Origin of the sequence: Citricoccus zhacaiensis, from assembly GCF_014645315.1 — a bacterium.
GTDB lineage: Bacteria > Actinomycetota > Actinomycetes > Actinomycetales > Micrococcaceae > Citricoccus > Citricoccus zhacaiensis.
This window is the reverse complement of sequence record NZ_BMLQ01000008.1, coordinates 1-196,724: the sequence shown is the minus strand read 5'-3', so window position 1 is coordinate 196,724 and position 196,724 is coordinate 1. Positions and strand designations below refer to the sequence as shown.

Sequence of the window (196,724 nt, the reverse complement as noted above, 5' to 3'; positions counted from 1 at the left end):
GTGTACTGCAAGTGCTCCGCGGCCCGCTCAGAAACCGATCTCCAGCGCTCCGTCATGGGGGAGTCGTCCCAACCGGCGGATTCGCAGAAATCGCCAACATGCCATGGTCTAGTTGACATAATGTAGATTATCGGCGATCTATTCGGGCGGAGAAGGATCGTTGGCGCAAGGTTGCAATGGTCACAGTACGGACAGGTTCGTCGTCACCTACGTGGCGTTCGGGTGGACGGTACTCGTTGGCTCGCCCACCGCTCCGGATAGCGTCCAATCTTGGACACCATCGTTCATCCCACGAGAGTTCTCTCGGCGTCGGGTCCGAAGCGCACCATCGCATCAACACGGAGGGGAAAAGATTCTCATGGGTCGACAGAACACGGTGGGCACGCAGTCCGGCCGGACGTGGAGGCTGGTGACCCCGGTCCTGGGGCTCTCGGCGCTGGCCTTGGCCGGATGTGTGCAGACCGGCAGCGCGGATCTGCAAGTGGAGACCGTGAGCCGCCCGACCGGGTCCGTCGCCCTGACCCCTTCGCACGGCGGGGTGCAGGGTGGCAACCTCGTGCTCGTGGACACCGGCGTCTCCCCCGACGGGCCCGTGACGGCAGCCTTCGGCGACGCCGCCGCCGTCGAGTGCGCCTTCGACGAGGCCTCGGCCCGGCATGCTTGCCTCGCCCCGGAACACGACGTGCCGGGGACCGTCGACGTAGCCCTCAGCGTAGACGGGACCCGCATCGCTGAGACGGCGTCCTATACCTACACGACGAACGGCACGCAGGACATGCCGATCCTGACGGTGGAAACGCAGAACGTGCGCAAGCATGCCGAGGAGATCCGCGCCGGCTTCCCTGAGGATGTCCAGCTGGGCGCCGTCCTGAAGAACGGCGAACCGGTGGACGTGTTCGGCAAGGTCATCAACGATGCCGCCCAGCCCGAATACTTCTTCGTCCCGAAACTGGACGACGCCATCGCTCTCCGGGAAGCCGGCATCGAGTCGAAGATTGCCATCCTGTATGTCTCCCAGATCGAAGACATCCCCCTGATGCTGCACTACGACATCGAGGTCGCAGCCACGGATCCGGCCTGGGTCGCGGCGGCGGAAGAGATCGTGGCAGGAACGGGTGGCACGCTGCGGGTCCACCTCTGGGTCGACACCGGGATGGGCCGGGAGGGTGTCACCCCCGACCAGGCGCTCCCCCTGGCCCGTGCGGTGGAGGAGGCCAAGCACCTGGAACTCACGGGAATCGCCACCCATTTCTCCAGCGTCACGGAACACGATGCAGCCGCCATCCAGGTTGGCGACACCACCAACACCACCGTGGCCCAGAAGACCCGTTTCGACGGTGCCGTGGCGCAGATCAGGGACGCGGGATTGGGACAGGATGCCCTCATCCATGCCGGCGCGAGCGACGTGCTGCTGAACGAACTCGATCCGTTGTACTACGACCTCATGCGGATTGGCGGGATGTTCTTCGGCGGTAGCGCCGAGAACCGAGTCTACTCGTGGACCATGAAACTCCAGCAGGTCAAGACCCTCCCTGCGGGCTGGTGCATCGATTACGGCTGCACTGAGCCCACCCAGGCCCCGAAGAAAGTCGGGGTCATCACCCATGTCCCGGGCAGGGAGACCCAGGTGGTCTTCAGTGTCGGCGGCCAGGAGGTTCCGGTCCTGCTCAACCATCGCAACGTGATCACGCTGGACTTGTCCAATGTCCCGGACGCGGTCGTCGGAGACGAGGTCGTCATCGACTTCAATCCGGACTCCTTCTACATGCTCGATGCCAGCCTGCCCCTGCCGGTGACAACCTCGGGTGGGTGATTGATTGATGGACCAGGCAGAGGGCTGCTTCTCCCCCGGTCACTCTCAACCCTTGACGTGGTTTTGAACAGACGTTTAATGTTCTGAACATGCGTTCAGTATCCGATGATCAGACCACCAAGGCACGGATCCGGGACGCTGCCATCCTGCGGTTCGCCCAGGACGGTCTGGACGCCCCGCTGCGCTCCATCGCCTCTGACGCCGGCGTCAGCGCGGGGCTGATCATGCACCACTTCGGTTCCCGCGCCGGGCTGCGCCGCGCCTGTGACGACTATGTCCAGGCGTCCATCCGGGACAACAAGGCGAAACTGATGGTGCCCGCCGGCGCACCCGCGGCGATGTTGGCCCAATTGGCCCAGCTCGAGGGCTACGCCCCTCTCGTCGGCTACATCCTGCGCTGCTTGCAGAGCGGTGGTGAGCTCACGAGTCGGCTTGTCGAAGGGATGGTGGCAGATACGGTCGATTACCTCAGGGAAGGCGTGCGCGCGGGCACCGTCTCCCCCAGTCGGGACGAAGCCGCCAGGGCACGCCTGCTCACCGACTTCGCACTCGGGTCCCTGCTGCTGAACCTTCCCGCGGGGAAAGACCCCCTCATCCTGGCCGAGTTGCCGGCCTGGTTTGCCGCGTACGTGGATCGTATCCTCCAGCCCACCCTAGAGGTTTTCACGGAACCGCTCCTCACAGACTCCACCCTGTTGGATGCCTACCTTGAGGGACAAGGCTCCGCCCAGAGCACCGAAAGGACCACATCATGACCTCCCAACCAGCCACGCCAGCGATCACTGTCGAAGCGAAGGGCCTGGTCAAGACCTTCGGATCTACCCGGGCCCTCGACGGCTTCGATCTGGACGTGCCCGCTGGCCAGGTCACGGGTTTCCTCGGCCCGAACGGTGCCGGCAAGTCAACCGCGATCCGGATCCTGCTGGGCCTGCTCCGAGCTGATTCCGGCACGGCCCGAGTCCTGGGTCAGGATGCCTGGTCGGACCAGGTCGCCATTCACCGTCGGCTCGCCTATGTCCCCGGCGACGCGAGCCTGTGGCCCAACCTGACCGGCGGTGAGGCCATCGACGTGCTGGCCCGACTGGGTGGCCAAGAACACCGTCGGGAGGGCAAGCGTGCGAACAGCGTCCGCCGCGAGGAACTGCTCGAACGCTTCGAGTTGGATCCGACCAAGAAGGCACGCACGTACTCCAAGGGCAATCGTCAGAAGGTGGCCCTCGTCGCCGCACTGGCTTCCGATGCCGAGTTGTTCGTCTTCGACGAACCCACGTCCGGGCTGGACCCCTTGATGGAGGCCGTTTTCCAGGCCGAGGTTCGTTCCCTGCGGGATGAGGGCAAGACCGTGCTGCTGTCCAGCCACATCCTGGCCGAGGTGGAGAAGCTTTGTGACACGGTCACGATCATCCGTGCGGGAAAGGCGGTGGAAAGCGGCACCCTGGACGAGTTGCGTCATCTGACCAGGTCCACGGTGAACGCCACCCTCGACGCCGGCCCGCCGGCTACCGCAGGACGGTCCGAGATGCATGGGCTGGATGGGCTTGAGGGCATCCACGACCTCGCCATCGATCAGGGGCGCGTCCGCTTCGACGTCGACCACCACCACCTGACCCGGGTGCTCGGCGTACTGGCCGATGCCGGAGTGCAGAACCTGACGATCGCACCGCCGTCGTTGGAGGATCTCTTCCTGCGTCACTACGGCGATGGGGGCGAGGACCGAGACCGCCAACCTGAGCAGGGCCAGCGGGAGGGATCACGATGACGGCGCTCGGCCGGCGTCGTCCTCTCAGGGCGGGCCCCGCCCACGCGGCGCCGAAGGCCGGTTCCCCGTTCACCGGTACTGGCGCGCTGCTGAGGCTCAACCTCCGACTCGACCGGGTCCGTATCCTCCTCTGGACGGTCGCGGTGGGGCTCGGCGTCTACGGATCGGTGTACTCGCTGGACCAGGCCTTCACCACCGAAGAGGCCATCCAAGCGCGCGGTGCCCTGCTGACCAACCCGGCCACCATCATGATGACCGGGCCGGCCTTCGCTGCGGACGACTACACCTTCGGCGCCATGGTGGCCAACGAACTCAGCCTCTACGTGTTCCTCACTGCCGCCATCATGGCCATCCTCCTGGCAGTCCGCCACACCCGCGCGGAGGAGGAATCCGGCCGCTTGGAAATGATCCGAGCCCTTCCAGTCGGCCGCTTCGCTCCAGCCGCTGCGGCCGTCGCGACCGTGGCACTGGCCTGCTTCCTCGTCGGTGCGGCCACCACCCTGGGGTTGGTATCCGTCGGCCATGAGGACCTGGGGCTGGACAGTTCGTTGGCCCTCGGTGCCGGTACCGCCCTGACAGGTATGGTCTTCGCTGCCCTAGCCACTGTGGCCGCCCAACTGACTGAGCACGCCCGCAGCGCCACAGGCATGGCCATGGCGGGAGTTGCCGTGGCCTACCTGCTCCGAGGCGTGGGCGACGTGATCGAGAACACCGGTTCCTGGCTGTCCTGGTTCTCCCCCTTCGCCTGGGCCCAACAGACTCGGCTCTTCGTGGACCTGCGTTGGTGGCCGCTGGCCGTGTCCCTTGCCGTGATCGTCGTCCTGTTCGCGCTGGCCATCGCCCTGTCCCACTGGCGTGATCTCGGTGCCGGACTGCGTCCGGCACGACGCGGACCGGCGACGGCGGCCGGCGGCTTGCACTCCACCGCCGGCCTGGCCGGGCGTCTCCAGCGGTCCTCGGCCCTAGCGTGGGGCGTCGGCGTGTTCTTCTTCGCCATCGCGATGGGCTCCCTGGCCAACTCGCTCGACGGCATGCTGGAGGAGAACCCGGCTCTCGCCGAGTGGATCGCCGTGGACGGTACGGACCTGACCGCGGAGTTCGCCGCGGTCATCCTGTCCTTCGTGATGATCGCGCCGCTGATTCTGGGTGTCTCCGGCATCCTGGCCCTGCAGGGTGAGGAGTCCACCGGTAGATCGGAACTGCTGCTCGTCTCCGGCCGCACGCGTTCCGGCTATTTGGCGGGGTGGTCCGTCACGGTGATCATCCAGGTCGCCGTTCTCACCCTGCTCGGAGGCGTCGGAGTCGGCGTGGGGGTCTGGGCGGGCACCGGGGATGCGCACTGGGTCGGGGAGATGGCCGTCGCCGCCGCGGCCTACCTCCCGGCATTGCTCGTGGCCGCCTCACTGGCCCTGGCCCTGTTCGGATTCCTGCCGCGGTGGACTTTGCTCGCCTGGCTGTTCGTCGTGTGGATCGCGCTGGCCCTGTTCCTCGGTGACCTGCTTCAACTGCCGGACTGGGCCCTGGATCTCTCGCCCTTCACACACACGCCGGCCCTACCCGGGCAGGACGCCGAGGCGGCCCCGTTGCTGGCGATGACGGCCATCGCCGTGGCGCTCACTGCCATGGGATTCTGGGGCTACCGCCGCCGAGACCTCCAGTCCCGATAACGCGGCGGTCGCTCTCATATCCCCTGTGTTAGAGCTTGACTACCCGTCGACGAAGGGGTTGCCGCAGGCCCAGCCTTGCGGGTTCTCGTGGCAGTCCTCGGCGACGTTCTTGGACGTGGACCGCCAGATGTCCGCGGTAACCGGTTCGCTCGGGACCTCAGCGGTGCCCGGGATCGCGATCCACGGGCCATCGTTGACGGAGAACTGCCCCCGGTAGGACGTGGTCAGCCCCACTGCGTATTGGCCGGTGTCCTCGTAGACGTGGCTGGTGGTGGTCTCTTGGTTGAACTCCACCTGCGGCCCACCCGGGTACGGATTCGACAGGGGCTCCGAGCCGTCCCCGTAGTCCCAGGTCCACTGCACCGGAACCGCCTGAATCGCCACCTGCTGACCCAACATCGTGGTGGTCAACGTCTGGTCCTCCTCGGTCGCGAAGAAATTCGTGTTCCCACGAATCAGACCAAAGCCACCGGAATCAGACTCAATCTCGGACGGGGCAATATCCAAAGCACGGAAATCAGCCAACGTCACCACCGGCATCGGCGGTGCATCCGGAGCCCCGGAAGCGGGGTCTGATATGACCGGCTCGGCAGGATCCGAACAAAACTGCTGACCCACCCTTTCGAGGGCCTCGAAATCATTCGCCGGGTACTGCGCCCTGACCATCCACTGACTGCCGGACTCCGCGCAGGCAGCTTGCTCGGCTTCCATGCAATCCAACATCGCAACGCCTTCGATATTCGTGCAGTAGAGCTGAGTGATCGTGATGATTCGGTCCGGATCTTCGATTTCGTTAGGCTTCGTCGATCCGCCTGCCCCGGCCTCAGCACTCTCGTTGCCCGAAGCCGGTCGAGCTCCATGCGACGGTTGCTGCGTAGATTCAACCGGGACTTCCCCACCGACTCCAATTTCAGGGTCGTTTTCATAGTCGGAATCACCGCAGAACACACCGTCACAAGCCTGGTCAGTTGCCTGCCCGGCTGGAACCGCAACAACGGCAAGTAGCAATGTGAGGACAATCGGAATCAGAACGATCCTTTTACCTTCAGTCATTTCTGCAACCTCACCCTTGCGGTTCAAGGCCTTCGAGTTTCCACAGCTGGTCCTCCTCATCAAACACTGCAGAGATTGCCCAAGGTCGATCGTCGGACCCATCCCCAGAACCGCCCGGCGACCCGTTCGGCTGGTAAATCTGACTCGGTGATTCAGAGACAACGATTGCCCCGGTTCCACCCAAACCGCCATTATCGATGTTGGTGAATTGGACCTCTACTTCAGTAGGGCCAGTCTCCGCCCAGCCCCTCAGCTCGTAGATCTCAGTCCATCTGTTCCGTTGACTCTGACAGAGATCACAGTTACTCGTGGACACTTCATCGATGTGTGTCGAATCACCCGTTGCGCGGAGAAAGTCCCCCGCCTCCCACCAGTATTTGATTGCGGCTTCGAGGCCTTCTTGAGTTGGTTCCTTTGCCGCGTCGGGCATCTCAGGCACCGGCACGTTCTTGGCCGGAGAGGTCTCGGTCGCCGGCTCATACGATCCCGAGGCGGACGAACTCGGCGACGCACTCGATGAATCATCGGATGAGGCGGATTCACTCGACACCGATGTGGCACTGGGCGCAGCGGAGGACGACTCCCGCTCTCCCCCATCCCCGGAGCACCCGGCCAACACCAAACCCACGGTGACAACACCAGCCAGGCCAGCCAGTCGGACAGGACGATTCACCGGATCGGTCATGCAGACCCCTCCCTCAGGGCCACAGGGCCACCGACCACGAACCCGGAAACCAACTCATTCCCAGACGAGGCAGTACGCCGTCCCCACGGCTTGCCAACACGCATCAACACTCATCAACACTCCAACCCAGCCAGATCCCGCCTGCCAGGCTCCCGACCAGTCTAAACAGACCCCCATGAACCACGTCACAGATATCCACAACATCAGCACGCCGACGGATGACGCCGCAAACCCCCGGCGCAATTCTGGGCACTCCTCCGGAACGCAATGACCGGCAGGGAGCGCAACGGCGGTATGGCCTGCTCTAGAGATTTCGGACAGTGGACCCCCGTAAAATCGGGGGACTACTGAAACGAGGAATCAGCAGTATGACTGCATCACGACGGCGGTTCAGCCAGGAGTTCAAGGACGAGCTGTGCCGGGAGGTCGTCTCCACGTCCAAGACGATCAAGGCAGTGGCCGATGAATACGGCGTCGGCGCCGAGACCCTGCGGAACTGGCTGAAGAAGTACCGCACCGAGCACACCAGCCAGGAGACCGCCGGGGTGCTGACCTTGGATGAGCGGGCCAGACTGCGTGAGCTCGAGAAAGAGAACCGGGAACTGAAGGCCGAGGCCGCGTTCCTAAAAAAAGCAGCAGCATACTTCGCGCGGGAGCCACGGTAGTGGCGAAGTATGAACTCATCGATTCCCAGGCCACCGAATCCGGTGCACCGGCGATCGAGCGGATGTGCCGGTGGCTGTAGGTCTCCCGGTCCGGTTTCTACCACTGGCGGTCCCGTCCGGTCTCGGCCACCGCGTCCCGCCGGGACGCCTTGGCCGCTCGGGTCAGGCACTTCTTCGAAGCCTCCGAGGGCACGTACGGGTATCGGCGGATCCACGCCGACCTGGCTGCCGAGGGCACCGAGTGCTCGGCGGAACTGGTCCGCCAGATCATGCGCCAGGAGTCGCTGGTGCCGTGTCAGCCGCGCCCGTTCCGTACCACCACGGTGGCGGACGCCCTGGCGGCCGCGTCGATGCCGGATTTGGTGGAGCGGGACTTCACCGCTGATCGGCCGGGGGTGAAGTTCGTCGGGGATATCACGTACATCCACACCTGGCAGGGGTTCGTCTATCTGGCCACGGTCATCGACTGCTACTCGAGGAAGGTCGTCGGCTGGGCGATCGATGACCACATGCGCGCCGAACTGGTCGAGACCGCCCTGACCAACGCGGCGGAATCCACGCTCATCGCCCCGGACGCGATCTGGCACTCGGACCGCGGCGCCCAGTACACCTCGGCCTCGTTCCGGGCCCTGGTGGCCTCTCTGGGGATGCGCTCGAGCATGGGGCGAACCGGGGTGTGCTGGGACAACGCCGCCGCGGAGAGCTTCTTCTCGGCGTTGAAGAACGAGCGCGTCTACCGGACCGTGTACGCCACCAAGGCCCAGGCACGGCGGGATGTCATCCGCTACATCGAGGGCTTCTACAACAGTCGCCGGCGCCATTCCGCGCTCGATTACCGGCGACCCAACGAGGTCCACTACAGTTACCAACCGCTGGAAACGGCAGCGTAGAGAAACCACCCTATCCGCTGTCCGAAATCTCCGAAGCAGCCCAGTACTGGTAGTCGGCAGCCGACTACCTGGCGTCTATGACCCGACGTACTCGGCCAGGTGCCGCCCGGTCAAGGTCTCGCGCCGGGTTCCTGCCCCGGACACCAAGTCGGCCGGCGTGCCCTCGAAGACGATCTGGCCGCCGTCGTGCCCGGCACCCGGGCCCAGGTCGACGATCCAGTCGGCATGCGCCATGACCGCCTGGTGGTGCTCGATGACGATCACGGTCTTGCCCGAGTCCACGAGGCGGTCCAGCAGGCCCAGGAGATTCTCGACGTCGGCCAGGTGCAGGCCGGTGGTCGGCTCATCGAGGATGTAGACCTCGCCCTTCTCCCCCATCTCGTTCGCCAGCTTGAGCCGCTGCCGCTCGCCACCGGACAATGTGGTGAGGGGCTGTCCCAGCTTCAGGTACCCGAGCCCGACGTCGGCCAGGCGCACCAGGATCTTGTGGGCTGCGGGAAGGCGGGCCTCACCTTCGGCAAAGAAGTCCTCGGCCTGGGCCACGGACATGCCGAGGACTTCGGCGATGTTCAGGCCGCCGTCGGGACCGAAGCGGTACTCCAGGACCGCGGCCTGGTAACGCTGTCCGTCGCAGTCCTGGCAGGTGGAGGCCACCGTGGACATGAAGCCCAGTTCGGTGTAGATCACGCCCGCACCTTTGCAAGTGGGGCAGGCGCCTTCGGAGTTGGCGCTGAACAGGGCCGGCTTGACCCCGTTGGCCTTGGCGAAGGCCTTGCGGATCGGCTCCAGCAGGCCGGTGTAGGTGGCCGGGTTGGACCGGCGGGAGCCCTTGATGGCGGACTGGTCCACTACCACCACTCCCTCATGGCCGGCCACCGAACCGTGGATCAGCGAGCTCTTGCCGGAGCCGGCCACCCCGGTGACGGCCACCAGCACGCCCGTGGGCAGGTCGACGTCGACGTCCTGCAGGTTGTTGGTGTCCGCCCCGCGGACCTCGAGGTGACCAGACGCGGTCCGCACCGACTCCTTGAGGCGGGCACGGTCGTCCAGGTGCCGTCCGGTGAGGGTGTCCGAGGCGCGCAATCCGTCCAGGTCGCCCTGGAAGGTGATCTGGCCGCCGTCGGTCCCGGCGCGCGGGCCGAGGTCCACCACATGGTCGGCGATCTGGATGGTCTCCGGCTTGTGCTCGACCACCAGGACGGTGTTGCCCTTGTCCCGCAGTTCGAGCAACAGCTGGTTCATCTTCTCGATGTCGTGCGGGTGCAAGCCGATCGTGGGCTCGTCGAAGACGTAGGTGACATCGGTCAGTGAGGAGCCGAGGTGACGGATCATCTTCGTGCGCTGGGCCTCGCCCCCGGACAGCGTGCCGGCGGGGCGGTCGAGGCTGAGGTAGCCCAGGCCGATGTCCACGAACGAGTCCAGGGTGTCGGTGAGGTTCTTCAGCAACGGTGCAGCCGCCGGCTGGTCCAGTTCTCGGAGCCACACGGCGAGGTCGGAGATCTGCATCGCGCACACCTCTGCGATGTTCTTGCCGTTGATCCGCACCGAGCGGGCCTCTTCGGCCAGCCGGGTACCCGCGCAATCCGGGCACGTGGTGAAGGTGACGGCCCGGTCCACGAAGCGGCGGATGTGCGGTTGCATGGCATCCCGGTCCTTGACCAGCATGGACTTCTGGATCTGCGGGATCAAGCCGAGGTAGGTCAGGTTGATGCCCTCCACCTTGATCTTGGTGGCCTCGCGGTACAGCAAGTCATGCAGCTGCTTCTTGGTGTATTTCTTAATCGGCTTGTCCATGTCGAAGTAACCGGAGCCCTCGAAGATCCGGCCGTACCAGCCGTCCATGGAATAGCCGGGTATCGTCAGCGCCCCCTCGCGGAGGGACTTCTCCTCGTCGTAGAGGGCGGTGAGGTCGAAGTCGGTGACCGAGCCGCGGCCCTCGCAGTGCGGGCACATCCCGCCCAGGATGTTGAAGCTGGCCTTCTCCGCGATGGTCTTGCCGCCGCGCTGCACCGTGATCGCTCCGGAACCCGAGGCCGAGGGCACGTTGAAGGAGAAGGCGTTGGGCGGGCCGATGTGGGGCTCGCCGACGCGGCTGAACAGGACGCGCAACATGGCGTTGACGTCGGTGGCCGTGCCCAGGGTGGACCGTGGGTTGGCGCCCATCCGCTCCTGGTCCACGATGATCGCGGTGGTCAAACCCTCGAGGACATCCACCTCGGGGCGGTCCATGGACGGCATGAACCCCTGCACGAACGCCGAATACGTCTCATTGATGAGCCGCTGCGATTCGGCCGCGATGGTGCCGAAGACGAGCGAGCTCTTGCCGGACCCGGACACCCCGGTGAAGACCGTCAGCCGTCGCTTGGGCAAATCGACGCTGATGTCCTTCAGGTTGTTCTGCCGTGCGCCGACCACGCGGATCGTGTCATGGGCATCGGCCACGTGGCCTGGTGCAGCTTCGGTGGACTGGCCGGTGGACGTGCTCATGTGGGCTCCGATGCGGGATGTGGGTGGACAGGAACATGGTGAGCGTAGTGCTGGGACGAGATGCCCGACGCGCTGGTGCGGTGGGTTCAGCTGGACTGCTGGACGCGAACCATATTCCCGGATGGATCACGGAAGGCGCAATCACGGAGGCCGTACGGCTGCTCGATGGGCTCCTGGACCACGTCCGCACCGCCGGCCTGGACCCGCTCGAAGAAGCCGTCCAGATCGTCGGTGGCGAGGTTGATGCCGGCGTAGGTGCCCTTCGCCATCATCTCGGTGATGGCCTGGCGCTCGGCCTCGCTGAGTCCCGGATCCACTGCCGGCGGGGTGAGCACGATGGCCGTATCCGGTTGGTCGGCCGGACCGACCGTGATCCACCGCATGGTTCCCTGACCGACGTCGAGGCGCACCTCGAATCCGAGCAGGTCACGGTAGAAGGCCAGGGAGGCCTCCGGGTCAGTGTGGGGCAGGAAGCTGGAGTGAATGGTGATGGTCATGGGTTCAGCGTAGGACTCGGCCGGATGCGGGCGCTTCTTCATTCCTGACCGGATTTCCCGCCGAGTCCCCCACCAGGTTCCCCACCAGGTTCCCCACCAGGTTCCCCGGCTCCTTCCGCAACGGCCGGGTGGCGTGCCGCACCACGCAGGTGGGCAGCCCGTCCGGGTCGCGGGAGGCACGGTCGCGGTACTCGCTCGGTGGCATGCCCACCAGCTCGGAGAAGCGGGTGCTGAAGGTGCCTAGGGAGGAGCTGCCCACCTCGAAGCAGACCTCCGTGACGCTCAAACCCCCACGGCGCAGCAAGGACATCGCCCGCTCGATCCGCCGAGTCATCAGGTAGGAGTAGGGAGATTCGCCGTAGGCCCTCTTGAACAGCCGGCTCAGGTGGCCTGCGGACATGGCCTCACCGCGGGCCAGAGCCTCCACGTCGAGCGGCTCGCGATACTCCCGGTCGATCCGATCCCGCACCCTCCGGAGGCGCACCAGGTCCTCCACCGGGATCCGGCGGCTGGCAGAGCCTGAGGTACTGGGCGCGGTGGTAGGCGCCGAGCGGGAGATCATCGTCACCATTCTGTCAGGCGCTTGGCCCAGCGTCCCGGCGTTCAGCATGCACTATCCGGGTGTCTCCCGGCAGATCCAGCGCGACCCCCGGATTTCGGCATGACCGATCTGAAAGCCCCGTGCCCGGCTCTGGTGACGTAGGGGGCGTCGATGCCACACTGTGGGCCATGGCGACCACCCCGGAACAAGTCGGCCCGGACCGTGAGACGATCGAGCACTACCGAGCGGCCTCGGCGGCCTTCCTGGAAACCTGCCGCGGCATCACCGACTGGGAGGCGCCCGGACTGGGCGTGTGGACGGTTCGGTCCCTGGCTGGCCACACCAATCGCTCCCACACCAATGTGACCCGCTACGTCGCGGCTGGACCGGAGCCCGGTGCAGTCCCCGTCGACGGGCCCGTTGGATACTTCGCCGCGTTCTGGGCGCCCCAGCCGGGACGGAACGCCAGTGACGACGAGGAGGTCGCCGAGCGTGGCCGGCAGGCAGGCGAGGCCCTCGGACAGGAGCCGCTGTCCGTCATCGAACGGGACCGCGCCGAGGTGCTGGCCCTCCTCGAATCCACGGCACCGGACGTTGAACTGCGCACGCCGGCGGGCACCATGACCCTGGCGGGCTACCTGGCCACGCGGATCTTCGAGCTGGCGGTGCACACCGTGGACCTGGCGCGCGCCACCGGGCAGACGATGCCCGCAGCATTGGATCCCGTGGTGCCGCGAGTGGTGCGGCTTGCCGCCGATCTCGCGGTCGCCCGGGGTGCGGGCGTGGTGGTCGCGGAGGCTCTGACGGGCCGTGGGCCACTCTCGGACGGATTCACCGTCCTCTGACCGGCGCTCCTCGACCGTGCCCGGCGTCGGCTCAGGCGGGCTCGTCCGTGTTGAGGCTGAAGATGATGCCGCTGCCGCCGGGCCAGGTGGCCCACAGCCGGCGTGACTCGGCGAGGTGTTCGGAGCCGGCGGTCTCCGGGTCGGAGACCACCCGGTGGACCTGGACCCGTCCCGGCTCGTCGGGCAAGGGACCCAGGACGGTCACGCTGACCTCGTCGGCCTCGTGGCCGATGTACTGGCCGTCCTCCTCATAGAGATGCACCTCGGCCTGCTGCTGCAGTCCATCGAGGGCCCGCTGGAAGCAGGCGGTGGCCACCGGGTCCGCCATGGCGTCGTAGACCCAGCGCTGGCCAAGCACGGAGTGGTCCACGGTGCCGATCAGGTAGGGCTCCGCGCCCTCGAGCGGGGCTCCGCGGTAGGACATAGGCACGTGCAGGACCTGGTCGCTGCCCTCCCGGTGAACCAGATGTCCCTCGACTCCCACCTCGCCGTCCGGATCGTCATAGCGGTAGGAGCCGACCCTGACCAGCTCCCCCTCACCGGACCACGGTTGCTGGGCCAGCCAGGACTCCAGGAGCTCCTGCTTCGAGGGCACCAGGGTTGCTTGGTAGACGGTAGCCATGGGCCCCAGTGTACGGGGAGGCCGGGAGGACTCGCAGGCCGTCAGAGCGCCGCCGCCACCCGCGTCGCCTGCTCGATGGCCCGCTTGGCGTCCAACTCCGCGGCCACATCGGCTCCGCCGAGGAGCACGACGTCGGCTCCGGCGGCCTCCAACGCGCCATACAGTTCGCGCTGGGAGACCTGACCGGCACACACCACCACGTCGTCCACCTCGAGGACGCGGCGGGCGCCGTCGATATCCAGGTGGAGGCCGTCGTCGTCGATTCTGACGTAGCTGGCACCGGTGATGAAGTCGACACCGCGGGCCTTCAGGGCCGCGCGGTGGACCCAGCCCGTGGTCTTGCCGAGGCCCGCCCCCATCTTGGTGGTCTTGCGCTGGATGAGGTGGACGGCCCGCGCCGGTGCCTCTGGCCTCGCCGCTGCCAGGCCGCCGCGTCCGGAGAACTCCGGGTCCACACCCCATTGCCGCTGCCAGTCCTCAAGGGGTTGGGCGCCGAAGGGCGTGCCGGGCTCCGGCCGGCCTCGGTGCGCCCCGTGCTCCCGACCTTCGCGGGCCTCCTGACCGTCCCGGTCTCCTTGACCGTCCCGGTCCTCCCGGTGCGGCTCGGTGAGCAGTTCGGACACGTCGAAGCCGATGCCGCCGGCGCCGATGACCGCCACGCGCGGACCGCACTGCACCCGGCCACCCACCACATCCGGATAGGAATGCACGTTGGGCCGGTCCGCCCCGGGAAGGTCCACGGTGCGGGGCACCACCCCGGTGGCCAACAGGATGCGGTCGTACCCGCCGTCGAGCAGCTCGGTGGCGGTGACTCGGTGGGCCAGGCGCAGATTCACCCCGGTCTCGAGGAGTTGCTGTTCGAAGTAGCGCAGGGTCTCGGCGAACTCCTCCTTGCCGGGGATCCGCCGGGCGAGACGGAACTGTCCGCCGATGGTGTCCGAGGCTTCGAACAGGTCCACCTCGTGGCCTCGGGCAGCGGCCTGGGTGGAGGCGGCCAGCCCTGCCGGCCCAGCGCCGACGACGGCCACGCGCAGTGCCGTTGTCCGGGCGCGGACGGCGCCTACGGGGGCTGAGTCACGGTGCGGGGCAGGGGCCGGATGACCCGTGGCCACCGAGGCCAATGGCAGGAGGGCTCGTTTCGGCAGCGGGGGGAACGCGGGATCGGTCTCCCGGCCGGCGCGCGGGTTGACCAGGCAGGAGGCGGGCTTGTTCTGGAACGTGTGGTCCAGGCAGGCCTGGTTGCAGCCGATGCAGGAGTTGATCCGTTCCGGCGTTCCGGCATCCGCTTTCACCACCCAGTCCGGATCGGCGAGGAACGGCCGGGCCATGGTGATCAGGTCGGCCCGGCCCTCGGCCAGGATCTGCTCCGCGGTGTGGGGCATGTTGATGCGGTTCGAGGTGGCGACGGGTACCGAGACCGCCTCCCGGATGCGGGCCGTGAAGTCCGCGAACGCGGCGCGCGGTACCGAGGTAACGATGGTGGGCACCCGCGCCTCATGCCAGCCGATTCCGGTGTTCAGCAGGCTCACGCCCGCCCGCTCGAGTTCCCGCGCCAGGTCCAGGGTCTCCTGAAGGGTCTGGCCGTCCGGGACCAGATCCACCATGGACATCCGGAACGTGATGATGAAGTCCTCGCCGGCGGCGTCGCGGATGCGGCGGACGATCTCCGTGGCGAAGCGGCGGCGCCGGGCAGCCGAGCCACCCCACGCATCGGTGCGGGAGTTGGTCCGGGGTGAGAGGAACTGGTTGATCAGGTACCCCTCGGAGCCCATGATCTCCACGCCGTCATACCCGGCCTGGCGGGCGTAGCCGGCAGACCGGACAAAGGCCTCGATGGTACGCTCCACGGCCCGGGTGGAGAGGGCTCGAGGCGTGAACGGGGTGATGGGGGACGGGGACGCTCCGGGGGCGGCCGAGAACGGGTGGTAGGCATAACGGCCGGCGTGCAGGATCTGGAGGACGATCCGCCCGCCCTCGGCGTGCACCGCATCGGTGATGACCCGATGGGTGGTGGCATCCCGCCTTGAGCGCATGGTCCCGGCGAAGGGCGTCAGACGCCCCGTGAAGTTGGGTGCGTAGCCCCCGGAGACGATCAGGCCCACTCCCCCGCGGGCCCGCTCGGCGTAGAACGCGGCCAGCTTGGCCGCGTCGGCACGCCGATCCTCGAGGCCCAGGTGCATGGAGCCCATGATGATCCGGTTCGGCAAGGTGCCCCCGCGGACCTCGAGAGGTCGGAACAGGTGCGGGTACGGCGAGGAAGGACTGGCCGGGGAGGTCTCGGCGGAGAGGGTCATGCGTCGATACTACTGGTCAGTAACTTGTCTGGCGAGGTGCCGGTCCCACCACCGGAGGATGTGGTCGAAGCGTGCCCGCCGATGCCAGGGGGTGCCGGAGCGGGACAACTCGTGGTCCTCTCCCGGAAAGATGAGCAGTTCCGCCTCCACTCCCTGGGCCCACAGGGCCTGGTAATAGCGCTGCGCATGCTCGATCGGGCAGCGCAGGTCCTCCTCCGAGTGGATCACCAGGGTGGGGGTGCGCACCCGGTCCACGTGGTGCATCGGACTCTGCTGCCGCATCTGTTCCAGATCCGAGCCCATGTACTGCTCGCTGAAGAACCAGCCGATGTCGCTCGAACCCAGCGCCGAGACAGGGTCCAGGTAGCCACGTTCCACGATGGCAGCGGTGAACCGGTGGTCATGGGCGGTGATCCACGCGGTCATGTAGCCGCCATAGGACCCGCCCTGGATGCCGATCCGGCTGGCGTCCAGCTGGCCGCTGCCCTCAGGCCCGAACTCCTCGAGCGCCCCGTCCAGGAAGGCAATGATGTCCTGATGGTCGACCGTCCCCAGGCGCCCCTGGATGGAGGCCCCATGATCCGCGCCGTAGCCGTCGGCTCCGCGGGGATTGCACATCACCACGGCATATCCTGCGGCCACGAGCACCTGGGTCTCGTCGAACCAGGACCAGGTGTACTGCGCGTACGGTCCGCCGTGGATGTTGAGGATGACAGGGTGCGGCCCCGGGCCCTCTGGCAGGAACACCCAGCCGTGGACGGCGGGCTGGTCCGGACGAGGATCACCCGGATCACCCGGACCGCCGTACTCGCGCTCCAGTCCGGCGACGGGCGGGAGGTCCGCACGCCAGGCGGCGTTCGGGTCGAAGAGCTCCTGGAGACCGCTGCCCCGGTGCTGGATGCCCACCCTGCCCGGAGAAACCGCACTCGTGGAGGAGACTGCGACAGTGCCGCCCGCCTCGCAGGCCCCGGTCACCTCACCGTGCTGGTCCACGAGCACCTCGGGGTTGCCGTGGTGGGACACCTGCACCAGCACGGTCCTGCCGCGGCTCGCCCCCAACGCCAGCACCTGGTCCTGGCCGGAGGGCCGCAAGGGGCCGGCGTAGCCCATGGCCGCCGGATCCGTCAGCAGCCGCGGTTGCAGGCCAGCCGCAGGACGGTCCCATCCGGGCGTGGCCTCCCGTACGGCGTCGGCCGCCGGGAGGGCATACACGGCGCCGTTGGATGCCACGAACTCCAGTCCGGACTCCCCCAGGTCCTGGCCCAGCAGATAGAGCCACTCCCCGTTCCCGGAGACGCACGGGGACCCGAACCCGACGCGCACCTCGGTGCCGCCGGCCACGAGGCGCACGGGGCCGGCGTCGGGCTCTGCCGGAGCCCCAGAGCCCGCCGGTCGCGGCATCTCGGCAGTACCGCGGCGCGCCTCCACCACGGCGACGGCGGTACGCAGGCTCTGCCCGAATCCCATCTCCGGGGTGGTCGCGAAGAAGACATGTCGGCTGTCCGCGGCATAGACGGGATCAGAGGCGGCCCGCTCTCCCTCGGTCAGGGGACGCGCCGCGGGCACCGCAGGCGGCCCGGCCTTCGAGTCCTGAGACTCCGCCAACCGGCCCACGGCCGCGAAGACCGGCTCGCCATTCGGATCGGGCACCTCGATCTCGAACAGTCGGGGACGCTTGTCCGCCGTGTACCCCTCCCCGTTCTGCCGGTGATCCGGGCCCGTCACCAGACGCGGATCCTCCTGCCCTGGCCCGACGCCGGCCACGGTCCCATAGCGGCCCGGTTCCGGTTCCGGAGAGGAGAACGTGATCCAGCGGGAGTCCGGAGACCAGGCGAAACCCGTGACGCCCAGCCGACGATCAGTGACGATCCGGCCCTCGCCGCCGTCCAGCGGGATGAGGACCAATTGTGGAGCGGACGGTGTCCGGGAGTCGGTACCGGGCGCCGGAGAGCGTAGGAACGCCACGGTGGTGCCGTCCGGGGACAGCTGCGCCCCGGAGTCCCGGTAGCCCTGGGTGAGGCGCCGCGGCGGGGACGAACCGTCCGTGGGCATGACCCACAACTGGCCGGTGTAGCCGTCCGTCCTGAAGTCCGGTCGGGACGTGCCGACCACCAGTCGGCCGCCGTCCGGGGTCAGCGTCGGCGCATCCATGGTGGTGAGGAGATCCAGTTGATCAGGTCGCATGTCCATAACCTACGTTGTCCCCCGCCCGTTGAGCAGGCAGGATGGGGGGGGAGAAGGCTAATCGAGGAGGCCGCAGTGTTCGAATGGGTGGGTGACAACCTGTGGGTGCTGTGGCTGAGCCTGGCCGTCGTGTTCGCCGTCGTCGAGACCATGGTGCTGGACCTGGTCTTCCTCATGCTGGCCGCGGGTTCCGCCGCCGCGCTGGCCACCGCCCTCGTGGGCGGCGAGGCCTGGTTGCAGATCGTGATGTTCGCCGGCGTCTCCCTGCTGATGCTCGCGGCCGTCCGGCCCACGGCGCTGAAGCACCTGAAGAAGGGCACAGCGGACCAATTGACCAATGTGGACTCGATGCCCGGCCGCACCGTGGTGGTCCTGGAGGACACCGGATCCACCGCCGGACTGGCGAAGATCGACGGTGAGACCTGGACGGCACGCTCGGCCACGGGCGTGACCATCCCTGCCGGCAACGAAGCGGAGATCGACGAGGTGGACGGCGCCACGCTGATCATCCACCCGAAGGCCGCCATTGACTGGGATTCCGGCACCGCTGGACTCCCTGAAGGAACCTGACGCCGCGACCGCCGCGGCACAACGTCTGCACCACCAGCAGACTCACAACGCGGTCCGAACGGGGCCGCAGGAGGGAGCAACGGCGTGGAAGTCCTCATCGTGCTCATAGTCGTCGCGGTCCTCGTGGCCATCATCCTGATCCGAGCGGTGCGCATCGTGCCCCAAGCGCGGACCGGCATCGTGGAACGCCTGGGCAAGTACCAGGCCACCAAGGGCGCCGGCCTGACGCTGATGATTCCCTTCATCGACCGCATGCGTCCCCTCATCGACATGCGTGAACAGGTGGTGTCCTTCCCGCCGCAGCCCGTGATCACGGAGGACAACCTCGTGGTGTCCATCGACACCGTGGTGTATTTCCAGGTCAACGACGCCAAGGCCGCGACCTACGAGATCAACAATTACATCCATGCCGTGGAGCAGCTGACCACCACCACGTTGCGCAACGTGGTGGGCGGCATGAACCTGGAACAGGCCCTCACCAGCCGTGACTCGATCAACAACCAGCTGCGCGGGGTGCTGGACGAGGCCACCGGCAAGTGGGGGCTGCGCGTCTCCCGCGTGGAGCTCAAGGCGATCGACCCGCCCCTGTCCATCCAGGACTCCATGGAGAAGCAGATGCGCGCCGAGCGTGATCGCCGTGCCGCCATCCTGACCGCGGAGGGCACCAAGCAGGCCGAGATCCTCACCGCCGAGGGCCAGCGCCAGTCCGCCATCCTCGAGGCGGAGGGTGACGCCCAGTCACGGATCCTACGGGCCAACGCGGAGGCCGAGGCGATCCACGTGGTCTTCGAAGCCATCCATGAGGGCCGTCCGGACCCGGACCTGCTGGCCTACAAGTACCTGGAGACCCTGCCGAAGATCGCCGAGGGCGACGCCAACACGATGTGGGTCATTCCGGCTGAGCTCACCGATGCCATCGGCCGTCTGGGTGACGCCTTCGGTGGTTCCGGCGCCGCCAGCGGCGCGGGCGTCTCCGATCTGTTGTCCCGGACCTCCGGGTCCGGCACCGCCGACGGCTCGGACGAGGCAGACGTTGCGGACCGCTCGGGTGAGGTGACCGCCGGTGCCCGGCGCCGGCGTCGGGAACCCCGCCCGACCACGGCCGCGGAGCTGAACGAGTCGAGCCAGAGTGTGGCCAAGATCGTCGATACCCCGCTGGAGGAGGCGCTGGCACCGCCCGCCATCCTTGAGGATGAGCACTCGGAGACGGCGGAACGTGCGCTCCGGGCGAAGTCCAACCCTGCCGACCTTCCCTCCCGGCCGGAACGGACGCCTGGTCAGGACACCGGACAGGATCCGGAGCCGGGCCAGGGCAGTAACCCGGCCTGACTCTCTGGCCATCGTGGATGGCGCTCCGGCGGCGGGAACAAATCCTGCCGCCGGGGCGTTGGCCCGGAGAGCATCCCCACACCCACTAGACTGGGTGGTCGACGTTGTACCGCCCCGCCGACGGGGCCGGAAGGAGATCGAATGAGCGACCGTAGCCTGCGCGGCATGCGCCTTGGTGCCCAGTCCATGGAGTCCGAGGCCGGAGTTGAGCCCGCACCGCGCCAGCGGGTCGAGTACCGCTGTGAGGACGGGGAGAAGGTCCTCGTGACCTTCGCCACCGACGCGGAGATTCCCCCGACCTGGACCTCCAAGACCGGCAAGGTGGCCTTCCTCGTCAACGGCGACAAGCCGGACGAGTCCGATGCCAAGCCCGTGCGCACCCACTGGGACATGTTGCTCGAGCGCCGCAGCATCGATGAGCTGGAGGACACCCTCAAGGGACAGCTGGACAAGTTGCGCGAACGCCGCGGCGAGAAGGTCTCCTGACCCTCCCGCCAGCCCGTGTGAACGCAAGAACCCCCGACCGGATGGTCGGGGGTTCTTGCGTTGGTGTCGGCCGGTCAGAGGCCGAGCTTGCCCTTCAGGACGTTCCAGCGGGCCGCCAGTCCCCATTGGGTCACGGACGTGACGGCCTCGGTGATGATGTTGCCGCTCATCTTGGACTCGCCGTACTCGCGCTCCACGAAGGTGATCGGCACCTCGACGATCTTCTTGCCCAGCAGGGCCGTGCGGAAGGTCATGTCCACCTGGAAGCCGTAGCCCTTGGACTGCACGTCGTCCAGGTCGATGGCCCGCAGGGTGTCCGCACGGTAGGCCCGGTAGCCGGCGGTGACGTCGGTCAGGTTCAGGCCCAGCATGATCCGTGGGTACAGGGACCCGCAGATCGAGATCAGCTTGCGGTGGGCAGGCCAGTTGACCATCTTGCCCCCCGGTACACGGCGTGAGCCGATCACCAGGTCCGCGCCGTCGATGGCCTCGATCAGTCGGGGCAGCTGCTCGGGCTGATGCGAGCCGTCCGCGTCCATCTCGACCAGGACGTCGTAGCTTTGGTCCAGGCCCCAGTGGAAGCCGGCGATGTAGGCTCCGCCCAGACCGTTCTTCTGGGTGCGGTGCAGCACGTGGATCTGCGGATCGGCCACGGCGGCGCGGTCGGCCCAGTCACCGGTCCCGTCCGGTGAGGCATCGTCCACCACGAGCACGTCGGATTCCGGCACGGCGACACGCAGTCGGTCGAGCGTGCGGGGCAGCGATTCGATCTCGTTGTAGGTGGGAATGATCGTCAGCAGGCGCATAGGCGAAGAAATCCTTTGGAAGTGTCCGAGGGCATCGGGGGTCAAGTATAGGCCGGTCAGCCGGGCACGGTCTGGGCGGCGCCGGTCAGGTCCACGACGGGGAGCGGTAGACCTCGGTGCCGTCCACCAGGGTGGCCAGGCATTCCGGTGCGGCGGTGCCCTCCTCCAGGACGGGCAGCAGGGGCGTGCCCGCCCGGGTGTCGGTGCTCCACGCGGCGACCCGTCCGTCCGGCGCCTGGACGCTGAGGGCGTCAGCGGCCCAGATGCCGAACGTGGCCGGGGACGAGGGGGCGATCCGGCCGGCCATCGAGAAGCCGGCGCCGATGGACATCGGGAGGGCACGCAGTCCGGCCTTGGTGGCGGCCGTGAACCCGGAGCGGGCGGAGATCCGCTGATCCGGATCGGCATGTTCAAGGCTCGCGCGGATGGCGGACCACGGATCCGGAGCGTGGGTGCCGCTGCCGAAGGACACCGGGACGGCGTTGGACAGCAGGGAGGCGATCGGGGCGGTGAGCGCGCCGTCGGCATCCGGGACGGCCGTGAAGGACAGGCTGTTCTCCGCCAAGGTCTGGATGGCGTCCTGCTCCACGGGGCCGTTCCAGGACAGGCGGTGGCGGACCATGCCGAGGGCGGCGGTGCCCTGGGCCTCCGCCGTGGACCTGACGGCGGAGATCACCGCGGCCAAGGCATCCGGATCCCGGGGCAGTAGGTACACCTGGATGCCGGCGGCGGTCGCGGTGGAGGTCAGCTGGACTACGGCCGCGGCGTCCAGTCCCCCGGGCCCGACGACGGCCGACAGCCCGGCGACCGTGTCGGCGGAGACCAGCGCTGCCAGGTCATCGGCCGTACCGGTGGCCTCGTCGGCGTCGACGGCGCGGTAGTGGACGGCCCGGGCGCCGCTCGCTCCGCTGGTGACGGACAGGAAGACGCCGGCGGCACCGGCGGTGTCAGCGGTAGTGATCGGTCCGGCGTCGTGGGCGGGATGGTGGACGGGGCTCGTAGGCAGGACGAGGGAGTCCACGAAGGCGGGCACCACGAGGGCGCCGTCCAGGTCCACGACCTGCCAGTCGGCTCCGGAACGCGCACGCATCGAGGCCGCCGTGTCCTCGGCTCCCACCCAGGTCACGGACCCGGAGTCCACCAGCATGGCAGTGGCATACGGATCGGCGGTGGAGTGGAGGGTCCCGTTGACGAAGAGGGTGCTCATCACTCCAGACTATCCACTCCCGAGTAGGCCACGACGCCGCGACGGACGAGATCCGTAGCACGTCGGCACTGGGCAGAGAGCCCGGGGCGGCCGGGCACCTTGGCCAGTTGGTCCAGCAGGTCGATCACCTGGCGGGCCCACCGGACGAAGTCGCCTGCCGCAAGGTCGGTGCCCTTGAGAGTGTCCCTCAGGTTCCGGCCGCGGGCCCACCGGTGAATGGGCCACACCAGTCCGGGATCCGGCTCCGCGGTCGGCTCGAGTTGGGCCCCGCGTTCGGCCAGTTGGAGTTCATACCAATGCTCGGCGGTGCCCTCCAGCACGTGCTGGAGGGCGGGGGTGGGCATCTGCGGGATCCCGACGTTCTCGGCCCCCTTGGCCTGGAACACCAGCAGGGCAGCGAGGCCGGCCAGCTCCTCCGGGTCGAGCCCGTCCGCCAGCCCGTCCTCCAGCACCAGTGAGGTCAGCAGGTCCCGTTCACCATAGATGCGCCGCAGGGTCTGCCCGGCGGCGGTGACGCCGGGTGAGTCCTCGGTGCCGGCCACGGTTCCGGGCACGGTCCGGGTGCCGTCCCCGACGGCCACGTAGCCGTAGGTGGTCAGCAGGCCCACGAGCCGGTCGAACGCCTTGGCGATGGTGTTGGTCCGGCCCTGGATCCGGGAGGACAGCTGGTCGATCTCGCGGCGCAGCTTCCACCAGCGTTCGGCCCAGCGGGCGTGGTCCTCGCGGTCCTGGCAGCCGTGGCAGGGGTGGCGCTCGAGCTGGCGCCGCAGGTCCTCGACGCGGCCGGTGCTGCCGTCGTCGTGGAACCTGAACCCGGATGCGGTGCGCTGACCCGGCGCCGGACGGTGCTCGCGCAGAGCCGTGCGCATGGCGGCGGCGATGTCCTTGCGCTGCGTGGGGGTCTTGACCTGGATGTTCTGCGGCAATCGAGCCCCACCGACCGGGTCCACGGGCTCCGTCACATCATCGGTGCCGATCCGGCGCAATTGCGCCTCCTGCGTGATGATGCCCACCCGGGGGTTGGCCGGGTTCCCGGCGGGGAACACGACGACGGCGGTACCCAGCCGCCGCGGGCCCGGCACCTCGATGATGTCTCCGGGCAGCAGATTGGCCAGGGAATCCTTGACGGCCCGTTGGCGGGCCCGGTTGCGGCCCTTCGACGAGTCCTTCTCCGCCTCCGAGAGCTCCTTGCGCAACCGGGCGTACTCCGTGAAGTCGCCGAGGTGACAGGTCATGGACTGTTCATAGCCGGCCAGGGACTGTTCCCGGGTCCGGACCTCCCGGGCCAGTCCGACCACCGAGCGGTCCGCCTGGAACTGGGCGAAGGAGGACTCCAGGATCGCTCGGGAGCGCTCGAGGCCGAACTGGGCGATGAGGTTGACGGACATGTTGTAGGCGGGGCGGAAGGAGGAGTTCAGCGGATAGGTACGGCGGGAGGCCAGCCCCGCCACGGCCGCCGGGTCCAGTCCCGGACGCCAGAGGACCACCCCATGGCCCTCCACGTCGATGCCGCGGCGCCCGGCACGCCCGGTCAGCTGGGTGTACTCCCCCGCCGTGATGTTCACGTGCGCCTCGCCGTTGTACTTCTCGAGCTTTTCCAGCACCACGGTCCGGGCGGGCATGTTGACCCCCAGCGCGAGGGTCTCCGTGGCGAAGACGACCTTGACGAGCCCGAGGCCGAAGAGCTTCTCCACCACTTCCTTGAAGGGCGGGAGCATGCCGGCGTGGTGGGCCGCGAAGCCCCGGGACAACCCGTCACGCCAGCCCCAGAAGCCCAGGACGTCCAGGTCTTCGGCCGGGAGGGACTGACCGGCCTCGTCCACCATCGCCTGGATCTGCTGCTTCTCCCCCGGCGTCGTCAGGTCCAGCCCGACGGCCAGGCACTGCTCCACCGCGCCGTCACACCCCGCGCGGGAGAAGATGAACGTGATGCAGGGCAGCAGTCCCTCCCGTTCGAGCACCCGGACCATCCCGGGGCGGGAGATGCGCAGCTGCCCGGAGTGACGCTGGGGCTCCCCCTGCCGTCCACCGCCCGAGGAGGTCTGCGAGGAGCCGGCCGCGCCGCCGTCGTACCGGGTGGTGGCGGTGCGCTCGTCCCGGCCATAGGGGGCCGGGCCGGACCGCCGGCGGTCCCGCGGCTGGCGGCCGGAACCGCCGCCGTCCCGGCCGCCGCTTCTGCCTCCGCCGGTCTTGCCGCCGCCGCGACCCCGGGGACCGCCGCGTCCGCCGCGGTAGGTGCTGCGGCCAGGACGTCCCCAGTCACTGCGTTCCTCGCGGCGGCGCTGGTCTTCGGCCAATCGCGCCAGCTCGGGATTGAGCACCAGACGGCCCCCGGAGGTGTCCTTGGGCTCTGGGGCGGGCTGCGCCTCCGAGGCCGGGTCGTCGCTGACGGGGGCGACCTCGTCGAAGGCGACCTCGGTGGCGAAGAGGTCGTAGAGCTGGTTGCCGGCCATGACGTACTGCCACAGCGGGACGGGGCGGTGCTCGGAGACGACCACCGAGGTGGAGCCGCGCACCGTGTCCAGCCAGGCTCCGAACTCCTCCGCATTGGAGACGGTCGCGGACAGGGACACGAGCTGCACATGCTCCGGGAGGTGGATGATGACCTCCTCCCACACGGCCCCGCGGAACCGGTCAGCCAGGTAATGGACCTCGTCCATGACCACATAGGCCAGGTTCGTCAGCGTGTCGGAATCGGCGTAGAGCATGTTCCGCAGCACCTCGGTGGTCATCACCACCACCTCGGCCTCGGAGTTGATGGCGGTGTCCCCCGTCAGCAGGCCGACCCGCTCGGGCCCGTAGGTGGCCACGAGCTCCTGGAACTTCTGGTTGCTCAGGGCCTTGATCGGGGTGGTGTAGAAGGCCTTCTGGCCGTGGGTCAGGGCGAGGTGGATGGCGAACTCGCCGACCACCGTCTTGCCGGCGCCGGTCGGGGCGGCCACCAGGACGCCGTTGCCAGCCTCGAGTTCACGGCAGGCCTCGGCCTGGAACGGGTCCAATTCGAAGCCCAGGGTGGTGGTGAACCGGCCCAGTTCGGTCCGGGCGTCTGCGGCCCGGCGCTTGGCGGCCGCGTAGCGCTCCGCGGGGCTCGGCTGGCCGATGGTGTTGTCCGCGGAAGGTGCCATGGGGCCAGCCTAGGACATGGCCGGACCCCGCCGCCGACCGGGGGGGGCAGAACCCGGCCGGCGGCTGATAGGCGGTGGCTGATGGGCGTCCGGGGCCTACAGCTCGTCGAGGGGCCTCGGACCCGTGGTGAGGTACTCCTCGTTGTCCTGCTCGGCCTTCGCGGCACGCTTGGCCCGCCGCTTGTCGTTGACCAGGCAGATGATGATGGCGACGCCGAAGAGCAGGATCAGCGGCATCGCGAGGTAGAACATCGTGATGGCATCCGAACCCGGAGCGGCCAGGGCGGCGATGAGCGCGATCAGGAAGACGGTGATCCGCCAGTGCTTGATGATCTGCCGTCCGGGAAGGACCCCGATCATGTTCAGGCCGACCAGCACCACGGGCAGCACGAGGGCGAAGCCGAAGGCCAGGAACAATCGCAACACGAAGGGGATGTAGACGTCCGCCGAGATCACGTTAGCGGTGCCCTCCGGGGACAGCCCTACGAAGAATTGGACCGCCTCCGGGAGGACCAGCCAGCCCAGGGCTACGCCCAGGACGAACAGCGGGACGGCGGCGCCGATGAACCCCAGGGCGTAGCGCTTCTCCTTCTTCTTCAGCCCCGGCACCACGAAGGCCCAGACCTGGTACAGCCAGATGGGGCTCGAGATGACGAGCCCCACGAACAGGGCGACCTGGAGCATGATGTCGAAGGGCTGCCCCACGGCGCTGAAGGACACCGTGACGATGCGGCCCTCGTCGGAGAGCCGGTGCACCGGGTCGATCAGGGCCGAGAAGAAGGGCTGGTAGACGATGAACCCGACGACAGCGCCCAGGGTCAGACCGATGCCGGCGACGATGAGGCGGTTGCGCAGTTCCTTGAGGTGGTCCTTGAGGGCCATCTCCCCCGCAGGGTTGTTCTTGCGGGAGGCCCGGGTGACCTTGGTGCGCTTCGTGCGGGCCGCCTTGGGAGCAGACGTCATGGAGGCGGTGACCTGCTGCTACTGCTGGTCGTTGGTGCCGGTCTTCCGACCGTTCCGCGTGCCGTCGGCGTCACCGTTGACGATGCGGCCCTCGATGGCGTCCGAGCCCTCGGGGTCCTGGCCGCCCGCAGAGGCTGAGGCGTCCCGGGTGGACTTCTCCTCGGGGCCGTCGTCCTTCATCTGCTTGACCTCGGACTTGAAGATCCGCATCGACTGGCCGAGGTTGCGGGCCATCGCGGGCAGCTTGGGGGCCGCGAACAGCAACAGCACGATGGCGATGATGATGACGAGCTGCCATCCCTGAAGTCCAGCCATGGGGGCGTCCTTTCGATTGAACGTTGTCGAGTTTACGTCACGCCGCGGGGCCGGGGCCCGTGGAGACACCCGGTGACGGTGAATTTCCGGTGACGTATCCGGTCCGGGCGCGCTGGAGCCAGTCGACGGTCGATTCGACGAGGTCCTGGGGGGCCAGCACCCGGAACTCGCCTCCGAAGCGGGCCGCCTGGGCGTGGGCATAGTCGGGGTGGGCGAGCCTGACCTCCGCGATCACCGAGCCGTCCTCCAGGACGGCGGTCCTCTCCGGATCGAACCCGGCGGCCAGGTCACGGATGCGGTGGGCGAAGTGGACCGTCACGGCGGGCTCGTCACCGTGCTGGGTGAACAGGCGGTCGTCCACGGGCAGGTGACGGGGTTCGAAGGTCTCACCGGTCTCGCGGACGGCGGCGATCCGGTCGAGGCGGAAGTTCCGCCGTCCATCGCTGGAGCGGCACCAGGCCTGCAGGTATCCGTGGCCGCCCTCGCTGGTGATGCGCAGCGGCTCCACGGTGCGGGTGGAGGTCTCGTCCCTGGTCGCGGAGTGGTAGTCGATCGAGAGCAGGGTCTGTTCGCGGACGGCGGCGTGCAGCCGGCCGGCCAGCTCGGTGAAGGGACCGAAGTCGAATCCGGCCACGATCCCGGCGCCGGCCTGCCCCACCTCGGGCCCGGACGCGGCCAGGATCTTGTCCAACGCAGACGCAGTGTCCTGCCGTTCGGTGTCCGTGAGTCCCGGGATGCCCGCTGCCGCGCGGAGGCCGATGGCCAGGGCGGCGGCCTCTGGAACACTGAGGCGAAGAGGCCCGGAGAGTCGTTCGGCTTGGGTGATGCGAATCCGGCCGTCCTGCTCCAGGACCTCGAACTGCTGTCCGGCGAACTGCCGCTCGGGCATGCCGCAGAACCAGAGTTCGTCGAGGATGGCGGTGAGTTCCCGGTCGCCGACGTGGAGCCGCTCGGCCAGTTCGGCGCGGCTGATCCCGTCCCGCCGGTTCGCCAGCCCGATGGCGTCCACCACGGCGGCGACCTTGTCCCGGTCGGTCCTGCGGTTGCGGCGCCGCTTCGGCGTGCTGAGCGTGTATTCCGGCTGCGGGGCTGCATGGGAGGCCAGGGCGCCCTCGAGCAGCGTCACGACGGCGGCCCGCAGCGGGTCCCCGACGTCCGGAACCGTGGCCAGGGGTCCTGCCGCGGCGATGCTCCCGGCCAGTTCCGCTGGCCGGGTGTAGGTCACCCGGACCTCGTCCCAGCCCTTCGGCACCATGGTGGGGTTCCCGGTGGGCTCGGCACCGATCCGCAGGTGGACGGCCCGGCCGGTGGCCAGGTGCAGCACGGTGGACGCCGGCTGCCGCTGCCCGGAGACCACGTCGTGGACCGCCTGGACGTCGAAGTCGGCGGGCCGGTGTGGGGCGCGGTCATGGCCGGGATCGGCCGCAACCACCCGGGGCTCGGACTCGATGCGGGTCAGCCGGAAGGTGCGTTGTTGCTGCCGGTCGAGGTCCCATCCGACGAGGTACCAGACGCCCGTCGGGTTGGTCAGCGCCCAGGCCCGGACGGTCCTGTCCTCAGCACGCCCGGCATTCACGGTCCGGTAGCTGAAGCGCACCACCGACTGGTCGCGGACCATGTCCCCGAGTTCTGTCAGGTAGCGGTCCGCTCCCGCCAGGCGCACTCCGAAGGCCTCGTGGTCAGAGTCCGATCTGGCCTCGAGCCAGTCCTCCCCCGCGTCCACCCGGCCGAGGGCCCGGACCACGGCATGGCCGATCTCCGAACCGGCCCAGGCGGATTCTGCCCGCATCAGAGCCAGACGCTCCCCGTTGGTGAAGGGGACGGCCGGCAGGTACATCCGGTCCTCGTCGATCCGGTACCGGGTCTCCCCGCCCGGCTCCGAGGACTCGAAGCCGGACTCGTCCTGGACCGTGAAGGACTCCAACGGCACGCCGATGCCCTTCAGGACCTCCTTGTCACGGGTGAACATCTTCTCGAACGCCGCTGCGGACGGGGACAGCGAGTAGGCGTCCACGGAGGTGACCAGGTACTCGCGGGTGACCCCGCGGCGGCCGCTGGCCAAGAGCACCCACAGCAGCGAGACGATGCGCTCTGTGGAGCGCGCTGGCGATGCGGCGGACACGGTGGGTTCAGTTGATCCCGACGAGGTCCACCACGAAGATCAGGGTCTCGCCCGGGCCGATCTCGCCGCCGGCACCGGCGTCCCCGTAGGCCAGGTGCGGCGGGATCTCGAGGCGCCGCCGGCCGCCGAGCTTCATGCCCAGCAGGCCGTCGTCCCAGCCCTTGATGACCTGGCCGACGCCGACCTGGAAGTCCAGCGGCTGGCCGCGGTTCCACGAGGCGTCGAACTCGGCTCCGGTGGACCAGGCCACCCCGAGGTAGTGGCAGGAGACCCGGTCGCCGGCCTCGACGGCCTTTCCGGAGCCCTCGGCGATGTCCTCGATGACCAGCTCTGCCGGCGGGTTCTCACCGGGGAACTCGATCTCCGGGCGGGTGCGGTCGTAATTGCGCTGTCCGAAGGACATGGGTTTCTTCCTTCCAGAAGGTCGGGTTCAGACCAATTCAGGTCAGTTCTGCGGTCCGTTCCAGCCTACTCAGACTCGGGGGACGCTGATGCCGCGGGGGTTGACTCGGCCGGTGCTGACTCGGCCGGTGCCGATTCCGAGGGTGCCGGCTCGGTCGACTCCGGTGCTTCGGCCGGCTGGGCCGGTGGCATGGTGTGCAGGATGTCCACCACGAAGACGAGGGTCTCCTCCTGGAGCTCATGGCCCTCGGTATCCCCGTAACCCTTCTCCGGCGGCACGACGATGAGCACCTGGGAGCCGACCTTCTGGCCCTGCAGTCCCTCAGACCAGCCGGCGACGACGCCACTGAGCGGGAACCCTGACGGTTCGCCGCGCGACCACGAGGAGTCGAACTCCTCGCCGTCGGACCACTTCACGCCCTTGTACTGGACGGTGACGTGGTCACCCTCACCGACCTCCTCACCGTCGCCCTCGATGAGCGGTTGTACGACGAGATCGGTCGGGGCATCGCCCTCGGGCGCGGCGATGGTGGGCTCGCCGGAGTCCTCGTTGAGGGTGACAGCCGGCAGGGAGTCGTCGGTGACGTCCACGGGCTCTCCCTCGGCACGTGCCGGGCGGACGTCGGAGATCTGGAAGACCATCAGCTGATCTGGGGCTCCCTGGCCCATCTGGGATCCGGGCATGAAGAAGGAGATCTGTGCACCGACCTTGTTCTGGTCGAGCATGTTGTAGAGGACGTCATTGCCCTCCTTCAACGTGTCGTTGAGGAACACGGCCTCGGAGCCCTGGGTGAAGTTCTCGGCGGTGACTTCGCCAGAGGCCGGGTCCACGATGGCGGTCTGCACCAAGGCGATGTCGCCGTCGTTGACGTCCGCGCCGTCGCCGTCCTTCAGGACGCGGGAGGAGATCTCCTCGGCTTGGATCTCCCCGTCCACGGTGACCTCCGGGACGCCCTCCTCGTTGACCTCCATGGACACCGGCTCCAAGGCCTCGATGTCGCCGGCGCCACGCGGCTCCGGAGCGGCGCAACCGGCCAGCAGCAGGGCGCCGACCAGGGACAGGGACAGGGGCGCGGCGGCGCGGGACCGGCGCGATCGAGACTGCTGACGGGGCACAGAGCGGGACATGGGATCCTTCGGTAGTACGGGACGGGGCCAGCTCCCGGCCGAGGAGGGCGGCGGGGTGACACCCAGACCGGGCCATCACCCGGCCTTTTCAGTCTGTCACGTCAGACTGGATGGACGCTGGATGAGGCGGACTCCCCGCCAGTGGCGTGGCGCAGGTGACCGATGAGCGCATCGAGCCGATCGGACTCGGTTTGGAACGGATCCTTGATGCTGATGGCCTGAAGCGGACGGTCGTTGAGCTTCAGGTGGGTCCAGTCGACCGAATAGGTCTGGTCCGCCTCCCGTGCAGCCCGGATGAACCGGCCCCGCAGGGTGGCGCGGGTGGACGGCGGCGGGTTGTCCACTGCGTCCTCGATGGCGGCATCGTCCAGGAACCGGGCGGCGGCCCCGCGCGACTGCAACAGCGAGAACAGGCCCCGCTGGGGCGTGATGTCGTGGTAGGAGAGGTCGAGTTGGGCGATCCGTGGCGCATTCCAGTCCAGGGAGTTCTTCGCGGCGTACCGGGACAGGAAGCGGTGCTTGATGGCCCAGTCGATCTCGGTGTCGATCCGGGAGTAGTCCCCACTCTCCACGGCATCCAGAGTGCGCTCCCACAGATCGAGCACGGCCGGGACCCGGTCATGGTGGGGACCGTTCTCCCGCACGAAGGCGGTGGCCTGCTCCAGGTAGTGCCACTGCAGCTGCAGAGCCGATCGGTGTCCACCGTTGCGCAGTTCGAGTTTCTCGGTACCGGTGAGGTCGTGGGACACCTGCCGGATGGCCCGGATGGGGTTGGCGAGCTGGTGGTCGCCCAGGGGCCGCCCGGCCTCGATCATGCGCAGCAGCAGGTCGGTGGCCCCGAACCGGACCAGCTGGGTCGTCTCGGACATGTTCGAGTCCCCCACGATCACGTGGAGGCGGCGGTACTCGGCGGCGTCCGCGTGGGGCTCGTCCCGGGTGTTGATGATGGGCCGGGAACGAGTGGTGGCGGAGGAGATGCCCTCCATCACGTGGTCGGCCCGTTGGGAGAAGGCGAAGTGGGGTTCCGGAGGGCCGGGGATGGGCGCTTCCGTCGCACCGGCCCCGTGCAGCCCGCCGTCGCCGGCCCCGGTGCGGACTCCGATGGCCTTGCCCGCCCCGGAGACGAGTTGTCGGGTGATCAGGAAGGGAATCAGTGCCTCGGACAGCCGGCGGAACTCGGTCCGGCGGTTCAGCAGGTAGTTCTCGTGGGAACCGTAGGAGTTGCCCGCGGAGTCGGCGTTGTTCTTGTACAGGTAGATGGTCCCCGTGAAGCCGTCCGCCCTCATGTGCCCGGTGGCCCCGTCGATCAACTCCTGCATAACCCGTTCTCCGGCCTTGTCCACTGCCACAAGCTCATCCAGGGTGGAACACTCCGCCGTGGCGTACTCCGGGTGGGAGCCCACGTCCAGATACAGGCGGGAACCGTTGGTGACGAACACGTTGGAGGAGCGCCCCCACTCGACCACGGGCCGGAACAGGTACCGGGCGACCTCCTCGGGCGTGAGCGGCCGTGATCCCGGATGGGAGTAGTGCACGCCGAATTCGGTCTCGACGCCCATGATCCTGCGGTCCATGCGGGCTACTGGCCGCCCTTCTGGACGAAACCCTGGACGAACTCCTCGGCGTTCGTCTCGAGCACCGAGTCGATCTCGTCGAGCAGGCTGTCCAGGTCAGCGGTGCTGGTCTGGCCCGCGGCGCCGGTGGGTGCCGGCGTGGGATCCGCGTCAGGACCGTTGGAGGAGTCTTCCTCGCGTTCGAAGGATGAGCCGTACTGCTGTGACATGGTCGCTCCTGATGGTGGTGATGGTCGTGTCTGGTGGTGAGGGAGTCAGTGGTGTCCGTGATGCCGTGGCGGACCGGCCTGGACACGGGACAGGGCCTCGAGCAGCCGCCCGTAGGAACCCTCCGCCGCCGGCTCGTCGAACACCCCGGGCAGCTGTTCGGCGGAGCCGGCCAACGGCTCACGCTGATGGAACCGGTGGAGGGGGCCCTCGCCTTCCTCACGCACCAGGAGGGTGTCCCAACTGGCTCCGACCACGTGACGCCCGAACACGTCCACCGTCCGGCCGCGCGCCCAGGCCCGGGTGTCCGGCGGCGGCGTGCCGACGGCGTCCCGGATCCTCTCGTCCGGCACCAGCCGGCGGAGCGAGCCACGGCGCAGCATCGCCTGGTAGAGCCCCTTGTCCGGGCGCAGGTCCGCATACTGCAGGTCCATCATGCCGAGGCGGGGATCGTCCCAGTCCAGGCCGTGGCGCTTCCGGTACCCGGACAGCAGCTGGTACTTGGCCACCCAGTCCAGCCGGTCGGACATGGCGGCCGGCTCGGTTCCGAGGGTCTCGACGGACTCCCGCCAGGCGTGCAGCACGTCCAGCGTGGCCCCGTCCTCCATGCCGAAGCGGTGGACATGCCGCTCGGCGGCTTCGAGATAGACCCGCAGGATCTCCAGCCCCGTGGCCTCACGGCGACCGCCCGGGCCGGCACCGTCCAGGGGACGCACCAGGGGGACGGTGGCCTGCAGGGTGGGATCGTGGCTGATCCGCTGCAGGGCCGTCACGGGGTCCATGAGTTCCACCTCCGGCGCGGTGCCGAGCTCGATCATGGAGAGCACGAGGGCGGTCATGCCGCAGCGCAGCCAGGTCGCGTACTGGGAGAGATTGGCGTCCCCGATGATCACGTGCAGGCGGCGGTACCGGTCGGCGTCGGCATGCGGCTCGTCCCTCGTGTTCACGATGGGCCGCCGCACTGTGGTCTCCAGGCCGACCTGCTCCTCGAAAAAGTCCGCCCGCTGGCTGATCTGGAACCCGGGGCTCGACCCGGTGACGCCAAGCCCGACTCGACCGGCCCCGCAGATCACCTGCCGGGCCGTGAAGAACGGCAACAGGCGCTGTGCCAGCTCCTCGAAGTCCAGGCTGCGGGTCACCAGGTAGTTCTCGTGGGCGCCGTAGGACACTGACTTGTTGTCCGTGTTGTTCTTGTACAGCAGCACCTGGGGCTCCCCCGGTGCCGCGGCGATCCGCTGCGAGGCGGCCAACGCCACCAGGTCCCCCGCCTGGTCCCACACCATGGCGTCCAACGGGTTCGTGGTCTCGGGTGAGGAGTACTCGGGATGGGCATGGTCCACGTAGAGGCGGGCCCCGTTGGGCAGCACCAGGTTCGTCAGCAGGTGCACGGGACTGCCGTCCTCGCCCATCAGTGGCTGATCAGTCAACTGCGTGGGATGGGCCGCCGACCGCGGCAGCTGCCAGCCGCGGGCGTCCACGAGCGGGGACTCCTCCCCGTAGTCCCACTCCGTGCCCGCCACGGTCCCGCCCCGGGACGTCACGAGGTCCGCATAGGCGTTGACCACCTCCACGGAGAGCACTGAATGCCCCGCACCGGGGTTGGCGGGGGCATGGACGCCGTACTCGGTCTCCAGCCCCATCACCCGGTGGACTCCCCATCCGGCGGTGTCACGTCCGGCCGAAAGCACGGCATCGGCCGGGACCAGACCGTGCCGGTCCGCCACCACGGGCCCGACGCCGGCCGATCCGTCCCGCTTTCCGTCGACTTGGGGTGGGTCTTCCGCCCCAGCGCCCACCCCAAGTCGACTGAAAGAGTCCGGGGATGGGGGCACGTGCGTCACCGTGACACCTGCTGGTCGGCGGAGCCGTGGCGGACCAGCATGCGGATCCCGGCGACGCGCCCGCCGCGGTGGCCGGAGACCCGGGCCCACTCCTCGGGTGAGGTGTTGTTCGGGAGGTCCTCCTGCTCGGTGAACTCCTCCCGGACAGCCTGCAGCAGGTGCTCGGTGCGCAGCCCCTTGGCCTCCTCGGCGGAATCCGCGGACAGGTAGTCCTTGATGGCCTGCTTCTTCGCCCGGTCCACGATGTTCGCGATGACGGCACCGGAGGTGAAGTCGGCGAAGTACAGCGTCCGGGTGGTGCCGTCCAGGTAGGTGACCTCGAGGTACTCGGTCTCCGGGCCGCGGGCGAACAGGTGGTCGGTGACGGCGGCGATCATCGCCGCGACGGTGTCCGCCCGGCTGCCGTGACGCTCCAGCTCGGCGGAGTGCAGGGGCAGGGCGGTGGTGAGGTACTTGCCGAAGATGTCCGCGGCGCCCTCGGCGTCCGGCCGGGAGACGCGGATCTTCACGTCCAGGCGGCCGGGGCGGAGGATCGCCGGGTCGATCATGTCCTCGCGGTTCGAGGCGCCGATGACGATGACGTTGTCCAGCCGTTCCACGCCGTCGATCTCGGCCAGCAGCTGGGGAACGATCGTGGTCTCCACGTCCGAGGAGACGCCGGAGCCGCGGGTGCGGAACAACGATTCCATCTCGTCGAAGAACACCACGACCGGATACCCGTCGGAGGCCTTCTCCCGGGCGCGGGCGAAGATGGTGCGGATGTGCCGTTCCGTCTCCCCCACGTACTTGTTCAGCAGTTCGGGGCCCTTGATGTTGAGGAAGTAGGAGCGGCGCTCCTCCGTGGAGCGGGCGGCCAGGGAGGAGGCCACGGCCTTGGCGATCAGGGTCTTGCCGGTGCCGGGAGGCCCGTAGAGCAGGATGCCCTTGGGGGCCTTGAGCCCGTGCTCGCGGTACAGGCCCGGATGTAGGAACGGCATCTCGATGGAGTCACGGATCTGTTCGATCTGGTCCCGCAGGCCCCCGATGTCCTCGTAGCTGACATCGGGAAGTTCCTCGAGGACCACGTCCTGGACCTCGTTCAGCGGGACGACGTCCAGGGCCTGGCCGGTGCGCGAGTCGTAGGTGACGGCGTCCCCCACCCGGATGCGCTGACCCGAGAGGCGGTGCGACCGGCGCACGACGCGTTCCTCGTCCCCGCGCCCGACGACGACCAGCAGCCCGTCGTCCAAGGTCTCCTTCACCCGGACCAGCTCCCCGGCCCGTTCGGCCTCGAGTACGGACACGATGGTCAGGGACTCGTTCAGCAGTACATCGGAGCCGGGGGTGATCCGGGCGGCCTCCAACAGGGGGGATGCGGTCACCCGCATCCGGCGGCCGTTGTGGATGACGTCCACGCCACCCTGCACGGTCGCCGCGATCTCGACGCCCTCGACGGGCTCGCGGGCCGGGTGGACCTCCAGGACCGTGGCGAAGGCGAAGGGCGCCTCCCCATCCAGCTCCAGGGCGGCCTTGAGCGTGGTGATCTCGTCCCGGGTCTCCTCCAACAGGTCGACCATGCGGCGGTTGTTCCGGGCGGCGGTCTGCAATTGGTACTCGAGCGTCCGGTTCTTCTCCACGAGGGTGGCGGCGCGACGCTTCGCCGCCTCCAGCTGGTGCGTCAGGCCGGACTCCATCGGTGTGGTTCCGGCGGTGGTGGGATCGCTCACGGATACCTTTCCGGCCAACCGGATCGGGGAATGCCTGAGGTCAGCCTTACCTATCCATCCTAGGCCTGTCCGCGAAGGCTGTGGTGCGCTTGGCTGGTGGCGTAACGATGGCTCCGGCCGGTGGACGGTCCGTCCTTCAGAGGTCAGAGGTCTGCTGGGTCGACCGGTTCCACCGGGACTATCGGATCCGCAGCGGCGGCCGGGTCCTCACCGGGATCCACGTCCGCGAGGTGGCGTCGCGCGCCCTTCTGCTCCATGGATGCCGCCTCGCGAGCCGCCTTGCGCGCCTTCTTGTCCGTCACGGGGCGTTCGCCCAGGGCCTGCGGGGTCCAGCGTGACTCGTCGGCCGGCTGCCAGGCCTCCACGTCCACGGCCTTGAATTCGGACACCTTGGAGCGCTTCTTCAGCGCCAGGGCCTCCTGGCCGGTCGCCAGGCGGCGGCAGACCAGCAGGAAACCGGTGTGGGCGACCATGCGGTGGTCGGGCCGCACGGCCAGACCGTCAAGGTGCCAGCCGCGGACCATGGTCTCCGAGGCCTCGGTCTGGGTGAACCGTCCGTCCTCACGGATCGCCTCCGCCACGCGGGAGAGCTGGGTGGCGGTGGCGACGTAGTTGATCCACACGCCGCCCGGCGCCAGCACCGTCGCGACCGCGTCCAGGCACTCCCAGGGGGCCAGCATGTCCAGCACCACACGGTCGATGGAACCGGGTTCATGGACCGTGGTCATCTCCTCCTGCGCGTCGCCGAGGTGGATCTGCCAGGCCGGGTGCTCCCCGCCGAAGAAGGTCTGGACGTTGGCGCGGGCCACGTCCGCGAACTCCTCGCGGCGTTCGTAAGAGTGCAGTTCCCCCGCGTCCCCCACCGCGCGCAGCAGGGAGATGGACAGGCCACCGGAGCCGACTCCGGCCTCCACCACCCGCGCACCGGGGAAGATGTCCGCCATCTGCACGATCTGACCGGAGTCCTTGGGGTAGACGACGGTGGCCCCGCGCGGCATGGACAGGACGAAGTCGCTGATCAGCGGGCGCAGGACCTGGTACTCGTGGCCCGCCGAGTTCCTCGCCACCACGCCGTCCGGACCGCCGATCAGGTCGTCATGGTGCAGGACGCCCTGGTAGCTGTGGAACTGCCCGCCCTCGGTGAGGGTGATGGTGTTGAGGCGTCCCTTGGCGTCCTTGAGCTGGACCCGCTGGCCGGGGCGCAGGGGGCCACGGCGTTCGTCGACGCCGGTGGGGCTGGGGGTATCGGTCATGCGGTGGTGGTCCTTCTGGTGGGTGGTGAGGGTCAGCGACGGCGGCCCGTGGTGAGCCACTGGACCACATCGGGTTGGCGGAGCACGCCGCAGACGGTGCCGTCCGGCGCCAGTACAGCGTATTCCGCGCCGTCCACTGCGGCGAGCCGGTCCACCAAGGGGCGGCCGGCATCGGTGGCGCGGACCACGGCGCCGTGGGACAGGGCCCGGGCGGTGGCCGCAGCCAGGACAGACGAGGCATCCCGGTCCTGGACGCGGGCCAGAGCGTTCTCGTCCACGATGGCCTCCGGCTGGCCGGTGGGGGCCACCAGCACCGCGAGCGTGCCCGAGGGCCGGCCACGGACGTCCGCCACGGTGGCGGTGTTGAGCAGGCCGATGGCCGGAAGCATGAGCTGGGCGGCGGTCAGGCCGGGGACCCGCAGCCGGAGCTGGGCACCGCGGATGGACTCGGTGGCACCGGTCCAGAGGAAATAGCCGACCATCACCAGGATGACGATCAGCGGGATATCGGCCGGCCGCCCTTGCACCAGGGGCACCACCACCACCCCGACCACCAGGGCCAGCACGATGAGGCGTCCCGCCCAGCCCGCGGCGATGGTCCCCTTGTCCTGGTCCCCCGTGGCCGCCCACACGGCTGATTCGACGATCCGGCCACCGTCCAGGGGAAGGCCCGGGAGGGCGTTGAAGACCGCCACTAGCCAGTTCGCGTAGGTGAAGATGCCGAGCAGCAGGCTCCCGACGCCGTCGGGGGCCCACGTGGCCATGAGCAGTTGGCCGCCGAGGGCCAGCAGCACGTTGGCGGCGGGTCCCGCCAGCGCCGTGACGAGGGAGCGGCCCGGCGTGGCCTGGAAACTGCCGAACTGGGTGTGTCCGCCCCAGAGGTTGAGGACGATCTCCGTGGTGGGCCAGCCGAACGCCTTCGCGCTGGCGGCATGGGCCAGTTCGTGGACCAGGACCGAGAGCAACAGGAGCACGGCGTAGAGGAAGGCGATCCCATAGGCACCGATCCCCAGTTCGGGGAACAGCCGTTGGACCTGAGGCCCGAACAGCACCACCACGAACAGGGCGATGAGGGACCAGCTCCAGGACAGGTAGACCGGAACCCCGATCAGTGAGCCGAGTCGCAGCTTCCCGCGGCGGTCGGAGACGGGCTCGAGGGCGCCGCTGCTCACGAGGCCGCCGACATCCGCGCCGCCACCGTGGCGAGGTCGCGGGGGGTGCGGCCGGCAAGGGTGGTCCACTTCTCCCACCGTGGGTCATCGGGCAGGGCGAGGACGTGCGGGACCGCCACGACGGCCAGGCCCGCGCCAGCCGCGGACAGCAATCCGGGCATCGAGTCCTCGACCGCGACGCAGGCGCTCCGGTCCAGGCTCTCGTGGCGACGCGCCATGACGTCCAGTGCCGTCACATAGGGCTCAGGGTCCGGCTTCCCCCGCAGGACCATGTCCCCCGTGACGAGGAACTCGAGTGAACCGGTGGGGACGGACTCGGCGACCACGGCGGCCAGCGGGGCATGGGACATGGTGACGAGGGCACAGGGCACGGCGGCATCCCGCAATGAGGTGAGCAGTTCCCGGGCACCGGGCCGCCACGGCACCGATCGGCGCACGCCGTTGACCACGTCCGTCATGGTGTGCTCGATGATCTCCCCCACGCTGAGCGTGACCCCGGCCTCCTGGAGCAGGCGGGCGCCGTGGTCCAGCGCCTGGCCCACCAGCCCGTGCGCCAACTCGGTGGTCCACCGTCCACCGGCGGCCTCCACGAGGGCACGCTGGCTCTCATTCCACAGCGGTTCGGTGTCCACGAGAGTTCCGTCCATGTCCCAGAGGACGGCTCCGGGGACCGCCTCCGCGGCAGGACCGTGCTCGGGTATCGGAGTCGTCGGGCGGTCCCGGGGGCGCGGAGCGCCTGCGGAGGATCGGATGGGCATGACTGCCAGTCTAGTGGCGGACGGACGGGCTCCCGACGAGGGCCGAGCCGGGGAGTTCAGGTCCGGTTCCGGTCAGGCTCGTGTCCGGCACACGTGTGGCACCCCACGTTCACACGGGTCTAGGGTGGCCATCATGGCAGAGATGGACGGAACACCAGCCCGGCAGTCGGGACTGCGCGGCCATCTGGCCGGAATGGTCTCCGGACGCCGGCCAGTGGTCATGGTCGCGGCCTTCGAGGGCTGGAACGACGCCGGCGAGGCGGCTACCAGCGCGATCGAGCTGCTGCGCCGTCAATGGGGTGCGGCCGCCGCCGGCTCCCTGACGGACGGCGACTACTACGACTACCAGTTCACCCGTCCCACGGTAGTGCGCGACGCCGATGGGCTCGGCACGTTGTCCTGGCCGCAGACCCGCATGTTCCGGGCGACCGACGTGGAGGGCCTCGACGTCATCCTGGTGTCCGGGGCCGAGCCCAGCTATCGATGGCAGGCCTTCACGGCCGAACTGCTGACGCATGCCGCTGAGCAGAACGTGGACGCCGTGATCATGCTGGGGGCGCTGCTGGCCGACGTCCCGCATACCCGGCCACTGCCGGCCAGGCCCACCAGCGCCGATCCCGAGCTCCGGGAGGCCCTGAGCGCCCAACGGCCGACGTACGAGGGGCCGACCGGGATCGTGGGCGTGGTGACGGATACGGCCGCACGGGCCGGGTTGCCGACGGTGTCCGTGTGGGCCACGGTCCCCCACTATGTCTCCCAGGCTCCCTCCCCCAAGGCGGAATTGGCCCTGCTGCGCCGGATCGAGGACCTCGTCCAGGTGAGCCTGGACCTCACCCCGCTGGTCGAGGACGCCGAGGCCTGGGAACGCGGCGTGAACGAACTCGCCGGAGAGGACCCCGACGTGGCCGCCTACGTGGAACAGCTGGAGCGCGCGCGGGACACCGAGGAACTACCCGAGGCCTCGGGTGAGGCCATCGCCCAGGAGTTCGAGCGGTACCTGCGCCGGCGCGGCCGGGACTAGCCGTACCCCATCAGGTCGACTCAGAGCATCAGGCCGAGGAGACCGTTGGCCACTGTCCGGACGTCCGGGGCCGAGAGATCCGAGGAGTGCGCCGCGTCGTCGGGGTCCACTGCGTCCCTGGCCAGGGCCTGGTCCGCCCAGCGGTCCAGCTCGGCCAGTGCGGCCGGAGCGTCCAGGTCGTGGGACAGCGCGCGGTGGGCGGCGGCCAGCACGGCGGAACCGTCCTCGGCCGTCTCGAGGCCGAGGGCCTGGCGCCACCGGGCCACTCGGTCCATCGACTGCCGCAACAGCTCGGGCGTCCACTCCCAATCGGCACGGTAGTGGTGGGAGAGCAGCGCCGCGCGGATGGCCACCGCCTCCACGCCCTGCTGGCGCAGCCGGGAGACCAGGACGAGGTTGCCCAGGGACTTGGACATCTTCTCCCCCTCGTAGCCGACCATCCCGGCATGGACGAAGGTACCGGCCAGGGGCTGCCCGTCGGCGGCCGTGGCGTGGGCCGCGCTGAACTCGTGGTGCGGGAAGCGGAGGTCCGAGCCCCCACCCTGGACGGTGAAGGGTGCCGGCAGCAGACGCCGGGCAATGGCGGAGCACTCGATGTGCCAGCCCGGCCGGCCGGTGCCCAGGGAGTGGCCGTCCCACGTCGGCTCGCCGGGGCGGGCCACCCGCCACAGCAAGGGATCCAGCGGGTGGCGTTTGCCTGGACGGTCCGGGTCGCCGCCACGGTCCGGGAAGACCGCGGACATCTCCTCGGAGCTGAGGCGGCCGATGCTGCCGAGGGTCCAGTCCGTGGCCTCCTCGGCGGCGTCGATCGAGAAGTAGACGTCGCCGTCGGGCCCTCCGTCCATGCCCGGCACGGAATAGGCGGTGCCGTTGTCCACGAGGGCCTGGACGGACTGGACCACCCAGTCCACGGTCTCGGTGGCACCGACGTAGTGGTCCGGCGCCAGGACGTTGAGGGCCTCCATGTCCGAGCGGAACAGCTCGGTCTGGTCCGCCGCCAGGTCTCGCCAGTCCACGCCGGTGGCGGTGGCCCGTTCCAGCAGCGGGTCGTCCACGTCGGTGACGTTCTGCACGTAGGTGACCGGCAGGCCACAGGCACGCCAGTAGCGGTTGAGCAGATCGAAGGTCACGTACGTGTTCGCGTGGCCGAGGTGGGTCGCGTCGTAGGGCGTGATCCCGCAGACGTACAGGGACGCCTCGGCCAGGTTGCCCGGATGGCGTTCCGCCTGGGAGGAGGTGTCGTGGATCTTGAGCCGGTCCGGTTGGACGGGCAGGCGAGCCGGGAGGGGGGTGTTCCAGGATTCCATCAGGCGTTGATCACTCCGAAGCCGAGCAGGATGTAGAGAAGCAGGCCGAGTCCGATGCGGTACCAGACGAAGGGCCTGAACGAGTGGGTTGAGATGAACTTCATGAGCCAGCCGATGACGACGTAGCCGACCGCGAACGCCACGAGGGTGGCGACCAGCGTCTCGCCCATGCCATAGGCGGCCGAGGCGCCGGGCTCCCCCAGGGCCTGGAAGAGCTTGTAGAATCCGGACGCGAAGACGGCCGGAACGGCCAGCAGGAAGGCGTACCGGGCGGCGGCCTCGCGGGTGAAGCCCAGGGCGAGGCCCATGGTGATGGTGCCGCCCGAGCGGGAGACACCGGGGATCAGGGCCATCATCTGGGCCAGCCCGAACAGGATGCCGTCCTTGAGGGTGAGCTTCTCCAGGGGCTTGGTCTGCCGTCCGAGTGCGTCGGCGACCGCCAGGAGCAGGCCGAAGACGATCAGCATGGTGGCGACGATCCACAGGGACCGGAACGAGGTGTCGATGTAGTCCTCGAAGAGCAGCCCCGCCACGGCGATGGGGAGCGAGCCGATGATGATCAGCCAGCCCATGCGAGCGTCCGGGTCATTGCGCTCGACCTTGCCGAACAGGGAACCGAACCAGCGCGAGATGATCCGGACGATGTCCTTCCAGAAGAAGATCAGGACCGCGAGCTCCGTGCCGATCTGGGTGATGGCGGTGAACGCCGCCCCCGGATCGGCGGCTCCGGGCAGGAACTCGCCGACGATGCGCAGGTGCGCCGAGGACGAGATGGGAAGGAATTCCGTCAAGCCCTGGACCAGGCCCAGGATGATCGCTTCTAACCAGTTCACATCAGAGAACCCTACGTCACAGGCTTGTGGACCCCGTCCCCGCGACGCACCCGGGCCTCAAGATCGGGACGAAGATCATCCCGTGGTCGTAGATCCGCTGGTGGATCCGCTCGTCGTCCGGCTGGAAGCCCGGTCAGTTGCCGGAGTCTTGATCGTCCTCGTCATCCTCGTCGTCGTCTTCGTCGTCGTAGACGTCCAGCGGGGTGAACTCACCCGTGGCGGCGTACAGGGCGTCCTCGTAGGCCTCGAAGGAGTCGGCCACGTTGAAGAAGGCCGACTCGACTGCGGGATCGTCATCGTCACGCTTGCCGGTGGCGGCCGCCAGATGTTCTTCGAATGCGGAAACCAGGGCCTCCAGGGCCACACGCGGGTCGATGCTCATGGCACCACGGTAGCCGTTTTTTCCCGGCCTGGCATAGGGTTTCACGGAAGCGGGCTCGCTCGTGCCGGATACTGGTCGAAGACCGGCCACGATCCACGGAGACCGGGTCCGTTGTCCCGCCAGTGCCCCAAGGAGAAGGATGCGCGAACAGGAGATGACCAGCGGTCTGGAGTCACTGGAGCAGCGGGACCACTGGGAGTACCTGGTGATGACCGTCGCCCCACGGGACTCGGTGGCCGAGGCCCGGCGTCGGGTGGTGGAGCATGCGGAGTACGGCAAATGGGAGCTGCAGCGCACGGTCCTCTATCGCGGAGGTGCCCGGCGCTACTGGCTGCGCCGCCGGATCATCCGCGTCCGGTCGACCCTGGCCGTGCAGGCCTGAGCCTACGCCGCTGGACCCTGGACCGGCCCCAGCAGGTGGTTCGCCAGGGTCTGGTGCGCCGACTCGTCATCCGAGGGGTGGAACACCCCGGCCATGACATCGCGGTAGATGCGGGACAGCTCGTTGCCGCGGTGGTAGGAGGCGCCCCCGGAGGCCTCCAGTGCGAAGTCCGCCTGGGCCTTGGCCGTGCGGATGGCCGTGGTCTTGTTCGCCACCAACCGGGGGAACCACTCGGCACCCAGGTCCGCGCCGGCGTCGATGTCTGCGGCCACCGCTCGCAATTGCGTGTCCACGGCCAGTTGCCGCAGGGCGGCCTCTCCGGTCTTGTACCGCAGCACTGGATCCTGGGACAGTGCCTGCCCGGTTACTTTGGACGACCTCCGGGCCAGGCTCTGCGTGGCCAGTTCCACGGCCCGGTCCCCCACCCCCGTGTAGACGGCCGCGACCAGTGTCAGGAAGGACGCGAAGATCCCGAACGTGAGCGGGTCGGCATTCGGCCCGGTGGGGATGTGCCGCACGATCCGGTCGGCGGGAACGAGGGCGCCCTGCAGCCGCGTGGTGTGGGAGTGGGTGGCTCGCATGCCCAACATGTCCCAGGAGGAGGCGTCGGCTTCCCAGCCGTCCGCGGACCGGTCGAGGAAGCCGAAGACCAGCTGGCCGCCGTCGGGCGTCTTGCCGAAGATCCCGAGCCGGGTCCACACCGGGGACAGGGTGGTGAAGATCTTGGTCCCGGTGAACCGGTAGGAGCCGTCACCCACGGGCTCGGCCACGGTGTCCGAGTCGAACAGCACCGCGTCATTGCCCGCCTCGGAGATGCCGAAGGCGAAGACCTCCCCCGCTGCCGACTCGCGGTGGATGAAATCGAGGGAGTCATCCCCCTGCCGTCCCAGGATGAAGGCCACGGCGTTCCAGATCTGGTGCATGTTCACGGCCAGCGCGGTCGCCGGTGCATGCATGGCCAGCACCCTCTGGGCGGCGACGACGGTCGAGACGTCCCAGCCCAGTCCGCCGGCCGCTGTGGGGGCGAAGGCCCCGAGATAACCCGCCTCCCGTAGGAGATCCAGGTCCTGCTGCGGGAAGGCGTTCGCCTCGTCGAAACCGGGGGCACGGTCGCGGATCCCGGCGAGGAGGTCATCCGTCAGGATGGACTCGACGGCGGCCTGCTGGGAATTCTGCGGGGTGGGCATGGGGGGATCCTCCTGGGATTCGGGCGGCCGGTCGGCTCGGTGGGGACGGTTCCGCCGCAGCGGGATGTCCGCCGGATGTCAGCGGGGATGTCAGCGGGGGTCAGCGGGGCTCGAGCATCCGGTGCAGCACGCGGCAGCCGAAGTCGAGGGCCTCGACGGGGACGCGCTCGTCGATGCCGTGGAACAGTCCGGTGAAGTCGAGGTCGGCGGGGAGCTGCAGGGGGGCGAAGCCGTAGCCGGCGATCCCGAGCCGGGACAGGGACTTGTTGTCCGTGCCGCCGGACATCATGAACGGCAGCACCGGTGCGCCGGGATCCTCGGCCTGGATGGAGTCGACCATGAGATCCACGAGGTCGCCGGAGAAGGGGACCTCCAGGGAGATGTCCCGGTGCTCATGACTGAAGTCCACCCCCTCGCCGGCGAGTTCACGCAGGGTGGTCATGACCTCCTCCTCCTGCCCCGGCAGGAAGCGGACGTCCACGGTGGCCTGCGCCTTTCCCGGGATCACGTTGTGCTTGTAGCCGGCGGTCAGCCCTGTGGGGTTGGTGCTGTTGCGCAGCGTGGAGCCGACGAACCGGGAGGCCGTGCCGAGGGCCTCGAGCTGGGGAGCGGGATCCGCCTCGTCGAACTCCACCCCGCAGATCTCGGCGACCTGCTCCAGCAGAGCGCGCGTGGTCTTCGTGTAGTCGAGGGGCCAGGCATGGTTGCCGATCCGTTCGATGGCCCCGGACAGCCGGGTCACCGCATTGTCGCGATGCACGGACGATCCGTGGCCCGGTGCTCCCGTGGCGGTCAGGTTGAGCCAGGCCAGGCCCTTCTCGGCGGTCTGCAGCAGGTAGGCGCGTTGCCCGCGGATGTCGGTGGAGAAACCGCCGACCTCGCTGATGGCCTCCGTCGCCCCGGCGAAGACCTCGGGATGGTGGTCCACCATCCAGCGGGCACCGTAGACCCCGCCGGCCTCCTCATCCGCGAAGAAGGCGACGATGAGGTCCCGGCGCGGTTGCTGCCCGGTGCGGTGCAGGTAGCCCAGGACCGCGAGGATCATGGCATCCATACCCTTCATGTCCACGGCCCCCCGGCCCCAGATCATGCCCTCCCTCAACTCGGCCGAGAACGGGTCCACCGACCACTCACTGGCGTCCGCGGGGACCACGTCGAGGTGGCCGTGCAGGACCAGGGCGGGAGCCTGGGGATCCCAGCCCGCGATGCGACCAACCACGCTGGCCCGGCCGGGAGACGACTCGTAGACCGTCGGCTCCATGCCGGCGTCCCGCATCAGGGCCGCACAGTACTCGGCGGCCTCGCGTTCTCCCCGGGAGTCGTTGCCCCCGTAGTTCGAGGTGTCGATCCGGATCAGGTCTCGGCAGATGCGGACGACGTCGTCCGTGAAGTCGTGGCTGGAGATGGCGCTCATGGTGCCACCCTAGCGAGGTGGAACGGCCCGTGTCCGGCCTGTGTACGGAGGCACGCGAAAAGGGTGTTAGGATAGTCAGCGCTGCCTTTCGAGGCAGCGGAAATCCGGTGCGAACCGGATTGTGCGCGCGGGTGGCGGAATTGGCAGACGCGCAGCGTTGAGGTCGCTGTGCCCGCAAGGGCGTGGGGGTTCAAGTCCCCCTCCGCGCACATCGAACGCCCACCTCAGGGCGAACAGAAACGGGGCTGGTGACAACCAGCCCCGTTTCTGTCATCGTGGGACGAGTTTTTGCCAGAACATTCCCCTGCCGTGCACGTCCGCAGACGAATCCTGTCGTTCATCAGGTCATCCGCGTCGGGCCCACAGCGGCCTACAGCGGACCCAGGGAGGCGTCCATGGTGATCATTCGAGCGGAGCGCGCCCCAGACCGCGAGGCGATCCGTTCCGTCACGGCAGCCGCCTTCCGTGGCGCCGAGCGACATGCACCATCGCTGGAGCCCGGTGGAGACCCCGGTGAGGCCGTACTGGTCGGTTGGCTGCGCGATGACGTCGGGTGGATCCCGGGCTTGTCCCTCGTCGCCGTCGAGGATGGTCTGGTGGTGGGCCACGTCGTCGCGACGCGTGCCTCTGTGGGTGGCCGGCCCGCGCTCGGACTCGGGCCGCTGAGTGTTCATCCAGACCGGCAGGGCTCCGGCATCGGTTCTGCCTTGATGCATGCGGTTCTCGGTGCGGCCGAGGCGAGGGGCGAGCCTCTCGTGGGACTCCTGGGTGAACCCGCCTACTACTCCCGCTTCGGTTTCGCCCCGGCGGTGTCGAGCGGAGTGATCAGCCCGGATCCCTCGTGGGGCGACTATTTCCAGGTCAGGACCCTCACCGCATATGACGGCCAGACCGGCCCCTTCCAGTATGCGGAGCCCTTCGGCCGGCTCTGACGGTTACAGCGACTCTCTGAGGCCTTCGGGGTCCACGGGTCTGGGCACCTGCTGTCCCTACGTGATACGGGATTCCACCGGATGCTCTGGTACCCCACCACTACTCGTCGGCCACCGTGGTCGTCGCCACCGCTGATCCGCACTTGTAACCTCGGTTCCATGATCACATCCGAGACCGTAGCGGGTCCCTTGGGACGATTCGCGAACCGCCTCAAGCGGGAGATCCTGACCAATGTCACGCCGGTCCGCTGGGCCGCCGACGGCATGCATGAGGAGCGCCGCCGCAAGTGGGCGCCGCACCTGCCTCCGCTCGACCTGGCCCAGGCCGGGCTGGTCTCCACCCTGCAGCGGCAGGGTGTCCACATTGGGTCCCTGGACGATCTCGCCGTCCCCACCACGGACGCGCTCAAGCCGGCACTGGAACGCCTCGTGGCCCCCTTGGCGGACCGGCCCACGGGTGGTGCCAGCACGCTGCGCCCCTCCACGGACGAGTTGTTGGCGGACCTGTCCATCTGGCAGTGGGGCCTGCAGGACCGCATGCTGGACGTCGTCGAGAACTACCTGGGTGTGCCGGCCCGCTACTACGGGGCGGACGTGCGCCGCGAAGTCGGCAACAACCAGACGGTGGGCGTGCGCCGGTGGCACCGTGATGCCGAGGACCGGCGCACGGTGAAGATCTTGGTGTGGCTCAATGACGTCGACGACCAGGGCGGCCCGTACGCCTACATTCCGCTGGCCGAGACCCTGTACGCCGTGGAGAGGCTGCACTACGTGGCCGGATTCGTGGATGACGCCCGGGTGGCTGACATGGTCCCCGCGGGCGCCGTGACCGCGGCGACCGGGCCGAAGTGGACGGCCGTGGTGGCGGACAACTGCCGTCTGCTGCACCGCGCCACTCCGCCGATCGCCCGGGACCGCTTCTCAGTGACCTTCACCTGGTCCTCGCGCACACCGATGAAGACTGAGGAGGCCCCGGACTACACACCGGACCAGTCGCGGCGCATCCGGTCGGGACTGTCCGCACGCCAGCGGGCCTGTCTGCCTCCCGCCCTGGTCTGCGGCTGAACCGGCCCTGGCGGTGGCCTGCCATAATCGGACCGGGGCACCGGAACCGGTGACCCGGCCGCACCCGCACGTGAAAGAGGCCCACCAGCCATGACCGAAGCCCGCGACCTGCTCCAGCGGCTGGCCCACGCCTATGGCATCCAGACCTCCTACCGGGGTCACGACGGTCACGAACACCGGGTCTCCGATCACACGCTGACCACGGTCCTCGCTGCCCTGGGCTGCTCCGTCGAACCGGACGGCACGGCCGGGCTCGAGGCGGCCCTGGCGCGACGGCGGTTGGCCCCCTGGCTCCGCGTCCTGCCGCACACCACGGTCTCCCACGCGGGGTCGGGGTCCTCGGTCCAAGTCCACGTCCCCCACGGGAGCGCCGTCACGATCGAGGTGCTGCTGGAGACCGGAGAGACCCGTCCCCTCGAGCAGCTCGAGGACTTCACGGAGCCACAGGACATCGACGGCGAGCTGATCGGGCAGGCCACCTTCCGCCTCCCCCGGGACCTGCCCGTGGGATGGCACCGGCTGAGCGCCCTGCTCGAAGACGGCAATGAGGTCGAGGCCACCCTCGTCGTGACGCCGGAACGTCTCACGACCGCGGACCCCTACCGCCATCAGCGCGGCTGGGGGCTGTCCGTCCAGCTGTACTCGGCACGATCCTCAGCCTCCTGGGGCCTGGGCGACTTCGGGGACCTGGCGGCACTGGCGGTCCAGACGGCCGCGCACGGCGGCGACTACGTCCTGTCCAACCCCCTCCATGCCACCGCGCCGGAACCGCCGGTGATCTCCTCGCCCTACTCCCCCTCGACCCGCCGCTTCACCAACCCGATGTACCTGCGCATCGAGGACCTCGCCGAGTACGCCGCCCTTGACCCGCGTGCCCGCCGAGAGGTGGACGGCCTGGCCGCCGCCCGCCAGGCGGACAACGCGACCGCCGGCTCCCTGGACCGCAACGCCACCACGGCGGCCAAGCTGACGGCGCTGCGCCGGCTCCATCAGGTCACTCCGGCCCCGGAACGGGCGCGGGCCTACCGCGATTACCGGGAGCAGGAGGGCCAGGGCCTGGAGGACTTCGCGCTGTGGTGTGCCCTGCGCAGCGCCTTCGACCCCACCGATCCGGTCTGGCAGGATCCCGAGTTCACGCCGGGGGGCCGGCTGGCCGAGCGGTATCGCCGGGAGCTGGCCGAGGACGTCGACTTCCACCGCTGGATGCAGTGGTTGTGTGACACGCAGTTGGCCACGGCGCAGCAGGCCGCCCGGGAGGCGGGCATGCGCCTGGGACTGATGCAGGACCTGGCCGTCGGGGCGGACCGCAACAACGCGGACGCCTGGATGCTGCAGGACCAGCTTGTCCCGTCCATGTCCGTCGGCGCCCCACCGGACATGTACAACCAACGCGGTCAGGACTGGTCCCAGTCACCGTGGCACCCCGAGCGGCTGGCCGAGACCGGTTACCGCGCGTACCGCGACATGCTCCGCTCGGTGTTGCGCCACGCGGGCGGCATCCGAGTGGACCACATCCTGGGGCTGTTCCGCCTGTGGTGGATCCCGGTGGGCCAGTCCCCCACCGAGGGTGCATACGTCACCTACGATCACGAGGCGATGATCGGCATCCTGGCCCTCGAAGCGGAACGCGCGGGGGCCGTCGTCGTGGGCGAGGACCTGGGCACCTTCGAACCGTGGGTCCAGGACTACCTGGCGCGCCGCGGGCTGTTGGGCACCTCGATCCTGTGGTTCGAGCAGGAGGACGGCCGGCCCCGGCCGCCCCAGGACTACCGGGTCCAGTGCCTGTCCTCCGTCAACACCCATGACCTGCCCCCGACCGCCGGGTACCTGGCCGGCACACACCTGGACCTGCGCGAACGCCTCGACCTGGTGGCCGGCGATCCCGACACCGAGCGAGACCGGGCGGGTGCCGAGCGCCGGGCGTTCCTCCAGGCCGTCGTGGAGGCGGGATTCCTGTCCGCCGATACCGCCGCAACCCTCACCTCGGCCACCCCGGCTGACCCAGCCGACCCGGCCGTGGTGGCTGACATCGTGGTGGCCCTGCACCGGTACCTGGCCCAGGCACCCTCCCTGCTGCACGGCATCGCGCTGGTGGACGCCGTGGGCGAACGGCGCATCCAGAACCAACCGGGCACCCAGCAGCACGAGTACCCGAACTGGGAGATCCCACTCGCGGACGCAGCCGGCCGGGCCGTTCTCATCGACAACCTGGATGCGGTCCCCGGTTTCGCCCGCCTGCTGGACGCGGTGCACCACGAGCTGAACTCCGGCGCGGCCTCGGACCGCCAGCCCGATCACGGGATGCCCACACCGTGACGCGGCCCTTCGGCGTGGTGATGGTGTCCCTGCACACCTCGCCGTTGGCACAGCCGGGCCAGGGCGATGCCGGTGGCATGAACGTCTATGTCCGCCAGCTGGCCATCACCCTGGCCGCGGCGGGACACCCGGCCTGGGTCCTCACGCGCCGCGACCGGGCCGGTCAGCGCGTCCAGGACCTGCCGGTCCCCACCGTGCCGGGGGCAGTCCGGGCCCGGGTGGTTCCGGTCCCCGCCGGCCCGGCCGCAGACGTTCCCAAGGAGGAGCTGCCCCGGTGGGTGGACGACTTCGCCGCAGCGGCCCCCGGTGCCCTGACCGCCGCGGGCGGATGCCACGGGGACGACTGCCGCTGGGTGGTGCATTCCCACTACTGGCTCTCCGGACTGGCGGGATTGGCCGTGGCCGGAGACCTGAACGCCCCGATCGTGCACACCATGCACACCATGGCCGCCGTCAAGAATGCCCGGGATGCGCGGTCCAGCGAATCGGAGGAACGGGAGGCCGCCGAGCAGCAGATCGCCGCCGCGGCCGACCTGCTGGTGGCCAACACGCCGGCTGAGCGCGACGAGCTGAAAGGCCACTACGGAGCCGATCCAGCCCGGATCAGGGTGGTCCCGCCGGGCGTGGACACCTCCGTCTTCCATCCCGACGGCGGCGCTCGCTGGCCCGGTCGGCCGGACGGGCTCAAGGTCCTGTTCGCCGGACGTATCCAGGGGCACAAGGGCCCGCAGGTGGCCATCCGTGCGGCAGGCCTGGTGAATCGGCGGGCTTCCGGTGCCCCGCCGGTGCAGCTGCACCTCACCGGCGCCCACTCAGGCGCGGATGAACTCGACCTCGCCGCCCTGGTCTCGGCCGCAGGATTGGAGGACCAGTGCACGGACTCCGGCCCCGTGTCCGCCCAGGAGTTGGCGGAGGTCTACCGGGCTGCGGACGTGGTGGTCGTGCCGAGCTTCTCGGAGTCCTTCGGCCTGGTCGCCCTCGAGGCACAGGCCTGCGGGACCCCGGTGCTGGCACACCGGGTGGGCGGGCTGGCCTACGCCGTGGCGGACGGTGAGACCGGCCGGCTGGTGGACGGCCTGGACCCGGAGACCTGGGCGCAGGAGCTGGAACGCATCGTGGCAGACCTGCCCGCGTGGCGGCGGATGGGCCCGGCGGCGGCACGCCGGGCCCGGACGTTCGGCTGGGAGGCGATGGCGACCCACATGTCCGAGGCGTACGAGGTGCTCTCCGCCGAACGGTAGGGCCGCCAACCGGCCCCGACTCCTACCGCCAACCCCTACCCCGGACCCGATCTCTGTCCCGGACCTGAGCCCGGGACCGTGATCGAGCCGGTGAAGTGCGGCCTTCCGGTGCGGCCGTTCCACGCCGTGACCTCCGTGGTGACCTCAGCGTTGCAGTGATCCGCGTGGACGACGCCCAGGGACACCGTCCCCGGGAGCAGCACCGGGGTGGCGAAGGAGATCTCCCACTCGTGGCCCGCACCCGCCGGTTCCCGGCCCGCGAGCATCCGACCGGCCAGGTACATCCCGTGGGCGATCATGCCCTTCTGCCCCAGGAGCTTGGCGGTCACCGGGTTCAGGTGGATCGGATTGAAGTCCCCGGACACGGCGGCATACTCCCGTCCGGTGGACGCGGGGAGACGCCACTGTGCGGTCAGCTGTGGTGCCGTGAACGGCGGGTGGCCGGCCGTGGCCGGGCGCTCGTGGGCCGGCAGGTGGACTCCGGCGGCCAGGTACGTGGACGTGCCCTCCCACAATAGCTGCAGCTCCCCGGTGCCACCGGTGGGACCGTTGACGGAGTCGTCGACTCGGCGGTTGACGCGTGCCGGCCCGTGGACGGTGACGACCAGGTCCACGGTGGTGCCCGATGGATGGGGGCTCAGGCGGGTGGCCGAGGCGGCCACCTCCACCGGGGTGCCGGCCGGTACCGGGGCATGGTGCACCACGTGGTTGCGGAGGTGGACCATGCCGAGCAGTGGCAGGGGGAAGTCCGGATCGGCCATGAGTTCCATGGCCGCCGGGAAGGAGGCGACGTGCACGAGCACCGAGGGTAGGTCGGTGGGGTCCAGCACCGGACCGTTCCGGTGGAACATCCGGGCGTACCGGGCGGCGAGCTCGGCACTGATCTCGTGGTCGTGGACCACCACGGTGCGTCCCGGCAGCTGCTGTGGGCGGCGCCGTCTGACCAGCGCGTCCTTGGCTGCCATGGACAGGGCGGCCCGGTAGCTCGAGCTCAGGGGGGTCATGGTCTCACGTTCCACCTCAGGCCCCCATCATGCCCTGGCCACAGACGCGCAGCGTGGCGCCGGACGTCCCCCCGGCCGCATCGGAGACCAGGTAGGCGATGGCCTCCGCCACGTCGACGGGCCGGCCCCCCTGCTGGAGGGAGTTCAACCGGCGCGCGACCTCACGGGTGGCCATCGGCATCCGGGCGGTCATCTCGGTCTCGATGAAGCCGGGGGCCACCGCGTTGATGGTGCCTCCGCCGGCCGTCCCGGTGGGGCTCATCAGCTCCGCCGTGGCGGAGACCATGCCCATGACGCCCGCCTTGGACGCGGCGTAGTTCGTCTGGCCGGCATTGCCCGCGATCCCGGACGTCGAGGCGAGCGAGGCGATCCGCAGCTCGTCCGCCACGACGCCTTGGCCGGTCGCGGCCAGGAAGACCCGGTTCATCGCCAGCTGGGACTCGATGTTCACGGCGAGCACGGAGTCCCACCGGGCGGCGTCCATGTTGGCGAGCTTCTTGTCCCGGGTGATCCCGGCGTTGTGCACCACGATGTCCAGCCGCCCATGGCGTTCGGCACAGTGCGCGAGGATCCGCTCCCCGGCATCCGCCGCGGTGATGTCCAGTTGCAGTGCGGTTCCGGCGAGCGAGTTCACGACGCCGGCCAGCGCCTCCCCGGCGGCCGGCACGTCGACCCCCACGATGGTCGCCCCATCGCGGTGCAGGGTCGCGGCGATCGCGGCACCGATGCCGCGGGCGGCACCGGTCACCACGGCCACCTTGCCGGCCAGGGGCTTCTCCCAGTCCCGGGGCAGGGCGCCGGCATCGGAGGAGACGGGGATGAACTGGCCGGAGACGAAGGCACTCTTGGCCGAGAGCAGGAAGCGCAGGGCCCCGGTGGCCCCCGGGGCGGACAGCGCCGTGTCCTCGCCCAGCACGATTCCGTTGGCGGTGGCCCCGCGGCGCATCTCGTGGGCGAGCGAACGGGTCAGGCCTTCGACGCCCCGGCGGGCGGCCCGCACGGCGGGCCGGTCCGAACCGAGCGGATCACGGAAGATGGTGACCACTCGGGCTGACGGGCCCATCTTCCGCTGCACGGCCCCGAGCTGCAGGGTGGTGGCGGACAGGTCGGCCGGCGTGCCGGCGTCGTCATAACAGGCGACGACGGCGCCATAGCGGTCGGCCGGAGCCGACTGCCGGCGGACGTCCAGTCCCCAGTCCAGCAGGACGGCTGCGGCCTCGTCGGCGGCATGGCCGCCGCCGAGGACGAGCACGGAGCCCTCCACGAGGGTCTGGCCGGGCTCGTAGCGCCGGAGGACCGCCGGCCGGGGCAGCCCGAGGGCCCCGGCGATCTTCTGGCCGAGCGGCTGGTTGACGAGGGCGGTGTAGGTATCGGTCTGCGGTGCCTTGGCCATGTGCTCAGCGCCCCCGGACGATCGCGACGATGCCCTGGCCGCCGGCTGCGCAGACCGAGATCAGGCCGAGGGAGCCCGGTCCCTTCTCGTGGAGCATCGTGGCCAGGGTGGCGGTGATCCGCCCGCCGGTGGCGGCAAACGGGTGACCTGCGGCCAGCGAGGAGCCGTTGACGTTGAGTTTGGACCGGTCGATGGCGCCCAGTGGCGCGTCCAGACCCAGCTGGTCTCGGCAGAAGTCCTCATCCTCCCAGGCCTTCAGGGTGGACAGGACTGTTCCGGCGAAGGCCTCATGGATCTCGTAGTAGTCGAAGTCCTGCAAGGACAGTCCCTGGCGCTGCAGGAGCCGGGACAGGGCGTAGGCCGGCGCCATGAGCAGGCCCTCCTTGCCGTCCACGAAGTCCACCGCGCCGGTCTCGAAGTCCACGAAGTCGGCGAGCACGGGCAGGCCCCTCTCTGCGGCCCATTCCTCGGAACCGAGCAGGACCGTCGAGGCCCCGTCCGTCAGCGGGGTGGAGTTTCCGGCGGTCATGGTGGCCTCGTCACCGAGGAAGCGGCCGAAGGCGGGCTTGAGCTTGCCGAGCTTCTCAAGCGTGGTGTCCGCACGCAGGTTGTTGTCCCGGGTCAACTTGCCGAAGGGCGTCACGAGATCGTCGAAGAAGCCACGGTCATAGGCGGCCGCGAGGTGGTGGTGGCTGGCCAGGGCCAGCTCGTCCTGAGCCTGCCGGGTGATCCCCCACTGGTGTGTGGTCCGGGCCTGGTGTTCCCCCATGGACAGCCCCGTGCGGGGCTCCTCGGTGCCCGGGGCCTCCGGTGCCAGGTGGCCGGGACGGAACTTCAGGACGGCCTTGATCCGGTCCTGCGTGGTGCGGGCGCGGTTGAGCTCCATCAGCACGGCGCGCGCGGCGTCATTGAAGACGATGGGGGCGTCCGAGATGCTGTCCACGCCACCGCCGATGGCCGAGTCGAGTTGCCCCAATCGGATCTTGTTGGCGAGTCCCCCGATGGCCTCCATGCCCGTGGCGCAGGCGATCTGGACCTCGTGGGCCGGGGTGGCCGGGTCCAGCGAGGTGCCGAGGACGGATTCCCGGGTCAGGTTGAAGTCCTTGCTGTGCTTGATGACCGCGCCGGCCGCGACCTCCCCGATCCGCTCCCCCTGCAGCCCGAACCGGGCAATGAGGCCGTTCAGGGCGGAGGTCAGCAGGTCCTTGTTGGTCGCCTGGGCATAGGCACCATGCGACCGCGCGAACGGGGTGCGGTTTCCACCGATGATGACGGCCTGCCGCACCTCGCCACCGGCGATGGCGGGCTGGCCGGCCGCGATCCGCGGTGAGTCCTGCGGAGCAGCTGAGATGTTCGCGGAGGTCGGGGAGGTCTTCTCGGTCATGGTGATCCCTTCGGGTTTCACGGCGGGCCGTGGATACAACGTGACGGGGCTTACTGATACCCAGAGTACCTGATACGCTCGGTATCGTGAATACCGCAGTCAAGGACGCCGATACGCCGGATGGCCGCGCCACCCGTTGGGACGAGCACCGCCTGCAGCGGCGCGCAGAATTGATCCGGGCCGCCCGCCACGCCGTCCACGATCTCGGACCCCAGGCGTCCATGGGCGACATCGCCACGCATGCCGGAACCTCCAAGAGCGTCTTCTACCGGTACTTCGGGGACAAGAACGGTTTGCAGGCCGCCGTGGGCGAACGCGCCATCGATTTCATGGAACGTGAGCTGCTGGCCGCCGCGGAGACCTCGGACAACGCCCTGGAGGGGTTGTACGCGATGGTCTCCGTGTACCTCAGGCTGGCCGAGTCCTCGCCCCATGTCTATGCCTTCTCGACGCGACTGCCGCCGGAGACCTCCGAAGCCACCGAGGGGTCCACCTCTTCCGGCCCGTCCGGTAGCGCCAGCGGCCCCAGCTCCTCTGGTGGGCAGCCGGCCGCCATGGCCGACTTCTTCGAGCGGATCGCCACCGTGATGGATGTCCACTTCCGCGACTACCTGCGGCAGCAGGGCCGCCGGCCCTCAGCCGACTCCGCCACCTGGTACTGGCCGCGGGCCGCCATCGGCATGGTCCGCTCGGCCGGTGAGTCATGGCTGTCCACCCCTCCCGGCGCCGACCGGCCGGATGCAGCCAGACTGGCCCGCAAGATCACCGCGTGGCTCACGGTCGGCCTGTCCGGCACCTATGCCGCTGTCGATCTGCCTGACCAGCCTGATCACCATGTACACCCCGTACGCCCCCCATCCACCGAACCGTCCACTCCCGAACAGGAGCAGTCATGACCACCACCTCTGATTCCAGCACCACCGCGGTACCGGCTGGCGCGGTGCCGCCCACCCAGGCGGATGCGGACACCGGACAACAGGGTGCCTTCAGCGCCATCTCGGCGGCAGAGCCCGGCGGACTGGACCTGGACGCCGTCCACCAGCTGCTGCTCGGTCGGTGGGCCGCGGACCGGCTGGAGGGGCGGGAGAACGTCAAGGACCCGGACCTGCACAAGATCGAGAACCTCACCATGGAGGACCACCGTGAGCGGGTGCTGGGTCAGTTGCGCATCCTTGTGGACCGCGGTCAGGTCAACAAGGCGTTCCCGCGGCGCCTCGGTGGCAGTGACAACCACGGCGGGAACATCGCCACGTTCGCGGAGCTGGTCAGTGCCGACCCGTCGCTCCAGATCAAAGCCGGGGTGCAGTGGGGCCTGTTCGGCTCCGCCATCCTGCACCTGGGCACGGAGGAGCACCACGAGCGCCTTCTGCCCGCCGTCATGAGCCTGGAGGTGCCGGGTGCCTTCGCCATGACGGAGATCGGCCACGGTTCGGACGTCTCCTCGCTGGCGACCACGGCGACGTACGTCCCGGAGACCGATGAATTCGAGATCCACACGCCCTTCAAGGCGGCCTGGAAGGAGTTCCTGGGCAACGCCGCACTCCACGGCAAGGCCGCGGTGGTCTTCGCCCAGCTGATCACCCGCGGCGTCAACCACGGGGTGCACGCCTTCTACGTCCCGCTCCGTGATGAATCCGGCGACTTCCTCCCGGGCATCGGCGGCGAGGACGACGGGTACAAGGGCGGGCTCAACGGCATCGACAATGGCCGGCTGCACTTCGACCACGTGCGCATCCCCCGCACCAACCTGCTGAACCGCTACGGCTCCGTGGACGAGAAGGGCGGCTACTCCTCGGACATCGCCTCCCCCGGCCGCCGTTTCTTCACCATGATCGGCACCCTGGTCCAGGGCAGGGTCTCCCTCGCCCTGTCCGGTGCCTCCGCCTCCGCCCTGGCACTGACCGGTGCCATCACCTACGGCAATCAGCGCCGTCAGTTCAACGCGACCTCGGACACACACGAGGAGGTGCTGATGGACTACCAGCTGCACCAGCGCCGCCTGATCGATCGCCTCGCCCGGACCTATGCCGACACCTTCGCCGCCAACGAGTTGCTGGAGAAGTTCGACGCCGTGTTCTCCGGGGAGTCGGACACGGACGAGGACCGGCAGGAACTCGAGACCCTGGCCGCAGCCATCAAGCCACTGGCGACCTGGAACGCACTGGACACGCTGCAGGAGGCCCGCGAGGCCTGTGGTGGCGCGGGATACATGGCGAAGAACCGCTTCGCCTCGCTGCGCCACGACCTGGACATCTTCGTGACCTTCGAGGGAGACAACAACGTGTTGCTCCAACTGGTCGGCAAGCGGCTGCTGTCCGACTACTCCAAGGACCTGACCAACCTCTCCATCGGAGCCCTGTCCCGCTATGTCCGCGGCCAGGCCACCGAGGCCGTCGTGAACCGGTCCGGCCTGCGCCGCGTCGTGCAGTCCGTGCAGGATGCGGGCTCGGAGCGCAAGAGTGCCAGTTGGTTCAAGGATGCCGAGGTCCAGAGGGCCCTGCTCGAGGACCGGGTGCGGACCAAGACCGGGGCCGTCGCCCAGGCCCTGATGCCGGTGGCCCGGAAGTCCCAGGCCGAACAGGCCGCCACCTTCAACCTGCACCAGGCAGACTTGATCGACGCCGCCCGCAATCACGGCGAGTTGCTCGAATGGGAGGCGTTCACGCGCGCGGTCGAGCAGATCGAGGACGATCACACCCGCCAGGTCATGACCTGGATGCGCAACCTCTTCGCCTTGCGAGTGATCGAGGACGACCTGGGCTGGTTCCTCGAGACCGGGCGGATCTCCCCGCAGCGTGCACGCACCCTGCGCACCTACATCAACCGCCTGGCGGCCCGCCTGCGTCCGTACGCGCAGACCCTGGTCGATGCCTTCGGCTACGAGCAGGAGCATCTGCGGATGGACATCGCCACCGGGGACGAGGCGCGGCGCCAGGACGAGGCCGCTGAGTACTATCGCAAGCTGCGTGCCTCGGCAGATGCCCCCATCCACGAGAAGGTCCTGCACCAGCGGGAGAAGAACGCGGCCAAGAGCAGAAGCGGCAGAAATCAGGACAGGAAATAGGCCAGAGCAGCAGGGAGGCCAGCGCGGAAGGTCGTCCGGCCGGCCCCTCGGTGGCCCGGTACACGGAGTACCCCCTAGGCTCGGAGTCATCTGCAGGGCAAGCCAAGGGAGACAGTCGTGACCGGACCAGGGGCCGCATCCCGGAGACCTGAACGCACCACCGTGGTGGTGGCCACCCGCAACCGCCGTGAAGAGCTCCTGGCCTACCTCGGTCTCCACGAGGCGCCGGTGATCGTGGTGGACAACGCCTCCACGGACGGTTCGCCGGAGGCCATCGAGGCCGCCTTCCCGAGTGTGCGGGTGGTACGGCTCCCGCAGAACCGCGGCGCGGAGGCCCGTACCGTGGGCGTCCGGCTGGCGGAGACGGAATTCGTCGCCTTCGCAGATGACGATTCCTGGTGGTCGCCCGGCGCCCTGCGGCGCGGCGAGGAACTCTTCGCGGACCACCCGCGGCTGGGGTTGCTGGCCGCGTCCATCGCGGTGGGGCCGGACGAGGTGCCGGACCCCATCAATGCGGTGCTCGCCGATTCGCCCCTGGGGCCGGCGTCGACCGGAGCGGGCCCCCGGCTCCTGGGCTTCGTGGCCTGTGCCGCCATGGTGCGACGATCAGCATTCTTGGAGGTGGGCGGGTTCGACCCCGTGGTCCGCTTCCCCGGCGAGGAGGAGCGGGTGGCCCTGGACTTGGCCGCCGCCGGCTGGGAGCTCGCTCATGCCCCCGAGCTGTGGGTGCACCACCATCCCTCGAGCCTGAGGGAACCGAACGAGACCCGCCAGCGGGAACTGCTCCGCAGCCGGCTGCTGACCACGGTGATGCGCCGGCCCTGGGCTGCCGTGGGGCACGAGGTCCGCTCGGCGGCGACAGCCGGGTCCAGGGGGCGACGCGCGCTGGCCTCCGCCCTCCCGAGGATCCCGGCTGCGGTGCGCCGGCGCCAGCCGGTCCCCGCCTCCGTCGAGGCCGACCTGGCCCGGTTGCGACCGCGCGCGACGGTGACCGCCACGCCGGCACCGCCGCCCGGCGGACCGGGGGCCCTTCACGCACGGCTGTCCGTGGTGATGATCACCTACAACCGCCGGGCGGAAGCACTGCAGTCGCTGGAGCGGCTGGCGGCCCTGCCGGAGCGGCCCCGCGTGGTCGTCGTGGACAACGGGTCCACGGACGGCACGGCCGAGGCCATCCGCGAGCGGTACTCGGGCGATCCGCGCATCGTGCTGGTCGCCAGCCCGGACAACCTGGGGGCCGTGGGACGCAACCTGGCCATGGAGCAGGTCACCACCGAGTTCGTGGCGTTCTGCGACGACGACACGTGGTGGGAGCCGGGCGCCCTGGACCTGGCCGTGGCGGCGCTGTCTGCCCATCCCCTCCTGGGCGTGGTCACCGGCCGGATACTGGTGGAGCCCGGTGGCCGGGAGGATCCCATCAACGCCGAGCTGTTGCATTCGCCCGTGGCCGGCCCGGAGTGGCTCCCGGGTCCGGCACTGGGCAGCTTCCTGGCCGGGGCCTCGGTGATGCGCACGGCGGCCTTCCGCGACGTCGGCGGGTTCAGTCCACGGCTCTGGCTCGGCGGCGAGGAGGAGCTGATGGCGGCGGACCTCGCCACGGCGGGCTGGGAGCTGTGCCACCTGCCGGAGATGCTGGTGCACCACCAGGCGTCCACGGTCCGCGATCCGCACCTGCGCCGGCGCCACGGCCTGCGCAACACCCTCTGGTTCATCTGGTTGCGCCGACCTGTGGGCGCCGCAGTACGTCGAACTCGTGACGTGCTCAGCACGGCGCCGCGGGACCGCACCACCGCCGCCGGCATCGCCGACGCACTGGCCGGCGCCGGCTGGGTGCTGCGCGAACGCCGGGTGCTGCCCCCGCGCGTCGAGCAGCGCTTCCTCGCGCTGGAGGACTCCCAGCGCCACAGCAAGGCACGCCAGTACGTCAGCTGAGCCGGCCGCCGTCGTTCCGGCTGCGGGACGACGGCTCCCCTCGACCCACGGTCAGTCCTGGCGGGTGGCCGCCTCAAGGCTGTCCTCGTTGACAGCCGTGCGGAACCACTCCACGGTGCGCGCGAGCCCCTCGGTCCAGGGCACCTCCGGGGTCCAGTCCAGCTCGTGGGAGGCCAGGGTCGTGTCCGGGCGGCGGACCATGGGATCGTCCACCGGGCGGTCGATGAACTCGATCGGCGAGTCGGATCCGGTGGCGGCCACGACGTCCCGGGCGATCTGCAGCACGGAGAGCTCGTGGGGGTTGCCGATGTTCATCGGCCCGGAATGGTCACTCCATGCCAGGGCCAGGATCCCGCGCACCAGATCGGAGACGTAGCAGACCGAGCGCGTCTGTTCGCCGTCACCCGTGACGGTCAACGGCTCGCCGGCCAGCGCCTGCCGGATGAAGGTGGGGATCGCCCGGCCGTCGTAGGGGCGCATCCGCGGGCCGAAGGTGTTGAAGATCCGGACGATGCCCGTGTCCACCGCGTGCTGCCCCCGGTAGGCCACCGTCATGGCCTCGGCGAAGCGCTTGGCCTCGTCGTACACGCCGCGTGGCCCCACCGGGTTGACGTGTCCCCAGTAGTCCTCGGACTGGGGATGCACCTGCGGATCCCCGTAGACCTCCGAGGTGGAGGCGAGGATGAATCGGGCCCCCTTGTCCTTGGCCAGGCCCAGGGCGTGCAGGGTACCGATCGAGCCGACCTTGAGGGTGTGGATGGGCAGCTTCAGGTAGTCGATCGGGGAGGCCGGTGAGGCGAAGTGCAGCACGAGGTCCACCTCGCCGGGGACATGGATGTAGTCCGTGACATCGCACTGGACCAGCCGGAAGCCGGGATCGCCGATCAGGTGCTCGATGTTGACGGCATTGCCCGTGAGGAAGTTGTCCAAGCAGACCACCTCCACCTCGCGCCGACGCAACTCGGTGCACAGGTGGCTGCCGAGGAAGCCCGCACCTCCGGTGACGACGGCGCGGCGGATCGGGCGCTGTGGTCCGGCTCCCGTATCGTTCTGGCGGTTCTCAGGGTTCACGATGGATCCTCTCGTTGGACAGGGTCGGTGTGGAGGTGGGTGCGCGCGGCCTCCAGCACCTCGGTGACGGACACCTTCTCCAGCAGCGCGTCGAGGGTGTCGCCGTGCGGGTCGCCCCACGCGCCGGCGTCAGGGTCGCCGTGCCAGAGGACGGTGTGCAGGTCCGGATCGATCGCCGGCCCCCACCGTGCCGGGGGCACCGGGCCGAACAGCACCACGGAGGGAACGCACCAGCCGGTGGCCAGGTGGGCGACTCCGGTGTCCGCGCTCACGACGAGTGCGGCATCACGCACCATCGCGGAGAGCTCACTCAGCCCCTGGCCACCGGTGTGGTCCTCGACGCCGGCCAGTCCCGTGGACACGGCGTGGCCCAGACCGGCCTCGGCTGCTGATCCGGTGACAAGAACCCGGTGACCGTCCGCCGCCAGGGCGGCGGTCACCTGGCGCCAACGCTCCACCGGCCAGTGTCGAGAGGCCGAGGCCGCCCCCGGGTGCACCAGGATCGGTCCGGTACCGTCCCGGTGTCGCCGTTCGGCGTCGGCGGCGGCCCGGGGGCGCAGCCGCAGGTCCTCGCGGGAGCACTCGCCTCCGGCCTGCCGCACCACGCGGCACCAGCGGTCCACCTCGTGTTCGTCGGCACGCCAGTCCGGCCCGGCGTGCCCGGCCTCTGGGGCGGCGTAGGCGATGAGCCGCGCTGGCCGTGCCTGCTGCAGCAGTCGGTGGCTGGCGGGGCCCCGTCCGTGCAGGTTCACGGCCACCGATCCGGGCCTGCACTCCGGCAGCGGAACCAGTCCGGGGAGCGGGAGCACCTCGTCCACGAAGCCCAGGTCCCGGAGTAACTGACCGGTCACAGCGGGACCCGCCAGCACGAGCCTTCGGTCCGGGTACCGTCGCCGTATCCCGCGGAGGGCGGCGACGCCGGTCAGCGCGTCGCCCAGGCCCAGGGCACGGAGTACGAGGACATCCTCCGGGCCCGGGGTCACCGGTGTGCCGCCGGCCGGTACAGCCGGCTCCCCCGGTGCGCTGGGAACCCCGCCCTGCCTGCTGGCGGCGAGGCTGGGAACCCCGCCCTGCCTGCTGGCGGCGAGCCAGGCGGCGGTATAGGGTTCCGGGATGTCAGTGGGCATCCACGTTCCCTGCGGTGATGCGATCCACGATGCCGGTGGTGGAATGACCGGGCACGTAGGGCAGCACCTCCACGCGTCCGCCCCAGCTGCGGACCAGTGGCGCCTCAGGCAACAGGTCCGGGGTGTAGTCCCCGCCCTTGACCCAGATGTCCGGGCGCAGCCGGTCCAGGGCGGCGCACGGGTTGTCCTCGTCGAAGATGAGCACTCCGTCGACATCGCGCAGCCCCATGAGCAGGGTCGCCCGGTCCTGCTGACCCACCACTGGCCGGCTCGGGCCCTTGAGGCGGCTGACCGAGTCGTCAGAGTTGAGCAGGACCACCAGCACGTCTCCCAGGTCGCGGGCCCGGCGCAGCGTCTCGAGGTGGCCGGGGTGCAGCACGTCGAAGCATCCCCCCGTGGCGACCACGGTGCCACCGCGGGCCCGGGTCGCGGCTACCGCGTGGATGGCCGCTTCCTGCGGGTCCAGGGCGAGCGGGCGGTGCGGGGAACGCCGGGTGGCCGCGGGACCGTCCGGACCGATGCGTCCGTCGCGGAAGGCGGCGGCACCGCCGGCCTCCACCCATTGGGCGGCGGCCGCGACGGCGGCCTCGACCGAGCGGAGCACCGATCCGCCGGCGGCCAGCTGGACGGCGACGGCGGCCGCGAACCGGTCCCCGGCTCCACAGGGATCGGAGGAATCAACCGGCACGGTCGGCAGGAGCTCGGCGGTGCCGGAGGTGGCGAGGAACGCCCCGCAGGCGCCGGCGGTCACCGCCACGGACCGGGCGCCCCAGCCCACGCGCAGGGCCTCCGCCAGGCTGTCGTCCGGGACCTCGGCCCCCGGCTCGTGCGGCTCGGCCGGCCCCGTGCCCAGCCGGCCCAACGCCGCGCGGGCCTCGGCCAGGTTGGGGGTCACCACCGTGCATCCCGGCACCGGGTCACCGCCGCGAGGATGCGGGTCCCAGACCATCGGCACGCGGGCGGCCGTCTCGGTGAGAGCCCGGCGTATGGACTCGTCCCGGGTGATGCCACCGCCGTAGTCGGAGACCAGGATGACGTCGGCGTCGCCCAGCACGGCGGCGAGAGCACCGGCGTCGACGTCCAGCGGCGTGCCCGGCCCGCCGTCGTCGATGCGCACCAGGGTCTGACCGGCACTACGGACCCGGGTCTTGGTCCGGGTGCCACCGTCATGTCCCAGGGCGTGGATGTCGATACCGGCCAGTTCCGCGCGCAATTCGGCCGCGGCGTCGTCCTCGGCCAGCGGGGCCACCAGGACCACGGTGGGCGGCTCGCCGGGCAGGCCGCCGGCCCGTCCGGCGCACAACAGTGCGGCCAGGCCTGCACCACCCGGACTGGCGTGAAGGTGCTGCACGTCCACCACGGGGACCGGGGCGTCCGGGCTCAGCCGTTCGGAGCTGCCCGTGATGTCTCGGTCCAGCAACACATCCCCCACCACGACGATCCGCGCACTCATGGCGTGTCCTCCCTGTTGGTCCTGTTGGTCCTGTGCGTGCCTGGAACGGTATCCGGGCCCGGTTGGCAACGGTTGAATCCTTCGTCCATCACAGCACAGAGTGCGTGCAACAGGACCAGGTGAGCCTCCTGGACCACCGAGGTGGACGGCCCCGGCACGCACACGGCCTCGTCGGCCAGCTCGGCCAGCGGGTTGGGTCCCGGACCGGTCAGCGCCCAGACGCGCATCCCGATCTGCCGGGCGCGGCGCGCCGCCTCCAGCACGTTGGGACTGGTCCCACTGGTGGAGAGCAGCACGAGCACGTCGCCCGCCCGCCCGTGGGCCTGGACCTGGCGGGCGAACACCTCGTCGGCGCCGTAGTCGTTGACGATCGCCGTGAGGGACGAGGTCTCCGCCGAGAGGCACACGGCCGCCAGGGGGCGCCGCTCGCCCTGGAAGCGGCCGACCAGCTCGGCGGTGAAGTGCTGGGCCTCGGCCGCGCTGCCGCCGTTGCCGGCGGCCAGCACGCGTCCACCGCCACCCAGCAACTCGGACAGGCGGCGGCCCCACCGGTCCAGCACGTCGGCGTCGTCCTCGAGGGCGGTCAGCGCCTGGTCCAGGTCTTCCCGGTGCTCGGCCAGCAGCCGGCGGGTGGCTCCAGGCCGGCTTGGATGCGACTGTGCGTACCCGCTCTGAGCCTCGCGGTAGGCCTCCTCGGTGAGCTCGGCCACCCGCTCCCAACTGAACAGTCGCTGCACCCGTTCCCGGCCGGCCCGGCCCATGCAGGCGGCAAGCTCCGGGTCCTCGGTGAGACGGCGGATGGCCGTGGCCGTGGCGTCCACGTCCCGGGGTGGGACCAGCAGGCCGGTGGTGCCGTCGTCGATGCTGTCCAGCAGACCCCCCACGGCTGAGCCGACCACCGGACGGCCACAGGCCATGGCCTCCAGCGGCACGATGCCGAAGGGTTCGTACCACGGGGTGCAGGTGACGATGTCGGCCGAGGCCAGCAGCCCGGCGGCCTCGTCGCGGCCGACCCGGCCGGTCAGGGTGAGCCGGTTTGCGACCCCGTACTCCTCCGCCAGCGCCAGCAGGCGCCGGGCCTCGGGGTCCTCGCCGAGCACGGCGCGGTCCGGTCCGCCGGCCACGGTCAGGTGAGCCTCGGGAACCTGGGCGAGGGCACGCACGACGACGTCCACGCCCTTGCGCTCGACCATCCGGCCCAACGCCACGAGATGCACCGGCTCGCCGGCTGCGCGTCCGGGACCGGCGTCCACGGGCGGGGCGAAGGCCCCGGCGTCCACGCCACAGGGCACGATGCGGACCCGGTCCGGGTCGGCGCCGAGGCCCATGAGCTCGTCCACCTCGTCGCGGCAGGTGGCCAGGACCAGCTCGTTCTGCTCCACGAGGCGGGCCTCGATCCCGAGCCGGCCGGACGGGCTGGTGTCCGCCAATCCCTGGTGCCGGCGCTTGACCGAGCCCAGGGCATGGAAGGTCTGGACGGCCGGGATGCGGGCGGCCTCCGCGGCCGCCGTCGCGGCCATCCCGGACATCCAGAAGTGCGCGTGGACGAGGTCCGGCACCCCCTCCCGACGCCACTGCGCGGACATCCAGCGGGCGAACTCGTCCATGTAGGGCGCGAGCTCGTCCTTGGGTAGCTGTTCGGCCGGACCGGCGGGCACGTGCACGACGGTCACGCCGGGCGCGGCTTCCACCTGCTCGGGCAGGGCCGCATCGTCGAGCCGGGTGTAGACACGGATCCGGTGACCGCGGCGACCCAGCTGGGCGGCCAGGGCTGCCACGAAGACGTTCTGGCCACCGGCGTCCACGCCGCCGAGGGCGGCCAGCGGGGAGGCGTGCTCGGACACGAGCGCTATATCCAGGGGCCCGGTGTCCATCGGCTTGCTGTCCCTCCGGTCGGCGCTCATGCGACCACCCGCCCGATCAACGCATCCCAGTCGGCCAGGAACCTCTGAAGACCGTACCGGTCCAGCGCGTGGGCACGGGCCGCGGCCCCGGCCTGGGCCGCGAGTCCGGGGTCCTGAAGCCACTGCCGGCCACGGTGCGCCAGTTCGGCCGGGTCGTTGCTGAGCAGGCCGGCGGAGGGCGGCACGGCCCGAGGCGCCTCGGTGGTGGACAGGGCCAAGACGGGCATGCCGAGCGTCATGGCCTCGAGCAGGGCCAGCCCCAGGCTGGTCCACCGGTACGGGTGGAAGTACACGCGGTGTGCGGCCAGGGCCCGGTGCAACTCGGACTGCCGGTAATTCTCGTGCAGGCCGCCCGCGAGCCAAGGTGCGACCTCGGCCAGGTGGTCCATGCCCATGCCGTAGACCTCCACGGGCAGGTCCCGGGACAACTGCAGGACCAGGTCCGTGCCCGCCACGCGGGTGCGGCGCACCGGTTCGTTCACCACGACGGCCAGGGAGGCCTGCTCCCCGGTGTACAGGTGGCCGGGATCGGGAACGCCGTGCTCGATCACCTCGGTGCGGGCCGTGCCGGTGTCCCACATGATGCGGTTGAAGTGGGTGACGTGCACGACCGGGATGGCGTCCTGGTCGGCATAGGGGTGGCCGGAGGCCATCGCGGTCCCGGTTGGCGCGTTGTGCTCCAGGTAGACGGCCGGGACGTCGATCCCAGCCCGCAGTCCGGTCCAGCTCTCCAGCAGCTCCGCCTCGTGCGGCCGTTGCAGCACCACCAGGTCCGGTTGTTCACCGGCCAGATGTGCAGCGGTCATCTCCCGCGCAGAGGCCGGCCAGTCCCAGGTCTGGGCCCGGCCGCGGCCGTCAGGTCCCCGGTCGTCGTCCACCGGCAGCAGGTAGTCGTGCTGGCCCTGGACGAACGCGGTCATCCAGGAGCCGTGCACATGCCAGATCAGGATTCTCATCGGTCTCCTCGGGAGGTGCTCAGGGGTCCGCAGCCGGCCTCGTGGGCGGCCCGGACCGGTTGGTCGGTGGGCTGGGTGAGCTCGGCCACGGCGGCGACCACGTCGGCGCCGGAGACTCCACTCAGGCACGGGTGTCCGGGGACGGGGCAGTCACGGGCTCGGCTGTCCCGGCACGGGGCGTGCTGGTCGCCGAGCAGACGGACCGGGACCCCGTAGGGCCGCCATCGCTCGGCGGGGACCACCGGAGAGAACAGGGAGACGACCGGTGTGCCGACGGCGGCCGAGAGGTGGGCCGGGCCGGTGTTGCCGACCACCGTGCAGTCCGCGGACTCGAGCACCGAGGCCAGGCCGGCCAGGTCTGTGGCCCCGGCCAGGTCCAGCACCGTGGCATCCGGGTGGCGTCCGCGCGCCAGGGCCACCGTCTCGGCCACCAGTTCGCGTTCGGCGGGTCCCCCGGTGACGACGACGGCGTGGCCGGCAGCGGCCAGGGCCGCCGCGATGGCCCCGGCGTGGTCCGCCCGCAGTCCGCGTGCCGGCACGGACGCGCCCGGGTGCAGGACCACGTAGCCGCCCGAGCGCAGGGCAGCGGGCAGTTGAGTGGGTGGTGGTGGCAGGGGGCGGCGCACGCCCAAGATCGGGTGCTCCGGCCGAGGGGCACCGGCGGCGACCGCGACCTCCAGGGCGGCCTCGACCTCGTGGCCGCCACCCGGCGGGTCGGCGCGCTTCAATCGCACGTCCAACAACGACCCGGGGTAGTCCGTACTCGTGCCCACGATGTGTTCGATCCCGGCCATCCGGGCCAGCAGGGCCATCGGCAGGGGGCTCTGGTGGAAGGAGGTGAAGATGACCGCCCGGTCGTACCCCGTGACGCGCAACCGCTCGACCAGCTCCAGCGTGGCCCGCGTGTCGACCGCCGGCGGCCGGAAGCCGGACCACGGGGCGTCGAATTCCAGGACCGTGTGGACGCCGGGCAGCAACCGCGCCGCGGCGGCTCCGGACGGGGAGGCGAGCAGGTCCACCGTGCCGATCTTGGCCAGGACCCGGATCGCGGGCCCGGTCAGCAGGACGTCGCCGTCCGAATCGAGTCGTACCGCGAGGATGCGCGTCATGTGGTGGATTGTTCACCGTCCTGGGTCGAGGTCAGGGTCGAAGTCAGGGTGGCGGCCGGGGCCTGCTGCCGGCCGGAGGACCAGTCGAGCACGAGTTCGACGGCGGTGGCCAGGTCCGGCGCGGTGACCGGGGCATCGGAAACCTCCTCGGGCCGGGTCACGTGGGTCGGCACCAGCACCGATCGGGCTCCGGCGGACTGGGCGGCCTCGATGTCCGCACCGATGTCGCCGATGAGCACGCATTCCTCGGGGCGTACGCCCAGGGCCTTCGCGGCGGCGAGGACCATGCCCGGCCGCGGCTTGCGGCAGGGGCAGTTCTCCGCCGGTCCGTGGGGACAGACCTGCCAGGAGTCGAAGGGGCCGAGCAGCCGGTCGATCCGTTCGTTGACGGCATCCACCTGGTCCCGGGAGACCAGTCCGCGGGCCACTCCCGACTGGTTGGTGACGACGGCTGTGCCCAGCCCAGCAGCGCGGACGCGCTTGAGGAGGCCCCGGGCGCCATCGACGGGATCGACCTGGTCCGGGTCTCCGTTGTAGGGCACATCGTGGACGAGGGTGCCGTCCCGGTCGAAGAGCACGGCGCGGGGGCGGACGGGCCAGGGGCCGGTGGACCGGTGCTGCATCCAGCCGCGGACTCGGTGCCGGACCGCGCTCGGCGGGATGGTCGCACTGGTCAAGGCCATCCGGCGCAACTCCGCCGGGAACTCAGGGTCTCCCGGTCGCGGTCCGGGGGCTAGCCTCCTGCCGAGGAAACGCCCGTACAGGGCGGACCAGGCCACGATGCCGGCTCCGGCGATCCGGCCGGCGCCGCGCGAGCCCGCCATCCAGCCCACGGTGCCGATCGCCGCAAGGGCCGCGGCCGTCGTCGTGGCCACGTGCCAGCCGAAGGCCCCGGCGGGTGCCTGGGCTTGTTCACGCCAGTGCGGGCCGTGCAGCCGGCGCATCAAGGCGTTGTCGGCGTTTCCTGCCTGCACGCGCTGGCTGACCCAGTCGTCCGCCGGGCGGACGGGGTGGAGGATGTTGCGGTGGCCGCGCACCAACCGGTAGCCGGCGAGACGGACCCGCAGGGCCAGGTCGGCGTCCTCGCGGTAGGCCCGCGGGAAGCGCTCGTCCAGTCCCCCGACCTCCTCGAGCACACGCCGGCGGTAGGCCATGTCGGCCGTCGCCCAATCGGCCTCCTGCAGTGAGGCGGTGTTGCGCGCCCAGTCGGTGGGTGCCCGGTCCGTCGGCAACGGCACTGTGATCCGGCCCTGACTGGCGGCCACCTCGGGTGGACAGGCGGCCAGGTCGGTGGCCAGATCGCGGGCCCAGGTGGTCGGCAGCTCGACGTCATCGTCCAGGAACGCGATCCATTCCACGGAATCGTCGACGGCCCGCCAGCCGCGGTTGCGCGCCGCTGCGGGGCCGCGGCCGTAGCCGCGCACCACGCGCACGGGTTCCCCATCCACCGTGGGCATCAGGGGGGCGAGCCGGGTGCCAGTCTCCGCCGGTTCGCGGCGGTCGTCCACCACGACGATCTCCACCGGGCCGGGGTGGGATGCGTCGGTGTCCAGGGCGGCCACGGTCTCCAGGAGCCGGTCCAGGGAGGGGCGGCCGACCGAGGGGATGACGAGGGCGTAAGGACCCTGCGCTCTCAGGCCGCTCATGCGAAGAACCCCGCCCGGCGGATCAGGTGCGGACCCAGGACCAGCGCGGCCACGGGCGCCGAACCGAACAACTCGAGGGCGTCTCGGGGGTCGTCCACCATCGGGCGTCCAGCCGTGTTCAGACTGGTGTTGACCACCACCGGGACGCCCGTGCGTTCGTTGAAGGCACGCAACAGGGCGGCGATGCCGGGGTTGTCCCGGTCATTGACCGTCTGGATGCGGGCGGAGCCGTCCACGTGGGTGACGGTGGGGATGCGGTCGCGCCACTCCGGGGCGACGTCGTGGGTGAAGAGCATGTAGGGACTGGGGATGGGACCGCCGCTGAAGATCTCGGCGGCGCGGTCCTCCAGCACCATGGGGGCCACCGGGCGGAACTGCTCCCGGCCCTTCACATCGTTGAGCCGCTCCAGGTTCTCGGCATGCATCGGGTTCGCCAGCAGCGACCGGAACCCGAGCGCCCGGGGCCCGAACTCGCTGCGGCCGTCGAACCAGGCGATGACGCCGTTCTGTTCGAGGATGCCGGCCACCTCTGCGGCCAAGGCCTCGCGGGACCCGGGCGTGGTGAAGGGCACCTGCGCGGTGGTGAGCCACTGGGCCAGCTCGTCATCATCCCAGCTGCGCCCCAGGGCCGCCGTCGGCTCCGGCGCGGCGAGGTCACCGGCCCGCTGGGCCAGGGTCAGGGCCGCGCCCAGCGCCGTTCCGGAGTCCCCCGACGCCGGCTGGACCCAGACGTCGTCGAAGCCGGCCTCGCGCCAGATCCGGGAATTGGCCACGCAGTTGAGGGCGGTACCCCCGGCCATGGTCAGCACGCGCTGGCCGGTCTGCTCCCGCAGCCACCGGGCCAGTTCCACCAGGGTCTCCTCGACCACGCACTGGACGGAGGCCGCGAGGTCGGCGTGGGCGCCGCCCCAGGTGCCGTCATCGATCCGCCGGGGGGCGAACTGCTCCCACTCCGGGGCACGGGCGGTGAAACCGCCGTCCCCGGTGGCGTGGACGTAGTCGCGGAGTTCGTCCAGGAAGCGCGGAGTCCCGTAGGAGGCCAAGGCCATGACCTTGAACTCGTCGGACGAGCGCAGGAAGCCGAGGTGGTCGGTCAGGGATTCGTAGACCAGGCCCAGGGAATCGGGCAGCTCCTGACGGGCCAGGATGGACAGCTCACCGTCGACGTACTCGCCGGCCAGGTGGGAGTGGCCCTCTCCCCGGCCGTCCGAGACGAGCACCGCACCGGTACGGTAGGGGCCGGCGAGCCCGGAGGAGGCGGCGTGGGCCACGTGGTGCTGGACGTACGTGACCTTGGACGGGTCCAGGCCGGGCAGGGCTTCGGCGATGAATCCCGGGGCCCGGCGCACATAGTCCAGCCGGACGTGGTCATAGGGGTCGTCGGGGATGTCCACGGCGATCTCCGGGTCGAAGGAGTACGCCACCCCGTCCAGGTCCTCGGCGGTGATCCCGGCCTCGGCCAGCACCCAGCGCATGGACTGCTCTGGCAGCTCCCACGCGGAGAACGGCACCGGCCGCTTTCCGTGCTTGCGGCGGGAGAACCTCTCCTCCTCCGCGGCTGCCACGACTTCGCCGTTGACCACCACAGCGGCAGCCGGATCATGGAACGTTGCATTGATTCCCAAGTAGCGCACGCCGTCAGTCTTGCATAAGAAACCTGTAACGGAGGACACGGTTTGGAGGGCCCGTGTCAATCGCTACGCAGTTGGTGGATGAGCTTGCTCAACCCTGCATTGACTAGGCCATCATTCCCCTCTCCACGTCCGGATCCCATCCAGGACGCCCTGTGCCGTGCGACGGCCCGTCCCTCGGACAGGCACCACGCCAGCTGGTGGTCCAGGGCGGACTCCGAGACCGCGGCGGCGGACAGGACGGCCGGCCAGTCCAGGGCCCGTGCCTGTGCCGTCACCTTCCCGCCACCCTCCACCGGGTCCAGGGCAAGGGCCGGTACCCCGGCCCGCAGCGCCAGGACCAGGCCGTGCATGCGCATGGTCACCACAGCATCCAGTCGCTGGATCACCGACTGCAGCTGCTCCGGGGACGCAGGCAGGCGCCAGTCCCGCGGGTCGAGCCGGGTGTCCAGGTCGAGCCGGGCGGCATCGATCCGGGACAGCCACGTCGCCAGCGTGTCCTTCACCGCGTCATGACGGCGCCTAGCCCCGTACTCCCGCTGGCCGGCCGTCAGGAAGACACCCAGCACCGGCGGGAGGCGCGCCTCGGGTGCCATCGGTGCCGCTGTGGCCAGGTCCGGCTGTGGAGGTGATCCCGGGCGGTCTCGCGCGAAGACCCGGTGGAACCCGGTCACGGCGGGGTCGGCGGGATCGACGACGCTGACACCGATGGCGATCCGGGTGCAGTGGGAGAAGCGTTCATGCAGTTCCACCAGCGGCGTCCCCGTGGCTGGGCCGCAGGCGAAGATCAGGTACGAGTAGTGGCTGGGTTCCGCATCATCCAGGAGAAGGCCGCCCGGCGGACACATGACGGGGCTCCAGGCCGTGTCGTGCCGGATCCCGGCCCCGGACAGGGCGTGCTCCACCGTCCGCATGGCCAGCACGTCGCCGGCCGTGGCCTCCCCGTGCAGGACTGACGGCCAACCGACCACGAGGGCCCGCGGGCCGGTCACCGGAGGACAGACTCGTAGACGTCCAGGGTCCGATCGGCGATGGCCATCCAGGAGAAGTGGTCGATCGCCCGCTGCCGGCCGGCCCTGCCCATCCGCGCTGCCTCGGCGGGATCCTCGAGCACAGTTGTGAGGGCGGCGGCGAAGTCGGTGATGAAGCGTTCCTCGTCGAGCGGCGTCCCGGAGCCGTCGGCGCTCTGGTCGAGTTCCACCAGAAGGCCGGTCTCGCCGTGCTGGACGACCTCGGGGATCCCGCCCACGGCGGAGGCGACCACGGCCGTACCGCACGCCATGGCCTCGAGGTTGACGATGCCGAGCGGCTCGTAGACGGAGGGGCAGGCGAACACGGTGGCGTGGGACAGGATCTGCATGATGTCCGCCCGGGGAAGCATGCCCTCGATGACCGTGACCCCGTCCCGAGCGGCCTTCAACTCGGCCACCAGGCCAGCCACCTCGGCGGCCAGCTCAGGGGTGTCGGCCGCTCCGGCGCAGAGGACGACCTGGACCTCGGGGGCGAGCCGGGCCGCGGCCCGCAGGAGATAGGGCACGCCCTTCTGCCGGGTCACCCGGCCGACGAAGGCGACCATCGGACGCCCCGGATCGATGCCATGGTGCTCGAGGGCGCCGGCGTCGTGCTGGGGGGTCCACAGTTCGGTGTCGATGCCGTTGTGGACGACGCGGACCTTGGCTGGGTCCACATCCGGGTAGGCCGCCATGATGTCCTTCCGCATGCCCTCCGAGACCGCGATGACGGCCGCCGCCGAGGCATAGGCGGTCGCCTCGGCCCAGGAGGACACGCGGTAGCCGCCGCCGAGCTGCTCGGCCTTCCAGGGCCGCAAGGGTTCCAGGGAGTGGGCGGAGAGGATATGCGGGACATCGTGGAGGAGGCCGCCGAGGTGGCCGGCCAGGTTCGCGTACCACGTGTGGGTGTGGATCAGGTCCGTGCCGGCCAGGTCCTGCAGGATGGCCAGGTCGGTGCCGAGGGTCTGGACCGCGGGGTTGGACGTCTCCAGACCACCGGGGACTCCGTAGCTGGTCACCCTCGCCCCGTGGAAGTCGGGATCCCGGGCCTCCCCGAAGGCATGGACACGCAGGTCGACCCGGCTGGCCAGCACCCGGGACAGCTCGGCGACATGGACGCCGGCGCCCCCATAGATAGCCGGAGGGAATTCCTTGGTCACGATGTCGATGCGCACGACATCAACGTAGTCGAGTACGGAGGACTCCCGTTAGTGTGAAGGCACGGACACTCCTCCAAGGGAACGGGACGCTTCAGATGCCACAGAAGAAGGTGCTGGCGGTCGTACTGGCCGGCGGTGAAGGCAAGCGGCTGATGCCGCTGACGGCGGACCGGGCCAAACCCGCCGTTCCGTTCGCGGGCAGCTATCGATTGATCGATTTCGCCCTCTCGAACCTGGTGAACTCCGGGTACCTGAGGATCGTGGTGCTGACACAGTACAAGTCGCACTCCCTGGACCGGCACATCTCCGAGACCTGGCGGATGTCCACCCTGTTGCGGAACTACGTGGCCTCGGTCCCGGCGCAGCAACGCCGGGGCAAGGACTGGTTTCTCGGCAGCGCCAACGCCATCTACCAGTCGATGAACCTCATCCACGACGCGCGCCCGGACATCGTGGTGGTGATCGGGGCAGACCACGTCTACCGGATGGACTTCCAGCAGATGGTAGACCAGCACATCGAGTCGGGGGCCTCAGCCACCGTCGCGGCCGTCCGGCAACCGCTGGAGCTGGCGTCGTCCTTCGGGGTCATCGAGACCCAGCGGTCCGACCCGAACCGCATCGAGCGCTTCGTGGAGAAACCCGCGACGACGGAGGGGCTCGCCGAAGACCCGACGCAGTTCCTGGCGTCCATGGGGAACTACGTCTTCACCGCCGATGCACTGGTGGACGCACTCAACGCCGACGCCCAGGCCAAGGACACAGACCATGACATGGGCGGAGACATCGTCCCGTGGTTCGTGGAGCAGAACGACTGTGGCGTCTACGACTTCACGACGAACGTGTTGCCCGAGGAGGCTGACCGCACGCACTACTGGCGGGACGTCGGCACCCTGGACTCGTACTACGATGCGCACATGGACCTGGTCAAGCCCTGGCCGGACTTCAACCTCTACAACCCCGAGTGGCCCATCTTCACGCGCCAGTCCGTCTCTCCGCCGGCCAAGCTCGTGCGGTCGGCAACGAAGCGCCCGGGCACCGCGGTGGACTCCATCCTGTCCCAGGGGGTGGTGATCTCCGGCGGGACCGTGGCCCAGTCCGTGCTGTCCACGGACGTGCGGGTGCACAACGAGGCCTGGGTGGAGCAGTCCGTCCTGCTCGACGGCGTGGTGGTGGGCAAGGGCGCCAAGGTCCGCAACGCGATCCTGGACAAGAACGTGGTGGTCCCGGAGGGCGTGCAGATCGGCTTCGACCGAGCCGAGGACGAGGCGCGCGGCTTCACCGTCACCGAATCGGGCCTGACCGTGACCGCGAAGGGCCAATTCGTCCCGCCCCTGGACTGAACGGAGAGCCTGAGCCAGCGGAGGGCTTGACGGCACAGCTCCATTAGTACAAACCAAGCACCTTGTACCCGTGGGAACAAGGTGCTTGGTTTGTAAGGACGATCTGTCCGGCAGTCCGGGCGGAACCGCCGGGACGGCTCAGACTCACCCGCTCACCGGCTCACGGCCAGGAGGGCTCCTCCGCGTGCGCGATGAACAGCTCCCGCACCTCGCAGCCGGCAGGCTGGGACAGAGCGAACAGCACCGCTTGGGCCACGTTGGAGGGGTCGTTGAGCTGGGAGTCGTCCTGGGGCTTGTACTGTTCGGTCCGGTCGTCGAAGAACCGGGTCTTCATCCCGCCGGGGATGAGCTGGGTGACGCCGACCTCCCCCTTGAGCTCCGCGGCCAGGGCCTGCGTGAAGCCGAGGACGCCGAACTTGGAGGCGCAGTAGGCGGTGGCGTCCGAGGCACCCTTCAGGGCGAGCGTGGAGGCCACTGTGACGACGCGCCCGTGCGAGGCCTTGAGTGCCGGCAGCGCCGCCCGCACGGTGGAGACGGTGCCGAAGAGGTTCACCCGGACCACCAGTTCCCAGTCCTCGATCGAGACGTCCTCGAGCCGACCGCAACGGTCGATCCCCGCGGCCGTGACCACGGCATCCAGTCCGCCCGCCTCTGCGGCCGCGCGTTCGACCGTCTCCGTCACCGCGGCGGTGTCCGTGACGTCCACCTCGTAGGCGGTGATGCCGCTCAGTGAGCTGATGTCCCGGTCCAGGACGATCGGCTGACCGCCGCTGGCCCGGACCGCCTCCACGACGGCGGCACCGAGTCCGGAGCCACCACCGGTGATCAGGACCCGGCCGGGACCGGAGGGTTGAGAAACCATGCAATCTTCCTCTCACTGGATGGCCGCCTGTGCGGCGGCCTGATTCCCCCACCGTAACCCCAGACCGTTAGTGTCGGAACCATGACGACAGCGATTCCACCAGCCGAGATGACGGTCCTGAGCCCCCATGACGGCACGCCCGTCGGCACACTGCCCTGCGCGGGAGCGGAGGAGGTCCGCGATGCCATCGCCACAGCCAGGGCAGCGGCCCGGGACTGGGCCGGGACGAGTCCCGAGGAGCGGGGCCGGCTGGTGCGCGCCGCAGCCGACGCGCTGGCCGAGCATGCCGAGGAGGTGGCCGCCCTCAACACCCGGGAGACCGGCAAGCTGGCGCATGAAGCCCTCGGTGGCGTCCTGGCCGGGGTCGGGACCCTGCACCAGTATGCGGAACTCGGCCCGGTGCACCGTGGCCATGCCCTGCGCGGAGGCACCCTGGCGGCCGACTACACCGTGGCCGAACCGCGTGGCGTCGTGGCCGCGATCACCCCCTGGAACGACCCGGTGGCTGTCGCCGCGGGTCTGCTGGGCGCTGCCCTCGTCACCGGCAACACCGTGGTGCACAAGCCCAGCGAACGCTGCCCGCACACCGGTGCCCGCCTCGGCGAGATCCTCACGGCAGCCCTGCCCGACGGCGTGCTGGTCACCGTGACCGGCGGCCCGGAGACCGGGCGGTTGCTGGCCGACCAGGCTGACCTCGATGTCTTAGCCCACGTGGGCTCGACCGAGACCGGCCGCGCCATTGCCCGGGCCGCCCTGGACACCGGAGCACACGTGATCCGGGAGAACGGCGGCAACGACCCCCTCGTGGTGGATGACGACGTCGACCCGGCATGGGCCGCCGAGCAGGCGGCGATCGGCGCGTTCACGAACGCGGGTCAGATCTGCACCTCCGTGGAACGCATCTACGTACACCGGGCCGTGGCGGAACCGTTCCTGCACGCGCTGGCCGCCGAGGCCCGACAACGCAACCGCGAGGCCGCCCTGGCCCCGCTGGTGGACCGCCGGATGCGGGACGCGGTGCACGGTCACGTCCGGGCGGCGCTTCAAGACGGGGCCACTGCCCTGGAAGGTGGGGAGGTCCCCGAGGGGGCCGGCTCGTTCTACCCCGCCACCGTCCTGCGGGACTGTACCGATGCCATGCAGGTGATGACCGAGGAGACCTTCGGACCGGTCGCTCCGGTCAGGGTGGTGGACAGCTTCGCCGAGGGCCTGCATCTGGCGTCCCGGGATCGCTACGGCCTGGCGGCGACGGTCCTGACGAGCCGGATCGCCCACGCCCAACGGGCCATCGCGGAGCTGCCGGCAGGCACCGTCAAGGTCAACAACGTCTTCGGCGGTGCCCCCGGTGGCGCGGCGCAGCCCCGGCGGGACAGCGGCGCAGGTTTCGGCTATGGGCCGGAACTGCTCGACGAGATGACCCAGGTGAAGGTCGTGCACGTGGAGATGCCGCCGAGCAACTGAGCACCAGCAGACCAGGACGGCACCAGGAGCGCACCAGGACGCGTGACCATGTGCCTCCAGGGGCTGCGGCGATGCGGGGAGCTGCGTCTCTCGGGAGCCCTCGATCACGACTTCGTGAAAGAGTGGTTGAATATCTCTCATGGTGACCGACAACACGCTGGACGCGCCCGTGCCCGATGCGCTCCCGACGTTCCTGGACCGCACGAACCTGACCCGGGACGAGGCGTTCGCCCGGTCCCACCAGGTCATCACCCGCGAATACGACGTCCACATCGACCTGTCCACGGCCCTGGACCCAGCCGCTTCCGGCTATCGCTCGACGACGACCCTCACCTTCTCCTGTGTGAATCCGGGAACGTGGACGTTTCTCGATTTCATCAACGACGGCGTGGAGTCGGTGGTCCTCAACGGCCGGACCCTGGATCACACCCGGGTGGCGGGGCGTGCGCGCATCCTGTTGGAGGACCTGGCCGCAGAGAACGAGGTCACCGTCATCGGGACCGCCCTCTACTCGACCTCGGGCGAGGGACTGCACCGCTTCGTGGATCCCGCGGACGGGCAGACCTACCTGTACACCCAATACGAGCCGGCCGACGCCCGCCGGGTGTTCGCGAACTTCGAGCAACCCGACCTGAAGGCACGGTTCACCTTCCACCTGACCGGCCCCGGACACTGGGTGCTGGCCTCGAACCAACCGGAGACCGCGCGCCAGCCAGCCGTCGTGGCGGCAGGCAGTTTGGCAGAGGGCGTGGCAGACGCTGTGACGCCCGCCCGCAACCTGGTGACCGTCGACTTCGCGCCCACCCCGCCGCTGTCCACGTACCTCACCACGCTGCTGGCCGGGCCGTACGCCACGTGGGCAGACCGCTGGGCCGGCCATCCGGCGTCGGGCGCCCCGGAGGTGCCCCTGGCCCTGTACTGCCGGGCCTCCATGGCCGCCTCCCTGGACGCCGAACGGCTGTTCGCCACCACCCGGGCCGGACTCGACTTCTTCCATGACCTCTTCGGGGTCCCGTACCTGTGGGGCAAGTACGGGCAGGCCTTCGTACCCGAGTACAACCTCGGCGCCATGGAGAACCCGGGACTGGTGACCTTCACCGAGGACTACGTCTTCACCTCACAGGCCACCGCGGCGCAGTACGAGGCCCGGGCCACCACGATCATGCACGAGATGGCCCACATGTGGTTCGGCGACCTCGTGACCATGCGCTGGTGGGACGACCTGTGGCTGAAGGAGTCGTTCGCGGACTACATGGGCACCCTCGCCGTCGCCGAGGCCACGGAGTTCACCGGGGCCTGGACCACCTTCGCCAATCGGCGCAAGGGGTGGGCCTACGTCCAGGACCAGTATCCGACCACCCACCCGATCGTGGCCGACATCACCGACCTCGAGGCGGCCCGGCAGAACTTCGACGGCATCACCTACGCCAAGGGGGCCTCCGTGCTCAAACAGCTGGTGGCCTTCGTGGGGCGGGACGCCTTCATGACGGCCTCCCGCCAGTACTTCGCCCGGCATGCCTGGGGCAACGCCTCCCTCGCCGACTTCGTGGACGCCCTCGCGGAGGCCTCCGGGCGGGACCTGGCGGAGTGGGTGGACACCTGGCTCCACACCCGCGGAGTCCCGGAGCTGAGCGTGGAGGACGGACACCTCCACCACCGGGGCACGGACCCCGTGACCGGCGCGGAGGTGCTGCGCCCGCATGTGCTGAAGGTCGGTCGGTACTCCCCCGACGACGTCGGACGGCTCGTCCGCACCGGCACGGTGGACGTGGAGGTGCCTTCCCATCGAGCCGGAACCAGCACGCAGGTGGTGCTGCCGGCCTCCGGCGACTCGGAGGCCGTGCAGCTCATCCTCCCCAACGACGAGGACCTCACGTACGCCATGATCCGGCTCGACGAGGCCTCGCTGCACGCGGTCCTCCGCTATCCCGTCGAGAACGATCTGGCCTGCGCCACCGTGTGGGCCGCGCTGTGGAACATGACCCGGGACGCCGTCCTGCCCGCGGCCCAGTTCGTGGACGCGGCGTGCCGGCTCTCTGGACTGATGGCCGACGCCGGCCTGTACGGACGGGTGCTCGAGCAGGCCCTGAGTGCCGTGTCCCGGTACGTTCCGCGGCCGGACCGGCCCGCCGTGCGGTCCCGCCTGGGGGCCGCGCTGGCCGACGCCCTGCAGACGACGGGCGCCGGCAGCGACCGGCAGCGGTCCGCAGTGCGTACCCTGGCCCGGCTGGTCCGCGGCGCTCGTGATGAGGGAGCCGCTGCAGCCGAGGAGCACCTCGTGGCGGTCCTGCAGGCGCTCGTGGCCTCCGGCCCGGAGGCGGAGCGGGACCGTGCCGTGGTGGCCCCGGGGCTGGACGTGGACGCAGAGGTCCGCTGGGCGGCCTGGCAGGGGCTGGCCGCCCTCGGGCTGGCCGCGCAGGACGATCTGGACGCGGCGCTCCAGGCCGACGTCACCGCGGCCAACGCCGTCCGACACCGGATGGCGTCCGCGGCGATTCCCGAGGCCCCCGTGCGCCGGGCGGCCTGGGAGGCCGTGATGACGGGCCGCACGGCGGACGGTCAGACGTTGTCCAACGACCACCTCTCGGCCACGGCAGCCGGTTTCACCGCGTCCCGCCCGGACCTCGCGGCACCGTTCGCCGAACGGTTCTGGCCGGAGCTGGAGGCCATCTGGTCCAGCCGGTCCAATGGTCTGGCTTCCCGGACCATCGTCGGGCTGTTCCCCTCGGCGCAGGATGCCCTCCCGGGCGCGCCCGAGGACCAGGGGCGCCACCCCGTGGTGCTGGCGGCGCACGACTGGCTGCAGGCCCATCCGGACTCCCCGCGGGCCCTGCGCCGGCTCGTCATCGAGGAGACGGACGACATGCTGCGGGCATTGCGGGCGCAGGCAGCCGGCCGGCCCTGAGTCGGTCCTGAGTCAACCCGAGCGCTCCGGGACTATGGCACCCGGGCCGTCCAGGCCGGCGTCGTGAACTTCGCGGTGGCCAAGGCCTCCGCGCGAGAGATCTCGTCCTCGGTGAGGTGCGTCCGGGTGGCCCCATAGCGGTCGGTGAACGTGGACATCATGGTCTCCCAGATCTCCGGGCGCGTCAGGCCGGTCTGTCGCCGCAGCGGGTCGACTCGCTTCTTGGCGGAGCGGATGCCCTTGTCCCGGATCTTCTCCCGGCCGATGCGCAGGACCTCGGTCATCTTGTCCGCGTCGATGTCATAGCTCATGGTGACGTGGTGCAGCAGTCCCCCGCTGGCCAGCCGCTTCTGCGCGGCGCCACCGATCTTGCCCTCCGGCGTGGCGATGTCGTTCAGCGGCTGATAGAACGCCTCCACGCCGGTCCTGGCCAGGGCGTCCATGGCCCAGGCGTCGAGGAACGGGTAGGAGTCCGCGAAGCTCATGCCATCCACGAGGGACTGCGGCAGGTAGAGCGAGTAGGTGACACAGTTGTCCGCCTCCATGAACATGGCCCCGCCGCCGGAGATGCGGCGCGCGACCGTGATCCCGTGCCGCTCGACGCCCTCCGGATCCACCTCATTGGCCAGGGACTGGAACGATCCGATGACGACCGCCGGCTCCGTCCACTGCCACAGTCGCAGTGCGGGCCGGCGCCGGCCCGCGGCCACGTCCTCGGTGAGGATCTGGTCCAGCGCCACCTGGCTGGTGATGGGCAGCGGCTGCGGCGCGAGGATCTCCCACTCATGGTCCTCCCACGTGGTCGCGTGACCCAGGGCGCGGCGCACTGCCGTGGCCACGGCGGCCGGATCGAAGCCGAACATCACCGTCTCGGGCCCGACGGCGGCGCGCACCGTCTCGGCGATGGTCCCGTGGGGTGCGTTGAGGTCCAGCCCCAGGAGCGAGCGGTTGATGTCCTGCAGGGCCTCGTCCGGCTCGAGGAAGAAGTCCCCGTTGATGCTGGCCGTGGCGACGGCCCCGTCGGAGACCGTCAGGTCCGCGATGACCAGCTTGCCGCCGGCGACCTTGTACTCGCCATGGTGGGAGGATCCGAGAGGGGTGTTCATGATTCCATCTTCACACCTCACGTTCCGGAGAGCTGACGCGTCTACTGTGTGATGACGATGACAGAACCGTTCGAACAGGCCGTCCAACGGCACGGGGCCACCGTGTTGCGGGTGTGCCGAGCCGTGCTGGGGCCCGGCCCTGACGCCGATGACGCGTGGCAGGAGACCTTCCTGGCAGCGCTGCGGCAGTGGCCGGACCTGGCGCCGGGGACAAACTTGGAGGCGTGGCTCGTGCGCGTGGCCGGCCGCAAATCGATCGACGTCCTCCGCGCCCGGGGCCGCGGTGCGGTGCCGATGGAGACGCTTCCCGAACGCTCGGCGGCGGACGGGTTGCCGGGCACTGGGGCGGACGGGATCTGGTCCGTGGTGGCGTCCCTCCCGGACCGACAACGTCTGGCCGTGGCCTACCACTACCTCGGCGGGCTTCCCCATGCCGAGACGGCCGCCCTGATCGGCGGCAGCGTGGAAGCAGTCCGGCGCGCCTCCTCGGATGGCGTCCGGACGCTGCGGCGGATTCTTGAGGAGGACGAGAGGACACCGGTTCACACCGCGTCGTCACTGACGATAGGACCCAGAGGACCACGATGATGACGAAGCCCATGACCCCACCACCGATCACACCATCCACCACGCCACCCGCGACTACTGCGCGCTCTCCCGAGCCGCCGGATTCGCTGGCAGGTACCGGACTCCAGGGGCGTTTCTCGGTGGCCGAGGCGGATCTGACGGCCCTGCGGGACCGGCTGTCCCATCGCGCTGAGGAGGCAGAGCTGCTGGACCTGGCCTACCGCATCGTGGACAGCCCTGTGGGCCGGCTCCTGCTCGTGGCCGGCCCCCGCGGCCTGGTTCGCGTGGCCTTCGACAGTGAGGGATTCTCCCAGGTGCTGGCCGGGCTGTCCGAGAGGATCAGCCCCCGGTTGCTGCATGCCCCGTGGAAGTTGGAGGCAGTGGCCCGCGAGCTCGAGGAGTACTTCACCGGACACCGCAGCCGTTTCGAGGTCCCCGTGGACTTCATCCTGTCCTCGGGGTTCCGGCTGGCCGTCCAACGGGAACTTCCTGGAATCGGCTACGGGCAGACCGCCACGTACCGGGAACTCGCCGAACGGCTTGAGAACCCCAAGGCCGTGCGTGCGGTGGGTACCGCCTGTGCCACCAATCCGCTGCCCGTGGTGGTCCCCTGTCACCGGGTGCTGCGCTCGGACGGCAGCCTCGGTGGCTACCTCGGCGGCCTGGAGGCGAAGACCCTGTTGCTGGAGCTGGAGAAGGAGAACGCCGCGGCATGAGTGACGAGACACGGACGATGTCCGCCACGACTGATGCTCGTGATGCGGGCCTGGTGGTCGGCGAGGACGGCCTGGCCCGGCCCCTATGGGCCTCCAAGGACCTGATGCTGCGGGAGTACTACGACGGGGAATGGGGTCTGCCGGTCCGGGACGAACGGGGCCTGTTCGAGCGCCTGAGCCTGGAGGCCTTCCAGTCGGGCCTGTCCTGGGCCACCATCCTCCGCAAGCGACCGGCCTTCCGGCTGGCCTTCGCGGACTTCGCCCCGGACGCGGTGGCCGCCTTCGACGACGGTGATGTGGAGCGCCTGCTCGGGGATGCCGGCATCGTCCGCAACCGGGCCAAGATCCTGGCCACGATCGGCAACGCCCGCGCGACGGTCGCCCTACGAGATGAGGGCGGGCTGGCGGAGCTCATCTGGTCCTTCCAACCGGAGACGACGCCACGGCCCCGAACGCTGGACGAGATCCCCAGCCGGTCCCCCGAGTCGGTCGCGGCCGCCAAGGCCCTGCGTTCCAAGGGGTTCTCCTTCGTCGGCCCCACCACTGTGTTCGCCCTGATGGAGGCCGTCGGCATCGTGAACACGCACCTGCTCGGCTCGCACCGTCGTGGCACCTCGGGGGTCTGGTCCGCTGGCTAGGATCGGGGCATGACCGCCCCACTCGTCTCATCCTCAACGACCCCTGGTTCCCGCCCTCCGCAGAGTGGGGAGGGATTCCGCCGGTGGACGGCTCGCCTCGGCTGGGTCCTGGCCGTGGTGGTTCCGGCGTGGCTGGCCGGTGGGCGCCTCCTCACAGACAGCACCGGAGACCTGACACCCATCTACGCGGCCACCCTGGCCCCGGTGCTGCTGGTCCTGTCCGTCGTCGCCCTCGCCGTGCCGGCGCGGCGTCCAGCGCGCTACCCCTCCGTCCGGGCCTGCACGATCCTGCTGATGTCCTGGGGGTGCGGGATCGCCCTCGGGTTCACCCTGCCGGATACCGGTGAGGGGGCGTCGTCCGTGTTGGGGGCCTGGGCAGGACCGGGAGCGGCGGGTGCCGCTGCGGCGTTGTCCAATCCCCTGGGGATCATCATGCTGTTCATGGCCATCATGGGGTGCGTGGTGTCCATCCGCCACAGCGCCCACGGCGAGGGCGACGGACGGTCCCGGGATGCCGACGAGGACGACGCGCAGGGCACCGGATTCTTCCCCGTGCTGGACGTGTAGAAGCGCTCTCCTCGAGGTGCACCGGTCCGATCTCACTCCGTAGACACGTTAAACACGAAACCGGGGCCGATCCGGACTCTTCCCCCGAGGGAAGGTCCTGGATCGGCCCCGGTGTGCTGGGGCATCCAGTAGGGCGGTGGGCCTTACTTCTTGCCGCCGAAGCCCTTGAAGCGGGCGTTGAAGCGCTCCACGCGGCCGGCGGTATCCATGATCCGCTGCTTGCCGGTGTAGAAGGGGTGCGAGGCCGCGGAGATTTCCACGTCGATCACCGGGTAGGTGTTGCCGTCTTCCCACTCCATCGTCTTCTGGGACGTGGTGGTGGTGCGGGTCAGGACCTTCTCGCCGGAGGCCAGATCGTTGAAGATCACCAGCTGGTAATCGGGATGGATGTCAGTCTTCATGGGGAATCCTTCGGTGGCGCCACTGGATTTTGCCAGCGGCTGATGAGGAACGTGTCGTGGTTGACCGCAGCACGGCCAGCTACCCACTATAACGCATGGGCCCAAGGAGAGTCATCCGACACCCGGCAGCGAAACCGAACCGGGAGACGTCTGCCGCCTCACTGTGAGTCACTACCGTGTCGCGTAGAAGGCGATAGCCGCGGAGGCGGCGACGTTGAGCGAATCGACCTCATTCATCATGGGAATGGTGACTCTCCTGTCGAGCCGCCGCTCCGTCTCGGCCGCCAGCCCGTCACCCTCGTGGCCGAACACCAGGGCGAGCCTCCCGTGATCCTCGGCGACCAGGTCATCCAGCGTGATGGCACCGTGTCCCAGGGTCATCCCCGCCACCGTGAAGCCGGCGTCCTTCAGCACCTCGATGCCAGCTGGCCAGGGGTCGATGCGTGTCCACGGCACCCGGAACACGGCCCCCATCGAGACACGGATGGAACGGCGGTAGAACGGGTCCGCGCATTGCGGTGTCACCAGCACGGCGTCGATGCCGATCGCGGCGGCCGAACGGAAGATGGCCCCGATGTTGGTGTGGTCGGAGACGTTCTCCAGCACGGCGATGCGGCGGGCCCCGGTCAGCAGCTCCTCGACCGTGTGCGGCATGGGCCGTTCCATGGCGGCCAGGGCACCGCGGTGCAGGTGGAAGCCGGTGATCGATTCGAGCATGGCGTCCGTGCCCGTGTAGACCGGGACGCCCGGATGGGCGGCGAAGACATCGGCCATCGAGTCGAGATACCGGTGCGCCAGGAAGAAGGAGCGCGGCCGGTGGCCCGCGTCCAGGGCCCGGCGGACCACCAGTGAGGACTCCGCGAGGTAGATTCCGTGGACGGCGTCCTGCCGGCGGCGCAGGGCGGCATCGGTGAGGCCACTGAAGACCTCCACCCGCGGATCCGCGGGGTCGGTCACCTCGATGGCGCCGTTGGCCCCGATCGACCTGAGGGGCCCGAGGGGTTCACCCACCGGTTACCAAGGGCCACGCCAGGTTCACGAGGCCCGCCACCCCGACGATGACGATGACCACGCGAAGCCAGAACGGCTTGATGCGGCGGCCGATCTTGGCCCCGAGGGATGCACCGATCATGGAGGACACCGCGATCAGCAGCACGGCCCGCCAATCAATACGGTCGAAGGCGAAGATCAGGTAGGACACGGCGGCGATGAGGTTCACCGCCAGGGACAGCCAGGTCTTGATGGCGTTCGCGTAGACGAGGGCTCCGGACAGGAACACCCCCATGATGCCCAGCAACAGGACACCCTGGGCGGCCACGAAGTAACCACCGTAGATGCCCGCGGCGAAGATGAGCGTCCAGAGCACGGGAGACACCGGCCCCGTGGGGGTCTCCGGCTCCTCGATGTTGTCTTCGCCGGCCTTCCGCCGGCGGACCCACCGGGACAGGGCGGGTTGGAAGACCACAAAGCAGATGGCCACGGCGATGAGGATCGGGGCGGCGACCCCGAAGACCTCTTCCGGTAACACCATCAGGAGGAACGCTCCCACGAGGCCGCCGAGGAGGGAGGCGATCGTCAGGGCCGGCAGCACGGCCTTGGAGGCTGCCAGCTCACGGCGGAAGCCGAAGACTCCGGAGACGCCGGCGGCCACCAGGCCCATGGCATTGGAGATCTGTGCGGTGACGGGCGGAAAGCCCATCGCCACCAGCACGGGAAAGGTCACGAGGGTGCCGGAACCCACCACGGTGTTGATGGTGCCGGCCCAGAAACCTGCCAGCAGGATGACGATGACCTGCCACAGGTCCAGACCCATGACATCGAGGCCCAGTACGTCCACGCGGTAATCCCCCGGGGGCCGGTCAGCGGGCGACGGCCGTGTAGCGGCCGTCGACTCGCGTGACCTTGAGGGGCAGACCGAAAGCGGTCGAGAGATGGTCCTCGGTCAGCGTCTGCTCCAGGGGTCCTGCGGCCACCACCCGTCCTTGGCGCATGAGCAACGCATGGGTGAATCCGGGCGGGACCTCCTCCACGTGGTGGGTCACCAGCACGAGGGCGGGAGCGGCGGGGTCAGAGGCCAGCCGGGTCAGCGCCCGGACGAGAGTCTCACGTCCGGCCAGATCGAGACCCGCGGCCGGCTCGTCCAGCAGCAGCAGCTCCGGGTCGGTCATCAGGGCCCGGGCCACGAGGACACGCTTGCGTTCACCCTCGGACAGGGTGCCGAACCGGCGGTCCTCGTAGCCTCGTAGGCCCCACTGCCAGATCAGGCGGCGGGCTCGCTCCTCGTCCACGGTGTCATAGGCCTCGTTCCAGCGACCCATGACACCCCAGGACGCGGTCAGCACGGCGTTCAGCACCGTCTCCCCGTCCGGGAGCTGCTGGGCCAGTGCCGCGGAGGACAGTCCGATGCGCGGGCGCAGCTCGAACACGTCGACGGCGCCGAGCACCTCGTCGAGGATGCCCACCATGCCGGTGGTCGGGTGCATACGGGTGGAGGCGACCTGCAGCAGCGTCGACTTGCCCGCCCCGTTGGGTCCCATGATGATCCAGCGCTCACCCTCCCGGACCTGCCAGCTGACCTCGGACAGCAGGTCCTTGGTGCCCCTGCGGACACCGACCCCGGCCATCTCCACGACCGACTCACCCGAGGGGGTGAACAGTTGGTGGTCCGTGGCGGCGCGCAGAGGCTGGAAAGAGGGGCTGGTCATGATTCAAACACTAGGCTAGAAACACCCCTTGAAGCACGAAAGGCCACGGCATGCCGCCCATTGTTTCCCCGTCCACCGGTCCGGACATCGTCCCCTCCTCCATCGGGACGGACCTGGTCCTGGTCTATGCCCCGGGTACCGGCGGTGCAGACTCCGACCCGATCTCGACCCCGCCGGTGGTGCCGGCCCATGCCGAGCCGGTGGCCGGCGTCGGCTTCCACGGCTGGCGGTGGCACGTGCAGGCCGGAGAGGCGGCGGGCCGCCCCGATCTCGGCCTGCTCCCGGAGGGGCACGCCGCCGCGGTGGTCCCGGCCGCCGCACTGGCGGCCCGGCCGAAGATGCTGGTCATGGATGTGGACTCGACCCTCATCCGCCAGGAGGTCATCGAACTGTTGGCCGCCCACGCGGGCCGCGAGGCGGAGGTGGCCGCCGTGACCGAGGCCGCGATGCGCGGTGAACTGGACTTCACCCAATCGCTCCATCACCGGGTCAAGGCTCTGGCGGGACTGGACGCCGGCGTCATCGACCAGGTGGTGGCCGCCGTCGAGCCCCAGCCGGGCGCGCGAGAGGTCATCGGTGCCTTCCAGGCAGCCGGGTGGCAGGTGTGTGCCGTGTCCGGCGGCTTCACCCAGGTCCTCGCGCCCCTCGCGGCCGATCTCGGCCTGGACCAGTACCGTGCGAACGACCTGGAGATCGTGGAGGGCCGCCTCACCGGCCGGGTGCTGGGCACGGTGGTGGACCGGGCCGTGAAGGCAGAGATGCTGCGTGCCTGGTCCGCGGCGGCCGGGGTCCACGCAGACGGCGTCATCGCAGCCGGGGATGGCGCGAATGACATCGATATGCTCCAGGCCGCGGGGCTGGCCGTGGCGTTCTGCGCCAAGCCGGCCCTTCGCGCCCACGCGCACGTCGAGCTGGATCTGCCCTCCCTGGACGTCCTGCGCGTGCTGGCCGGCCTGTAGCCGCCCGCACCGCGCACTTTCAGTCGACTTCACGGGGGTTCGATGCAGAACACCCCCACGAAGTCGACTGAAAGCCCTCTGTCCTGAAAGCCCTCTGTTGTCTAGCGGTGGTCGGGGTCTCCGGCCACGTCGAGGAAGTCCTGGGCGCCGCCGACGTACTCGGTGTGGCCGACCGGCAGATCCCGGCCGGCAGAACCCACCACAGCGGCGATCTCCGCTGCGAACTCGGCCACCGAGTAGAGCTTGCCGGCGGCCTCGCGGCGGGCCTCGAGGGCACCGGGCTCGGCACGGTTGAGCATGGTGGCCGTGATGGTCCCCTCGATCATGTCCCCGGACACCACCACGAAGCCGATGCCCCGATCCTGCAATACCGGAATCCGCTCGCGCAGGGCGACCTCACCGGCACGCTTGGACCGGGCCACCGGGACGTAGGCGTCCATGGTGGGGACGGAGTCGATGAAGTGTGCCTGGTGGCTCGTGACGAAGACCACCTGGCCGCCGGACGGCATGACCTCGAGTGCGGTCTCGAGCATGGCCAGCTGGGAGTCACGGTTCAGCACGGTGGCGTAGTCCTCGCCCATCGAGGTCTCCATGCCGCCGGAGGCGTTGAGCACCAGGATGTCCAGGGACCCGAAGGCCTCGACGGCGGCGTCCACCATGGCCTTGCGGCCCTCGGCGGTGGTGATGTCCGCGCCCACGGCCACGGCACGGCCGCCTGCCGCCTCGATGGCGCCCACCACTTTGTTGGCGCGGGGCGCCTTCTGGCGGTAGTTGACGATGACGCCGGCCCCGCGGGCGGCGAGCAGCTGGGCGGTGTCCGCGCCCACACCCCGGCTGGATCCGGTGACGATGACGCCCTTGCCGGCCAGGTCCTGGGCGATGGCCGGAGTGGAGTCGCGTCCTGCTGCGTGCACGGAGTTATCAGAAGTCTCAGAAGTCATGGGAATCAGTGTCCCATCCCGAGTCCGCCGTCCACGGGGATGACGGCCCCGGAGATGTACGAGGCCTCGTCCGAGGCGAGCCATCGCACCACGTTGGCGACCTCGGCGGGCTCGGCGAAGCGGCCCGCGGGGATCTGGGACCGGTACTGCTTCTGCAGGTCCTCCCCCAGGGACTGGGTCATCTCGGTGTCGATGTAGCCCGGGGCCACCACGTTCGCCGTGATGTTGCGGGATCCGAGTTCGCGGGTCAGCGACCGGGCCATGCCGACCAGACCGGCCTTGGACGAGGCGTAATTGATCTGACCCGGTGACCCCATGAGGCCGACCACCGAGGAGATCAGCACCACGCGGCCCTTCTTCTTCCGGATCATGCCCTTCGACGCGCGCTTGAGGACACGGAATGATCCGGTGAGGTTGGTGTCGATGACCGCGGAGAAGTCCTCCTCGCTCATACGCAGCAGCAGCTGGTCCTGGGTGATCCCGGCGTTGGCGACGAGGACCTCGACGGGGCCGTGTGCCTCCTCGACCTCGGTGAAGGCCCGGTCCACGGACTCGGCGTCCGTGACATCGGCCTGCACGGCGAACAGGCCGTCCGGCGCCTCGCCAGAGCGGGAGGTCACGGCGACCTTGTCCCCGTTGGCCCGGAACGCCTGGGCGATGGCGAGGCCGATGCCCCGGTTGCCGCCGGTGACGAGGACGCTGCGGCCGGCAGCCGGGGCGTCCGGGGAATCCGGAGTGGGGGTGGAAACGTTGCTGGCCTCGGCCATCGGGGTCCTCCTGGAACTGGTCTGTCGTGCGATCAGTGCGGTATGTCAGATCACTTCTCCGGTCATCCACTCTAGGGCGGAAAGTGGGACAATGGACGGAACCGAAACCCCGCTGGACGGTCGCCGTGCCAGCGCACAGTATTGCAGGAGAGCCCCATGTCCACCCGTCACGTCCAGACCGGCCCGCAGGCCGGGCACGCGGGCCGTGATGACTATGTCCAGCGCATCACCAGTGCCCCGGAGGCCGGACACGTGGACCGGGACGCCCGATTCGTCCGCTACGCGTGGCAGATGGGAATCCGGACGGCCTGTTTCGTCGGGGCCTTCTTCACCACCGGCTGGGTGCAGATCGTGCTCTTCATCGCGGCCATCGTGTTGCCCTACATCGCCGTGATGCTGGCCAACAACGGAGCCGTGTCCAACGGTCAGGTGCTGGACGCGGTTCCTCCGGCGCCTGCGGGCACCCCGCAGCTCGGCACCCGGCTCGAGCTGACCGCCGGCCCCGAGACCCTCCTGGGTGAGACCGTGGACGGCGGCCCGAGACCGGAGAGCAACCTGCGTGACCCGCATGACCTGCCTGACCCAGAGGGTCCGCAGAATCAGCACGGGACGCATCACGAGCACGACGACAGGGCCGCATGAGCCACGATGACCTCCTCGGTGCCCTGGACGGCACCAATCCGGCACCGGCGCCGTCCGCACCCGCTGGCCGGCCGTCGTCGGGAACCGAGGCGCGCAGCGCCTCAGCGGCGGACCAGCAGGTCTGCTCCCGCAAGGGCTGCGGGCACCTGGCGGCCTGGCGCCTGGAATGGAACAACCCTCGGATCCACGCCCCCGAGCGGCGCAAGACGTGGCTGGCCTGCGAGGACCATCAGCACTGGCTGGCCGACTACCTGCAGTCCCGCGGACTGTTGAGGGACGTACTGCCCCTGGCATCCAACGGTACTGACACCCGCGAGAAGGATTCATGACCCAGACGAACAACGACCGCGTCACCGGCACAGGCCCAGGCCCAGGCCCAGGCCCAGACCAGCGTGCCGGGAATGCCGGGCGATCCGAGCCTTCCGAGAGCAGCCCGCAGGCCGGTTCCGGCCGTCCGGGACAGAAACGTGCCCGGCTCGACTTCCGTTTCCTGCTATCCCCCCAGTGGCTCGGCGGGCTGGCATTCTGCGCCATCTTCTCCGTGGCCTGCGCCCTGCTCGGCCAATGGCAGATGGACCGCCGCATGGAGGCCGTCACCGAGATCAACAAGGTCCTGGAGAACTACGACGACGCGCCCGTTCCGCTGGCCGGCAACGAGGACCTCTTCACGGCGTTCGAGGCCCCCCGCGAATGGACCCCGGTGGAGATGACCGGCGAGTACCTGGCGGAGGACACCCAGATCGTGCGCAATCGCCCGAAGGCCGGCAAGCCCGGATACGAGGTCATCGTCCCGTTCCAGGCAGACACCGGGGACATCATCGCGGTCAACCGCGGGTGGCTGCCCATCGGCAACACCGCCGGCTGGCCCGACGTCGTCCCCGCACCCCCCGAGGGCGAGGCCACCGTGGTGGTCCGCACCAGGCCCGGCGAGCCCACTCTCGAGCGGGACGCCCCGGAAGGGCAGTTGGCCTCGATCGACCTGGTCGCCCTCGAAGAGTCCGTCGGCTATCCGCTCTCGGACACCGCCTATGGCGAGATGGTCGAGGAGGACCCCGCTCCGGTGAGCCGACCCCAAACCCTGGTGCCGCCAACCCTGGATGAGGGGCCGCACCTGTCCTACTCACTCCAGTGGTTCCTCTTCGGACTGATGAGCTTCATCGTGTGGGGCTACATGGGCCGGCAGCGGGCCGTGAACGACCGTGACGACCGCGAACTGGGATTGACCGAGGAGCAGGGCTACCTGTCCGCCTACCGCGCCCCGAAGCGCAAGCCGGTCCGGCGCCGCAACGGTCAGCTCACCGACGAGGAGGCCGAGGACGCATTGCTGGACGAGGCGGAGGCCCGCCGGTAGGGCGGAGTCACAGGGCGCGCAAGCACTCAGGCCAGGGTGATGAGGTCCTGGTAGGTGCTGTTCCAGTGGTCCTCCACGCCGTCCGGCAGCAGCACCACCCGCTCCGGGTCGAGGGCCTCCACGGCTCCCTCATCGTGAGTCACCAGCACCACGGCGCCCTCATAGGTGCGCAGGGCGTTGAGGATCTCCTGGCGTGAGGCCGGATCCAGGTTGTTGGTCGGCTCGTCCAGCAACAGGACGTTGGCGCTGGAGGCCACGAGGGTGGCCAGGGCCAGCCGGGTCTTCTCACCGCCGGAGAGCACACCGGCCGGCTTGGCCACGTCGTCGCCCTGGAACAGGAACGAGCCGAGGACGTTGCGCACCTCGGTGTCCGCCAGGTCCGGAGCGGCGGTCTTCATGTTCTCCAGTACGGAGCGGTCGGTGTCCAAGGTCTCATGCTCCTGGGCGTAGTAGCCGAGCTTGAGCCCGTGCCCGGCGATGACCTCGCCGGTGTCCGGCTGGTCCACTCCGGCGAGCATCCGCAGCAGGGTGGTCTTTCCGGCCCCGTTGAACCCGAGGATCACCACGCGGGAACCGCGGTCGATCGCCAGGTCCACCCCGGAGAAGATCTCCAGGGATCCATAGGACTTGGAGAGGTCCTCCGCCTTGAGAGGGGTCTTGCCGCACTTGGCGGGCTCCGGGAAGCGGATCGCGGCGACCTTGTCTGCGGCCCGCTCCCCCTCCAGCCCCTTCATCATGCGTTCGGCCCGCTTGATCATGCTCTGAGCGGCCACCGCCTTCGTCGCCTTGGCGCGCATCTTGTTGGCCTGCTCCATCAGGTGCGTGGCCTTCTTCTCGGCATTGGAGTACTCACGCTTGCGGCGGGCCTGGTCCTGTTCACGCTGCAGCAGGTAGTTCTTCCAGCCCATGTTGTACGTGTCGATCACCTGGCGGTTGGCATCCAGGTACAGCACCTTGTTCACGGTCATCTCCATGAGGTCCACGTCGTGGCTGATGACGATGAAGCCGCCCGGGTACGCCTTGAGGAAGTCACGCAGCCACACGATCGAGTCGTGGTCCAGGTGGTTGGTGGGCTCGTCCAGGAGCAAGATGTCAGCGTCGGAGAAGAGGATCCGCGCCAGTTCCACGCGGCGCCGCTGGCCGCCCGAGAGGGTGTGCAGGGGCTGGTCGAGGATGCGGTCCGGCAGGCCGAGGTTCGCACAGATCGTGGCGGCCTCCGACTCCGCGGCGTACCCGCCCGACGTCGTGAATTCCGCTTCGAGCCGGCCGTAGCGGTTCATGGCCTTCTCGCGGATCGCGTCATCTGCATTGGCCATATCGTCCTCCGCCTGGCGCATGCGGCGGATGATCTGGTCCAGTGACCGGGCTGAGAGGATGCGGTCCCGCGCCGTCTGGTCCATGTCCTCGACCTTGGGATCCTGGGGGAGGTAGCCGACCGTGCCGCGACGGGTCACATTGCCCCCGGCAGGGAGGCCGCCGCCGGCCAGGACCTTCGTCAGGGTGGTCTTGCCGGCACCATTGCGCCCGACCAGGCCGACCTTGTCCCCCTTGTCCACCTTGAAGGTGACCCCGTCCATGAGCAGCCGGGCCCCCACGCGAAGTTCGAGGTCTGTGACGGCAAGCACGGGAGGGACTCCTTGAGGTGAATAGACTGTCCGGCAGGGCTGGCGGAACCCGCCAAGTCTACCGTCGCCGTCCAAACCGGGATGCCCACCACCTGCATCACCATTCCACCGCCATTCCACCACCATCCCATCGCCTCCGAGGAGTCCACCGTGAGCCAGTCCGTTCCCGTTGCCGGCCGCAAGCCACTGGCCGTTCCCGCGCAGGTGGCGCTCGCCGGCGTCTTCGCCGCCCTGATCGCCGTGTGCGCCATGCTCCCGCCGATTCCTGTGGGTGGGTTCGGCGTGCCGATCACCCTGCAGACCTTCGCCGTCATGCTGACCGGGCTCATCCTCGGGGCGCGGCTCGGCTTCCTCTCCGTGGCCTTGTACGTGGTGGTGGGCCTGGTGGGACTGCCGGTGCTGTCCGGCTTCAACGCCGGCTTCGGTGTGCTCGCCGGCCCCTCGGGCGGCTATCTGCTGGCGTTTCCCTTCGCAGCCGCCTTGACCGGTGCCCTCTCGACCCTGGTCCTGAAACGTGGCCAGGCCGCCGCCGCCCAGCGTGCTGCCCGGGGCGCTGACGTGGCCGCCGGACGGATCGGCTTCGGCTGGTGGGCCCTGGTCTGGCTCTCGGCCATGGTGGGATCCTTCGTGTTCATCCACCCCATGGGCATCGGCGGGATGATGCTCGCACTCGACTTGGACCTGCCGACGGCCCTGGCGGCGGACATGGTGTTCTGGCCCGGTGACGTCATCAAGAACCTGCTCGCCACCGCCGTGGCCGCCACGGTGATCCGGGCCTTCCCGGCCCTGGCCCTCCGGCGTTTCTGAGCGGCGTGGAGTCCTCCATCACACAGCACCGCGACAGCATCACCCCCGGCCGGCCCGGCAGCGGCGGAACAGCCTCCGGCCTGGAGCTGCGGGCCGCCGTGGTGGATGTCCCCGGGGCCGCGCCGGGTCCCGGTCAGTCGGCCGGTTCAGAGGCCGGCACCGTCCGCGTCCTGGGCCCAGTGGACCTGGTCGCCTCCGAACCCACGGTCGCGGTGATCGGGGCCAACGGCTCGGGGAAGTCGACGCTCATTCGCCTGCTCAACGGCCTGGTCCTGCCTGCTGCGGGCAGCGTGCGCGTGCACGGCCTGGACACGGCCGCGGAGACCACGGCCGTCCGCGCGCGGACGGGATTCGTCTTCACCGACCCCCTCGTCCAGCTGGTGATGCCCACCGCCGGCGAGGACATCGAGCTTTCGCTGCGGCGCACGCACCGGCACCGCCCGGAACGAAGGGCGGCTGCCGAGCGCCTGCTGCAGGATCACGGCCTCGGCGGCCTGGGGCACCGCAGCATCTACGACCTCTCCGGCGGGCAGCGCCAGCGCCTGGCCCTGGCCTCCGTACTGGCCACTGACCCCGTCCTTCTGGTGGCCGACGAACCCACCACCCTGCTGGATCTGGAGTGGACCCTCGAGGTCCAGGAGCTCCTGCTGTCCCTGCCGGGATCCGGCCGGTGTGAGCAGGTCGTATTCACCACCCATGACCTCGACTTCGCCGCCCAGGCGGACCGGTGCCTCGTCATCGCCGACGGGCACATCGTCCACGACGCCACCGGCCCGGAGGCCGTTCAGTGGTACCGCACGGACGTCCTGGCCCGCCGAGGCCGCAGGGGCGGCCGGGACACGGGGACGGGCCGGAACACGGGGACGGGACAGCTGTGAACCTGCTGGACTACCGGCCCGGTCATACCGCGGTGCACCGCTGCCCGCTATGGGCCAAGTATGCTGTGCTGCTGGCCCTCTCGGCCGTCCTCGTCTTCTGGCGTCAGCCGCTGGTGGTCGGTGTGACCCTGGTGGTGGTCCTCGCCCTCTACCTGGCGGCCTCACTCCCCCGCGAGTTCCTCGCGCCGTGGCGCCGCGGCTGGCCCCTGCTGCTGTTCGCCGGGATCGCGCGCTTCATCTCCGGGATCTGGGGCCCGACGCCGGCCCCGCCCCTCGAGGCGCTCGGGCCGGCCCTCGTGGTGGTGGCCGCGGTGTTCGGTGCCCTGGCCGCAGCACGGTTGCTGGTGATCACCACCCCGGGCACGGAACTGCTGGACGGGCTGGAGCGGTTCTTCGGCGTCCTGCGCCCGGTCGGTGTCAACCCCGAGGCGGCGGCCCTGGCGGTCAACGTGATGATCCGGTCCATCCCCTGGGTCGGTGGTGCGGTCCGTCGCAATGCCGAGGCCCTGGCTTCGCGCGGGTTGCGGCGTGGACCGGTACGGCTCATGGGACCGGTGCTGGTGGCAACCGTGGGACACGCCCGCGCCACCGGTGAGGCCCTGGCTGCTCGCGGGCTGCCCGGGGACCACGGCGAGACAAGAGAATCCCGGCCATCCTGAGGATTCCCGTTGATAATTCTCGGGAAAGTTCAGGATGACCGGGATTCTCCGACGCATCGGGTCAGACGGTGGATCAGATGTTGAAGCCGAGGGCCCGCATCTGCTCACGGCCGTCATCCGTGATCCGCTCGGGACCCCACGGCGGCATCCAGACCCAGTTCAGGCGCCACTCGTCCACCATGGTGCCGATTTCGTTGCCGATCTGCTCCTCGATCATGTCCGTCAAGGGGCATGCCGCAGTGGTCAGGGTCATGTCCAGGATCAGGGCGCCGTCCTCGGCGTAGTGCATGCCGTAGAGCAGGCCCAGGTCCACGATGTTCACGCCCAGCTCGGGGTCCATGACCTCGTGCAGGGCCTCCCGGATGTCATCCAGTTCGGTCTGGGGTGCTTCAGTGGTCATGGGGATACTCCTCAGGCTCCGGCTGCAGCGGTCTCGAAGCGCTCGTAGCCCTCGGCCTCGAGACGGTCGGCCAGTTCGGCGCCGCCGGACTCGGCGACCTTGCCGTCCACGAAGACGTGGACGAACTGCGGCTTGATGTACTGCAGGATCCGGGTGTAGTGGGTGATCAGCAGGGTGCCCATGGTTCCGGTGTCCTGGGCGCGGTTGACGCCCTCGGAGACCACGCGCAGGGCGTCGACGTCGAGGCCGGAATCGGTCTCGTCCAGTACGGCGAACTTGGGCTTGAAGAGTTCGAGCTGGAGGATCTCCACACGCTTCTTCTCGCCACCGGAGAAGCCCTCGTTGACGTTACGGGCCGCGAAGGACGGATCGATCTTCAGGTTCTCCATGGCCGCCTTGACGTCCTTGGTCCAGTGACGCAGGGACGGTGCCTCGCCGTCGATGGCGGTCTTCGCGGTGCGCAGGAAGTTGGTCATGGTGACACCGGGGATCTCGACCGGGTACTGCATGGCCAGGAACAGGCCGGCCCGGGCCCGCTCATCCACGGACATCTCCAGGACGTCCTCCCCATCCAGGGTGATGGTGCCGGAGGTGACCTCGTACCGGGGGTGTCCGGCGATGGTCGAGGCGAGGGTGGACTTGCCGGAGCCGTTGGGGCCCATGATGGCGTGGGTCTCACCGGTGTTGATGGTCAGGCTGACGCCCTTGAGGATCTCCTTGGGGCCGGTCTCGGTCTCGATGGAGACGTGCAGGTCCTTGATTTCCAGGGTAGACATTCGTGTTCTCCTTGCGGTTCCGCCGGTCGGCCGGCGGGAGGTTTCAGCGGAAGTTCTGGTGGGGCTGGTTACGAGTTCAGTGAGGCGCTGTTCAGCACGGTGGCGGTGTCGACCCACACGGAGTCGTCCTCCACGGCCAGCGCGTAGACGGCGACCGGGGCGGTGGCGGGCAGCACGTTCGGCTCGCCGGTGACCAGGTCGAAGGCAGAGCCGTGGCCGATGCACTCCAAGGCGCACCCCTCGACGAATCCGTCCGAGAGGGACACCTCCTCGTGCGAGCAGATGTCATTGACCGCATGGAGCGAGCCGTCGGAGGCCCGGACCACGGCGACGTCGATGCCGTCGACCGTGAACCGCTTGGCCTCCTCGGCGCCGATCTCCGCGACGGCGCACACGCGCTGACCGGCCGCCATCAGAGGCTGGCCACCTGCAGCTCGGAATCCATCTGGTCGATGAGGGTCTCCTCGACGTCGGCGATCCCGATCTTCTGGATGATCTCGTGGAGGAAGCCGCGGACGATGAGCTCGCGGGCGTCCTTCTCCTCGATGCCACGGGCCATCAGGTAGAACAGCTGCTCGTCGTCGAACTGGGCCGTGGAGGAGGCGTGGCCGGCTCCGTCGATGAGGCCCGTCTCGATCTCCAGGTTCGGGACCGAGTCCACGCGGGTGCCCTCCGAGAGGACCAGGTTCTGGTTCTTCTCGTAGCTGTCGGTGCCCTCGGCCTCCTTGCGGATCAAGACGTCGCCCACCCAGACGGTGTGCGCGTCCTGGCCCTGCAGGGCGCCCTTGTACAGGACGTTGGACTTGCAGTTCGCCACGGCGTGGTCCACGAACAGGCGCTGCTCCAGGTGCTGGCCGGCGTCCGCGAAGTAGAGGCCGAACATCTCGGTCTCGCCGCCCTGACCGGCCAACCGCGAGGTCGGGGTCAGGCGGACCAGGGAACCGCCGTAGGACACGGCCACGTGCTTGAACGAGGCGTCCTTGCCGATCCTGGCCTGCTGGGCGGAGACATGCACCGCCCCGTCGTCCCAGGACTGCAGGGAGGTGACGTTCAGACCGGCCCCCTCCTGCACGTCGAACTCGATGTTCTGCGAGACCACGGCCGAGCCGCGGTGCTGGAGCACGACGTCGGCGCGCGAGTTGGGCGCGGCGATCACCAGCAGGTGCTGGGCGGCCGGGGCCGTGCCGGTCCCGGTGATGTCGATGCGCACCGGGGTGGTGGCCTCGACATCGGCGCCGATGGTCACGACGGTGGCCTGTTCGAAAGAGGCCCAGGCCGCAGCCGAGACTCGGTCGTCCGGCGTGAGGACGGTGCCCAGCCGGGCATCGTCCCGGCCCACGGTCTCCACCGTGACGCCGTCCAGCTCGGTGACCGAGACGGCAGGTGCCGCACCGGTCAGGCGGGCGTCGTCGCCGTCGGGCAGGTGCAGGCCGGCCAGCCGGTTCAGGGGCGTGAAACGCCAGTCCTCCTCGCGGCCCGTCAGGGCCGGGAAGTCCGCCAACTCGAAGCTGGAGAGGCGGTCGGCACGGGAGGACCCGGGCTTGACCGGGCGCTTCTGAGAACCGGACGGGACGCTGTGCGTGGCGTGGCCGGCGTCGGACGCCTCGGCCACGGTGGCGGAGAGCTTCTCGCCCTCCTCACCCATGCCGGGGATGACGGGCACACCGGCGCCGTCGGCGTCGATTTCCTCCGGGGAGGCGTTGTCAGTGGTGTTGACGGTCTGTGACACGCTCAGCCTACCGATCCTTCCATCTGCAATTCGATCAGCTTGTTCAGTTCCAGGGCGTACTCCATGGGCAGTTCGCGCGCGATGGGCTCGATGAACCCGCGCACGATCATGGCCATGGCCTCGGTCTCGGACATGCCGCGGCTCATCAGGTAGAAGAGCTGCTCCTCGGAGACGCGCGAGACTGTGGCCTCGTGGCCGAGGGTGGCATCATCCTCGCGGATGTCGATGTACGGGTAGGTGTCCGAGCGGGAGATCGTGTCCACCAGCAGCGCGTCACAGACCACGGAGTTCGCCGCGTTCTTGGCACCCTCCATCACCTGGACGAGTCCTCGGTAGGCGGCGCGACCGCCGGAGCGGGCCACGGACTTGGAGACGATCGAGCTGGAGGTGTTCGGGGCCAGGTGCACCATCTTGGATCCGGTGTCCTGGTGCTGGTCCGCGCCGGCGAAGGCGATGGACAGGGTCTCGCCCTTGGCGTGCTCACCGGTGAGGTACACGGCCGGGTATTTCTGCGTGACCTTGGAACCGATGTTGCCGTCGATCCACTCCATGGTGGCGCCCTCTTCGGCCACCGCGCGCTTGGTCACCAGGTTGTACACGTTGGTGGACCAGTTCTGGATGGTGGTGTAGCGAACGCGGGCGTTCTTCTTCACCACGATCTCGACGACGGCCGAGTGCAGGGAGTCCGAGTTGTAGATCGGGGCGGTGCAGCCCTCGATGTAGTGGACGTAGGAGTCCTCGTCCGCGATGATCAGGGTCCGCTCGAACTGGCCCATGTTCTCGGTGTTGATGCGGAAGTAGGCCTGCAGCGGGATCTCCACGTGGACGCCCTTGGGGACGTAGACGAAGGAGCCGCCGGACCAGGTGGCGGTGTTCAGCGCGGCGAACTTGTTGTCCCCCACCGGGATGATGGAGCCGAAGTACTCCTTGAAGATCTCCGGGTACTCCTTCAGGCCGGTGTCCGTGTCCAGGAAGATGACGCCCTGCTCCTCCAGGTCCTCGCGGATCTGGTGGTAGACGACCTCGGACTCGTACTGGGCGGCCACGCCGGAGACCAGGCGCTCACGCTCGGCCTCGGGGATGCCGAGGCGCTCGTAGGTGTTGCGGATGTCCTCCGGCAGGTCCTCCCAGGACTTCGCCTGGCCCTCCGTGGAGCGGACGAAGTACTTGATGTTATCGAAGTCGATGCCGGAGAGGTCGGCGCCCCAGGTCGGCATGGGCTTGCGGTCGAAGTACTTCAGGCCCTTCAGGCGCAGGTTGAGCATCCATTCGGGCTCGTTCTTCTTCGCCGAGATGTCCCGGACGACGTCCTCGTTGATGCCACGGCGGGCATTGGCGCCCGCGTCGTTCTGGTCCGACCAGCCGAACTGGTAGGCGCCAATCGCATTGAGTTCCGGGTTCTTCTCCAATACCTCGGAGATCACGCCCGGGTCGGCGTTCTCCTTGATGATCTGATCGGTCATCGCTGCCTCTCTGGTGATCGAGCTGATGGTCTGTTGGATCTGGTGTAAATCTGTGTGAAGCCGTGGAGTCCGGCGGGGCCGGTGTTCACGCGGTGCCGCTTCAGGGCCGTGTCACGGCTCCGTCGGATCTGTCTGGCCCGTATCCCGACCCAACGGTACGTGGGTGGTGCAGACGTGGCCGCCGGTGGGCAGGGTGGACAGCCGACGCACGTCCACGCCGAGCAGGCGGGCGAAGAGCTCCGTCTCCTCCTCGCAGAACTGGGGGAAGTCCGCGGCCAGGTCCTGGAGTGGGCAATGGCCCTGGCAGATCTGCGCGGCCTTCAAGGTGGTCCGGCCTCCGGCGTTGGCGGCCAGGCCCACGGTGCGGACGCTGGCGGCGAAGCCCTCCTCGTCCAGGACCCGGGCCAGGGCGGCGGTACGGTCCTTGAGGTTCGAGGCGGTGCCGATGGCCTCCCGGTAGCGGTCCTCGACGGCGGCGAAGCGATCCCGGGCCACGGAGCGGACGGCGTCCGCCCCTCCTACCTGGTTCAGCCGATGGAGGGCCTGGGCGGCGACCTCGAGGTAGTCGTTGCCGAGGCGGGACTGACCGGCGCGGCTGACCACGTACCGGCGTGAGGGGCGACCGGCGCCGCGGTTGCCGGAGACGAGCTTGACCTCGACGGCTCCTTCCTCGGATAGTACGTCCAGATGGCGGCGGACGGCGGCCGCTGTCAGGCCCAGCAACTCGCCCACACGGGCGGCGCTGACCGGGCCCTGGGTCAGGACAACCTGCAGCACCCGGTCCCGGGTGCTCTCGCGCTGTCCGTCGACCGGGCCCGCGGCGGGCACGTCAAGTTGGCTGGTGGAATACACAACCCTTAGTTTACCTAATTAAGGCCACCATGAAAGTAAGGCGTGCCTTGCCGGAGGGTGGTGTTGGCCACGGCAGTTCTACGGGTCGTAGAACTACGGGTCCACGCGGGTACCATGGATGGGTGCCATCCTCACCCTCCGTCCTGGTGTCCCTTGAGGGACTGCAGAAGACCGTCCGTAGCCGCCGGGGAGATCTCCACATCCTCAAGGGCGTGGACTTCCATGCTCGCAGTGGAGAGGTGACCGCCCTGCTGGGGCCGAACGGTGCCGGCAAGACCACCACCCTGACCATCGCGCAGGGGCTCGACCGTCCTGATTGCGGCACCGTCCGCCTGCTGGGTGAGGACCCCTGGCATGCCGGGGCTGCCCTGCGCAGCCAGGTCGGGGTCATGCTCCAGGACGGTGGGCTGCCGCCGTCCGCCACCCCGGCACGGTTGCTGCGCCATATCTGCTCGCTCTACCGGGAGCCGGCCGACATGGCAGCCCTCACCGAGCGCCTCGGCATCGACGAGTTCTCCGGCCGGGACATCCGCCGCCTGTCCGGTGGCCAGAAGCAGCGGGTGGCGCTGGCCGCCGCCCTCGCGGGCCGCCCGCGCGTCGTGTTCCTGGACGAACCCAGTGCCGGCCTGGACCCCGTGTCCCGCCAATTGGTGTTCGACCTGATCCTGGAGCTGAAGCAGGCCGGACTGGCCGTGGTGCTCACCACGCATCTGCTCGACGACGCCGAACGGCTGGCCGACCACGTGGTGCTCCTGCGGGACGGCACCGTCGAACGGTCCGGGTCAGTCGCCGAGCTCACCGACCGCACGGGCCCGACCCCGGTCCACTTCTCCGTCCCCCAGCCCCTGGGCGCCGACGCGCTGGCCGCCTTCCCGTCGGGACTCCACCTGGTGGCGGAGGGCCCCAGCGCGCCGGCCGACTGCACGTTCCGCGTCGAGGGCCTGACCTCCCCCGACGCCTGGGCGGACCTGGCCGGCTGGTGGCGCGATCACCGCATCATGCCCACGGACGTGCGCCTGCTGCACCGTTCCCTCGAAGAGGTCTTCCTGGAGGTCGCCCCGTGAGCAGTCCCGTGAATGCCCCTCACAGCACCGCCAGCACCGCCGCGGCCGTGTCCCCGCAGGGCAGCCCCTCTCGGCTCGGCAACGCCAGCTCCCTGGCCCGCCGGGTCATGGCACAGGGACGCTATGAGTCCGTCACCGCGATCCGCAACGGCGAGCAGCTGCTGATCTCCCTCGTCCTGCCCCTCATGGCCCTGTTCGCCGTCGTCTGGTCCGGACTGATGGACAGTGCCGGGGTCCGCGGCGTGGACGTGGCGGTGCCGGGCGTGCTCGCCCTCGCCGTGCTCAGCTCGGCCTTCACCGGGCAGGGCATCGCCACCGGATTCGACCGCCGTTATGGCGTGCTGGCCTACCTGTCCACGACCCCTCTCGGCCCGGCCGGGCTCATCCTGGGCAAGGCCTGCGCCGTCCTGGCGGTCCTGTTGCTCCAGGTCGTGGTGATCGGCGGGATCGGTCTCGTGCTGGGCTGGCAGCCCGTCTGGGCCGGGGTACCGTGGGCCGTCCTCATCCTCACCCTCGGGGCGGCCTCGTTCACCGCCCTGGGGCTCCTCATCGCCGGCACCGCGCGGCCTGAGGCCACCCTGGCCCTCACCAATCTGCTGTGGGTGCTGCTGGGCGCCGTAGGCGGGGCCGTCTTCCCGGTCCCCGCCATCAGCTGGTTCTCCGGCATCGCCTCCTTCCTGCCCTCGGCCACGCTGGGCGACGGTCTCCGGTCCGCCTTCGGCACCGGTATGCCCGACGTCGGCGCCCTCCTCGTCCTGGCGGGCTGGGGCATCCTGGCCACGGTCGGCGCCTTGAAGTGGTTCAAATGGCGCTGAGTGTTCCACCGTCCATCCCCGTCCGTCTCGTTCAAAGGACCCTGAAGTGAGTACCCCGACCCAGTCCACCGCCCAGAGCGGTTCCGCCACCCGCCCCGGGCTGTGGCGCCGCATCGATGCGGGCATCGGCCGATATACGCCGCGGGACATCACCCGGGGCACCCTGGTGCTGGCCGTCATCTCGCTCGTGACCGAGATCGGCATCATCGTCACCGGCGGCGCCGTGCGCCTGACCGCCTCCGGCCTCGGCTGCCCGACGTGGCCCACGTGCACCGACGACTCCTGGATCAACACCCCGGAGATGGGAATCAACGGCGTCATCGAATTCGGCAACCGGCTACTGACCTTCGTGGTGGGACTGGCGGCCCTGGCGGTGCTGCTGTGGGTCTGGAACCTCCGCAAGTCCCATCCGAGCATCTTCTGGATCTCCGTGGGGATGCTGGCCTGCATCCCGGCGCAGGCCGTGGTGGGCGGCATCACCGTCTGGACCGGGCTGAACCCCTGGGTGGTGGCATTCCACTTCCTCGTCTCCTCGGTGATGGTCTGCTTCGCCACCCTGCTGGTGAACCGGATCGGCGCTGAATGGCGTCACCGTCAGGCACACGGGGACCAGGCGGTGGCCCCTGCGGCGGTGGTGGACGGACAGACGTCCACTCTGTCCCGCAACCTGGCCCGCGGCATCTTCGTGGTTGCCTGGGTGGTCCTGTACCTCGGGACCATCGTGACCGGGACCGGACCCCACGGGGGCGACGCGGACGCGCCCCGCCATGACTTCGACCCACTGGTGGTCACCCGCCTGCACGCCTTCCCCGTCTACCTCATGACGGCCGCGGCCCTCGTGCTGCTCGTGGTGGTCTTGCGCCAGCAGTCCTCGAGGCGGCAACGAATCTCGGCCTGGGCCCTGATCGCGGTGATCGCCTTCCAGGGGATCGTCGGCTACATCCAGCACTTCACCGGACTGCCGATCGGCGTGGTCCTGCTGCACATGCTGGGAACCGGCCTCGTCGTCTGGGCCGTCACCACCGCCTGGGACCGGCAGGTCTCCACCTACCGCACCCGGCCGGCCGCCGTCCGTTCCTAGCCGGAAGGCCCGTATCGGTCAGCCCTCGTCGACGTCGGCGCCCAGCTCAGCAGCGAGCCTGTCCAGGTCCTTGGACGCCGCCTGGTGATCCGTGGCACCTGTACCGCCCTCCCCGGCCTCGGTGATGTCAGCGACGAACCATTCCGCCGTGCCCACCACGGGTACGGGTTCCACGGCTGAGCTCAGCAGCTCGCGTGCACCCTGGATCAGGGCTCGGTCCTCGGACCACGCCATGACGATGGTCTCGCCACACTGCCGCCCCACGAGTCGTTCACCGCCATCGACCATGAAGAAGTGGTCCTGCCCGGAAAAGCCATCTGAGGGACTCGGGCAGTCGAAACGATCGTCGACGGCCTCGAACAACTCATCCAGGCTGTCGACGGGAGCGGCCGTCCTGGAGGACCGCGACGATTCGGGAGTGCCCGACGTCGTCTCACTCGGGGTGGCGGCTGGGAACGGGGTCTCCGGCGCACCAGGTGCTGCCTCATTGCCACAACCCGTCAGGACGAGTGCACCCATCGAGACCGCCACTGCACCACGGGCCGTCAACGACCACACCTTCACCGACATCTGAAACCCCTCTGCTCGCCGTCAGGTGCCTTCACCCTACTGGCGCGCCAATGCCACACTAGGTTGCATGACCGACGCTGGTGCACGTGCACATCACCTCGGGCTGTTGCTACCGGCCTTCGCCATGGTGTCCGTCGCGTGGTTGGTCTTCTGGAGGTCCCAGCAATTCCCGGTCGTCTGTGCGCTTGCGTTCCCCTGTCCAGCCCCGAACGCACGGATACCCCAGCGCTGATCTTTGGCGGACTCATGCTCGTGCCACTGGTCGTGCTGGTGATGGGGTCCTATACGCGTCGACCAGCAGTGTGGCTGATCAACGTGTCCTATGTGGCGCTGGCTGGCCTGGCCGTTCTGGGCTACGGGGCAATCCTCTTCGCCGGAGGATTCACGGCGGACCTGTGGTTCCTTCTCTGTTCGATCGCGATAGTGGGGACGATTGGAATTGCCGGTCTTGGAATCCGGAGAGGCTCTGGTCTGGATCGGCCGGCCCGCTGACGCCCTCAGAGCCGGAGGGTCAGGAGGGGATGCCCGGGACCGGCATGAGCGGGCTGCCCACGAAGGGATCCACGGCCAGTGCCACGAAGACGAGGGTCAGATAGGTGATCGAGAGGTGGAAGACCTTCATCGCCTTCTTGTCGTTGTACTCCGGCTTCTGCGACTCGGCGTAGAGCACGTGGGACTCATAGACGAACCAGCCGCCGGCCACGAGTGCGACGGCCGTGTAGACGATCCCGGCCCAGCCCAGCGGCACCAGCAGCAGCGAGCAGGCCACGGTGGCCCAGGCATAGAGCACGACCTGGCTGGAGACCACGCGTGCCGAGGCCACGGCCCCGAGCATCGGCACGTCCGCGGCCTGGTAGTCACGCTTGTACTTCAGGGACAGCGGCCAGTAGTGCGGCGGGGTCCACAGGAAGATGATGAGGAACAGCACGATGGCCGGCCATTCCACGGTCTCGCGGACCGCGGCCCAGGCGATGAGGACCGGGAAGCAGCCGGCAATCCCTCCCCACACGATGTTCTGCTCGGTACGGCGCTTCAGGATCAGGCTGTAGATGACCACGTAGAAGAAGATGGCCAGGACGCCGAGGCCGGCGGCCAGCAGATTGGTGCCCCAGAGCAGGATGGCGATGGACACCACGCCGATGGCCCAGGCGAAGATGAGGGCCTCGCGGGGGGAGACCTCGCCGGTGACCAGGGGACGCTTCTTGGTCCGGTTCATCAGCTTGTCGATGTCCCGGTCGATGTAACAGTTGAAGGCCGCGGAGGACCCGGCGGCCAATGCGCCGCCCACCATGGTGGCGATCATGGTGACCACGTCCGGGAAGCCCCGCTGCGCGAAGATCATCGTCGGCAGCGTGGTGACCAGGAGCAGTTCCATCACCCGTGGCTTCGTCAGCGAGACATAGGCCGCGGCCTTCCGCTTGAACCCGATCTTCCGGTGAACCGGACGGGCGCTGGAGGGCGCCGGGCTCGCGGCGGACTGGGCATCAAGGGTGGTGGGCATCTACTTCTCACGGTGCAGGCGGGCGGGATGATGTCATCGGTGCTGGAAACACCCCTTCCAGTGTACCTTTCCCCGCACGGAATGTCGGGTCGTGACAGGTCACTGGCGGTTCACCCCCTGCAGGGCGTGGCCCCATTCGGGATAAGCTGGCATCAGGCCGGCACCGGCCCCCAGTTTCATTCCGTCAGGAGCAGCTTTCGTGACTTCAGCCCCGGCATCATCCACCGGATCCGCCACCGGGGGGACTTCCTCCCTGCAGCGTCTTCAGCCCGCCCGCGAGTACACGTATTCCGCCGTGGACCGGAAGGCGGTGGACACCCTGCGCGTGCTGGCCGCAGACGCCGTGGAGAAGGCCGGTCACGGCCACCCCGGCACGGCCATCTCGCTCGCACCGGTCGCCTGGCAGCTGTTCCAGAACGTCATGCACCATGACCCCGCGGACGCCACCTGGGCCGGGCGCGACCGCTTCATCCTCTCGGCCGGTCACTCCTCCCTGACCCTGTACCTGCAGCTGTTCGCCGCCGGCGCCGGGCTGGAACTCGAGGACCTCCAGGCCCTGCGCACCTGGGGTTCCAAGACCCCCGGCCACCCCGAGTACGGGCACACGGACGGCGTGGAGATCACCACCGGTCCCCTGGGCCAGGGCCTGGCCTCCGCCGTCGGCTTCGCCTTCGCCCAGCGCCGGTTGCGCGGACTGCTGGACCCGGACGCCGCCCTCGGGACGAGTCCCTTCGACCACCACATCTTCGTCATCGCCTCCGACGGCGACCTCCAGGAGGGTGTTACCTCTGAGGCCTCGTCCCTGGCGGGCCACCAGGAACTCGGCAACCTCGTCGTCATCTATGACGACAACGAGATCTCCATCGAGGACGATACGGACGTGGCGTTCAGCGAGGACGTGGCCGCCCGGTACGAGGCCTACGGCTGGCATGTCCAGACGGTCGACTGGCTCGCCACCGGGAACTACGTCGAGGACACGGAACAGCTCTACACGGCCCTGGCCGAGGCCAAGGCACAGACCTCCAAGCCCTCGCTCATCAAGCTCCGCACCGTGATCGGATGGCCCTCCCCCGGCAAGCAGGACACGGGTGCCATCCATGGCTCCAAGCTCGGCGGCGAGGAGCTGGCCGGCCTGAAGACGGTCCTGGGCTTCGACCCGGAGCAGCACTTCGCCGTCGACGACGGCGTGCTGGCCCACGCTCGCAGCGTCGGCGAACGCTCGGCGGACTACCGCTCCACCTGGGAGGAGGCCTATGCCGCGTGGCGCGGAGCCAACGAGGAGCGTGCCCGGCTGTTCGACCGCCTGACGGCGGGAGAATTGCCCGAGGGCTTCGCCGAGGCGTTCCCCGCCTTCGAGGCGGACTTCGACGCGAGCTTCTCGGGCGGTGCCAAGGGCATGGCCACCCGCGCGGCCTCCGGCAAGGTCCTGTCCGCACTGGCCCCCGTCATGCCGGAGCTGTGGGGCGGGTCCGCCGACCTGGCCGGCTCCAACAACACCACCATGGACGGCGAACCCTCGTTCATCCCCGCCAGCCGGCAGACCTCGACCTGGAAGGGCGGCCCCTACGGCCGCACCCTGCACTTCGGCATCCGTGAGCACGCCGCCGGCTCGATCGTGAACGGCATCTCGCTCGGCTCACTGCTGCGGGCCTACATGGGGACCTTCCTGATCTTCTCCGACTATCAGCGTCCCGCGATCCGCATCGGAGCGTTGATGGGCACCCCGGCCATCTACGTCTGGACCCACGACTCGATCGGCCTCGGCGAGGACGGCCCCACCCACCAGCCGGTGGAGCAGCTCGCCTCACTACGTGCCATCCCGGGACTGGCCGTCGTCCGTCCGGCCGACGCCAATGAGGTGTCCTGGGCCTGGAAGACCATCCTGGAGAAGACCGACGGCCCGGCGGGCATCGTGCTCTCCCGCCAGAACCTGCCAGTCTTCCCGCGGGACGAGCAGGGCTTCGCCGGTGCGGAGGGCACGGCCCGCGGCGCCTATGTGCTGCTGGAGGCCACCGATGACTCGGGCTCGGCCGTCGAGCCCCAGGCGATCCTGATCGGGACCGGTTCCGAGGTGCAGCTCGCGGTGGCCGCACGGGACCAGCTGCAGTCCGAAGGCGTGCCGACCCGGGTGGTGTCCGCCCCCAGCCTCGAGTGGTTCGACGCCCAGGACGAGTCCTACCGCGCCTCCGTGCTGCCGGACAACGGCGCCGTCCGAGTCTCCGTGGAGGCCGGGATCGCGCAGGGCTGGGCCAAGTACACCGGAGTCCGCGGGGCCCAGGTCTCGCTGGAGCACTACGGCGCCTCGGCAGACTTCCAGACGCTGTTCCGCGAGTACGGCATCACGGCCGAGGCCGTGGCCGCCGCCGCTCGGGACCTGCTCGGCCGCTGACCCGGCTCCGGCCGGTCACCACCGCCATGCAAAGCACCCCCAGACGTACGGAGACACGATGACCGAACAGAACCCGAACACCCGTGCACTGGCCGAGGCCGGTGTGTCCATCTGGCTCGACGATCTGTCCCGTGAGCGGATCGCCACGGGCAACCTCGCCGAACTGATCGAGACGCGGACCGTCACCGGCGTGACCACCAACCCGTCGATCTTCGCCGCCGCCCTGAAGAACGGGGAGGCCTACGCCGAGCAGGTGGCGCAATTGTCCGCCGACGGGGCGGACCTGGACCGGGCCGTCTTCGAGCTCACCACCCGGGACGTCCAGGCCGCCTGTGACCTCTTCACGCCCGTCTACCAGTCGTCCGACGGGGTGGACGGAAGGGTGTCCATCGAGGTGGATCCCCGGTCTGCCCGGGACGCGGAGAAGACCGTCGCCGAAGCCGGCAAGCTGGCCGAGGCCGTGGACCGGCCCAATGTGCTGATCAAGATCCCCGCCACGGAAGAGGGCCTGCCGGCCATCACGGCGACCCTCGCCCAGGGACTGAGTGTCAACGTGACCCTGATCTTCTCGCTGACTCGCTACCGCGAGGTGCTCAACGCCTGGCTGCTGGGCCTGGAGCAGGCGCATGCCGCCGGGATCGACCTGTCCACCCTGCACTCCGTCGCCAGCTTCTTCGTCTCCCGTGTGGATACCGAGGTGGACCGCCGCCTCGCCGAGTCCACGGCCGAGGGGGCCGGCGAGCTGACCGGGCAGGCGGGCCTCGCCAACGCCCGACTCGCCTACCGCATCTTCACCGAGACCCTGGACACGGAGCGCTGGCGCGTCCTGAAGGCCGCCGGTGCCCGCCCGCAGCGTCCCCTCTGGGCCTCCACCGGAACCAAGGATCCGGCGCTGCCGGACACGCTCTACGTGACCGGCCTGGTGGCCCCGGGAACCGTCAACACCATGCCGGAGAAGACGCTGGAGGCCCTGGCCGACCACGGTGAGGTCACCGGGGACACCATCACGGAAGGCTACGAGGAAGCCGACCGCGTGCTGGACGCGATCGCCCATGCCGGGGTCGACTACAACGACGTGGTGGCCGTCCTCGAGGCCGAGGGCGTGGAGAAGTTCGTGACCAGCTGGAACGAGCTGCTGGAGACGGTGCGCACCGCGCTGAAGGACTCCGCGAACAGCTGACGGCCACTGGGCCACTGGTCGCTGCTGACTGCCGCTGGACCATTCCCTGAATCCCTCCCCGCACGACCCCCAGGAGACTGACATGAGCTCACTCGGATTGCAGGCCACCGGCGACGCCCTCGCGGCGATCGACCGTCACGTTCCGGCCCTGGTGGGCGACCGCGTCGCCAGTCGCCTGGACGGCAAGGACCACACCCTGTGGGGTCCGGCCGCGGAGGAGGAGGCGTCGCAGCGCCTCGGGTGGATGGACCTCTTCGAGGACTCGCGTGACCTGGTGCCGCAGATCGAGGACCTGCGCGACCAGCTGGCGGCCGAGGGCATCAGTCGTGTGGTCCTCGCCGGCATGGGAGGGTCCTCCCTGGCCCCCGAGGTGATCGCCGCGACCGTGGGTTGTCCGCTCACCGTGCTCGATTCCACCGATCCCGAGATGGTGGGCAACGTCCTGGCGGCCGGGGTGGCGGACACCGTCCTGGTGGTGTCCTCCAAGTCTGGCTCCACGGTGGAGACCGACTCCCAGCGGCGAGTCTTCGAACAGGCCTTCAACGACGCCGGCCTGGACGCCGCGTCCCGAATCGTCGTGGTCACTGACCCGGGCTCTCCCCTCGAACAGTCGGCCCGTGAGGCCGGCTACCGGCACGTCTTCACCGCCGATCCCACCGTCGGAGGGCGGTACTCCGCCCTCACCGCCTTCGGCCTGGTGCCCACCGGCCTGGCCGGGGTGGACATCGCCACCCTGCTCGACGATGCGGAGGAGACCCGAGAAGTCCTCGCCACCGACGACCCGGGCAACCCGGGCCTCCAGCTCGGCGCCGCCATGGCGGGCACCGATCCACTGCGCAACAAGCTGATCTTCTCCGACGAGGACTCCGGGCTGATCGGCTTCGGCGGGTGGGCCGAGCAGCTGATCGCCGAGTCCACGGGCAAGGACGGCACCGGTGTGCTGCCCGTGGTCGTGGATGCCGGAGACCCGGAGACTCTCTCCTCCGCCGACGACCTGCTGCAGATCCGCCTGGTGGCCGACCCGGATGATCGGGAGGCACCGGACGCATCCGATGCCCCCGGCACTGTCCCGCCGTTCCGGTCCGAGCACGCCGTGGAGGTCTTCGGCTCCCTTGGGGCCCAGCTGCTCCTGTGGGAGTTCGCCACAGCGGTGGCCGGCCGCATCCTCGGCATCAACCCCTTCGACCAGCCGGACGTCGAGGCGGCGAAGACCGCGGCCCGCGGCCTCCTGGATGCCACGCCTGCGGCGGAGCGCCCGGACACCGTGATCGGGACCGTCGAGGTCACCGGGCCGGCCGACGTCGTGAACGGCCCCGCCGGGAGCCCGGATGACCTCGGGCAGGTGCTGGCCGCCGTCGCGCAGCTGGTGCCGGCCCACGGCTACCTGGCCGTCCAGGCGTACCTGGACCGCGTGGGCTACCCGGAGCTGGAGGTCCTGCGCGCCGCACTCGCCACGCTGTCCGGACGCCCGGTCACCTTCGGCTGGGGCCCGCGGTTCCTGCACTCGACCGGCCAGTACCACAAGGGCGGCACACCCGAGGGAGTGTTCTTGCAGGTCACGGCCGATTCAGACCTGGACCTGGACATCCCAGGCCGCCCCTTCACCTTCGGTCAGCTGCTGGCCGCCCAGGCCGCCGGGGACGCCTCCGTGCTGCGCGAGCACGGCCGGCCCGTGGTGCGGCTGCACCTGACCGAGCGCACAGACGGCATCGGCCAGCTCCTCCGGGCAGCGCACGGCACGCAGGGATTCGATGGTGCCTGATCCGTTGACCGGAACGCGTCCAGCCAATCCCCTGCGCGACCCCCGGGACCGGCGGCTCACCCGGATCGCCGGTCCCTCCGCCCTCGTCCTGTTCGGCGTCACCGGAGACCTGGCCCGCAAGAAACTGCTGCCGGCGATCTACGACCTTGCCAACCGGGGGCTGCTCCCGCCCGGCTTCTCCCTGGTCGGCTTCGGCCGGCGCGACTGGAGCGACGAGGAGTTCACGGCGTACGTGCGCGCATCCGTGGAGTCCTCCGCCCGGACCGGCTGGAACGACACCGTCTGGAACCAGCTGCGCGGCGGCTTCCGCTTCGTCTCCGGCGGCTTCGATGACGCCGCGGCCTACGAGGACCTCCATGGGACGCTGGCCGACCTCGAGATCACCCGTGGCACCGCCGGCAACACCGTGTTCTACCTGTCCATCCCGCCGGACTGGTTCGAGGAGGTCAGCCAGCAGCTCGCCGACCACGGCCTGGCCGGCCGCCACCACGACGCCGGTACGCGACCCTCCCCTGCCCAGGCCGGTTCCTCGGGGCGTCCGTGGCGCCGGGTGGTCATCGAGAAGCCCTTCGGTCATGACCTGGCCAGCGCCCGGGAGCTCAACGACGTGATCGAGCAGGTGTTCGTCCCGGATGCCGTCTTCCGGATCGACCACTACCTCGGCAAGGAGACCGTCCAGAACATCCTGGCGCTGCGCTTCGCCAACCGCCTGTTCGAGCCCGTGTGGAACTCCAACCACGTGGACCACGTGCAGATCACCATGGCCGAGGACATCGGCATCGGCGGCCGCGCCGGCTACTACGACGGGGTGGGCGCCGCCCGCGACGTCATCCAGAACCACCTGCTGCAGCTGCTGGCCCTGACCGCCATGGAGGAACCCATCTCCTTCGACGCGGATCACCTGCGCACCGAGAAGGAGAAGGTCCTGGCCGCCGTCGAGGTCCCCACGGACGACGCCGGCCTGGCCGCCGCCTCCGCGCGCGGCCAGTACACCGGTGGCTGGCAGGGCGGGGAGAAGGTCACCGGCTTCCTCGAGGAGGAGGGCTTCAACCCGGACTCCACCACCGAGACCTACGCCGCCCTGAAACTGGGCATCCGCACCCGGCGCTGGGACGGGGTGCCGTTCTACCTGCGCGCCGGCAAGCGCCTGGGCCGCCGCGTCACCGAGATCGCCGTGGTGCTCAAGCGGGCCCCGAACCTGCTGTTCCCCGGACACGGTGAGGACGAGTTCGGCCAGAACACCATCGTCATCCGCGTGCAGCCGGACGAGGGCGTCACCATCCGCTTCGCCTCCAAGGTCCCCGGGACCCAGCAGGAGGTCCGCGACGTCACCATGGACTTCGGCTACGGCCATGCCTTCACCGAGGACAGCCCGGAGGCCTACGAACGGCTGATCCTCGACGTGCTGCTCGGCGAACCGCCGCTGTTCCCCCGCCAGGCCGAGGTGGAGCTGTCCTGGGCCATCCTCGACCCGTTCGAGGAGTACTGGGCATCCCTGGCCGGCCAGCCGGAGCCCTACGCGCCCGGCAGCTGGGGACCGAAGACCGCCGACGAGCTCGTGGCCCGTGACGGCCGCGTCTGGAGGAGGCCCTGATGATCATCGAGGTCCAGGACACCACCACATCCCAGGTCGCCAAGGAGATGAACCGCCTGCGCGAGGCCGGGGGCGTCGTCGCGCTCGGCCGGGTGCTGACGCTGATCATCTCCACCTCGCCGGACCATGCCGAGGAGGCCATCCTGGCCGCCAACCTGGCCAGCCGCGAGCACCCCTGCCGGATCATCGTGCTGGCCGCCGGAGACGCCGCCGCTCCCACCCAGCTGGATGCGGAGATCCGGGTGGGCGGCGATGCCGGGGCCTCCGACGTGGTCATCCTCCACGGCTCCGGCTCCAACGCGGAGGAGTCCGAGTCGCTCATCGGCGCCCTCCTGCTGCCGGACGCCCCGATCGTGGTCTGGTGGCCCCACTCCGCCCCGGAGATCCCGGCAGACTCGGCCCTGGGGCGGATCGCGCACCGCCGCATCACGGACACGGCCACGGCCCCCTCGCCGCGGCAGGCGCTCATGCACCTGCGCCAGACCTACCGGGCCGGGGACACCGACCTGTCCTGGACCCGCCTGACCGGATGGCGCATCCAACTGGCGGCGATCCTGGACGGGCTGGATCCCGCCGAGATCCTGTCCGTCACCGTGGACGGGGCCGAGGACTCCCCCTCGACCATGCTGCTGGCCGCCTGGCTCACCCGCTGTCTCGGGGTCCCCGTCACCATGGCGCACTCCAAGGCCGGCCAGGGTATGCGCTCCGTCCGGCTGCGGCGCCCGCAGGGCGACGTGGTGTTGTCCCGGCCCGCCGGTGACGTGGCCTCCCTGTACCAACAAGGCCGGCCGATCCAGCACATCTCCCTGCCACGGCGCAGCGACCAGGACTGCCTGGCCGAGGAGCTGCGCCGGCTGGACCCGGACGAGGTCTTCGGCGATGTGGTGGTCAACGGGCTGCCCCTGACCGACTTGAAGGCGGTGACGCCCAGTGACCGATGAAGCCCGCCTGTTCTCCGACCGTGACTCGCTCTGCCGTGACGCCGCCCATGAGCTGCTCCGGATCCTCGCTGACGCCGTCCGGGACCGGGGTGCGGCCTCGGCCGTGCTGACCGGCGGCGGGACCGGCACGGGGATCCTGACGGCGCTGTCCGACCTGGTGTCAGCTGCCTCGGATGCCTCGGGCAGCCTCGACTCCCCGGGCGGTCTCCGGGGCCCGGATGTTCGCATGCCGGACTGGTCCCGGGTGCACCTGTGGTGGGGCGATGAGCGCTTCCTACCCGCCGGCGATCCGGATCGGAATGAGCAACAGGCCGAGGAGGCCCTCCTGCGGGGCCTGGTCACCCTGCACGGGATGCCCTCCGCGAACATCCACCGGATGCCCGCTGCCGACGGCGCAGCAGGGGCGGGGGCCATGCCGGCGGACGCCCAGATGACGGGGTCGATCATGACGGCGGCGGAGGCCTATGCGTCCGAACTCGCCGGCCATGCGCGCGTGGACCCGGGGCCGGACGGCCGCCTGCCGGTCTTCGATGTGGTGATGCTGGGCGTGGGGCCGGATGCCCATGTCGCCAGCCTGTTCCCTGGCCTGCCCGGCCCCCTGACCCGCGGGGAGACGGTGATAGCCGTGGAGGACTCCCCCAAGCCGCCGCCGTGGCGGCTCTCGCTGACGGTGGAGGCCCTCAACACGGCCGAGCGGCTGTGGTTCGTGGTGGCCGGAGCGGACAAGGCCGAGGCCGTCGCCGCAGTCCGACGCGCCCGAGACGACGAGACCACCGACGCGGCCCGGTGGCCGGCGTCGGTGGTCTCAGGTCGTCATGCCACCCTCTGGTGGCTGGACGGGGCAGCGGCCGGTCAGGACTGACCGCCGGGGCCACCCCACCCGGGAGTAGTTAGAAGTCCTGCGAGAACCGCATGATCAGGCCGAGTGCCACCACGATCGCGCCCCAGGTCAGACCCAGGGTGATGGTGATGCGATTCAGGTTCTTCTCGGCCACGCCGGAGGCGCCCAGCGACGAGGTGACGCCGCCGCCGAACATGTCGGACATGCCGCCGCCGCGGCCCTTGTGCAGCAGGATCAACAGGACCAGCAGGACGCTGATGGCGGCCAGGGCGATCTGCAGGATGAGGGTCAGGACGTCCACGTCACTCTTTCCATTGGCGGGAGGCCGTCTCCGGCCGGTGCGGGTACTTCTGCGCCGTCCGACCGGAGCCGAACGGCCGGAATCAGTCGGTCAGCAGGTGATGCTCGAACCTGACTATGCTAGCAAACTCGGCCTCGTCCAGGCTGGCGCCACCCACGAGGACACCGTCCACGTCCTTCTCCCGCAGGAGGGAGGCGGCATTCGACGACTTCACGGATCCGCCGTACAGCAGGCGGAGGCCCGCGGCGGCTTCCTCACCATAGCGGGAGGCGACGTCGGCGCGTAGGGCGGCGCACATCTGCTGGGCGTCATCCGGACCGGCCACCTCGCCCGTGCCGATGGCCCACACTGGCTCGTACGCCACCACCAGGTCGGTGACCTGCTCGGTGGACAGGCCCTCGAGTGCTCCACGGAGCTGTGCCACAGTGTGCTCCACGTGGCGGCCGGCCTGCCGGACATCCAGCCCCTCGCCCACACACAGGACGGGCGCGAGGCCGTGCCGCAGAGCTGCGGTGAGCTTGCGGTTGGCCATGGCGTCGTCCTCGCCATGCAGCGTGCGCCGCTCGGAATGCCCGACCAGGACATAGCGGCACCCCAGCTTGGACAGGAACTGTGCCGAGACCTCTCCGGTGAACGCACCGGAATCCTCAGCAGAGACGTCCTGGGCCCCGTACACCAGGGGCAGCCGGTCCCCCGCCACGAGCGTCTGGACACTGCGCAGGTCGGTGAAGGGCGGGAACACCGCCACCTCGACCTTCTCGAAGTCGTGGTCCGCATCCGTGAGGATCCAGGTCAGTTTCTGCACCAGCGTGACGGCCTGTTGGTGGTCCAGGTTCATCTTCCAGTTGCCCGCGATGAGCGGGGTGCGGTCATAGACGCCGTTCGTCTTCGAGGTCATGCTCAGGCACCTGCCTGTGCCGCGTCGTGTCCCGCGTCCTGTGCCGTGCCATGGCCCGTGGTCGAGCGCTCCAGGGCGTCGATGCCCGGCAGGGGTTTGCCCTCGAGGTACTCCAGGGAGGCACCGCCACCGGTGGAGATGTGGCCGAACTGGCCGTCGTCGAAGCCGAGAGCCCGGACGGCGGCCGCCGAGTCTCCGCCACCCACCACGGTCAGTCCGGTGGACTCGGTCAGGGACTGGGCCACCGTGCGGGTGCCATGGGCGAAGGCCTCGAACTCGAAGACACCCATCGGCCCGTTCCAGAACACGGTCTCCGCCCGGCGGATCTCCTCGCCGAAGGCCACGCGTGTCTCGGGGCCGATGTCCAGGCCCAGGGCGGAGGCGCCGTGCGCCCCCGAGGTGAGGGATTCCACGGGCAGGACCTCATGCTCGGCGTCGGCGGCGAACGCCGAGGCCATGACGATGTCCGTGGGCAGGACGATCCGGCAGCCGCCCTCCTCGGCCCGCTTGAGGTACTCGGTGACGACGGGAATCTGGTCCTCCTCCAGCAGCGAGGCACCGACCTCGTGGCCCTGGGCCTTGAGGAAGGTGAACAGCATTCCTCCCCCGATCAGCAGCGTGTCCGCGCGATCCATCAGGTTGTCGATCACCGCCAGCTTGTCCGAGACCTTGGAGCCCCCGAGGACGACCACGTAGGGGCGGTCCGGTTCACCGGTCAGACGGGAGAGGACGTCCAGTTCCCGGGAGACGAGCCCGCCCTGGTAGGACGGCAGCAGGCCGGCGATGTCATACACCGAGGCGTGCCGGCGGTGTACGGCGCCGAAGGCATCATCCACATAGGCGCCCTGAGTCGCCGGAGCCGACTCGGACGAGCCACTGTCACCGGTCAGGGCCGCCATCTCGGCGGCCAACGCGGCGCGTTCGGCCTCGTCCTTGGAGGTCTCGCGCGGATCGAACCGCACGTTCTCGAGGAGGAGGATGCCGCCGTCGGGCAGGTTCGCCGACTCCTCACGGGCCGAGGCGCCCGTGACGTCGGTGGCCAGGCGCACCTTGCGACCGGTCAGCTCGGCCATCCGCTCGGCCGCGGGCCGGAGGGAGTAGGCCGGGTCGGCCGTGCCCTTCGGGCGCCCGAGGTGGGCCATGACGACCACGCGTGCGCCGGCGTCGGCAAGCGCGGTGATGACCGGCAACGAGGCGCGGATGCGGCCGTCGTCGGCCACGACGCCGTCCTCCAGCGGGACGTTGAGGTCGGAGCGGACGAGGACGTGGCGTCCTGCCACTCCTGCCTCCAGCAGGTCGTCAAGGGTCTTGGCGGTCATGCACAGGGCCTTCCGGGGATGGTGGAACTTAGGTAGGTGGGCGGGGTTCGAGCCCGGACTACAGCTTAGAGGCGACCATGGAGGTCAGGTCCATCAACTGGCAGGTGTACCCCCACTCATTGTCATACCAGCCGATGATCTTGACGGTCTTGCCGATCGACTTGGTCAAGGGGGCGTCGAAGGTGCAGGCCGCCGGAGAGGTGATGATGTCCGAAGAGGTGATCGGGTCCACGTTGTAGACGAGGCGGCCCTGCAGCTCGGGAGTCTGCGCCGCAGCCTGGAACGCGGCATTGACCTCCTCGATCGAGGCCTCCCGCTCCAGTTCGACGGTGAGGTCCGTGGCGGAGCCGGTGATCGTGGGCACCCGCATGGCGAAACCGTCCAGCTTGCCCTTCAACGAGGGGATGACCTCACCGATGGCCTTGGCGGCCCCGGTGGAGGTGGGGACCATGTTCTGGGCAGCCGCCCGGGCACGGCGGCGGTCCTTGGCGTGCGGCCCATCGTGCAGGTTCTGGTCACCGGTGTACGCGTGGATGGTGGTCATGATGCCGTCCACGATCCCGAAGGAATCGTGCAGGACCTTGGCCATGGGGGCCAGGCAGTTCGTGGTGCAGGAGGCAGCCGAGATGATGTCCATGGCCGGGTCATAGGAGGAGTCGTTGACGCCCATCACGAAGGTGCCGTCCACGCCCTTGCCGGGGGCTGAGAGCACGACCTTGCGGGCGCCGGCCTCCAGATGCTTGCGGGCATCCTCGGCCTGGGTGAAGTGGCCGGTGCACTCGACGACGATGTCCACGCCGAGCTCGCCCCAGGGCAGCTTCGACGGGTCGTCTTCAGAGAAGACCCGGATGGTCCTGCCGTTGGCGACCAGGTTGCCGTCCACGAGTTCGATCCCGTGCGGGTAGCGCCCCAGGATCGTGTCGTACTTCACGAGATACAGCAGGTCCTCGACGTCCGCGAGGTCGTTCACGGCCACCAATTCGAGATCGTGGCCCTCTTGCTCGATCACCCGCAGTGCGTTGCGGCCGATGCGGCCGAATCCGTTGATGGCGATCCTGGTTGCAGTACTCACGGTGGTGCCTTTCAGTCGGACGGAGAGAAGGGAAGTGTGGTCTCGAGACACGAAGCGGGCCGGCCGACCGCAGTGGCCGGCCGGCCCGTCAACGGGTCACCTGGTTCAGGGGGTGATGAGCTTGGAGGCGCCGGCGCGGGCGGCCTCGAAGCGGGCAGAGACGTCCGCCCAGTTCACGATGTTCCAGATGGCCTTGACGTAGTCGGCCTTGACGTTCTGGTAGTCCAGGTAGAAGGCGTGCTCCCACATGTCCAGCTGGAACAGCGGGATGGTGGCCACGGGAACGCCGTTCTGCTGATCGTAGAACTGCTCGATGACCAGGTTGCCACCGATCGGCTCGTAGGCCAGCACGGCCCAGCCGGAGCCCTGGATGCCCAGCGCGGCGGCGGTGAAGTGGGCCTGGAACTTGTCGAAGGAGCCGAAGAACTCGTCGATCGCCGCGGCCAGTTCGCCCTCAGGCTTGTCTCCACCGTTCGGGGACAGGTTCTTCCAGAAGATGGAGTGGTTGGTGTGTCCACCCAGGTTGAACGCCAGGTCCTTGGAGAACTGGTTGACGGTGGCGAAGTCGCCGGCCTCGCGGGCGGCGGCCAGCTTCTCGAGGGCGGTGTTGGCACCCTTCACGTAGGTGGCGTGGTGCTTGGAGTGGTGCAGCTCCATGATCTTCGCCGAGATGTGCGGCTCCAGCGCGCTGTAGTCATAATCAAGTTCCGGCAGGGTGAATTCAGCCATGTTTCCTCCTTGATGGACATGTATCCAGGGCCCGGTTGCCGGGTCCTGGTGTCTGGCCCCCGTCAGGAGACCTTGCCTCCCATCCTAAGCACCCCTGTGGGGGCGTTGGCCACTGGTTCCGCTCAGAGCCGGAATGTTCAGCCGCCGGAAAGTTGCAGGCCAGCTGCGGGCCAGCTGCAGTGTGATCGTCACAGCACGGCCGCAGCATTCGCGGAGGTGCGTTCAGGTGCCGTCAGGCGTCGTGCTCGGGGGTGTCCGAGGGCAGGGCTGCGTCGGTCCCGGGCAGGCCCTCCTCGATGGCCCGCTTGTCCGCCATGGCGAGCAGTCGGCGGATCCGGCCGGCGATGGCGTCCTTGGTCATGGGCGGGTCGGCCAGTCGGCCGAGCTCGTCCAGGGACGCCTGCTTGTGCTCCACGCGCAGCTGACCGGCGTACTTGAGGTGGTCCGGCACCTCGTCTCCCAGGATGTCCAGAGCCCGTTCCACCCGTGCCCCGGCGGCGACGGCGGCCTGGGCCGAACGCCGCAGGTTCGCGTCATCGAAGTTGGCCAGCCGGTTGGCGGTGGCACGGACCTCCTTGCGGGTGCGGCGCTCTTCCCACACCTGCACGGTGTCGTGCGCCCCCATCCGGGTCAGCAGGGCCGAGATGGCGTCTCCGTCACGGATCACGACGCGGTCCACGCCTCGGACCTCGCGGGCCTTGGCGGCGATGCCGAGCCGGCGGGCGGCCCCCACCAGCGCCAGGGCGGCCTCAGAGCCCGGGCAGGTCACCTCCAGGGAGGAGGATCGGCCCGGCTCGGTCAGGGACCCGTGGGCCAGGAATGCTCCGCGCCACACGGCCTCGGCGTCGGCGACGGAACCGTTGACGATCATGGGGGGAAGGCCCCGTACGGGGCGGCCGCGGACGTCCAGCAGGCCGGTCTGGCGGGCCAGGGACTCGCCATCACGGATCACCCGGATGACGTAGCGGCTGCCCTTGCGCAGGTTGCCGCCGGATACGACGATGATCTCACTGCCGTGCCCGTAGACCTCGGCGATGGCGGTCCGGAGGCGGCGGGCGGTGGCGGCCTGGTCCAGCTCGGCCTCGATGACGATCCTGCTGGAGATGATGTGCAGTCCCCCGGCGAAGCGCAGCATGGCCGAGACCTCGGCCTTCCGTTCGGAAGAGCTCTTGATCCCATGATGGGCCAATTCCTCTTTCACCGCCGCAGTCAACGCCATGGCGTCTCGCCTCACATCTCTCGCTTGTACTGGTGGAGCCGCCATACCGGTGGGCGTGACGGCCGACGATGACCGTATCAGGAGCCCGTGAAGGCCTCCTGGAAGGCCAAGGCCAGACGCAGTGGGTCATGGGTCGGGGTCCCCGAACCGGCACCAACCCTACTAAACAGGACCGAGGCCCCCAGACGCTCGGCTGCCTCCACGAAGCCCTGGGCGTCCTGGACCGCGTCCTGGTCTGCTATGACGACGTCCAGCCGCAGATCGGGCGCATAGTGGTGGATGACCTCCAGGTGGTCCGCCGCGTTCATGCCGGAGGTTTCCGCGGTGTCCGTGGTGAGATTCATCACGAGCGCCTTCCGGGCCGGGGTGCGGACCAGGGCCTCGCGCAGCTCGGGAAGTAGCAGGTGAGGCAGGACGGAGGTGTACCAGGAGCCGGGACCGAGGACGATCCAGTCGGAGAGCTCGATGGCCTCCATGGACTCCTCACAGGCCGGGGCGTTCTCCGGTTCGAGCCGGATGTGGGAGACCCTGGTGTTCTTCCCGGCGGCGGCCAGCGAGGACTGGCCCGTCACGGTCCGCCGGACCAGCTCGCCCTTCTCGTTCTCGGACAGTACGGCACCGGAGATCGTCAGCGGCACGGTGGACATGGGCAGCACCTGGCCGCGGGCACCCAACAGGGCCCCCGCCCAGCGCAGTCCGCCCACCGGGTCGCCGAGCAGCTCCCACAGGGCCACAATCAACAGATTGCCCAGGGAGTGGTTGTCCAGCGTGGCCTCGGTGCCCTCCTTGGAGGTGAAGCGGTGCTGCATGACATCGCGCCAGGTCCGCCCCCAGTCCGTGTCATCACACAGGGCGGCCAGGGCCATCCGAAGGTCACCGGGCGGCAGCACGTCCATCTCCCGGCGGATGCGGCCCGAGGATCCGCCGTCGTCCGCCACCGTGACCACGGCCGTGATCTCCCCGGCGATGAGCCGCAGGGCTCGCAAAGTGGCCGACAGCCCATGGCCGCCACCGAGCGCGGTGACACGGAGGGTCGGATCGTACGTGCCGGCCTGCTGGCCCGGCGCCGGAACGGAACTGGGTGCCAGGGGCAACTGGCCTGTGAAATGACTGCTCATGTTCGGCATCCCCGCCATCCCACTCATTCCCGGCCCAGGTCACGGTGGTGCACATTGACCGTGACCCGCGGTTGCTGGCTCAGCCGGTGGCCCAGCTCCTCGGCCACGGCCACCGAGCGGTGCTTGCCGCCCGTGCAGCCGATGGCGAAGGTGGCGTAGTGCTTGTTCTCCCGGCGGTAGCCGTCCAGGACGGGGACCAGCGCCTCGAGATAGTGGTCCACGAACTCACTGGCACCCTGCTGCTGCAGGACGAAGTCCGAGACCGCGGTGTCCTGGCCGGTGAAGGGACGCAGCTCGGGGACCCAGTGCGGGTTCGGCAGGAACCGGACATCGGCCATGAAGTTCGCATCCTGCGGGAGCCCGTACTTGAAGCCGAAGCTCATGACGTTCAGGCGCAGCACGATGGGCCCGGATTCGGTGAACAGCTCCGTGATGGTGGTGGCCAGCGAGTGCACGTTCTTCGTGGTGGTGTCCACGACGATCTCGGCTTCCTCCTTCAGTTCCCGCAGGAGCAGGCGTTCGGCGGCGATCCCGTCCGGGATGCGGCCGGAACCCTGCAGCGGGTGCGGGCGGCGGGCCGACTCGAAACGGCGCACCAGCAACTCGTCACTGGCGTCCAGGAAGAGGACGCGGTAGTCGACACCCTGGGCACGCAACTGCCCCAGGGCCTCCTGGATGTCCTTGAAGAGCTCCTTGGACCGCACGTCCACCACGAGGGCCAGCCGCGGGATCGCCTCCGGGGAACGGCCTACCAGGTCCGTCAGGGTGATGAAGAGCTGTGGCGGGATGTTCTCCACCACGTACCAACCGTGGTCCTCCAGTGCGTGGGCGGCGGTGGTCCGTCCCGCCCCCGACATACCGGTGACGATGAGGACTTCAGAGGTGGGTGGTTTCACCGGGGTCAGTCCGTCGCTCATGCGTCCAGACTACCCAGATTCACGCTGACCACGTCGTTCGGTCCGCTCCGCTCAGTCCAGGATCTCCCCGGTGGTCAGGTTGATGCCCTGCGTCACCCGATCCGCGGACGCCATATCGTCGACCTCCATAGCCTCAGTGGGCTCGTTCTCGGACGCCGAGATCTCGGGGTGCAGCGCCGCATGGACGGTGGCCGCCAGGGCCGGACCGATGCCACGGGCCTCCTGCAGCTGATCCACGCTGGCGGCACGGATGCGCTTGACCGAGCCGAAGTGCTTGAGCAGGACCTTCTGCTTGGCCGGGCCGAGGCCCTCGATGCCGTCCAGTGCGGAGGAGACCATGGACTTGCCACGCTTCTCCCGGTGGAAGGTGATGGCGAAGCGATGGGACTCATCGCGGATCCGCTGCAGCATGTAGAGCCCTTGGGAGGCACGCGGAAGCACGAGGGGGAATTCCTCGCCCGGCAGCCACAGCTCCTCGAGCCGCTTGGCGAGGCCGACCACGGGCAGGTCGGTGATCCCCAGGTCCGCGAGGGCCTGGACGGCCGAGGCGACTTGTGGGGGGCCGCCGTCGACCACCACGAGGGAGGGCGGGTAGGCGAAACGGCGCGAGGACGGACCGTCCGCGGGTGCCCCGGACGGACCCTCGGCCGCTCCGCCGGGACCCGTCTGACCAGCCGGGTCCGCCGGATCCGGCGGATCCGTCTCGAGAGCGATCTCCCCGGTGGCGAACGTGCCACTGCGCTCCTGATCCTCCAGGTAGTGGCGGAACCGGCGGGTGAGGACGTTACGCATGGCGGCGGTGTCATCCCGGGCGGCCTCCCCCGTCACGCTGAACTTGCGGTAGTCGGCCTTCTTCGGCATCCCGTCCTCGACCACCACCATGGAACCGACCACGTTGGTCCCGGAGACGTGGGAGATGTCATAGCACTCGATCCGCAGCAGCGGCTCGGGCAGTTCGAGGGCGTCCTGGAGTTCACGCAGGGCGGCCGATCGGGTGGTCAGGTCTCCGGAGCGGCGTGTCTTGTGCACCCGCAGGGCGAGCACGGCGTTCTCCTTGACAGTCTCCATCAGGGAGCTCTTGTCACCGCGCTGCGGCACCCGCAGACTCACCTGGGCACCCCGCATGCCGGACAGCAGGGCGGCCACCTGGTCGGCGTTCTCCGGCAGTTCGGGCACGAGGACCTCGCGCGGGATGCGGCTGGTGTCCTCGAGCGAGCCGTAGACCTGCTCGAGGAGCTGCTCCACCATAGTGGCACCCGAGACGTCCTCAACCTTCTCGACCACCCAGCCGCGCTGACCGCGGATGCGCCCGTCCCGGACGTGGAACACCTGGACGGCGGCCTCGAGCTCGTCGTCGGCGAAGGCGAAGATGTCCGCCTCCGTGGACTCCGAGAGGACCACGGCATTGCGCTCGAACACCCGCTTCAGGGCAGCGATGTCGTCCCGGCGCCGCGCGGCATCCTCGTAGCGCAGGTCCGCCACGGCCTCCTTCATCTGGGTTTCGAGCCGGCGGATGTACTTCTGGGCGTCCCCGGCCATGAAGTCGCAGAAGTCCTGCGCGAGCTGCCGGTGCCCCGCCTGGCTGATCCGGTCCACGCACGGGGCGGCACACTTGTCGATGTAGCCCATCAGGCAGGGCCGGCCCGAGAGCTCGGCCCGGCGGAAGACGCCGGAGGAACAGGTTCGGACCGGGAACACTCGGAGCATCAGGTCCACGGTCTCGCGGATGGCCTTGGCCGGGTGGAAGGGCCCGAAGTACTTCACGCCCTTGCGCTTGTCCCCGCGCATGACCTGCACCCGCGGGTACTTCTCGTTCATCGTCACGGCGAGGTACGGGTAGGACTTGTCATCCCGGTACATGATGTTGAACCGCGGCGTGTACTGCTTGATCCAGGTGTACTCGAGCTGCAGGGCCTCCAGCTCCGAGCCGACCACGGTCCACTCCACCGAAGCAGCGGTGAACACCATCGCGCGGGTCTTGGGATGCAGACCGTTGGGATCCTGGAAGTAGGACGCGAGGCGGGACCGCAGGTTCTTGGCCTTGCCCACGTAGATGACGCGCCCGTCCGGGTCGCGGAAGCGGTACACCCCCGGCGAGGTGGGCACCTCACCGGTCCTCGGGCGGTAACTGGCCGGATCAGCCATGGCGCCTCAGTCCTGGGCGGGCGTCGGGTTCTGTCCGGCCTGACCGCCGGAGGTGTTGCCCGAGACCGGTGCGTTGTAGGTGGCTGCGCGTTCCTGGCCCGAGAGGGCCGCGATGGCGTCCATGATCTCCGCCGTCGCCTGCCTTCGGGGCGGCAGCGGGTGCTTGGTGCCGAGATGGTCGAACTGCAGGGGCTGGCCGACGGTCAAGGAGAAGCGGTGCGGCGTGAACCGGTTCGAACCGGGCGGCTGGAGGCGTTCGGTTCCCCGCAGACCGACCGGCACCACCGGCATCCCCGTGGCCAGGGCGAGCCAGCCGACGCCGGTGCGGCCCTTGTAGAGGCGGCCGTCCCGGCTGCGGGTGCCCTCGGGGTAGATGCCGACCCCCGATCCGGCCTCCACGTGACCCATGAGCAGCTCCAGGGCCGCCACGGAGGCAGCCTTCTCACTGCGTTCGACGGGAATCGATCCCACCGAGTCGAAGAAGCCCTTCATCACCTTGCCTTTGACGCCGGGCTGGGTGAAGTACTCGGCCTTGGCGAAGAAGTGCACCATGCGCGGCATGATGGCCTGCAGGATCACGGAGTCGAAGAAGGACAGGTGGTTGCTGGCCACGATGAACCCGCCAGACTCCGGCACGTTCTCCAGGCCGGTGATGGTCGGCCGGCAGGTGACCTTGACCAGGGCACGGATCCCCGTGCGCACGGCTTCATTGGTCGCCATGGCCGTCCTCTCCAGTGGAATCGAAAGAGCTGAGTGTCCGGGATGCTCCTGCGGACCGGGTCCATCATAGTGCCCGGGTCAGGTCCGGGCCGCGGCCACCAAAGCTCGGCATTGCGCGGGCAGGTCGTCCGCGTCTTCACACAGGACTGTGGCCCCGGCTCCCTCCAGCTCCTGCCGGCTGCCGAAGCCCCAGAGCACGCCGATCCCCGGGATCCCGTGGTGGGTGGCCCCGGACAGGTCGAAGTGCCGGTCCCCCACCATCACTGCCCGCTCCGGATGCCCGACGGCGGCCAGTGCCTCGGCCATCGCCTGCACCTTGGTGCCGTGCGGCGGCAGCGGTGCGGTCTCGTCGTCGTTCGAGCCGCAGACCGTCACGAAGAGATGGTCGAGGCCCTGGACGCGCAGCAGCTGGCGCGCAAGCGAGCGGGGCTTGGAGGTGGCGACGACCAGCCGGTGGTCTGCCCCCAGGTTCTCGAGAGCGTCGCGGACACCGGGGTAGACGGTGCTGGCCGCCATCCCGTGGCTCAGGTAGCCGGCCCGGTAGTCGCGGATCACCGCGGGCATGTTCTCTGCCGTGACGCCTTCGAGGGACGCCAGGCTCTCCTGCAACGGTGGCCCCACGAGGGAGGCGAGCCGGTCGGGGCCGGGCACGGGCAGGCCGTGCCGTTCCAGGGCGGTGGCGATGCCCCCGGTGATGGCCCCCGCGGGGTCCACCAAGGTCCCGTCCAGGTCGAAGAGGATCGCGCTGCCGGGCACGGTCACAGGATCTCCGCGAGGAACTGGCCGGTGTGGCTGGTCGCGTTCCGGGCGACCTGCTCCGGGGTGCCGGTGGCGACGATGCTGCCGCCGCCGGACCCGCCCTCCGGGCCGAGATCGATCACGTGGTCGGCGGACTTGATGACGTCCAGGTTGTGCTCGATCGTGATCACCGTGTTGCCCTTCTCCACGAGGGACTGCAGCACGCCCAGCAGCTTGCGGATGTCCTCGAAGTGCAGACCGGTGGTGGGCTCGTCCAGCACGTAGATGGTCCGGCCGTTCGAGCGCTTCTGGAGCTCCGCCGCGAGCTTGACCCGCTGTGCCTCGCCGCCGGAGAGGGTGGTGGCGGGCTGGCCCAGCTTGACGTATCCGAGTCCGACATCCACCAGGGTGTTGAGGTAGCGCGAGATCTTGGTGTAGGCGGAGAAGAAGTCCGCCGCCTCGTCGATCGGCATCTGGAGCACCTCGGCGATGTTCTTGCCCTTGTAGTGGACTTCGAGGGTCTCCCGGTTGTACCGGGCGCCGTGGCAAACCTCGCAGGGGACGTAGACGTCCGGCAGGAAGTTCATCTCAATCTTGAGGGTGCCGTCACCGGAGCACGCCTCGCAGCGGCCGCCCTTGATGTTGAAGGAGAAGCGCCCGGGCTGATAGCCGCGGACCTTGGCCTCCTGGGTGTCCGCGAAGAGTTTCCGGATGGTGTCGAACACGCCAGTGTACGTGGCCGGGTTGGATCGCGGAGTGCGGCCGATCGGACTCTGGTCCACGTGCACGACCTTGTCCAGCTGGTCCAGCCCGTTGACCCGCTTGTGCCGGCCTGGGACGTGCTTGGCGTGGTTGAGCTGGTTGGCGAGGACCTTGTAGAGGATCTCGTTCACGAGCGTGGACTTCCCGGACCCGGACACGCCGGTCACGGCGGTCAGCACACCGAGCGGGAAGTCGACGGTGACGTCCTTCAGGTTGTTCTCCCGCGCCCCGACCACGGTGATCTTCCGATTCTTGTCCAGGGGACGGCGCCGCTCCGGCAGGGCGATCTCGCGCCGCCCGGCCAGGTAGTCACCGGTCAGCGAGCGTTCGTTCGCCTTCAAGCCCTCGAGGGAGCCGGAGTGGACCACCTCGCCGCCGTGCTCACCGGCCCGGGGGCCGATGTCCACGATCCAGTCTGCCTCAGCGATCGTGTCCTCGTCATGCTCCACCACGATCAGGGTGTTGCCGAGGTCCCGGAGCCGCAGCAGCGTCTCGATCAGCCGCCGGTTGTCCCGCTGGTGCAGGCCGATGGACGGCTCGTCCAGGACGTAGAGCACCCCGACGAGCCCGGAACCGATCTGGGTGGCCAGGCGGATGCGCTGGGCCTCGCCGCCGGACAGCGTTCCGGCCGGCCGCTCCAGGTTCAGGTAGTTGAGGCCCACGTCCAGCATGAAGTGCAGGCGGGCCAGGATCTCCTTGAGGACCTGGTCCGCGATCTGCACGTCCCGTTCGGACAGCTCGAGCTGCTCGAAGAAGTCGATGGCGTCCTGCATCGGCAGGACCGTGGTCTCGGAGATGGACTTCCCGCCGACGGTCACGGACAGCGAGGTCGGGTTCAGTCGGGTGCCGTTGCAGGCAGCGCAGGGGATCTCCCGCATGTAGGACTCGTAGCGGTCCCGGGCATGGTCCGACTCGGTCTCGAGGTGCTTGCGGTGGATGTAGTCGATGACCCCCTCGAAGCCGGTGGTGTACCGGCGTTCGCGGCCGAAGCGGTTCCGGTAGGACACCTCGACCTTGAAGTCCTTGCCGTGCAGGACGGCCTTGCGGGCAGCGGCCGGCAGATCCTTCCACGGCACATCCATGCCGAAGCCGACCTCGCTGGCCAGGCCGGAGAGCAGCCGCTGCCAGTACTCCGAGGTCGACTTGCCGATCGACCAGGGGGCGATGGCCCCCTCCAGGAGGGTCTTGTCCTGGTCCGGGACCACGAGGTCCTCGTCCACCTCCAGCTTGGTGCCGATACCGGTACAGACCGTGCATGCGCCGAAGGGGTTGTTGAAGGAGAAGGAACGGGGCTCGATCTCGTCGATGGTCAGCTGGTGACCGTTGGGGCAGGACAGCTTCTCCGAGAACGAGCGGAACTTGGGCGTCCCCTCGGCATCGAACGCGTCCCACTCGCCCGCGTTGGCCTTGGCCGGGTCCACGGCGGCGTCCACGTCCACGAAGTCGATGACCACGAGGCCGTCGGCCAGGTTCAGGGCGGTCTCCACCGAGTCGGTGAGGCGCTGGCGGATGCCGTCCTTCATGGCCAGGCGGTCCACCACCACGGCGATGGTGTGCTTGACCTGCTTCTTCAGCTTCGGAGGGTCGGACAGCTGGATGAGTTCACCGTCCACGATCGCCCGGGAGAAGCCCTGGGTGGCGAGATCGGTGAAGACATCCACGAATTCGCCCTTGCGTCCCCGGGCCACGGGGGCGAGCACCTGGAAACGGGTCTTGGCGGGCAGCTCGCTGAGCTGGTCCACGATCTGCTGTGGCGACTGCCTGCTGGCCGGCTCGCCGCACTCGGGGCAGTGCGGGATGCCGATACGTGCCCACAGCAGGCGCATGTAGTCGTAGACCTCGGTGATGGTCCCGACCGTGGAGCGCGGGTTGCGGTTCGTGGACTTCTGGTCGATCGAGACCGCCGGGGACAGACCCTCGATGAAGTCCACGGAGGGCTTGTCCACCCGGCCGAGGAACATGCGCGCATAGGAGGACAGTGATTCCACGTAGCGGCGCTGGCCCTCCGCGAAGATCGTGTCGAAGGCGAGGGAGGACTTGCCCGAGCCAGAGAGCCCGGTGAAGACGACCAGCGCATCGCGCGGGATGTCCAGGTCCACGTTCTTCAGGTTGTGCTCGCGGGCACCCTTGACCACGATCCGGTCCGGATCATGGCGGTGCGCCCCACTTGCGGGGCCGGAGGCGAGACCACGGGAATTGCGGGACGTGGAGGACGCGGACGTGGCGGGAACCGTATCGGAGTCGGGAGTCGTGAGGGATTTCGGCACGGAATCCACTGTATGGCAGAGAGGCTTCGAACACCTCTTCGAATCGTCGGCCCTGAGCGAATTCTCTGTCAGGAGGCCGGGAACACGGCCTCGAGTTGCCGCGTCGCCTCACGCGGACCGTACCCGAGGGTACGCGCGACCTGGGCATAGGCGACCGCCGCGGCGGCGAGTTGGGACTCTGCCGTGTCATTGCCCTGCGCCACCACGGTCCCCAGCCGGGGCCGGGCGGTCACGACGGCGGCCTGCTCCAGTTCCTTGTACGCGCGGGCGACGGTGTTCGCGGCCACGCCCAGGGCCGAGGCCAGCGCACGCACCGTGGGCAGCTTGCTGCCGACCGGAAGCCTCTTGCGGTGGATGAGGTCGAGGAGTCCGGTCCGCACCTGCTCATAGGGCGGGACGGTCGAGCCGGTGTTGATGGACAGGGCGCTGACCAGCCACGCAGGCACCGGTGTGGCGGGCAGCTTCGCCGGGGGCGTACCCGCAGATGGATCCTTCGGCTGCGCCGGACCCTTCGGTTGGCCTGATGTGCCCCGTGCCGCCATGTGTCCCCCGCATTCCGTGGTGTCCAGTGTCTTGCCCGGTGACTGTGTGTCCAGACACCTTATCCGAGCGCCAGGACGCGAGGCCGTCCCCGCCAAGACCTGAGGCGATCCAAGGAATGGAGCTGCGGGGATCAAGACTTGACCCCTGATTCGGGCTTGCCCCGGTGGCGGTCAACGTCCTTAGACTATGGCTCATGCCTTCATCCACCTCCCCCATCCGGTTGCTGCACGATCTGCCCCGGGTGACGGTCCGCCAGCGGTCGGTCTCCGACATGGCCAACAACGTGTACGTCCTCACCTCGAAGACGTCCGGGACCCAGGTGCTGATCGATGCCGCGGACGACGCCGTGGCCGTCAGTGAGCTGCTGCAGTCGGCGAAGGACGACACCCCCTGTGAGCTCAAGCTGGCCGTGATCATCACGACCCACCAGCACTGGGACCACATTCGGGCCCTGGCCGAGGTCGTGGAGGCCACGGGGGTCCCGACCGCGGCCGGCGTGGACGATGCCGATGCCATCGAGCGGGAGACCGGCGTGCCCGCGAAGGTCCTGCTGAACCACGGCGATACGGCGACGTTCGACGGGATCTCGATGGCCGTCGTCGGGCTCCGCGGGCATACCCCGGGCTCCGTGGCGCTGGTCTACGAGCCGGAGGACGGGCCGCCGCTCTGCTTCTCGGGTGACAGCCTGTTCCCCGGAGGCGTGGGGAACACGCAGCAGGACCCGGACCGCTTCGACTCGCTGTTCACGGACGTGGTGGAGCGGTTGTTCGAGCAGTATCCGGATGACATGATCGTCCATCCCGGCCACGGTGACGCGACCACCTTGGGCACGGAACGCCCCCACCTCGGGGACTGGCGCGCACGCGGATGGTAGGCCCGAGGCGGCGGTGACCTGACGTCACCGTCCCGGAGTTGAGCTCAGATGCTGGGCGAGAGGTCGTTCTTCACACCCACGATGAAGATGCGGCGGAACGGGTAGTCCGTCAGCCGCACGCCTTCGGGCGTGGTGTAGGTCGGGTACGACTCGCGCATGATCCGCCGGTACTCCTCGATGTACCGCTCCTGGAGGTTGGTGCCATCACGCCGGTCGGCGGCCTCCAGCCGCTGCAGGGAGGGACGCAGGGCCGCGCCGCGGACCCAGTCGTACACCGGATCCGGTCCGCTGAGGGGCTGGCTGTAGGTGGTCTCCCAGATGTCCGCCTCGAAGCCCGCTGCGATCAGGGTCTCCAGGTACTCGTCCGTGGTGTAGACCGACTCCCGTTCCACCACGCCCTCCAGGGCGTCCTCGAACTCGGGGCGGCGGGACATCTCCGCGATGGTGGCATGCGAGGGGGCGGCGAAGTTACCGGGGACCTGCACCGCGAACCAGGCCCCGGGCTTCAGGGCCTCGAGCCACCCGCGCACCAGTTGCCGGTGGTCCGGGATCCACTGCAGCATGGCATTGGACACGATCACGTCCACCTCGGCGTCCGGTGCCCAGCGCTCGGCATCCACCTGAGCGAACTCCAGGTTGTCCGGCGCTCCCGACTCCGCGGCCATCTGCTGGGCGGAGGCCACCATGTCCGCAGAGGAGTCCAGGCCGATCACGCGGGCGCCCGGCCAACGCTCGGCCAGGGTCCGCGTCATATTGCCGGGTCCACAGCCCAGGTCCACCACGGTCTTCGGGTCCGTGGCCCGGACCCTCGCCGTGAGGTCACGGAACGGCCGGGCCCGGCGGTCGGCGAAGACGGTGTACTGCTGGGGATCCCAGGTGAAGTCCTGCATGCTCCCACGCTAGCGCGTCCCCGGCGCGACGTAAGCTGGACGTAATGTTGCTCTCCGACTTGATTCCCTCTCCCGCCGGCGGCCCCGCGACCGCACCGGAACGCCTCTCCCCCGATGCCGTGTACGAGGGTTTCCTCGAGTGGTCCCAGTCCCGGGACATCTCCCTGTATCCCGCGCAGGACGAGGCGGTCATGGAACTCGTGCAGGGCCACAACGTCATCCTGGCCACCCCCACCGGCTCCGGTAAGTCCATGGTGGCCATCGCCGCCCACTTCCAGGCCCTGGCCACCGGCCAGCGGACCTACTACACGGCCCCGATCAAGGCGCTGGTCTCGGAGAAGTTCTTCGCCCTGGTGGAGATCTTCGGCGCAGACCACGTCGGCATGGTGACGGGCGACTCCTCCGTGAACGGAGACGCCCCGATCATCTGCTGCACGGCCGAGATCCTCGCGAACCAGGCCCTGCGGGAGGGGTCCGGCCTGGACGTGGGGCCGGTGGTCATGGACGAGTTCCACTTCTACGCCGATCCCCAGCGCGGTTGGGCGTGGCAGGTGCCCCTGCTGGAGCTGCCGCAGGCGCAGTTCCTGCTGATGAGCGCCACGCTCGGGGACACCACCCGGTTCGAGGAGGACCTGACCGCACGGACGGGTCGGACCACCACCACTGTCGCGCACGCGGAGCGGCCCATCCCCCTGACCTATGAATGGTCCGAGGAGCAGGTGCAGGACAAGGTCGCCGAGCTCGTGGAGACCCGGCAGGCACCGGTCTACGTGGTCCACTTCTCCCAGCTGGACGCCGTCGAACGGGCCCAGTCCCTGTCCTCCGTGTCCGTGGCGACCCGCGAGGAGAAGGATGCCATCGCGGAGCGGATCGCCGGCTTCAGGTTCTCCGCCGGCTTCGGCAAGACCCTCAACCGACTGGTCCGGGCCGGCATCGGCGTCCACCATGCCGGGATGCTGCCCAAGTACCGCCGGCTCGTGGAACGTCTGGCCCAGGAGGGGCTGCTGAAGGTCATCTGCGGCACGGACACCCTCGGCGTGGGCATCAACGTGCCGATCCGCACCGTGCTCATCACGGCCCTGAGCAAGTACGACGGTCAGCGCACCCGCATCCTGCACGCCCGCGAGTTCCACCAGATCGCCGGACGGGCCGGCCGCGCCGGCTATGACACCTCGGGGCTGGTGGTGGTGCAGGCCCCCGAGCACGTCATCGAGAATGCCAAGGCCCAGCAGAAGGCGGCCGCCAAGTTCGCGAACATCAAGGACGAGGCCGAGCGCAGCAAGCGCATGAAGCAGTCCACGAAGTCCTCCCCGAAGAAGACGCCGCCGAAGGGCTTCGTCTCCTGGGGCAAGGCCACCTTCGAGAAGCTCATCTCAGCCGAGCCCGAGGCCATGAGCAGCCAGATGCGCATCAGTCACTCGATGCTGCTGAACATCCTCGACCGCCCGGGCGATCCGGTCATCGCGGTCCGCCGGATGCTGCGCAACAGTCACGAGACCCCGGCCAAGCAGGCCGCCCACATGCGCCGTTCCCTGGGCATCTTCCGCGAACTGCTGGCCACCGGCGTGGTGGAGAAACTGCCCGAGCCGGACGCCGAGGGCCGCACCGTGGACCTCACCGTCGAGCTGCAGCCGAACTTCGCTCTCAACCAACCCCTCTCCCCCTTCGCCCTCGCCGCCTTCGACCTGCTCGATCCGGCCGACCCGGGTTACGCCCTGGACATGGTCTCCATCGTGGAGGCGACCCTCGAGCCTCCCCGTCAGGTGCTCTCGGCCCAGGTCAAGAAGGCTCGCGGTGAGGCAGTGGCGGCCATGAAGGCCGAGGGCATGGACTATACGGACCGCATGAACGCCCTCGATGAGGTCACGTACCCGATGCCGCTGGCCGAACTGCTCGAGCAGCAGTTCGAGCTGTACAGCGCCTCCGCCCCCTGGCTCCATGACTTCGAGCTGACCCCGAAGTCCGTGGTCCGGGACATGTACGAGCGCGCCATGGGCTTCGGCGACTACGTGAACTTCTACGGGCTGTCCCGCTCCGAGGGGGTGCTGCTGCGCTACCTGACCGATGCCGTCAAGGCGCTCAAGCAGACCATCCCGCAGGACGACCGGGACGAGGAACTCGACATCCTGGTGGCCTGGCTGGACGAGATCGTCAAGCAGACGGACTCCTCACTCATCGAGGAGTGGGAGGACCTGCTGGCCGGGGACATCGAGGAACTGAAGAAGGACCACGAGCAGTTGGCCCCGCCGGAGCCGCCACGCCTCACCTCCAACAAGCCGGTCTTCACCGTGATGGTCCGCAACGCCCTGTTCCGCCGGGTGCGGCTGTTCGGCGATGAGCAGGACGGTGCCCTCGCCGAGCTCGGCAAGGACGCCGGTGATTCGTTCTCCGCCGACGACTGGGCGGATGCGCTGGACGGCTACTTCGGGGACTACGAGGACATCGACGACGGCCCCACCGCCCGCGGACCCCAGTACTTCCGCGTGGACACCACGCCCCAGCCGGGGCCCGACGGCGGCGCCCCGGCCGGCGTCTCCGGCTCCCGTTGGTGGACGGTCCGGCAGGTCCTCGTCGACCCGGAGGGCCACCTGGACTGGGGAATCAACGCCCTCGTCGACCTGGACGCCTCGGATGAGGCCGCCCACCCCGTGGTGCACGTGGTGTCCGTGGGCGCCCCGGAGCCTGGGTGGACAGTGTGAGCTGCACCGGTGACCCCCGCACCTTTGCGCGGCCGGCCGAGGTGATCGCCTCGGGTGCGTGTACCCACCGCGCCGGCCCGGCGGCTCAATTGCTGGACGGGACACGGATCACCGACCACTGGTTCGAGCTGCCGTTGGACCATGCCCGGCCGGAGGAGTCGCTGATCCGAGTGTACGCCCGCGAGTACGTCTCCGGCGTCCACCCGGACAGCACAGCGCCCCTGGACAGTTCGGCAGAGGACTGGGCATCCGGCGCAGAGCACGGTCTGCCGTGGCTGTTGTTCCTGCAGGGCGGGCCCGGGGGCAAGGGCGTGCGCCAGGCCCAGCTGGGCGGGTGGATGAAGGAGGCATCCCAGCGGTTCCGGATCCTGATGCTGGACCAGCGCGGCACCGGTCTGTCCACCCCCGCCAACCGCAACACGCTGCCCCTGATCGGCACGCCCGAGGAGCAGGCGGACTACCTGGTGCACTTCCGGGCACCCTCCATCGTGCAGGATGCCGAGCTGATCCGGCTACTGCTCGGTGCGGAGCCGTGGACGGTCTTCGGGCAGAGCTTCGGCGGGTTCTGCACGCTGAGCTACCTGTCGTGGCACCCCGAGGGGATGTCCCGCGCTCTCATCACCGGTGGCCTCGCGCCACTGGACGGCCCCCCGGCCCGCGTCTACCGCGCCACCTATCAGCGCATGCGTGCGCGCAACGAGGAGTACTTCGGGCGTTTTCCCGAGGACCGTCAGATCCTGGCCCGCGTCTACGATGCCGTTCGTGCCGGCGAGACGGGGGCCGCGCCGTCGGTGGTACTCCCGGACGGGTCGCCCGTCACGGTGGGACGCGTCCAGATGCTGGGGATGTTCCTCGGCGGCAACACCCGGATGGACCAGCTGCACTACCTGCTCCAGGAGGCGTTCGAACCGCAGCCGGTCGCCGCGGGGACCTGCACCGAAGCCCTCACCCACACCCTCACCGACACCTTCCTGCACGGCCTGTACCAGCAGGTCACCCGGGCCACGAATCCGCTCTATCTGGTGATGCACGAGTCCATCTACGCCCAGCCGGCTCAGGTCTCGCGGACGCAGCCCGAACTGCCACCGGCGGCACAGCCGGCTTCACCGCCGGAGGATGCCACGGACACGGCATGGGCCGCCCAACGCGTCCTGCGGTCGTCCCCCGACCTCGCGGACTTCGACCCGGACCGGACCGCACACCCGCTGCTCACCGGGGAGATGGTCTTCGACTGGTATGCGGATCTGGACCCCGCCCTCGGGTCACTGCAGTCCGTGACCGAGGAGTTGGCACGCCGTACCGATTGGGGTCCCTTGTACGACCCGGAGGCCTTGGCCGCCAATACCGTCCCGACGGCCGCCGCCGTCTACACCCACGATGTCTACGTGGACCGGGACCTCTCCCTGGAGACCGCGTCCCGTGTGCGCGGGTTGCGAGTGTGGGAGACCGACGAGTTCCATCATGACGGCATCGGGGATGACGGTCCCGCGATCCTGCGCCGGTTGTTGTCCCTGACCGACGGCTCCCTCTGACCGACCGCTCTCTCTGACCAGCGGCTCTCCGCAATCGAAGCCTGCCCGTGGCCGAGGCCTGAGAACGCCAGAAGGCCCGCACCGGAGTATCCGGTGCGGGCCTTCAGGTTCAGGAATCCACCGATCGCTCGTCAGTACGACGTTCGGCAGGACCATCACAGGGAACTCAGACCTTGGGGCCCTCGTTCTTGACGATGGAGTTGGAGATCGTCGGGACGTCCCGACCCTCGGCCTGGGCCGTGGCCACCCGGGTCTCGTGGGCGGTCCGGATGATCTCCGAGTAACTGTCCTTGTGCTCGATGAGGTCGTCGCGGAAATGCGGGGACACGTTCTCCGCCGCGCTGGTCCACTTGTCCATCAGCTCCTCGGCCTTGCGGCGCTCCTCGGCGGAGGCGTTCTCATCCAGCTTGGAATAGCGGTGGGAGAACTTCTCGGCGTTCTGCAGGGCCACCAGGGCCTTGCCCTTGGGGCTGTACAGGGACGCCAGGACGGTGACGATGAGGATGCCGACGATGACCAGCAGGGACACGTCCGTCTCGATGGTGACAACCGGGACGTTCTCGCCACCGTTGATGAACGGCAGGTTGTTGTCATGCAAGGCGTGCAGGATGAGCTTGACGCCAATGAACCCGAGGATGGCGGAGAGGCCGTAGGACAGGTAGACGAGGCGGTCCAGCAGGCCGTCGATGAGGAAGAACAGCTGGCGCAGGCCCATCAGCGAGAATGCCGTGGCCGTGAAGACGATGTACGGATCCTGGGTGAGGCCGTAGATGGCCGGAATCGAGTCGAAGGCGAAGAGGACGTCGGTCAGGCCGATGGACACCATCACGAGCAGCATGGGCGTCATCAGCCGCTTGCCGTTCTCACGGGTGAACAGCTTGTCACCGTCGTAGCGGTCCGAGGCCGGCAGGATGCGCTTGGCGAGCCGGACGAGGAAGTTGTCCGCCTCGTCCTTCTCCTTCTCGTCGGCCGCCAGCTCGCCCTTCAGTTGGCCGCCCGCGATGAGCAGCAGCGCGAGGCCGAACAGGTAGAAGACGTCAGACCAGGCCGAGATGATGGCGGCACCGGCCAGGATGAAGGCGGTTCGTGAGATCAGGGCGAAGGTGATGCCGAAGAGCAGCACCTTCTGCTGGTATTCACGGGGGACTTGGAAGGAGGCCATGATGACCAGGAACACGAAGAGGTTGTCGACACTCAGCGCCTTCTCGGTGATGTAGCCCGAATAGTACTCGATGGCGTGCTGGGTGTCCCCGAAGAGGAAGAACACCAGGCCGAACACCAGGGCGATGCCCACGTAGATCGCGGACCAGATGGCCGCTTCCTTGATGGTGGGCGTGTGGGCCTTCCGCACGTGGAAGATGTAATCGAAGAGGAGGAGCGCGATGATCACCGCGACGGTGATGATCCACGTCAGCGCATTGATTTCCATGCAGTCACTTTCCGTAGGTCTGGGTGTGTGCCGCAAGTCTCTCCGCCTGCCGGACACGACAGGCCACTGCGTCCGGCAGTCCGTCCGGCATCGGTGATGGCCGGCCCGGGCTGCGTGTTGACGTCCGCAGTGTTAGGGATACTCCCCTACGCCGTGGAACAGTCTACCCCGCCTCCGCCTGTAGTCAGGAGTGGCGGCCGTCTCAGGCGTGGCCCTCGCGCTGCATCTGCCGCAGTTCCTTCTTCAGCTCGGACACCTCGTCACGGATCCGCGCGGCCAGCTCGAACTGCAGGTCCACGGCCGCCTGGTGCATCTGGGCACTCATCTGCTCGATCAGCTCGGACAGGTCCTTGGCCGGCAGCTTCGCGAAGTCCGGGGCGCCCGTACCGCCGGAGCCGTCGGCCGAGTCTCCCTCGGCCGCATGCGCGGCTGCGGCGCGCTGTTCATCCGAGATCGTGGCGGTGTAACCGCGCTTGCCCATCCCGTAGTCGAAGCCGGTCTTCACCCCACCCATGCCGGCGAGGAAGTCCGCGGAGTCGGCGTCCTCCCGGGCGAGCTGGTCGGTGATGTCTGCGATCTTCTTGCGCAGCGGCGTCGGGTCGATGCCGTGTTCCTTGTTGTACGCCTCCTGCACCTCACGGCGTCGGTTGGTCTCGTCGATGGCCTGCCGCATGGAGTCGGTGATCCGGTCGGCATACATGTGGACCTGCCCGTCCACATTGCGGGCCGCGCGGCCGATGGTCTGGATCAGTGACGTGGAGGAGCGCAGGAAGCCCTCCTTGTCCGCATCCAGGATGGACACGAGGGAGACCTCGGGCAGGTCCAGCCCCTCGCGCAGCAGGTTGATGCCCACCAGAACGTCGAAGACGCCCTTGCGCAGGTCCCGCAGCAGCTCCACGCGCCGCAGGGTGTCCACGTCCGAGTGCAGGTACTCCACCTTGACCCCGTGCTCAAGCAGGTACTCAGTGAGATCCTCGGCCATACGCTTGGTCAGCGTGGTCACCAGCACCCGCTCGTCACGTTCGCTGCGGACGCGGATCTCCTCGAGCAGGTCGTCGATCTGGCCCTGGGTCGGCTTGACCACCAGCTCCGGGTCCACCAGCCCCGTGGGCCGGATGATCTGCTCCACCACCCCGTCGGCCTGGCCCAGCTCGTACTTGCCGGGCGTGGCTGACAGGTAGACGGTCTGGCCGATCCTCTCCAGGAACTCGTCCCACTTCAGGGGCCGGTTGTCCATGGCGGACGGCAACCGGAACCCGTGCTCCACCAGGGTGCGCTTGCGGGACATGTCCCCCTCGTACATGGCCCCGATCTGCGGGATGGTCACGTGGGACTCGTCCACCACCAGCAGGAAGTCGTCCGGGAAGTAGTCGAGTAGGCAGTGCGGGGCGGAACCAGACTCACGTCCGTCGATGTGCCGCGAGTAGTTCTCGATGCCGTTGCAGTACCCCATCTCCTGCATCATCTCGAGGTCATAGGTGGTGCGCATCCGCAGCCGCTGCGCCTCGAGCAGCTTGTTCTGGGACTCGAACTCCTGCAGGCGGTCCCGCAGCTCGTCCTCGATGGTGCCGATGGCCCGGTGCATCCGCTCGTCCCCGGCCACGTAGTGGGAGGCCGGGAAGATGTACATCTCCTCCTCCTCGCGGACCACATGCCCGGTCAGCGGGTGGAGCGTCTGGATGGTCTCGATCTCGTCCCCGAAGAACTCGATCCGGATGGCCAGTTCCTCGTACATCGGGATGATCTCGACCGTGTCCCCGCGGACCCGGAAGGTCCCGCGATGGAAGTCCTGGTCATTGCGCACGTACTGCATGGCCACGAACTGGCGCAACAGCGTGTCCCGGTCCATCTCCGCGCCCCGGCGCAGGGTGACCATCTGCTCGATGTACTCCTCCGGGGTACCGAGGCCGTAGATGCAGGACACGGTGGCGACCACCACCACGTCACGGCGGGTCAGCAGGGCATTGGTGGCGGAGTGGCGCAGCCGCTCGACCTCCTCATTGATCGAGGAGTCCTTCTCGATGAAGGTGTCCGACTGCGGAACGTATGCCTCCGGCTGGTAGTAGTCGTAGTAGGAGACGAAGTACTCGACCGCGTTGTTCGGCAGCAGCTCCCGGAATTCGTTGGCCAGCTGCGCCGCGAGCGTCTTGTTCTGCACCATGATGAGCGTGGGACGCTGCACCTTCTCGACCAGCCAGGCCGTGGTGGCCGACTTGCCGGTACCGGTGGCACCGAGCAGGACGATGTCCTTCTCTCCGGCCTGGACGCGCTCGGCGAGCTCGGCGATCGCCTTCGGCTGGTCACCGGAGGGCTGGTAGTCCGAGATGACCTCGAAGGGGGCGACCTGCCGGTTGATCTTCTGCGCCAGACTCATGGACACCACCGTACAACTGTTCGATTCACGCTGGGAAGGCAGCGGCCGTGGGGTTCACCGCCGGCGGATTCAGGCTCCGTCCATCGGTCGGACTGTCTGCCCGTCATCCGGCCCGTCATCCGGCCCGTCATTCGACCCGTTGGTCAACCCCTCCAGGTGCGGTGCCACGTAGTGCTCCCAGACGCGTCGGGTGGTCCGGCGCAGGTCCTCCAAGCCGGCGTCGTTGACGATGAGCACGTCCGCCGCGGCGCGGCGCTGCTCGTCCGTGGCCTGGGCAGCGATCCGGGCCCGAGCATCGTCCTCGGTCATCCCCCGGTCCCGGACCATCCGCTCCACCCGCTCCTCGGGGTCCGCCTCCACGACCAGCACGAGGTCGTAGGCGCCTGCCTGCCCGGACTCCACCAGCAGCGGCACGTCCTGGACCACGACGGCGTCCGGACCGGCCTCGCTGACGAGCCGCCGGCCCTCGGCCCGCACCAGGGGATGGATGATCCCGTTGAGCAGCGCCCTGGCCTCCGGATCGGCGAACACCAGCTTCGCGACGGCGGCGCGGTCCATGGATCCGTCCGCCGCGATCGCGGCGGGGCCCAGGGACTCACGCACGCTGCGCAGCCCTTCACTGCCGGGCGCCACGACGGCGCGGGAGAGTGCGTCTGCGTCCACCACGATGGCGCCGAGGGCGGATAGCTCCGCGGCCACCGTGGACTTGCCGCTGGCGATGCCGCCCGTCAGCCCGATGTGCAGCCGGGGCCTGACCATGCCGGCTTCCGTCTCGTTCACCTCGCTCACCGGGATCCGCCCTCAGGAGTGGCACTGCCCGCAGCGGTGGTGGCGTGGTGCTCATCGAGGACTGGCTGCACATGGTCGTCCCAGAAGCGCCGAGTGGCCTCGGACAGGTCGTTGAGGCTCGCATCGTTGACGATGACCTCGTCGGCGACCTCCCGGCGCTCGGCGTCCGTGGCCTGGGCATCCACCCGTGCCCAGGCCTGCTGCATGGACATCCCGCGTTCGTGCACGAGCCGGTTGACCCTCGCCTCCGCAGGGGTCTCCACGGTGAGCACCACGTCGAACTCGCCCGCAGAGGCCGTCTCCACCAGCAGCGGCAGGTCGACCACCACCACCGCCTCGGGGCCGGCCTCGCGGGCGATCCGCTGGATCTCCTCCCGCACCCTCGGGTGGACGATGTCATTGAGGCTCTCCCGGGCCACGGTGTTGCCGAAGACGAGCTGTGCCAGGGCCTGGCGGTCCAGTTCGCCGCTCTCGGTGATGACCTCCGGGCCGAATCCCTCACGGATCTCTGCCAGGGCCTCGGACCCCGGAGCGACGGCCGCGCGGGCCAGCTCGTCGGCGTCGATGACCACGGCGCCCCACTCCGCGAGGTCACGGGCCACGAGCGACTTCCCGGAGGCGATGCCACCGGTCAGGCCGACCGTCAGCAGCCCACGGCCCTCCAGCGCCTGTTGCCGGTGGTAGGTGTTCGGCTGGAGTGCCTCGTACTCGGGTTCGGTGCCCACCTCGTACTCCGGCCGGATCACGTACTCGTCCAGGTCGTGCTCGTCCTCGTGGGCTCGGCGGTGGTACTCCTCGATCGGCAGCACCTGCTTCCACTGCCGGGTGCGCAGTGGCCGGGTGGTTCCGGCGTCCTCGCGCAGGGCCTGGAGCAGCAGCCAGGCCTGGAACAGGGACAACGCCATCACCGGGGCACCGATGACGATGATGACCTCCTGGAGCGCGTTCAGGCCGTTCTCCCCAGAGGTCACCAGGATGACGCCGCAGACGAGTCCCACGGACACGGCCCAGAACACGCGCTGGCGCTTCGGCCCCTCGTCCTCGTGCCCGGAGGCCATGGAGTCCAGGACCAGGGCGCCGGAGTCGAGCGAGGTGACGAAGAAGATGACGATGACAATGAGGGCCAGGACTGCGGTGGCCAGGTACAGCGGGTAGGACTGCAGCAGCTGGAAGAGCGCCGCCTCCACGTTCCCGTCGGTGACGATCGTCTCCGTCAAAGACCCCGCGGTCCCCTCAGCACGGTCGATGGTGAAGGCGCTCAGGCCGTAGATGCCGAACCAGATGACCACGAAGGCCGTCGGCAGGCCGAGGCAGGCGGTGACGAAGGCGCGGATCGAGCGGCCGCGGGAGATCCGGGCGATGAACAGCCCGACGAAGGGCGACCACGTCACGGTCCAGGCGTAGTAGAAGACGGTCCAGTCGCCCGACCACTCACCGCCGCCGAAGGTGTCGTTGAAGAAGGACAGCGCCGGCAGGTGGGACAGGTAGGCCCCGGCCGACTCGACGATGCCGCGCACGGTGTCCATGGTGGCGCCCCACATGAGCACATAGACCAAGAGCACGATGGCCAGCACGATGTTCAGGTAGGACAGGCGCTTGATGCCCTTGTCCAGACCGGCCAGGGCGGAGGCCAGGGCGATGCCCGTGATGATGGCGACGATGCCCGCCTGCAGCCACCCGCTGATGGGGACGCCCATGACGTAGTTCATCCCGCTGTTGATCTGCATGGCGCCCAGACCCACGGAGACCGCCAGACCGAACACGGTGGACAGCACGGAGATGATGTCCACGAGCTTGCCCCACGGTCCGTGGATCCGGTCCCCGAGCAGGGGCTGCAGGGCCGAGGACACGCGCGGCGGCAGCTTGCGCTTGTAGGTGAAGTATCCGAAGCACAACCCGGGGACCACCAGGAGGGCCCACATATGGATGCCGAAGTGGAAGTTGGAGATGGCGAGGGCCTGCGTGGCCGCCTGGTCAGAGAGGGGCTCGGTACCGTACAGCGGAGGATTGGCGTAGTGGTTCATGGGCTCGGCCACGCCCCAGAACATCAGGGTGGCGCCGATGCCGGCGGCGAAGAGCATGCCGAACCATGCGAGTCCGGAGAACTCGGGTTCGGAGTCGTCGTCGCCGAGCTTGATGCGGCCGAAGCGGCTCAGGGCCAGTCCCACGGCGAAGACCACCAACAGCGTGGTGCCGAGGGTGTAGAACCAGCCGACGTCATAGCGCAGGTAGGTGGAGACCACCCCGAAGGCACCCTGGACCGGTCCCGGGAAGATCGCCATCGCCAGGGTGAAGACGACGATGATCAACGCTGAGATGAAGAAGATGGCCGGGCCGGTGCGCAGACCGAGTCGGTTGTGCAATCGGGTCAGCATGTGGAGTCCCCCTCCGATCGAGCTGTCACCGGCGGTCATGCCGGGGCGGGTTCACGCTGGCCAACAAACTACCTCATCACAGCCGGATGGGTACTCGGCAGTAGAGTGGACGGCATGGCTGAGGAGCAACCCGGGTCCCGGGCATCACGCTATGCGGTGCTCCCGTCGATGACGTTCAGTACGCCGATCGTCCACGAACTGGAGATCAGGCGCTCCCGCTTCATCGGCCATGCCCTACGCGTCACCACTGAAGAGGAGGCCCGCGCGTTCATCGCGGCCCTCCGGAAGCAGCACCACGAGGCCAGGCACGTGTGCAGCGCGTTCATCCTCGGCCCGGACCGGGACGCCATGCGTTCCTCGGATGACGGCGAGCCCGCCGGCACGGCGGGCGTCCCCATGCTGGAGGCCCTGTCCCAGCGCGAGACCGGCTCACGGCCCGAGGGCACCATGGCGAGGGATCTGTCCGACGTGTGCGTCGCCGTCGTCCGCTATTTCGGCGGGGTGAAGCTCGGTGCCGGAGGCCTGGTCCGGGCCTACTCGGACGCCGTGTCCGCCACCCTGGACCAGACCGAGATGGTGACGCGGCAGCGCATGGTGCTGGCCGGCGTCGACGCCCCGCACTCCGAGGCCGGGCGGTGGGAGAACGAGCTGCGGGCCGCGGGCTTCCACGTGCAGGAGACACGCTACGGCTCCGGATCCGCCACGCTGGTGGTGGCCCTGCCCGACGACGGCCGTTCCGGTGCCGTGTTCACCGAGCGGCTGGCGTCCGTGACCGCGGGGACGGCCCACTTCCGCACGCTGGGCACCGAGTGGGTGGACCTGCCGTGAGCTCTCCTGCCGTGTACCCCGTCCCCCGAGGCCAGACTCCTCCGGTCCACCGGACCGCGCTGACCGCCGGCTTCGACTTCGCCGCCCTCTCCCGGTGGCCCTATCCCGAGTCCCCCGAGCTCCAGGCCCACGACGCCGCGGATCTGCTGCTGCTGGACACGGCGCAGGCCTGGTGGGATGCCGCTTCGCGGGATGACGGCGGCGTCCCTCCGGCGATCGTCCTCGAGGACCGTCACGGTGCCCTCACCCTGCCCCTGCTGAGCGCGGGACATGCCGTCCGGATCGGCCAGGACGCCCTGGGCCAGGAGCGCTCACTCGATGCCAATGTGGCGACGTTCCGGGACTCCGGTGCGCTGGAGGACGCCGGCCCGCTGAGCCGTCACGGCATCGGCCCTGACCTGGTGGCCGGTGCGCGCCTGATCCTGCTGCAGCTGCCCCGTTCCCTGGACGCCCTGGAGCAGTGGGCGCACTTGATCGCCGAACACGCACACGCGGACGTCTTGCTCCTCGCGGGCGGCCGGGACAAGCACATGACCCCGCGCCAGAACACAGTCCTCGAGCGGTACTTCAGCTCGGTGGTGCCCGGCCGGGGCCGGTCCAAGTCCCGGGTCATCACCGCACGTGGCCCGCGGCGGGGACGCCCCGCCCCGTTCCCCCGGACCGCCGAACACCAGATGCCCGGCTTGGGCCTGCTCGCCCTGGCCGCCCACGGGGCCACCTTCGGGGGGACGAACCTGGATCCGGGGACGGCCTTCCTGCTCCGCTCGTTGGAGTCAGGCCTCCAGCGGGGTGGGCTTGAGTGGGCCGGACGGAAGCGGGCCGTGGACGTCGGCTGCGGTAACGGCACGATCGCGGTGTACCTGGCACTGGCCTCGCAGCAGGCCGGGCTGGACGGGCTGGGCGGGCTGAGCGTCGTCGCCACTGACCAGTCCGCGGACGCCTGTGCGTCCACCCGGCTCACGGCGTCACTCAACGAGGTCCAGGACCGGATCGAGGTCCTCAGGGATGACGCCCTGTCCACCTTCCCCGACGCCAGCGAGGACCTTCTCGTCCTCAATCCGCCGTTCCACGCGGGCAACACGGTGGACACGCGGGTCGCGGTGCGCCTGATGGCCGCCTCGGCACGGGTGCTGCGTCCCGGTGGGGAGCTGTGGTGCGTGTGGAACTCGCACCTGATGTACCGGCCTGAGCTCGAGCGCCTCGTGGGCCCCACCCGGCAACTCGCCCGTGACCGGACGTTCACGGTGACCGTCAGCACCCGCCGCTGACCGGCTGACCGTCAGTCTCCGACGGTGCCGTCCACGATTTCACGCAGCAGGTCCGCGTGCCCGGCGTGGCGGGCATACTCCTCGATCAGGTGGACAAGGACATACCGATAGGTGGTTCCCCGCTCCCCCGGCTGGGCGATGACCGCGTCCAGGTCGGTCCACCGGTGCTGGATGAGCCGGGACCGTTCCACCCGCGCATCGAAGCCGGCCAGGAGCTCCTCGGGCGTCAGCTCGTCGGCACGATGCCAATCCCAGTCGTTGTCCTCGTCCCACGGTGCCCGGTCCCAGGGCGGGGCCGGTGGTTCCCCGGCCGTGCGGACCCCGAGCCATTCGTCCTCCACGTAGTCCAGGTGGTGGAGCAGTCCGCCCAGGGTCATGGTGCTGGGAGGGATGCTGCGCTGCAGGTCCTCCGCTTCCAGCCCCTCGACCTTACGGCGCAGCACGGACCGGTAGTAGTCAAGGAACTGGGTGAGCACCTCGAGCCCGGTGCCGTCATGGACCGGGTCATAGGGCAGCGGTGTCGTCTGTGGAATCGTCATGGCTCCACCGTGACACCCGTGGTGCCCGCGCGGCTACCCCGGCCCTGCGACTGCTCCGTCGGCCCGGACGCAGACAGGCCCCGCACCGGAGGGTGCGGGGCCTGTCAGGTCGGCGGGTCAGCCCATGGCCGCCCCGTGACTGATCAGCAGATCAGTTGCCGGTGAGCTTCTCGCGCAGGGCGGCGAGGGCCTCGTCGGAGGCCAGGGTGCCCTGATCGGCAACCTGGTTGTTGTCGTCGGAGGAGTAGGAGGCGGCGCCGGACTCGACGTCGGCCGCGACCTCGGCATCCTCGTTGAGGTGGCGGGACACCTGCTCCTTGTGAGCCTCCCAGCGGGCCTGGGCGTCGGCGTACTGCTGCTCCCACGCGGCGCGCTGGGTCTCGAAGCCCTCGAGCCATTCGTTGGTCTCGGGATCGAAGCCCTCGGGGTACTTGTAGTTGCCCTCGTCGTCGTACTCGGCAGCCATGCCGTAGAGCGCCGGGTCGAACTCGGTGCCCTCCGGATCGACGCCCTCGTTGGCCTGCTTGAGGGACAGCGAGATGCGGCGACGCTCGAGGTCGATGTCGATGACCTTGACGAACAGCTCGTCGTTGACGGACACGACCTGCTCGGCGGTGTCGATGTGGCGGGAGGCCAGCTCGGAGATGTGCACCAGGCCCTCGATGCCGTCCTCGACGCGCACGAACGCACCGAACGGAACCAGCTTGGTGACCTTGCCCGGCACGACCTGGCCGAGGGCGTGGGTGCGGGCGAAGAGCTGCCAGGGATCTTCCTGGGTGGCCTTCAGGGACAGGGAGACACGCTCGCGGTCCATGTCCACCTCGAGCACCTCGACGGTGACTTCCTGGCCGACCTCGACGACCTCGGACGGGTGGTCGATGTGCTTCCAGGACAGCTCGGAGACGTGCACCAGGCCGTCGACGCCGCCCAGGTCCACGAAGGCACCGAAGTTGACGATCGAGGAGACGGTGCCGGTGCGGACCTGGCCCTTCTCCAGCTTGTGCAGGAAGTTGGAGCGGACCTCGGACTGGGTCTGCTCAAGCCACGCACGGCGGGACAGGACCACGTTGTTGCGGTTCTTGTCCAGCTCGATGATCTTGGCTTCCAGCTCCTGGCCGATGTACGGGGCCAGGTCGCGGACGCGGCGCATCTCGACCAGGGAGGCGGGCAGGAAGCCGCGCAGGCCGATGTCCACGATGAGGCCGCCCTTGACGACCTCGATGACGGTGCCGGTGACGACGCCGTCCTCTTCCTTGATCTTCTCGATGGAGCCCCAGGCACGCTCGTACTGAGCACGCTTCTTGGAGAGGATCAGGCGGCCTTCCTTGTCCTCCTTGGTGAGGACAAGGGCCTCCACGCTGTCGCCGACGGCAACAACTTCGTCCGGGTCCACGTCATGCTTGATGGAAAGTTCCCGGGACGGGATGACGCCTTCGGTCTTGTAGCCGATGTCGAGCAGCACTTCGTCGCGGTCGACCTTGACGACGGTGCCTTCGACCAGATCGCCGTCGTTGAAGTACTTGATGGTGGCGTCAACGGCGGCGAGGAAGTCCTCAGCAGTGCCAATGTCATTGATGGCAACCTGCGGGGCGGTGGAGGTAATGGTCATGTAGTAGGGGCTCCGATGTGGATTGTTCACTCGGCCGGGCGACGCGGACACACGAAGGGAACGCGACAACCCGGATAGTGGGTTGATATGAATATTGGTAGCGCACAGAAAGTGCTCGTTCAGTCTAACGACATTGGCAAGTCTGGGTCAAAGGCAGTCCGTCAGAAACCCGTCATGCAGAACACCGGCCGGTCCTGAGCCAGCAGGGCGGTCAGTTCCGCCGCGGCACCCGGCCGGTGCTCCGTGATCCTCCCTGCCTGCCGCAGCACCTCCGCGGACACCCCGCCGAGATACACGCTGGAGAGCTCGGCGATATCCAGGGAGAGGTCCGCCGTCACCGTCTCGAGTTCCGTCTCGGCGTCCCCCAACCGCACGACGCCGGCCGTGCCGCCCTCCACGGTCAGCCGCCAGGTCCCGGCGGCATAGCCGAGGGAGTCCGTGACCTCCAGGACCAGTTCGCCGTCCCGGTGATAGGGCCGACCCGTCAGGCACGCCGCAACGTCGAGGATGCGCAGCCACAACTGGTCCGCGTACCCGGTGGTGGTGACCCGGCGCGGGTCCACCAGCAGGTTCTCGAGCAATCGGTCGTCCGAGGCGAAGCCCCACTCGACCTTCCGGATGAGGTCCAGGTGGACCAGGTAGTCCCAGATCGCCCGGAAGCTGGCCGCGGTGCTCGCCACGAGCACTCCGACCTTGACGGACGGCACCTTCTGGTCCCAGCCGTTGAACGTGTAGGTGACGTACCCGCGGGGCGTGCCGCCGTCGTCGTGATGCACGGCCGCAAGCACCCCGGTGCCCTTGCCGTCGTTCTTGGACATCCACGTGTCCGTCTCGATCACCGAGTAGGCGGCCGTGCGGCCCACGGCGCCGGGGCTCTGGCGGTGTGCACGGTCGTAGAGGGCCGGCCCCAGGTCCCGCAGATCCTTCGGCTGAATCATCCGCATGGATCCGGAAACCGGCCCGGCGAGGGCGACCTCACCGCCGGTGTCCACCTCCACCGTGCGTCGGGTGGTGGCCACCCCGAACCCGAACCGCCGGTAGATCGTGGCCTCCGAGGCGCTCAGCGCGGCCACGGGGATCCCGGCAGCCGCGGCTCGGTCCAGCTCGGCCCGCATCATGGCTCGGAGGATGCCCCGGCGGCGGTGGGTGGAGCGCACGGTCACGTCCGAGATGAGGAAGCCCTCGATCTCTCGGCCGGCCCCGGTCTGGAGGTGCTTGCTGAAGGAGGCGAAGGTGCCGACCGGTTCCGTGGTCTCCGGTTCCGTCCCGGCCTCATAGACGCCCACGTAGGTGCGCTGGTCCTGTCCATACAGGTCCAGGACCTGGTCGAGTGCGGCGCCGGTGGGGACCGCCTCGTAGAAGTTCCGCTCGACCGCGGCGATCATGCGGGCACCACGGGGGTCCTCCGCGGCGGGTCGGCCGGAGGACCGGAAACGGTGGAGGTCCAGGCCGGGCAGGATCTCGGCGGTGCGTTCATCCGTGAACCCGCCTGTGAACCTGCCTCGGTGCCCGTCAGGCCGATCAGTGGGCCGCATCATGCCAGCTTCGCCCCACGCCCACGTTCACGTCCAGGGGTACCGAGAGCTGCGCCGCCTGGCCCATCTTGTCCTCCAGCAGGGCGGTGGCCGCTTCCAGCTCGTCGTCCGGGACCTCGAGGATGAGCTCATCATGCACCTGCAGCAGCATCCGGGAACGCAGGCCCTGCTCGTTGATGGCCAGCTGCACATCCAGCATGGCCTGCTTGATGATGTCCGCGGCGGAGCCCTGGATCGGGGCATTGAGGGCGGCCCGCTCGGCCATGTCCCTCAGCTGGCGGTTGTCACTGTTGAGGTCGGGAAGGTAGCGGCGCCGGCCCTTGATCGTGGCCGTGAACCCGTCCCGGCGGGCCTGCGCCACCACGTCCTTCAAGTAGTCACGCACGGCACCGAAGCGGTCGAAGTAGCCCTTCATCAGTCCCCGTGCCTCGTCCACGGGGATCTGCAGCTGCTTGGACAGCCCGAAGGAACTCAGCCCGTAGGCGAGTCCATAGCTCATGGCCTTGACCTTGGCCCGCATCTCACCGGAGACATCTGCTGGGTCCACGCCGAACACCTGCGCCCCGACGAACCGGTGCAGGTCTTCACCGTCGCGGAAGGCCTGGATCAGGGCCTCGTCCTCGGAGAGATGTGCCATGATCCGCATCTCGATCTGGGAGTAGTCCGCGGTCAGCAGGGTGCCGTAGCCCTCCCCCACCACGAACACGTCGCGGATCTTCCGGCCGGCCTCGGTGCGCACCGGGATGTTCTGCAGGTTCGGGTGCAGGCTGGACAGCCGCCCGGTGGCGGCGGCCGTCTGCGAGTAGGTGGTGTGGATGCGCCCGTCCTCGGCCACGGTGTCCCGCAGCCCCTCCACCGTCTGCCGCAGCTTCGTGGCGTCCCGGTGGAGCATCAGGTTCTCGAGGAAGGGGTGCTGGGTCTGGTTCAGCAGGTCGTTGAGGGACTCGACGTCCGTGGAGTAGCCCGTCTTGGTCTTGCGGGTCTTCGGCATGTCCAGCTTCTCGAACAGCAGGGTCTGCAGCTGCTTCGGGGAGCCGAGGTTGACCTTCTCCCCGCCGGTCACCTCGGAGACCGAGGCCCACGCCGACTCCTGGGCCGCCTCCATGCGCTCGGTGAAGTCGGCGAACAGTCCGTCCAGGACGGGGCGGTCCACCGCGATGCCGGCCAGCTCCATGTCCACCATGACCTCGGCCAGCGGGATCTCCAGGTCCAGCAGCAGCTGCTGGGCGCCACGCTCGATCAGGGCCGGCGAGAAGACCTCGGAGAGCCGGCGCACCATCCAACCCGCCCGAACTGAGGCGGCGGCTCGGGCCTGGAGGACGGCCTCCTCCGAGGAGGCCCCCTCGTCGGCCGCGCTGTCCAGGTCCAGTTCCAGCTGGTCTCCGGCCTGGGTCGGATCGTCCTCCATCTCCAAGGTGGACTGCAGATAGGTCTGCACCAGGGCGTCCAGGCCGTAACCGCGGCGGTCCGGCTGGATCAGGTAGGCGGAGAGCAGGACGTCATCCACGACGCCGGCCAGCACCACGTCCGTCCCCAGTGCGGTCCGGTGCCCGGCCGCGGAGAGCGCCTTCGCGACGGCCTTGAGGTCGTAGATCGCCTTCGGGTGGCCCGCCTCCGCGAGGTAGGCCGCGAGCACTGGGCCGGGGCCGGCGTCGGGCGTGGTGTCCTCAGCGGAGGTGTTCCCGGACGGGAGCCGGAGGTCGACATAGACGGCGGCCTTCTCGGCTTGCCCGGTGTGCGTGCCCGCGGTATCGGCACCGCCGCGGACCTCTGCCACCAGGGCGGCGCCGATCGCGACGCCGTAGTCACCGGGGGCCGGGATCTTGCGCTTGGGCAGGATGGCCGGGCCGTCGAGGACCACGTGCACACCCATCAGGTTGGCGGCGTGCTCGGAGAGGAAGGACTCCAGGGCGGCCGCGCCGGCCGCATCCGGGGTGAGGACCGTGAACTCCGGGGTGGCCTCGACCGGGGCGGCCTCCGGCTCGCCCCCGAGGCGCTCCGCCAGGGTGTCGAAGAGACGCTGGCGCACGGTGTTGAACTGGAGCGCATCGAAGAGCTCCTCGACCTGCTCGTGGTCCGGGTGGGTGAGCTCGGTGGCCTCGAGGGCCACGGGCAGCTCCATGTCCCGCAACAGGTGGTTCAGGCGGCGGTTGCGCCGGACGTCGTCCGCGTGGTCCCGGAGGGACTGGCCGGCCTTGCCCTTGATCTCGTCGGCGTGCTCGAGCACGTCCTCGACGGTGCCGTAGAGGTTGATCCACTTCGCGGCGGTCTTGGGGCCGACGCCCGGGACGCCCGGCAGGTTGTCTGCCGTCTCCCCGACGAGGGCGGCCAGGTCCGGGTAGCGCTCCGGTGCCACGCCGTACTTCTCGATGATGGCGGCGGCGTCCATGGGCGGGATGTCCGAGACGCCCTTCTTCGGGTAGAGCACCGTCGTCTGATCCGTGATGAGCTGGAAGGCGTCCCGGTCCCCCGAGACCACGCGGGTGTCCCAGCCGGCGGCCTCGGCCTGCGCGGCGAAGGTGGCCACGATGTCATCCGCCTCGAACCCGTCCACCGAGACGGTGGGGATGTTCATGGCCTCCATGACCTTGATGATCAGGTTGATCTGCCCGTGGAACTCCTCGGGCGTCTTGGAGCGGCCCGCCTTGTATTCCGTGTACTCCTCAGAGCGGAACGTGGGGGTGTCCAGATCGAACGCGACCGCCACGTGCGTGGGCTTCTGCTGGCGGATCATGGTCAGCAGCATGGTGGTGAAACCGTAGACGGCATTGGTGTGCTGACCGGTGTCCGTGGCGAAGTTGTCCACCGGCAACGCATAGAAGGCCCGGAAGGCCATGGAGTGGCCATCGATGACCAGCAGGCGCTGGTCAGCGGCCGGTGGCGCGGCGGGGACGGCGGAATCAGGTGCGGGATTGCTCGAATCAGTCACGGGTGCCAGCCTAATGGTCATGAACGATGCCCAGACAGCAGCCCCCGCCGCAGGACCCTCCACTTCACCGGCCCCGACACCCTATGCCTTCGTGCCGGGCGTCACCCCCGAGCTCAGCCCCGCGGAGCGCCGGCAGATGATGTTCGACTCCGGCATCCCGGAGGAGCTTCACCACCAGCTGGGCGTGCTGGGCATCAGCCCACTGGCGGCGAAGATGGGCATCATCTTCCAGGAGATGACGGTGGCGCGCATGGTGGCCACCATGCCGGTGGCCGGCAACGAGCAGAACGCGGGGCTGTTGCACGGTGGCGCACACCTGGTCCTGGCGGAGACCCTCGGGTCGATCGGCGCCGTGTTGCACACACAGGGCCAGAAACCGGTGGTGGGGATCGAGATCAGCGCCACACACCACCGGGGAATCACCGGGGGGCTGGTCACGGGTACCTGCACGCCGATCCACCTGGGCGGGACACTCACCACGCATGAGATCGTCATGACCGATGAGCAGGGGAAGCGCTTGTCCACGGCAAAGATCACGAACATGATCCTGGATCCGAGCCGGCGCTGAGGCGCGGCTGGACGGGGACGGGATGAGACTGGTGCCCGAAGTGGGACTTGAACCCACACATCTTTCGATACCGCATTTTGAGTGCGGCGCGTCTGCCAATTCCGCCATTCGGGCTTGCGTACTGCTGCAAGGTTGGTGCCGGTCGGAACCGGCCTGACAACCCTACAAGGATACACGTCACGAACACGCTGTGCGTCGTGGCCCGGCATCGAACCGATACGCTGTTCGTTGACCGAGCGCAAGGAGTCTTCATGCCGACCGAGCAGAGCGAATCGACCCACCGCCCCGAGGCGGAACCCGCGAGACTGCGCGTCGTCGTCGCCGAGGACGAGACGCTCATCCGGGTGGACATCGTGGAGATCCTCACCGGGCAGGGCTATGACGTGGTCGGCGAGGCGGACAACGGCCAGAAGGCCCTGGAACTGGCCACCGAGCTGGAGCCGGACGTGGTCCTGATGGACGTCAAGATGCCCGTGATGGACGGCATCACCGCCGCCGAGCACATCGCCCAGGCCAAGATCGCCCCCGTGGTGCTCCTGACGGCCTTCAGCCAGCGGGAGCTGGTGGAGCGGGCCCGCGAGGCCGGGGCCATGGCCTACGTGGTCAAGCCGTTCAACGAGAACGACCTCGTGCCCGCGATCGAGCTGGCGGTGGCCCGCTTCGATGAGCTCCGGGCGCTCGAGGAGGAGGTCTCCGACCTCGCCGAGCAGTTCGCCACCCGCAAGCTCGTCGACCGCGCCAAGTCCCTGTTGACGACCACCCTCAACCTGTCCGAGCCAGAGGCCTTCCGGTGGATCCAGAAGAGCTCCATGGACCGGCGGCTGAGCATGCGCGAGGTCGCCCAGACGGTCATCGACCAGATGGGCTGACCTCACGCGCACGCTCGGTCACACGCAGGTCATACGCAGGTTCACAGCCACCGTCACAGGGGCGAACGCGCCGGCCACATCCCGACCCGCTCGGCGTTCGGCCGCGGGTAGCCCTCCACGAGTCCCCCGGAGTCGTCCAGGTCGCCGATGCGGTGCACCTTGACGATGTTGGTGGACCCCGTCTTCCCGGGAGGGGACCCGGCGGCGATGACCACCAGGTCGTTCACCCCGGCGATGCCCTCCTTCAGCAGCGAACGGTCCACCTGCGCCGTCATCTCATCCGTGGAGTCCGCGAAGGGCACCATTTTCGGCAGCACGCCCCAGGACAGGCACAGGATGTTGTGCGTGTGCTCCACGTGCGTGAACGCGTAGATCATCTGCTGGGGACGCAGCCGAGAGAGCCTCCGGGCGGAGTCGCCCGACTGGGTGAAGGCCGCCAGGTAGCGCACATCCAACTGGTCGGCGATCTCCACGGCGGCGCGGGTGATGGCCCCGCCGCGGGTCTTCGGCCTGGAGCCCAGCGGGCGGATGCGGTCCAGCCCGTGGGTCTCGGTGGACTCGATGATCCGTGCCATCGTCTCGACGGTGGCCACCGGGTACCTGCCCACCGAGGTCTCCCCCGAGAGCATGACGGCGTCGGCCCCATCCAGCACGGCATTGGCGCAGTCGGAGGCCTCGGCCCGGGTGGGCCGTGGGTTGTCGATCATGGACTCCAGCACCTGGGTGGCCACGATGACAGGCTTGGCCCAGCGGCGGGCCAGCTCGATCGCCCTCTTCTGCACCAGCGGGACGTCCTCGAGCGGCAGCTCCACGCCGAGGTCACCGCGAGCCACCATGATGGCGTCGAACGCGTCCACGATCCCGTGCAGCGCCTCCACGGCCTGGGGTTTCTCGATCTTGGCGATCACCGGGACCCGGCGGCCCTTCTCATCCATGATCTCGTGCACCCGTTGGATGTCCTCGGCCGAGCGGACGAAGGACAGGGCGATCATGTCCACGCCCAGGTCCAGGGCCCAGCGCAGGTCGTCCTCGTCCTTCTCGGACAGGGCGGGGACGTTCACCGCCACACCGGGCAGGTTAATCCCCTTGTTGTTGGACACCGTTCCCGGGACCACCACCTCGGTCACGACGTCGGTCCCGGTCACCTCCACGGCACGCAGGGCGACCTTGCCGTCGTCGATCAGCAGGGCGTCCCCGGCCTTGACGTCGTCGGGCAGCCCCTTGAAGGTGGTGCCGCAGCGTTCCGCGGTGCCCTCGACCTCCTGCGTGGTGATGGTGAACCGGTCACCCACCCTCAGCTCGTGCGGACCGTCGGCGAACCGTCCCAGCCGGATCTTGGGACCCTGCAGGTCCGCGAAGATCGCCACGGGACGGTCCAGGTCCCGGGCCGCCTTCCGGATGTCCGCGTAGGTCTGCTCGTGGACGTCCCAGCTGCCGTGGCTCATGTTCATGCGCGCGACATCGACCCCCGCGGCGATCAGGTCCTTGGTGTTCTGGTATCCCTCGTTGGCCGGGCCGAACGTGGCGACGATCTTCGCGTGTCTCATGCTCCCAGCCTAACGAGCCGAACTGACGTTGAGGTGAACAGCCATGTGGCCACCTTCGGACCGACATCACACCGACATGGCACGATCCGTCGGCTCCACCGGGGACGGCAACCGGGTCCAGGTCTCGAGCGACTCGTCCACGGCCTTCGCGCAGGCCCGTCCCTCGGCAATGGCCCACACCACGAGCGAGGCACCGCGCCCGGCATCGCCGGCCACGAAGACCCCCGGGGTGTCGGTCTCGTAGCGGTGGTCCCGCTTGACCAGTCCGCGTTCGAGCACGACGCCGGCGTGGCCCTCTCCGGAGGTCAGTCCGGCATCCTCCACCCCGGTGAACCCCAGTGCCAGCAGCACCAGGTCCGCGGGGATCTCCCGTTCGGTGCCGGGCTTGGGCACGCGGCGGCCGTCCGGCAGGTACTCGGTCTCGGCCACGCGCACGGCCCGAACCCGCTCCACGCCGTCGGCCCCCACCTCGCCCAGGAACTCGACCGTGGAGGCCAGGTACTCACGCGTACCGCCCTCGGCGTCCGCGGAGGTCACCTCGTAGACCCGCGGCACGGTCGGCCACGGCTGGTCCTCCGGACGCTCCGCGGGCAATTCCTTGCCGATGGCCAAGGTGGTCACGGACGCGGCCCCGTGGCGGTGAGCCGTGCCGATGCAGTCGGCACCGGTGTCACCGCCGCCGAGGACCACCACGTGCTTGCCGTCAGCCCGGATCTGCGCCGCCGCCTCCGCCTCGTCCAGTTCTCCGTTCACGGCGCGGTTGGACTGGACCAGGTAGTCCATGGCGAAGTGCACACCGTCCAGCTGCCGGCCCGGCACGGGCAGGTCACGCGGCACGGGTGCCCCGGTGGCCATGATGACGGCGTCGTAGCGAGACCGCAGCTCGGCCCACGTGATGTCCGTGCCGATGGCCACGTTGGTGCGGAATCGCGTCCCCTCGGCCTCCATCTGCTCGATCCGCCGGTCCAGGATGTCCTTCTCCATCTTGAAGTCCGGGATCCCGTACCGCAGCAGACCGCCGACCTTCCCGTCCCGCTCGTAGACGGCCACGGTGAAGCCGGCCCGCGTCAGCTGCTGGGCGGCGGCCAGCCCGGTGGGGCCGGAGCCGACGACGGCCACGGTGTGACCGTTGAGCCGCTGCGGGATGACGGGGTCGAGCCAGTCGTTGTCGAAGGCCGCGTCCGCGATGGACACCTCGGTCTGCTTGATCGTCACGGCCGGCTGGTTGATGCCCAGCACGCAGGACGACTCGCACGGTGCCGGGCAGATGCGGCCGGTGACCTCGGGGAAGTTGTTGGTGGCGTGCAGCCGGGCGGCAGCTTCCTCCCACCGTCCCCGGCGGACCAGATCGTTCCACTCGGGGATGAGGTTCCCGAGGGGGCAGCCCTGGTGACAGAACGGCACGCCGCAGTCCATGCAGCGCCCGGCCTGGGTGCGGATGACGGCCTCATCCTGGCGGACATAGACGTCCTTGAAGTCCAGGATGCGCACGGGCACCGGCCGGGACGGCCGGTCCTGCCGCTCACGGGTGTTCAGGAATCCACGGGGATCAGCCACGGGTAGCCTCCACAATCCGACCCCAGGCGGCGTCGCCGTCCGGGTCTAGTCCTTCGTCGATGACGGCCGCACGCGTCTTCAGCACGGCGTCGTAGGTGGCCGGCAGCACGGTGGTGAAGCGTGCCATCACCGCCTCCGGATCTGCCTCCAGGTCGGAGAGCAGGTGGGCGGCTACCGGCGAGCCGGTCTCCGCACGGTGCCGTTCCAGGAGGCCGATGATGGCCTCGCGGTCCTCGGCCCGCGGCTCGAGCAGCAACAGGTCGTGCTGCTCCACCGCCAGGGGGTTCAGCGTGGTCTCGTCCAGGTCCAGGACCCAGGCGGTGCCACCGGACATGCCGGCCCCGAAGTTGCGTCCGGTCCGGCCGAGGATCAGGGCCTGCCCACCGGTCATGTATTCGCAGCCGTGGTCACCGATCCCCTCCACCACGGCGGTGGCACCGGAGTTGCGGACCAGGAACCGCTCCCCCACGCGTCCGCGCAGGAAGACCTCACCGGAGGTGGCACCATATCCGATGACATTGCCCGCCACCACGTTGTCCTCGGCCGCGAATCCAGCCGAGGCGTCCGGGCGGACGACGATGCGTCCGCCGGACAGGCCCTTGGCCACGTAGTCGTTGGCGTCGCCCTGCAGCCGGAGCGTGATCCCGGCCGGAAGGAAGGCACCCAGCGACTGACCGGCCTCACCCGTGAGGTTCACGGTGATGGTGTCCGCCGGCAGCTCGTCCAGCAACCGGGCCTTGGTGACGTGGTAGCCGAGCATGGTGCCGGCGGCCCGGTCCGTGTTGACGATCCGCTTGGTGACCTCGACCGGGGCGCCGTTCGCGATGGCGGGCTCGGCCAGGGTGATGAGGTCGTTGTCGAAGTGCTGGTCCAGCTCGTGGTTCTGTCCGTGGGTGTTGGACAGCTGACGGGCCTTGGCCGGATCGGCCGGATCGTATCCGGCCAGGATGCCGCTGAGATCGAGGTCCTCCGTCTTCCAGTGGTTCCGGGTCGCGTCCCGGTCCAGGACCTCGATGTGGCCGATGGCCTCGTCGATGGACCGGAAGCCGAGCTCGGCCAGGTACTCACGGACCTCTTGGGCGATGAACTCGAAGAAGGTGACCACGAACTCGGGCTGGCCGGTGAACCGGGACCGCAGCTCGGGGTTCTGGGTGGCCACGCCCACCGGGCAGGTGTCCAGGTGGCAGACGCGCATCATGATGCAGCCGGAGACCACCAGCGGTGCGGTGGCGAAGCCGAACTCCTCGGCGCCGAGCAGCGCGGCGATGACCACGTCCCGACCGGTCTTGAGCTGGCCGTCCACCTGGACCACCACCCGGTCCCGCAGGCCGTTGAGCATCAGGGTCTGCTGGGCCTCGGCGAGGCCCAGCTCCCACGGGGCCCCCGCGTGCTTGAGCGAGTTCAGCGGGGAGGCGCCGGTGCCGCCGTCGTGCCCGGAGATCAGCACGACGTCGGCTTTGGCCTTGGTCACTCCTGCCGCCACGGTGCCCACCCCGGACTCGGAAACGAGCTTGACGTGTACACGGGCTGCCGGGTTGGACCGCTTCAGGTCATAGATCAACTCGGCGAGGTCCTCGATCGAGTAGATGTCATGGTGCGGCGGCGGCGAGACCAGGGAGACGCCGGGCGTGGAGTGCCGGGTGGACGCCACCCAGGGGTACACCTTGGTGCCCATGAGCTGGCCGCCCTCGCCGGGTTTGGCCCCCTGCGCCATCTTGATCTGCAGGTCGTCCGCGGTGGCCAGGTAGAGGCTGGTCACGCCGAAGCGGCCGGAGGCGATCTGCTTGATGGCCGAGCGGCGTTCCGGATCCAGCAGGCGCTCCGGGTCCTCGCCGCCCTCGCCGGTGTTGGACTTGCCGCCCAGCCGGTTCATGGCGATCGCGAGGGTCTCGTGGGCCTCCCGGGAGATGGAGCCGTAGCTCATGGCCCCCGTGGAGAAACGCTTGACGATCTCCGAGACGGGCTCGACCTCGTCCAGCGGCACCGGCTGGCGTACCCCGGTCTTCAGGGTCAGCAGCCCGCGCAGGGTCATCAGGTCCTTCGCCTGCTCGTCCACGCGCTGCGTGTAGTCCTTGAAGATGCCGTACTGGCGGGTCCTGGTGGCGTGCTGGAGCCGGAACACGGTCTCCGGGTTGAACAGGTGCGGTGGCCCGTCCCGGCGCCACTGGTACTCGCCCCCGGACTCCAGCTCCCGGTAGGGATCGATGTCGTTGCCGTCCGGCGGGTAGGCCGCCCAGTGGCGCTGCTCGTTCTCGGCGGCGATGACGCCCAGCCCCACCCCGCCCATGGGAGTGTGCGTGCCGGCGAAGTACCGGTCCACGAGGGGCCGGGACAGGCCGATGGCCTCGAACGTCTGGGCCCCGCAGTAGGACGCCACGGTGGAGATGCCCATCTTGGACATGATCTTCTGTACGCCCTTGCCGAGCGCCTTGATGAGGTTCGCGACGGCCTCGGCGCGGGTCACGCCGGTGATGGCCCCGGTCCGGACCAGGTCCTCCGCAGACTCCATGGCCAGGTATGGGTTCACCGCGGAGGCACCGTAGCCGATGAGCACGGCCACGTGGTGGACCTCGCGGACGTCCCCGGCCTCGACGAGCAGTGAGGCGCGGGTGCGGTTGGCCGAAGACAACAGGTGGTGGTGCACGGCGGAGAGCAGCAGCAGGGACGGGATCGGAGCCCACTGCGCGTTCGAGTCGCGGTCGGAGAGCACGATGTACTGCACGCCGCGGTTCACCGCCGCCGAGACCTGCTCGCAGATCTCGGTGAGCCGGTCACGCAGGCCGGCCGAGCCGCCGTCGACCCGGTACAGGCCACGGACCTTCAGGGCCACCTTGCCGCCCGGCTTGCCTCCGGGCTGATCTCCCGGCTGACCACCCTCGGACCGCAGGTTGGCGATCTTGGCCAGCTGGTCGTTGTCGATGACCGGGAATTCGAGGTTCACGTGGTTCGTCCGCACCCGCTCGGTGGACAGCAGGTTACCGTCCGGGCCGATCGAGGTCCGCATGGAGGTGACGAGTTCCTCGCGGATGGAGTCCAGCGGCGGGTTCGTGACCTGCGCGAAGGACTGGGTGAAGTAGTCGAACAGCAGACGCGGCCGCTTCGAGAGCACCGCGATGGGGGTGTCCGTGCCCATGGCACCCAGGGGCTCCGCACCCTTCTCCGCCATGGGGCCGATCAGCAGCCGCAGCTCCTCGGTGGTGTAGCCGAAGGTCCGCTGGCGGTGCGCCACGGAGGTGGACGAGTAGTTGACGTGCTCGCGCTCGGGCAGGTCGGCCAGGTCGATGAGGTTCTCGCGGACCCACTCTCGCCACGGGTTGGCCGAGGCCACCTCCGCCTTGACCTCGTTGTCCTCGATGATGCGGCCCGCGGCGGTGTCCACGAGGAACATCCGGCCCGGTGCCACGCGCCCCTTGCGGACGATCCGGGAGGGCTCGAGCGGCAGCACGCCGACCTCGGAGGCCAGCACCACGAGCCCGTCATCGGTGACCCAGTAGCGGGCCGGGCGCAGGCCGTTGCGGTCCAGCACGGCGCCGACCTGGCGGCCGTCGGTGAAGGCCACGGCGGCGGGGCCGTCCCACGGCTCCATCAGCATGGAGTGGTACTCGTAGAACGCCCGGCGGTCCGGATCCATGGACTCGTGGTTCTCCCAGGCCTCCGGGATCATCATCATGACCACGTGGCTCAGGGGCCGGCCGGCGAGCATCAGCAGCTCGGCGACCTCGTCGAAGTTCGCGGAGTCCGAGGCGCCCGGGGTGCAGATCGGGTACAGCTTCTCCGGTTCCTCGCCAAGTACCGAGGACGCCAGCTGCGACTGGCGCGCGCGCATCCAGTTCCGGTTGCCCTTGACCGTGTTGATCTCGCCGTTGTGGGCGATGGCCCGGAACGGCTGGGCCAGCGGCCAGGACGGGAAGGTGTTGGTGGAGAAGCGGGAGTGCACCACGGCCAGGGAGGTGGCGAAGCGCTCGTCCGAGAGATCGGGATAGAACGGCTCGAGCTGGGCCGTGGACAGCATCCCCTTGTAGACGATCGTCTGCGTGGACAGGGAGGGGAAGTAGACCCCGAACTTGTTCTGCGTGCGCTTGCGGACCCGGAAGACGCGGGCGTCCAGCGAGTCGCCGGCCGTGGCCCCCACCGAGGGGTCCAGGGCGAGGAACAGCTGGGAGAAGTGGGGCATGACCGCTCGGGCGGAGGCACCGAGCACATCGGTGTCCACCGGGACGTCGCGCCAGCCCAGAACCACGAGGCCTTCCTCAGCGGCACGCTCCTGGATGCCGTCCACGCACTCGCGGCGCTCGGCCGCGTCCTGCGGCAGAAATGCCGTGCCGGCGGCATAGTTCCCGGCGTCCGGCAGGTCGAAGTCGACGACCTCGCGGAAGAAGGCGTCCGGGATCTGCAGCAGCAGTCCGGCCCCGTCTCCGGTGCCGTCGTCCCCGCCGACGCCGCCCCGGTGCTCGAGGTTGCGCAGCGCCACGAGAGCGTGCTGCACGATGTCGTGCCCGGGCGTGCCGCGCAGGGTCGAGATGACCGCCAGGCCGCAGTTGTCCGTCTCCGCGTCGGGTCGGTACAGGCCCTGTTCGGCGGGGATCGCGGAGAACCGGTTGAAGGGATTCTTCGGGTCCCGGCCCAAGGCCTCCGGGGCCGAGTCGTCCGGCAATGGCCGGTGGGTCTCCGCCGGCGTGGCGGGCCTGGCGGGCGTGGCTGACTGGACCGGGTGTCCGGCCTCCGCGGGCTGGCCCTGAGGAGGACGGACGTACTGGTCGTCGCGGCGCAATGTCATGAGATTCCTTCCGTTGCGCAGGAGTTCTGCTGCGGTGGAAGGGGACATCATCGGCCCCTATGGCGAGAGATGAACACGCGGTTTCGTCCGCTTCACCTCACGTCAATGCAGTGGAGTCGATACTACCGAGGCTCGCGGCCGTCAATCACATTTTTCGACCGGATCGGCCACCTTTTTTGTTTCGGCGGCGTTAACTTTCGCCTCATCGACGGCCGGCTCGGCCGGCACTGACTCACCGGCAGCCGTCGCGGACGCGATCCCAGTCCCAGACTCGGTCTCGGTCTTCGACTCGGTCCCAGTCTCAGTCTCGGTCTTCGACTCGGTCCCAGACTCAGACTCCTCGATCGGCTCACGGCCCGCACGCCACACCGAATCGGCCTCGGCCTTCGCCTCGGGGGTCTTCGGCCGGGTGAGGCCCAGGTAGATGAGGAAACCGATGGCGATCAGCAACATCAGCAGCGAGGTCCACACGTTCAGGCGCTGGGTGGTGCCGAAGAGGGTGATCATCTCCGCTTCGTCGATCCGGAGCATCTCGATCCAGGTGCGGCCGGCAGTGTACCAGGCGACGTAGGACCAGAGCATCATGCCGCGGCGCAGGTGCAGCCTGCGGTCGATCAGCAGCAGCAGCGCCACTCCCAGCAGGTTCCACAGCATCTCGTAGGCGAACGTGGGGTGAAAGAGGGTGCCCTCGAGGGCACCGGCGGGAAAGTTCGGGTGGTCGGCGGCCACCTGCAGGCCCCAGGGTGCCGTGGTGGGCCCGCCGAAGAGTTCCTGGTTGAAGTAATTGCCGAGCCGGCCGATGGCCTGGGCGAGCAGCACGCCGGGCGCCACCACGTCCGCGTAGGCCGAGATCTTGAAGCCGTAGCGGCGGCAGGCGATCCAGGCGCCCACGGCACCCAGGGCGACGGCGCCCCAGATCCCGAGGCCGCCCTCCCAGACCCGCCAGATCTTGGTCAGGTCGCCCGTGCCATCGAAGTTGGGACCGAAATAGGCATCCGGGGACGAGACCACGTGATAGAGCCGAGCACCGACCAGGCCGAAGATGATGGCCCAGATCGAGATGTCGATGATGCTGCCCTCGGGGCCGCCACGTGCCTTCCAGCGCCGCGAGGCCAGCCAGAGGGCCGCGATCATGCCGGCCACGATGCACAGTGCATAGGCGTGGATCGTCACGGGGCCGATGTCGAAGCCGTCCCAGACCGGGGCGGGGATGGCACCCGTGATCAGTGCACCGTACATCAGGCGTCTCCTCGGGAGTTCTTCACGGCGCCCGTGGCCAGTTCTGCCGCCAGGGTCCCGACGGCGGCCGGGCCACCGTCCCGCAGGGCCGCCACCAGTGCGGTGCCCACGATCGCACCGTCGGCATACGCTCCGATCTCACGGATGTGCTCGGGCTTCGAGATGCCCAGGCCGACTGCGACCCGGGGCGCCCCGGCGGCGTGCGCCCGGGCGACGACGTTCTCGGCGGCCGTGGAGACCTCCGACCGGGCTCCGGTGACGCCCATAACGGAGACGCCGTAGACGAAGCCGCGCGAGGACTCGGTGATCAGCTCCACGCGCTCGTCCGTGGAACTCGGCGCGGTGAGGAAGATCCGGTCCAGGCCGTAGCGATCGGAGGCCTCGAACCACGCTCCGGCCTCCTCCGGCACCAGGTCCGGGGTGACGATACCGGCTCCCCCGGCCTCGGCCAGACGGCGGGCGAAGGTCTCCACGCCCATCCGGTCGACGATGTTCCAGTAGGTCATGACCACCACCGCGGCGTCGGTGCGCTGCGTGACAGCGCGGATGATGTCGAAGACCGCATCGATCCGGAAGCCATCGGCCAGCACCTGGCTCGTGGCAGCCTGGATGACCGGCCCGTCCATCACCGGATCCGAGTAGGGGATGCCGATCTCGATGACGTCGGCACCGTTGTTGCCCAAGGCGACGGCGGCCTCGATCGAGTCCTCGACGGTCGGGAAGCCAGCCGGGAGGTAGCCGATGAAGGCGGTGCGGCCGGCGTCGCGCGCCGCCTCGATGCTCTCGGAGGTCAGCGAGCGGATCGCCGGGGTCTCCACCTGCTGCTCAGTGTTCTGTCCGGATTGCTGTCCAGTTTCCTGCCCGGTGTTCTGCTCGGTCATCAGTTCTGCGCTCCTTCGGGGCGTGCGGCCACAGCCTCCGCGTCGCCGCCCTCGGGGGTCGCGGCGTCCGGCAGCATGCCGAAGTACTTCGCCGCTGTGGCCACGTCCTTGTCACCACGTCCGGACAGGCTGACGACGATGATCTTCTCCTCGCCGGCGGCGGTGTCGGCACTGACGACTCCTTCGTCCGCCCAGCGCTGCGCCAGGCGCAGGGCACCGGCCAGGGCGTGGGCGGACTCGATGGCCGGCACGATGCCCTCGGTGCGGCACAAACGCTGGAAGGCGGCCATGCACTCGGCATCGTCCACGGGCTCGTAGGTGGCCCGGCCGGTGTCATTGAGCCACGCGTGCTCGGGGCCGACGGCCGGGTAGTCGAGGCCGGCCGAGATCGAGTGCGAATCGATGGTCTGGCCGTCCTCGTCCTGCATCAGGTAGGTGCGGGCGCCGTGGAGCACACCGGTGCGGCCAAGGTTGATCGACGCGGCGTGCTCCCCCGTGCTGATCCCCTTGCCGCCGGCCTCCAGGCCGTAGAGCTCCACACCGGAGTCGTCCAGGAAGGCGTGGAAGATTCCCATGGCGTTCGAACCACCGCCGACGCAGGCACAGACGGCGTCCGGCAGCCGCCCGGCCTGCGCGAGGATCTGCTCGCGGGCCTCCTCGCCGATGACGGAATGGAAGAACCGGACCATGGCCGGGAACGGCGCCGGTCCGGTGACGGTACCCAGCAGGTAGTGGGTGGTGTCCACGGAGGCGACCCAGTCACGCAGGGCCTCGTTGATGGCGTCCTTGAGCGTGCGGGCGCCGGTGGTCACGGGGATGACGGTGGCCCCGAGCATCTCCATGCGGGCGACGTTGAGCGCCTGGCGCTGGGTGTCCACCTCTCCCATGTAGACCGTGCACTCCAGGCCGAACAGGGCCGCGGCCGTGGCGGTGGCCACGCCGTGCTGACCCGCGCCGGTCTCGGCGATGAGGCGGGTCTTGCCCATCCGACGGGCCAGCAGGGCCTGCCCGATCACGTTGTTGATCTTGTGGGACCCGGTGTGGTTGAGATCCTCACGCTTGAGGAAGATCCGGACTCCCGGAGAATCCTGGGCGAAGCGGGGCACCTCCGTCAGCAGGGACGGCCGGTTCACATAGTTCGTGAACAGGTCCTGCAATTCCGCCGTGAACTCCGGATCGTTCCGGGCCTCGGTGAAGGTCCGATCGACTTCCTCGAGTGCGGCGATCAGGGATTCGGGCATCCAGCGTCCGCCGTATGGGCCGAAGTACGGCCCCGGCTGGTGCTGGTAGCTCCCGGTGTGCTCAATCATCGTACGTTCCAGTCTGTGCTCGGATACTTCAGGAGGTTCGGGGTACGGCAGGGATATCTCAGCGGGAAGCTCTGCGCGTGCACTGCGGGGCCGTGACCGGTCAGCCGCGGACGGCCAGCGAGGCGGCGCGGAAGTCGCGGATGGCCTGCGTCGGGTCGCCGTGCTTGACGAGGGCCTCACCGACCAGGACGGCGTCAGCCCCGTCGCGGGCGTAGTCGGCCACCTGCTCCGGCCCCTGGACACCGGATTCGGCGATCCGGACCACGTCCTCGGGCAGGTGCGGGGCGAGGGTGGCATAGTTCCGCGGATCCACGTCCAGGGTCTTGAGGTTGCGGACGTTGACACCGACGATCCTGGCTCCCACGGCCACGGCGCGCTCGATCTCCTCGACCGTGTGGGCCTCGACCAGGGCGTTCATCCCCAGTGCGTGGGTGACGGCCAGGTACTCCGCCAATTGCGCCTCGTCCAGGGCGGCCACGATGAGCAGGACCAGGTCCGCCCCGTGGGCCCGGGCCTCGTGGATCATGTACTCGTCCACCGTGAAGTCCTTGCGCAGCACCGGAATGTCCACGGCCGCCCGGACGGCGTCTAGGTCAGCGAGTGAGCCGCCGAAGCGGTGCTGCTCTGTCAGCACGGAGATGGCGGCCGCCCCACCGGCCTCATACCTCCGGGCCAGGTCAGCCGGGGAGGCGATGTCCGCCAAGGCCCCCTTGGAGGGGCTGGACCGCTTGACCTCAGACAGGATGCGGATGCCCTGCGGATCGAGGCGTCCTCCGCCGAGGGCGGCGTAGGCGTCCCGGGCGGGAGCACGGTCCGTGGCCTCGGCCGCGAGAGTCCGGATGGCGTCCAGGGAGACCGTACGGCGGCGCTCGGCGAGGTCGGCGCGGACCCCGACGATGATCTCGTCGAGAACGGTGGCCATCAGTGCCGGGCGGACTTGGCGTGACCCTTGGTGCCCTTGCCGGCCTTGCTCATGATGAACCCGGCGACGAGTCCGGCCACCACGACGACGGCACCGGCGATGACCAGGACGAGCAGGTCGGCCAGCATGCCGACGCCGGCCAACAGGGTCCCGGCGAGGATCAGCAGCACCAACGTCCACGCGGCCGGAGAGTTGCCGTGGCCGAGGGGCTCGGCGTGGGTCGGGTCGTTCAGGACGAGGTCGTCGTCAGTGGTGCGGTGCGAGGTGGTCATGGACCGTCCCTTTCGTTCCAGGTATATCCAGGTCTATCCAGGCCAGCACTGCCCGCGTTCCAGGCGTGCGCCAGCTGATCAGGTCTGTCCCTCATTCTGCCACGGAAGTCGGTGCCGGACCCGCAGGTCTCGCCCCGTCTCGATCAGGTGGGATCCTGGCCGCGGCTGAGCTCGTCCCAGGCGTCGATCTCGTCCAGGTCCTCCGTGTCCCCCGCGTCCGGGGCCACCGCCGTGGTGGCTGCAGTGGCTCCGGTGGCTCCGGTGGCTGTTCTGGTGGCCGGTGCGGCCTCATAGCGGCGGGTGGTGGTCCACCGTCGGCCGAACAGGATCACGGCGAGACCGCAGAGGAACAGCAGGATGCCGCCGACGAGGGTCAGCCATGGCCACGCGGTGACCGCGTAAGCTCCCGCGTCCGCGGTGGTGCCACTGGCCTCGGAGACCTGGGTGCGGGCTGCACCGGCCGGGTCCAGGGCGGCCTGGAGGGAGGACCAGGCGGTCGCCGCACCCGCGAGGAGCAGGAGCAGCGACGTGATCCACCGGCCGATCCGGCGGGCCATGGACAGTGCGATGCCGGCGGCCATCCCGACCAGGGCCATGGCGGGCACGACGGCGGCCGCCTCGTTCCCGGTGGTGGTCACCGAATCACCCGGCAGCCCGGAGATCTGGGTCGACTCGATCCAGGTCTGGGCTCCGGTGCCGAGGATGATGGCGCCGGCGGCGATGGCCCACAGGACCGCGGTGCGCCTCTTCAGCATCATGGCGTCACCTCCTCCGGGTCCAGGGTGCTCAGCAGGCCCGCCGCGAGGACGGCCCGCATCGGGGCGCTCGACTTGGTCACCGTCTCGGCGGCCTCCGTCTCCGGGACTGAATCGGCCACGATCCCGGCGCCCGCCTGCACGTAGGCGGTCCCGTCCACGAGCGTCGCGGCACGGATGTTGATGGCCATGTCCATGTTGCCGGCCAGGTCGAAGTAGCCAACCACACCCCCGTAGGGGCCTCGCTCCTGGGGTTCCCATTCATCCAGCAGCTGCAGCGCCCGCGGCTTCGGCGCCCCGGACAGGGTGCCCGCGGGGAAGGCCGCGGCCAGGACGTCCAGGGCCTTCTGCCCCGGCTCCAAGCGGCCCTCCACGTGGGAGACCAGGTGCATGATGTGGCTGAACCGCTCCACCTCCATGAACTGGGTGACGGACACGCTGCCGGGCACGCAGACCTTGGACAGGTCGTTCCGGGAGAGGTCCACGAGCATCAGGTGCTCCGCCCGCTCCTTCTGGTCGTTGACCAGCAGCTTCTCGTGCAGGTGGTCGTCCTCCACGGTCGCTCCGCGGGGCTGCGATCCGGCGATGGGGTGGGTGATCACCGAACCGTCGTTCACGGTGACCAGCGCCTCCGGCGAGGAGCCGACGATCTGGTACCGGCCGCCGTCGGGCCCGGGCTTCTCGAAGGAGAACAGGTACATGTACGGGCTGGGGTTCATGGCGCGCAGGACGCGGTAGATGTCCAGGCCGCTGGCCGTGGTTTCCGCGGAGAAGCGGCGCGAGACGACGATCTGGAAGACCTCACCGTCCACGATGGCCTGCTGGGCCTTGGTGACGGCGTCCAGGAAGCCCTCGTGCGTCCACGAGTCGTGGACGTGGGCCGAGACGTCGAGGTTGAGCCAGTCCCTCGGGGCAACGGACACCGGGTCACCGCTGCCCGGCGCGCCAGCCGGCATGCTCCCTGCCGACACACCCCCTGCCGGCACTCCCCCTGCCGACACCGCGGCGTCGTGCATGGCGGGGCCGGTGAGCCGGGTCGCCATCGAGCGCAGTCGCTCCACGGCGTCCGCCCACGCCTCGCGGGCGCCGGAGGCCAGTCCGTTGTGGTTGATGGCGTTGGCCACGAGGGTGACGGTGCCGTCCACGGTGTCATGCACGGCGAGGTCCGTGATGAGGTTCATGGCCATCTCCGGCAGCCCGAGGTCGTCGGGCGGCGGGCTCGGCAGCTTCTCCCAGCGGCGCACCGTGGGCCAGCCGAGGAAACCGGCCATCCCGGAGACCAGGTTGGGCAGGTCCTTGCCCAAACCATCGCGCACGTCGGTGGACAACAGGTCCAGGGTCGCCCGGAGCACCTCGATCGGGTCACCCTCGGTGGGCAGTCCGGCCGGGGGCTCGCCCAGCCAGTGGGCCACGGCGTCCCCTCCCTGCCGGCGCGTGGTCAGCGTTGCAGCGCTGCCCGCCCCGATGAAGGAGTAGCGGGACCAGACGCCGCCCTGCGCCGCTGACTCCATCAGAAAGGTGCCGGGCTCGTCCGCGGCGAGACGGCGGTAGATGCCGACCGGAGTCAGGCCGTCCGCCAGCACTGTCAGGGTGACCGGGATGACCCGGTGCTGGCCGGCGAGATTCTCGAAGTCCTCCGCGGAGGGAGTGATGGTGCCGAGCTCACGCATCCGTGGTGGTCTCCTTCGCTGTGGGTGTTGCAGGCTCGTCAGCACGAGCAGGACGGTCAGTACGGGCAGGACGGTCAGGGCCGGAGAGCGGCAGCTGGCGTCCGTCGAAGCACGTGCGGGTGCCCGTGTGGCAGGCGGCGCCGGTCTGGTCGACCTGCACCAGCAGCGCGTCGCCGTCGCAGTCGAGGGCCACGGACCGGACCTCCTGGATGTGGCCGGAGGTGTCCCCCTTGCGCCAGTACTCCCGCCGTGAGCGCGAATAGTAGGTGGCCCGGCCGGAGGCCAGGGTCCGCCGCAGGGCCTCCTCGTCCATCCAGCCCAGCATCAACACCTCGCCGGTGTCGTGCTGCTGGGCGATGGCGGCGACGAGTCCGTCGGGCGTCTTCTTGAGCCGCTGTGCGATCGCCGGGTCGAGTGCCACTTCGGCGGAGGCGGTGTTGTCCATGGTGATCCAGTCTAGGCTCCGTGTAGCGTTGTCCCTGTTATGCGGAATCACGCCGACCGGACCACCGGCCAGACACCTGGACGCGACTTCACCGCGGCCTCGCGGGATGCACTCGTCGAGTCGTTGCTGGCCGCCGGTCCCGGCCGGCCGACCCTGTGCGAGGGATGGCAGACAGAGCACCTCGCGGCCCATATCGTCCTACGGGAGAGTTCGCCGCTCGTGGCCGGCCTGGTGCTCCGCCCCCTGGCCCGCATCCTGGAACGGAAGACCATGGAACTCGGCGCGGCCTCGTCCTCGCCGCACGACTACCAGCGGCTGGTGGACCGAGTGGCTTCGGGGCCGCAGCCGCCGGCTCGACTGCACCAGAACCCGCAGGCCTCGAGACTCACCAAGACCATCCAGGGGTCCACGGCAGCCCGGCGCGCCGCCCAGGCCACGAACCTGCTCGAGTTCTTCGTCCACACCGAGGATGTCCGGCGCGCCCAGGACCGCTGGGCCCCGCGGCACCTCGCCGATGACTACGCCAACGCCCTGTTCACAGAATTCGGCCGCCGTGTCCGCATGATGTACCGTTCCGAGCCGACGGGGGTTGTCCTGGCCCGCAGTACGGGCCAACGCCTGGTGGCGCGCCCGACCGGCAAGGAGGAGGAGACCCGGACCGTCTCCGGCCCGGCCGGGGAACTCGTGCTGCACGCGTTCGGCCGCCGCGACCATGCCCTGGTGCTGCTGGACTGATCTGGTCGTCTGCGTCAGTGGGCGTGGGTGAGGTACCGGTACCGCGCCACCGTCGAGAAGCCGGCCGCCCGGTAGACGGCTCGCGCCCGCGTGGACCGCTCCTCCACCTGCAGCCAGCACCCCGAGACGTCCAGCCGGACCACGTGGTTGAAGATGGCGTCCAGCAGGAGGGCCGAAAGGCCCCGCCCGCGCCGGTCCGCGCGGACCCAGAGCGCGTAGATTCCCGCGTACGTGTTCGCGGAGCCCTCGGGGGTGACCAGGGAGACCTTCGCCCCGCCCGCGATGTTCCCATCCTCGTCCAGGCAGCTGTAGAACCGGCTGCGGCCGCCCCCGAGCAGGCGGCGGTGGACCATCCGGCTGGCGGAGTCGTCCTCGGACGGCCCGCTGCTCGTGTCCCGGCCCACGTAGGCCTCAAGCCACTCGTCGCTGAGGGTCTCGTTGACGAGGATGCGCCGGTCCCACTCGGTGTCTGCCGGCAGAGCTCCCCGATCCATCCACAGCACGTCCGTGGGGGCGACGGCCTCGTAGCCGCGGCGTGCCAACAGGTCACCCAGGCGTTGCTGGCCCTCGAAGAACGCTTCGGACTCCACGTCGTGTGCCGCGGTGGTGACGCCTCCTGAGGGAACGCCTGCAGAGTCCGAAGGGCTGTCCGCATAGCCTTCCAGCCAGGATCCCGACGCCGGCAGCCACTGCTGGAAGGTCGGAGCCAGCCAGCGCTCGGCGCTTCGCCGCTCGACCTCGTCCACGGCGGCCTCGATCTCCGCCACGGAGGCCGGCATCATCGCGGACACCACGGAATTGGCACGCCGCGTGATGCCGGACGAGAAGCGCACGGACCAGCCGTTGACCTCTTGTGACTCGATGGCCGGCCACCCCAGGAGGGTCAGGCGCTGCAGCTCGACCGGGGAGGGGGGCAAGGGACTGGGGTGATTAGCGGACGGGATAGCCGGCCTCCCTGATGGCGGCCTTGACCCGGGAGATCATGTCCACGGGTCCGAAGTGGAAGATCGAGGCGGCCAGCACGGCGTCCGCCCCGGCCTCGATGGCCGGGGGAAAGTGCTCCGGCGCGCCGGCGCCGCCGGAGGCGATGAGGGGCACGGAGGTCACGGCGCGCACGGCGCGGATCATGTCCAGGTCGAAGCCCTCCTTCGTGCCGTCGGCGTCGATGGAGTTCAGCAGGATCTCCCCCACACCGCGTTCGGAGGCCTCCCTGCACCACTCGACGGCGTCAATCCCGGTGCCCTGGCGCCCGCCGTGGGTGGTGACCTCGTAGCCCGAGCCCACCGCCGGATCGTCCGTGCGGCGGGCGTCGAGGGACAGGGTGAGGACCTGGGACCCGAAACGCTGGGTGATCTCGTTGATGACCTCCGGCCGGGCCACGGCAGCGGTGTTGATCGACGCCTTGTCCGCGCCGGACCTCAGCAGTCGGTCCACGTCGTCCACGGTGCGCACGCCACCGCCGACGGTCAAGGGGATGAAGACCTCCTCGGCGGTGTGCGAGACCACCTCGTAGGTCGTCGCCCGGTCGGCGGTGGAGGCGGTGACATCCAGAAAGGTCAGTTCGTCGGCGCCGGCCTCGTTGTAGCGCCGGGCCAGCTCGACCGGATCGCCGGCGTCGCGGAGGGCCGCGAAGTTGACGCCCTTGACGACCCGGCCGGCATCGACGTCCAGGCAGGGGATCACGCGTACGGCAACGGGCATGGGCACTTCCTCGGGTGGTTCAGGATCAGATGCGGATGGCATGGATGGCGGAGACCAGGATGGCGCGGGCGCCGAGGTCATAGAGTTCATCCATCACCTTGTTGGTGTCCCCCTTCTTGACCATGGAGCGGACCGCGACCCAGTTCTCGTCCTGCAATGGGGAGATGGTCGGCGATTCCAGGCCGGGGGTCACGGCCGAGGCCCGATCCAGGTTCGCGCGGCTCACGTCGTAGTCGATCATGACGTAGCGACGGGCCACCAGGACACCCTGCAGGCGCCGCAGCAGCACGTCGAGCCCCTCGGGGCGGCGCCCGGTCTGGCCGATGATGATGGCCTCGGACTGCATGATGGGTTCCCCGAAGGTCTCCATGCCGGCGGCCTTGAGCGTGCTGCCGGTCTCCACCACATCCGCGATGGCGTCCGCGACGCCCAGGTTGACCGAGGACTCCACGGCACCGTCGAGATGCACGATCATCTCGGGCTTCACGGACTGGGTGGCGAGGTAGTCCTCGAGCAGCCCGTCATAGCTGGTGGCGATGCGCTTGCCCTCAAGGTCGGCCTGCGAGGAGAACCGGCCGACCGGGGCGGCGAAGCGGAAGGTGGACTTGCCGAAGCCCAGGGCCATGATCTCCTCCGCGGACCCGCCGACCTGGGCGTCCTGGAAGAGGTCGCGCCCGGTCAGGCCGATGTCCAGAGTGCCCTGTCCCACGTAGACGGCGATGTCACGGGGCCGCAGGTAGAAGAACTCCACCTGGTTCTCCGGGTCCATCATGACCAGTTCCTTGGTGTCCCTCCGCTGGAGGTATCCGGCTTCCTGGAGCATGTCTCGGGCGGCCTCGGACAGGGCGCCCTTGTTGGGAACGGCGATGCGCAGCATGGGTGCTGGTACTCCTGGTGTGGTGGGTGGTGCGGCGGATGGTGAGGCGGTCGGCGCGGGGCCGGAACTCCTCAAAGGTGGCGGTAGACGTCCTCAAGGGTCAGGCCCTTGGCGATCATCATGACCTGCAGGTGGTAGAGCAGCTGGGAGATCTCCTCGGCCGCCTCGTCCTTCGACTCGTATTCGGCGGCCATCCACACCTCGGCGGCCTCCTCCACGACCTTCTTGCCGATCCCATGGACTCCGGAATCGAGTTCGGCAACGGTTCCGGACCCTTCCGGCCGGGTCTCGGCCTTCCGGCTCAGCTCGGCAAAGAGGTCATCGAAGGTTTTCACCCTCCCAGCGTAGCCACCGCCAGGCAGTGCCTCTGACCGCACCCGTCCAATGTGACGCAGAAGCCACTGCTCAGCGCAGCGCCAGTTCGGTCAGGACGGCCGCCTGGAACGCCTCGTACCCCTTGTCCTCACTGGACCCCTCGAGCCCGGCCCGGTCCAGGGCCTGCTCCTCGGAATCACAGGTCAGCACCCCGAAGCCGACGGGGGTCCCGGTCCGCACGGACACGTCCACCAGGCCCTGCGTCGCCCCGGAGCAGACATAGTCGAAGTGCGGGGTCCCGCCCCGGATCACGACGCCGAGGGCCACGATCGCGTCGAAACGGGGGGCCAGCCGCGCCGCCGCCACGGGCAGTTCAAAAGTCCCGGGGACGCGGAACTCCTCGACCTCGATCCCGACCCCAGCCGCCGACTCCGCTGCAGCCACCACGTCGGCGGCCGCCCGACGGGCGCCGGCCAACAGCCCGTCCATGACCTGCTCGTGCCACTGGGCCGCCACCACGGCGACGCGTAGCGGGCCATTCGAGTCCGTGGTGCCGGCCGTCGTCGTGAGTTTCCCCGCGAGCTTCTCGCCGAGTGTTGCATTCAACCCCTGGGGTGCTCCGTGACCGCTCATGCTGTGTCTCCTGTGGTTGTGGATGGTGTGGTTGCGGGTGACGTGGCCGGTGATCCGGACATCGTGCTCGCCTGCTGCGGCACCAGGTCACCGGAGAGCCGGTGCGCCATGCGGTCCCGCTTGGTGGTCAGGTAGTTGCGGTTGTGCTCGGTGACGGGCGCGGGGCTCGGCACGATCTCCGCGACCTCGATCCCCTCCCGTTCCAGTTGCTGTGACTTGTCCGGGTTGTTGGTCACCAGCCGGATGCGGTTCAGACCGAGCCGGCGCAGGATCGCGGCGGCGGAACGGTAGCTGCGGGCGTCGGCTGGCAGGCCGAGATGCTCGTTCGCGGCGACGGTGTCGAGTCCGGAGTCCTGCAGTGCGTAGGCCAGGATCTTGTTCGCCAGGCCGATCCCCCGCCCCTCGTGGCCGCGGAGGTAGATCACGGTGCCGCCCTCCGCCATCGCCTGCCGCAGGGCATGGTCGAGTTGGGCGCCACAGTCGCAGCGTTCCGAACCGAAGACGTCCCCCGTCAGGCATTCGGAATGCAACCGGACGAGCGGATCCCGGACGCCCAGCCCGGTGGTCCCGGCTTCCGGTGCCTGGAGCACCACGTGCTCGGCGCCGGTCTCCTGATCGGGGTGGACCGATACCTGGAACGTTCCGTAGCGGGTGGGCAACTTCACCGTCGGTGTGCTGGTGTCGGGTTCGTCCGCTGGCCCTACGCCGTGCTCGGCACCCTGAACTCCACGGTGCTCGTCGCCGTCGGCGGCCAGATACGCGACGAGGTCTTCGATCGAGACCAGCGGCAACCGGTGCCGATCGGCGAAGCGGCGCAGGACGGGCAGGCGCATCATGGAGCCGTCATCATTGACGAGTTCGGCGATGGCCCCCACCGGGGCCCTCCCGGCGAGCCGGCTCAGTTCCACGGCTGCCTCGGTGTGCCCACGCCGCTCGGCCACACCGCCGGACGCTGCCACCAGCGGGAAGACATGCCCGGGTCGGCTGACCAGGTCGGCGGTGGCCGAGGGGTCGGCCAGCACCTTGAGCGTGGTCGCGCGGTCCGCGGCGGAGATGCCCGTGGTGGTGCCGGCGATCGCATCACAGGACACGGTGTACGCGGTGCCCTTGGGATCCTCGTTGCGCTCGGTCATGGGCGGAAGGTCCAGGCGTTCGGCGACGTCGGCCGGCATCGGTGCGCACAGCACCCCGGAGGTGTAGCGCACGGTCAGGGCCACGATCTCCGGGGTGGCGGCGTCCGCGGCGAAGACGATATCGCCCTCATTCTCGCGATCTGCGTCATCCACCACGACGACGGCCCGGCCGGTCGAGATGGCCGCGATCGCCGTCTCGATCGAGTCCAGCCGGATCGGGTGCTGGATCGGAGGGTGGTTCGGTGCTGTCTGGTTGGTTGCTGTCTGGTTGGTTGCTGCCTGGTTTGTTGCTTCCTGGTTCTGCTGCGCGGGGGGCCTCATCTCGTCACCTCCTGCCCTGCGGTGGCACTGGCACTGGCTCGGTCATGGTCCGTCAGCCGAGCGGCGTACTTGACCACCACATCGACCTCGAGGTTGACCCGGTCCCCCAGGCTGCGGGTGCCGAGGGTGGTCTCGGCCAGGGTGGCGGGAATGAGACCGATCTCGAACCAGTCGTTGGGTGCTCCGGCCAATGCCTCGGTCGGTGGCTCGGACAGGGCTTCTGACTCCGAACGTGAGCTGACGTCATTGACGGCCGTGACGGTCAGGGAGACGCCATCCACGGCGATGGACCCCTTCTCGGCGACATAGCGACCCAGCCCGGCGGGCAGGGCGATGCGGACCTGGCGCCATGACCCGTGGACCTCGATCTTGGCGATGGTCCCGGTGCCGTCGACATGGCCCTGCACGATATGGCCGTCGAAGCGGCCCGAGGCCGGCATGCAGCGTTCCAGGTTGACCCGGTCCCCCGGTCGCAGGTCGCCGATGGAGGTCCGGCGCAACGTCTCACCGATGACGTCGACGACGACCGAGCCGGTGGACACCGCCGTGGCGGTGAGGCAGGTGCCGTTGACGGCGAGGGATCCGCCGAAAGGAAGATCGACACTCGAGGACGGAGCCTGGATGGTGAGCCGCGCCGAGTCCTGGTCTGGGCGGTGTTCGAGCTCGGTGATGGTGCCGAGTTCAGTGATGATTCCAGTAAACATGGGGTTCCCTCCGGGGGTCCGTGATGGGTCATGGGGTCTGTGCAGGTCCTGGCTCTGCCCCTAGGGGGCCGCATAGTGGAGCAGGACATCGTCACCGAGGCGGCTGATGGCGCCGTTCTCAGCTGCGTCCAGCGTCAGGCGCAGGGCGTGGGGCAGGGTGGTGAGCTGGGGCAGGTCGAGTCCCGTCGGGCCGGAGCCGAGGACCAGAGGGGCCTGGTAGAGGAACAGTTCATCGACGAGGCCGGCCCCCATCCAGGCGGACAGCACGGTGGGACCGCCCTCGATCAGGACATGGCCCGGGTCTCCAGCGGTCAGCTGATCCAGGACCACCTGCGGATCATGGCTCTCGACATGGAGCCAGGAGGCACCGCCCCGGAGGGCCGCCCCAGCGGGAACGGCCCTTCGGCCCTGCACCACCGGGACCGGCTGGAGGGGCAGGTCATGGCCGTCCTCATCCCGGGCCGTCAGCCGCGGATCGTCCGCCAGCACGGTCCCGGTCCCGACGATGATCGCGTCCACCCGTGAGCGCACCCGGTGGGCATGCCGCCGGGATTCGGGTCCGGTGATCCACTGGCTGGTGCCGTCAGCGGCGGCCACGCGGCCATCCAGGGACTGGGCGAGATGTGCCGTGACGAAGGGACGTCCGCTGTCACGCGCCAGCGTCCAACGCCGATTGAGGTCGTCGGCACCGGCACGCCGCACCTGCCCCGCGTCGACCTGTTGCACGTCGAGGCCGGCGCTGCGCAGCCGGGCCGCGCCGCCGCCGTCGGGCCCGGTGGGGTCCGCCACCGCGTACCGCACCCTGCGGATCCCCGAGGCCAGGATGGCCTCGGTGCAGGGGCCGGTGGTGCCGGTGTGGTCGCAGGGCTCCAGGGTGATCCAGAGCGTGGCGTCGGCGGGGTTGATCCTCGTGGACTCGTTGGGGCCATTGAATCCGGCCAGGGCCTCGACCTCGGCATGGGCGGTGCCCCGGCCCCGGTGGTATCCGGAGGCGAGCACCCTGCCGTCCGAGGCGGTGATGATGGCCCCCACGAGCGGATTGGCACCTCGAATCCCGCGCAGGGCCTGCGCCACGGCCAGGGCCAGGGCCTCCTCGGGACCGGCAACTGTGGTGCCATCAAACTCAAACGCGCTCATGGGACACGCACCGTCGGGTCCGGCATGACCGTCTCGACCTCGGGCTTCTCATTCGCCTTGGCATGCACCCAGACGAAGAAGCCGACAAGGGTGAAGGCCCCGTAGAACATGTACATGAACGCGCTCGCGTAGTAGCCGGCGCTGAAGAGCAGCGGCACCCCGACGACGTCGACCGCCACCCACACCAGCCAGAACTCGACCCAGCCGCGGGCCATGCCGTAGGTGGCGATGAGCGAGCCGACGAAGGTCCACGCATCCGCCCAGACCGGCTCATAGGACCCCAGCGCCGTGAACAGCGGCGTGAGGGCCAGGGTGCCGATCACCATGGCCGCCACGATCCCGATGCGGGCCTTCAGGCCGGCCCACTGCGGGGCGATCGCCGTTGTGTCACCAGCGCGTTCGGCCTTGGCGCGGCGCCATTGCACCCAGCCGTAGACCGAGACGGTGATGAACATGATCTGGCGACCGGCCTGGCCCAGCAGGTTCGCGGTGTCCGCCCCGCCGAACAGGCTGGACAGGAACACGGTGAGCAGGATGACGTTGCCGATGATGCCGATGGGCCAGGCCCAGACCTTGCGGCGCATGCCGCCCAGGGCCGAGGCCAGACCGAAGATGTTGCCGACCACTTCTCGCATCAACAGGCCGCCGCCGGCGACCGGGATGTACCAATTGAAGAGTTCGACGAGCCACCGCATGAAATCCATGAATCCTCCTTCGGAACGCGGCGGCTCCGGGGGATCATGCTGCGGATTCGCCCCTCCCATGGAGCGATCCCGGGTAGCCCGACTCGGCTACCGCGAAACCACACCCACCGGAACGGCGGTGCTGCACGTGCTTCTCCCATCCAGACTTTAACTGTCGGTACCGGAATTCCACCGGTTCAACCGCTGGTCGATGGCCACGGGTGTGGATCGACGCGCGGGTCGCGGACTTTGACCGCCGGTTCGGATTTACACCGACCCCGGAGCACGTTGACACGATTGTGCCACAACACACGGCCCGTCCGCCCTCAGCGAAGCGGGGCGCTTCTCAATTCGTCAATTGCGGCCTCGGGGTCCTCTGCTCCGTAGACGGCCGAGCCCGCCACGAACACGTCCGCACCGGCCTCGGCGGCACGCATGATGGTGTCCCGGGTGACGCCGCCGTCCACCTGCAGAGCGACCGGCACTCCGGAACCGTCCAGCGCCTCCCGAGCGCGCCGGATCTTCGGCAGGACCACATCGAGGAACGGCTGGCCGCCAAAACCCGGTTCCACGGTCATGAGCAACAGTAGGTCCAGCTCCTCGAGCAGGTCCAGATAGGGCTCGACGGCGGTCGCCGGCTTCAGCGCCATGCCGGCCTTGGCCCCGTGGGAGCGCAGTTCCCGGGCCAGCCGGAGGGGCGCCCCGGCCGCCTCCGCATGGAAGGTCACGGACTCGGCACCGGCCTCCGCATAGGCGGGCGCCCAGCGGTCGGCGTCCTGGATCATCAGGTGCACGTCCAGGGGCAGGTCGGTGGCCCGGCGGATGGCCTGGACCACGGGCAGACCGAGCGTCAGGTTCGGCACGAAATGGTTGTCCATGACGTCCACGTGCACGGCGTCGGCGTTCCGGATCCGCGCGAGTTCCTCGGCCAGCCGGGCGAAGTCTGCCGACAGGATGGAGGGGTGGATGTGAATGCCGCGGGAGTGCTCCGCATGGTGGGGCATGGCGTGGCTCATGACTCCACCTTCCGGAACAGGGCCATGAACATGGCGTCGGTGGCGTGCAGGTGGGGCCACAGCTGGCTGGTGTTTCCGGTGGCGTCGGTGCCGGAACTAGTGCCGGAACTGGAGCCGGAGTTGGCTCCGGAATCGGCAGACCTCTCAGTCGGCTCACTGCCGGCATCCTTCAGAGCCGGTGCCACGGTGGTCAGGTAACCGGTGGTGTCCAGCAGCTCCAGCCCGGGATGGCGCTTGAGCACATCCTGGACCTGGAACACCGTCTCGGCCGGATGGGGCGAGCAGGTCACGTACCCCAGGACGCCGCCGGGTTTCAGTGCCTCCACCGCTGAGTCCAGCAACTGGCGCTGCAATTCGGTCAGGGGTCCCAGGTCCGAGGGCTGACGCCGCCACCGGGACTCCGGCCGGCGTCGCAGGGCCCCGAGCCCGGTGCATGGCGCATCCACCAGGATCCGGTCGAAGGCCTCGGGCTGCTCCGTCCCCAGGTCCCGGCCGTCTCCGCAGCGGATGGACCAGGTGTTGGTCGAATCAGCCGCATCGGCCGCATCGGCTACGCTCGCTCCGCCCGGCACGGCGGCCAGTGCGTTCTCCACGAGCCTGGCCCGGTGCTCGGCCGGCTCGTTGGCCAGCAGGGTCGCCCCCTGTTCGCGGGCCAACGCGGCCAGCAGGGCCGCCTTGCCGCCGGGGCCGGCGCAGAGGTCGAGCCAGCGTTCCGGCGCGTGTAAATCCCCTGATGCCTCCCGGACACCCGGCGCAGCTCTCCCCACGGGGACCGCCGCCAGGGCACGGGCCGTGAGCTGGGAGCCCACGTCCTGCACGCGGATGGTGCCCTCCTTCACCCCGGGCAACCGGCCGGCGTCGCCGTCCCGATAGAGGGCCGAGCCCGGTGCCAACGGTCCGGGTTCCGCGCCGGCCTCGAGCACAGGCTGCAGGTCGCCCAATCCGGGCAGGGCCACCAGGTTGACCACCGGGGCGGCATTGTCCGCGTCTAGCAGGGCTTCAAGTTCAGCCGTCCGCCCCTCGGACGGGCGCCCGTGGTTGGCCAGCGATTGACGCAGGGCCCGGATGATCCACTGTGGGTGGGAATGCCGGATAGCCAGGGCGGCGTCCGAGGCGGCACCGGTCTGCTCGTCCACGGGAGCGAGCTGGTCCAGCCACGCCTCGCGGTCCTGGGCAGTGACCTTGCGGAGCACCGCGTTCACCAGGCCGGAGGGGCCGGCACCGATCTGGTCGCGCACCAGGGACACCGTCGAGTCCAGGGCGGCATGGGACGGCACCCGCATGCCGAGCAACTGGTGGGCGCCGAGCCGCAGGGCATCCAGGACAGGACGGTCGAGCTGGTCCAGGGGGCGGTCCACGCAGGTGGCCAACACGGCATCGTAGAAGCCCTGCCCGCGCAGGGCGCCGTAGGTCAGTTCGGTCGCGAAGCCGGCATCGCGCTTGTCCAGCCGGTGGGCGGCGATCCGCCCCGGGAGCACGAGGTTCGCGTAGGCGTCGTCCCTGCTGACCGCGGTCAGCGTTTCGAAGGCCGCCAGCCGGGACGGGTCCGCCGACCGGCGACGCTGCGAGGGTGCCGACGCAGAGTACTGCCGGGGTCCGCCGGAGGTGCCGCGGTTGCGGGTGCGGCCCTGCTCATTGCGGCGTTCGTTGCGGCTCTTGCCCTGCTCGCTCATCGTGTTCCTTCAGTCGCTGTCTCTGCCGTGGATCCCGTCTGGAAGCGGGCGCCCTCCGGCAGTCCCCTCGCCCAATCGGCCGCGGACATCGGTTTCTTGCCGGCGGGCTGGACCTGCACCAACCGCACCGTCCCGTCCGCGCATTGCAGATGCACCGTCTTACGGCCGCGGTGCAGGTGGCCGGACGATGGAGCAGGTGACGGAACAGGAAGGTCGGCGGCGCCCTCGGGAAGATCCTCCGGGACGGCACCGATGAGCTTGACCCGTTGCTGTGCCGGCCGGTCCCCTGCCGTTCCTGCCGCTTCCGCCGCAGTTGGCGGTTCCTCCTCCAGCAGGGCCCAGGCCCCGGGCTCCGGCGTGGTGCCGTTGATCCGGGCGGCGACGGCGGCCGCCGGCCGTGCGGCGTCCACGAACCCGTCAGCCTGGTCCAGTTTGGGGGCGAGGCTGGGCTCTCCGCTCTGCGGTTCCGCCGACGCGGTGCCGGCCAGGATGGCTGCCATCGTGCTCGCGAGCAGGTCCGCGCCCGAGACTGCCAGGTCGGCGAGCACGGCCCCGGCCGTCTCTCCGGGGTGCAGGTCACGGACCAGGCGTGAGAACACGGGCCCCGTGTCGAGTCCCTCCTCCAACTGGAAGACACACGCACCGGTCTGAGGTGCTTGGTCGATCACGGCATGCTGCACCGGTGCTGCACCCCGATAGGCGGGCAGCAACGAGAAGTGCAGGTTCACCCAGCCGTGTCGCGGCAGGTCCAGGCCGGCTGTGGGCACCAAGGCCCCATAGGCCACGACGGCGGCCGCGTCCAGGTCCAGCGCGGCGATCCGGTCGAGTGTCTCCCGGCCGGCGTCGCCAGTCAGACGGGAGGCATGGAGGATCGGCAGGCCCAGCTCCGTGGCACGGGCGGCCACCGGCGAGGGGGTCAAAACGCGCTTGCGACCCACCGGCGCGTCCGGACGGGTCAACACGGCGGCGATCGTGAAGCCGGCGTCCACCAGGGCGTCCAGCGAAGGGACGGCGGTGTCCGGGGTCCCGGCGAACAGGATCCGGTAGGTGGAGTTATCGCTCGGTGCAGCGCTCACAGTGAACCTCCGAAACTGGAGCTGATCGTGGCCGCGCGGTCAGCACGGGTGGATCCGGTGATGCGTCCGTAGCCGGGATCGCGGAGCTTGCGGCGGGAATCCTTACGGTCCTCACCGGTGAGTCGGTCGATGTAGAGCATGCCCTCGAGGTGGTCGACCTCGTGCTGGAAGCAGCGTGCGGTCAGACCTTCACCCCGAAAGCTCACCGGGTTCCCGTCCTGATCGACGCCCGTGACGGTGGCCTCGGCGAAGCGTTCGGGGTGGTAGCGCAGTCCCGGCACGGACAGGCAGCCCTCCCCCGGTTCGGTCAGCATCTCCCCGGCGGTCTCCAGGACCGGGTTGACCACGTGGCCGCGCTGGCCCTCCACATCGAAGGTGAAGATCCTCAAGCCCACGCCGACCTGCGGGGCAGCGAGACCCACGCCGCCGACGTCGTCCATGGTCTCGAACATGTCCTCCACCAGCTGGTGGAGGTTTCGACGGCCGACCGGCACGGGGTCGGCGAGGGTGCGCAGTACGGGATCGGGAACGGTGCGGATGGGCAGGACAGTCACGGCGACTACTGTATCTGCGCCCCGAAGGCCCGGGGCGCTGCTGTCACTGAGGACGCTGCTGGCGCGGCGGATGCGGGCGGCGGGCCGATAGGGCGCAGTGCCGGCCCGGCGCCGTCCGCGGCCTGGGAGTAGCCCCAGACCTGGCGGAGCGACCAGAACTTGCGCCAGTGGTCCGGCAATACCTGGGGGTTGGCCTGGTGGGCGACGACCTCGGTCTGCCCGACGGCCACCCCCAGCAACAGCGGCGCATCACCGTACTTCCAAGGCTCCCAGGTCCCAGCCACGGGGTCCACGAGAGACTCCTCCGCCTTCAGCCCGGCCACGAGCTGCATGACGACCTTCGCGTCGAGGGGTTTGACGCGCCCGTCCCGCGTGGTCCCCTTGGTCTTGTAGTCGATGATGCACGTGCGGCCGCCGATGGCGGCCACCAGGTCCAGGGTCCCGGCGTACCCGACGGTGCCGTTCCAGACGGTGATCTCGGTGGCGAGGGGCCGGACGTCGTAGAGGTCCCACCATTCATCGAACCGGTCGGCGTAGGCTCCCTCACCATGCTCGGCGAGCAGTGCGCGCATCTGCGCCATCTGGTGCGGCTTGCCGAGGGCGTGTAATCCGACCTGCTCGGCGTAATTGTGGACACGGTCCCCGCGGGCTGCCGCCTCGTCCCGATAGCGCTCAGCCGCATTCGAGGCCTGCCTGGCCACAGTCTTCAGTTGCGGCGTGGAGCCGACCGCCTGGGACAACCGAGGGTCCTCGATGACGGCGGTGGCCGCCATATGGCCGACCCAGCCGCTGAGGTCGGTGTTCTGCTGCGAGATCACCGTGGTGATGGATGGAACCTCGGGCACGCCGGACAGACTCCGGGCATACATGCGTCCGTGTTCGGTCTGGTGGGCGAGTTGGGGTTGGGTCATGATGATCCATTCTCCCACCGCGACGGACACGTTAGCGTCCGTCCGGGAGAGGATTCTGGTGGGAACGCGCCGGAACAGATCCGAACAGATCGGAACAGTCCGCAACAGGCCGGAACACGCCGGGAAAGATCCCGATTGGACGTTCCCGCCTGACGTGCACTAGAGTCATCTCTCGTTGGAAATCACGGTGACTGGTTTTTCCGGTCACCAGTTTTCTGTGCGGATGTAGCTCAGTTGGCTAGAGCGCCACCTTGCCAAGGTGGAGGTCGCGAGTTCGAATCTCGTCATCCGCTCGCAAGTCTCCAATCCCTGGTGGGGTGGCCGAGAGGCGAGGCAACGGCCTGCAAAGCCGTGTACGCGGGTTCGAATCCCGTCCCCACCTCGCATCGGTTTCCATCCGTTAGGATGGGGACCTGCAACTCAGAAGTTCCGGTTCGCCGGAGCCCATGGGCGCGATTAGCGCAGCGGTAGCGCGCTTCCCTGACACGGAAGAGGTCACTGGTTCGATCCCAGTATCGCGCACGGACTGTTCCTCCTTTCGAGGATATCCTGGTCCTGCGGATGTAGCTCAGTTGGCTAGAGCGCCACCTTGCCAAGGTGGAGGTCGCGAGTTCGAATCTCGTCATCCGCTCCACTGAAGATGAACAAAGGATCCCCCGACGACGGTCACCGTCGTCGAGGGATCCTTTCGTTCACGGGGAAGCATCTCCCCACCCAGCGGCCCCCACCCAACAGGGAGCCGTTCAGCCGGGTTACAGCCCCGTCTCCCCCATCTGGCCCTCCCGGACCAGTGCGGTCATGCGGGACACGGTGCGGAAGTACTTCTTCATGTATCCGCCGCTCATCATCTCCTCGGTGAACAGCCGGTCGAACGGCACACCCGAGGCGATGACCGGCACGTCCTTGTCATAGAGGCGGTCGGCCAGGACCACGAAGCGCAGGGCCATGGCCTGCTCGGAGATGGTCTCCACGTGGTGCAGCACCATCACGTCGACGTCCTCCACGAGCTTGCGGTAGCGGCTCGGGTGCACCCGGGACAGGTTGGCGGTCAGATCCTCGAAGGAGTCCTCGGACACGACGGCGGCGTCCGGGAAGCGATCGGCCAGCACCGTCAGCAGCTGGTCGTCTTCCAGCGGATCCGGCGCCGCGGTCAGGCCACGGTGGCGGTAGTCCTCGCCGTCCACGCGGATCACCTCAAACTGATCGGCCAAGACCTGGATCTCCCGCTTGAAGTCCTGGGCCGCGAAGCGCCCGTCGCCGAGCGATCCGGGCAGGGTGTTGGACGTGGCCACGAGCTTCACCCCGGCGTCCGAGAGCTCACGCATCAGCCGTGACATCAGCACGGTGTCACCGGGATCATCCAGCTCGAACTCGTCGATGCAGACGAGGGTGTACTCCTTGAGCACGTCCACGGCCTTGCGGAAGGACAGTGCGCCGACGAGGTTGGTGTACTCGACGAAAGTGCCGAACGCCTTGGGGCCCGGCGCGGCGTGCCAGGTGGAGGCCAGCAGGTGGGTCTTGCCCACGCCGAAGCCGCCGTCGAGGTAGATGCCGGCGGCCGACGTCGTGCCCTTGGATCGTCCGGCCGAGCCGGACTTGCCGCCCCTGAGGAACCCGAACAGTCCCCCGCTGTTGCCTTTGCCATTGCCCTTGCCGCCCCGAGTGCCGCCCTTGATGGAGGCGGCGAAGTCGCGCAGACGGCTCACGGCCTCGGCCTGTGAGGGGTGGGCCGGGTCCGGGATGTAGGTGTCGAAGGAGACCTCACCGAACCGGTAGGAGGGGTGGAAGCCGGCGAGCAGGTCCTCGGCGGACACCTGGGGGGTGCGGTCTGCGAGGTGAACGGTCTCAGCCACGGGCGGCTCCATCCTGATGGGGTGTGACGGATTGGGTCAGGCGGTGCGAGCCGGCCATGACGACGGTAACTCTACCGGCGGCCAGCCCCTGCCGATGTCCACCGATTTCAATGAAGGCAACCCTCACCAATTACCACCGGGGCCCGTGGCGTAATGTAAGAGAATGACCACTGAATCCTCCAGTTCGCCTGATTCGTCCGTTCACCTCTCCGCTGACCCCTCCCCCGATTTCTCCGGTTATGCGCATCCGGAGAAGCTCGTGTCCACGCAGTGGGTCGCCGACCATGTTCTGGGTGAGAGCCACGAGAACCACCAGAACCTTGTCATTCTTGAGTCCAACGAGGACACCCTCCTCTATTCCACCGGTCACATTCCCGGCGCCATCAAGATCGACTGGCACACCGAGTTGAACGATCCGGTCTCCCGGGACTTCGTCGGTCCGGAGGAGTTCGCCCGCGTCCTCGGTTCCAAGGGCATCAGCCGGGACACGACCGTGGTGTTCTACGGCGACAAGTCCAACTGGTGGGCCGCCTATGCGTTGTGGGTCTTCACGCTCTACGGCCACGCCGACACCCGCCTGATGGACGGCGGCCGGGACAAGTGGATCGCCGAGGGCCGCGCGACGACCCGGGAGGTCCCCTCGGTGACCGAAGTCGACTACCCCGTGATCGAGCGCGACGACTCCACCGAGCGTGCCTCTCGCGAGGATGTGCTCCACCACTTCGGCAAGCCCCTGGTGGACGTCCGCTCGCCGCTCGAGTACACCGGTGAGACCACCCACATGGCCGGCTACCCGCAGGAGGGCACCCTGCGCGGTGGGCACATCCCCACCGCCGCCTCCGTGCCGTGGGCGAAGGCAGCCAACGAGGACGGCACCTTCAAGTCCCGCGAGGAACTGGAGGAGATCTACCGGAACGAGGCCGGCATCGGCACCTCCGACGACGTGGTCGCCTACTGCCGGATCGGCGAGCGGTCATCGCACACCTGGTTCGTGCTGCGCCACCTCCTCGGTTATGAGAAGGTCCGCAACTACGACGGCTCCTGGACCGAGTGGGGCAACTCCGTGCGCCTGCCCATCGCCGTGGGCGAAGAGCGTGGCGAGGCACCGGCCGGACGCTGACCGGTCTCCGGCATACTTCAGACCGGGACTAGGCTGGGGTGCGGCATAGATCGCACCCCAGCGGTGTTTAAGGGACAGAATCGCCCGTCACCGGTGATCACCGGCCTTCACCGATCACTCTGGAAGGAAACCCACTCCACGATGACCACCACCGAACTCCCTGAGAAGCTCCACGAGATCGTCGAGGACTTCCGGGCCGTCCCGGACCCGGAACGGCTGGAACTGCTGCTGGAGTTCTCCGAGGAGCTGCCGGCCCTGCCCGAGCGCTATGCCGGTCATCAGGACCAGATGGAGCAGGTCATCGAGTGCCAGACGCCGTTGTTCCTCGCCGTGGAGCTGGAGAACGCCGCGCCCGACGCCGGCCCCACCGCCGAGTCGATCGTCCGCCTGTTCGTCTCCGCCCCGCCGGAGGCTCCCACCTCTCGCGGCTTCGCCTCGGTACTGTCGCAGAGCCTGAACGGCCTGCCGGCCGCCGAGGTCTTGGCCGTCCCCGAGGACCTCTCGACCCGCCTGGGCCTCCAGAAGGCCCTGACTCCCCTGCGGCTGCGGGGCATGTCCGCCATGCTCGGACGCATCAAGCGCAACATCTCTGATCAGCTGGCCGATCAGCTGGCGGGCTGAACCGGTAGCAGGGCGAGTTTCCGCCGAACGCGCCGGACACGCCGGACTCCCCATGGCACGCAAGAAGCCTGCGCCCACCGTGTCGACGCCCACCGCGTCGACGCCCGCCCTGCGCGCGCTGGACCGGGCCGGCGTCGAGTATGAGGTGCTGGAGTACGAGCACGACGAGCGATCCGGCCGGGGTTTCGGCGAGGAGGCCGCCGAGAAGCTCGGACTGGACGCCACCGTGGTGTTCAAGACCCTGATGGTGACCCTGCCGGACGACTCCCTGGCCGCCGGCGTGGTGCCCGTCGCCGGAACCCTCGATCTGCGGGCCTTGGCCTCCGCACTCGGGGTCAAGAAGGTCGCCATGGCCGAGCCGGCCCTGGCGCAGAGACGCACGGGTTACGTGCTGGGCGGGATCTCGCCGATGGGCCAGCGGCACCAGGCCGCTGTGGTCATCGACTCCTCGGCGCTGGCCCTGGAGCATGTCCTGGTGTCGGGAGGTCGCCGGGGGCTCGACGTGAGACTGGCACCGCAGGATCTGGTGGCGGTGACGCAGGCTCGCGTCGCACCGATCGCGGCTCCGTAGAGGAATCTGGAGGGATCCAAGGGTCAGGTCCAGGGATCAGTCGAGCGCGGAGGCCCCGCCCGTCGTCGCCGTCAGGGCCTCAGCCACGGCGTTCTCCGTCGCCAGGAGCGCTTCGGACATGGACAGCTCCGTGGCGGGGCTGCCCACCGGGGTGACGGCGGCCGCGCGGATGTGCGCCTTGTCCACGTCTGGGAACAGCCGGTGGAGCAGGCGGGTGGTGCGCATCAGCGAGATGAGCGGCCACGTGACGTCGTCGGCCGGTTGACCGTCCATGAGCACACCACGGATCCTGTCCCGGAGTTCGTGCTCGAAGTGCTCGTTACGCTCCCGGTAGCGCGTCCGGTGGAAGATCCACAGCACCGTGCTCTCGTCCTCCTCCACGATGCCCCGCTTCACTAGTGAGGCCGCCACGGCGTCCCGCAGCGTCTGGCGTGAGAATCGATTGATCCACTGCTCGGCGTCGCGATGGCGGGTGAAGGCGCGGATGATGTCCCAGACCTGCTCCAGCGGCCACTCGAGCCCGGTGCTGTGCGCCCAGGCCGGCGGATTCGGATCAGCGGCGAAGACCTGCTGCGGATGCTCGATCGAGCGCACCGTGCTTCGCGTGACCTCGAGCCGGCCCCGGCGCGCCAATTCCACCAGTGCGGCCCCGGCGATCCCCATCCCGACGGTCGGCCCGTCCAGCAGGAGCTTGCCCTTCTCGTCATCCAGGCAGAGCAGCAGGAAGTACTCGGGGATGTTCAGCGGTCGGTCGGTGACAGCCTCAGTGCTGTCCGTGAAGGGCTCGCTCATCCATCCATTGTGGCGCAGAAGACTCCGATTGCGCAGGCCGGGGCTACTGACCGCCGTCGGTCTCGGGGACCCTCCGGGACTGCCGGTACACCGTGACCATGCGCTGGCCCACCGTGATGGCGGACGCCGCCGCCAGCAGCAGGAGGACCACGGCCAGGACCCACGAGTTCAGGCCGAGACCGGTCAGGCCGGCGAACACCAGTGTCACCACGAGCCGCTCCGCCCGTTCGGCGATGCCGGTATTGGCGTCGAAGCCCAATGATTCGGCCTTGGCGCGGACATAGGACACCAGCATGCCGAGTGCCATGCTGGCGGCGGCGGCCACGCCGGCGATCCAGAAGTCTCCGGCGCCGAAGAACCACAGCATCAGTCCCAGGAAGACAGCGGCGTCCTGGACCCGGTCCAGGGTGGAGTCGAGGAAGCTTCCCCACCTGCCGGTCGTTCCGGCGATCCTGGCCATGACCCCGTCCAGCACGTCCGAGAAGACGAAGAGGGTGATGACCATGGTGCCCCAGAACAGTTCACCCAACGGGAACAGGATCAGTGCTCCCAGCGCCACGCCGAGGGTCCCAACGATGGTCACGGCATCCGCCGAGACGCCGCGAGCCAGGAGGAACCTGGCCGCCGGCGTGAAGATCCGGGTGAACAGGGCCCGGGCGTAGCGGTTGAGCATCAGCCGAGCTGTTCCGTGGCGGTGCTCGCCTGGTGGGTCTCGAAAGCGGCTTCCGCTTCTGCCCAGGCTCCGGCCACGGCCGCGCGGACCGTATCCAGGGTCACCGTGATGTTCTTGGTCTCAGCGATGATCGGGAGGAAGTTTCCGTCTCCGCCCCACCGCGGGACGATGTGCTGGTGCAGGTGGGCGGCGATGCCGGCGCCGCCGGTCTTGCCCTGGTTCATGCCGAGGTTGAAGCCGGTGGCCTTCGCCGTGGCGCGCAGTGCCGTCATGCCGATCTGGGACAGCCGGGCGATCTCCAGGGTCTCGTCCACGGTGAGGTCCGTGTAGTCGGGAACATGGCGGTACGGACATACCAACAGGTGCCCCGCGTTGTAGGGGTAGAGGTTGCACAGCACGAAGGCCGTCCTTCCCCGTGCAACGATCAGTGACTGCTCGTCGGATCGACCCGGAGCGGCGCAGAAGGGGCACGTGGATTCCCCGCTGACCTGGTCCTGTCCCCCACGGACATAGGCCATCCGGTGGGGATTCCACAGTCGTTGGAAGCCGTCCGGCGTTCCGGCGAGTTCGAAGTCGTCGGTGGCCGGGGGGCTGTCATCCGGGCTCGGCTCCGGGGTCACTGGGTCTCCCGGTTCCTCACGGCGTTCACGATGCGTTCGACGGCTTCGCGCACGGGCACGCCGTTGTCCTGGCTGCCGTCCCGGAACCGGAAGGAGACCGCTCCTGCTTCGGCGTCCTCGCCACCGGCGATGAGCACGAACGGCACCTTCTCCTTGGAGGCGGTGCGGATCTTCTTCGGGAAACGGTCGGATCCGTCGTCAAGGCGGGCGCGGATGCCCTGGGCCTTGAGCTGGGCGACCACCTCCGCCAGGTAGTCGTTGAAGGCCTCCGCGACCGGGATCGCCACGACCTGCTCCGGGGCCAGCCAGGCCGGGAAGGAGCCGGCGTAGTGCTCGGTCAGCACGCCGAGGAAGCGTTCGATGGACCCGAAGAGGGCGCGGTGGATCATCACGGGGCGCTGTCGGGTGCCATCCGCGGCCTGGTACTCGAGGTCGAAGCGTTCCGGCAGGTTGAAGTCCAACTGGATGGTGGACATCTGCCAGGTGCGACCGATTGCGTCCTTCGCCTGGACGGAGATCTTGGGGCCGTAGAAGGCGGCGCCGCCCGGATCCGGGACGAGGTCCAGGCCGGAGGCGGTGGCGACCTCCTCGAGGGTGCGGGTGGCCTCCTCCCAGACGGCGTCCTCGCCGACGTACTTCTCGGGGTCCTTGGTGGACAGTTCGAGATAGAAGTCGTTGAGGCCGTAGTCCTTGAGGAGGTCCAGGACGAAGGTGAGCGTGGTGGTCAGCTCCTCCTTCATCTGGTCTTTGGTGCAGTAGATGTGGGCGTCGTCCTGCGTCATCCCGCGCACGCGGGTCAGGCCGTGCACCACACCGGACTTCTCATAGCGGTACACCTGCCCGAACTCGAACAACCTCAAGGGCAGCTCACGGTAGGAGCGGCCCCGCGACGCGAAGATCAGGTTGTGCATGGGGCAGTTCATGGGCTTGAGGTAGTAGTTCTGCCCCTGCTTGGTGATCTCGTCAGTGACGGGATCCCGCTGCTCGTCGATCTGCATGGGCGGGAACATGCCGTCCGCATACCAGTCGAGGTGTCCGGAGATCTCGTAGAGGTGCTGCTTGGTGATGTGCGGGGTGTAGACGAACTCGTAGCCGGCCTCGGTGTGGCGCTGACGCGAGTAGTCCTCCATCTCCTTGCGGATGATGCCGCCGCGGGGGTGGAACACGGGCAGGCCGGAGCCCAGCTCGTCCGGGAATGAGAACAGGTCCATCTCGGCACCCAGCTTGCGGTGGTCGCGGCGCTCGGCCTCGGCCAGTCGCTCCTGGTATGCCTTGAGATCGTCCTTCGTGGGCCAGGCGGTGCCGTAGATGCGCTGCAGCTGCTTGTTCTTCTCGTTGCCCAGCCAGTAGGCGGCAGCTGAACGGGTCAGTGCGAAGGCGTTGGAGATGAGCTTGGTGTTCGGCAGGTGGGGGCCGCGGCAGAGGTCGCACCAGACACTGTCACCGGACTTGCGGTCCACGTTGTCATAGATGGTGATCTCGCCGGCGCCGACCTCGATGTTCGCCCCCTCGCCCACGGCGTCCGCATCCTCCTGCTGGCCCAGCAGTTCCAGCTTGTACGGCTCATCGGCCATCGCCTGGCGGGCCTCGTCCTCGGTGACGACGCGGCGGGCGAAGGTCTGGTTCGAGTTGATGATCTTCTGCATCATCTTCTCGAGGGTCTTGAGGTCCTCCGGGGTGAAGGGCTCCTCGACGTCGAAGTCGAAGTAGAAGCCGTCCGTGATGTAGGGGCCGATGCCCAGCTTGGCGCCCGGTCGCAGCTGCTGGACCGCCTGGGCCATGACATGGGCGGTTGAGTGGCGCAGGACGTTGAGTCCGTCCTCGTCCGAGATGTCCACACCCACGACGTCGGCGCCGGCTGGAATCCGGCGGCTCAGGTCCTGCAGTTGGCCGTCCACTCGCATCACGACGGTGGTCTTCTGATCGGAGAAGAGTTCTGTGCCGGTGGTACCCGAGGTCACCTCCCGCGATTCCGCGTTGACAGTGATGGTGATCTGTTCGTGCTGCGACGCCTCGGACACGGTCCGGTTCCTCCTCGGGTAGGGCTTCAGGGCTGGTGGCATACGGTGGCCACCGCCAGCCACCGGCCATTCTAGGGCAGTCGTGGTCGGTTCGCCGTCTGTTGGCGTGCATGCCGCGGTGCCTCCGGAGGCATGCCGCGGATCAGACAGCCTCAGACAGTCGAAGGTCAGAAGCGTGGCGCTTGTTGATTCAGTTGATTCAGTTGATTCAGGTGGTTCAAATGGTTCAGCGGGTTCAGTTGGTTCACGCCGCGTCATCGAGATTGTCGCGGCGGTCTGATCCCCCTGGGGCCTCGGGCCCCGGACTGCCAGGGCCGCCTGGATCCCGGGGGCGCCAATAGTGGTTGCGGCGAGGGCGTTGTTCGGGATCGTGGTAGCGAGCAGGGATGAACCAGGGCACACCGTCTTTGACCTCGATCTCCCATGCGCCGGCGTGGACTGCGTGGTGGTGATGTGAGCAGAGCAGAACTCCGTTCTCGACGCTGGTGGGCCCGCCATGCTCCCAGAAGCGGATGTGGTGGGCTTCGCACCAGGGAGCGGGTATGGAACAGGCGGGTGCCGCGCATCCACCGTCCCGGGCGACGATGGCCCGTCTGAGCTTGCGGGTGAACAGCCTCTGAGATCGCCCCACGTCGAGCACTTCTCCTGACCCGCCGAGCACGATGGGGATCAGGTCGGCATCGCAGGCCTTCTGCCGGATGGTCTGTGGATCGACCGCCCCCGCATAGGCTGCCTGGGATACCACGTGGCCGGTTCCGGCGCTGCCCTTCACGCGCGTGTAGTGGCCTGCCAGGGACTCGTAGTCGATCGTCACCAGAACCTGCGGCCTGACTCCGCCGCCCCCGGCATCCGGCAGGTCAGACCCGCCGTCGTCGGCGCTGGGAGTCGCTTGGTTCGTCAAGGCCAGTGCACCCGTCAGGGCACTGATGAGTCCGTCCAGTTCCCGTTGGGCCCTGCTCCGGGAATCCAGCGAGTCGGTAACATCCAGGTGCTCCGCCCACACCTCGGCACCCGGCTGCTCGTCAGCAATCCTGCGCGGATTGGAGGATGCGGAGACGAGGGTCTTCAACGTCTCATGCTGGCCGTCGGTCGCCAGCAGGGACCAGCGGTGCAGGTTCGCGGTTTTCTTGCCGTGATAGAAGAGTCCCTGGGCCGCGTTCATCTGGGCCTCGGTGGGCTCGAGACCATCGGGATTCACCGAAGCGTCAAAGCGTTGGCGCCAGTACGCGCACACCTTCCGTACGGCATCCGGGTCCATCTCCTGCGCCTGGGCCGCCAATACCCGTTCCCCCTCAGCGATCAAGAGGTCGATGTGGTCCTTCGGTGCTCCAGCTCGGGCTGCGTCGGCACGAGCAGACGTGAGGGCGTCCGCCACCGTGTCCACCGCGGCGAGATCGGCCTGGGCAGAGGTCACAGTGCCGGCCAGTGCAGTCATCTCGGGTGGAATCACCTGGGTTCGGTCCTGTGACAACTGCGGCATGACACGGACAGCGCGTCGAACACGCTTCTTCGCCTCATGACGGGGGATGCGCAGGATTTGTTGGAGATAGTCCGCCCCGTTGCGATAGGCACACTTGCCCTCCGGGATCCCCAACATGCCACGACGTGCCGCATGCTCATCGAAGACTTGGTCCACATGTCCCGCCAATCCCGTTCGAGCCGCATCCACCCATCGGCCAAGCTCCTCGACCCGGGACAGCACGACTGGTAGACATCCCACCGGCACAGCTTCCGCGGTGGCGCCCAGGGTCTCGTCGCTCAGAGACCCGCCGTTCAGAGACCCGCCGTTCAGAGATTTGTCCCCTAGCAACTCATCCGGGTCCGCGCCGCCCCTATCATCGTGCACCGTGTCCGCATGGGCATACAGTCCCCAGTCCTCGGAACGATCACGTTCCGGCCCGTCCGGGAAGCGGTCGACGGAGTCCGGCAGCCGAGGATCGGACATCCGTGACGCCAGTTCCTCCAGGAGGAGACGGGAGGCCACCAGCAGCTCGGGCAGATCCAGCTCCGCCAACTCGTCCTTCTCGATCACCGGTGCTCCTCTCCCGTGTAGTTGCGACCTCACCAAGTCGTCCGTCTAGTACATATATTCGATCATGATGCCGGGACACTTTAAGCGCCCCACCGCAGAAGGTGGACATCTTCCTGCATCCGGTTGCCTGTGCAGGAGGGCACGCACCGTGGATCTGGCCATCCGACGTCGTGCGTTTCTACACTCGGGGCAACCACCAGCGTCCGACTGCTGACAACGCAGCCCAGAACCGGGATGTACCCATGCCTTCCACGACAGATTCCTCCACCGGCGAGCCGCTTCACCGGCGCAGGCCTCAACGACTCAGGGTCCAGAATTTCTTCGTCTCGCGGGACGGCATCGCCGCAGGGGAAGACCAGAGCCTGGAACGCCCCTTCGGCCACGTGGACCCGGGCCCCCTGACCGAATGGGCCGGGGCCACGGACAGTTGGCCCAATCGAACGGATCCCGGCGGCTCGCGGGGCGTGGACGACCACATCGTCCGCGACTTCACCCACAACATCGGGGCCGAGATCATGGGCAGCCACAAGTTCAGTCCGTTCCGGGGCCCCTGGACGAGCGAGGACTGGAAGGGCTGGTGGGGTGATGACCCGCCGTTCCGCACGCCGGTGTTCGTGCTGACGCACCACCTGCGCCCGTCCTTCTCGCTCAGCGACACGACGTTCCATTTTCTCGATGCCAGCCCGTCCGAGGCGCTGAGGATCGCCATGGACGCTGCCCAGGGCAAGGACGTCCGCCTCGGTGGTGGTGTCACGACGGTGCTGGAGTTCCTCGAAGCAGGCCTCGTGGATGATCTGCACATCGCCGTCGCACCCCATGACATCGGTTCAGGACTGCGGCTGTGGTCCAGTCCGACGGACTTCGAGGACGGCTTCCATCATGAGAGCGTCCTGAGCCCGAGCGGGATGGAGCATCATTTCTTCTGGCGTTGATCCGTGGCTTCGGCGTCGAGAACTGCGAGCAGATGCCGGTTGCGCTGCCTGATCAGCCGGCGGAGGTAGGGCACCAGGATCAGCCTTTCGGTCAGGCGTCCGAAGAGAGGCGACGTCACGGTGATCGTATCCGTCATGGTGCTCGCCCTCTGATCGATTCCCCCGGCCGTTGCGAGTCCGGCTCCGGCGGATCCGTGGACCTCACTCGAGAAGTCGTGGACGTGGCGGAAGGAGCGGAAGGGGCCGGTGATCTGCTCGTCGACGAAGCGGCGGGGACGGTCATGTTCGGTGATCTGGGAGGTCATGGTGAACCAGATCCCGAAGTGCCGGGCCCGCCAGGTGACGGTCTCGCCGAGACCGATCTGCCCCGAGGTCACGCCGTCGATGGCCTGTTCACCGGAGTCCGCCATCGATCCGAGATGCTCGTCAATGCTCAGGGAGAGTTCGAAGAGCCGCTCGGCTGCGTGCGACGACGGGGTCACCACCGTGAATGTGCTCGTCATGGTCTGATCGTCGCACGTTCTGGGTCAGACCGGTTTCCGCCCGTCGCCGAGGCACCCTCCGGAACTCCCACCGGGCCGCGCACCTTGACCGGCCAGGACCCGGTGTCATGGTGCGGGATGTCGGGAAGCCGCGCGGTGGCCCCGACCACCTGGCGCGAGCCACCGGTCTCCTGCTGCTGGGCGGCTGACGATGCGGCCGGACCCCACGGCACCGGAGCAGGTGGCGCACCCGCCCGGGTCCGGTCCCGGCGCAACCAAGCCCGCCATTCGTCCCGCGTGCCATCCAGATAGTCCGGATCGGGCAGCGAATCGGGCCGGTGCAGGTCCCAGGCACGAATGGCCTGCAGGCTGATGGCCTTGGGACCGGTCCGGCGCGTCGTTCCCTCGATCAGCATCAGCCGGGCCGAGAACAGCATCTCACCGGTCTCATGCTGGGCCTCCGTGAAGAATGAGGCGTCCACGCACCCCGTTCCGTCGTCCACGGAGATGAACACCACGCGTTTGCCGCTGCGCATGGGCGGGGTCTGCGTCGCCACCCGCACCCCGGCCACCAGCACCCGCGACTGTGACCGCAGCCCGAGGAGGTCCTCCGCCGCCGTCACCCCGAGTGCCTCCAGGTACGGCCGGTGCGACTCCATCAAGTGGGCGGTCGTGTCCATGGCGGTAAGATCCAGCTCGGTCCGCACCCGTTGGTCCCGGCTGGGCTCCGGGAACATCGGCACGATCGCCGCCGCCTCGGTATCGGGCAGTTCCAGGGAGAGCTGACCGTCGACCTGGCGCCCCCCGGACCGCTTCCTCCGCCCCGACAGCCCTTCGGTCTGCCCGCCGTGTTGCAGTTCCAGATGGTGGACCAGGTCAGTGCGCGAAGCCCCGCCCGGCGGCAGGAGACAGTCCAACGCACCGAGCTGGGCCAGCCGCTCGAGGTTCCTCCGGGTCGGGCGGGCCCGGTCCCGCACATCGGCCAGTGAGGCATAGGGCTGCCCCGCCACGATCCTCTTGATCTCCGTCTCGCTCAGCCCGGACAGCGAGTTCAGCGCCAGCCGGATCCCCCAGCGCCCCGCGGCATTCCCCGGCCCGACGCCGTCCGGCCGGCTCCCAGCGGCCGGCACGTTCTCCAGGAAGGGCGCGGCGCCGGCGTCGGGAATCTCAGGATGGCCGGGCACCCACTCGAGCCTGAACCGATCGGTGGAGGCATTGATGTCCACGGGCAGCACCGGGATGCCCATGCGGCGGGCCTCGGCGATCATCAGTCGGCGGGGGTACATTCCGGGATCGTGCTCGAAGATCCCGGCCAGGAACGCCTCGGGGTGGTGGGTCTTGAGCCACGCCGAGTGGTAGGTGGGAACGGCGAACGCGGCACCGTGGGCCTTGCAGAAGCCGAAGGAGCCGAAAGCGTGCAGCGTCCCCCAGACCTCGTCGACGACCTTCGGTGGGTAGCCCTTCGCCAGTGCCGTCGACCGGAAGAACTCCTCCACCACGTGCTCCTGCGGCCCGCCGATCTGACGGCGAAACTCATCGGCCTTCGCAAGCCCGCAGCCGGTCATCACGTGGAAGGTCCGCAGCACCTGTTCGTGGAACACCGTCACCCCGTGTGTCTCGGCCAGCACGGGTTCCAGGTCCGGGTGGGGATACCGTGCCTGGGAGAAACCGTGGCGCTGTTCGAGGAAGGGCCGCACCATGTCCGACTGCATGGGCCCGGGCCGGAACAACGAGATGTCGATGGTCAGGTCGTTGAATTCCACGGGCGCCATCTTCCCGATCAGCTCACGCTGGCCCGGTGACTCGATCTGGAAGATGCCCAAGGTGTGCGTGGTCCGGATCAGTTCGAAGGTCGGTTCATCGTCGAAGGGCACCTGCTCGAGGTCCACCGTCCTCCCCGTGGTCCGCTCGATCTCGGCCAGGGTGTAGGCGATGGTCGACTGCATCCTCACGCCGAGCACGTCGAGCTTGAGCATGCCCATGGGATCCATGTCGTGCTTGTCGAACTGACTCATCGGCAGGTCGATCCCGGAGGGCTGCAACGGCGTCCGGTCCAGCAGGGTCGCGTCCCCGAGGATCACCCCGCACGGGTGCATGGCGATGTGCCGCGGCAGCCGGTCCAGTCGCTCGGTGAGGTCCACCAGCAGGTCCAATTGTTCCTGTCCGGCGGCCCGGCCTGATTCGACCTGCTCCGCGAAACCGCGCAACTCCGGCATCCGGTCCATGGCCTCACGGAAGCTCGACGCCGAGAACCGCCACAGTTGCTTGGCGATCGTATCCACCTGCCCTGGTTCCATGCCGAGGGCCATCCCGGCGTCACGCACCGCTCCTCGGGCACGGTAACCGTTCTGCATGCTCATGAGCGTGGTGCGTTCGGCACCGAAGCGCTCGAACATCGCATGGTAGACGTCGTGACGGCGGGCCGATTCCACGTCGATGTCGATGTCCGGCAGGGTCGAGCGGTCGTTGGAGAGGAAGCGTTCGAAGATCAGCTCGTGCCGCATGGGGTCCACGTTCGAGATCCGCAACAGGTAGTTGACCAGCGACGAGGCCCCGGATCCGCGCGCGGAGACCCGCACCCCCATCCTCTCGATCATCGCCACCACCTCGGCCACGGTCAGGAAGTAGCTGGCGAAGCCGAGCCGGTTGATGATGCCCAGCTCCTGCTCCAACCGCTTCTCCAGATCCTGGCCGGCGGTCGACGACGCAAAGCGGGTCCCGGTATAGAGGCCCGGGAAGCGGTCGGTCACCCTGGCCAGAGTACGGTCCCGCAGCGCTCTGACCGGGTCCCCGGTGATCCCGATGACCGAGGCCTCCGGCACGGTGGGCTGCCTCCAGCCCAGGTCCGGGCCGGGGTCCATGCGGCAGGCATCGGCAAGGGCATGGGTGTCATCCAGCAGGGCCGTGACCCCCTCGGCACTGCCGCCGGCCCGCCCCTCCGTCCCGGACCCCGCCGCCTCGCAGATCTCCAGGGCGATCTGGTGCATGGATCCCGCGGGCTTCAGCCAGCCCTGCCCGTTGGGCTGCAGGTCGGTGAGGGCCTCGAGGGAGCTCAGGGCCCGGGCGGCGTCGAGGACGTCCGCAGTGGCGGCCCCATCCGGCGTCGCATAGCGCACCGCGTTGGTCAGCACCGCTGGCACCTTGGTCTCCCGTGCGGCGCGCAGCATCTTCACGGCGTGGGCGGCTGACAGCTTCTCCCCCGGCGCAGAGAGATGGCAGACCACCTCCACCCGCAGGGATCCGGCGGGCAGTGCGGCCTTCCATTGGCGCAGCAGCGTCCGGCCGGCCGTGTACTTTCGCGCGGCCATCAGCCTCCCGACGTCGGATCCCGGCCCCAGCAGCACGAACAGTTCCGGCGGGGCACCGTGGTGCCTGCCGGCGGACCACTCGGCCAGTTCGGCCATCGTGACGTACGGCGTTCCCCCGGCAGAGCCACCCGTGGTGTGGGCATGCGCTGCCGAGATGAGCCGGACCAGGGCTCGGTATCCCGTGCCCTGCGTGCCGCCTCGGGCCAGCACGATCACCCGGCCGGCGGGATTCGACCGCTGTTCGCCCCAGGCCACCGCGAGGTCCACCCCGATCACCGGGTCCAGTCCCTGCTCCAGGCAGGCGCTGACATGCTTGGCCGTGCCGTAGAGCCCATCCCGGTCCGTGCAGGCCAGTACCTCCGCACCGTCCGCGGCGGCGGCTGCGGCCAGCTCAGCGGGCCAGGACACCCCGTAGTGGGAGCTGAAGGCACTGGCCACGTGCAGATGCGGAAAGCCTGAGGCAGCGCCCATCAAGCACTCTCCCTGAGGCGCACGGCGGCGCCGTCATGGATGCGGACCAGCCGCCAGCGGCCGGAGTCGACATGGTGGGAGAGGTCCAAGGTCAGCAGCGGTGCGTTGCGTGCCTTCTCCAGGCGCACCTGGACCCGCCAGACCTCGTGGTCCACCAGACCGGCACCGCGGCCCCGCTCGGCCCGGCGCTCCTCGGTCCACCACTTGCGCCGCTCGTACCAGCGCACCGGCTGGGCCGCCAGTACGTAGATCCGGCCGTTCCACTCCAGGCGCTCCGGGGCCCCTGCCGTGGTGCATCCAACGGCGACCGATTGAGTGAAGATTCCCATGGGACGTGATTCCTGCCCTGTTCTTGTCGTGACTTCTCATGCCGTTTTTCCGCCCTCCGGCACGTGGCCGGCGGGCTCGTCCGGGAGCAGCCCGGGCCGGCGTCGTACCCTGCCGTCTGGGAAGGAACGGCGGGCCCGAAACCGGGACTGTCCGGTGGGGCGGTGGGAAGTGAAACGGCCGACGGGAAGGACCGGCCGCACCCCACCATGGTATTCGAACACGTGTTCTAACACCAAGAATGAGGCTAGGGCAGGGCCCGGACACGATAGGGATCCGGGGCAGGATCGGTGCACGAATCCGAGGCTGACGTGGGCCCCTGAATGTGGAACGGAGGCTGGCTAGATGTACTTCCCCGGGAGGTTGTGAACGGCTGAGGTAAGGCGAAGACCTCCGGGCAGGATGTGGGTTACCACACTCGCATCCTGACCACGGAGGTCTTCGTGACTCACGCTAA

Annotated in this window: 166 protein-coding genes, 6 tRNA genes, 1 pseudogene and 1 riboswitch; of the genes and pseudogenes, 58 read left to right on the top strand and 115 right to left on the bottom strand. The window is 69.1% G+C overall.

Annotated elements, in window-relative coordinates:
* Positions 1-358 precede the first annotated feature (358 nt).
* The 4 genes from IEX49_RS13785 to IEX49_RS13770 all read left to right on the top strand — a co-directional run bounded on the left by IEX49_RS13785 (position 359) and on the right by IEX49_RS13770 (position 5,239).
* Entirely contained in the window at positions 359-1,813 is a 1,455-nt protein-coding gene (locus tag IEX49_RS13785) for an alanine racemase (protein WP_188806717.1), read from the top strand.
* Between the two features lie 89 nt (positions 1,814-1,902).
* Positions 1,903-2,568, top strand: coding sequence for a TetR/AcrR family transcriptional regulator (locus IEX49_RS13780; RefSeq protein ID WP_188806716.1), 666 nt, complete (start codon positions 1,903-1,905; stop codon positions 2,566-2,568).
* On the top strand, positions 2,565-3,572 hold the full coding sequence (locus IEX49_RS13775; RefSeq protein ID WP_188806715.1) for an ABC transporter ATP-binding protein: 1,008 nt from the start codon (positions 2,565-2,567) through the stop codon (positions 3,570-3,572). Before IEX49_RS13780 ends, IEX49_RS13775 begins: the two co-directional genes overlap by 4 nt.
* The gene (locus IEX49_RS13770) at positions 3,569-5,239 is read left to right on the top strand and encodes an ABC transporter permease (protein ID WP_229672690.1); all 1,671 of its coding nucleotides are present in this window, start codon (positions 3,569-3,571) and stop codon (positions 5,237-5,239) included. The genes IEX49_RS13775 and IEX49_RS13770 overlap by 4 nt, the downstream gene beginning before the upstream one ends.
* A 39-nt stretch (positions 5,240-5,278) precedes the next feature.
* Here the strand turns inward: IEX49_RS13770 and IEX49_RS16915 are convergent, their stop codons facing one another.
* Both IEX49_RS16915 and IEX49_RS17035 read right to left on the bottom strand, forming a co-directional pair.
* Positions 5,279-6,319, bottom strand: a complete 1,041-nt coding sequence (locus IEX49_RS16915; RefSeq protein WP_229672688.1) for a PKD domain-containing protein — start codon at positions 6,317-6,319, stop codon at positions 5,279-5,281.
* On the bottom strand, positions 6,303-6,977 hold the full coding sequence (locus IEX49_RS17035; RefSeq protein ID WP_268237722.1) for a DUF6318 family protein: 675 nt from the start codon (positions 6,975-6,977) through the stop codon (positions 6,303-6,305). Before IEX49_RS17035 ends, IEX49_RS16915 begins: the two co-directional genes overlap by 17 nt.
* A 368-nt stretch (positions 6,978-7,345) precedes the next feature.
* Here IEX49_RS17035 and IEX49_RS13755 point away from each other — a divergent pair.
* Positions 7,346-8,532, top strand: a pseudogene (locus IEX49_RS13755) (IS3 family transposase).
* 75 nt (positions 8,533-8,607) lie between these two features.
* On the opposite strand, the gene IEX49_RS13750 reads toward IEX49_RS13755, so the two are convergent.
* The 3 genes from IEX49_RS13750 to IEX49_RS13740 form a co-directional block, all read right to left on the bottom strand.
* The gene (locus tag IEX49_RS13750) at positions 8,608-11,019 is read right to left on the bottom strand and encodes an ATP-binding cassette domain-containing protein (RefSeq protein ID WP_188806713.1); all 2,412 of its coding nucleotides are present in this window, start codon (positions 11,017-11,019) and stop codon (positions 8,608-8,610) included.
* 86 nt (positions 11,020-11,105) lie between these two features.
* On the bottom strand, positions 11,106-11,516 hold the full coding sequence (locus tag IEX49_RS13745; RefSeq protein WP_188806712.1) for a VOC family protein: 411 nt from the start codon (positions 11,514-11,516) through the stop codon (positions 11,106-11,108).
* A 4-nt stretch (positions 11,517-11,520) separates the two neighbouring features.
* Entirely contained in the window at positions 11,521-12,078 is a 558-nt protein-coding gene (locus IEX49_RS13740; protein ID WP_188806711.1) for a helix-turn-helix transcriptional regulator, read from the bottom strand.
* Positions 12,079-12,245: 167 nt separating this feature from the next.
* On the opposite strand from IEX49_RS13740, the gene IEX49_RS13735 reads away from it, so the two are divergent.
* Positions 12,246-12,902 carry a maleylpyruvate isomerase N-terminal domain-containing protein gene (locus IEX49_RS13735; RefSeq protein ID WP_188806710.1) on the top strand — a complete coding sequence of 219 codons (657 nt, stop codon included), beginning with the start codon at positions 12,246-12,248 and terminating at the stop codon, positions 12,900-12,902.
* A gap of 31 nt (positions 12,903-12,933) precedes the next feature.
* On the opposite strand, the gene IEX49_RS13730 is transcribed toward IEX49_RS13735, so the two are convergent.
* From IEX49_RS13730 to IEX49_RS13720, 3 genes are read right to left on the bottom strand one after another with little or no spacing between them, the layout of a single operon-like run.
* A complete protein-coding gene (locus tag IEX49_RS13730; RefSeq protein WP_188806709.1) occupies positions 12,934-13,524 on the bottom strand; it encodes a CG0192-related protein in 591 nt (196 codons plus the stop codon).
* Between the two features lie 41 nt (positions 13,525-13,565).
* Positions 13,566-15,818: an NADPH-dependent 2,4-dienoyl-CoA reductase gene (locus IEX49_RS13725; protein WP_188806708.1), complete on the bottom strand. Its 2,253-nt coding sequence runs from the start codon at positions 15,816-15,818 to the stop codon at positions 13,566-13,568.
* Between the two features lie 9 nt (positions 15,819-15,827).
* On the bottom strand, positions 15,828-18,002 hold the full coding sequence (locus tag IEX49_RS13720; protein ID WP_188806707.1) for an alpha/beta hydrolase family protein: 2,175 nt from the start codon (positions 18,000-18,002) through the stop codon (positions 15,828-15,830).
* A gap of 75 nt (positions 18,003-18,077) precedes the next feature.
* On the opposite strand from IEX49_RS13720, the gene IEX49_RS13715 reads away from it, so the two are divergent.
* The 3 genes from IEX49_RS13715 (at position 18,078) to IEX49_RS13705 (ending at position 20,387) form a co-directional block, all read left to right on the top strand.
* Positions 18,078-18,572, top strand: coding sequence for an NfeD family protein (locus IEX49_RS13715; protein ID WP_188806706.1), 495 nt, complete (start codon positions 18,078-18,080; stop codon positions 18,570-18,572).
* Positions 18,573-18,656: 84 nt separating this feature from the next.
* The gene (locus IEX49_RS13710; protein WP_229672686.1) at positions 18,657-19,901 is read left to right on the top strand and encodes an SPFH domain-containing protein; all 1,245 of its coding nucleotides are present in this window, start codon (positions 18,657-18,659) and stop codon (positions 19,899-19,901) included.
* A gap of 141 nt (positions 19,902-20,042) precedes the next feature.
* Entirely contained in the window at positions 20,043-20,387 is a 345-nt protein-coding gene (locus tag IEX49_RS13705; protein WP_188806705.1) for an RNA polymerase-binding protein RbpA, read from the top strand.
* A gap of 74 nt (positions 20,388-20,461) precedes the next feature.
* On the opposite strand, the gene IEX49_RS13700 is transcribed toward IEX49_RS13705, so the two are convergent.
* The 15 genes from IEX49_RS13700 to IEX49_RS13630 all read right to left on the bottom strand — a co-directional run bounded on the left by IEX49_RS13700 (position 20,462) and on the right by IEX49_RS13630 (position 38,966).
* Positions 20,462-21,193 (bottom strand): polyprenol monophosphomannose synthase, encoded by a 732-nt coding sequence (locus IEX49_RS13700; RefSeq protein WP_188806704.1) that lies wholly within the window; start codon positions 21,191-21,193, stop codon positions 20,462-20,464.
* 85 nt (positions 21,194-21,278) lie between these two features.
* Positions 21,279-22,400: a hypothetical protein gene (locus tag IEX49_RS13695; protein ID WP_188806703.1), complete on the bottom strand. Its 1,122-nt coding sequence runs from the start codon at positions 22,398-22,400 to the stop codon at positions 21,279-21,281.
* On the bottom strand, positions 22,400-25,525 hold the full coding sequence (locus IEX49_RS13690) for a DEAD/DEAH box helicase (RefSeq protein ID WP_188806702.1): 3,126 nt from the start codon (positions 25,523-25,525) through the stop codon (positions 22,400-22,402). Before IEX49_RS13690 ends, IEX49_RS13695 begins: the two co-directional genes overlap by 1 nt.
* Positions 25,526-25,621: 96 nt before the next feature.
* Complete coding sequence (gene tatC, locus IEX49_RS13685; RefSeq protein ID WP_308421951.1) at positions 25,622-26,488, bottom strand: twin-arginine translocase subunit TatC; 867 nt, start codon at positions 26,486-26,488, stop codon at positions 25,622-25,624.
* 18 nt (positions 26,489-26,506) lie between these two features.
* Entirely contained in the window at positions 26,507-26,803 is a 297-nt protein-coding gene (tatA, locus tag IEX49_RS13680) for a Sec-independent protein translocase subunit TatA (RefSeq protein ID WP_188806701.1), read from the bottom strand.
* A gap of 37 nt (positions 26,804-26,840) precedes the next feature.
* A complete protein-coding gene (locus tag IEX49_RS13675) occupies positions 26,841-28,925 on the bottom strand; it encodes a helix-turn-helix transcriptional regulator (protein WP_188806700.1) in 2,085 nt (694 codons plus the stop codon).
* A 7-nt stretch (positions 28,926-28,932) separates the two neighbouring features.
* Positions 28,933-29,328 carry an FKBP-type peptidyl-prolyl cis-trans isomerase gene (locus tag IEX49_RS13670; RefSeq protein WP_188806699.1) on the bottom strand — a complete coding sequence of 132 codons (396 nt, stop codon included), beginning with the start codon at positions 29,326-29,328 and terminating at the stop codon, positions 28,933-28,935.
* A gap of 65 nt (positions 29,329-29,393) precedes the next feature.
* On the bottom strand, positions 29,394-30,455 hold the full coding sequence (locus tag IEX49_RS13665; protein WP_188806698.1) for an FKBP-type peptidyl-prolyl cis-trans isomerase: 1,062 nt from the start codon (positions 30,453-30,455) through the stop codon (positions 29,394-29,396).
* A 101-nt stretch (positions 30,456-30,556) separates the two neighbouring features.
* Positions 30,557-32,029: a Pup--protein ligase gene (pafA, locus tag IEX49_RS13660; RefSeq protein WP_188806697.1), complete on the bottom strand. Its 1,473-nt coding sequence runs from the start codon at positions 32,027-32,029 to the stop codon at positions 30,557-30,559.
* 5 nt (positions 32,030-32,034) lie between these two features.
* Positions 32,035-32,238, bottom strand: coding sequence for a ubiquitin-like protein Pup (locus IEX49_RS13655; protein WP_188806696.1), 204 nt, complete (start codon positions 32,236-32,238; stop codon positions 32,035-32,037).
* A gap of 45 nt (positions 32,239-32,283) precedes the next feature.
* Entirely contained in the window at positions 32,284-33,876 is a 1,593-nt protein-coding gene (gene dop, locus IEX49_RS13650) for a depupylase/deamidase Dop (protein WP_188806742.1), read from the bottom strand.
* A gap of 197 nt (positions 33,877-34,073) precedes the next feature.
* Positions 34,074-35,750, bottom strand: a complete 1,677-nt coding sequence (gene arc, locus IEX49_RS13645; protein ID WP_188806741.1) for a proteasome ATPase — start codon at positions 35,748-35,750, stop codon at positions 34,074-34,076.
* Between the two features lie 176 nt (positions 35,751-35,926).
* Complete coding sequence (locus IEX49_RS13640; protein WP_229672683.1) at positions 35,927-37,036, bottom strand: tRNA (adenine-N1)-methyltransferase; 1,110 nt, start codon at positions 37,034-37,036, stop codon at positions 35,927-35,929.
* A gap of 32 nt (positions 37,037-37,068) precedes the next feature.
* On the bottom strand, positions 37,069-38,208 hold the full coding sequence (locus IEX49_RS13635) for a site-2 protease family protein (protein WP_188806695.1): 1,140 nt from the start codon (positions 38,206-38,208) through the stop codon (positions 37,069-37,071).
* On the bottom strand, positions 38,205-38,966 hold the full coding sequence (locus IEX49_RS13630; RefSeq protein ID WP_188806694.1) for an HAD family hydrolase: 762 nt from the start codon (positions 38,964-38,966) through the stop codon (positions 38,205-38,207). The genes IEX49_RS13635 and IEX49_RS13630 overlap by 4 nt, the downstream gene beginning before the upstream one ends.
* A gap of 133 nt (positions 38,967-39,099) precedes the next feature.
* Between IEX49_RS13630 and IEX49_RS13625 the strand changes: the two genes are divergently transcribed.
* The gene (locus IEX49_RS13625; protein ID WP_373286738.1) at positions 39,100-39,987 is read left to right on the top strand and encodes a PAC2 family protein; all 888 of its coding nucleotides are present in this window, start codon (positions 39,100-39,102) and stop codon (positions 39,985-39,987) included.
* A 20-nt stretch (positions 39,988-40,007) separates the two neighbouring features.
* On the opposite strand, the gene mshC is transcribed toward IEX49_RS13625, so the two are convergent.
* The 3 genes from mshC to IEX49_RS13610 all read right to left on the bottom strand — a co-directional run bounded on the left by mshC (position 40,008) and on the right by IEX49_RS13610 (position 42,509).
* A complete protein-coding gene (gene mshC / locus IEX49_RS13620) occupies positions 40,008-41,294 on the bottom strand; it encodes a cysteine--1-D-myo-inosityl 2-amino-2-deoxy-alpha-D-glucopyranoside ligase (RefSeq protein ID WP_188806693.1) in 1,287 nt (428 codons plus the stop codon).
* Positions 41,294-42,127, bottom strand: a complete 834-nt coding sequence (locus tag IEX49_RS13615; RefSeq protein WP_188806692.1) for an undecaprenyl-diphosphate phosphatase — start codon at positions 42,125-42,127, stop codon at positions 41,294-41,296. The genes mshC and IEX49_RS13615 overlap by 1 nt, the downstream gene beginning before the upstream one ends.
* 133 nt (positions 42,128-42,260) lie before the next feature.
* Positions 42,261-42,509, bottom strand: coding sequence for a hypothetical protein (locus tag IEX49_RS13610; RefSeq protein WP_188806691.1), 249 nt, complete (start codon positions 42,507-42,509; stop codon positions 42,261-42,263).
* Positions 42,510-42,648: 139 nt separating this feature from the next.
* Between IEX49_RS13610 and IEX49_RS13605 the strand changes: the two genes are divergently transcribed.
* A complete protein-coding gene (locus IEX49_RS13605) occupies positions 42,649-42,891 on the top strand; it encodes a DUF5703 family protein (RefSeq protein WP_188806690.1) in 243 nt (80 codons plus the stop codon).
* 2 nt (positions 42,892-42,893) lie between these two features.
* Here IEX49_RS13605 and IEX49_RS13600 read toward each other — a convergent pair whose 3' ends face one another.
* A complete protein-coding gene (locus IEX49_RS13600) occupies positions 42,894-44,078 on the bottom strand; it encodes an acyl-CoA dehydrogenase family protein (protein WP_188806689.1) in 1,185 nt (394 codons plus the stop codon).
* Positions 44,079-44,178: 100 nt separating this feature from the next.
* Positions 44,179-45,492, bottom strand: coding sequence for a M20/M25/M40 family metallo-hydrolase (locus IEX49_RS13595; RefSeq protein WP_188806688.1), 1,314 nt, complete (start codon positions 45,490-45,492; stop codon positions 44,179-44,181).
* A gap of 125 nt (positions 45,493-45,617) precedes the next feature.
* Here IEX49_RS13595 and IEX49_RS13590 point away from each other — a divergent pair.
* The 5 genes from IEX49_RS13590 (at position 45,618) to IEX49_RS13570 (ending at position 51,046) form a co-directional block, all read left to right on the top strand.
* Positions 45,618-45,701 (top strand) — tRNA-Leu (locus tag IEX49_RS13590).
* Between the two features lie 186 nt (positions 45,702-45,887).
* The gene (locus IEX49_RS13585; protein WP_229672681.1) at positions 45,888-46,424 is read left to right on the top strand and encodes a GNAT family N-acetyltransferase; all 537 of its coding nucleotides are present in this window, start codon (positions 45,888-45,890) and stop codon (positions 46,422-46,424) included.
* 159 nt (positions 46,425-46,583) lie between these two features.
* Positions 46,584-47,489: a phytanoyl-CoA dioxygenase family protein gene (locus IEX49_RS13580; RefSeq protein ID WP_188806687.1), complete on the top strand. Its 906-nt coding sequence runs from the start codon at positions 46,584-46,586 to the stop codon at positions 47,487-47,489.
* A 90-nt stretch (positions 47,490-47,579) separates the two neighbouring features.
* Positions 47,580-49,805 carry a 4-alpha-glucanotransferase gene (gene malQ / locus IEX49_RS13575; protein WP_188806686.1) on the top strand — a complete coding sequence of 742 codons (2,226 nt, stop codon included), beginning with the start codon at positions 47,580-47,582 and terminating at the stop codon, positions 49,803-49,805.
* Positions 49,802-51,046 (top strand): glycosyltransferase, encoded by a 1,245-nt coding sequence (locus IEX49_RS13570; protein ID WP_188806685.1) that lies wholly within the window; start codon positions 49,802-49,804, stop codon positions 51,044-51,046. Before malQ ends, IEX49_RS13570 begins: the two co-directional genes overlap by 4 nt.
* 35 nt (positions 51,047-51,081) lie before the next feature.
* Here the strand turns inward: IEX49_RS13570 and IEX49_RS13565 are convergent, their stop codons facing one another.
* Genes IEX49_RS13565 through IEX49_RS13555 form a run of 3 tightly spaced genes read right to left on the bottom strand, consistent with a single transcriptional unit; the run spans position 51,082 to position 54,827 of the window.
* Positions 51,082-52,050, bottom strand: a complete 969-nt coding sequence (locus tag IEX49_RS13565) for a MaoC family dehydratase (RefSeq protein WP_188806684.1) — start codon at positions 52,048-52,050, stop codon at positions 51,082-51,084.
* A gap of 16 nt (positions 52,051-52,066) precedes the next feature.
* A complete protein-coding gene (locus IEX49_RS13560; RefSeq protein ID WP_188806683.1) occupies positions 52,067-53,443 on the bottom strand; it encodes a 3-oxoacyl-ACP reductase in 1,377 nt (458 codons plus the stop codon).
* 4 nt (positions 53,444-53,447) lie between these two features.
* Positions 53,448-54,827 carry an acetyl-CoA C-acetyltransferase gene (locus IEX49_RS13555; RefSeq protein ID WP_229672680.1) on the bottom strand — a complete coding sequence of 460 codons (1,380 nt, stop codon included), beginning with the start codon at positions 54,825-54,827 and terminating at the stop codon, positions 53,448-53,450.
* An 86-nt stretch (positions 54,828-54,913) separates the two neighbouring features.
* On the opposite strand from IEX49_RS13555, the gene IEX49_RS13550 reads away from it, so the two are divergent.
* The 3 genes from IEX49_RS13550 to IEX49_RS16910 all read left to right on the top strand — a co-directional run bounded on the left by IEX49_RS13550 (position 54,914) and on the right by IEX49_RS16910 (position 59,823).
* Positions 54,914-55,723, top strand: a complete 810-nt coding sequence (locus IEX49_RS13550; RefSeq protein ID WP_229672679.1) for a TetR/AcrR family transcriptional regulator — start codon at positions 54,914-54,916, stop codon at positions 55,721-55,723.
* Complete coding sequence (locus tag IEX49_RS13545; protein WP_188806682.1) at positions 55,720-57,891, top strand: acyl-CoA dehydrogenase family protein; 2,172 nt, start codon at positions 55,720-55,722, stop codon at positions 57,889-57,891. The genes IEX49_RS13550 and IEX49_RS13545 overlap by 4 nt, the downstream gene beginning before the upstream one ends.
* 117 nt (positions 57,892-58,008) lie before the next feature.
* Positions 58,009-59,823: a glycosyltransferase family 2 protein gene (locus tag IEX49_RS16910; RefSeq protein WP_229672678.1), complete on the top strand. Its 1,815-nt coding sequence runs from the start codon at positions 58,009-58,011 to the stop codon at positions 59,821-59,823.
* A 51-nt stretch (positions 59,824-59,874) separates the two neighbouring features.
* Here IEX49_RS16910 and IEX49_RS13530 read toward each other — a convergent pair whose 3' ends face one another.
* From IEX49_RS13530 to glgA, 10 genes are read right to left on the bottom strand one after another with little or no spacing between them, the layout of a single operon-like run.
* Positions 59,875-60,894 carry a UDP-glucuronic acid decarboxylase family protein gene (locus IEX49_RS13530; protein ID WP_188806681.1) on the bottom strand — a complete coding sequence of 340 codons (1,020 nt, stop codon included), beginning with the start codon at positions 60,892-60,894 and terminating at the stop codon, positions 59,875-59,877.
* Entirely contained in the window at positions 60,891-62,021 is a 1,131-nt protein-coding gene (locus tag IEX49_RS13525; RefSeq protein ID WP_188806680.1) for a glycosyltransferase family 9 protein, read from the bottom strand. Before IEX49_RS13525 ends, IEX49_RS13530 begins: the two co-directional genes overlap by 4 nt.
* Positions 62,011-63,474: a PfkB family carbohydrate kinase gene (locus IEX49_RS13520; protein WP_188806679.1), complete on the bottom strand. Its 1,464-nt coding sequence runs from the start codon at positions 63,472-63,474 to the stop codon at positions 62,011-62,013. The genes IEX49_RS13525 and IEX49_RS13520 overlap by 11 nt, the downstream gene beginning before the upstream one ends.
* Entirely contained in the window at positions 63,471-65,378 is a 1,908-nt protein-coding gene (locus IEX49_RS17085; RefSeq protein ID WP_308421950.1) for a glycosyltransferase, read from the bottom strand. The genes IEX49_RS13520 and IEX49_RS17085 overlap by 4 nt, the downstream gene beginning before the upstream one ends.
* A complete protein-coding gene (locus IEX49_RS13510; RefSeq protein ID WP_188806678.1) occupies positions 65,375-66,334 on the bottom strand; it encodes a glycosyltransferase in 960 nt (319 codons plus the stop codon). Before IEX49_RS13510 ends, IEX49_RS17085 begins: the two co-directional genes overlap by 4 nt.
* Positions 66,331-67,443: a glycosyltransferase family 9 protein gene (locus tag IEX49_RS13505; RefSeq protein WP_188806677.1), complete on the bottom strand. Its 1,113-nt coding sequence runs from the start codon at positions 67,441-67,443 to the stop codon at positions 66,331-66,333. The genes IEX49_RS13510 and IEX49_RS13505 overlap by 4 nt, the downstream gene beginning before the upstream one ends.
* A complete protein-coding gene (locus IEX49_RS17080) occupies positions 67,440-69,089 on the bottom strand; it encodes an HAD-IIIA family hydrolase (RefSeq protein ID WP_188806676.1) in 1,650 nt (549 codons plus the stop codon). The genes IEX49_RS13505 and IEX49_RS17080 overlap by 4 nt, the downstream gene beginning before the upstream one ends.
* The gene (locus IEX49_RS13495) at positions 69,086-70,723 is read right to left on the bottom strand and encodes a carbamoyltransferase family protein (protein WP_188806675.1); all 1,638 of its coding nucleotides are present in this window, start codon (positions 70,721-70,723) and stop codon (positions 69,086-69,088) included. The genes IEX49_RS17080 and IEX49_RS13495 overlap by 4 nt, the downstream gene beginning before the upstream one ends.
* 56 nt (positions 70,724-70,779) lie before the next feature.
* Positions 70,780-71,712, bottom strand: coding sequence for a polysaccharide pyruvyl transferase family protein (locus tag IEX49_RS13490; RefSeq protein WP_229672677.1), 933 nt, complete (start codon positions 71,710-71,712; stop codon positions 70,780-70,782).
* Positions 71,709-72,905: a glycogen synthase gene (gene glgA / locus IEX49_RS13485; protein ID WP_188806674.1), complete on the bottom strand. Its 1,197-nt coding sequence runs from the start codon at positions 72,903-72,905 to the stop codon at positions 71,709-71,711. The genes IEX49_RS13490 and glgA overlap by 4 nt, the downstream gene beginning before the upstream one ends.
* Positions 72,906-72,985: 80 nt before the next feature.
* Between glgA and glgC the strand changes: the two genes are divergently transcribed.
* A complete protein-coding gene (gene glgC, locus IEX49_RS13480; RefSeq protein ID WP_188806673.1) occupies positions 72,986-74,230 on the top strand; it encodes a glucose-1-phosphate adenylyltransferase in 1,245 nt (414 codons plus the stop codon).
* 160 nt (positions 74,231-74,390) lie between these two features.
* Here the strand turns inward: glgC and IEX49_RS13475 are convergent, their stop codons facing one another.
* On the bottom strand, positions 74,391-75,092 hold the full coding sequence (locus IEX49_RS13475) for an SDR family oxidoreductase (RefSeq protein ID WP_188806672.1): 702 nt from the start codon (positions 75,090-75,092) through the stop codon (positions 74,391-74,393).
* Positions 75,093-75,173: 81 nt separating this feature from the next.
* Here IEX49_RS13475 and IEX49_RS13470 point away from each other — a divergent pair, with 81 nt between their 5' ends.
* Both IEX49_RS13470 and pepN read left to right on the top strand, forming a co-directional pair.
* Entirely contained in the window at positions 75,174-76,553 is a 1,380-nt protein-coding gene (locus tag IEX49_RS13470) for an aldehyde dehydrogenase family protein (protein WP_188806671.1), read from the top strand.
* A gap of 139 nt (positions 76,554-76,692) precedes the next feature.
* On the top strand, positions 76,693-79,458 hold the full coding sequence (pepN, locus tag IEX49_RS13465) for an aminopeptidase N (protein WP_229672676.1): 2,766 nt from the start codon (positions 76,693-76,695) through the stop codon (positions 79,456-79,458).
* A gap of 32 nt (positions 79,459-79,490) precedes the next feature.
* On the opposite strand, the gene lplAB is transcribed toward pepN, so the two are convergent.
* Positions 79,491-80,564: a lipoate-protein ligase LplAB gene (lplAB, locus tag IEX49_RS13460; protein WP_188806670.1), complete on the bottom strand. Its 1,074-nt coding sequence runs from the start codon at positions 80,562-80,564 to the stop codon at positions 79,491-79,493.
* 57 nt (positions 80,565-80,621) lie between these two features.
* On the opposite strand from lplAB, the gene IEX49_RS13455 reads away from it, so the two are divergent.
* From IEX49_RS13455 to IEX49_RS13440, 4 genes are read left to right on the top strand one after another with little or no spacing between them, the layout of a single operon-like run.
* Positions 80,622-81,152: an RNA polymerase sigma factor gene (locus tag IEX49_RS13455; RefSeq protein ID WP_188806669.1), complete on the top strand. Its 531-nt coding sequence runs from the start codon at positions 80,622-80,624 to the stop codon at positions 81,150-81,152.
* Positions 81,149-81,847: a methylated-DNA--[protein]-cysteine S-methyltransferase gene (locus tag IEX49_RS13450; protein WP_229672675.1), complete on the top strand. Its 699-nt coding sequence runs from the start codon at positions 81,149-81,151 to the stop codon at positions 81,845-81,847. Before IEX49_RS13455 ends, IEX49_RS13450 begins: the two co-directional genes overlap by 4 nt.
* The gene (locus IEX49_RS13445; protein WP_268237721.1) at positions 81,844-82,485 is read left to right on the top strand and encodes a DNA-3-methyladenine glycosylase I; all 642 of its coding nucleotides are present in this window, start codon (positions 81,844-81,846) and stop codon (positions 82,483-82,485) included. The genes IEX49_RS13450 and IEX49_RS13445 overlap by 4 nt, the downstream gene beginning before the upstream one ends.
* 9 nt (positions 82,486-82,494) lie before the next feature.
* On the top strand, positions 82,495-83,052 hold the full coding sequence (locus tag IEX49_RS13440) for a hypothetical protein (protein WP_188806668.1): 558 nt from the start codon (positions 82,495-82,497) through the stop codon (positions 83,050-83,052).
* Between the two features lie 143 nt (positions 83,053-83,195).
* On the opposite strand, the gene IEX49_RS13435 is transcribed toward IEX49_RS13440, so the two are convergent.
* The 4 genes from IEX49_RS13435 to IEX49_RS13420 all read right to left on the bottom strand — a co-directional run bounded on the left by IEX49_RS13435 (position 83,196) and on the right by IEX49_RS13420 (position 86,077).
* Positions 83,196-83,453, bottom strand: coding sequence for a type B 50S ribosomal protein L31 (locus IEX49_RS13435; protein ID WP_115931261.1), 258 nt, complete (start codon positions 83,451-83,453; stop codon positions 83,196-83,198).
* Positions 83,454-83,624: 171 nt separating this feature from the next.
* Entirely contained in the window at positions 83,625-84,464 is an 840-nt protein-coding gene (locus IEX49_RS13430) for a TrmH family RNA methyltransferase (protein WP_229672674.1), read from the bottom strand.
* Positions 84,457-85,266, bottom strand: a complete 810-nt coding sequence (locus IEX49_RS13425) for a sulfite exporter TauE/SafE family protein (RefSeq protein ID WP_188806729.1) — start codon at positions 85,264-85,266, stop codon at positions 84,457-84,459. Before IEX49_RS13425 ends, IEX49_RS13430 begins: the two co-directional genes overlap by 8 nt.
* A 46-nt stretch (positions 85,267-85,312) precedes the next feature.
* Positions 85,313-86,077 carry an ABC transporter ATP-binding protein gene (locus tag IEX49_RS13420; protein WP_188806728.1) on the bottom strand — a complete coding sequence of 255 codons (765 nt, stop codon included), beginning with the start codon at positions 86,075-86,077 and terminating at the stop codon, positions 85,313-85,315.
* Positions 86,078-86,208: 131 nt separating this feature from the next.
* Between IEX49_RS13420 and serB the strand changes: the two genes are divergently transcribed.
* Positions 86,209-87,117 carry a phosphoserine phosphatase SerB gene (gene serB, locus IEX49_RS13415; RefSeq protein WP_188806667.1) on the top strand — a complete coding sequence of 303 codons (909 nt, stop codon included), beginning with the start codon at positions 86,209-86,211 and terminating at the stop codon, positions 87,115-87,117.
* Positions 87,118-87,218: 101 nt separating this feature from the next.
* On the opposite strand, the gene IEX49_RS13410 is transcribed toward serB, so the two are convergent.
* Together IEX49_RS13410 and fabG are read right to left on the bottom strand one after the other, a co-directional pair.
* Entirely contained in the window at positions 87,219-88,058 is an 840-nt protein-coding gene (locus IEX49_RS13410) for an SDR family oxidoreductase (protein ID WP_188806666.1), read from the bottom strand.
* A 5-nt stretch (positions 88,059-88,063) separates the two neighbouring features.
* A complete protein-coding gene (fabG, locus tag IEX49_RS13405) occupies positions 88,064-88,825 on the bottom strand; it encodes a 3-oxoacyl-[acyl-carrier-protein] reductase (protein ID WP_188806665.1) in 762 nt (253 codons plus the stop codon).
* Positions 88,826-88,981: 156 nt separating this feature from the next.
* Between fabG and IEX49_RS13400 the strand changes: the two genes are divergently transcribed.
* The 3 genes from IEX49_RS13400 to IEX49_RS13390 are packed head-to-tail and all read left to right on the top strand — an operon-like array spanning position 88,982 to position 90,818.
* A complete protein-coding gene (locus IEX49_RS13400) occupies positions 88,982-89,467 on the top strand; it encodes a DUF3099 domain-containing protein (protein ID WP_188806664.1) in 486 nt (161 codons plus the stop codon).
* Entirely contained in the window at positions 89,464-89,796 is a 333-nt protein-coding gene (locus IEX49_RS13395; RefSeq protein WP_188806663.1) for a hypothetical protein, read from the top strand. Before IEX49_RS13400 ends, IEX49_RS13395 begins: the two co-directional genes overlap by 4 nt.
* Entirely contained in the window at positions 89,793-90,818 is a 1,026-nt protein-coding gene (locus IEX49_RS13390; RefSeq protein WP_188806662.1) for an SURF1 family cytochrome oxidase biogenesis protein, read from the top strand. Before IEX49_RS13395 ends, IEX49_RS13390 begins: the two co-directional genes overlap by 4 nt.
* Positions 90,819-90,844: 26 nt before the next feature.
* Here the strand turns inward: IEX49_RS13390 and abc-f are convergent, their stop codons facing one another.
* Positions 90,845-92,443: a ribosomal protection-like ABC-F family protein gene (gene abc-f / locus IEX49_RS13385; protein ID WP_188806661.1), complete on the bottom strand. Its 1,599-nt coding sequence runs from the start codon at positions 92,441-92,443 to the stop codon at positions 90,845-90,847.
* Between the two features lie 150 nt (positions 92,444-92,593).
* On the opposite strand from abc-f, the gene IEX49_RS13380 reads away from it, so the two are divergent.
* From IEX49_RS13380 to IEX49_RS13370, 3 genes are all read left to right on the top strand, one after another.
* Positions 92,594-93,250 carry a biotin transporter BioY gene (locus tag IEX49_RS13380; protein WP_188806660.1) on the top strand — a complete coding sequence of 219 codons (657 nt, stop codon included), beginning with the start codon at positions 92,594-92,596 and terminating at the stop codon, positions 93,248-93,250.
* Positions 93,251-93,330: 80 nt separating this feature from the next.
* Positions 93,331-94,128 carry an energy-coupling factor ABC transporter ATP-binding protein gene (locus IEX49_RS13375; protein ID WP_373286739.1) on the top strand — a complete coding sequence of 266 codons (798 nt, stop codon included), beginning with the start codon at positions 93,331-93,333 and terminating at the stop codon, positions 94,126-94,128.
* Positions 94,125-94,787 carry a CbiQ family ECF transporter T component gene (locus tag IEX49_RS13370; RefSeq protein ID WP_188806659.1) on the top strand — a complete coding sequence of 221 codons (663 nt, stop codon included), beginning with the start codon at positions 94,125-94,127 and terminating at the stop codon, positions 94,785-94,787. The genes IEX49_RS13375 and IEX49_RS13370 overlap by 4 nt, the downstream gene beginning before the upstream one ends.
* Before the next feature lie 73 nt (positions 94,788-94,860).
* Here the strand turns inward: IEX49_RS13370 and IEX49_RS13365 are convergent, their stop codons facing one another.
* The 6 genes from IEX49_RS13365 to IEX49_RS13340 all read right to left on the bottom strand — a co-directional run bounded on the left by IEX49_RS13365 (position 94,861) and on the right by IEX49_RS13340 (position 100,007).
* The gene (locus IEX49_RS13365; protein WP_188806658.1) at positions 94,861-95,187 is read right to left on the bottom strand and encodes a metal-sulfur cluster assembly factor; all 327 of its coding nucleotides are present in this window, start codon (positions 95,185-95,187) and stop codon (positions 94,861-94,863) included.
* Positions 95,188-95,198: 11 nt separating this feature from the next.
* Entirely contained in the window at positions 95,199-95,963 is a 765-nt protein-coding gene (gene sufC / locus IEX49_RS13360; RefSeq protein ID WP_188806657.1) for a Fe-S cluster assembly ATPase SufC, read from the bottom strand.
* Positions 95,964-96,031: 68 nt separating this feature from the next.
* Complete coding sequence (locus IEX49_RS13355; RefSeq protein ID WP_159550956.1) at positions 96,032-96,376, bottom strand: non-heme iron oxygenase ferredoxin subunit; 345 nt, start codon at positions 96,374-96,376, stop codon at positions 96,032-96,034.
* Positions 96,376-97,692 carry a Fe-S cluster assembly protein SufD gene (gene sufD, locus IEX49_RS13350; protein ID WP_229672672.1) on the bottom strand — a complete coding sequence of 439 codons (1,317 nt, stop codon included), beginning with the start codon at positions 97,690-97,692 and terminating at the stop codon, positions 96,376-96,378. Before sufD ends, IEX49_RS13355 begins: the two co-directional genes overlap by 1 nt.
* Positions 97,693-97,694: 2 nt before the next feature.
* The gene (sufB, locus tag IEX49_RS13345) at positions 97,695-99,155 is read right to left on the bottom strand and encodes a Fe-S cluster assembly protein SufB (protein ID WP_229672671.1); all 1,461 of its coding nucleotides are present in this window, start codon (positions 99,153-99,155) and stop codon (positions 97,695-97,697) included.
* A gap of 111 nt (positions 99,156-99,266) precedes the next feature.
* A complete protein-coding gene (locus IEX49_RS13340) occupies positions 99,267-100,007 on the bottom strand; it encodes a helix-turn-helix transcriptional regulator (protein ID WP_188806656.1) in 741 nt (246 codons plus the stop codon).
* A gap of 122 nt (positions 100,008-100,129) precedes the next feature.
* On the opposite strand from IEX49_RS13340, the gene IEX49_RS13335 reads away from it, so the two are divergent.
* The 3 genes from IEX49_RS13335 (at position 100,130) to IEX49_RS13325 (ending at position 102,967) form a co-directional block, all read left to right on the top strand.
* The gene (locus IEX49_RS13335; RefSeq protein ID WP_229672670.1) at positions 100,130-101,071 is read left to right on the top strand and encodes an ABC transporter ATP-binding protein; all 942 of its coding nucleotides are present in this window, start codon (positions 100,130-100,132) and stop codon (positions 101,069-101,071) included.
* Between the two features lie 107 nt (positions 101,072-101,178).
* Positions 101,179-101,886 (top strand): ABC transporter permease, encoded by a 708-nt coding sequence (locus tag IEX49_RS13330; RefSeq protein WP_188806724.1) that lies wholly within the window; start codon positions 101,179-101,181, stop codon positions 101,884-101,886.
* A 46-nt stretch (positions 101,887-101,932) separates the two neighbouring features.
* Positions 101,933-102,967, top strand: a complete 1,035-nt coding sequence (locus IEX49_RS13325; protein WP_188806654.1) for a COX15/CtaA family protein — start codon at positions 101,933-101,935, stop codon at positions 102,965-102,967.
* A gap of 18 nt (positions 102,968-102,985) precedes the next feature.
* Here IEX49_RS13325 and IEX49_RS13320 read toward each other — a convergent pair whose 3' ends face one another.
* Both IEX49_RS13320 and IEX49_RS13315 read right to left on the bottom strand, forming a co-directional pair.
* Positions 102,986-103,537 (bottom strand): hypothetical protein, encoded by a 552-nt coding sequence (locus tag IEX49_RS13320; RefSeq protein ID WP_188806653.1) that lies wholly within the window; start codon positions 103,535-103,537, stop codon positions 102,986-102,988.
* Positions 103,538-104,048: 511 nt separating this feature from the next.
* The gene (locus IEX49_RS13315) at positions 104,049-105,038 is read right to left on the bottom strand and encodes a heme o synthase (protein WP_188806652.1); all 990 of its coding nucleotides are present in this window, start codon (positions 105,036-105,038) and stop codon (positions 104,049-104,051) included.
* Positions 105,039-105,291: 253 nt separating this feature from the next.
* On the opposite strand from IEX49_RS13315, the gene tkt reads away from it, so the two are divergent.
* The 6 genes from tkt to pgl all read left to right on the top strand — a co-directional run bounded on the left by tkt (position 105,292) and on the right by pgl (position 113,766).
* Positions 105,292-107,427, top strand: a complete 2,136-nt coding sequence (gene tkt / locus IEX49_RS13310; RefSeq protein ID WP_229672703.1) for a transketolase — start codon at positions 105,292-105,294, stop codon at positions 107,425-107,427.
* 58 nt (positions 107,428-107,485) lie between these two features.
* Positions 107,486-108,607: a transaldolase gene (gene tal / locus IEX49_RS13305; protein WP_188806650.1), complete on the top strand. Its 1,122-nt coding sequence runs from the start codon at positions 107,486-107,488 to the stop codon at positions 108,605-108,607.
* A gap of 82 nt (positions 108,608-108,689) precedes the next feature.
* A complete protein-coding gene (locus IEX49_RS13300) occupies positions 108,690-110,369 on the top strand; it encodes a phosphoglucose isomerase-related protein (protein WP_188806649.1) in 1,680 nt (559 codons plus the stop codon).
* 31 nt (positions 110,370-110,400) lie between these two features.
* Positions 110,401-111,963, top strand: a complete 1,563-nt coding sequence (gene zwf, locus IEX49_RS13295) for a glucose-6-phosphate dehydrogenase (protein WP_229672697.1) — start codon at positions 110,401-110,403, stop codon at positions 111,961-111,963.
* On the top strand, positions 111,963-112,904 hold the full coding sequence (locus tag IEX49_RS13290) for a glucose-6-phosphate dehydrogenase assembly protein OpcA (protein ID WP_188806647.1): 942 nt from the start codon (positions 111,963-111,965) through the stop codon (positions 112,902-112,904). Before zwf ends, IEX49_RS13290 begins: the two co-directional genes overlap by 1 nt.
* Positions 112,894-113,766, top strand: a complete 873-nt coding sequence (gene pgl / locus IEX49_RS13285) for a 6-phosphogluconolactonase (RefSeq protein WP_188806646.1) — start codon at positions 112,894-112,896, stop codon at positions 113,764-113,766. The genes IEX49_RS13290 and pgl overlap by 11 nt, the downstream gene beginning before the upstream one ends.
* 28 nt (positions 113,767-113,794) lie before the next feature.
* Here pgl and secG read toward each other — a convergent pair whose 3' ends face one another.
* The 13 genes from secG to IEX49_RS13220 form a co-directional block, all read right to left on the bottom strand.
* The gene (gene secG / locus IEX49_RS13280; RefSeq protein ID WP_188806645.1) at positions 113,795-114,046 is read right to left on the bottom strand and encodes a preprotein translocase subunit SecG; all 252 of its coding nucleotides are present in this window, start codon (positions 114,044-114,046) and stop codon (positions 113,795-113,797) included.
* 82 nt (positions 114,047-114,128) lie between these two features.
* Positions 114,129-114,944, bottom strand: a complete 816-nt coding sequence (gene tpiA / locus IEX49_RS13275) for a triose-phosphate isomerase (RefSeq protein ID WP_188806644.1) — start codon at positions 114,942-114,944, stop codon at positions 114,129-114,131.
* A 2-nt stretch (positions 114,945-114,946) separates the two neighbouring features.
* Complete coding sequence (locus tag IEX49_RS13270; RefSeq protein ID WP_188806643.1) at positions 114,947-116,263, bottom strand: phosphoglycerate kinase; 1,317 nt, start codon at positions 116,261-116,263, stop codon at positions 114,947-114,949.
* A gap of 58 nt (positions 116,264-116,321) precedes the next feature.
* The gene (gap, locus tag IEX49_RS13265) at positions 116,322-117,335 is read right to left on the bottom strand and encodes a type I glyceraldehyde-3-phosphate dehydrogenase (RefSeq protein WP_188806642.1); all 1,014 of its coding nucleotides are present in this window, start codon (positions 117,333-117,335) and stop codon (positions 116,322-116,324) included.
* 105 nt (positions 117,336-117,440) lie between these two features.
* Positions 117,441-118,064 carry a superoxide dismutase gene (locus tag IEX49_RS13260; RefSeq protein WP_188806641.1) on the bottom strand — a complete coding sequence of 208 codons (624 nt, stop codon included), beginning with the start codon at positions 118,062-118,064 and terminating at the stop codon, positions 117,441-117,443.
* Positions 118,065-118,296: 232 nt separating this feature from the next.
* Complete coding sequence (gene whiA / locus IEX49_RS13255) at positions 118,297-119,283, bottom strand: DNA-binding protein WhiA (RefSeq protein ID WP_188806640.1); 987 nt, start codon at positions 119,281-119,283, stop codon at positions 118,297-118,299.
* Positions 119,284-119,360: 77 nt separating this feature from the next.
* Positions 119,361-120,401, bottom strand: a complete 1,041-nt coding sequence (locus tag IEX49_RS13250) for a gluconeogenesis factor YvcK family protein (protein WP_188806639.1) — start codon at positions 120,399-120,401, stop codon at positions 119,361-119,363.
* A gap of 23 nt (positions 120,402-120,424) precedes the next feature.
* A complete protein-coding gene (gene rapZ / locus IEX49_RS13245; RefSeq protein WP_188806638.1) occupies positions 120,425-121,318 on the bottom strand; it encodes an RNase adapter RapZ in 894 nt (297 codons plus the stop codon).
* 51 nt (positions 121,319-121,369) lie between these two features.
* Complete coding sequence (uvrC, locus tag IEX49_RS13240) at positions 121,370-123,463, bottom strand: excinuclease ABC subunit UvrC (protein ID WP_188806637.1); 2,094 nt, start codon at positions 123,461-123,463, stop codon at positions 121,370-121,372.
* A gap of 6 nt (positions 123,464-123,469) precedes the next feature.
* Positions 123,470-124,183 carry a lysophospholipid acyltransferase family protein gene (locus IEX49_RS13235; protein ID WP_188806636.1) on the bottom strand — a complete coding sequence of 238 codons (714 nt, stop codon included), beginning with the start codon at positions 124,181-124,183 and terminating at the stop codon, positions 123,470-123,472.
* A 78-nt stretch (positions 124,184-124,261) separates the two neighbouring features.
* Positions 124,262-124,939: an HAD hydrolase-like protein gene (locus IEX49_RS13230; RefSeq protein ID WP_229672669.1), complete on the bottom strand. Its 678-nt coding sequence runs from the start codon at positions 124,937-124,939 to the stop codon at positions 124,262-124,264.
* A 2-nt stretch (positions 124,940-124,941) separates the two neighbouring features.
* Complete coding sequence (gene uvrA, locus IEX49_RS13225) at positions 124,942-127,821, bottom strand: excinuclease ABC subunit UvrA (protein ID WP_229672695.1); 2,880 nt, start codon at positions 127,819-127,821, stop codon at positions 124,942-124,944.
* 197 nt (positions 127,822-128,018) lie between these two features.
* Positions 128,019-128,396: a GntR family transcriptional regulator gene (locus IEX49_RS13220; RefSeq protein WP_229672668.1), complete on the bottom strand. Its 378-nt coding sequence runs from the start codon at positions 128,394-128,396 to the stop codon at positions 128,019-128,021.
* 290 nt (positions 128,397-128,686) lie between these two features.
* Here IEX49_RS13220 and IEX49_RS13215 point away from each other — a divergent pair, with 290 nt between their 5' ends.
* Positions 128,687-129,367 (top strand): MBL fold metallo-hydrolase, encoded by a 681-nt coding sequence (locus tag IEX49_RS13215; RefSeq protein WP_188806633.1) that lies wholly within the window; start codon positions 128,687-128,689, stop codon positions 129,365-129,367.
* A gap of 44 nt (positions 129,368-129,411) precedes the next feature.
* On the opposite strand, the gene IEX49_RS13210 is transcribed toward IEX49_RS13215, so the two are convergent.
* Entirely contained in the window at positions 129,412-130,257 is an 846-nt protein-coding gene (locus IEX49_RS13210; RefSeq protein ID WP_188806632.1) for a methyltransferase domain-containing protein, read from the bottom strand.
* 44 nt (positions 130,258-130,301) lie between these two features.
* Between IEX49_RS13210 and IEX49_RS13205 the strand changes: the two genes are divergently transcribed.
* Together IEX49_RS13205 and IEX49_RS13200 are read left to right on the top strand one after the other, a co-directional pair.
* Positions 130,302-132,956: a DEAD/DEAH box helicase gene (locus IEX49_RS13205; RefSeq protein WP_188806631.1), complete on the top strand. Its 2,655-nt coding sequence runs from the start codon at positions 130,302-130,304 to the stop codon at positions 132,954-132,956.
* Positions 132,953-134,488: an alpha/beta fold hydrolase gene (locus tag IEX49_RS13200; RefSeq protein ID WP_373286735.1), complete on the top strand. Its 1,536-nt coding sequence runs from the start codon at positions 132,953-132,955 to the stop codon at positions 134,486-134,488. Before IEX49_RS13205 ends, IEX49_RS13200 begins: the two co-directional genes overlap by 4 nt.
* Positions 134,489-134,654: 166 nt before the next feature.
* Here the strand turns inward: IEX49_RS13200 and IEX49_RS13195 are convergent, their stop codons facing one another.
* The 4 genes from IEX49_RS13195 to coaE (IEX49_RS13180) form a co-directional block, all read right to left on the bottom strand.
* Positions 134,655-135,917 carry a TerC family protein gene (locus IEX49_RS13195; protein ID WP_188806630.1) on the bottom strand — a complete coding sequence of 421 codons (1,263 nt, stop codon included), beginning with the start codon at positions 135,915-135,917 and terminating at the stop codon, positions 134,655-134,657.
* Between the two features lie 202 nt (positions 135,918-136,119).
* Positions 136,120-138,291 (bottom strand): excinuclease ABC subunit UvrB, encoded by a 2,172-nt coding sequence (uvrB, locus tag IEX49_RS13190; RefSeq protein ID WP_188806629.1) that lies wholly within the window; start codon positions 138,289-138,291, stop codon positions 136,120-136,122.
* A 69-nt stretch (positions 138,292-138,360) separates the two neighbouring features.
* Positions 138,361-139,080, bottom strand: coding sequence for a dephospho-CoA kinase (gene coaE / locus IEX49_RS13185; protein ID WP_229672667.1), 720 nt, complete (start codon positions 139,078-139,080; stop codon positions 138,361-138,363).
* Positions 139,077-141,455, bottom strand: a complete 2,379-nt coding sequence (coaE, locus tag IEX49_RS13180; RefSeq protein WP_188806628.1) for a dephospho-CoA kinase — start codon at positions 141,453-141,455, stop codon at positions 139,077-139,079. Before coaE (IEX49_RS13180) ends, coaE (IEX49_RS13185) begins: the two co-directional genes overlap by 4 nt.
* A 114-nt stretch (positions 141,456-141,569) precedes the next feature.
* Here coaE (IEX49_RS13180) and IEX49_RS13175 point away from each other — a divergent pair, with 114 nt between their 5' ends.
* Together IEX49_RS13175 and IEX49_RS13170 are read left to right on the top strand one after the other, a co-directional pair.
* A complete protein-coding gene (locus tag IEX49_RS13175) occupies positions 141,570-142,283 on the top strand; it encodes an IMPACT family protein (protein WP_188806627.1) in 714 nt (237 codons plus the stop codon).
* Positions 142,280-143,551 (top strand): class I SAM-dependent methyltransferase, encoded by a 1,272-nt coding sequence (locus tag IEX49_RS13170; RefSeq protein WP_308421947.1) that lies wholly within the window; start codon positions 142,280-142,282, stop codon positions 143,549-143,551. The genes IEX49_RS13175 and IEX49_RS13170 overlap by 4 nt, the downstream gene beginning before the upstream one ends.
* Before the next feature lie 11 nt (positions 143,552-143,562).
* Here IEX49_RS13170 and IEX49_RS13165 read toward each other — a convergent pair whose 3' ends face one another.
* The 4 genes from IEX49_RS13165 to polA form a co-directional block, all read right to left on the bottom strand.
* Positions 143,563-144,090, bottom strand: a complete 528-nt coding sequence (locus IEX49_RS13165; RefSeq protein ID WP_188806626.1) for a DinB family protein — start codon at positions 144,088-144,090, stop codon at positions 143,563-143,565.
* A gap of 151 nt (positions 144,091-144,241) precedes the next feature.
* Positions 144,242-145,699 carry a 30S ribosomal protein S1 gene (gene rpsA, locus IEX49_RS13160; RefSeq protein WP_188806625.1) on the bottom strand — a complete coding sequence of 486 codons (1,458 nt, stop codon included), beginning with the start codon at positions 145,697-145,699 and terminating at the stop codon, positions 144,242-144,244.
* Between the two features lie 161 nt (positions 145,700-145,860).
* On the bottom strand, positions 145,861-147,237 hold the full coding sequence (locus IEX49_RS13155; protein ID WP_188806624.1) for a GNAT family N-acetyltransferase: 1,377 nt from the start codon (positions 147,235-147,237) through the stop codon (positions 145,861-145,863).
* Complete coding sequence (gene polA, locus IEX49_RS13150; RefSeq protein WP_229672691.1) at positions 147,221-150,070, bottom strand: DNA polymerase I; 2,850 nt, start codon at positions 150,068-150,070, stop codon at positions 147,221-147,223. Before polA ends, IEX49_RS13155 begins: the two co-directional genes overlap by 17 nt.
* A gap of 106 nt (positions 150,071-150,176) precedes the next feature.
* On the opposite strand from polA, the gene IEX49_RS13145 reads away from it, so the two are divergent.
* Positions 150,177-150,731 (top strand): hotdog fold thioesterase, encoded by a 555-nt coding sequence (locus IEX49_RS13145; protein WP_188806622.1) that lies wholly within the window; start codon positions 150,177-150,179, stop codon positions 150,729-150,731.
* 29 nt (positions 150,732-150,760) lie between these two features.
* On the opposite strand, the gene IEX49_RS13140 is transcribed toward IEX49_RS13145, so the two are convergent.
* Positions 150,761-150,845, bottom strand: a tRNA-Leu gene (locus tag IEX49_RS13140).
* Positions 150,846-150,982: 137 nt separating this feature from the next.
* Here IEX49_RS13140 and IEX49_RS13135 point away from each other — a divergent pair.
* Entirely contained in the window at positions 150,983-151,600 is a 618-nt protein-coding gene (locus tag IEX49_RS13135) for an ANTAR domain-containing response regulator (protein ID WP_188806621.1), read from the top strand.
* Positions 151,601-151,653: 53 nt separating this feature from the next.
* On the opposite strand, the gene pyk is transcribed toward IEX49_RS13135, so the two are convergent.
* The 11 genes from pyk to hisI form a co-directional block, all read right to left on the bottom strand.
* Positions 151,654-153,147: a pyruvate kinase gene (pyk, locus tag IEX49_RS13130; protein WP_188806620.1), complete on the bottom strand. Its 1,494-nt coding sequence runs from the start codon at positions 153,145-153,147 to the stop codon at positions 151,654-151,656.
* A 66-nt stretch (positions 153,148-153,213) separates the two neighbouring features.
* Positions 153,214-154,704, bottom strand: coding sequence for a glutamate synthase subunit beta (locus tag IEX49_RS13125; RefSeq protein WP_188806619.1), 1,491 nt, complete (start codon positions 154,702-154,704; stop codon positions 153,214-153,216).
* Complete coding sequence (gene gltB, locus IEX49_RS13120) at positions 154,697-159,481, bottom strand: glutamate synthase large subunit (protein WP_188806618.1); 4,785 nt, start codon at positions 159,479-159,481, stop codon at positions 154,697-154,699. The genes IEX49_RS13125 and gltB overlap by 8 nt, the downstream gene beginning before the upstream one ends.
* 141 nt (positions 159,482-159,622) lie before the next feature.
* Complete coding sequence (gene lgt / locus IEX49_RS13115) at positions 159,623-160,720, bottom strand: prolipoprotein diacylglyceryl transferase (RefSeq protein ID WP_229672666.1); 1,098 nt, start codon at positions 160,718-160,720, stop codon at positions 159,623-159,625.
* On the bottom strand, positions 160,720-161,601 hold the full coding sequence (gene trpA / locus IEX49_RS13110) for a tryptophan synthase subunit alpha (protein WP_188806617.1): 882 nt from the start codon (positions 161,599-161,601) through the stop codon (positions 160,720-160,722). Before trpA ends, lgt begins: the two co-directional genes overlap by 1 nt.
* The gene (gene trpB, locus IEX49_RS13105) at positions 161,601-162,911 is read right to left on the bottom strand and encodes a tryptophan synthase subunit beta (RefSeq protein WP_188806616.1); all 1,311 of its coding nucleotides are present in this window, start codon (positions 162,909-162,911) and stop codon (positions 161,601-161,603) included. The genes trpA and trpB overlap by 1 nt, the downstream gene beginning before the upstream one ends.
* 100 nt (positions 162,912-163,011) lie before the next feature.
* Entirely contained in the window at positions 163,012-163,833 is an 822-nt protein-coding gene (trpC, locus tag IEX49_RS13100; protein WP_188806615.1) for an indole-3-glycerol phosphate synthase TrpC, read from the bottom strand.
* On the bottom strand, positions 163,833-164,105 hold the full coding sequence (locus tag IEX49_RS13095; RefSeq protein ID WP_188806614.1) for an HGxxPAAW family protein: 273 nt from the start codon (positions 164,103-164,105) through the stop codon (positions 163,833-163,835). Before IEX49_RS13095 ends, trpC begins: the two co-directional genes overlap by 1 nt.
* Before the next feature lie 143 nt (positions 164,106-164,248).
* Positions 164,249-164,863, bottom strand: a complete 615-nt coding sequence (locus tag IEX49_RS13090) for a Trp biosynthesis-associated membrane protein (protein WP_229672664.1) — start codon at positions 164,861-164,863, stop codon at positions 164,249-164,251.
* Positions 164,860-166,530 carry a chorismate-binding protein gene (locus IEX49_RS13085; RefSeq protein ID WP_188806613.1) on the bottom strand — a complete coding sequence of 557 codons (1,671 nt, stop codon included), beginning with the start codon at positions 166,528-166,530 and terminating at the stop codon, positions 164,860-164,862. The genes IEX49_RS13090 and IEX49_RS13085 overlap by 4 nt, the downstream gene beginning before the upstream one ends.
* Positions 166,523-166,975, bottom strand: coding sequence for a phosphoribosyl-AMP cyclohydrolase (gene hisI, locus IEX49_RS13080; protein ID WP_188806612.1), 453 nt, complete (start codon positions 166,973-166,975; stop codon positions 166,523-166,525). Before hisI ends, IEX49_RS13085 begins: the two co-directional genes overlap by 8 nt.
* A 39-nt stretch (positions 166,976-167,014) precedes the next feature.
* Between hisI and IEX49_RS13075 the strand changes: the two genes are divergently transcribed.
* A complete protein-coding gene (locus IEX49_RS13075) occupies positions 167,015-167,710 on the top strand; it encodes a TIGR03085 family metal-binding protein (protein ID WP_188806611.1) in 696 nt (231 codons plus the stop codon).
* A gap of 14 nt (positions 167,711-167,724) precedes the next feature.
* On the opposite strand, the gene IEX49_RS13070 is transcribed toward IEX49_RS13075, so the two are convergent.
* From IEX49_RS13070 to IEX49_RS13005, 14 genes are all read right to left on the bottom strand, one after another.
* Positions 167,725-168,627, bottom strand: coding sequence for a GNAT family N-acetyltransferase (locus tag IEX49_RS13070; protein ID WP_188806610.1), 903 nt, complete (start codon positions 168,625-168,627; stop codon positions 167,725-167,727).
* Between the two features lie 13 nt (positions 168,628-168,640).
* Positions 168,641-169,411: an imidazole glycerol phosphate synthase subunit HisF gene (hisF, locus tag IEX49_RS13065; protein WP_188806609.1), complete on the bottom strand. Its 771-nt coding sequence runs from the start codon at positions 169,409-169,411 to the stop codon at positions 168,641-168,643.
* Between the two features lie 25 nt (positions 169,412-169,436).
* Positions 169,437-170,288 (bottom strand): ATP phosphoribosyltransferase, encoded by an 852-nt coding sequence (hisG, locus tag IEX49_RS13060; protein WP_188806608.1) that lies wholly within the window; start codon positions 170,286-170,288, stop codon positions 169,437-169,439.
* Positions 170,289-170,359: 71 nt separating this feature from the next.
* Positions 170,360-170,623: a phosphoribosyl-ATP diphosphatase gene (locus IEX49_RS13055; protein ID WP_188806607.1), complete on the bottom strand. Its 264-nt coding sequence runs from the start codon at positions 170,621-170,623 to the stop codon at positions 170,360-170,362.
* A 70-nt stretch (positions 170,624-170,693) separates the two neighbouring features.
* On the bottom strand, positions 170,694-171,236 hold the full coding sequence (ribH, locus tag IEX49_RS13050; protein ID WP_188806606.1) for a 6,7-dimethyl-8-ribityllumazine synthase: 543 nt from the start codon (positions 171,234-171,236) through the stop codon (positions 170,694-170,696).
* On the bottom strand, positions 171,233-172,597 hold the full coding sequence (gene ribB, locus IEX49_RS13045) for a 3,4-dihydroxy-2-butanone-4-phosphate synthase (protein ID WP_188806718.1): 1,365 nt from the start codon (positions 172,595-172,597) through the stop codon (positions 171,233-171,235). Before ribB ends, ribH begins: the two co-directional genes overlap by 4 nt.
* An 89-nt stretch (positions 172,598-172,686) precedes the next feature.
* A complete protein-coding gene (locus tag IEX49_RS13040) occupies positions 172,687-173,394 on the bottom strand; it encodes a riboflavin synthase (RefSeq protein WP_188806605.1) in 708 nt (235 codons plus the stop codon).
* A 60-nt stretch (positions 173,395-173,454) separates the two neighbouring features.
* Positions 173,455-174,531, bottom strand: coding sequence for a bifunctional diaminohydroxyphosphoribosylaminopyrimidine deaminase/5-amino-6-(5-phosphoribosylamino)uracil reductase RibD (ribD, locus tag IEX49_RS13035; protein ID WP_188806604.1), 1,077 nt, complete (start codon positions 174,529-174,531; stop codon positions 173,455-173,457).
* Complete coding sequence (gene pnuC / locus IEX49_RS13030) at positions 174,528-175,235, bottom strand: nicotinamide riboside transporter PnuC (protein ID WP_188806603.1); 708 nt, start codon at positions 175,233-175,235, stop codon at positions 174,528-174,530. The genes ribD and pnuC overlap by 4 nt, the downstream gene beginning before the upstream one ends.
* Positions 175,236-175,359: 124 nt before the next feature.
* Positions 175,360-175,504, bottom strand: a riboswitch (FMN riboswitch).
* A 36-nt stretch (positions 175,505-175,540) separates the two neighbouring features.
* A complete protein-coding gene (gene rpe / locus IEX49_RS13025; protein WP_188806602.1) occupies positions 175,541-176,230 on the bottom strand; it encodes a ribulose-phosphate 3-epimerase in 690 nt (229 codons plus the stop codon).
* A complete protein-coding gene (locus tag IEX49_RS13020) occupies positions 176,227-177,903 on the bottom strand; it encodes an RsmB/NOP family class I SAM-dependent RNA methyltransferase (RefSeq protein WP_188806601.1) in 1,677 nt (558 codons plus the stop codon). Before IEX49_RS13020 ends, rpe begins: the two co-directional genes overlap by 4 nt.
* The gene (locus tag IEX49_RS13015; RefSeq protein ID WP_188806600.1) at positions 177,900-178,979 is read right to left on the bottom strand and encodes a methionyl-tRNA formyltransferase; all 1,080 of its coding nucleotides are present in this window, start codon (positions 178,977-178,979) and stop codon (positions 177,900-177,902) included. Before IEX49_RS13015 ends, IEX49_RS13020 begins: the two co-directional genes overlap by 4 nt.
* The gene (gene def / locus IEX49_RS13010) at positions 178,976-179,533 is read right to left on the bottom strand and encodes a peptide deformylase (RefSeq protein ID WP_188806599.1); all 558 of its coding nucleotides are present in this window, start codon (positions 179,531-179,533) and stop codon (positions 178,976-178,978) included. Before def ends, IEX49_RS13015 begins: the two co-directional genes overlap by 4 nt.
* A gap of 5 nt (positions 179,534-179,538) precedes the next feature.
* Positions 179,539-180,444, bottom strand: a complete 906-nt coding sequence (locus tag IEX49_RS13005) for a PD-(D/E)XK nuclease family protein (RefSeq protein WP_188806598.1) — start codon at positions 180,442-180,444, stop codon at positions 179,539-179,541.
* Between the two features lie 219 nt (positions 180,445-180,663).
* Here IEX49_RS13005 and IEX49_RS13000 point away from each other — a divergent pair.
* The 4 genes from IEX49_RS13000 to IEX49_RS12985 all read left to right on the top strand — a co-directional run bounded on the left by IEX49_RS13000 (position 180,664) and on the right by IEX49_RS12985 (position 181,078).
* Positions 180,664-180,737 (top strand) — tRNA-Gly (locus tag IEX49_RS13000).
* Positions 180,738-180,755: 18 nt separating this feature from the next.
* A tRNA-Cys gene (locus tag IEX49_RS12995) sits at positions 180,756-180,826 on the top strand.
* Between the two features lie 68 nt (positions 180,827-180,894).
* A tRNA-Val gene (locus IEX49_RS12990) sits at positions 180,895-180,966 on the top strand.
* Between the two features lie 35 nt (positions 180,967-181,001).
* Positions 181,002-181,078: transfer RNA gene (locus IEX49_RS12985), tRNA-Gly, on the top strand.
* A gap of 118 nt (positions 181,079-181,196) precedes the next feature.
* Here the strand turns inward: IEX49_RS12985 and zapE are convergent.
* The gene (gene zapE, locus IEX49_RS12980) at positions 181,197-182,297 is read right to left on the bottom strand and encodes a cell division protein ZapE (protein WP_188806597.1); all 1,101 of its coding nucleotides are present in this window, start codon (positions 182,295-182,297) and stop codon (positions 181,197-181,199) included.
* 163 nt (positions 182,298-182,460) lie between these two features.
* Between zapE and IEX49_RS12975 the strand changes: the two genes are divergently transcribed.
* The 3 genes from IEX49_RS12975 (at position 182,461) to ybaK (ending at position 184,609) form a co-directional block, all read left to right on the top strand.
* Positions 182,461-183,417 carry a sulfurtransferase gene (locus IEX49_RS12975; RefSeq protein ID WP_188806596.1) on the top strand — a complete coding sequence of 319 codons (957 nt, stop codon included), beginning with the start codon at positions 182,461-182,463 and terminating at the stop codon, positions 183,415-183,417.
* A gap of 141 nt (positions 183,418-183,558) precedes the next feature.
* Positions 183,559-184,038 (top strand): SufE family protein, encoded by a 480-nt coding sequence (locus IEX49_RS12970; RefSeq protein ID WP_188806595.1) that lies wholly within the window; start codon positions 183,559-183,561, stop codon positions 184,036-184,038.
* A gap of 52 nt (positions 184,039-184,090) precedes the next feature.
* Positions 184,091-184,609 (top strand): Cys-tRNA(Pro) deacylase, encoded by a 519-nt coding sequence (gene ybaK / locus IEX49_RS12965; RefSeq protein ID WP_188806594.1) that lies wholly within the window; start codon positions 184,091-184,093, stop codon positions 184,607-184,609.
* A gap of 36 nt (positions 184,610-184,645) precedes the next feature.
* Here the strand turns inward: ybaK and IEX49_RS12960 are convergent, their stop codons facing one another.
* The 5 genes from IEX49_RS12960 to IEX49_RS12940 form a co-directional block, all read right to left on the bottom strand.
* Positions 184,646-185,401 (bottom strand): GOLPH3/VPS74 family protein, encoded by a 756-nt coding sequence (locus IEX49_RS12960; protein ID WP_188806593.1) that lies wholly within the window; start codon positions 185,399-185,401, stop codon positions 184,646-184,648.
* 43 nt (positions 185,402-185,444) lie between these two features.
* Complete coding sequence (gene pgsA / locus IEX49_RS12955; protein WP_188806592.1) at positions 185,445-186,074, bottom strand: phosphatidylinositol phosphate synthase; 630 nt, start codon at positions 186,072-186,074, stop codon at positions 185,445-185,447.
* The gene (locus IEX49_RS12950) at positions 186,074-186,694 is read right to left on the bottom strand and encodes an HIT family protein (protein WP_188806591.1); all 621 of its coding nucleotides are present in this window, start codon (positions 186,692-186,694) and stop codon (positions 186,074-186,076) included. The genes pgsA and IEX49_RS12950 overlap by 1 nt, the downstream gene beginning before the upstream one ends.
* Positions 186,691-188,757 (bottom strand): threonine--tRNA ligase, encoded by a 2,067-nt coding sequence (gene thrS, locus IEX49_RS12945; protein ID WP_188806590.1) that lies wholly within the window; start codon positions 188,755-188,757, stop codon positions 186,691-186,693. Before thrS ends, IEX49_RS12950 begins: the two co-directional genes overlap by 4 nt.
* Positions 188,758-188,959: 202 nt before the next feature.
* A complete protein-coding gene (locus IEX49_RS12940; RefSeq protein WP_188806589.1) occupies positions 188,960-190,747 on the bottom strand; it encodes an HNH endonuclease signature motif containing protein in 1,788 nt (595 codons plus the stop codon).
* Positions 190,748-190,989: 242 nt separating this feature from the next.
* On the opposite strand from IEX49_RS12940, the gene IEX49_RS12935 reads away from it, so the two are divergent.
* Complete coding sequence (locus tag IEX49_RS12935; RefSeq protein WP_188806588.1) at positions 190,990-191,679, top strand: dihydrofolate reductase family protein; 690 nt, start codon at positions 190,990-190,992, stop codon at positions 191,677-191,679.
* Here the strand turns inward: IEX49_RS12935 and IEX49_RS12930 are convergent.
* From IEX49_RS12930 to IEX49_RS12920, 3 genes are read right to left on the bottom strand one after another with little or no spacing between them, the layout of a single operon-like run.
* Positions 191,661-192,182, bottom strand: a complete 522-nt coding sequence (locus IEX49_RS12930; protein ID WP_188806587.1) for an SRPBCC family protein — start codon at positions 192,180-192,182, stop codon at positions 191,661-191,663. The genes IEX49_RS12935 and IEX49_RS12930 overlap by 19 nt on opposite strands.
* Positions 192,179-195,940, bottom strand: coding sequence for a DNA polymerase III subunit alpha (locus tag IEX49_RS12925; RefSeq protein WP_188806586.1), 3,762 nt, complete (start codon positions 195,938-195,940; stop codon positions 192,179-192,181). The genes IEX49_RS12930 and IEX49_RS12925 overlap by 4 nt, the downstream gene beginning before the upstream one ends.
* Complete coding sequence (locus IEX49_RS12920; protein ID WP_159550812.1) at positions 195,940-196,269, bottom strand: DUF6504 family protein; 330 nt, start codon at positions 196,267-196,269, stop codon at positions 195,940-195,942. The genes IEX49_RS12925 and IEX49_RS12920 overlap by 1 nt, the downstream gene beginning before the upstream one ends.
* Positions 196,270-196,724 lie beyond the last annotated feature (455 nt).

What these genes read in the sequence shown, in the direction of transcription:
- IEX49_RS13785 (WP_188806717.1), top strand. Translation starts at nt 359, where the DNA reads ATGGGTCGACAGAACACGGTGGGCACGCAGTCCGGCCGGACGTGGAGG.
- IEX49_RS13780 (WP_188806716.1), top strand. Translation starts at nt 1,903, where the DNA reads ATGCGTTCAGTATCCGATGATCAGACCACCAAGGCACGGATCCGGGAC.
- IEX49_RS13775 (WP_188806715.1), top strand. Translation starts at nt 2,565, where the DNA reads ATGACCTCCCAACCAGCCACGCCAGCGATCACTGTCGAAGCGAAGGGC.
- IEX49_RS13770 (WP_229672690.1), top strand. Translation starts at nt 3,569, where the DNA reads ATGACGGCGCTCGGCCGGCGTCGTCCTCTCAGGGCGGGCCCCGCCCAC.
- IEX49_RS17035 (WP_268237722.1), bottom strand. Translation starts at nt 6,977, where the DNA reads ATGACCGATCCGGTGAATCGTCCTGTCCGACTGGCTGGCCTGGCTGGT.
- IEX49_RS13750 (WP_188806713.1), bottom strand. Translation starts at nt 11,019, where the DNA reads ATGAGCACGTCCACCGGCCAGTCCACCGAAGCTGCACCAGGCCACGTG.
- IEX49_RS13745 (WP_188806712.1), bottom strand. Translation starts at nt 11,516, where the DNA reads ATGACCATCACCATTCACTCCAGCTTCCTGCCCCACACTGACCCGGAG.
- IEX49_RS13740 (WP_188806711.1), bottom strand. Translation starts at nt 12,078, where the DNA reads ATGATCTCCCGCTCGGCGCCTACCACCGCGCCCAGTACCTCAGGCTCT.
- IEX49_RS13735 (WP_188806710.1), top strand. Translation starts at nt 12,246, where the DNA reads ATGGCGACCACCCCGGAACAAGTCGGCCCGGACCGTGAGACGATCGAG.
- IEX49_RS13730 (WP_188806709.1), bottom strand. Translation starts at nt 13,524, where the DNA reads ATGGCTACCGTCTACCAAGCAACCCTGGTGCCCTCGAAGCAGGAGCTC.
- IEX49_RS13725 (WP_188806708.1), bottom strand. Translation starts at nt 15,818, where the DNA reads ATGACCCTCTCCGCCGAGACCTCCCCGGCCAGTCCTTCCTCGCCGTAC.
- IEX49_RS13720 (WP_188806707.1), bottom strand. Translation starts at nt 18,002, where the DNA reads ATGCGACCTGATCAACTGGATCTCCTCACCACCATGGATGCGCCGACG.
- IEX49_RS13705 (WP_188806705.1), top strand. Translation starts at nt 20,043, where the DNA reads ATGAGCGACCGTAGCCTGCGCGGCATGCGCCTTGGTGCCCAGTCCATG.
- IEX49_RS13700 (WP_188806704.1), bottom strand. Translation starts at nt 21,193, where the DNA reads ATGCGCCTGCTGACGATCATTCCCACCTACAACGAGATCGAATCGCTG.
- IEX49_RS13695 (WP_188806703.1), bottom strand. Translation starts at nt 22,400, where the DNA reads ATGAGCACCCTCTTCGTCAACGGGACCCTCCACTCCACCGCCGATCCG.
- IEX49_RS13690 (WP_188806702.1), bottom strand. Translation starts at nt 25,525, where the DNA reads ATGGCACCTTCCGCGGACAACACCATCGGCCAGCCGAGCCCCGCGGAG.
- tatC (WP_308421951.1), bottom strand. Translation starts at nt 26,488, where the DNA reads ATGACGTCTGCTCCCAAGGCGGCCCGCACGAAGCGCACCAAGGTCACC.
- tatA (WP_188806701.1), bottom strand. Translation starts at nt 26,803, where the DNA reads ATGGCTGGACTTCAGGGATGGCAGCTCGTCATCATCATCGCCATCGTG.
- IEX49_RS13670 (WP_188806699.1), bottom strand. Translation starts at nt 29,328, where the DNA reads ATGTCCTTCGGACAGCGCAATTACGACCGCACCCGCCCGGAGATCGAG.
- IEX49_RS13665 (WP_188806698.1), bottom strand. Translation starts at nt 30,455, where the DNA reads ATGTCCCGCTCTGTGCCCCGTCAGCAGTCTCGATCGCGCCGGTCCCGC.
- pafA (WP_188806697.1), bottom strand. Translation starts at nt 32,029, where the DNA reads ATGGACCGCAGGATCATGGGCGTCGAGACCGAATTCGGCGTGCACTAC.
- IEX49_RS13655 (WP_188806696.1), bottom strand. Translation starts at nt 32,238, where the DNA reads ATGTCACAGCAGTACGGCTCATCCTTCGAACGCGAGGAAGACTCCTCC.
- dop (WP_188806742.1), bottom strand. Translation starts at nt 33,876, where the DNA reads ATGGGGCTGGAGACCGAGTACGGCGTCCATGCCCCCGCCAACCCCGGT.
- arc (WP_188806741.1), bottom strand. Translation starts at nt 35,750, where the DNA reads ATGGAGTCCGGCCTGACGCACCAGCTGGAGGCGGCGAAGCGTCGCGCC.
- IEX49_RS13640 (WP_229672683.1), bottom strand. Translation starts at nt 37,036, where the DNA reads ATGACCGATACCCCCAGCCCCACCGGCGTCGACGAACGCCGTGGCCCC.
- IEX49_RS13630 (WP_188806694.1), bottom strand. Translation starts at nt 38,966, where the DNA reads ATGCCCATCCGATCCTCCGCAGGCGCTCCGCGCCCCCGGGACCGCCCG.
- IEX49_RS13625 (WP_373286738.1), top strand. Translation starts at nt 39,100, where the DNA reads ATGGCAGAGATGGACGGAACACCAGCCCGGCAGTCGGGACTGCGCGGC.
- mshC (WP_188806693.1), bottom strand. Translation starts at nt 41,294, where the DNA reads ATGGAATCCTGGAACACCCCCCTCCCGGCTCGCCTGCCCGTCCAACCG.
- IEX49_RS13610 (WP_188806691.1), bottom strand. Translation starts at nt 42,509, where the DNA reads ATGAGCATCGACCCGCGTGTGGCCCTGGAGGCCCTGGTTTCCGCATTC.
- IEX49_RS13605 (WP_188806690.1), top strand. Translation starts at nt 42,649, where the DNA reads ATGCGCGAACAGGAGATGACCAGCGGTCTGGAGTCACTGGAGCAGCGG.
- IEX49_RS13600 (WP_188806689.1), bottom strand. Translation starts at nt 44,078, where the DNA reads ATGCCCACCCCGCAGAATTCCCAGCAGGCCGCCGTCGAGTCCATCCTG.
- IEX49_RS13595 (WP_188806688.1), bottom strand. Translation starts at nt 45,492, where the DNA reads ATGAGCGCCATCTCCAGCCACGACTTCACGGACGACGTCGTCCGCATC.
- IEX49_RS13585 (WP_229672681.1), top strand. Translation starts at nt 45,888, where the DNA reads ATGGTGATCATTCGAGCGGAGCGCGCCCCAGACCGCGAGGCGATCCGT.
- IEX49_RS13580 (WP_188806687.1), top strand. Translation starts at nt 46,584, where the DNA reads ATGATCACATCCGAGACCGTAGCGGGTCCCTTGGGACGATTCGCGAAC.
- malQ (WP_188806686.1), top strand. Translation starts at nt 47,580, where the DNA reads ATGACCGAAGCCCGCGACCTGCTCCAGCGGCTGGCCCACGCCTATGGC.
- IEX49_RS13565 (WP_188806684.1), bottom strand. Translation starts at nt 52,050, where the DNA reads ATGACCCCCCTGAGCTCGAGCTACCGGGCCGCCCTGTCCATGGCAGCC.
- IEX49_RS13560 (WP_188806683.1), bottom strand. Translation starts at nt 53,443, where the DNA reads ATGGCCAAGGCACCGCAGACCGATACCTACACCGCCCTCGTCAACCAG.
- IEX49_RS13555 (WP_229672680.1), bottom strand. Translation starts at nt 54,827, where the DNA reads ATGACCGAGAAGACCTCCCCGACCTCCGCGAACATCTCAGCTGCTCCG.
- IEX49_RS13545 (WP_188806682.1), top strand. Translation starts at nt 55,720, where the DNA reads ATGACCACCACCTCTGATTCCAGCACCACCGCGGTACCGGCTGGCGCG.
- IEX49_RS13525 (WP_188806680.1), bottom strand. Translation starts at nt 62,021, where the DNA reads ATGCCCACTGACATCCCGGAACCCTATACCGCCGCCTGGCTCGCCGCC.
- IEX49_RS13520 (WP_188806679.1), bottom strand. Translation starts at nt 63,474, where the DNA reads ATGAGTGCGCGGATCGTCGTGGTGGGGGATGTGTTGCTGGACCGAGAC.
- IEX49_RS17085 (WP_308421950.1), bottom strand. Translation starts at nt 65,378, where the DNA reads ATGAGCGCCGACCGGAGGGACAGCAAGCCGATGGACACCGGGCCCCTG.
- IEX49_RS13510 (WP_188806678.1), bottom strand. Translation starts at nt 66,334, where the DNA reads ATGAGAATCCTGATCTGGCATGTGCACGGCTCCTGGATGACCGCGTTC.
- IEX49_RS13505 (WP_188806677.1), bottom strand. Translation starts at nt 67,443, where the DNA reads ATGACGCGCATCCTCGCGGTACGACTCGATTCGGACGGCGACGTCCTG.
- IEX49_RS17080 (WP_188806676.1), bottom strand. Translation starts at nt 69,089, where the DNA reads ATGAGCGGCCTGAGAGCGCAGGGTCCTTACGCCCTCGTCATCCCCTCG.
- glgC (WP_188806673.1), top strand. Translation starts at nt 72,986, where the DNA reads ATGCCACAGAAGAAGGTGCTGGCGGTCGTACTGGCCGGCGGTGAAGGC.
- IEX49_RS13475 (WP_188806672.1), bottom strand. Translation starts at nt 75,092, where the DNA reads ATGGTTTCTCAACCCTCCGGTCCCGGCCGGGTCCTGATCACCGGTGGT.
- IEX49_RS13470 (WP_188806671.1), top strand. Translation starts at nt 75,174, where the DNA reads ATGACGACAGCGATTCCACCAGCCGAGATGACGGTCCTGAGCCCCCAT.
- pepN (WP_229672676.1), top strand. Translation starts at nt 76,693, where the DNA reads ATGGTGACCGACAACACGCTGGACGCGCCCGTGCCCGATGCGCTCCCG.
- lplAB (WP_188806670.1), bottom strand. Translation starts at nt 80,564, where the DNA reads ATGAACACCCCTCTCGGATCCTCCCACCATGGCGAGTACAAGGTCGCC.
- IEX49_RS13455 (WP_188806669.1), top strand. Translation starts at nt 80,622, where the DNA reads ATGACAGAACCGTTCGAACAGGCCGTCCAACGGCACGGGGCCACCGTG.
- IEX49_RS13450 (WP_229672675.1), top strand. Translation starts at nt 81,149, where the DNA reads ATGATGACGAAGCCCATGACCCCACCACCGATCACACCATCCACCACG.
- IEX49_RS13445 (WP_268237721.1), top strand. Translation starts at nt 81,844, where the DNA reads ATGAGTGACGAGACACGGACGATGTCCGCCACGACTGATGCTCGTGAT.
- IEX49_RS13440 (WP_188806668.1), top strand. Translation starts at nt 82,495, where the DNA reads ATGACCGCCCCACTCGTCTCATCCTCAACGACCCCTGGTTCCCGCCCT.
- IEX49_RS13435 (WP_115931261.1), bottom strand. Translation starts at nt 83,453, where the DNA reads ATGAAGACTGACATCCATCCCGATTACCAGCTGGTGATCTTCAACGAT.
- IEX49_RS13425 (WP_188806729.1), bottom strand. Translation starts at nt 85,266, where the DNA reads ATGGGTCTGGACCTGTGGCAGGTCATCGTCATCCTGCTGGCAGGTTTC.
- IEX49_RS13420 (WP_188806728.1), bottom strand. Translation starts at nt 86,077, where the DNA reads ATGGCCGGGGTCGGTGTCCGCAGGGGCACCAAGGACCTGCTGTCCGAG.
- serB (WP_188806667.1), top strand. Translation starts at nt 86,209, where the DNA reads ATGCCGCCCATTGTTTCCCCGTCCACCGGTCCGGACATCGTCCCCTCC.
- IEX49_RS13410 (WP_188806666.1), bottom strand. Translation starts at nt 88,058, where the DNA reads ATGACTTCTGAGACTTCTGATAACTCCGTGCACGCAGCAGGACGCGAC.
- fabG (WP_188806665.1), bottom strand. Translation starts at nt 88,825, where the DNA reads ATGGCCGAGGCCAGCAACGTTTCCACCCCCACTCCGGATTCCCCGGAC.
- IEX49_RS13400 (WP_188806664.1), top strand. Translation starts at nt 88,982, where the DNA reads ATGTCCACCCGTCACGTCCAGACCGGCCCGCAGGCCGGGCACGCGGGC.
- IEX49_RS13395 (WP_188806663.1), top strand. Translation starts at nt 89,464, where the DNA reads ATGAGCCACGATGACCTCCTCGGTGCCCTGGACGGCACCAATCCGGCA.
- IEX49_RS13390 (WP_188806662.1), top strand. Translation starts at nt 89,793, where the DNA reads ATGACCCAGACGAACAACGACCGCGTCACCGGCACAGGCCCAGGCCCA.
- IEX49_RS13365 (WP_188806658.1), bottom strand. Translation starts at nt 95,187, where the DNA reads ATGACCACTGAAGCACCCCAGACCGAACTGGATGACATCCGGGAGGCC.
- sufC (WP_188806657.1), bottom strand. Translation starts at nt 95,963, where the DNA reads ATGTCTACCCTGGAAATCAAGGACCTGCACGTCTCCATCGAGACCGAG.
- IEX49_RS13355 (WP_159550956.1), bottom strand. Translation starts at nt 96,376, where the DNA reads ATGGCGGCCGGTCAGCGCGTGTGCGCCGTCGCGGAGATCGGCGCCGAG.
- sufB (WP_229672671.1), bottom strand. Translation starts at nt 99,155, where the DNA reads ATGACCGATCAGATCATCAAGGAGAACGCCGACCCGGGCGTGATCTCC.
- IEX49_RS13330 (WP_188806724.1), top strand. Translation starts at nt 101,179, where the DNA reads ATGGCACAGGGACGCTATGAGTCCGTCACCGCGATCCGCAACGGCGAG.
- IEX49_RS13320 (WP_188806653.1), bottom strand. Translation starts at nt 103,537, where the DNA reads ATGTCGGTGAAGGTGTGGTCGTTGACGGCCCGTGGTGCAGTGGCGGTC.
- IEX49_RS13315 (WP_188806652.1), bottom strand. Translation starts at nt 105,038, where the DNA reads ATGCCCACCACCCTTGATGCCCAGTCCGCCGCGAGCCCGGCGCCCTCC.
- tal (WP_188806650.1), top strand. Translation starts at nt 107,486, where the DNA reads ATGACCGAACAGAACCCGAACACCCGTGCACTGGCCGAGGCCGGTGTG.
- IEX49_RS13300 (WP_188806649.1), top strand. Translation starts at nt 108,690, where the DNA reads ATGAGCTCACTCGGATTGCAGGCCACCGGCGACGCCCTCGCGGCGATC.
- IEX49_RS13290 (WP_188806647.1), top strand. Translation starts at nt 111,963, where the DNA reads ATGATCATCGAGGTCCAGGACACCACCACATCCCAGGTCGCCAAGGAG.
- tpiA (WP_188806644.1), bottom strand. Translation starts at nt 114,944, where the DNA reads ATGACCTCGAAGACGAACGGCGTCTATGACCGCACCCCGCTCATCGCG.
- IEX49_RS13270 (WP_188806643.1), bottom strand. Translation starts at nt 116,263, where the DNA reads ATGACCGCCAAGACCCTTGACGACCTGCTGGAGGCAGGAGTGGCAGGA.
- IEX49_RS13260 (WP_188806641.1), bottom strand. Translation starts at nt 118,064, where the DNA reads ATGGCTGAATTCACCCTGCCGGAACTTGATTATGACTACAGCGCGCTG.
- whiA (WP_188806640.1), bottom strand. Translation starts at nt 119,283, where the DNA reads ATGGCGTTGACTGCGGCGGTGAAAGAGGAATTGGCCCATCATGGGATC.
- IEX49_RS13250 (WP_188806639.1), bottom strand. Translation starts at nt 120,401, where the DNA reads ATGAGCAGTCATTTCACAGGCCAGTTGCCCCTGGCACCCAGTTCCGTT.
- rapZ (WP_188806638.1), bottom strand. Translation starts at nt 121,318, where the DNA reads ATGAGCGACGGACTGACCCCGGTGAAACCACCCACCTCTGAAGTCCTC.
- uvrC (WP_188806637.1), bottom strand. Translation starts at nt 123,463, where the DNA reads ATGGCTGATCCGGCCAGTTACCGCCCGAGGACCGGTGAGGTGCCCACC.
- IEX49_RS13235 (WP_188806636.1), bottom strand. Translation starts at nt 124,183, where the DNA reads ATGGCGACCAATGAAGCCGTGCGCACGGGGATCCGTGCCCTGGTCAAG.
- IEX49_RS13215 (WP_188806633.1), top strand. Translation starts at nt 128,687, where the DNA reads ATGCCTTCATCCACCTCCCCCATCCGGTTGCTGCACGATCTGCCCCGG.
- IEX49_RS13210 (WP_188806632.1), bottom strand. Translation starts at nt 130,257, where the DNA reads ATGCAGGACTTCACCTGGGATCCCCAGCAGTACACCGTCTTCGCCGAC.
- IEX49_RS13205 (WP_188806631.1), top strand. Translation starts at nt 130,302, where the DNA reads ATGTTGCTCTCCGACTTGATTCCCTCTCCCGCCGGCGGCCCCGCGACC.
- IEX49_RS13195 (WP_188806630.1), bottom strand. Translation starts at nt 135,917, where the DNA reads ATGGAAATCAATGCGCTGACGTGGATCATCACCGTCGCGGTGATCATC.
- uvrB (WP_188806629.1), bottom strand. Translation starts at nt 138,291, where the DNA reads ATGAGTCTGGCGCAGAAGATCAACCGGCAGGTCGCCCCCTTCGAGGTC.
- coaE (WP_188806628.1), bottom strand. Translation starts at nt 141,455, where the DNA reads ATGCTGACCCGATTGCACAACCGACTCGGTCTGCGCACCGGCCCGGCC.
- IEX49_RS13175 (WP_188806627.1), top strand. Translation starts at nt 141,570, where the DNA reads ATGGCTGAGGAGCAACCCGGGTCCCGGGCATCACGCTATGCGGTGCTC.
- IEX49_RS13165 (WP_188806626.1), bottom strand. Translation starts at nt 144,090, where the DNA reads ATGACGATTCCACAGACGACACCGCTGCCCTATGACCCGGTCCATGAC.
- rpsA (WP_188806625.1), bottom strand. Translation starts at nt 145,699, where the DNA reads ATGACCATTACCTCCACCGCCCCGCAGGTTGCCATCAATGACATTGGC.
- IEX49_RS13155 (WP_188806624.1), bottom strand. Translation starts at nt 147,237, where the DNA reads ATGATGCGGCCCACTGATCGGCCTGACGGGCACCGAGGCAGGTTCACA.
- polA (WP_229672691.1), bottom strand. Translation starts at nt 150,070, where the DNA reads ATGGCCTTCCGGGCCTTCTATGCGTTGCCGGTGGACAACTTCGCCACG.
- IEX49_RS13145 (WP_188806622.1), top strand. Translation starts at nt 150,177, where the DNA reads ATGGTCATGAACGATGCCCAGACAGCAGCCCCCGCCGCAGGACCCTCC.
- IEX49_RS13135 (WP_188806621.1), top strand. Translation starts at nt 150,983, where the DNA reads ATGCCGACCGAGCAGAGCGAATCGACCCACCGCCCCGAGGCGGAACCC.
- pyk (WP_188806620.1), bottom strand. Translation starts at nt 153,147, where the DNA reads ATGAGACACGCGAAGATCGTCGCCACGTTCGGCCCGGCCAACGAGGGA.
- gltB (WP_188806618.1), bottom strand. Translation starts at nt 159,481, where the DNA reads ATGACATTGCGCCGCGACGACCAGTACGTCCGTCCTCCTCAGGGCCAG.
- lgt (WP_229672666.1), bottom strand. Translation starts at nt 160,720, where the DNA reads ATGTACGGTGCACTGATCACGGGTGCCATCCCCGCCCCGGTCTGGGAC.
- trpA (WP_188806617.1), bottom strand. Translation starts at nt 161,601, where the DNA reads ATGACCGAGCAGAACACCGGGCAGGAAACTGGACAGCAATCCGGACAG.
- trpB (WP_188806616.1), bottom strand. Translation starts at nt 162,911, where the DNA reads ATGATTGAGCACACCGGGAGCTACCAGCACCAGCCGGGGCCGTACTTC.
- trpC (WP_188806615.1), bottom strand. Translation starts at nt 163,833, where the DNA reads ATGGCCACCGTTCTCGACGAGATCATCGTCGGGGTCCGCGCCGACCTC.
- IEX49_RS13095 (WP_188806614.1), bottom strand. Translation starts at nt 164,105, where the DNA reads ATGACCACCTCGCACCGCACCACTGACGACGACCTCGTCCTGAACGAC.
- IEX49_RS13090 (WP_229672664.1), bottom strand. Translation starts at nt 164,863, where the DNA reads ATGATGCTGAAGAGGCGCACCGCGGTCCTGTGGGCCATCGCCGCCGGC.
- IEX49_RS13085 (WP_188806613.1), bottom strand. Translation starts at nt 166,530, where the DNA reads ATGCGTGAGCTCGGCACCATCACTCCCTCCGCGGAGGACTTCGAGAAT.
- hisI (WP_188806612.1), bottom strand. Translation starts at nt 166,975, where the DNA reads ATGGACAACACCGCCTCCGCCGAAGTGGCACTCGACCCGGCGATCGCA.
- IEX49_RS13075 (WP_188806611.1), top strand. Translation starts at nt 167,015, where the DNA reads ATGCGGAATCACGCCGACCGGACCACCGGCCAGACACCTGGACGCGAC.
- hisF (WP_188806609.1), bottom strand. Translation starts at nt 169,411, where the DNA reads ATGCCCGTTGCCGTACGCGTGATCCCCTGCCTGGACGTCGATGCCGGC.
- hisG (WP_188806608.1), bottom strand. Translation starts at nt 170,288, where the DNA reads ATGCTGCGCATCGCCGTTCCCAACAAGGGCGCCCTGTCCGAGGCCGCC.
- ribH (WP_188806606.1), bottom strand. Translation starts at nt 171,236, where the DNA reads ATGAGCGGTCACGGAGCACCCCAGGGGTTGAATGCAACACTCGGCGAG.
- IEX49_RS13040 (WP_188806605.1), bottom strand. Translation starts at nt 173,394, where the DNA reads ATGTTTACTGGAATCATCACTGAACTCGGCACCATCACCGAGCTCGAA.
- ribD (WP_188806604.1), bottom strand. Translation starts at nt 174,531, where the DNA reads ATGAGCGCGTTTGAGTTTGATGGCACCACAGTTGCCGGTCCCGAGGAG.
- pnuC (WP_188806603.1), bottom strand. Translation starts at nt 175,235, where the DNA reads ATGGATTTCATGCGGTGGCTCGTCGAACTCTTCAATTGGTACATCCCG.
- rpe (WP_188806602.1), bottom strand. Translation starts at nt 176,230, where the DNA reads ATGAGCCACGCCATGCCCCACCATGCGGAGCACTCCCGCGGCATTCAC.
- IEX49_RS13020 (WP_188806601.1), bottom strand. Translation starts at nt 177,903, where the DNA reads ATGAGCGAGCAGGGCAAGAGCCGCAACGAACGCCGCAATGAGCAGGGC.
- IEX49_RS13005 (WP_188806598.1), bottom strand. Translation starts at nt 180,444, where the DNA reads ATGACCCAACCCCAACTCGCCCACCAGACCGAACACGGACGCATGTAT.
- IEX49_RS12975 (WP_188806596.1), top strand. Translation starts at nt 182,461, where the DNA reads ATGACCACTGAATCCTCCAGTTCGCCTGATTCGTCCGTTCACCTCTCC.
- IEX49_RS12970 (WP_188806595.1), top strand. Translation starts at nt 183,559, where the DNA reads ATGACCACCACCGAACTCCCTGAGAAGCTCCACGAGATCGTCGAGGAC.
- ybaK (WP_188806594.1), top strand. Translation starts at nt 184,091, where the DNA reads ATGGCACGCAAGAAGCCTGCGCCCACCGTGTCGACGCCCACCGCGTCG.
- IEX49_RS12960 (WP_188806593.1), bottom strand. Translation starts at nt 185,401, where the DNA reads ATGAGCGAGCCCTTCACGGACAGCACTGAGGCTGTCACCGACCGACCG.
- pgsA (WP_188806592.1), bottom strand. Translation starts at nt 186,074, where the DNA reads ATGCTCAACCGCTACGCCCGGGCCCTGTTCACCCGGATCTTCACGCCG.
- thrS (WP_188806590.1), bottom strand. Translation starts at nt 188,757, where the DNA reads ATGCCACCAGCCCTGAAGCCCTACCCGAGGAGGAACCGGACCGTGTCC.
- IEX49_RS12935 (WP_188806588.1), top strand. Translation starts at nt 190,990, where the DNA reads ATGCCTTCCACGACAGATTCCTCCACCGGCGAGCCGCTTCACCGGCGC.
- IEX49_RS12930 (WP_188806587.1), bottom strand. Translation starts at nt 192,182, where the DNA reads ATGACGAGCACATTCACGGTGGTGACCCCGTCGTCGCACGCAGCCGAG.
- IEX49_RS12925 (WP_188806586.1), bottom strand. Translation starts at nt 195,940, where the DNA reads ATGGGCGCTGCCTCAGGCTTTCCGCATCTGCACGTGGCCAGTGCCTTC.
- IEX49_RS12920 (WP_159550812.1), bottom strand. Translation starts at nt 196,269, where the DNA reads ATGGGAATCTTCACTCAATCGGTCGCCGTTGGATGCACCACGGCAGGG.